Origin of the sequence: Edaphocola flava (genome assembly GCF_004118155.1) — a bacterium.
Taxonomy (GTDB): domain Bacteria; phylum Bacteroidota; class Bacteroidia; order Chitinophagales; family Chitinophagaceae; genus Edaphocola; species Edaphocola flava.
In genome coordinates this window covers 115,343-327,324 of sequence record NZ_SAIQ01000005.1, presented here as the reverse complement: position 1 = coordinate 327,324, position 211,982 = coordinate 115,343, and the positions used below count along the sequence as shown (strand labels likewise).

184 protein-coding genes, 2 tRNA genes, 1 other RNA gene, 2 pseudogenes and 1 riboswitch (1 of these 190 cut by a window edge) are annotated in these 211,982 nt (G+C 43.7%); of the genes and pseudogenes, 86 read left to right on the top strand and 103 right to left on the bottom strand.

Going from position 1 to position 211,982, the window contains the following annotated elements; all coding sequences use genetic code 11:
- From EMP01_RS15560 to EMP01_RS15185, 4 genes are all read left to right on the top strand, one after another.
- A partial coding sequence (locus tag EMP01_RS15560) for a hypothetical protein (RefSeq protein WP_161971350.1) occupies window positions 1-304 on the top strand: 304 nt, incomplete at its 5' end.
- Entirely contained in the window at window positions 301-900 is a 600-nt protein-coding gene (locus EMP01_RS15195; RefSeq protein WP_129022409.1) for a hypothetical protein, read from the top strand. The genes EMP01_RS15560 and EMP01_RS15195, both read left to right, overlap by 4 nt.
- Before the next feature lie 181 nt (window positions 901-1,081).
- Window positions 1,082-1,774: a hypothetical protein gene (locus EMP01_RS15190; RefSeq protein WP_129022408.1), complete on the top strand. Its 693-nt coding sequence runs from the start codon at window positions 1,082-1,084 to the stop codon at window positions 1,772-1,774.
- Window positions 1,775-1,913: 139 nt separating this feature from the next.
- Entirely contained in the window at window positions 1,914-2,456 is a 543-nt protein-coding gene (locus EMP01_RS15185; protein WP_129022407.1) for a hypothetical protein, read from the top strand.
- A 427-nt stretch (window positions 2,457-2,883) separates the two neighbouring features.
- On the opposite strand, the gene EMP01_RS15180 is transcribed toward EMP01_RS15185, so the two are convergent.
- Window positions 2,884-2,991, bottom strand: coding sequence for a helix-turn-helix domain-containing protein (locus tag EMP01_RS15180; RefSeq protein WP_129022406.1), 108 nt, complete (start codon window positions 2,989-2,991; stop codon window positions 2,884-2,886).
- 410 nt (window positions 2,992-3,401) lie between these two features.
- On the opposite strand from EMP01_RS15180, the gene EMP01_RS15175 reads away from it, so the two are divergent.
- Window positions 3,402-4,655 carry a recombinase family protein gene (locus tag EMP01_RS15175; RefSeq protein WP_129022405.1) on the top strand — a complete coding sequence of 418 codons (1,254 nt, stop codon included), beginning with the start codon at window positions 3,402-3,404 and terminating at the stop codon, window positions 4,653-4,655.
- Window positions 4,656-4,918: 263 nt separating this feature from the next.
- On the opposite strand, the gene EMP01_RS15170 is transcribed toward EMP01_RS15175, so the two are convergent.
- The 12 genes from EMP01_RS15170 to EMP01_RS15115 form a co-directional block, all read right to left on the bottom strand.
- Window positions 4,919-4,992 (bottom strand) — tRNA-Asp (locus EMP01_RS15170).
- Window positions 4,993-5,104: 112 nt separating this feature from the next.
- Complete coding sequence (locus EMP01_RS15165) at window positions 5,105-5,929, bottom strand: SDR family oxidoreductase (RefSeq protein ID WP_129022404.1); 825 nt, start codon at window positions 5,927-5,929, stop codon at window positions 5,105-5,107.
- 62 nt (window positions 5,930-5,991) lie between these two features.
- On the bottom strand, window positions 5,992-6,441 hold the full coding sequence (locus tag EMP01_RS15160) for a DUF2147 domain-containing protein (protein ID WP_129022403.1): 450 nt from the start codon (window positions 6,439-6,441) through the stop codon (window positions 5,992-5,994).
- Window positions 6,442-6,472: 31 nt separating this feature from the next.
- Window positions 6,473-6,736, bottom strand: coding sequence for an acyl-CoA-binding protein (locus EMP01_RS15155; RefSeq protein ID WP_129022402.1), 264 nt, complete (start codon window positions 6,734-6,736; stop codon window positions 6,473-6,475).
- Between the two features lie 10 nt (window positions 6,737-6,746).
- Complete coding sequence (locus EMP01_RS15150; RefSeq protein ID WP_202616092.1) at window positions 6,747-7,202, bottom strand: acyl-CoA thioesterase; 456 nt, start codon at window positions 7,200-7,202, stop codon at window positions 6,747-6,749.
- A gap of 12 nt (window positions 7,203-7,214) precedes the next feature.
- Window positions 7,215-9,020, bottom strand: a complete 1,806-nt coding sequence (locus tag EMP01_RS15145; RefSeq protein WP_129022401.1) for an AMP-dependent synthetase/ligase — start codon at window positions 9,018-9,020, stop codon at window positions 7,215-7,217.
- Between the two features lie 99 nt (window positions 9,021-9,119).
- Window positions 9,120-10,454 (bottom strand): SGNH/GDSL hydrolase family protein, encoded by a 1,335-nt coding sequence (locus EMP01_RS15140; RefSeq protein ID WP_129022400.1) that lies wholly within the window; start codon window positions 10,452-10,454, stop codon window positions 9,120-9,122.
- Window positions 10,455-10,480: 26 nt separating this feature from the next.
- Complete coding sequence (locus tag EMP01_RS15135) at window positions 10,481-11,716, bottom strand: OmpP1/FadL family transporter (RefSeq protein WP_129022399.1); 1,236 nt, start codon at window positions 11,714-11,716, stop codon at window positions 10,481-10,483.
- A 91-nt stretch (window positions 11,717-11,807) separates the two neighbouring features.
- Window positions 11,808-13,598, bottom strand: coding sequence for an acyl-CoA dehydrogenase family protein (locus tag EMP01_RS15130; protein WP_129022398.1), 1,791 nt, complete (start codon window positions 13,596-13,598; stop codon window positions 11,808-11,810).
- 34 nt (window positions 13,599-13,632) lie between these two features.
- Window positions 13,633-14,811 carry an acetyl-CoA C-acyltransferase gene (locus tag EMP01_RS15125; protein ID WP_129022397.1) on the bottom strand — a complete coding sequence of 393 codons (1,179 nt, stop codon included), beginning with the start codon at window positions 14,809-14,811 and terminating at the stop codon, window positions 13,633-13,635.
- A 19-nt stretch (window positions 14,812-14,830) separates the two neighbouring features.
- The gene (locus EMP01_RS15120) at window positions 14,831-17,212 is read right to left on the bottom strand and encodes a 3-hydroxyacyl-CoA dehydrogenase/enoyl-CoA hydratase family protein (protein WP_129022396.1); all 2,382 of its coding nucleotides are present in this window, start codon (window positions 17,210-17,212) and stop codon (window positions 14,831-14,833) included.
- 24 nt (window positions 17,213-17,236) lie between these two features.
- Window positions 17,237-17,809 (bottom strand): TetR/AcrR family transcriptional regulator, encoded by a 573-nt coding sequence (locus tag EMP01_RS15115; protein ID WP_129022395.1) that lies wholly within the window; start codon window positions 17,807-17,809, stop codon window positions 17,237-17,239.
- A 206-nt stretch (window positions 17,810-18,015) separates the two neighbouring features.
- Here EMP01_RS15115 and EMP01_RS15110 point away from each other — a divergent pair, with 206 nt between their 5' ends.
- Genes EMP01_RS15110 through EMP01_RS15095 form a run of 4 tightly spaced genes read left to right on the top strand, consistent with a single transcriptional unit; the run spans window position 18,016 to window position 21,309 of the window.
- Window positions 18,016-18,654: a GNAT family N-acetyltransferase gene (locus EMP01_RS15110; RefSeq protein WP_129022394.1), complete on the top strand. Its 639-nt coding sequence runs from the start codon at window positions 18,016-18,018 to the stop codon at window positions 18,652-18,654.
- Window positions 18,655-18,665: 11 nt separating this feature from the next.
- Window positions 18,666-19,157, top strand: a complete 492-nt coding sequence (locus tag EMP01_RS15105) for an SRPBCC family protein (RefSeq protein ID WP_129022393.1) — start codon at window positions 18,666-18,668, stop codon at window positions 19,155-19,157.
- 43 nt (window positions 19,158-19,200) lie between these two features.
- Window positions 19,201-19,866 (top strand): ABC transporter ATP-binding protein, encoded by a 666-nt coding sequence (locus EMP01_RS15100; protein WP_129022392.1) that lies wholly within the window; start codon window positions 19,201-19,203, stop codon window positions 19,864-19,866.
- A 45-nt stretch (window positions 19,867-19,911) separates the two neighbouring features.
- Window positions 19,912-21,309, top strand: coding sequence for an ABC transporter permease (locus EMP01_RS15095; protein WP_129022391.1), 1,398 nt, complete (start codon window positions 19,912-19,914; stop codon window positions 21,307-21,309).
- Between the two features lie 56 nt (window positions 21,310-21,365).
- On the opposite strand, the gene EMP01_RS15090 is transcribed toward EMP01_RS15095, so the two are convergent.
- Window positions 21,366-21,950: a hypothetical protein gene (locus EMP01_RS15090; protein ID WP_129022390.1), complete on the bottom strand. Its 585-nt coding sequence runs from the start codon at window positions 21,948-21,950 to the stop codon at window positions 21,366-21,368.
- 142 nt (window positions 21,951-22,092) lie between these two features.
- Here EMP01_RS15090 and EMP01_RS15085 point away from each other — a divergent pair, with 142 nt between their 5' ends.
- Window positions 22,093-22,500, top strand: coding sequence for a hypothetical protein (locus EMP01_RS15085; RefSeq protein WP_129022389.1), 408 nt, complete (start codon window positions 22,093-22,095; stop codon window positions 22,498-22,500).
- A gap of 104 nt (window positions 22,501-22,604) precedes the next feature.
- On the opposite strand, the gene EMP01_RS15080 is transcribed toward EMP01_RS15085, so the two are convergent.
- Window positions 22,605-24,812: a T9SS type A sorting domain-containing protein gene (locus EMP01_RS15080; RefSeq protein WP_129022388.1), complete on the bottom strand. Its 2,208-nt coding sequence runs from the start codon at window positions 24,810-24,812 to the stop codon at window positions 22,605-22,607.
- Between the two features lie 178 nt (window positions 24,813-24,990).
- On the opposite strand from EMP01_RS15080, the gene EMP01_RS15075 reads away from it, so the two are divergent.
- On the top strand, window positions 24,991-26,535 hold the full coding sequence (locus tag EMP01_RS15075; RefSeq protein WP_129022387.1) for a hypothetical protein: 1,545 nt from the start codon (window positions 24,991-24,993) through the stop codon (window positions 26,533-26,535).
- Window positions 26,536-26,540: 5 nt separating this feature from the next.
- On the opposite strand, the gene EMP01_RS15070 is transcribed toward EMP01_RS15075, so the two are convergent.
- The 4 genes from EMP01_RS15070 to EMP01_RS15055 form a co-directional block, all read right to left on the bottom strand.
- A complete protein-coding gene (locus tag EMP01_RS15070) occupies window positions 26,541-26,990 on the bottom strand; it encodes a DoxX family protein (protein ID WP_129022386.1) in 450 nt (149 codons plus the stop codon).
- A 68-nt stretch (window positions 26,991-27,058) separates the two neighbouring features.
- On the bottom strand, window positions 27,059-27,625 hold the full coding sequence (locus tag EMP01_RS15065) for a Crp/Fnr family transcriptional regulator (RefSeq protein WP_129022385.1): 567 nt from the start codon (window positions 27,623-27,625) through the stop codon (window positions 27,059-27,061).
- A gap of 52 nt (window positions 27,626-27,677) precedes the next feature.
- The gene (locus tag EMP01_RS15060) at window positions 27,678-28,181 is read right to left on the bottom strand and encodes a transposase (RefSeq protein ID WP_129022384.1); all 504 of its coding nucleotides are present in this window, start codon (window positions 28,179-28,181) and stop codon (window positions 27,678-27,680) included.
- A 1-nt stretch (window position 28,182) separates the two neighbouring features.
- Window positions 28,183-28,650 carry a MarR family winged helix-turn-helix transcriptional regulator gene (locus EMP01_RS15055; protein ID WP_129022383.1) on the bottom strand — a complete coding sequence of 156 codons (468 nt, stop codon included), beginning with the start codon at window positions 28,648-28,650 and terminating at the stop codon, window positions 28,183-28,185.
- 68 nt (window positions 28,651-28,718) lie between these two features.
- Here EMP01_RS15055 and EMP01_RS15050 point away from each other — a divergent pair, with 68 nt between their 5' ends.
- Window positions 28,719-28,871 carry a response regulator gene (locus tag EMP01_RS15050; protein WP_129022382.1) on the top strand — a complete coding sequence of 51 codons (153 nt, stop codon included), beginning with the start codon at window positions 28,719-28,721 and terminating at the stop codon, window positions 28,869-28,871.
- A 19-nt stretch (window positions 28,872-28,890) separates the two neighbouring features.
- Window positions 28,891-29,136: a helix-turn-helix domain-containing protein gene (locus tag EMP01_RS15045; RefSeq protein ID WP_161971349.1), complete on the top strand. Its 246-nt coding sequence runs from the start codon at window positions 28,891-28,893 to the stop codon at window positions 29,134-29,136.
- 27 nt (window positions 29,137-29,163) lie between these two features.
- Here EMP01_RS15045 and EMP01_RS15040 read toward each other — a convergent pair whose 3' ends face one another.
- Window positions 29,164-29,724, bottom strand: coding sequence for a dihydrofolate reductase family protein (locus EMP01_RS15040; protein WP_129022380.1), 561 nt, complete (start codon window positions 29,722-29,724; stop codon window positions 29,164-29,166).
- Between the two features lie 26 nt (window positions 29,725-29,750).
- Entirely contained in the window at window positions 29,751-30,140 is a 390-nt protein-coding gene (locus EMP01_RS15035; protein WP_129022379.1) for a VOC family protein, read from the bottom strand.
- A 331-nt stretch (window positions 30,141-30,471) separates the two neighbouring features.
- On the opposite strand from EMP01_RS15035, the gene EMP01_RS15030 reads away from it, so the two are divergent.
- Complete coding sequence (locus EMP01_RS15030) at window positions 30,472-30,810, top strand: hypothetical protein (RefSeq protein WP_202616091.1); 339 nt, start codon at window positions 30,472-30,474, stop codon at window positions 30,808-30,810.
- An 88-nt stretch (window positions 30,811-30,898) separates the two neighbouring features.
- Window positions 30,899-31,714, top strand: a complete 816-nt coding sequence (locus EMP01_RS15025; protein ID WP_129022378.1) for an alpha/beta fold hydrolase — start codon at window positions 30,899-30,901, stop codon at window positions 31,712-31,714.
- Window positions 31,715-31,837: 123 nt separating this feature from the next.
- Here the strand turns inward: EMP01_RS15025 and EMP01_RS15810 are convergent, their stop codons facing one another.
- Window positions 31,838-32,101: a GIY-YIG nuclease family protein gene (locus tag EMP01_RS15810; RefSeq protein ID WP_129022377.1), complete on the bottom strand. Its 264-nt coding sequence runs from the start codon at window positions 32,099-32,101 to the stop codon at window positions 31,838-31,840.
- A gap of 405 nt (window positions 32,102-32,506) precedes the next feature.
- Window positions 32,507-32,580, bottom strand: a tRNA-Asp gene (locus EMP01_RS15015).
- A 182-nt stretch (window positions 32,581-32,762) separates the two neighbouring features.
- On the opposite strand from EMP01_RS15015, the gene EMP01_RS15010 reads away from it, so the two are divergent.
- A complete protein-coding gene (locus EMP01_RS15010; protein WP_129022376.1) occupies window positions 32,763-33,986 on the top strand; it encodes a beta-ketoacyl-[acyl-carrier-protein] synthase family protein in 1,224 nt (407 codons plus the stop codon).
- Between the two features lie 12 nt (window positions 33,987-33,998).
- The gene (locus EMP01_RS15005) at window positions 33,999-34,886 is read left to right on the top strand and encodes a lysophospholipid acyltransferase family protein (protein WP_129022375.1); all 888 of its coding nucleotides are present in this window, start codon (window positions 33,999-34,001) and stop codon (window positions 34,884-34,886) included.
- A gap of 65 nt (window positions 34,887-34,951) precedes the next feature.
- On the opposite strand, the gene EMP01_RS15000 is transcribed toward EMP01_RS15005, so the two are convergent.
- On the bottom strand, window positions 34,952-35,695 hold the full coding sequence (locus EMP01_RS15000) for an SAM-dependent methyltransferase (protein WP_129022374.1): 744 nt from the start codon (window positions 35,693-35,695) through the stop codon (window positions 34,952-34,954).
- Window positions 35,696-35,828: 133 nt separating this feature from the next.
- Here EMP01_RS15000 and glmM point away from each other — a divergent pair, with 133 nt between their 5' ends.
- On the top strand, window positions 35,829-37,211 hold the full coding sequence (gene glmM / locus EMP01_RS14995) for a phosphoglucosamine mutase (protein WP_129022373.1): 1,383 nt from the start codon (window positions 35,829-35,831) through the stop codon (window positions 37,209-37,211).
- A gap of 126 nt (window positions 37,212-37,337) precedes the next feature.
- Here glmM and EMP01_RS14990 read toward each other — a convergent pair whose 3' ends face one another.
- The 6 genes from EMP01_RS14990 to EMP01_RS14965 all read right to left on the bottom strand — a co-directional run bounded on the left by EMP01_RS14990 (window position 37,338) and on the right by EMP01_RS14965 (window position 43,662).
- Window positions 37,338-38,186 carry an energy transducer TonB gene (locus EMP01_RS14990; RefSeq protein WP_129022372.1) on the bottom strand — a complete coding sequence of 283 codons (849 nt, stop codon included), beginning with the start codon at window positions 38,184-38,186 and terminating at the stop codon, window positions 37,338-37,340.
- 24 nt (window positions 38,187-38,210) lie between these two features.
- The gene (locus EMP01_RS14985) at window positions 38,211-38,765 is read right to left on the bottom strand and encodes an ExbD/TolR family protein (RefSeq protein ID WP_129022371.1); all 555 of its coding nucleotides are present in this window, start codon (window positions 38,763-38,765) and stop codon (window positions 38,211-38,213) included.
- An 81-nt stretch (window positions 38,766-38,846) separates the two neighbouring features.
- Complete coding sequence (locus tag EMP01_RS14980; protein WP_129022370.1) at window positions 38,847-39,503, bottom strand: ExbD/TolR family protein; 657 nt, start codon at window positions 39,501-39,503, stop codon at window positions 38,847-38,849.
- Window positions 39,504-39,575: 72 nt separating this feature from the next.
- Entirely contained in the window at window positions 39,576-40,418 is an 843-nt protein-coding gene (locus tag EMP01_RS14975) for a MotA/TolQ/ExbB proton channel family protein (RefSeq protein WP_129022369.1), read from the bottom strand.
- A gap of 236 nt (window positions 40,419-40,654) precedes the next feature.
- A complete protein-coding gene (mutL, locus tag EMP01_RS14970; RefSeq protein ID WP_129022368.1) occupies window positions 40,655-42,493 on the bottom strand; it encodes a DNA mismatch repair endonuclease MutL in 1,839 nt (612 codons plus the stop codon).
- 122 nt (window positions 42,494-42,615) lie between these two features.
- Entirely contained in the window at window positions 42,616-43,662 is a 1,047-nt protein-coding gene (locus tag EMP01_RS14965) for an AI-2E family transporter (RefSeq protein WP_129022367.1), read from the bottom strand.
- 162 nt (window positions 43,663-43,824) lie between these two features.
- Here EMP01_RS14965 and EMP01_RS14960 point away from each other — a divergent pair, with 162 nt between their 5' ends.
- The 4 genes from EMP01_RS14960 (at window position 43,825) to EMP01_RS14945 (ending at window position 46,290) form a co-directional block, all read left to right on the top strand.
- Window positions 43,825-44,022: a YtxH domain-containing protein gene (locus tag EMP01_RS14960; protein WP_129022366.1), complete on the top strand. Its 198-nt coding sequence runs from the start codon at window positions 43,825-43,827 to the stop codon at window positions 44,020-44,022.
- 61 nt (window positions 44,023-44,083) lie between these two features.
- Window positions 44,084-44,458 carry a hypothetical protein gene (locus EMP01_RS14955; RefSeq protein ID WP_129022365.1) on the top strand — a complete coding sequence of 125 codons (375 nt, stop codon included), beginning with the start codon at window positions 44,084-44,086 and terminating at the stop codon, window positions 44,456-44,458.
- Window positions 44,459-44,479: 21 nt separating this feature from the next.
- Window positions 44,480-44,962: a hypothetical protein gene (locus tag EMP01_RS14950; protein WP_129022364.1), complete on the top strand. Its 483-nt coding sequence runs from the start codon at window positions 44,480-44,482 to the stop codon at window positions 44,960-44,962.
- A 251-nt stretch (window positions 44,963-45,213) separates the two neighbouring features.
- Window positions 45,214-46,290: a fatty acid desaturase family protein gene (locus EMP01_RS14945; RefSeq protein WP_129022363.1), complete on the top strand. Its 1,077-nt coding sequence runs from the start codon at window positions 45,214-45,216 to the stop codon at window positions 46,288-46,290.
- Window positions 46,291-46,938: 648 nt separating this feature from the next.
- Here EMP01_RS14945 and EMP01_RS14940 read toward each other — a convergent pair.
- The 4 genes from EMP01_RS14940 to EMP01_RS14925 all read right to left on the bottom strand — a co-directional run bounded on the left by EMP01_RS14940 (window position 46,939) and on the right by EMP01_RS14925 (window position 54,331).
- Window positions 46,939-48,567 (bottom strand): acyl-CoA carboxylase subunit beta, encoded by a 1,629-nt coding sequence (locus EMP01_RS14940; protein ID WP_129022362.1) that lies wholly within the window; start codon window positions 48,565-48,567, stop codon window positions 46,939-46,941.
- 323 nt (window positions 48,568-48,890) lie between these two features.
- Window positions 48,891-50,660, bottom strand: a complete 1,770-nt coding sequence (locus EMP01_RS14935; RefSeq protein WP_129022361.1) for a T9SS type A sorting domain-containing protein — start codon at window positions 50,658-50,660, stop codon at window positions 48,891-48,893.
- 236 nt (window positions 50,661-50,896) lie between these two features.
- A complete protein-coding gene (locus tag EMP01_RS14930) occupies window positions 50,897-52,417 on the bottom strand; it encodes a hypothetical protein (protein WP_129022360.1) in 1,521 nt (506 codons plus the stop codon).
- A gap of 108 nt (window positions 52,418-52,525) precedes the next feature.
- Complete coding sequence (locus EMP01_RS14925) at window positions 52,526-54,331, bottom strand: hypothetical protein (RefSeq protein WP_161971348.1); 1,806 nt, start codon at window positions 54,329-54,331, stop codon at window positions 52,526-52,528.
- A gap of 244 nt (window positions 54,332-54,575) precedes the next feature.
- Here EMP01_RS14925 and EMP01_RS14920 point away from each other — a divergent pair, with 244 nt between their 5' ends.
- The 9 genes from EMP01_RS14920 (at window position 54,576) to EMP01_RS14880 (ending at window position 65,192) form a co-directional block, all read left to right on the top strand.
- Window positions 54,576-56,540, top strand: coding sequence for a tetratricopeptide repeat-containing sensor histidine kinase (locus tag EMP01_RS14920; protein ID WP_129022358.1), 1,965 nt, complete (start codon window positions 54,576-54,578; stop codon window positions 56,538-56,540).
- 56 nt (window positions 56,541-56,596) lie between these two features.
- The gene (locus tag EMP01_RS14915) at window positions 56,597-57,226 is read left to right on the top strand and encodes a response regulator transcription factor (RefSeq protein WP_161971347.1); all 630 of its coding nucleotides are present in this window, start codon (window positions 56,597-56,599) and stop codon (window positions 57,224-57,226) included.
- A 119-nt stretch (window positions 57,227-57,345) separates the two neighbouring features.
- The gene (gene pruA, locus EMP01_RS14910) at window positions 57,346-58,977 is read left to right on the top strand and encodes an L-glutamate gamma-semialdehyde dehydrogenase (protein WP_129022356.1); all 1,632 of its coding nucleotides are present in this window, start codon (window positions 57,346-57,348) and stop codon (window positions 58,975-58,977) included.
- A gap of 66 nt (window positions 58,978-59,043) precedes the next feature.
- Window positions 59,044-59,137, top strand: a riboswitch (TPP riboswitch).
- An 81-nt stretch (window positions 59,138-59,218) separates the two neighbouring features.
- A complete protein-coding gene (gene thiD / locus EMP01_RS14905) occupies window positions 59,219-60,055 on the top strand; it encodes a bifunctional hydroxymethylpyrimidine kinase/phosphomethylpyrimidine kinase (RefSeq protein ID WP_129022355.1) in 837 nt (278 codons plus the stop codon).
- A gap of 4 nt (window positions 60,056-60,059) precedes the next feature.
- The gene (locus tag EMP01_RS14900) at window positions 60,060-60,710 is read left to right on the top strand and encodes an HAD family hydrolase (protein ID WP_129022354.1); all 651 of its coding nucleotides are present in this window, start codon (window positions 60,060-60,062) and stop codon (window positions 60,708-60,710) included.
- A 60-nt stretch (window positions 60,711-60,770) separates the two neighbouring features.
- Entirely contained in the window at window positions 60,771-61,673 is a 903-nt protein-coding gene (locus tag EMP01_RS14895; protein WP_161971346.1) for a helix-turn-helix transcriptional regulator, read from the top strand.
- A 90-nt stretch (window positions 61,674-61,763) separates the two neighbouring features.
- Entirely contained in the window at window positions 61,764-62,813 is a 1,050-nt protein-coding gene (gene rlmN, locus EMP01_RS14890) for a 23S rRNA (adenine(2503)-C(2))-methyltransferase RlmN (protein WP_129022352.1), read from the top strand.
- Between the two features lie 55 nt (window positions 62,814-62,868).
- Window positions 62,869-64,719 carry a pseudouridine synthase gene (locus EMP01_RS15740; RefSeq protein ID WP_129022351.1) on the top strand — a complete coding sequence of 617 codons (1,851 nt, stop codon included), beginning with the start codon at window positions 62,869-62,871 and terminating at the stop codon, window positions 64,717-64,719.
- Window positions 64,720-64,796: 77 nt separating this feature from the next.
- Window positions 64,797-65,192, top strand: a complete 396-nt coding sequence (locus tag EMP01_RS14880) for a VOC family protein (RefSeq protein ID WP_129022350.1) — start codon at window positions 64,797-64,799, stop codon at window positions 65,190-65,192.
- A 58-nt stretch (window positions 65,193-65,250) separates the two neighbouring features.
- Here the strand turns inward: EMP01_RS14880 and EMP01_RS14875 are convergent, their stop codons facing one another.
- Genes EMP01_RS14875 through EMP01_RS14865 form a run of 3 tightly spaced genes read right to left on the bottom strand, consistent with a single transcriptional unit; the run spans window position 65,251 to window position 67,543 of the window.
- On the bottom strand, window positions 65,251-66,324 hold the full coding sequence (locus EMP01_RS14875) for a hypothetical protein (protein WP_129022349.1): 1,074 nt from the start codon (window positions 66,322-66,324) through the stop codon (window positions 65,251-65,253).
- Between the two features lie 9 nt (window positions 66,325-66,333).
- On the bottom strand, window positions 66,334-66,999 hold the full coding sequence (locus tag EMP01_RS14870) for a hypothetical protein (RefSeq protein WP_129022348.1): 666 nt from the start codon (window positions 66,997-66,999) through the stop codon (window positions 66,334-66,336).
- A complete protein-coding gene (locus EMP01_RS14865; RefSeq protein ID WP_129022347.1) occupies window positions 66,983-67,543 on the bottom strand; it encodes an RNA polymerase sigma factor in 561 nt (186 codons plus the stop codon). The genes EMP01_RS14870 and EMP01_RS14865 overlap by 17 nt, the downstream gene beginning before the upstream one ends.
- 154 nt (window positions 67,544-67,697) lie before the next feature.
- Between EMP01_RS14865 and ssrA the strand changes: the two genes are divergently transcribed.
- The 3 genes from ssrA to EMP01_RS14845 all read left to right on the top strand — a co-directional run bounded on the left by ssrA (window position 67,698) and on the right by EMP01_RS14845 (window position 69,465).
- Window positions 67,698-68,072, top strand: a transfer-messenger RNA (tmRNA) gene (gene ssrA / locus EMP01_RS14860).
- 211 nt (window positions 68,073-68,283) lie between these two features.
- Complete coding sequence (locus EMP01_RS14855; protein WP_129022346.1) at window positions 68,284-68,454, top strand: Arm DNA-binding domain-containing protein; 171 nt, start codon at window positions 68,284-68,286, stop codon at window positions 68,452-68,454.
- A 396-nt stretch (window positions 68,455-68,850) separates the two neighbouring features.
- Complete coding sequence (locus tag EMP01_RS14845) at window positions 68,851-69,465, top strand: site-specific integrase (RefSeq protein ID WP_129022345.1); 615 nt, start codon at window positions 68,851-68,853, stop codon at window positions 69,463-69,465.
- Window positions 69,466-69,499: 34 nt separating this feature from the next.
- Here the strand turns inward: EMP01_RS14845 and EMP01_RS14840 are convergent, their stop codons facing one another.
- Window positions 69,500-70,150, bottom strand: a complete 651-nt coding sequence (locus EMP01_RS14840) for an Abi-alpha family protein (RefSeq protein ID WP_129022344.1) — start codon at window positions 70,148-70,150, stop codon at window positions 69,500-69,502.
- Window positions 70,151-70,152: 2 nt separating this feature from the next.
- Window positions 70,153-70,800: an Abi-alpha family protein gene (locus EMP01_RS14835; protein ID WP_129022343.1), complete on the bottom strand. Its 648-nt coding sequence runs from the start codon at window positions 70,798-70,800 to the stop codon at window positions 70,153-70,155.
- Window positions 70,801-71,110: 310 nt separating this feature from the next.
- Here EMP01_RS14835 and EMP01_RS15640 point away from each other — a divergent pair, with 310 nt between their 5' ends.
- From EMP01_RS15640 to EMP01_RS15800, 4 genes and pseudogenes are all read left to right on the top strand, one after another.
- Window positions 71,111-72,973 carry a hypothetical protein gene (locus EMP01_RS15640; RefSeq protein WP_129022342.1) on the top strand — a complete coding sequence of 621 codons (1,863 nt, stop codon included), beginning with the start codon at window positions 71,111-71,113 and terminating at the stop codon, window positions 72,971-72,973.
- A gap of 420 nt (window positions 72,974-73,393) precedes the next feature.
- Window positions 73,394-74,119: a hypothetical protein gene (locus tag EMP01_RS14825; protein ID WP_129022341.1), complete on the top strand. Its 726-nt coding sequence runs from the start codon at window positions 73,394-73,396 to the stop codon at window positions 74,117-74,119.
- A gap of 97 nt (window positions 74,120-74,216) precedes the next feature.
- A pseudogene (locus EMP01_RS15805) lies at window positions 74,217-74,327 on the top strand (DUF6876 family protein); the annotation flags it as partial.
- Between the two features lies 1 nt (window position 74,328).
- Window positions 74,329-74,487: pseudogene (locus tag EMP01_RS15800) on the top strand (DUF6876 family protein); the annotation flags it as partial.
- 54 nt (window positions 74,488-74,541) lie between these two features.
- Here the strand turns inward: EMP01_RS15800 and EMP01_RS14820 are convergent.
- The gene (locus EMP01_RS14820) at window positions 74,542-75,030 is read right to left on the bottom strand and encodes a hypothetical protein (RefSeq protein ID WP_129022340.1); all 489 of its coding nucleotides are present in this window, start codon (window positions 75,028-75,030) and stop codon (window positions 74,542-74,544) included.
- 813 nt (window positions 75,031-75,843) lie between these two features.
- On the opposite strand from EMP01_RS14820, the gene EMP01_RS14815 reads away from it, so the two are divergent.
- A complete protein-coding gene (locus tag EMP01_RS14815) occupies window positions 75,844-77,745 on the top strand; it encodes a T9SS type A sorting domain-containing protein (protein WP_129022339.1) in 1,902 nt (633 codons plus the stop codon).
- Between the two features lie 358 nt (window positions 77,746-78,103).
- Here the strand turns inward: EMP01_RS14815 and EMP01_RS14810 are convergent, their stop codons facing one another.
- Window positions 78,104-78,481, bottom strand: a complete 378-nt coding sequence (locus tag EMP01_RS14810; RefSeq protein ID WP_129022338.1) for a winged helix-turn-helix transcriptional regulator — start codon at window positions 78,479-78,481, stop codon at window positions 78,104-78,106.
- Between the two features lie 126 nt (window positions 78,482-78,607).
- Between EMP01_RS14810 and EMP01_RS14805 the strand changes: the two genes are divergently transcribed.
- The 10 genes from EMP01_RS14805 (at window position 78,608) to EMP01_RS14760 (ending at window position 97,340) form a co-directional block, all read left to right on the top strand.
- Window positions 78,608-79,399 (top strand): SDR family oxidoreductase, encoded by a 792-nt coding sequence (locus EMP01_RS14805; protein WP_129022337.1) that lies wholly within the window; start codon window positions 78,608-78,610, stop codon window positions 79,397-79,399.
- A 20-nt stretch (window positions 79,400-79,419) separates the two neighbouring features.
- Complete coding sequence (locus tag EMP01_RS14800) at window positions 79,420-79,737, top strand: nuclear transport factor 2 family protein (RefSeq protein WP_129022336.1); 318 nt, start codon at window positions 79,420-79,422, stop codon at window positions 79,735-79,737.
- Window positions 79,738-80,058: 321 nt separating this feature from the next.
- Window positions 80,059-80,307 carry a VF530 family protein gene (locus EMP01_RS14795; protein WP_129022335.1) on the top strand — a complete coding sequence of 83 codons (249 nt, stop codon included), beginning with the start codon at window positions 80,059-80,061 and terminating at the stop codon, window positions 80,305-80,307.
- Window positions 80,308-80,538: 231 nt separating this feature from the next.
- The gene (locus EMP01_RS14790) at window positions 80,539-80,949 is read left to right on the top strand and encodes a hypothetical protein (protein ID WP_129022334.1); all 411 of its coding nucleotides are present in this window, start codon (window positions 80,539-80,541) and stop codon (window positions 80,947-80,949) included.
- 39 nt (window positions 80,950-80,988) lie between these two features.
- The gene (locus EMP01_RS14785; RefSeq protein WP_129022333.1) at window positions 80,989-81,402 is read left to right on the top strand and encodes a hypothetical protein; all 414 of its coding nucleotides are present in this window, start codon (window positions 80,989-80,991) and stop codon (window positions 81,400-81,402) included.
- A gap of 95 nt (window positions 81,403-81,497) precedes the next feature.
- Window positions 81,498-84,947, top strand: a complete 3,450-nt coding sequence (locus tag EMP01_RS14780; RefSeq protein WP_129022332.1) for a hypothetical protein — start codon at window positions 81,498-81,500, stop codon at window positions 84,945-84,947.
- Window positions 84,948-84,985: 38 nt separating this feature from the next.
- The gene (locus tag EMP01_RS14775) at window positions 84,986-86,434 is read left to right on the top strand and encodes an MBL fold metallo-hydrolase (protein ID WP_129022331.1); all 1,449 of its coding nucleotides are present in this window, start codon (window positions 84,986-84,988) and stop codon (window positions 86,432-86,434) included.
- A 46-nt stretch (window positions 86,435-86,480) separates the two neighbouring features.
- Window positions 86,481-95,855: a hypothetical protein gene (locus EMP01_RS14770; RefSeq protein ID WP_129022330.1), complete on the top strand. Its 9,375-nt coding sequence runs from the start codon at window positions 86,481-86,483 to the stop codon at window positions 95,853-95,855.
- A gap of 176 nt (window positions 95,856-96,031) precedes the next feature.
- Window positions 96,032-96,754, top strand: a complete 723-nt coding sequence (locus EMP01_RS14765; protein ID WP_129022329.1) for a 3-ketoacyl-ACP reductase — start codon at window positions 96,032-96,034, stop codon at window positions 96,752-96,754.
- Window positions 96,755-96,896: 142 nt separating this feature from the next.
- Window positions 96,897-97,340, top strand: coding sequence for a GNAT family N-acetyltransferase (locus EMP01_RS14760; protein ID WP_129022328.1), 444 nt, complete (start codon window positions 96,897-96,899; stop codon window positions 97,338-97,340).
- Window positions 97,341-97,521: 181 nt separating this feature from the next.
- On the opposite strand, the gene EMP01_RS14755 is transcribed toward EMP01_RS14760, so the two are convergent.
- Window positions 97,522-99,486 carry an FG-GAP-like repeat-containing protein gene (locus EMP01_RS14755; protein ID WP_129022327.1) on the bottom strand — a complete coding sequence of 655 codons (1,965 nt, stop codon included), beginning with the start codon at window positions 99,484-99,486 and terminating at the stop codon, window positions 97,522-97,524.
- A gap of 159 nt (window positions 99,487-99,645) precedes the next feature.
- Between EMP01_RS14755 and EMP01_RS14750 the strand changes: the two genes are divergently transcribed.
- From EMP01_RS14750 to EMP01_RS14740, 3 genes are all read left to right on the top strand, one after another.
- Complete coding sequence (locus EMP01_RS14750; RefSeq protein ID WP_129022326.1) at window positions 99,646-100,002, top strand: hypothetical protein; 357 nt, start codon at window positions 99,646-99,648, stop codon at window positions 100,000-100,002.
- 38 nt (window positions 100,003-100,040) lie between these two features.
- The gene (locus tag EMP01_RS14745; protein ID WP_129022325.1) at window positions 100,041-100,406 is read left to right on the top strand and encodes a hypothetical protein; all 366 of its coding nucleotides are present in this window, start codon (window positions 100,041-100,043) and stop codon (window positions 100,404-100,406) included.
- A gap of 255 nt (window positions 100,407-100,661) precedes the next feature.
- Window positions 100,662-101,012 carry a DUF7674 family protein gene (locus tag EMP01_RS14740; protein ID WP_129022324.1) on the top strand — a complete coding sequence of 117 codons (351 nt, stop codon included), beginning with the start codon at window positions 100,662-100,664 and terminating at the stop codon, window positions 101,010-101,012.
- 69 nt (window positions 101,013-101,081) lie between these two features.
- Here the strand turns inward: EMP01_RS14740 and EMP01_RS14735 are convergent, their stop codons facing one another.
- Complete coding sequence (locus tag EMP01_RS14735; protein ID WP_129022323.1) at window positions 101,082-101,402, bottom strand: hypothetical protein; 321 nt, start codon at window positions 101,400-101,402, stop codon at window positions 101,082-101,084.
- A 229-nt stretch (window positions 101,403-101,631) separates the two neighbouring features.
- Between EMP01_RS14735 and EMP01_RS14730 the strand changes: the two genes are divergently transcribed.
- Complete coding sequence (locus EMP01_RS14730) at window positions 101,632-101,835, top strand: hypothetical protein (RefSeq protein ID WP_129022322.1); 204 nt, start codon at window positions 101,632-101,634, stop codon at window positions 101,833-101,835.
- Here EMP01_RS14730 and EMP01_RS14725 read toward each other — a convergent pair.
- Complete coding sequence (locus EMP01_RS14725) at window positions 101,824-105,489, bottom strand: PA14 domain-containing protein (RefSeq protein WP_129022321.1); 3,666 nt, start codon at window positions 105,487-105,489, stop codon at window positions 101,824-101,826. The two genes, EMP01_RS14730 and EMP01_RS14725, sit on opposite strands and share 12 nt — an antisense overlap.
- 1,274 nt (window positions 105,490-106,763) lie before the next feature.
- Here EMP01_RS14725 and EMP01_RS14720 point away from each other — a divergent pair.
- Together EMP01_RS14720 and EMP01_RS14715 are read left to right on the top strand one after the other, a co-directional pair.
- Window positions 106,764-110,420 (top strand): T9SS type A sorting domain-containing protein, encoded by a 3,657-nt coding sequence (locus EMP01_RS14720; RefSeq protein ID WP_129022320.1) that lies wholly within the window; start codon window positions 106,764-106,766, stop codon window positions 110,418-110,420.
- Window positions 110,421-110,515: 95 nt separating this feature from the next.
- A complete protein-coding gene (locus EMP01_RS14715; protein WP_129022319.1) occupies window positions 110,516-111,235 on the top strand; it encodes a hypothetical protein in 720 nt (239 codons plus the stop codon).
- A gap of 277 nt (window positions 111,236-111,512) precedes the next feature.
- Here the strand turns inward: EMP01_RS14715 and EMP01_RS14710 are convergent, their stop codons facing one another.
- A complete protein-coding gene (locus EMP01_RS14710) occupies window positions 111,513-114,452 on the bottom strand; it encodes a DNA polymerase III subunit alpha (protein ID WP_129022318.1) in 2,940 nt (979 codons plus the stop codon).
- A complete protein-coding gene (dinB, locus tag EMP01_RS14705) occupies window positions 114,433-115,611 on the bottom strand; it encodes a DNA polymerase IV (RefSeq protein ID WP_129022317.1) in 1,179 nt (392 codons plus the stop codon). The genes EMP01_RS14710 and dinB overlap by 20 nt, the downstream gene beginning before the upstream one ends.
- 67 nt (window positions 115,612-115,678) lie before the next feature.
- Here dinB and EMP01_RS14700 point away from each other — a divergent pair, with 67 nt between their 5' ends.
- Complete coding sequence (locus EMP01_RS14700) at window positions 115,679-116,494, top strand: XRE family transcriptional regulator (protein ID WP_129022316.1); 816 nt, start codon at window positions 115,679-115,681, stop codon at window positions 116,492-116,494.
- A gap of 46 nt (window positions 116,495-116,540) precedes the next feature.
- On the opposite strand, the gene EMP01_RS14695 is transcribed toward EMP01_RS14700, so the two are convergent.
- Window positions 116,541-117,566, bottom strand: coding sequence for an NAD(P)-dependent alcohol dehydrogenase (locus EMP01_RS14695; RefSeq protein ID WP_129022315.1), 1,026 nt, complete (start codon window positions 117,564-117,566; stop codon window positions 116,541-116,543).
- A 303-nt stretch (window positions 117,567-117,869) separates the two neighbouring features.
- Here EMP01_RS14695 and EMP01_RS14690 point away from each other — a divergent pair, with 303 nt between their 5' ends.
- From EMP01_RS14690 to pdeM, 4 genes are read left to right on the top strand one after another with little or no spacing between them, the layout of a single operon-like run.
- Window positions 117,870-118,865, top strand: a complete 996-nt coding sequence (locus EMP01_RS14690; protein ID WP_129022314.1) for a ligase-associated DNA damage response exonuclease — start codon at window positions 117,870-117,872, stop codon at window positions 118,863-118,865.
- A gap of 10 nt (window positions 118,866-118,875) precedes the next feature.
- The gene (locus EMP01_RS14685; RefSeq protein WP_129022313.1) at window positions 118,876-120,456 is read left to right on the top strand and encodes an ATP-dependent DNA ligase; all 1,581 of its coding nucleotides are present in this window, start codon (window positions 118,876-118,878) and stop codon (window positions 120,454-120,456) included.
- Window positions 120,456-122,918 (top strand): ligase-associated DNA damage response DEXH box helicase, encoded by a 2,463-nt coding sequence (locus EMP01_RS14680; protein ID WP_237559549.1) that lies wholly within the window; start codon window positions 120,456-120,458, stop codon window positions 122,916-122,918. The genes EMP01_RS14685 and EMP01_RS14680 overlap by 1 nt, the downstream gene beginning before the upstream one ends.
- Window positions 122,915-123,562 carry a ligase-associated DNA damage response endonuclease PdeM gene (gene pdeM / locus EMP01_RS14675; RefSeq protein ID WP_129022312.1) on the top strand — a complete coding sequence of 216 codons (648 nt, stop codon included), beginning with the start codon at window positions 122,915-122,917 and terminating at the stop codon, window positions 123,560-123,562. The genes EMP01_RS14680 and pdeM overlap by 4 nt, the downstream gene beginning before the upstream one ends.
- Before the next feature lie 88 nt (window positions 123,563-123,650).
- On the opposite strand, the gene EMP01_RS14670 is transcribed toward pdeM, so the two are convergent.
- Entirely contained in the window at window positions 123,651-125,090 is a 1,440-nt protein-coding gene (locus EMP01_RS14670) for an exonuclease domain-containing protein (protein ID WP_129022311.1), read from the bottom strand.
- A 30-nt stretch (window positions 125,091-125,120) separates the two neighbouring features.
- Complete coding sequence (locus EMP01_RS14665) at window positions 125,121-125,861, bottom strand: dienelactone hydrolase family protein (protein ID WP_129022310.1); 741 nt, start codon at window positions 125,859-125,861, stop codon at window positions 125,121-125,123.
- A gap of 402 nt (window positions 125,862-126,263) precedes the next feature.
- Here EMP01_RS14665 and EMP01_RS14660 point away from each other — a divergent pair, with 402 nt between their 5' ends.
- On the top strand, window positions 126,264-126,464 hold the full coding sequence (locus tag EMP01_RS14660; protein WP_129022309.1) for a cold-shock protein: 201 nt from the start codon (window positions 126,264-126,266) through the stop codon (window positions 126,462-126,464).
- Window positions 126,465-126,583: 119 nt separating this feature from the next.
- Here EMP01_RS14660 and EMP01_RS14655 read toward each other — a convergent pair whose 3' ends face one another.
- A complete protein-coding gene (locus tag EMP01_RS14655) occupies window positions 126,584-128,566 on the bottom strand; it encodes a T9SS type A sorting domain-containing protein (RefSeq protein ID WP_129022308.1) in 1,983 nt (660 codons plus the stop codon).
- Between the two features lie 556 nt (window positions 128,567-129,122).
- Between EMP01_RS14655 and EMP01_RS14650 the strand changes: the two genes are divergently transcribed.
- Window positions 129,123-129,467, top strand: coding sequence for a hypothetical protein (locus tag EMP01_RS14650; RefSeq protein ID WP_129022307.1), 345 nt, complete (start codon window positions 129,123-129,125; stop codon window positions 129,465-129,467).
- A 50-nt stretch (window positions 129,468-129,517) separates the two neighbouring features.
- Here EMP01_RS14650 and EMP01_RS14645 read toward each other — a convergent pair whose 3' ends face one another.
- Genes EMP01_RS14645 through metG form a run of 3 tightly spaced genes read right to left on the bottom strand, consistent with a single transcriptional unit; the run spans window position 129,518 to window position 132,716 of the window.
- Entirely contained in the window at window positions 129,518-129,814 is a 297-nt protein-coding gene (locus tag EMP01_RS14645; protein ID WP_129022306.1) for a putative quinol monooxygenase, read from the bottom strand.
- Window positions 129,811-130,605, bottom strand: a complete 795-nt coding sequence (locus tag EMP01_RS14640) for an SAM hydrolase/SAM-dependent halogenase family protein (RefSeq protein ID WP_129022305.1) — start codon at window positions 130,603-130,605, stop codon at window positions 129,811-129,813. Before EMP01_RS14640 ends, EMP01_RS14645 begins: the two co-directional genes overlap by 4 nt.
- 20 nt (window positions 130,606-130,625) lie before the next feature.
- Window positions 130,626-132,716 (bottom strand): methionine--tRNA ligase, encoded by a 2,091-nt coding sequence (gene metG / locus EMP01_RS14635; protein WP_129022304.1) that lies wholly within the window; start codon window positions 132,714-132,716, stop codon window positions 130,626-130,628.
- Window positions 132,717-132,880: 164 nt separating this feature from the next.
- On the opposite strand from metG, the gene EMP01_RS14630 reads away from it, so the two are divergent.
- Together EMP01_RS14630 and EMP01_RS14625 are read left to right on the top strand one after the other, a co-directional pair.
- A complete protein-coding gene (locus EMP01_RS14630; protein WP_129022303.1) occupies window positions 132,881-133,543 on the top strand; it encodes a thiamine diphosphokinase in 663 nt (220 codons plus the stop codon).
- 15 nt (window positions 133,544-133,558) lie between these two features.
- Window positions 133,559-135,319, top strand: coding sequence for an ABC transporter ATP-binding protein (locus EMP01_RS14625; protein WP_129022302.1), 1,761 nt, complete (start codon window positions 133,559-133,561; stop codon window positions 135,317-135,319).
- A 74-nt stretch (window positions 135,320-135,393) separates the two neighbouring features.
- Here EMP01_RS14625 and katG read toward each other — a convergent pair whose 3' ends face one another.
- From katG to EMP01_RS14610, 3 genes are all read right to left on the bottom strand, one after another.
- A complete protein-coding gene (gene katG / locus EMP01_RS14620; protein ID WP_129022301.1) occupies window positions 135,394-137,670 on the bottom strand; it encodes a catalase/peroxidase HPI in 2,277 nt (758 codons plus the stop codon).
- Between the two features lie 35 nt (window positions 137,671-137,705).
- Window positions 137,706-138,119: a Fur family transcriptional regulator gene (locus EMP01_RS14615; protein WP_129022300.1), complete on the bottom strand. Its 414-nt coding sequence runs from the start codon at window positions 138,117-138,119 to the stop codon at window positions 137,706-137,708.
- Between the two features lie 95 nt (window positions 138,120-138,214).
- Window positions 138,215-138,655 (bottom strand): PNPOx family protein, encoded by a 441-nt coding sequence (locus tag EMP01_RS14610; protein WP_129022299.1) that lies wholly within the window; start codon window positions 138,653-138,655, stop codon window positions 138,215-138,217.
- Between the two features lie 95 nt (window positions 138,656-138,750).
- Here EMP01_RS14610 and EMP01_RS14605 point away from each other — a divergent pair, with 95 nt between their 5' ends.
- Entirely contained in the window at window positions 138,751-139,179 is a 429-nt protein-coding gene (locus tag EMP01_RS14605) for a 6-pyruvoyl trahydropterin synthase family protein (protein WP_129022298.1), read from the top strand.
- 163 nt (window positions 139,180-139,342) lie between these two features.
- Here the strand turns inward: EMP01_RS14605 and EMP01_RS14600 are convergent, their stop codons facing one another.
- The 8 genes from EMP01_RS14600 to EMP01_RS14565 all read right to left on the bottom strand — a co-directional run bounded on the left by EMP01_RS14600 (window position 139,343) and on the right by EMP01_RS14565 (window position 149,486).
- Window positions 139,343-140,113: a succinate dehydrogenase/fumarate reductase iron-sulfur subunit gene (locus EMP01_RS14600; protein WP_129022297.1), complete on the bottom strand. Its 771-nt coding sequence runs from the start codon at window positions 140,111-140,113 to the stop codon at window positions 139,343-139,345.
- A gap of 69 nt (window positions 140,114-140,182) precedes the next feature.
- Complete coding sequence (locus EMP01_RS14595; protein WP_129022296.1) at window positions 140,183-142,156, bottom strand: fumarate reductase/succinate dehydrogenase flavoprotein subunit; 1,974 nt, start codon at window positions 142,154-142,156, stop codon at window positions 140,183-140,185.
- 56 nt (window positions 142,157-142,212) lie between these two features.
- Window positions 142,213-142,932, bottom strand: a complete 720-nt coding sequence (locus EMP01_RS14590; RefSeq protein WP_129022295.1) for a succinate dehydrogenase cytochrome b subunit — start codon at window positions 142,930-142,932, stop codon at window positions 142,213-142,215.
- Window positions 142,933-143,102: 170 nt separating this feature from the next.
- The gene (locus tag EMP01_RS14585; protein ID WP_129022294.1) at window positions 143,103-144,065 is read right to left on the bottom strand and encodes a hypothetical protein; all 963 of its coding nucleotides are present in this window, start codon (window positions 144,063-144,065) and stop codon (window positions 143,103-143,105) included.
- 20 nt (window positions 144,066-144,085) lie between these two features.
- The gene (locus tag EMP01_RS14580; protein WP_129022293.1) at window positions 144,086-144,595 is read right to left on the bottom strand and encodes a heavy-metal-associated domain-containing protein; all 510 of its coding nucleotides are present in this window, start codon (window positions 144,593-144,595) and stop codon (window positions 144,086-144,088) included.
- Window positions 144,596-144,614: 19 nt separating this feature from the next.
- Complete coding sequence (locus tag EMP01_RS14575; protein ID WP_129022292.1) at window positions 144,615-145,874, bottom strand: ABC transporter permease; 1,260 nt, start codon at window positions 145,872-145,874, stop codon at window positions 144,615-144,617.
- A gap of 126 nt (window positions 145,875-146,000) precedes the next feature.
- The gene (locus tag EMP01_RS14570) at window positions 146,001-148,076 is read right to left on the bottom strand and encodes an insulinase family protein (RefSeq protein WP_161971345.1); all 2,076 of its coding nucleotides are present in this window, start codon (window positions 148,074-148,076) and stop codon (window positions 146,001-146,003) included.
- A gap of 81 nt (window positions 148,077-148,157) precedes the next feature.
- Window positions 148,158-149,486, bottom strand: coding sequence for a M16 family metallopeptidase (locus EMP01_RS14565; protein ID WP_129022290.1), 1,329 nt, complete (start codon window positions 149,484-149,486; stop codon window positions 148,158-148,160).
- A gap of 294 nt (window positions 149,487-149,780) precedes the next feature.
- Here EMP01_RS14565 and dnaK point away from each other — a divergent pair, with 294 nt between their 5' ends.
- Together dnaK and EMP01_RS14555 are read left to right on the top strand one after the other, a co-directional pair.
- The gene (gene dnaK, locus EMP01_RS14560; protein ID WP_129022289.1) at window positions 149,781-151,673 is read left to right on the top strand and encodes a molecular chaperone DnaK; all 1,893 of its coding nucleotides are present in this window, start codon (window positions 149,781-149,783) and stop codon (window positions 151,671-151,673) included.
- Between the two features lie 241 nt (window positions 151,674-151,914).
- Window positions 151,915-153,837, top strand: a complete 1,923-nt coding sequence (locus EMP01_RS14555; RefSeq protein ID WP_129022288.1) for a DUF4139 domain-containing protein — start codon at window positions 151,915-151,917, stop codon at window positions 153,835-153,837.
- Between the two features lie 143 nt (window positions 153,838-153,980).
- On the opposite strand, the gene EMP01_RS14550 is transcribed toward EMP01_RS14555, so the two are convergent.
- The 9 genes from EMP01_RS14550 to EMP01_RS14510 form a co-directional block, all read right to left on the bottom strand.
- Window positions 153,981-154,610 (bottom strand): globin family protein, encoded by a 630-nt coding sequence (locus EMP01_RS14550; RefSeq protein ID WP_129022287.1) that lies wholly within the window; start codon window positions 154,608-154,610, stop codon window positions 153,981-153,983.
- 46 nt (window positions 154,611-154,656) lie between these two features.
- Window positions 154,657-155,097, bottom strand: a complete 441-nt coding sequence (locus EMP01_RS14545) for a hypothetical protein (protein WP_129022286.1) — start codon at window positions 155,095-155,097, stop codon at window positions 154,657-154,659.
- Window positions 155,098-155,177: 80 nt separating this feature from the next.
- Window positions 155,178-155,654, bottom strand: a complete 477-nt coding sequence (locus tag EMP01_RS14540; RefSeq protein WP_129022285.1) for a hypothetical protein — start codon at window positions 155,652-155,654, stop codon at window positions 155,178-155,180.
- A gap of 84 nt (window positions 155,655-155,738) precedes the next feature.
- Window positions 155,739-156,686, bottom strand: coding sequence for a YeiH family protein (locus EMP01_RS14535; RefSeq protein ID WP_129022284.1), 948 nt, complete (start codon window positions 156,684-156,686; stop codon window positions 155,739-155,741).
- Between the two features lie 189 nt (window positions 156,687-156,875).
- A complete protein-coding gene (gene mqnE, locus EMP01_RS14530) occupies window positions 156,876-158,042 on the bottom strand; it encodes an aminofutalosine synthase MqnE (protein WP_129022283.1) in 1,167 nt (388 codons plus the stop codon).
- Between the two features lie 41 nt (window positions 158,043-158,083).
- Window positions 158,084-160,699, bottom strand: a complete 2,616-nt coding sequence (alaS, locus tag EMP01_RS14525) for an alanine--tRNA ligase (RefSeq protein WP_129022282.1) — start codon at window positions 160,697-160,699, stop codon at window positions 158,084-158,086.
- Between the two features lie 165 nt (window positions 160,700-160,864).
- On the bottom strand, window positions 160,865-162,466 hold the full coding sequence (locus EMP01_RS14520; protein ID WP_129022281.1) for a DUF349 domain-containing protein: 1,602 nt from the start codon (window positions 162,464-162,466) through the stop codon (window positions 160,865-160,867).
- A 180-nt stretch (window positions 162,467-162,646) separates the two neighbouring features.
- A complete protein-coding gene (argS, locus tag EMP01_RS14515) occupies window positions 162,647-164,434 on the bottom strand; it encodes an arginine--tRNA ligase (protein WP_129022280.1) in 1,788 nt (595 codons plus the stop codon).
- Between the two features lie 100 nt (window positions 164,435-164,534).
- Complete coding sequence (locus EMP01_RS14510; RefSeq protein ID WP_129022279.1) at window positions 164,535-165,776, bottom strand: exo-beta-N-acetylmuramidase NamZ family protein; 1,242 nt, start codon at window positions 165,774-165,776, stop codon at window positions 164,535-164,537.
- Window positions 165,777-165,901: 125 nt separating this feature from the next.
- On the opposite strand from EMP01_RS14510, the gene EMP01_RS14505 reads away from it, so the two are divergent.
- The 5 genes from EMP01_RS14505 to EMP01_RS14485 all read left to right on the top strand — a co-directional run bounded on the left by EMP01_RS14505 (window position 165,902) and on the right by EMP01_RS14485 (window position 169,523).
- A complete protein-coding gene (locus EMP01_RS14505; RefSeq protein WP_129022278.1) occupies window positions 165,902-166,318 on the top strand; it encodes a SufE family protein in 417 nt (138 codons plus the stop codon).
- A 3-nt stretch (window positions 166,319-166,321) separates the two neighbouring features.
- On the top strand, window positions 166,322-166,627 hold the full coding sequence (locus EMP01_RS14500) for an iron-sulfur cluster assembly protein (protein ID WP_129022277.1): 306 nt from the start codon (window positions 166,322-166,324) through the stop codon (window positions 166,625-166,627).
- A gap of 21 nt (window positions 166,628-166,648) precedes the next feature.
- Window positions 166,649-167,320: a DUF1345 domain-containing protein gene (locus EMP01_RS14495; protein WP_129022276.1), complete on the top strand. Its 672-nt coding sequence runs from the start codon at window positions 166,649-166,651 to the stop codon at window positions 167,318-167,320.
- Between the two features lie 331 nt (window positions 167,321-167,651).
- A complete protein-coding gene (locus tag EMP01_RS14490; protein WP_129022275.1) occupies window positions 167,652-167,975 on the top strand; it encodes a hypothetical protein in 324 nt (107 codons plus the stop codon).
- 93 nt (window positions 167,976-168,068) lie between these two features.
- Window positions 168,069-169,523, top strand: coding sequence for a hypothetical protein (locus tag EMP01_RS14485; RefSeq protein ID WP_129022274.1), 1,455 nt, complete (start codon window positions 168,069-168,071; stop codon window positions 169,521-169,523).
- 52 nt (window positions 169,524-169,575) lie between these two features.
- Here EMP01_RS14485 and tpiA read toward each other — a convergent pair whose 3' ends face one another.
- The 3 genes from tpiA to EMP01_RS14470 are packed head-to-tail and all read right to left on the bottom strand — an operon-like array spanning window position 169,576 to window position 172,216.
- A complete protein-coding gene (gene tpiA, locus EMP01_RS14480; RefSeq protein ID WP_129022273.1) occupies window positions 169,576-170,337 on the bottom strand; it encodes a triose-phosphate isomerase in 762 nt (253 codons plus the stop codon).
- 12 nt (window positions 170,338-170,349) lie between these two features.
- Window positions 170,350-171,546 (bottom strand): GlmU family protein, encoded by a 1,197-nt coding sequence (locus tag EMP01_RS14475; RefSeq protein WP_129022272.1) that lies wholly within the window; start codon window positions 171,544-171,546, stop codon window positions 170,350-170,352.
- A 13-nt stretch (window positions 171,547-171,559) separates the two neighbouring features.
- Complete coding sequence (locus EMP01_RS14470; RefSeq protein WP_129022271.1) at window positions 171,560-172,216, bottom strand: DUF2461 domain-containing protein; 657 nt, start codon at window positions 172,214-172,216, stop codon at window positions 171,560-171,562.
- 123 nt (window positions 172,217-172,339) lie between these two features.
- Here EMP01_RS14470 and porG point away from each other — a divergent pair, with 123 nt between their 5' ends.
- Window positions 172,340-173,194: a type IX secretion system protein PorG gene (gene porG, locus EMP01_RS14465; protein WP_161971344.1), complete on the top strand. Its 855-nt coding sequence runs from the start codon at window positions 172,340-172,342 to the stop codon at window positions 173,192-173,194.
- A gap of 35 nt (window positions 173,195-173,229) precedes the next feature.
- A complete protein-coding gene (gene hxpB, locus EMP01_RS14460; RefSeq protein WP_129022269.1) occupies window positions 173,230-173,892 on the top strand; it encodes a hexitol phosphatase HxpB in 663 nt (220 codons plus the stop codon).
- A 5-nt stretch (window positions 173,893-173,897) separates the two neighbouring features.
- Here hxpB and EMP01_RS14455 read toward each other — a convergent pair whose 3' ends face one another.
- Complete coding sequence (locus EMP01_RS14455; RefSeq protein WP_129022268.1) at window positions 173,898-175,037, bottom strand: T9SS type A sorting domain-containing protein; 1,140 nt, start codon at window positions 175,035-175,037, stop codon at window positions 173,898-173,900.
- A 95-nt stretch (window positions 175,038-175,132) separates the two neighbouring features.
- Window positions 175,133-176,005: a bifunctional 5,10-methylenetetrahydrofolate dehydrogenase/5,10-methenyltetrahydrofolate cyclohydrolase gene (locus EMP01_RS14450; protein ID WP_129022267.1), complete on the bottom strand. Its 873-nt coding sequence runs from the start codon at window positions 176,003-176,005 to the stop codon at window positions 175,133-175,135.
- 254 nt (window positions 176,006-176,259) lie between these two features.
- Here EMP01_RS14450 and rny point away from each other — a divergent pair, with 254 nt between their 5' ends.
- Window positions 176,260-177,837, top strand: coding sequence for a ribonuclease Y (gene rny, locus EMP01_RS14445; protein WP_129022266.1), 1,578 nt, complete (start codon window positions 176,260-176,262; stop codon window positions 177,835-177,837).
- 580 nt (window positions 177,838-178,417) lie between these two features.
- Here the strand turns inward: rny and EMP01_RS14440 are convergent.
- The 11 genes from EMP01_RS14440 to rplF form a co-directional block, all read right to left on the bottom strand.
- Window positions 178,418-179,644 (bottom strand): DUF6051 family protein, encoded by a 1,227-nt coding sequence (locus EMP01_RS14440; protein WP_129022265.1) that lies wholly within the window; start codon window positions 179,642-179,644, stop codon window positions 178,418-178,420.
- Window positions 179,645-179,706: 62 nt separating this feature from the next.
- Window positions 179,707-180,792, bottom strand: coding sequence for a PA0069 family radical SAM protein (locus EMP01_RS14435; RefSeq protein ID WP_202616090.1), 1,086 nt, complete (start codon window positions 180,790-180,792; stop codon window positions 179,707-179,709).
- Between the two features lie 98 nt (window positions 180,793-180,890).
- Window positions 180,891-181,787 (bottom strand): DUF5777 family beta-barrel protein, encoded by an 897-nt coding sequence (locus EMP01_RS14430; RefSeq protein ID WP_129022264.1) that lies wholly within the window; start codon window positions 181,785-181,787, stop codon window positions 180,891-180,893.
- A 28-nt stretch (window positions 181,788-181,815) separates the two neighbouring features.
- On the bottom strand, window positions 181,816-182,358 hold the full coding sequence (locus tag EMP01_RS14425; RefSeq protein ID WP_129022263.1) for a YceI family protein: 543 nt from the start codon (window positions 182,356-182,358) through the stop codon (window positions 181,816-181,818).
- 20 nt (window positions 182,359-182,378) lie between these two features.
- Window positions 182,379-182,744 carry a c-type cytochrome gene (locus tag EMP01_RS14420; RefSeq protein ID WP_129022262.1) on the bottom strand — a complete coding sequence of 122 codons (366 nt, stop codon included), beginning with the start codon at window positions 182,742-182,744 and terminating at the stop codon, window positions 182,379-182,381.
- Between the two features lie 184 nt (window positions 182,745-182,928).
- A complete protein-coding gene (secY, locus tag EMP01_RS14415; RefSeq protein WP_129022261.1) occupies window positions 182,929-184,257 on the bottom strand; it encodes a preprotein translocase subunit SecY in 1,329 nt (442 codons plus the stop codon).
- Between the two features lie 133 nt (window positions 184,258-184,390).
- Entirely contained in the window at window positions 184,391-184,837 is a 447-nt protein-coding gene (rplO, locus tag EMP01_RS14410) for a 50S ribosomal protein L15 (RefSeq protein ID WP_129022260.1), read from the bottom strand.
- Between the two features lie 101 nt (window positions 184,838-184,938).
- Window positions 184,939-185,121, bottom strand: a complete 183-nt coding sequence (gene rpmD / locus EMP01_RS14405; RefSeq protein WP_129022259.1) for a 50S ribosomal protein L30 — start codon at window positions 185,119-185,121, stop codon at window positions 184,939-184,941.
- Window positions 185,122-185,169: 48 nt separating this feature from the next.
- Window positions 185,170-185,688 carry a 30S ribosomal protein S5 gene (rpsE, locus tag EMP01_RS14400; RefSeq protein ID WP_129022258.1) on the bottom strand — a complete coding sequence of 173 codons (519 nt, stop codon included), beginning with the start codon at window positions 185,686-185,688 and terminating at the stop codon, window positions 185,170-185,172.
- A gap of 59 nt (window positions 185,689-185,747) precedes the next feature.
- The gene (gene rplR / locus EMP01_RS14395; protein ID WP_129022257.1) at window positions 185,748-186,110 is read right to left on the bottom strand and encodes a 50S ribosomal protein L18; all 363 of its coding nucleotides are present in this window, start codon (window positions 186,108-186,110) and stop codon (window positions 185,748-185,750) included.
- Between the two features lie 195 nt (window positions 186,111-186,305).
- Window positions 186,306-186,860: a 50S ribosomal protein L6 gene (gene rplF / locus EMP01_RS14390; protein WP_129022256.1), complete on the bottom strand. Its 555-nt coding sequence runs from the start codon at window positions 186,858-186,860 to the stop codon at window positions 186,306-186,308.
- Window positions 186,861-187,181: 321 nt separating this feature from the next.
- Between rplF and EMP01_RS14385 the strand changes: the two genes are divergently transcribed.
- From EMP01_RS14385 to EMP01_RS14365, 5 genes are all read left to right on the top strand, one after another.
- A complete protein-coding gene (locus EMP01_RS14385; protein WP_129022255.1) occupies window positions 187,182-189,032 on the top strand; it encodes a thiol protease/hemagglutinin PrtT in 1,851 nt (616 codons plus the stop codon).
- Window positions 189,033-189,075: 43 nt separating this feature from the next.
- Window positions 189,076-189,540 carry a hypothetical protein gene (locus tag EMP01_RS14380; protein WP_129022254.1) on the top strand — a complete coding sequence of 155 codons (465 nt, stop codon included), beginning with the start codon at window positions 189,076-189,078 and terminating at the stop codon, window positions 189,538-189,540.
- A gap of 84 nt (window positions 189,541-189,624) precedes the next feature.
- Complete coding sequence (ispG, locus tag EMP01_RS14375) at window positions 189,625-191,613, top strand: (E)-4-hydroxy-3-methylbut-2-enyl-diphosphate synthase (RefSeq protein WP_129022253.1); 1,989 nt, start codon at window positions 189,625-189,627, stop codon at window positions 191,611-191,613.
- Between the two features lie 95 nt (window positions 191,614-191,708).
- Entirely contained in the window at window positions 191,709-192,713 is a 1,005-nt protein-coding gene (dusB, locus tag EMP01_RS14370) for a tRNA dihydrouridine synthase DusB (protein ID WP_129022252.1), read from the top strand.
- 61 nt (window positions 192,714-192,774) lie between these two features.
- Window positions 192,775-194,100 carry a polysaccharide deacetylase family protein gene (locus tag EMP01_RS14365; RefSeq protein WP_129022251.1) on the top strand — a complete coding sequence of 442 codons (1,326 nt, stop codon included), beginning with the start codon at window positions 192,775-192,777 and terminating at the stop codon, window positions 194,098-194,100.
- On the opposite strand, the gene EMP01_RS14360 is transcribed toward EMP01_RS14365, so the two are convergent.
- Window positions 194,097-194,780 carry a MarR family transcriptional regulator gene (locus EMP01_RS14360; RefSeq protein WP_129022250.1) on the bottom strand — a complete coding sequence of 228 codons (684 nt, stop codon included), beginning with the start codon at window positions 194,778-194,780 and terminating at the stop codon, window positions 194,097-194,099. The genes EMP01_RS14365 and EMP01_RS14360 overlap by 4 nt on opposite strands.
- Before the next feature lie 141 nt (window positions 194,781-194,921).
- Entirely contained in the window at window positions 194,922-195,593 is a 672-nt protein-coding gene (locus EMP01_RS14355; RefSeq protein WP_129022249.1) for a helix-turn-helix domain-containing protein, read from the bottom strand.
- An 87-nt stretch (window positions 195,594-195,680) separates the two neighbouring features.
- On the opposite strand from EMP01_RS14355, the gene EMP01_RS14350 reads away from it, so the two are divergent.
- Window positions 195,681-195,902 carry a hypothetical protein gene (locus tag EMP01_RS14350; RefSeq protein WP_129022248.1) on the top strand — a complete coding sequence of 74 codons (222 nt, stop codon included), beginning with the start codon at window positions 195,681-195,683 and terminating at the stop codon, window positions 195,900-195,902.
- 57 nt (window positions 195,903-195,959) lie between these two features.
- Here EMP01_RS14350 and EMP01_RS14345 read toward each other — a convergent pair whose 3' ends face one another.
- The gene (locus EMP01_RS14345; RefSeq protein ID WP_129022247.1) at window positions 195,960-196,697 is read right to left on the bottom strand and encodes a tyrosine-protein phosphatase; all 738 of its coding nucleotides are present in this window, start codon (window positions 196,695-196,697) and stop codon (window positions 195,960-195,962) included.
- A 152-nt stretch (window positions 196,698-196,849) separates the two neighbouring features.
- On the opposite strand from EMP01_RS14345, the gene EMP01_RS14340 reads away from it, so the two are divergent.
- The 5 genes from EMP01_RS14340 (at window position 196,850) to lpxB (ending at window position 201,911) form a co-directional block, all read left to right on the top strand.
- Window positions 196,850-197,989 (top strand): aminotransferase class I/II-fold pyridoxal phosphate-dependent enzyme, encoded by a 1,140-nt coding sequence (locus tag EMP01_RS14340; protein ID WP_129022246.1) that lies wholly within the window; start codon window positions 196,850-196,852, stop codon window positions 197,987-197,989.
- 116 nt (window positions 197,990-198,105) lie between these two features.
- Window positions 198,106-199,011, top strand: coding sequence for an MraY family glycosyltransferase (locus tag EMP01_RS14335; RefSeq protein ID WP_161971343.1), 906 nt, complete (start codon window positions 198,106-198,108; stop codon window positions 199,009-199,011).
- Window positions 199,012-199,031: 20 nt separating this feature from the next.
- A complete protein-coding gene (locus tag EMP01_RS14330) occupies window positions 199,032-199,865 on the top strand; it encodes a glycosyltransferase family 2 protein (protein WP_129022244.1) in 834 nt (277 codons plus the stop codon).
- Window positions 199,866-199,868: 3 nt separating this feature from the next.
- Window positions 199,869-200,750 carry an NAD-dependent epimerase/dehydratase family protein gene (locus EMP01_RS14325; protein ID WP_129022243.1) on the top strand — a complete coding sequence of 294 codons (882 nt, stop codon included), beginning with the start codon at window positions 199,869-199,871 and terminating at the stop codon, window positions 200,748-200,750.
- 51 nt (window positions 200,751-200,801) lie between these two features.
- Window positions 200,802-201,911: a lipid-A-disaccharide synthase gene (lpxB, locus tag EMP01_RS14320; RefSeq protein WP_129022242.1), complete on the top strand. Its 1,110-nt coding sequence runs from the start codon at window positions 200,802-200,804 to the stop codon at window positions 201,909-201,911.
- Between the two features lie 66 nt (window positions 201,912-201,977).
- On the opposite strand, the gene EMP01_RS14315 is transcribed toward lpxB, so the two are convergent.
- The 11 genes from EMP01_RS14315 to EMP01_RS14265 form a co-directional block, all read right to left on the bottom strand.
- On the bottom strand, window positions 201,978-202,976 hold the full coding sequence (locus tag EMP01_RS14315; RefSeq protein ID WP_129022241.1) for a bifunctional phosphoglucose/phosphomannose isomerase: 999 nt from the start codon (window positions 202,974-202,976) through the stop codon (window positions 201,978-201,980).
- Between the two features lie 28 nt (window positions 202,977-203,004).
- Entirely contained in the window at window positions 203,005-203,631 is a 627-nt protein-coding gene (locus tag EMP01_RS14310; protein WP_129022240.1) for an acetyltransferase, read from the bottom strand.
- Complete coding sequence (locus tag EMP01_RS14305) at window positions 203,632-204,228, bottom strand: sugar transferase (protein ID WP_317125612.1); 597 nt, start codon at window positions 204,226-204,228, stop codon at window positions 203,632-203,634. It abuts the gene before it with no gap.
- A 96-nt stretch (window positions 204,229-204,324) separates the two neighbouring features.
- On the bottom strand, window positions 204,325-205,488 hold the full coding sequence (locus tag EMP01_RS14300; protein ID WP_129022238.1) for a glycosyltransferase family 4 protein: 1,164 nt from the start codon (window positions 205,486-205,488) through the stop codon (window positions 204,325-204,327).
- Window positions 205,469-206,563, bottom strand: coding sequence for a glycosyltransferase (locus EMP01_RS14295; RefSeq protein WP_129022237.1), 1,095 nt, complete (start codon window positions 206,561-206,563; stop codon window positions 205,469-205,471). The genes EMP01_RS14300 and EMP01_RS14295 overlap by 20 nt, the downstream gene beginning before the upstream one ends.
- Complete coding sequence (locus EMP01_RS14290) at window positions 206,563-207,477, bottom strand: glycosyltransferase family A protein (protein ID WP_129022236.1); 915 nt, start codon at window positions 207,475-207,477, stop codon at window positions 206,563-206,565. Before EMP01_RS14290 ends, EMP01_RS14295 begins: the two co-directional genes overlap by 1 nt.
- Window positions 207,477-208,559, bottom strand: coding sequence for an EpsG family protein (locus tag EMP01_RS14285; RefSeq protein ID WP_129022235.1), 1,083 nt, complete (start codon window positions 208,557-208,559; stop codon window positions 207,477-207,479). Before EMP01_RS14285 ends, EMP01_RS14290 begins: the two co-directional genes overlap by 1 nt.
- 13 nt (window positions 208,560-208,572) lie before the next feature.
- The gene (locus tag EMP01_RS14280) at window positions 208,573-209,697 is read right to left on the bottom strand and encodes a glycosyltransferase (protein WP_129022234.1); all 1,125 of its coding nucleotides are present in this window, start codon (window positions 209,695-209,697) and stop codon (window positions 208,573-208,575) included.
- Window positions 209,694-210,779 carry a glycosyltransferase family 4 protein gene (locus EMP01_RS14275; protein WP_161971342.1) on the bottom strand — a complete coding sequence of 362 codons (1,086 nt, stop codon included), beginning with the start codon at window positions 210,777-210,779 and terminating at the stop codon, window positions 209,694-209,696. The genes EMP01_RS14280 and EMP01_RS14275 overlap by 4 nt, the downstream gene beginning before the upstream one ends.
- Window positions 210,780-210,831: 52 nt before the next feature.
- Complete coding sequence (locus EMP01_RS14270) at window positions 210,832-211,887, bottom strand: acyltransferase family protein (RefSeq protein WP_129022232.1); 1,056 nt, start codon at window positions 211,885-211,887, stop codon at window positions 210,832-210,834.
- A protein-coding gene (locus EMP01_RS14265; RefSeq protein ID WP_129022231.1) for a glycosyltransferase crosses the window boundary here: on the bottom strand, window positions 211,878-211,982 show its final stretch. Its footprint extends 867 nt past the window's final position; 105 of the gene's 972 nt are visible here — the last part of the coding sequence; the start codon falls outside the window, past its right edge; the stop codon is at window positions 211,878-211,880. Before EMP01_RS14265 ends, EMP01_RS14270 begins: the two co-directional genes overlap by 10 nt.

The window sequence follows — 211,982 nt, the reverse complement described above, 5'->3', positions numbered from 1 at the left end:
AAAAGCGGTAACAGTTGCCATTAAAGATTTTATCATTCCATCTTTACAATCAAATGGATTAATTTTCATTGATTTTACCTTATTAAAAAATCAATTTATCGGAATAAACAAGGAGCAGGGAAACTGGAAACTTATTCAGCAATTAAAAATGTTCGATGATACCAACTTCAACCGGAAGCTATTTGGAAAATTGACATATAAAAATGATAAAAAAGAAACGTGCTCTACAACAGTAAAAATCGGACTGAATATGAATTCTAAGCCAGTTTCTGTTTCCTTTTATCCCGAATTAACCTGTATATGAATACCAGAGTACTAAAGATATTATTAGCATTATCTATCATAATTTCTGGCTGCAGCGAATCTTCCCAACAATCACAGAAACAGCAAAGCCATTATCCCGGAATTGTTGATTCTTTACAGGTCAATAACTGGTACGACAGTACAAAATGGTACTTGTATACTTATTATTGTATGGATACACCGAAATTAATTTTGGATAATGAAAAAGAGACTAACCTAGTGAATTTACCTTACGGTTCATTAGAGTTGAAGTTCGATTCATTACAAGTAATCAATGATTCATTTTACTTATTTTTTGATTTTTACAATCATACAGAAAATAAGTTGTTAGTTCCGGGAAATTATCCTGACATACATGTAATATCTAATGGTTTAATGTTTAGGAAAGCGACAGTTGATTCTGTACTATGCATCGCAAATAGTAATTCGTCTTATCGCCTGAAATGTACATTCTTCAGTAAAGAGATTTTGGACACGACATCCTTTAAGTTGATTAAGCCTCTTCAACCTGATGTAATCCATTTCATTAGGACTAATAGTAAAAGCTTAAATCCATGGTTTTTAGAACAGGCTAAAAAAAGAGGTGTGTTAAATTGATTGGCTCATAAAAGTAGTAAACAATAGAAATAAAGGTGGGAAAATTCCCACCTTTATTTCTATTGTTTATTTTAGAATTGTTATTTATACAATCAGTCATATTTAAAATCACATATAGATTTTTACAACAGATTTGAGGTAATTGATGGTTCATTTATTTATTTATACAATTCTAATCCAAATGAAACAGTTAAAATCAACAGGTAGATTAATCCTACTAACTTCGATGATACCAAGTTTTATGTCTTGTCAAAACAAAACGCCTAACACAACAACTGTCAGTAATAGTAAGCAATCCGTTAATGAGCAAATTGATGGTTATCCGCAAGAAATAAAAACCCTAAAATTGGAAAAGCAATTTGATGATACAAAATGGAGCTTGTATTTGTACAATTGTTTAGACACTCCATTCATTGCTAGAGACGAAACAACAATTAAGCTTGATCGGCCCATGTCGGCTTATGAATTGAGATATGATACAGTGATTAATAAAAATGGCAATTATATTATCACTTTTGAATATTATCTCAAAAATGGCGAATCTTTAAGGGATAGTATTAGTGATTCATGGAGCATGTTTTTACCTAACACAATTACATCGTCAATAAAAAATGTTGAAAAATGTGCAGTTCTAATACATCCAAATGACGACTCTGAATCTAAAGAGTGCCTAAATGATATGCCACCAAATGCTAAAAACATTACGGAATACTACAAAAGCAAGTATAAAAAAGATTATATGGATTATGTAAGGCTATACAGGAAACTATATGACCCCTTAGATAATCATACTGTGGATTTTATAAATAAAAATAGATCTACCCTTAATAAATGGTTCATTCAGGAAGCTGAAAAAAGAGGAGTCTTGGATTAATTTTAAAAATAGTAGATAAAAAATTAGGAATTATACTTCAATGGATTGAATAGACAATAGTTTGTTATATAAGACAAAGCCATAGATGTCGAAAATTTAACCTCATAACAAGTATTCTTCTTTTAAACAACTCTTAATTTTGATTCATAAATTCACAGCACTTCTATTAATCTTTATAATTTCGCAAAATTCCTATGCTCGAAAATGGCATACGGAAAATATAGATAATATTTTTAGCATTTCATTTCCAACAAAACCCATTCATCGTCCAACAGATAATTTAGGGGTAGTCCAATATTTTTGTCAACAAAGTGGTTGCCTTTTCAGCCTCAGTATAAAAAATGGAATAATTGACGATTATTACGGCTATCTATTGGCGACCGATAGTGACAGAGAATCGTGGGCCAATTCAATCTTAGAAAGCATTGCGGATTCAAAAATAATTCAGCCATTTCACTATCTAATTTCAAAGCAGGCCAATCGTTTAGGACACAGTGATTTTGAAATGGATATTCTATATGAAACAAGGCAACCGTCAATGCAAGAAGACAATAAGCGATTTTCGAAATTACTTTTATTAGGAAACTCACTTTACGTTTTAGAAGTATGGTATATGGATAATAAAATACATGACTTAGCGAAGGCCAAATTTTTCAAGTCAGTGTCATTAAAAAAGAGGTAATAGAAGATTGAAAGTTATAAAGAACTTTTGGACTAATAAGTAAATGAAACAGGGCAGAAGCAAAATTGCTTCCGCCCTGTTTCATTTATTAAACTTCTCAAACTTCGATATTGTATCAAATATTAGGTAGCCTTTTCAATTAATTAAACTATAATATTACAAATTTCCTGATAAAGTGGTTAGCTAAATTCCAGCTAAGCGAAAGTGAATTTTGATAATTATCTTTGTAAATATTTCGGTGAAAAAGAATTGTGAAGCATGGAAAAACGAAAAATTACCTATCCTAAAGACAATGGAAGGAACAATATTGTTCTCTCCAAAAGGGTACTCTGTCTCAAAAGTATCTTTAATAAAGGACCAACTTAATGCTAAGTACATGCTATGGAAATTATATGTAGCAAATTAGGGAGATGATCAATTGTAAAAGCTAGCAGACAAGCACCTCTACTGTTACACCGATACCATTGGCAATACGCTCAATCAAGTCCAGGCTCAGATTGTATATTCCGCTTTCATAGCGGCTGATGCTATTCATACTCTGTACAATAATCTTTGATGCAAGCTATCTCATGGTCATTCCTTTATCTACTCTAGCTTGCTTTATTGCTTTTCCAACACGCCCTTTTAAATCCATATAATATCTTAATAATTATGCTAAAATATTAAAATTTCTCCGCAACCTTTGTTAATCCATTATAATGTACAAATTTAGTAACAGCTACTTATTCTTACAGTACATATCGGTTTAGCATAGGGCATTATACCATTTCACTCTCATATCACCAGCCCTTTGTGTAATTCTTAAATCGTGAGTAAGGAATATGTGTGCAGGACAGAATAAGAATACCGACGAGGAAGGTCCCTGTTTTCAATTAAAAGGTCAGGAAATAGCATTCCTGGACCTCATTCTAGAAATTATTGTAAACGCTTCAATAAAGGAATATAATGACAATAAAAAGCACAATCAGGTACCTGAGATTTAGCAGTCTCGGTCAAAGTAACGGATCTATTGAAAGACAGGAACTGTATACGGATCAATGGCTGGAACATAATAAGGTCAGATTAGTGGATACTTTTATTGATAAGGGTAAAAGTGCGAAGACTTTTGATCGACCGGATTTCAATAAACTACAGCAGTTTATCAAGAAGCACTATAAGAAAGTAGATTACCTTCTTGTAGATCAGTTAGATCGATTTAGCCGGAATGCTGGTGAAGCAATGAGTTATGTAAAAACGTTGCAACAGCAGTATGGAATACAGGTTGTCAGTGTAACTGAGGGTATCATCTTTGATTATGATACCCCGGGAAGTTTCTTTAGGGCGGGGTTACAATTACTATTAGCTAAGGAAGACAATATAAACAGAAGTATAAAGGTTCGTGGTGGAATCTATACCGCCAAGGTAAAGGAGGGCAGATATATTTATAAGAATCCTCCCTATGGCTATAATCTGGCAGGAGCTGGGAAAGCAAGACATTTAGTGATCAATGAGACGGAAGCCAGGGTTGTTAAGATGATTTTCAGAGAGCTGCTTAATGGAACGCCTAAATACCTGATTACAGAGAAGGCCAGAGCGTTAGGGTTTGACCTAACGGGTAATGTGGCGATCACAAGAATATTACAGCAACCTGTCTATGCAGGGTTACATTATGCTAAAAAATTTAAAGATCATGATGGTGGTTTATTTCCGTTAAACGTTGAGCCTATAATTACGCAATCGGAATGGTACAGGGTTCAGGAAATTATAACTAAGCCCGTAAAAAGCAGGACTATAGTTGATGAGCACCTGCCATTAAGGGGATTATTAAAGTGCTATTGTGGCCAGGCACTTACAGGTGCTCCATCAAGGGACAGACATGGCAAGTACTTTTATTACTATAAATGTAATCAGTCCAAGCATTTAAACTTGAGTGCCCAAAAGGCGCATATACAATTAGAAAATGTATTAGAACTGATGAGCCTGCCGGAAAACTACCTTTCTTATTTAAAGCAAAATATAAATGCAGTTTTTGATCGAAAAATGAGTGCTGATAAGGAACTATTAAAGGTTAAACAGCGGGAGCTATCGGAAGAGGAAAGAAAATTAGAAAGTATCGAAGAAAAGTGGATAAATAATCAAATTGCGCATGATACCTATGACCGTTGGCATACAAACCTAAGTAAAACATTCGTGAACTTAAAGCTACTATATCAGAACTAAATAATGATAGTAGTGGTATTTTCCAGATCGTACAGAAGACCTTGATAAATTAGGGAATTTAAAACAGATCTATCAGCAATGTGATACCCTATCCAAGCAAAAGCTTATTGAATTAATGTTCGACAAAGGTTTATATTATCAAGATGGAGCGTATCGAACCCCTACTATATTAGAACCATTAACGTATAAGTGCATATAATGAGCGAAAAACAGCTTCTTATATACGGAAAAAAAGCGGGCCTTCTTAAAGAAGACCCGCTTTGCGGACCGGACGGGACTCGAACCCGCGACCTCCGCCGTGACAGGGCGGCATTCTAACCAACTGAACTACCGGTCCTTTTCTGTCTGCGATCGTTTGTTTGACCGCTTTGGGAGTGCAAATATAGAATGCGTTTTTGATTCAAACAAATTTTTGTTGAAAGTTTTTTTTCAAACCCTGAAATAAGGCATTAGTCGATAAATAAATCCTTCTGCAACGTGGCACCTGGTGTTACGGCATAAGACTCCAGGTCTGTGATGCCTGCCTGTGCCAATACCTGCTCATCCAGCAGTTGCTGACCGGTATATGCTTTAGGGTCCTGTTGCAGGATAAAGTGAATGGCATCGGCCAGGATATCTGGTGTACGGCTATGGGCCATCATCTCACTACCACCCAGAAGATTATTGACCGCAGCGGTAGCAATGGTTGTCATAGGCCACAGTGAATTAGCTGCAATACCATAGTTTTTAAACTCAGCCGCCCAGCCCATGGCCAGCATACTCATATTATATTTCGAGATGGTGTAGGCCACAGAATGTCGAAACCATTTTGGCTTCATGTCTAATGGAGGTGAGAGTGTGAGAATATGAGCCGAACTGCTTTGCTTCAGATAAGGCAGGCAATGCTGTGTAACCAGGTAGGTACCTCTTACATTGATCTCATGCATGAGGTCAAACTTCTTTGCTGGTGTCTGCTCGGTATTAGATAAAGATATGGCAGAGGCATTATTGATTACACCATCAATACCGCCAAAGCGGGCTACACCCTGGGCTACAGCTTCAATGATCATAGATTCGTCCCGGATGTCGCAGGGTACGGCAATCGCCTGACCACCTGCCTGCACAATCTCCGCGGCAGCAGTGTATATTGTCCCTTCCAGCTTAGGATGTGCAGCAACCGATTTTGCCGCAACAATTATATTGGCCCCTTCTGCCGCCAGTTTCAGCGCAATGGCTTTGCCTATGCCTCTGCTGGCACCGGAAATAAAATAGGTCTTATTCTTAAAAAATGTCATAGCTATTATTTTAAAAATGCCTGGTGCCGGCGGCACCAGGCAGGAATATAAGATGAGGATTTTTATTGGGCCCGCTCCCAGGTAGTCGTACGCCCGATCATAGAGATACCGACATAACCTCTTACACTCAGGGTATTGCCGTTATGGGTAATCTTACAATCGTAGGTCTTCCCATTTTTAGGATCATAAATCTCTCCGTTATCATAGGTTTTGGCACCCGTTTTTTCGAAGTGACGCAGGATCTGTAGTTTCAGCAATGGTCGCGTTTTCTTTGCCGCGTTTGAATTATTGACATCTGTCTTCGGTTTGCCATTCAGCATAGGTTCCTTCAGCCAGACAATCTCGCCCCAGTATTTACCATCTGTTGCTTTAAAGATATTGATCTTAGCAGTTTTCTCTGCATTATACCATAATCCTTCGATAGGATCTTTACCCTGGGCCATAGCCCTTAATCCGAAGCCTAAGACCAGTATGCATAAGGCCAGCACTTTTAAAACGTTTTGTTTCTTCATGATACATTACTTTGAGGTTAATAATATGCTTTTACTGCCCGGACAGTTTTTGTACCAGGTCTATATATTCCTGTTGAGCTGTTTCGCTGCTCATGCCTTTTTTCTGAAGCCAGGCCTCATGCTTGAACTTTTCTTTAAAGTCAAACATTCCATAATCGCCTTTCTCCGGCGCATCTCCTTCTGTAGCTTGTTTAAATAATGCATACAGCAGGAGCAGGGTATCGTTATCGGGCTTCTCCGGTAAGAGGCGGCTGTCTGCCACGGCTTTATTAAATGTTTCTGAAACGCTGTTCATGTTGCTCTTTTTACAATTTTGTTTTAGTTGGTTGCAATATAAAATCAGGTGTTTGCGGAATCTGCATAAATCGCTGCATAGCCTCTTCAGGCAAACCTGTCAGCTTTCTTTTATCCAGGTCTATCCACGCACCATCGGCATGAATAATAGCAGCCTCTGTTCCGTCTTGCCGGTACACTTTCTGCAGAAAGGACCAGCGGCTCCCATCTTCATAACAGGATTTCAACAGGCAACTTACCTTAATCAGTTCATTGGGCCTTACCTCTTTCAGGTATTTCAATTCTTCGCGGAATAAAACAGGGCCTATACGCAGTCTCGCCAGTTCATTAAACCCGAACTGCATATGGTCCATCAGCTCTAGTCTTGCCTGTGCTGCAAAATCGGCATAGGCAGAATGTCTGAGGTGCATATTCGCATCCAGCTGGCTCCACATTACTTTAGCTTCTAATACAATATTATCTTCCATATAGTGCCGGTATTAAATATGATCTATGTCTGCACCTTCATACATCGCATCGATCTGTTGCGCATATTTTTGCAGAATGACTTTACGTTTGAGACTGAGCTTGGGCGTTAGTTCTCCGGTTTCGATACCCCACTCACGAGGCAGTAATACAAATTTTTTCACCTGCTCTATATGATTGAAGTCTTTGTTATATCCTTCTATCAGCTGATGAAAATATTTAATCACTTCCGGATTTTCGACGGCTGCTTCATATGTGGTAAACGGAATGCGCTCCTCTTTCATCCAATGCTCCAGGTTACTGAAGGATGGAACGATCAACGCACTTACAAATTTGCGGTTCTCCCCGATCAGCATGACCTGCTCCATAAAGCGATTTTCTTTCAGCTTGCTCTCAATGGGTTGGGGGGCCACATACTTACCACCACTGGTTTTGAAGAGTTCCTTTTTACGGTCTGTAATTTTCAGGAAGCGCCCTTCTACCAGCTCGCCGATATCCCCTGTAGCAAACCAGCCATCTACAAAAGTAGCTTCTGTAGCCTCCGGCTTTTTATAATAGCCGACCATTACATTATCTCCCTTGCAGAGTATCTCACCATCATCGGCAATCTTGACCTGTACATTATTAATGACAGGACCAACGGTGCCCGCACGGCGATTCTCCTCTTCGTAGTGATTTACCGCAATTACCGGAGAGGTTTCGGTCAGACCATAACCTTCCATAATGGTGATATCAGCAGAAGTGAAGATCTTCGTCAACCTTGGCTGACAAGGTGCTCCGCCCACAACGATTGCTTTTACATTGCCACCTAATGCAGCGCGCCATTTGCTGAAAATAAGTTTATTGGCTATGGACAATTTAAACTCATACCACCAACTGCGGGGCTGTCCCGGTTCATATTGCTTACCCAGATCTACCGCCCAGAAGAACAGTTGTTTTTTAATTCCGGTCAGCTGATGACCAGTCGCCATAATTTTCTCATAAACCTTTTCCAGTAAGCGCGGCACGGTTACAAAGATGCTGGGACGCACTTCTTTCAGGTTGTCCCCAATAGTCTCCATGCTCTCGGCATAATAAATTGAAAAGCCATTGAAAAGGTAGACATAAGAGATCATTTTTTCCAGGATATGATTCAGTGGTAGAAAGCTCAGTGCTTTACGCTCTGCCAGGCCCACACCTTCAATGATCGGATGCACATCATTTACATTACTGACAATATTCTTATGGCTCAGCATCACTCCTTTTGGTGTACCGGTAGTACCGGAGGTGTAAATGATCGTTGCAATATCAGCATCGGTAGTCTGCTGTCGTATGCGATCCATCGTAGCCAGGTGATCTGGAGATGGCTGTACTTTACAGGCTTCCCAGTGTGGCACACCGGTTTCTTCCTCAAAAGTATATACCCACTCCAGCATCGGCATTTTATCTTTTTGCTCCATAATCTGGTGGTACAGGGCTGCTGTATGTACAAAGCAGCCCTTCACACCGGATTCATTGAAGATGCCGATCATCTCGGCCATCGTAATATTAGGATATAAAGGAACCAGTATCGCTCCTGTGAGTTGCACAGCCAGATCGGTGATCAGCCAGGCAGGCCTGCTGTTGCTGAGTATCGCGATCTTGTCGCGCCCCTCAGTAGTCATATCTTGTGCAGATATGCCTTTGGCCAGCAAACCGGCAGCAAGCTTTTTCACTTCAGCATGCACCTCATCAGTACTTAAAGTCACATATCTGCCAGCCGTTTTTCCGGCCAGGAGATCGGGTTTGGGAGCGGCTGCCTGCAGCTCCATACAATCGAACAGTCTGTGTGGTGTATTCATAATCTACAATTTTTCTATTATCAATCTGCAATATTGTATTGCAGTCTTCTACTGCATGTTTGTTCTACCGGTGTGACTTTAATGTATCTGTTTGTCTATCTAAGGAAACAGTACGCCATTATAATTATTGATATCTACCTGAGGTACCGAAGATTTATAAGTACTGTTGATCACTCTGATAATTTCATTTGCCATCAGTGCATAGCCTTTAGGTGTCAGATGCACACCGTCCAGGGAGAAGGCTCCGCCGGACACAAATGTCGGTGTCAGCGTAACCCCGTTAAAACGGATACCAGACTGCAATGTGCCCAGGTAACTATGTGCATCTACATAGCCCAAACCTTTACGGATAGCGGCTGCGCGGATAATTTCATTGAATGTGTTGGTCGCAGATCGTACATATCCTACCTCCGTTTCATCCAGCACATATTTCTTAGGAATAGGCTTAACACTACCCCAGCCACCACACTTCAGTGAATCCTGTGGCAAAGTCAGCAGCAGGTATTCATTATTCTTGATCTGGCGCAGACCTCCCGGTGCGGCAGGGTCCTGTATGATAAATGCATTGGCACCCAGAGTGAACGTAATCCCCAGCGGTGCATATGCCGCATTCAGTGCAGCGACCTGCGTAGGGGTGCTCAGGACCAGTCCTCTGCCCGGAATAGTAGTAAAGTATGGGATGGTAGTCACATCAGGAATATTGATCAGCACACCTTTTGCACCTTTCAGGGTCATAGCATCTACCACTGCATTGTACGAAGCTTCGAAGGCTGCCGTAGTAGAAATATCGGTAGGCATTGCCCCTCCGGTACCACTACCTTCACCACCATTTGTAGCATAGCCCAGTACATCGTTACTACCCAGCCACATGGTGAAGAATGTAGGATTACTGGCTGCCGCGATATCAATAGGACGATCGGTTGCAGGATGCGGATACATACGTGCCGCATAGCCAACACCTGCCAATGACTGCGCAATGGCTGCATAACCGGGAACGGTATAATCTACACAACGTATACCCGGTATACCCAGGTTATTGAATGGTCCCTGTCCGGAAATACTGGTTGAACTGCCACTGGTATCAGAGGCTCCGGCGTATAGTTTTACACCAAGACCGGTTACGCCATCACAACTGGTCGTATACCCCAGCACGCGCTTTGGTGCCGGCCAGCCTGCATTTCCGGGCAATAGAGGTTGACGGAATTCGCCACCACCTACAGTCATAAACTGTTTGCCCAGCATTGCCGGATAAGAATTCTCCTGTCCGCTGCGGTATAATGATCCGTCGGCATAACCCGCCGTCAGCGAGTTGCCAATGGCTACATAGTATGAGAAATTAGCCTCGCCACTGGAAGGAGTCACTCCTTTAATGGTAGGTTTGCAGGAAGCCAGCATAGCGGCCGCCGCAATTAAAGGTATATATGAAGCTTTCATATGTTCTGAATTAATTAGGGATTCACTTAAAATTTGTACGTAATACCTATTGCCGGTACCAGGCTCTTGATTTGATACTCACCGGAAAAATTAGCCGGTTCATACTTCACCTGTCTACCTGCGGTAGTGGTATAGTTTACTGCCGCCATTATGCTCAGCTTATCGATCACAGCGTAACTCAGACCGGCAGACAAAGAGAAGCGGTCTGCATCTACTGCATCTGGAGATACATAACGCGCATTACTTGGTGTCGGGTCAAATGCACCGCCTACCATTACGGCAAATTGTTTACAGATTTCATAATGTCCGCCAATTCTTACCGCCAGTGTATTCCTATATAATCTTGGTTCTTTAGAATCAGCCAGGGAAGCAGTGTTTTGTACAAAATCAAATTTTAAAGAATCATAACTTTTCCATCCTGCCCAAACAAGATCACCTTGTAAAGTCAGTCTTGGCGTTACTTTAGCGGCCACACCCAGGGTCAGAATGCCGGGTAAAGGCAAAGTAGCATCAAAGGCTGTTCTTGGAAAATTCGTAGCCAGTGCAGCAGGTACGCTAAAGCTGGCATCACCACCATTTACTTTCATGCGCACTCCTGAACGGTAAGATAAACCGAACTGCAGGTTATTGGACGCTTTGATATGCACACCCGCATTAAAGCCTACCCCATTGGCTTTGCCATCCAGTACGGCCTGCCCTTCTGTGCCGTTCATATCCTGAACGGGCAGGGCTTTTTTAATCTTAACAGAACCGGTACCGTATACAAATCCTGCCCCTACAGAGATCAGGTCATTGATACGATAGCTGACTGTCGGCTGGAAATAAATACTCTGTAAAGAAATAGACTGAGTAATAAAGCGACCAGTCCAGTCATTACCCCAGTTGGCACTACTGCCGAAAGGTGTGTAAATACCCAGTCCCAGTGCCAATCGACCATCTTTAGACAAAGTACCACCTGCATACACAGCGAAAGGAGTAGACAAATGTCTTTTGGTTTCCGCATAGGTCTCACCGGAATTATCCGGTACATAGCGGACTGTCGGAGACACCCCAAATACACCGGCATAAGCCTGTATACCATTTAAGCGAGCGAGTCCGCCAGGGTTATAAAATATAGTGGAAACATCCCATGGAAAAGCGACGCCACTACCGCCCATAGCGGTTTGTCTCAGTCCCTGCAGATTGAGCTGGAAGCTACCTGCATGCAGGGTGGCCGAAGACAGGGCTACTGCTGCAACGGAAAAAATAAATCCTTTCTTCATGCTGTGAAAATTGAGAATGTGAGTAATTGTTGTTAAGTTTTGGGTGATGCAGTATGGATGAATTCATCCATACTGCAATATTTTTGATCTGCTAAAAGCAGTATTTATTCGCTTCGATCAGTTTATCTGCTACTTTTCTGCGTACCGCTACGGTATTAAAATCATCTACTTTGGTAAAGCGTTTCAGTCCCATCATCATCATCCTGCGTTCATCCCCTTCTGCAAATGAGTTCAGGGCATTGCGTCCTGCACTGAAAATGCGTTCTGCAGCATCAAATATGTATACCCTTGCCATGTCTGCTTTCAGTGCCGCCTGCTCATCATTATGCTCCAGGTTTACTTTCTCTACCCGCAGCAGTACTGATTCTGCAACATAGGTTTCGATCAGCATATCGGCCAGGTACATGATCACTTCCTGTTCTTTGGCCATGTTCTGCATCAGCTTCTGCACAGCTGCCCCTGCGGTCATCAGTACTGCTTTTTTAAAGCCGCCGATGTATTTATGTTCTTTAGCAAAGCCCCCTTCTTCTACTGTATTGAAATCCGGGATGCTCATCAGCTCTCCTGCTACTTTCTGTGCCGGTCCCATCAGGTCCAGTTCTCCTTTCATCGCACGTTTCAGCATCATATCTACAGACAGCATGCGGTTGATCTCATTGGTTCCTTCAAAGATGCGGTTGATGCGGGCATCGCGATAGGCTCTGTCCATCGGCGCTTCGGCACTATAGCCCATACCACCATAGATCTGTACACCTTCGTCAGATACATAATCCAGCGTTTCAGAAGCATGTACTTTAATCATGGCTGCTTCAATAGCGAACTGTTCCGTTCCTTTCAGCTTGGCCTGCGCTTCGTCCATACCTTCTGAGATATACGCTTTAGTAGCATCTTCTATATTCTGACTGGCACGGTATGTTGCCGCTTCACTGGCATAGGTGCGAATGGCCTGCTCTGCCAGCTTATACTTGATCGCTCCGTACTTTGATATAGAACGACCGAACTGCTGACGCTCATTGGCATAATTCACCGATTTGCTGATCACTTCTTTAGAAGCACCGATTGCAGCTCCTCCCAGCTTAATGCGACCCAGATTCAGGATATTTACCGCAATCTTGAACCCGTTCTCACGGGTAGATAATAAGTTTTCAACCGGCACTTTACAGTCTGTAAAGAAGATCTGGCGGGTGCTGCTGCCTTTAATCCCCATTTTATGCTCTTCGGGGTTAAATGTGATGCCCTCAAATGTTCTTTCTACGATAAATGCACTCAGGTTTTTATCATCATCTATTTTGGCAAACACGATCAGCACATCTGCGAAGCCACCATTAGTGATCCACATCTTCTGCCCATTCAAGATATAAAATTTTCCGTCGGCAGACAAGGTTGCCTTTGTTTTTCCGGAATTAGCATCCGAGCCGGCATCCGGTTCGGTCAGGCAATAGCAGCCTTTCCATTCTCCGGTAGCCAGTTTACTTACATATTTTTGCTTTTGTTCTTCATTACCATAATACAGGATCGGCAGGGTACCGATACCGGTATGTGCAGACAGCGCTACAGCAAAGGAGTGACCAGCACCCAGCACTTCTGTAGTCAGCATAGAAGTAACGAAATCTTTTCCGAAACCATTATAGGCTTCCGGTACACTCATACCCAGGAGGCCCAGTGCTCCGGCTTTATCCAGCAGGGAGGGCATCAGGCCTTCTTCCTGCTGATCAATTTTATCTAACTGATTAAATACATTTTGCTCCAGGAACTCGCGGCACATATCAGCGATCATATGCTGCTCCTCGTTCCAGTCTTCCGGAATAAAAATGTCTTCTGCTTTAGTGTCTCTGATCAGGAATTCGCCTCCTTTCAAGGCTGTTTTTGCTTCGTTGCTCATGACTATAATTAGTTTAAATTGTTACAGATTAGGGTTACAGCATTTCAAATATACCGGCAGCACCTTGTCCGGTACCGACGCACATACTTACCAGGCCATATTTCTGGTTTCTTTTTTTCAGCTCATTCAGGATTTGCACCGACAGCTTGGCACCGCTGCAACCTAATGGATGCCCTAAGGCAATCGCACCACCATTTACATTAATGATGTCGGGATTCAGCCCCAGCTCACGGATCACGGCCAGAGACTGCGATGCAAAGGCTTCATTCAGCTCAACCAGGTTGATGTCGTTCAGACTCAGACCAGCCAGCTTGAGCGCCTTGGGAATGGCAAATACCGGACCGATACCCATGATGCGTGGCGGTACGCCTGCAGTAGCAAAGCTTACGAGGCGGGCGATCGGAGTCAGGTTATTTTCTTTCAGGAATTTTTCGCTGACGATCATGACAAAAGCAGCACCATCACTGGTCTGGGAAGAGTTACCGGCTGTTACCGATCCGCCTGCTGCGAATACCGGCTTTAACTTAGCCAGGGCCTCTACAGAAGTGTCTGCCCGCGGACCTTCATCTGCCGCTACCGTAAATTCACGTGTTTTTTTAGTGCCGCTTGCCGCATCAAAATAGTTTTCGATGATGTTTATCGGAACAATTTCATCTGCAAACTTATTTTCAGCCAGTGCTCTGATTGCTTTCTGATGTGACTGAAAGGCAAACTGGTCTTGATCTTCACGGCTTACCTTATATTCTTTGGCTACCGCTTCTGCAGTCAGCCCCATGCCCCAGTAATAATCGGGATGTGCCAGTGCCAGATCAGCATCAGGCACTACGCGCCAGCCACCCATAGGGATCAGGCTCATACTTTCAGACCCACCGGCCACGATACAATCGGCCTGGCCGGCATGTATCTTGGATGCCGCAATGGCAATGGTTTCCAGACCGGAGGCACAATAACGGTTAACCGTCATGGCAGACACTTTATCTGTATTAAAGCTCATGAGCGAAACAAAGCGGGCAAAGTTCAGCCCCTGCTCTGCTTCCGGCATGGCGTTACCCACAATCAGATCATCGACCTGCTCATGTGCGATCTGTGGCAAAGCAGCCATCAGGTGTTTGATTACGTTTGATGCCAGTACATCGGGACGGGTAAAGCGGAATCCACCACGGGGTGCTTTACCTACTGCGGTCCTGTATCCGGCTACTATATATGCATTCATTACAATTCAGTTTTAAAGATTAATTTCTTAACACTTTTCCTCCATTCAGGATAGACTGTATGCGCTCCAGGGTTTTGCGTTCTGCAGCAAGACTCAGGAAAGCCTGTCGCTCCAGGTTGAGCAGATACTGTTCGCTCACTGCTGTGGGCTGTGACAGATCACCTCCGGCCAGCACATAGCCTAATTTCTGAGAGATCTTTACATCATGCTCACTGATATAGTTTCCGCTCATCATGGAGTTGGCGCCGAGATAAGCCAGCCCTAAAGCGGATTTACCCAGTACATTGATGTCTTTTCTTTGTTGTGGCTTTACATATCCCGCATTGGCCAGTTCCAGGCAAGCAGCCTTAGCCTCGGCCAGTAAACGATTATAGGAAACCACTACCCTGTCTTTACCGCGACGCAGGTAGCCCAGTTCAAAAGCTTCTTCTGCTGAAGTGGATACCTTGGCCTGACCAATGGTCAGGAAGCGATCCCTGTATGCATTCAATGCTACATCACCTTCTTTCAGGTCATCGGACAAGCGTAAAGCAAATTCTTTAGTGCCGCCACCACCTGGTATCAATCCTACACCAAACTCTACTAATCCCATATAGGTTTCGGCATGTGCGACTACCTTGTCTGCATGCAGACAAAGCTCGCAGCCCCCGCCCAGCGCCATATTATGCGGCGCGGCGACTACCGGTATGGAAGAGTAACGAATGCGCATCATCGTGTTCTGAAACTGACGGATGGCAAAATCCAGTTCATCAAATTCCTGTTCAACAGCCATCATGAAGATCATGCCTACATTGGCACCGGCACTGAAGTTGGCACCGTTATTAGATACCACCAGTCCTTTGTATTGTTGCTCTGCCAGGTCTATGGCTTTATTAATGCCTTCTATTACTTCACCTCCGATGCTGTTCATCTTGGTATGGAACTCCAGGTTCAGGATACCATCGCCCAGATCGGTAATAGTGGTGCCACTGTTTTTCCAGATGGTACTGCTCTCGCGGATATTATCCAGCAGGATGAAGTCTTCTGTACCCGGAATGATTTTATATGATTTTGAAGGGATGTCATAATACAGGCGCTTACCATTTTCTATTTTATAGAAAGCAGTATGGCCTCCGCTCAACATCTCCGTAACCCAGGCAGGAACGGCATGTCCCGCTTCTTCCAGAGCCTTAACGGTATCCGCTACACCCAGGGCATCCCAGGTTTCGAATGGTCCTAATTCCCAGCCATAACCGGCTTTGATGGCATCATCTATTTTATAGAGTTCATCTGAAATTTCAGGAATGCGGTTAGCAGAGTATATAAATAATGGATATAAAGTGGCGCGGTAAAACTCGCCTGCTTTGTCTTTAAAATTCACCAATAACTTCAGTCGTTGTTTGAGGTCGTCTACCGGTTTGCTGGCTTCCAGTGCGGCGAATTTCACTTTGTTGGATGGACGGTATTCCATGGTATTCAGATCCAGTGCATGAATCTCGCTCTTACCGCCCTCACCTTTTACCTTTTTAAAGAAACCTTGTTCGGTCTTACTGCCCAGCCATTTATTTGCAATCATTTTATTGACGAAGTCCGGAACCTTTAAGGCATCAATGGCCTCATCGTCCGGTACATTCTCCACCAGGCTATTCGCTACCAATGCCAGCGTATCGAGCCCCACTACGTCAGCTGTGCGGAAGGTGGCCGATTTAGGACGACCTACAACAGGGCCGGTCAGTTTATCCACTTCTTCGATGGTCATACCCGATTTTACGACATATTGCAACAGGCTCATGATACTGAATACACCAATACGGTTACCGATAAATGCTGGTGTATCTTTGGCCAGCACGGTAGTCTTGCCCAGAAATTTTTCTCCGTAATGCATCAGGAAGTCGGTCACTTCCGGTAAGGTATCCCCGGTCGGAATGATCTCTAAAAGCTTGAGGTAACGCGGGGGATTAAAGAAGTGCGTACCACAGAAATGTTGTTTAAAATCCTCACTGCGTCCTTCAGACATCAGGTGGATTGGAATACCGGAGGTATTGGAAGTGATTAAGCTCCCGGGTTTGCGGTAGTGTTCTACCTTCTCAAATACCTGCTTTTTAATATCGAGTCGTTCAATGACTACTTCTATAACCCAGTCGCAATCAGCGATGCGCTGCATATCGTCATCAAAGTTCCCCGTCGTAATGCGCTGTGCAAATCTCTTGCTGTAAATCGGCGAAGGATTTGATTTGAGTGCGAAGTTCAGTGCATCATTCACTATCTTATTCCTGGCTTTTGTATCGCCCTCCGGAGCATCCTTTGGTACAATATCCAGCAACAATACTTCCAGCCCTATATTGGCAAAGTGGCAGGCTATACGGCTGCCCATTACACCAGAGCCCAGTACGGCTACTTTTTTAATGGTTCTGTTCGTCATTGTTATATATGTTTATTTGTTTGCTTAATTATGTGCTGCGATGGCCTCCCAGCAGGCATTATAAAATTTGTTCTGTACCGTTGCTTTCGTCAGATCGGTCTTACGGGCAAAATGCATCTTGAGCATCGTGTTCATAGGTCCATGCACCATCGACAGCAATACTGCATCGGGCAGGTTTTTGATCATCTTCTGCTTCTTGCCGGCGCGCATCATTTTATATAAAGGCAACAGCAGCATAAAATTCTGTTCCTGGTTTTCCTTAAACAGAAAAGGAGCATAGGTGTATTGTTCTATAAAACTGAAATAGTCTTTATTGTTCAGATAGAACAGTACTGCACGGGACATCATAGCACGGTATACCTCCTTAATGGGGCTATCCTGATCGTAAGCATCCAGCACACTTTCGTTAAATTCAGAAACGATCATCGTATACAGCTCATTGATCAGCTCTTCTTTCCCTTTAAAATATAAATAGATGGTACCTGCAGCCACTCCGGCTTCTGCTGCAACCATCTTCATACTGATATGGTAAAAACCTACCCGGTTCACCAGTTTCAGTACGCCCTTCAAAATCGCCTGTTTCTTGTCTTGCACCATAGTCCTAACAAATCTAACCTTTTAATTTCAAAAAATGAACGTTCATTCATTTTTATTTTTCTTAAAAAATGATTAAATTACTGCATGCGCGCTCCATTGATAATCAAACATTGCAGAGTTAGCAACGTAGAATATTGCCCACATTATCTTTCCGGCTCTGCCCTCAATACTGCACTGACTTACAGCCGGTTCTTATACCGGAAAGCATGTCTATACAGGAAAGAAAAAGCGGTATTATTGGACTAAATGCGATAATTTTATGCAGCACAAAATACCAGCGTAAGAAGATGAACGAACCGATTATTATCCAGACGGAGCGTCTGATCCTCAAAGGCGTAAATCCTGCAAAGATTCACGAGTTATTTGAACACCATTCTCCGGAAGAGATCATGGCTTTTTTGGGTATTGACGAGTCGGGGTTACCGCACTATCAGAACATGCACGAGCGCGGAATGGAAACCAATCGCTTATCGCTGTTCTTCTTCCTGCTGATCTCTAAACAGACCGGATTACCCCTTGGCGATTGTGGCTTTCATACCTGGAACAGTACCCATCGCCGCGCTGAACTATTTTATGGATTGCATCATGAGGAAGATAAGAGACAGGGCTATATGAAAGAAGCGCTGCATGCTGTACTGAAATATGGCTATGAGCACCTGGGACTGCATCGCATTGCGGCGCTGGTAGGGCGGGAGAATACACCTTCTGTAAAACTGCTGCGCCATTATGGCTTCACTTTCGAAGGCACCATGCGGGAAGACTATGTAATTGATGGCATCAGCCAGGACTCTGACTGCTATTCCCTGTTGAAACAGGAATGGATGCAAAATAACCTGATTGCTTAAATAATCACCTTATGGCAAAAGACTGGACTTCTTTTGAACTGAAAATCGCCGTTAAGGCCGGAATGCAGGATATGTATGATGCCTGGACAAAGGCAACACAGGTAGAAAAATGGTTTCTGCAAGCATGTACATACCTGAAGAAGGACGGCACATCAATTGCTGCCGGGGAAAGGGTACAGACTGGCGATACATATGCCTGGCGCTGGTACTTTTACGATGAGACAGAGCATGGTGAGATCCGCCAAGCCAATGGTACTAATTTCCTGCAATTCTCCTTTGCCGGCAACTGCCTGGTCGATGTACAACTTGAGCCTGCAGGCGACTATACACTGGTACGCCTGCGTCAGCATAATATTCCTACCGATGAGGCATCACAATTCGGCATACGCATTGGTTGTGTAGAGGGCTGGACATTTTACCTGACCAACCTCAAATCGGTATACGAGTACGGGCATGACCTGCGCAACAAAACACATCCTGAACTGCGGGGTGTCAATAACTAAGTAAAGCGGCATTTACGCTTTGGACATTTATATAAATCTCGACATGATAGAATTAGTCTCGGTCAATAAAATATATAGTAAAGGGCCGCACCAGATTGCAGCCTCCAACAATATCAGCTGTACGATACAGCAAGGGGAATTTGTGGCGATTGTCGGCAAATCGGGTTCGGGAAAATCAACACTGCTGAATCTGCTTGCAGGATTGGATACCGCAACATCCGGCAAGATCCTGTTTGAAGGAACGGATATCAGCTCTTTCAATGCCAATCAGTATGCACAGCATCGATTGAATAACATAGGCATCATATTTCAATCCTTCAACCTCATTTTTTCTAAAACGGCACTGGAGAATGTGATGTTACCGCTGATCTTTGCGGGCTATTCAACAGCAGCGCGAAAGCAAAAGGCACAACAGGCATTGGAGATGGTCGGACTAGGCGACAGGATGCAACATAAGGCCAATGAGCTTTCGGGCGGTGAGGCACAGCGGGTAGCTATTGCCAGGGCCCTGGTCAATGACCCCAAGGTACTGCTGGCGGATGAACCAACTGGAAATCTGGACTCTGCTACTACACAGGAAATACTGGATATTCTGCTCTCCTTAAAGACAAGAGGCAAAACGATTATTATGATTACCCATGACCAGGAAATTGCGGCACAGGTTGCAGACCGCATCCTGACCATAAAAGATGGCTTACTGAGTGAGTAAGCCATTACACGTTAAACAATCTTCCTGAACAATAATTTATTACCCATGACCATTTCAGATCTAATCACCATGGCCCGCCAGAACCTCTGGCGTACCCGCTTAAGAACGATGCTCACACTGATAGGGGTTATTATCGGTATCGGCGCCCTGATCTCTATGGTCAGCTTTGGCATAGGCCTGGAACGAAATATTACAGACAAGTTCAAGTCGAACGATCTGTTTACCAGTCTGACGATCTCTACCAAAGCCTTCAGTTTTAAAGGCGGGCCAAGAGGCCGGAACAAACCGGAGCAAAAAACAGAATCGGCTGTTCCCCTGAACGACTCACTGATTACCGTCATACAGAAAAGGCCGGAAGTGGCGATCGCCTACCCCCGCTTAACCATTCCGGTACGGGCGGCATTGTATCATGATACTTCAGAAACCAATTTAGGTAGCCTGCCGATGTCTATGGCCAAATATCCACCTTACAATCAGCTGTATGACGGGCGTTATTTTTCCAGCGATTCTGCATTGGAAGCTATTGTCAGCCTTGACTTCCTGCGCCAGCTGGGTCTTGAGGTTTGTACTAAAGATAAGCTGGCCCATTATCAGCAAACAGATACGGCATTGACCCTTGCCCTGTCCGACACCCTTATCGGCAAAGAGTTGTCTCTGTATAGTGCCGCTCTTAAAAGCACTTCTCCGTTTGCCATGATGGGTGGTATCGAAAATATGATCGGTGAGGAAGAAACAAAGGTGAAGATTGTCGGTATTCTGAAAGAAGAGCAATTCTCCGGCCCGGCGATGAGAGAAGAAATAATTTTACCGATTGCAACTGCAAAGAAAATGCCCTCACTGGGCTTTGACCGGATCAGTGATATGATCAGTAATAAAAACAAGGGGAATCAATATGCCTCTATCTATGTCAAAACAAAGAGCATGGATGACCTGGGCAAACTCAAAAAGTTTCTGGATAAACAAAAGATCAATTATTTTGCGGTTGACGATGGCCTGGCCGAAATGAAAAAAGCATTCCTGATCCTGGATAGTGTACTGGGCATCATAGGCCTGATCAGTTTACTGGTTGCGGGTTTCGGCATCATCAATACTATGCTCATGAGTATACTGGAACGCAAGAGGGAGATCGGTATCATGAAGGCTGTTGGCGGAAAGAACCGCGATATCCGTATGATCTTTTTCTTTGAGGCGGGCTTTATAGGCCTGGTCGGCGCGCTGGGGGGTATCTCCTTAGGCTATGGCCTTACGCGCATTGCCAACCTGATTGTCAACAATCAGTATATGAAAAATGCGGATGAATTTGTAGACATGTTCTCCTTTCCCTGGTGGCTTATTGGGGGCTCTGTTTTATTCTCTATTATCATTAGTCTGCTGGCGGGCCTGTACCCTGCTATACGGGCGTCCAGCATTCATCCTATTGATGCACTGCGCCAGACCGGGTAAAACTTCATAAAACAAACACAACAATGGCCATGCATCATGCATGGCCATTGTTGTGTTTAATCATTGCTACAATCTACTTTGACATCAAGCAATTCGGGATGTGCTGTTTTAAAATCGATAGAGCGATTTAGTTTCAGCTCATCTTTACCGGTTTCCGGATTAAACTCAGTATCATAAAAAGACAGGGTGAGCTTATTGCCCTTCTTTAATGCCTCTATAAACGAAGCGGCATTAGCTTTGCCCTTATCGGAGAAAGGATTTCCGAACGGTTTGCCATCTACCATTACTTTCAGATCGGTATAAGAGGGGTTACGGGAATTCGCAAAATCAATTCCACCATAATCTCCGTCCCGGTAACTGCTGCTGTATTCTATAATAAAGAACGGATTATTTTTTCCATCAGCACAGACCAAACCGATATTCATACGATAGTCTTTATTGGAACAGTTAGCAATATAGCTTTTCCCCTGGTAGTTCAATTGTACCCAGCCATCATTAGGGATATTTTTTTCCAGCTCTTCGACCTGCTTTTCGGTGAACTTATCTACATCAATAATGCGACTGTTTTGTTGCGCAGTGGCATTAAAGTGCAGCAGACTACCGGTCAGGGTAATTGCTGACAGGAGCAATAGTTTTTTCATGTATAATTGTTTTGAACGATTTCCCAAATATAGGAAAACGAAAACAAACGGTCTTCCCCATCAATACTCCCCAGGATATTATCCGGTAATGAAAGATTATAAACTATTGTATTATTTTTACGGTTCACTTAAAACAAAAAACATGCATCCGATTTTACGAAACATTCTGGCTATTGTAGCCGGCCTGATTATAGGCAGTATGGTTAATATGGGCCTGATCATGATCAGTGGTTCCATTATTCCTCCTCCAAACGGAGCAGATGTAACAACTACGGAAGGATTGAAAGCCTCTATGCACCTGTTCGAACCCAGACATTTTATTTTCCCATTCCTGGCGCATGCCCTGGGTACACTTTCAGGTGCCTGGATTGCTGCATTGATTGCAGGCAGACGTAAGATGCGTTTCGCCATGGTGATTGGTATTGTTTTTCTGGTGGGTGGCATTGCCAATGTGGTGATGCTCCCTTCTCCGGTATGGTATACCATCCTTGACCTGGTAGCCGCTTATATTCCTATGGCCTATATCGGCGGAAAGCTGGCTGGTAAATAAACACAACATATCAATAATTTAAAGGGGTGGTTCACATGTGAACCACCCCTTTAATATTCAGCCATATAGTAACATTACACTACAACCGGCATGTATTTATCTGATTACTGCTTAGTGACTTTGGTTGTCTTAATCAGTTGTCCGTATTTGTCTGTAATGCGCAGTAAATACAGCCCTACTGGCAACTCTTTCATAGAGAAACGGCTTGCATTTTTAACCTGGTTAACCGTTCTTCCCTTAATATCGATAATGGTTACATCTACATTTACGGGCGATTGTACATTGACCATATCGCTGGTCGGATTAGGGAACACCCTGATCTGGTTGGCCAGCATGGATGCAGCCTCATCAATCGATACCGTATTCACCACATAAATATCTGAGGTATCGGTACAACCATTCGCATTGGTAACAATTACCCGGTAGTCTCCATTCTGCGTATAGGCATAGGTACTATCAGTGGCACCGCTGATCAGTTGTCCGTTTCTCATCCATTTATAAGTGGTAAAGCTCTCCACTGTTTCCAGTTTATTATTATTCACCACAACAGTTATATCTCCTACCGGTATTACGGTCAGGTCTAAGGTAATCATACTGTCACAGCCCAGGCTATTAAGCACTGTTGTGGTATAAACACCACTGCTGGTATACGTGGTTCCGTTCAGGGTATATCCTAAACAGTCGGTAGTATCTGTAATTGTGGAGGAGGTACTATCTCCACAACTGAATTTCATGACTACAATATCGAAACTATTATTTGTAGAAGTCAGCAATGAGCTGCCTGCTACAGCAGGATCAAAATCGGAGGTGCCTCTGAACCAGCCGGTGGTATACACATTGCCGGAATTGTCCAGAACAGAAGACCTCGCCACATCTATATCCAATCCACCCATTTGTCTTACCCATACGAAATCACCGGTAGGCTTTAGCTTCATCATGAATATATCGGTCGAACCGCTTGAGGTAATGGATGCTCCCGGTGTGCCCGGACTGAAATCTGCACTACCGCAGAAATAACCTGTGGTATAGGTATTACCCAAATGATCAGACTTGATGGAGAAGGAGAAGTTCTTATCCAATGTACAAGCCCCGTATCCGCTCACATTTTTAGCCCAGATAAGGTTGCCATTATTATCCAGCTTTACAATGGCAACAGACTGGTCTGTCGCACTGGCTGCCATTAATTCAGTGGTGCCTGGTCCAGGATCGAAGTCAATGGTATCATTAAAGGCTGCAGTAAAATAAACATTATTCATCGGGTCTACAGCAATAGATGAACCCTGATCCAGTTTTTTAGATCCAAAACTCTTGGCCCAGGCATAGTTACCGGCAGAATCCAGTTTCAACACAAAAATATCATCATTAACGGTAGTACCCTTCGCGCCTAATTTAGCCTGACCAGGACCAGGATCAAAATCTACGGTATCTCTGAAATATCCGGCGGTAAAGACATTATTTGCAGAGTCTACTGCGAGTGCATATGCTGTTGCTGTGCTATTGGTACGGCTCATCTGACCAAGGTCCTTGGCCCAGATAAAATCACCACCCGGACTCAATTTTAATACAAAGCCATTGGCAGCGGCATTCAATGGTGTAAGGTTATACACCCCTACCCCCGGATCAAAATCAACAGTACCAATAAACGAACCTGAAACCAGTACATTGTCTGAATTATCTATCTTAAGATTGAATGCGCGATCGACAATACCTGTACTACCAATTCTTCTGGCCCAGATAAAACCACCTGCTTTGTCTAATTTCAGGACAAAAATATCAGAAGCGGAAGCTGTACCGGTGGAAATTAAGTTAAAGACTCCCGGCCCCGGATCAAAATCTACTGTATCGGAAAAATAACCTGCTACATACACATTTTCGGCTCGGTCATTAGCAATAGCATAGGCATAGTTGAACTTGGCATTACCGAATGATTTTGCCCATACGAACTCCCCCAAACTGTTTAATCGGGATACAAAAAGGGTATTGCCGGCCGCACCAGCCGCAGTTATATTGTAGGTAGCCGGACCGGGATCAAAGTCGACCGTACCTCTGAACAATCCTGTGGTGAACACATTTCCGTCATTGGTTACCGAAACGGCATATCCGTTGTCAAAATCAGTTCCACCCATACTTCTTGCCCACTCCAGTACAGGACCCTGAGCCTGAGAGTGCACAGAGCCTGTACAGAAGACAGCACATAATACGGTAAAGGCAATCAGACTCCGCATTTTCTTCCGGTAAGACTTGTCTTCGTTGCGAGCAAAGACATGGGAATAGTAGCAGCGAAGTGTCTTTAATAAATAAGAAACAGCCATAATTTAAATGTTTTAATGATTTACACTAGGATTTAAATCGGCATGTTCAATTGGGAACTCTGGGAATAGTCGTTACCGAAGTAAATATAAATTTTCTATTATCAGAAATCTTTTTCCCCATAAAAGTCAAGTCGCTCATAGATATTTTTTATCTTGGTGAACGCGTAAATCCAAGCCTATGGAAAATAAGTACTTAAAGAGAGATGATTTAAAAAGTCTTATAGAATCCTTGTCAAAAGCGGAGAAAAGGCATTTTTATCAATATCTGAAATCGCAGAACCACCAGGAATCACCCTATTACCTGGAGCTCTTCAAAGCATTATCAGGACCAGAAAGTCAACTCGCTCAACTTCCGGTAATGGCATCCAGAAAAGCACTTTCAAATGCCAAAATCCGCTTATACCAACAATTAATGCAGAGCCTGAGCCTCTATCATCAGAATAGCTCTACGGAACTTTCTATCCAGAATATGATCTGCGAAATAGAAATATTGTATGACAGGGGACTACCGGAACAGAGCATTATCCTGCTCCGAAAGGCCCAGAAAATAGCAGCAGGACAGGAAAATTTTGGATTGATGCTACAGCTGCTGACCTGGGAGCGGAAGATCAATATCATTTCAGATACGCCTACCAGGAACAAACTGGACATTACCACAGAGGAGCGAAAAATATTTGAAAACTTTGATGAGGTCAATACGCTGGAAAGCATTTTCAGCAAAGTGATTGACATTAAAAAGAAATATGGGTATGTAAAAGGTACGGCACGAAAGAGCCTGGACCAGATCGTAATGAAAAATCACAAACTGGATGCTGAACACAAGATACAATCCAGAAGGGGCATCTACTACTTCAACTTCATTCATTCACTATACAACTGGCTAACGCTGGACCATAAGAAGGCTTATCAATACAGTAAAAAGCTGCTGGCTCCGGACTTTCAGCTGATCTCTCCGAATGAGTACCTGGAGGGTATTCTGCAACATGTAACTTCCTGTATGGGGCTGGGCTATTTTGAGGAAACCCTGGACGGACTGCTGCTTGCCGATGCTTTTATTGCACAGAAACGGTTTCAGCATTCAACCTTCTTCCTGTTACGGGTATTCTATTTCAGGATCTGCTACCGGCTGATCGTTTATATGTATAAGGGTGCACTAAAGGAATTGCAGGAAACAATTGAAGATGCCAATATACAGCTCCTCAAATTCAACGCACAATTGTCTATAGAAATGAAACTGGTTATTTACGGTAACATGAGGAATGCCTGTATTGCGGCAGGAGATCATGAGCAGGCCGAAAAATTGCTGGATATGCTCTTATACAAAGAGTCTAAATATGTGCGTAAAGATGTATATAATGACCTCTTTCTGTCCCGGATATTTTCGCACCTGGCCAATAAGGATTATGCCATAGTACCGTCTATGGCTGCTGCTGCCTGCCGGCAGTATAAGCAGGTAGAGAATGAGCGCAATAAATATGATGTGGGCCTGCGGATTGCTTCTATGCTCATGAAAAATTATGATTACAGCAAAACGGCAACCAGACAGAAGGTTATTACCGAGGTGAAATCAATACTGCACGAGGCTATTATTGCCCACGCAGGATTGAACAAGTTTCATGAGATGTATACCTTTTACTATATATGGACAGAAAGCATTTTGCGCGACCAGCCATTTCACCTCACTGCTGCTGCCTGGTATGCACAATACCTGAAGCATCTTTAAGTATATCAACGAAGGACAAAATAGTATACCCACCATATGAGTAATAACTGGAAAGGAATGCGAAACCATAAATAAGAGAGGCCCTTACCATCTGTATTGCCGGTTTCGTAGTTCAGGTGCTTTATGGCTGCATATATGTTTGTGGGAAGGATGAGGATAAAGAAAATGATGAGCAGTATGCCGGTAACTTTTTTGAATTCCGGAATAAACATACCGATCGCGGCAGCTATTTCAATCAGGCCGGTGAGATAGATCAGTTGCATTCTGAAGGGTACAAAATCCGGCAACATTGCGCTCATTCCCCTGGTGAACATAAAATGCCCCAAAGCCGTAAAGAGCAGCATTGCAGACAGGGCAATGATCCCGGCCAGTGTATAATCAATTTCGGATTTAAAAATTCTGGTGCCAGCCAGTGCGCAGACGAAGGTACCAAGTAATATAAACAGTGGTTTCATTTGTACATTTTGAGATGGTTATACCTGCAAAGGTAGCATCTCCACCCACCCCGATCAATGAACAAATGTTACTTAATTGCTTTCCGGATCCTGCTCAGCGACTGTGGCCGTATGCCAATGTAGGATGCCAGGTATTTCTGTGGTATATACCGGATCAGTAGCGGCTGCTCGGACAGTAGATCCAGGTATCTCTGGGTTGCGGTATCTTCCAGCAGCGACATTTCTCTCCTTGTTTTTTTAAGAAACAGCTCCTCTGCTATTTTACGGCCCATGCGGTCTCCGACCGATGTGGCATCATACACCTCTTCCAGCTCTTCATAGCTAATCTGCCATAATACGCAATCGGTAATGGCCTCTACATTATACTGGCAGGGCTTTTGCGTGAGGAAGGCATCATATGCGCTGAAGAAAGTATTCTCGAAGGCGAAGGCAAAGGTAAAATCATAATCGGGCCGGGGAATATTAAACCTCACGATGCCTTTTTCGATAAAGGAAAGGTGTTTTTCTTTTTTGCCTTTTTCCAGGATAAGCGTCTTTTTCGGAAAGCTTACCCTCCTCAATTTTGAAGAGAATACATTCCAGTCCTCATCATTAAGCATTACAAAGTCATTAAGGAATTTTCTGATCTGCTCCATTACTTAAAATTACACTAAAGAAATATTAATGCTATGATATCACCAGAGGCTATTATAGGCGCTGGGCAAATACTTTCATACACAAAGGAATCAATCCGCAGGAAATGGCTATAAAGATAGCGACCCGAACATAGTTAAGGCTTTGCCAGAGCGATACTTTACGGACCAGCTCTTCGGAAAATGTTTGTGTAGCTGCCATTTTTTGAAAATGAATAATATTGGGTGCAAAGAAAGACAATGTCCATACCCTGACTGCGAAATGGATTACAAATAAGATCAGGAGCCAGCTGCGCACAGGGTCTATCTTCCAGCAGAAAATAATAGCCAGGATAAATGTGATCTCGTGCAGGGAATGGAATACAATCCAGAATGTTTTCAGGCTTGTACCCTTTCCATCCAGTAGCAGCTTAAAATTATCTGGCGGCGAAGGAACCCATTTGGGTACAAATACAATGGTCTCAAAAATCTGTGCACCATTCATTAAAAAATAAATGAGCGTAGTGATGCACAGCCAGATCTCGGCCCTGTTTATATCCTGTGGAGTTAGGCTAGTCATATTATTTTTGATTTAAGTGATCTGCTGTTTCGTTCATGATAAGGGTTGCCGATCTGAAATAACGTTCAATAGTCTGTACCTCCTCTTCTGAAAAAGTGGCAAGCAATGCTGCGGTCTTCTGCTGCAGTTCTTCAAATAGCGGTTTCAGGAGTTTCATGCTGTTTTCTACATTAGGCACAATAATCACTTTCCTCCTGTCCTCTTTGCTGAACTGTCTTTTAAGCAGCTTCTTTTGCTCCAGGCGATCTATCAATCCCGTTACAGCACCGGTCGTCAGTCCGGTTAGTTTTGATATTGCTCCGGCCGTGATAGAAGGGTATTGGAGTATGAGCCCCAGGTATTTATGATCAGCTCCAGAAAGTCCCGCCTTACGGGCAATAGCCTCATGCATAAAGATAGATGCATCGGAGTATTGTCTGCTGGCAGTTCTGAAACCGGAAAGTAGATCTTCATTATTATTTTTTCTCATCAAAAAAGTATCTTAGTCACAAAGATATATATTTTCAGGAAAATACAAAAAATCATCATACCAATAATATGGTCAGGGGGCCTGCTTTACCGAACAGGCCAATAGGTACTTGTACCTATCAGATAGAAGCTATCCTGTCCGAGGCGGACGGATATATTCCGAAAAATGCCGGAAAAGATGAACTCCTGAAAGCCCTGCACCGCATTACAGACGGCGGGTAACTATTTTGCAGATGATATTGTGCCCATAATATATAAGCAGTACCACCAGCAGAAGATACAGGATGAGCAACTGAAAGAATTGACAGAGCGGGAAAAAGAAATTCTAAGTTTTATTGTAAAAGAATATACCAGTGACGATATCGCAAAGCAATTACTTATCAGCAAAAAAACGGTGGATAATCACCGCCAGTATTTGCTGGAAAAGACTGGCTGTAAAAGTACTGTGGGGCTGGTGAAGATCGCCGTAAAACTGGGTATCGGTTAGGGCAACGATACGTCTCTATTAAGTATTTTATTTAGGCTCAATAGCTGCTGGCTTATAGCAATGCAATACAGCTCCGGAAGTGAAGGTTTTTGTATTGATCAATTGAAGTTCTTTCCTGCCCTGTATCTGATCAAATAAGGGCAAACCACCTCCGGCTATTACAGGGTGAATCATGAGCCGTAGCTCATCAATCAGACCGAGGTTCAAGAGGCTTATGATCAGGCTTCTGCTGCCTACCAATATATCCTTACCGGGCTGCTGCCTGAGTTCCTGCACTTCTTCTTCAAGGGATTGGGTAGCCAGCCGGGCGCTGCTCCAATCTATACTTTCAAGCGTTCTTGAGTATACGATTTTGGAAATATCATTCATGACCAGGGCAAACTCATCCATTGCTTTATTGCCACTCGGGTTTGCCACAAGTGTACGCCAGTATTCCATAAGCTGATAGGTTGTTGTCCCATACAGGATGGTATCTCCGCTGCGCAACAGGTCAGTATAATACTGATGTATCTCCTCATCCGGATTGACCGCGGTATGATCGCAAAACCCGTCGAGGGTCATATTAAATGCTGCAATTACTTTTCTCATATGATATCATTTGAATTCAAGCACCATCAGATTTTCTTTTGTATCTGCCAGTAATGGCCAAAAGGGTCTTTGAACATTCCCTGCCGGTAGCCGTACTCATGGTCTGTAGTCGGATTTATTTCGATTGCGCCCGCCAGGATTGCTTTCTCCATGACTGCGGCTACATCGGGTACAAACAAACCAATAGTGGCGGTTACTCCGTTTGCACTTACCGGCTCCAGTGCTGCGCTCATGGTTTCATGCAAGTGAAACACAGCTCCGTCTATTTCCAGCTCTGCCACATGAATACTCCCATCATCATTACGCAAACAAAAATGTTCTGTTGCACCAAACCTGGTATAAAAATCAATATTAAAGGTGCCCTTTGGAATGTGTAGTTCCGGGGCAAAGTAGGTTGTATTATGATGGTTCTCCATGCTTTTATATTTAAAGCGTTTCATTTTAAAGGTATCATTATCCGGGATCTATTTACCATTAAAGGCAACTACGTTCCTATGCCAGTAGATTATTGTCTGTGTGGTTGATATATGATTGCCATTATGCCAAGGGAAGACAGCCTTAAGGCAGGTTTTGGCATATCCGGTCAGTATGATTTACTGCTCCTGTAAAGATAAAAATATTTAACTTAGTAATATCAGATGTGCTTTGGTTATACTTTTTGTAAATCAATTCAGATAAAAAGGTAACTATAACCACTTCGCAAACAGCTGAGCATATGAGGAAATTTAAAAAGTAAACGAGTGAATTATGAATAGCAAAATGCAAATCACTATTCGTATCATCTGCGCCATTGTATGTCTGGTTCTGATGGGCTTATGGTTTGCCACCCAAGTGCCCAGGAGCGACTTCGATCAGTTTATGCAATTGAGCGGCAGTCGCCGCGGCATTATTAAGCTTCCGGTATTTATATTACTGGGTATAGGCCTAGCCTATTTCCGGGCAATTAAGCCTGAGGACATAAAAAGTGCTTCCACAAAAAAAAGAATGTGGTTTGCATTCTTTTTTGCGGTTTCATTCTTCGTGGCAACTTTTGGTTTAGGCATTTTGTTTTTGATTGTATTCAAATTGAAACCTGTATACATCTAGACTTTCCATTGTCTTAAATCCTGACATACGCTGTAACAAAACACCTCAACCAAAGCAATATATTACATTACTTCTAATCACCATCATTATGAGCACAGCATCTTCATCAAATACAGCATCAATCACACCTACCGGCAGTGGCTATGCACCGGCTAATGGCATTAGTGTTTATTACGAGGTATACGGTGAGGGCAAACCTCTCGTATTATTACATGGTGCCTACTATACCATTGAGATGAATTGGGGACAGTTAATACCCGAGTTGGCAAAAACAAGAAAAGTAATTGCTATAGAATTGCAGGGACACGGGCATACTCCCTTTTCTGACAGAAAATTATCCAGGGCCACCTTAGCCAGTGATGTAGCGCAGGTAATGGACTACCTGAAAATTGACCGCGCTGATGTGGCCGGATATAGTTTTGGCGGTCAGGTTGCCTACCAATTCGCAATACAAAGTCCTGAGCGATTGGGTAAACTGGTCATCATTTCTTCAGTTCATAAAAGCGAGGGCTGGTTGCCCGCAGTAACGAGTGTGTTTAAACAAATGAAACCGGAACATTTTGCACACTCTCCTCTGCAAACTGCCTACGAGGCTGTAGCACCAGATAAAACAAAATGGACAAGTTTTGTGGAGCAGATGATTGCTTCGGCAGGAACACCATTTGATTTGGGCGATGATAATATTGCCGGTATTATGGCACCTGTATTAATCATATCGGGAGATAATGATGGTATGGATAAAGTCGAACTGGCCAAAACATATCAACTGCTGGGAGGCAATATTGCATCCGGCATGCAACCCATACACAAATCGCAACTGGCCGTCGTTCCCAATCAAAGTCATACCAGCCTGATCAATCAGACCAGCGTATTATTTGATTATATAGACAACTTTCTACAGTAGCCCATATGTTGAAACATGATTTAATAGCAAAAGAGCTCCACATTTCTGTGAAGCTCTTTGCGGACCGGACGGGAACTCGAACCCGTCCCGGCTCAGCCGGGACCGTGACAGGGTCACAAAAAATTATTCAAGCAATATATTTGAAGGCTGTGTTGCAAGCCATTCAAAGTAAGCACGTTTACATTTCTTCAGCTTGCGTTCCCGTATCAGGGCAGAGCGTTTGTTTGGCAATACTTCTACATACCATAATATCCATGGACATTTAGATGCGGTATAAGAAGACAAACCTGTATTATGTTCTGCAAAACGCTTTATATAATTTTCCGAAATTCCTTTGTAAAAGCTTCCATCTTTTAAGCTACATATAACATAAACGTAATATACCATGAGATTTGCAAGCCTCTTCAGAAGATGAAATTGCTTAAATTATCTCTCTTTTTAGCTTTCGACTGACCATACCATTTACCGGCTTAAATATGAAAATAAGTATCAGGAAAAGTACACAGAGCAGAATCATCCACTCTCCTCCGCTAGGCATAGAAAAAAAAATGTTCTTCATAAATATTGATTTTAGCATGTAATATTATACATTTTCAAGACTATAATCCTATAAAGGGCGTGCCATTTTATAATCTTTTTTATAATATATTGAGTATCAAAAAAAGGGCTTTACAAATTAGTATATTAAGAAACTGGATTTCGAGGGAAACCGACCCATTCCGGAACTGACAAACAAGACTAAATTTGGGAAATATATAAAATACAAAAGCCCAGTATTGCTACTGGGCTTTGCGGACCGGACGGGACTCGAACCCGCGACCTCCGCCGTGACAGGGCGGCATTCTAACCAACTGAACTACCGGTCCTTTTCTGTCTGCGATCGTTTGTTTGACCGCTTTGGGATTGCAAAGGTAAGAGACTTTTTTGATTCTGCAAATTTTTTTTAAGCAATTTTAAAATTTTTCTTCGCAGCACTTATAAGCCCCTGCTTCCTATCTATATTGCCCTGTCATTTCCTTTATTTATATTTGCTCAAAATTTCCTCCAGATGAGTCATCGTGTAGTGATTACAGGTATGGGTATTTATTCCTGCCTGGGTATCGGTAAAGAAGCGGTAAGAGATTCCTTATTCAAAGGTCAGTCCGGTATTGCATTTATCCCTGAACGGAAAACTATGGGTTACCGTTCGGCATTGTCGGGTGTGGTGCCGAAACCGGAACTGAAAAAACTACTGGACCGCCGCTCCCGCATAATGATGCCGGAACAGGCTGAATATGCCTATATTGCCACACTGGAGGCCCTGCAACAGGCAGGCATGGACATCGACTATGTGCATCAGCATGAGACTGGTATTATATACGGAAATGACAGTTGTGCGAAACCCGTTATTGAGGGCTTCGATATTGTGCGCGAAAAGAAAGATACTATGATGGTAGGCTCGGGATCTGTATTTCAGGTACTGAACTCTACCGTAACGATGAACCTGTCTACAATTTTCAAACTTACTGGTGTAAACTTCTCATTGAGTGCAGCTTGTGCCAGCGGATCGCACTCTATAGGAATGGGCTACCTGTTTATCAAAAACGGTCTGCAGGATCGTGTAATCTGCGGTGGGGCTCAGGAAACGAATGACTTTTCTATGCCCAACTTTGACGCATTAGGAACCTTTTCTACCCGTGAGCAAGAGCCGACAAAAGCTTCCCGCCCGTTTGACCGCGACCGCGACGGATTAGTACCCGGCGGTGGTGCGGCTACGGTAATACTGGAAAGCCTGGAATCGGCACAGGCCAGAGGGGCGACGATTCTGGCAGAGATTGTCGGTTATGGTTTCTCGTCTAACGGCGAACATATTTCTAACCCGAGTACCAACGGACAGGTACGTTCTATACATAAAGCTCTGGCTGATGCGGGTATTGAGGCCGGTAAAATTGCTTATGTCAATGCACATGCTACTTCTACCCCGGCCGGCGATGGTGTGGAGGCTGAAGCGATCTATGAAGTATTCGGCGGTAAAGTACCGGTAAGCTCTACTAAGTCTATGACAGGACATGAGTGCTGGATGGCGGGAGCCAGTGAGATTGTATATTCTACATTGATGATGCAAAATGATTTTATGGCTCCGAATATCAATTTTGAAAATCCGGATGAGCATACGGCCAAAATCAATATTATACCAGAAACACTACAGGGAAAATTTGATACTTTTTTATCCAACTCCTTCGGCTTTGGTGGCACGAACTCTTCCCTGATCGTTACTAAATTCCTGCCCTAAGCATCTAAGCGCATGATAGCCTATTATCTGGTCTACCCGATCCTGTATCTCATCTCCCTGCTACCCTTCCGGCTGCTGTATACTTTGTCGGATGTGATCTGCTTCCTGCTGTTTGGCCTGATCGGCTACCGCAAAAAGGTGGTGGTACAGAATCTGCGTAATGCCTTTCCGGAGAAGAGTGAACAGGAGATACAAGCTATTGCAAAGAAGTTTTATCATTATTTCTGCGACTTACTCCTGGAGACGATCAAAAGTATTACCATATCGTACGAGGAGCTGAGCAAACGTTTTATGATGACGGAAGAAGCAATTTCTTCGTTCAAACATTTTGCCGATAAAGGTCAGTCGATCATTATCGTCATGGGGCATCATGGCAACTGGGAATGGGGCGGCAACCGCTTCGGACTGGTTTCTCCGCAGCAATTATATGCGATCTTTCGTCCGCTGCACAACAAGCATTTCAATAACCTGATTATGCGTATCCGTACGCGGTTTAACACCCGCCTGCTGACTGACCGTGATGTTATTGGTGGTATGCGGGAACATAAACGTAAGGGTGAAATGACGGCTACGGTGTTCCTGGCAGATCAAACTCCTACCAGTAAGAATGTGTACTGGACCAAGTTTCTGAACCAGGATACCCCTGTTTTCCGGGGTACGGAAAGGGCAGCTATACAACTGAATCTGCCAATCGTATACGCTGATATCAAAAGAATTAAAAGAGGTTATTACAATGTAGAGAGCCGCATACTGGTTGATGACCCACAACTGTATAAAGAGGATGGTATGATCTCGGAACTGCATACCCGGGTACTGGAAGCTGATATTATTGCACAACCGGAAACATGGCTCTGGACGCACAGACGCTGGAAACGCAGCAAACCGGCTCCTAAATCATGATCTTATGACTATAAATGTTTCGGGCTTCCCATTGGGAAGCCCGAAACATTTATCACTTAACGTATTTATTTCTTTTCAAAAACCATGATCAGTCGTGGGGAGCTATGTTTATCAAAGGCATTCAATGCATAATCTCCAAAGACATGGGTAATCTTTAAGCCTGAATCTGCAAAGATTTCCTGAAAGGCCTCTAGTCCGAAGCCGGATACGCGCTCTTCATGCTGGCGTACACGCCCTTCCTTATCGGTAACCGTAATTTCCTTAACCACCTTATTGCCTTCCATGTAGCGACGGATGTTGAAGGAAATACCATCAATTACTTTCTGCTCCGCCGGTACCAGCTGCGCTGCTACCACTTCGATATTCATATAATCCAGTACCAGTTTACCACCCGGCTTCAATGCTTTGGAAAATGCTTCTGCAGCAATAATATTATCACGGTATTGCTGAAAATAACCAAAACTGGTAAAGAAGTTGAATGCATAATCATAATAATTGGCACGAAATACATTGCGCATATCATGACGATAAAAATGCAGCTTGTCATTAGCCAATGTCAGAGCACGGCCTATTCTTTGTTCAGAAAGATCAATCCCGGTCACATCATGCCCTTTTTGCTGCATATAATATGCATGACGGCCATCACCACAGGCGATATCCAGTATCTTACACTCCGGCTTTATATTCAAAAAGGCAAACAGGCGATCTACCAGTGCATGTGCCTCTTCAGTATTCCTGTTCCGGTACAGTAATTGATGATACGGGGAGTCAAACCAGCTCTCAAACCATTCTTTCTTTTCTTGTTCCATTTTCAAATGTTATTCGTTTGCAAATGTAGTAGCTAATAAGCAGATAACTGGCTTTTAATATGTTAAGATAAAATTTCCACCGTGTTTAGTCTGCAAAAAAAGTTACATTTGCTGCTTGCAAAATCAACATAAAATGGCTTTAATAAAATCCATATCCGGCATCAGAGGTACCATCGGTGGTGCCCCGGATCAAGGATTAACTCCTATCGATATTGTCAAATATACGGCGGCTTTCGGCGTATTGGTACAACAGAAAGGAGCAGAAAACAAAAAGATTGTAATCGGTAGAGATGGCCGTATTTCCGGCGAGATGGTTAAAAACCTGGTGGCGTCTACCTTGCAGGCTATGGGATTTGATGTTATAGATCTGGGCCTGAGCACTACTCCTACTGTTGAGGTCGCAGTGACTATGGCAGGGGCAGCAGGTGGCATTATCCTTACCGCAAGCCACAATCCGAAAGAATGGAATGCTTTAAAATTGCTGAACGAGAAAGGTGAATTCATCAGTGCAGAAGAAGGCCAGCAGCTGCTGACTATCGCACAGGATGATAAATATACATTTGCTGAAATCGGCCAGGTGGGTACGATTACAGAAGATGATACTTATATGCAGAAGCATATTGAGGCCATCCTTGCCCACCCTCTGGTGGATAAGGAGGCGATTGCCGCAGCAGATTTCAATATAGTACTGGATGCAATCAACTCTACCGGTGCGATATTCGTTCCGGCATTACTGGAAGCATTGGGTGTTCAGAAGATCAAAGTACTGAATGAAGAAGTAAATGGTCATTTTGCTCATAACCCTGAACCCTTACCGGAACACCTGAGAGAACTGTGCAGTTATGTAGAAAAGAACAATGCCAGCATGGGTATTGCCGTAGATCCGGATGTAGACCGTCTGTGCTTTGTTTGTGAAGATGGCAGCCTGTTTGGCGAGGAATATACCCTGGTTGCCGTAGCAGATTATATCTTACAACATAAGAAAGGGAATACAGTATCTAATATGTCTTCTACCCGCGCACTGCGTGATATTACGGAGAAGCATGGTGGTACTTATTATCCTAGTGCTGTTGGTGAGGTAAATGTAGTGACCAAAATGAAAGCGGTAGATGCAGTCATTGGTGGTGAAGGTAATGGTGGTATCATTGATCCTCAATCACACTATGGTCGTGATGCCCTGATTGGTATCGCTCTATTCCTGACACACCTGGCCAAATTCGGCAAAAGCATCAAGACGCTGCGCAATACCTACCCGAACTATTACATCTCTAAAAACAAGATAGAATTAAGTCCGGAGATCAATGTAAAGAATCTGTTTGCCAGCATACAGGATCGTTATAAAAAACAACCGATCAATACTGAAGATGGTCTGAAAATTGAATTTGATATGGATTGGGTACATCTGCGTACATCCAATACAGAGCCTATCATCCGTATTTACAGTGAAAGCAATAGCAAAACAACTGCAGAGAATATAGCCAAGCGTATCATGTCTGATATCGGCGAATTACTTTAAAGTTTACCAATACTATAAAAGAGGCCCGGAGTAATCTTCCGGGCCTCTTTTTATACATCAGATTTTCATCAATTGTATGCAAAAAAAGACCCGGATAAACCGGGTCTTTTTCTATTGTAAGAAAGATTATTGCAATTTAAAGTTGATCGGAACTGTAAAGTAACAACGAACGGCTTGTTTGTTCTGCTGTCCTGGTTCCCATTTCGGCATTGATTTTACCACGCGAACTGCTTCTTCTGGTAATCCGTTACCCAACTCTTTACCTTTTGTAGCCTGTACGTTAGAAATAGAACCATCTCTTTCTACTACGAAGCTTACATATACTTTACCCTGAATACCATCTTCACGGGCAGCATTAGGATATCTCAGGTTGTTAGCCAAATACTTATTCCAGTCATAAGGAGCTTTAGGCTGTACTTCTACTGCACGGAAAATCTCCGTTTTAGAAGGACCGTCACCATCTCCACCGCCTGTTTTTACCGGCTCAGGCTTACCTGTACCGCTTGGCAGGTTACTTAAAGATGGGTCTAATGCATTCGGGTCATCTGAACCATCCTGGGTTGTTTTACCCACAACCACTTTTTCTTCTTTAGGAGGTTCTACCAGTTTTTCTTCTTTAGGTACCTCTTCGTCCTTCTTAATTTCCGGAACGGTAAATTTCACAGAAGGCTTAACTGGTGGCGGAGCTACCGGTGGTGGTGGTGGTGGTGGCTCGTTTTCTTTCAGTGGCGGCGGTGGTTCCAGGTTTTTCATTTCTGTAACCACAGGCACATTAGATGCGAGACCCTCGTCTTTAGGTTTACGCTTAATCAGCGTAGCTCCGAAAACGCCTCCTACTACGAAAATGCTGATCAATCCGGCTACTAAAGCGCGACGCGGATATTTCTTACGCAACTCGTATCCACCATACTTCTTGTTCTTACCATCAAAAAGTATATCTAAATAGCTGGCTTTTAATATTTTATTAGCATCCATAATTTAAAATTTGTTTTCGTGGAATTATTGAATTCCGTTTGCCTTTTCTGTAGCAGAGATAAATTCCAGGTCAACAGGGGTAATATCAACTACCGCATAAATAGGCACTGCATTGATGGTCATTTCATCCAGTACATTGATCAGATCATCTGTAGTAGAATTTTCTGCAGGCTTCACCATGATGGTTAACTTATCATCTGCACTTAACTGTCCGGCAGAGATCAGGCCTTGTACTTCTTTTTTCTTGGCAATGATCGCGTCTCTGATACCATCCTGATCCTTGAAGCTGGTTACTTTCAGCTCAGGTGGTTTGGTTGCATCAGAACCGATACCGTAGTAGTAATAAATACGGTGATCTTTACTCAAAAGGATGGTCATTGCGGTGCTTTCTTTAACCTTGCTTTTCTCATCCTCTTTCATATTATCCTCTTTGAAAGGCATCTGGATTTCCATCGTCTTTGGTTTAGACATGGTCGTCGTGAACATGAAGAAAGTAATCAGCAGGAATCCAAGATCCACCATCGGCGTTAAATCTACTCGGGGGGAACCTTTCCCACCCTTGACTTCCATTTCAGCCATAACTCAGCTTTTTTGATAGCAAAAGAGCGGGTACGCTCTTTTGCTATTGGGGTTAATATTATTAAATAAGATAGATCGAACTTATTCCTTTTTACCAGCAGCTACTTCAGTTGCCAGTGCTGTACCCGGAGGTACTGCTTTACCGTCAGTGATGAAGTTGAAGCGGAAAACTTTCTCATGTCCTAAAGTGGCTATCACTTTCTGGATCTCAGGATACTTTGCATCTCCGTCGGCCTTGATCGCGATACGTAACTTAGGGTTAGCATAGCGGGAAGTTTTGATCCAGTAAGACAACTCATTGGTCTCATAAGAAGCGGTAGTGTCGGTCGGGATACCCGGAGCCGTTTTGTCATACTCGTTTCTCTGAGCCGGAGTCAGTGCCAGGTAAGAACCCAGTTTGTTGAACGGTACACCGATCGAACCGCCTTCTTTGAAAGCTTTGATCTGTGCAGGGCTCAGGTTCAGGCCTTTTGACTGGCTGATCTCTGTAATCAACTCTTCTCTTACGTTAAGGTTATCGATAGAGAAAAATACTCTGCCATCTTTAGATAAGGACAACAACATGTAGTCGTTCGGGATCGGCATCGTTGAAGTTGATGCCGGAGTGCGAATTACCACTGGTTCCTGCGGCTTAAATTTAGTAGCCAACATGAAGAACGTCAACAGCAGAAACGCAACGTCACACATTGCCGTCATGTCCACATGACTCCCTTTACGGGGCATTTTTACTTTTGGCATTTTCTATTGTTTTAAATATTAGACGTAATTGGAAAAACTTTCCACAAATTTTTTCAGAAAATTTTACAAAGATTATTTGTAGTTAACTGCAAAGCTTTGTGTTAAAGTGAAACCACTCTCGTCAATATTGTAGTTTACGCCATCAATCAACGTTGTATAGAAGTTGTAGAAAATGATCGCGAAGAATGAAGTAGAGATACCCAGTGCAGTGTTGTACAGGGCCTCAGAGATACCTGCAGCCAGTGCAGTAGCATCAGGAGCACCTGCATTCGCCATTGCAGAGAATGATTTGATCATACCGATTACGGTACCGATCAGACCTAACAGGGTAGCCGCAGAAGCGATAGTAGATAAGAACACTAAGTTTTTCTCTAACATTGGTACTTCCAGTGCAGTTGCTTCTTCAACTTCTTTCTGAATAGATAATAATTTTTCGTCGTGAGTCAGCTCAGTGTTAACAGTCATTTCTTTGTACTTTAACAGACCTGCACGCATTACGTTACCTACAGAACCACTTTGTTTATCACATTCAGCGATTGCTGCATCGATATTTTTATTAGCCAGGTGGTATTGTACTTTGCGAACGAATTCACCACCATTGGTTTTACCTTTAGCTTTCATAATAGTAACTGCACGCTCAATAACGAATGCCAACATAACCAGGAAGGTTGCCATCAGCAGTGGTACGATAAAACCACCCAGGTACATGTTACCCATGAAATCACCAGGTTTTGGTTTGTGTTTCTCCGCATCCATAAAGTGTGAAGGATCTCCCAGTACCATGTGATAGATCAGTTGACCTACTACGATACATAATGCAACGATTGCAAGATTCACCCAAAAGCCATTTGAGTTGTTTGATTTGTTGGATTTGGTAGGTGCTGCTGCTTTAGGAGCATTTCTAACTTCTGCCATAATTCAATTTTTTGTTGTTTACGATTTTGTGTTTTTATTTTTCTGTCTATAAAAATGTAGTAGCAAAGATATTGGTTCGCTTGGAATAAACAATACCCTGAAAAAAAAATTACAACTACCGTGAAAACGAGACTGGTTCCACAGCACAGTTTTTAATACAAGAATATGCTTATCAGTTATTTATCAACGGAAACAATCTTTAATTTATTGCATTTGCCGTTAAAAATATCACAATTTCATAACAATGATTCTATACTATTTTTATCTAATATCTTGAAAATCAATGCTCCATCTGGTGCATACTGCGGTTGCCCGCAAGCAAATAATTCGTCGACCAGGGCCTGTGCCTGCTCCTGTTGCATGGCTTTCGGTACAGCCATTCTTTTGGCCATTGTTTTTAATATAGCCAGCTGACGGCTATGTTGTATTGTACCTTGTTCATGCTTCAATTGCTCCACAATTGCTTCCAGCACCTGTGCTTCATGACCAGCGGCAATATCTGCCGGTACGCCCTGAATAGTAAAGCCCGCATCATCTTCCTGCTGAATATCGTAACCCAGTGCATACAACTCCGGCAACACTTCTGCAAGGACCAACGCATCTGAAGGGGCAAACTGCAGGGGTATCGGGAACAGCAGCTGCTGCGATACATGCCTTTTCTGTGCCAGGCTGGTCTCCAGCTTTTCATAGATAATCCGCTCCAGGGCTCGTTTCTGATGCAGGATAACTACTCCGGATTTCATCGTTGTGATGAGGTATTCGTTCCACTGAATAATGGATTTATGTCCTGCATCATCCGGTATATCATTACTGAGTAATGATGGCTGTACGGACATCGGAACATCATCGGGCACTATATCACGAATACCCATTGAAGGCATCTCCGGAAAAAAGGCCTGTTGCTGCTCCTTCCAGGCTTTACGATCTTCCTGCTTCGCAATAAAATGTGCCTGTCCTGGCCGGGAAAAGGTATCAAACAGATAGCCCGATTTGGCGGACTCCTGACGGGTATTGCTGCCTGGCAACTGAACCGCTGTCAGGTTCTGAATCTCCGGATCCAGTGTAAAGTCAATAGAAGGGGCTACATTAAACTTATTCAATGCATATTTTACTGCAGCCTGCAAATAGGCATACATCATTTTATCATCATCAAACTTTACTTCCTGCTTGGTCGGATGCACGTTGACATCAACCTTGCGGGGATCAATCTCCAGGAATAAGACATATAAAGGAAACGATTCCTTAGCGATGAGCCCATCATATGCCTGCTGTACTGCATGATTGAGGTAAGCATTCTTGATAAAACGATTATTGATAAAGAAATACTGGCTGCCGCGGGTGCGTGCTGCTGCCTCGGGCTTGCCAATAAATCCGGTAATATTCAACAAATCGGTCTGCTCCTCTACGGGCACCAGGTGCTTATCTACCTGGTTACCGATCAGGGCCATTACCCGCTGACGCAGGTTGCCTATACCCAGATTAAACTGCTCAACATTATTATGCGTAAATTTAAACGCTATATCGGGATGCGCCATCGCAATACGGGTAAACTCATCCAGGATATGACGCAGTTCCGTAGCATTTGATTTCAGAAAATGCCTGCGGGCCGGTACATTATAAAATAGATTCTTGATAGATATGCTTGTCCCCTCAGGGCAGGCAACCGGCTCTTGCTTTTCCACTTCTGAAGAAGCGATCTCGATCTGTGTGCCCAATGCTTCTCCCTGCTGGCGGGTCTTCAGGCTGATCTGCGCCACGGCCGCAACAGAGGCCAGTGCTTCGCCCCGAAAGCCTTTCGTACGGATAGAAAAGAGGTCATCTATCTTTTTGATCTTTGAGGTTGCATGTCTTTCAAAGCTCATGCGGGCATCTATGGCACTCATCCCCTTCCCGTTATCTACTACCTGGATCAGCTCTTTGCCGGCATCTTTTAACACCAGGTGTACCTGTGTTGCACCGGCATCAATAGCATTTTCTAACAATTCTTTCACTGCGGATGCTGGTCGCTGAATAACCTCGCCTGCCGCTATCTGGTTGGCTAAATGATCGGGTAACAGTTGAATAATATCGGGCATATGCGTAAGGGGAGCAAGTATTTTTTAGTGCTACAAAAGTAAACAAATATGCATTATCCCGGACAAAAAACAGGAGCCGCCATAAGCGACCCCTGTTTATAAACCTTATATCATATAATATATCAATCAGTACTTTTACTCACAGCATCAAGCTGTTCTTCCGGTTCACTGTACTCTACCTTATATATACGAATGAGCATCATAAAGTAGGACAGGATCAGCGGTCCGAAGATCAGACCCACAATTCCGAACAGGTTCAGCCCCAGGATAACCCCGAATACCGTAACCAGCGGATGCACATCTCCGAACTTCTTCAGAAACAGGAAGCGGATCACATTATCTGTAGACCCTACAACGATAAAACAATACAGTGCCAGGCCAATGGCGTAGGAGGTCTCTCCTTTTGCCAGCAGGTATATACACACCGGCACCCAGACAATCATGGTTCCGATCACCGGAATGACGGTAGCCATACCTGTAAGAATACCCCATAATATAGCACCTTCTACACCGCAGAACCAATATGCAAATATGGCTACGATACCCTGGCAAAGCGCCAGGAAAGGAATACCAATCGCGTTGGAGACAACCATATTATGCGTTTCCTTCCAGACTTCATTACGGCTTTTACGCGCCAGGGGTACATATTCACGGAAACTGCTTTCCATTTTACGTCCGCCCATAAGCATAAAATAGAAGATGAATAATGCGGTAAAAATATTGGCAAAAAGATTAGCCGTCGCATTGAGGATCATAGGTAAGAAGCCCACTCCTTTCTGCACAAAACCCAGCACCTGCTGCTGAGATATATTTACCTGCGGTACCTTTTTCTGTACATAATGATATACATCCAATACCGCATCGCGGATCTGGTCCGTATTACTCAGTGCCGCATTCACCTTGGGGGTGAGTACCTGTATCATGGCATATACCGGTCCGACCATAGCGATCAGCAATCCGATGATGAGTACAGTGGCAGCCATCCAGCGTTTCCATTTTCGCTGTTCCACCAGTTTGAAATACCAGCTCCTGAACATAATGTACAAAGCAGTGGCTCCTAAAAAGCCGGGAATAAAGTAGGTCAGTTTCCAGATGATAACGATTCCCAGAAAAAGAATCAAGAGCAGGATAACGATTTGCCTGATCACATTGTTTTTAATAGCATCCATAAGCAGTATTTTGTTTCAAATTATAAATTATTTAAGAAAAGCCGCATCCAATTTATTAAGGATTTTGTAATTTTCTCAATCTGAATTGGTCTCATGACTAAAGTAACTTAGATTTGTGATATAAACACAACGAAAACCAATTAACCATTAAATTTTAACACTATGGCAAACAGTACAGGAAAAACCTTAGCTACACTTTTGATCGGAACAGCAGTAGGCGCAGCAGTGGGCTACATCTTAGGAACGGATAAAGACAAACGCGATGAACAAATCGAAAAGCTGAAAGATTCTGTTTCCAAATTAAAAAATAAGGTAACTAAGAAGACCAAAGATCTGGAACAAGAGATTTTCGAATCATAAGTAAGGCTTGATTGTTAGAAAGTAAAAAACTATTTTTGTTTCAACAAACTCAAGCATTCTTTTGGAAAATCCTATATCCGCTCTTAAAGCATACATAACCCGTTACATCAGCCTTCGCATTCAGGAAGTTCGTTTAGAAGCCCTGGAACGAGTGGTTAATGTAATGGGTTATTTGGTATACGCCTCTATTGCATTCGTAATCTTTTTTGCCATGTTCTGCTTCAGCGCACTGGGCCTTGCGGAGTTTCTCAGCGCCCTGTTCGACAGCAAGACTGCCGGTTATCTGTCCATTGCAGGACTCATGCTCCTTTTTCTATGCATCATGTTCTTCTTCAAAAAGAATATTATGCGCTTCTTAGCCGGCAAATTTATCTGGTTACTGACCAAACCAAGAGATGATGACGATGACGATGCTCCTGTAAAAAGTGATGCATAAACCCTCAAACCGACGATGCTTATGAATCAGACTATACCTAAAAAACCGAAAAAAACACGCAAAACTTATAATTCTCTCCACAAACTGCTGGCCGACCAGCGTAAGGTAAAGGATAGCTATAGAGATATGGAGGAGAATATGTTTTCATACATATTCGACCCTACTTCTATTGGCATGAATATAGCCTCTTCCCTGCTTGATCCCAATGCCAAAGGCATGTTTAGGCTGGGTAACATTCTCTCTCTTTTTAAGCGCAAACCGAAAACAGCCAGTCCTGCTGAAGAAAAAACCGCCTTGGCTGTAGTAGCCTCAGGCAAGCCGGCCAGAAAGAAAAAAAGCCTGGTTAAAAAGGTTGCAATCTCCTTCGTGAAATGGCAATTATTCAATTTTGCCTGCTGGGGCGTAGAAAAGGCCTATGACCGCTACAGGGAAACCCGCAAACAGAAGAAATCGATCAAATCGCTACAAAAAGAAGCAGAAGCTCTCAAAAAAGCTATTCAATAACACATTATTTCAGCATTGAGGAATGCTTTGCAGTAGCGTTAAGAGCCCGTTTCTCACCTATTTTGAATGCAGAATGGCTGCCCGTTAAAGGAATACTCCATATTGTTTGCTCCTTACAAAATACCACAAACATATATAAATATGCAAAATATTTATTAAAAAGTGGTTAATGCCTGTAAAATATCCGTGACGAAATATAGATTACCCGGATTTATATAGTAAATTTGCCCATTACATTTTAAATTAGTGCTGTGGCAAAAAACATTTCATTTATCAATAGCATCAATCCAGAGTTCACAAAAGAACTGAAAGGACAAGTAGATGCTTATTTCAAAGAGAGCAAAAAAAAGCCAACCGGTGACTGGCGCATTTATCACAAAACGATTGTTTTGGTTGCTGCGTTAATTACGCTTTATGTACTGCTTGTATTCGGTAGCTTACCTACCTGGGCCAATGTACTGATGTGCGGATTACTTGGACTGACGTTCTCCCTGATCGGATTTAATGTAATGCATGATGGCGGCCACGGCAGCTATTCAGATAAGAAATGGCTGAATAATATTATGGGCTATTCCCTGAACATTATGGGTGGCAGCACCTATTTATGGAAGGTGAAACATAATGTAATCCACCACACCTACACTAATATTGAGGGGCATGATGATGATATTGACATCAAACCATTCATCCGTACCAACAGAGAGCAAAAGCACTACCCTTTGCATCGATTCCAGCATATCTACAGTCTGGTACTCTACTCTTTAACCTATATCACCTGGATCGGCTTTAACGATTTTACCAAATACTTTACGGGTAAGATCATGGATAAAAAGGTGCCTAAGATGGCGACTAAAGACCATATCGGTTTCTGGGCGACTAAGGTTTTCTACTTTGTTATGTTCATCGTTGTACCTATCGTAGTGGTAGGCTGGCAACATGCCCTGATCGGTTACCTGATCACGGCTGGCATCACCGGAGTGATTATCAGTATTGTATTTCAGCTGGCACACGTGGTTGAGGACGTTGAGTTCCCTATGCCAAATGAAGACACACACAAAATTGAGCAAAACTGGTTTATACACCAGTTACAAACAACTTCTAACTTTTCTACCCGCAGTAAAATAGTATCCTGGATGACCGGCGGACTGAACTTCCAGGTAGAGCATCACCTGTTCCCTAAGATCAGCCATATCCACTATCCTGCTATCAACCGTATTGTACAGCAGGTATGTGCCAAATATAATGTGCCTTATCACGAACACCGAACACTGATCGGCGCTCTGGGTTCTCACCTGCAATACCTGAAAGTAGTAGGTCAGACTGCATAAAAAAGACATTTCAATAAATACAATAGGCTGCTTTATGAGCAGCCTATTGTATTTATTAGAAACCGACTATCCGCATGTAGTAACCTTTTTTTTCATCCTTTTGTCCGGCAACAAAAGGTGCAAAAATGATATTTCATCAAGGCGATTGCAAGCACCGCCATTTTGTACCGTTGCGTGCATTGATCGTCTGAGCTTAACGTGTGATCCATTCGCTGCTCAACGATCGCATCTGCACTCCAAAATGGCTATCGCTGTGATGAAAACATTAAGCGATCCGTACAAGTACAGATCGTTCAAATGGCCTTATAAATCCGGCGTTACAAAAATCATTGGCTCGGTCGATAAAGTCGGAAACCACTGTCTGAGCGCAGCGAGTCTGGTTTGCGACCGACCGACACATTGATTTTTAGCCAGGGATGTATACAGCCTTGATTTTTTGGCGGTACCTTTTGCATCAAGGCAAAAGGTAGCAAAAGATATAAATAGAATGCCTAAATCATAAGGCCAATCTTTGTTTCCTTTAAGCGGATACTCAGTTATTAGAATATCCTCCTTCGGGAGACAAAGATGCACAGCAAAAAAAAGCTGTATACAACAATAAAGGCTGCTCTATGAGCAGCCTTTATTGTTGTATAGTAAGAGATGGACTTATACCTGGAATACTCCGGCTTTCCATTCTCTGTTGATCGGCGCATTGTTTGCGGCCTTAATTCCTTCTGCAATCACTTTACGCGTATCCAGCGGATCAATGATATCATCTACCCACAGACGGGAAGCTGCATAATACGGGGTAGTCTGTTTATTATACTTATCCGTAATCTCTTTCAGCAGTGCCTGCTCTTTTTCCGGATCTATGGTTTCTCCTTTTGCTTTCAGCGAAGCCACCTGGATCTGCAACAGCGTTTTTGCGGCCTGCTCTCCACCCATTACCGCAACTTTGGCATTAGGCCATGCATATATAAAGCGAGGGTCGTAAGCCTTGCCACACATCGCATAGTTACCGGCACCATAGGAGTTACCAATGATGATCGTGATCTTAGGCACTACAGAGTTGGCTACAGCATTTACCATCTTGGCACCATCTTTAGTAATACCGGAATGCTCGCTGCGCGTACCCACCATAAAGCCGGTCACATCCTGCAAGAAGACCAGTGGTATTTTTTTCTGGTTACAGTTCTGTATAAAACGGGCTGCTTTATCGGCACTGTCGCCATAGATAACCCCACCCAGCTGCATTTCTTTCTTGCCACTCTTTACAATCATACGCTGGTTGGCCACAATACCTACTGCCCACCCGTCGACACGTGCATAACCACATACTATGGTCTTACCGTAATCTTGTTTGAACTGATCAAATTCTGAATTATCTACAATACGTTCAATGATCTCAACAATATCATAAGGCTTATTATTCTCTGCACTCACCAGGCCACAGATCTCTTTAGGATCTTTCAATGGCAGCGCTGGTTTGGCACGGTCAAATCCGGCATCTTCCGGTTTACCCAGCTTATCTACAATTCTTTTTACCTGATCCAGGCATTCCTGCTCGGTATCAAATTTATAATCGGCAATACCGCTGATCTCTGTATGTGTAGTCGCACCACCCAGGGTTTCCTGGTCTGCATCCTCACCTATTGCCGCTTTTACCAGGTATGGTCCGGCCAGGAAAATAGAGGCATTACCGTTTACCATCAGCGTTTCATCGCTCATGATCGGCAGGTACGCCCCACCAGCCACACAGCTACCGGTTACTGCTGCAATCTGGGTAATACCCATAGCACTCATCTGTGCATTATTTCTGAAAATACGTCCGAAATGCTCCTTATCCGGGAAGATCTCGTCCTGCATGGGCAGATAAACACCGGCACTATCCACGATATAGATCACCGGCAAGCGGTTTTCCATCGCAATCTCCTGCAGGCGCAGGTTTTTCTTACCCGTAATAGGGAACCAGGCTCCGGCTTTAACGGTATAATCATTGGCAATGATCATACACTGACGGCCACTTACATAACCGATACCGGCTACCGTACCACCGGCAGGACAACCACCATGCTCAGGATACATCTCATAACCCGCAAAAATGCCCAGCTCCAGGAAGTCTGAATCTTTATCTGTCAGGTATTCGATACGCTCACGAGGCGACATTTTGCCTTTGGCTTTTCCTTTTTCAATTGCTTTCTTTCCGCCACCCTCTTCAATCACTGCTTTACGCTGTCTCACCTGGCTGGTGATCAGGCGCATGGCATCTTCATTTTTATTGAATTCTAAATTCATAATATAATATGTTCAGATATAGATAAATTCGGGGCGTAAGTTACTCTTTTTTTAGCTATTTAAAGATAAGCTCATTTCTGCTGCATCTGTGGAGAAGGGGAAGCAAAAAGGATCGCATAGACATGCGATCCCTGAGCTGTGAAGAGAAATGATTATATCATTATAAGTATACAAAGTATACTTGCTTTTTTCATCAGGTGTAGAGTAATAGCTGCGTAGGTTTAGCAGGTATTAATTATGGGTGTAGGGATCAGTATCTGCCTTGCCCATATACCCCTAAAGGACAATGGCAGACCTGACATTTTATAGATAGTATGTTATTTTCATTGTTTTACTACTTTCACACTCAGCAGTCGTTCCGTTCCGTTTGTAATAATTACTGTATACGTACCCGCAGCATAAGCGCCAAGCTCCAGATTGGCTTCATCAGCCACAGCCTTTTGCTGTATCAGCTGCTTGCCAGAGATATCATATACCTGTATCACTGATCCGCTTTGCAGCCCTTTAACATGCACCACATCAGGGGTAGGGTTAGGATAGAGTACTATAGACAGATCGTCACAATTGGTGTGTACCAGTACCACAGTACTATAGGTGTACTGACCGTCCCGGTCAATCATCTTCAGGCGGTAATAACCCGAACCCGCTGGCTGCTCATAGCTAAACTCATAAGTACTTCCGGCAATATTTTTTGCTGGTGTGCTACCGACCTGCATATAGCTGCTTCCGTCCTTGCTATATTCTATCTCGAAACGGTCCAGCGATTGCTCTTCTGCAGTAAGCCAGTTCAGTTGTGCAGCACAGGCCATTGGTTTCCCTGTAAAGCTCAACAGCGTTACCGGTAAAGGAGAGTTCGCATCCGGAGACTTAGTAAACCAGCTGCCTGCATCACCGCAATTAGTTGCTGTACTGGTCAGTGAGAAACCACGAACATGAATTACAGAGCCCCCAACACTACCCGTAATATCGGTACCCGAAGGGCCTGTATTCCAGTTTCCGTTACCCTGGTATTGCGTTATAAAAGCATTCGGGTCACCGCCAAATACGGTTGTATATGTACCGCCGTTCGTTGCACTATTATGCTGCAGGTTCATGGTTACACCACTACCATTAGTACTGGTAATCTGCCATACGCGGTCCATACCTTCTTCAGGCGCATGAATCACTATACCTCCGATGCTCTGTGCATCTGCATAGTTTTTAACCCGTACCTGGAAGTTATCGGTTGCGGTACCATCATTGCGCAGGATAGCAGGGGTAAAATCGCGCCCGCCGCTATACGTTTCCGCACGTCCGATCGGGAACACAAAGCTGGCCCCGCTGGCCAGTCCTGTCTTTTCTACCGCTCCGGCACAGGCTGTTATACCATTGGTCAGGAAGTAGGCAGCATCAGGTGCTACAGTCGTACTCCAGGTGCCATTAGCCGTAAAATCGAAGTTATTATTACCCAGGTTTACATCGCCGCTTACCGCGTCAAACACCAATGTACCTTCTAAACGGGTATTGCTGTTGATCAGGTTTACATTATTGGCATTTTTTATATGCATGGAGATATCCATAGCCACATTTCCCCCATCTATATTCTGAGCAAAATTGCCGCCGCTGTAAGCTGAAAGACAAGGTGAGCTGCTGATATAGCTGGCCGGAATAGCAGGTCGTGGAGCAATAAAGTGTACATTTCCACCAGGCGTTGTATTGGCCATGGCTTCATTATCTGATACAAGAGCGGTAGTGGCGTTAGTCCAGGTAGTGCCATAAAAGTTAATCGTCCCTCCGGGCGATACTTTCAGCGTACCATTATTAACAAAATCACCATATACACTCAGCACACCACCGCTTTGTACCGTAATATTACCATTATTGATCAGGGCACCGTATACATCGTATACACCCGCAGGGCCAATCTCTATGCTGCCTGCAGCCGATATGGACTGGTCGCCGCTTGTAGCGCCTGTATAATTTACATACTGGCTGTAGCCTATAGCCCCACCGGTAGTGCAGGCCCCCTGCTGGCCACTGGCCTTATGAGCAAAAAGAATGGTCATTAATGACAGGCTATAAATAACCGGCCTCCATTTTATGATTTGATTCATTTTTGATTGCTTTTAAAATAAGAAAATAGAAGTGTATGCCAGTATTTAACTGTATTACATGGCATACGATCCCCTGTACCGGGTTTTCGTTCTATGTCATGCTCGAACGAAAACCGGCAAAAATGTTTAAGGGATAAAAGTTTTTGAATTAAGGGTAAATCAACATGATGGTTTTTCAGACTAGCCGGGCAAAAAGTGCCGGACTATCGATCATGTATACCCAATGTAGAGAAAGCTTATGGCTTCACATATACCGGACCACCAGTGGTTAAGAAGTACATGGCACCAGAAGGCAGGGATGCATCAGCAACGGCATCTGCAGGCGTATTATATTTAGGCAGGTTTGCAAACACAATATTACCATTAACAGCAGCACCGGTAGTTTGTGTAGATAGTACGGTTAGTGCATTCTTGCGTTGTAAAAAACCTGTTCCTGTTCCGACAGTAAACAATGCTCCGTTAACCGGCTGATTATGTCTGCCCACTACTGTTCCGTATGCCATACCAGGGCTTACTATATTATTAAATCCCGCAATCAGCGTCCAACGTGCAGAATCGACATTATTATCGCCAAATACAGCGCATGGGCCAAAACCAAAATTTGCATTTACCGTTCTGTTAGCAGTACCGACAACAATACTATAAGGTGTTTCCACATTATTTACTCTACCGCCAACAATGCTCTGATACCCTGTTGAACGGATCGTATTATACTCCCCACCTATTATATTGGAACTGGCAGAATCTATATTTAACGATCCAAAAATGGCTGCATTACTTGCATTGGCCAGTTTGTTCCCATCTCCACTCACTACACTTGAAGAGCTATTAAAAATAGTATTATTAACTCCGGATAAAGCATTGTTGTTTGAAGTACTACCACTTATCAAGTTATTATCACCCGTTATTATACTATTCCTTGCAGCGTCAGCATCCACTTTATTAAAAGTGCCCCCTACAACATTTGCATCATTATACAGACCAACCAGCTTATTGCTTCCTCCAAAAACCGCACTAGTAGATGCGCCCGGGCTTAATATATTCCCTGCCCCGCTGACAAGACTCCAGTCCGCAGAGTCTTTATTACTCGCTCCAAATACGGCACTTGCATTACCTCTCGAGTAGTTATATGTACCACCTACTATTGAGCCAATTCCATTTTGTGCAAGTGTATTCCCATTGCCATACATTAAAGCATAATTGGCAGAATCTTTATTATTATCTCCCCATACCAGACTCCACGACGGCATCATAAACATATTGGCATCAAAAGTACCCCGGCCTCCAAAAAGGCTACCATGCTGATCAAAAATGGCGCGAGTGATACCATTGGTCCCAACCGCCAGATTTTGAGTATCTGTAGTACCCCAGAAATTAGACGCACCTACAGGTGTACCCAAAGTGGTCGGAGGCACTGTTCCTGCATTGCCTTTCAGCTTCCAGTAACTCGCATCTGTTTTTGTAATGGTCGTCAGCAGGTTCCATTGCCCCTGCCATACTACTAAGCCTGTATCAAGACCATTCGCACCAAGTGCGTTGCTGTATACAATCATACCTGTAACCGGTGTACCAGCAAGGCCCCATACAAGACGGTCTGTCAGTGTAACACGGGTAGGTAAGAAGCCTTTATTTGTACTCTCCAGTTCTAGTAAGGAACCTGCATTAATGGTAACAGGGTTGTTACCGAATTTTACTTGCGCGTCAGCCTTAGCCCATAATCCTGCTGCAACGATCAGTAATAAAGAAAACTTTTTCATGTTTTTAAATTTTTTACTCTTCATGTTTTTATTAGGATGCAAAGGTCTGACGATATCTACTTTCGGCAAACGCTACTTTAGTAGTAAATTGTGTAGTAATACTCTTTATCAGGGTCCGTAACGTACGATTTTAAGCACTGCTTTGCGGCGCTGCTGCTGCATAACGATGATATAATATGGTGCTGAGGCATAAGGTCTCATATCAATAGGTTCACAGATCTTTTGCACATCAGTAGTATGTAATAGTCTTCCGTCTGCAGTATACAATTGTAACACCTGACCCTTTTCCAGCCCGTTTACATATACCCAGCCATCGCTTACCGGATTAGGGAAGGCATGTATCTGAGTGCAATCGATATATATCAATAACGGAGGGCTAAACAGAGCAGTACTGTCTTCAAAAACAATACGCAGCTGGTAGCGGTTCAGGTCCTGTAGCGGAAAGGCATCATTCATATGATATTTGTTTGCCTCGTTGGCTAAATTGGCCATCAGACCAATCAACTCACTGGTGCCGCCGGCACTGTCTGCGCTGCGCCATACTTCAATACGATTTATGGCAAGATCGTCTAACAGGAGTTGCAGATCAAGATCGACTGTACAGCCCTTTCGTTTTATACTAAACTGCAACAAACTGTCTGCACTCACGGTATCTTTTCTGAACCAGGCATTCTTATTATCGCAACCCGCAGCAGTAGTATCAAAGATATAGGCACCCTGTGCAGCAGACGCAATACCAGCATTGCCCAGACCGGTACCCAAAGACCTGGGGCCGCCCTTTCCGTTCTTAGTGGCCCTGTCGTCCTTAAACTGCATAATGGTACTGAAGGTTCCTGATGGATTAACAAAAAGATCATCAATATCATTAGTTAAACCCGTACGATGCATCATGGTAATCGCTACTTCACCACCACCTGTAGTATGTACCCTCCACAGATGATCATGGGCCGGGTCGGACGGGCTACCCGTTGTATACCCTATAGCCTGTACCTGGGCATATGATTTGACATCGGCCCGGATGATTTCTACCTGCTCACTTCGATTCTCCACCGCTATAGGACTAAAGTTGCGTGCGCCGTCGCCGCCTGTTTCAGAAAGACCTATGGGGAACACAAAATTACTACCGGCAGCGACCTGCTCTTTCTGTACCATTCCCTTACAGTTAAGGGTATCTATACTATTATTAGTGATCAGGAACGCCTGTCGGGCATCTGGTATAGACCAGTCATAGCCTGCATATTTTTCAAATACAAAATCACGGTCATTTAAGAGTATATCTCCATCCGGTACAGCAAAGTCCAGCATACCACTCAGGCGGGTATCGGTTTCTTCCAGGCGAATGTTGTTTGGATTCGCTACCTGTAATATAATATCCATGGGCACATTACCGCCCTTCAGAACTTGTTCAAAATTACCTCCGCTATAATTGTCCATAACACAGGCCGAAGCCTGTACCGATGGAGAAATTACGGGCCTTGGTGCTGCGAACTGTATCGTACCGCCTGCAATAGTATCGGGAAAAGGCGCCCCGTCTCCCACTATGGCATCTGTATCATTCTTCCATACAGTACCATAGAAAATAATGGTGGCACCGGGCTCTATAAACAGAGACCCCTTGTTATCTACAGATCCATAAATGCTCAGTACAGATCCCGATTTCAGTCTCACAATCGCTCCCGGCTGTATTGTCAACGAAGCATAAACAGTTACGTTCGAGGTTGCGGAAAGGTACCAATCGGCAGTAAATATGTTATTCGGATCGTTATTCCCATCCAGAATAACCAGGTCACCCAGGGCATAGCTGGCATTGCCCTGTTCTGAAATACCAGTGAAATGAGCTCCTAAAGTATCACAGAAAGTCTGCGCATAAAGAGGTACAGCAGTACATAAGCTGATCAGCAATATGCACCACATCAATTTTAAATAACTCTTTATACGAGAAAGAGTATACACACTCCGAAAAAAAAACATTTGCTGTAGCTCAGATATACGAAACAAAGATATTAATATTAACAATAATTACTACCTGTAGTAGTACCCTGTTACTACAAAAGTAGTAGCTGAGATGGCAGTAAGCGGCCGCGAGAGCGCTTAACTTTTTCTACTTTTACACGTAGTATAGATAGTCCGGTATTTAGCTATACACTAAAATATTTCTATGATAGTTACCTATGATCTCGTGTCTCTCCCAAAGCTTAAGCCAGGTAAGCTCCTGAATACATGGTTATGCGGCATACTGATCGTACTGCTTTTCCTCCTTTCCTGCAGACGATCACCGAACCAGGACCAACCTCTCCCTGTTGCACCAGCCGATCTGAAATTGATAGACAGTCTCAAAACTGAGGCACAACATACAGGTCAAACCGACAGTGCACTCTCCTATTATGCTTTAATTAAACAGCTTGCCCGGCAAAAGAAATATGATGAAGTACTTTTTGATGCTTATTGCCTTTCTGCCATGGCCCTCATTAATAAGCAGGGTAATTTCGAAGGAGCAAAAGCTCAACTGGACAGTATCAGCAGACTGGGCATTTCTCTGAGTCCGCAAATGGAAGTGTCGCTGGACCTGCGGTACGGTGTAGTGTATAATGTATCAGATTCGGCCATCTTCTTTCTGAAAAAATCGCTGGATAATCCACAGTTGCTGGACCAGGAAGATAAGTTACTGGCCAAAGCTACATTGAGCACTTTATTTGCTTCCAGAAAAAACTACGATCTGGCCTATGAATATGCAATAGACTATCTCAAAGAGAATAAAACCAGGAAAGATCCTGCAAAAAAACTGAAGGGTGAGGTGATTACCCTCAACAATCTCTATATTATAGAACAAGGCCGCAAAGACACTGCGCAGGCTTTCCGTTACCTGCAGCAAGCCATACAGCTGGACAAAGACTCTGCTGACCACTCCATGTTCAGTAACGTATACCAGAACATGGGCAAATATTACCTGAACAAAGGCGATACAAAACAAGCCTGGCAATATTTCAGCATCTTCGAACAGATTATCCGGGAACACTATGAGGATGAGTATTTATTTTACCCCAGATTATATGAAGCAGAGGTCCTGTTTGCCGAACAAAAATATGATTCCTGCCTGCTGCTCTTACAACAGGCAGCAGCAATAATTGATCCCGAAGACCTGGGCGATCCGCCGATTCAAAAAGAATATTTTGAATGTCTTTACAGCGTATATCAGCAAAAAGGCAATACAACCAGTGCGTTAAAGGCCCTCGAGCGTAGAAATGTATACAGCGATGTATTATACCAGCAGGATACCGATAATAGGCTTACCTCTTACGAGCGGGAGCGAAAACAGGAGGCAGCAGATAGAGCCATTGCCATAAAAGAACAAAAAATAGAAAGGCAAACGCTAGTATCCCGTTTTCTGATTGCAGGCTGCATCCTGCTCCTGATCCTGATCCTTGTCAGCTACCTTTACTGGCGCAATAAAAAGGCCCTGGAAACGCAAAAACTAAAGGAGCTGGAGCAACGGTCTGCACTGGAACGTGCACGTCTGCTGATAGAAGTAGAAAGCAAAGAGCGCAAACGCATAGCCCGCGAACTGCATGATGAAATAGGCAGCACCCTGACCACTATCGGTCTTGCCGTACAGGTACTTAAACAGAACACAACCGGCCCAGCTCCTGCCCTGGATATCATTGAACGGAATAGCAGGAAACTAACCTTACAGGCAAAAGAGATTGTATGGAGCCTGAATGACAGTAACGATAACCTCGCTAGCCTGATTGCGCGCATACGCCACTACTGCGTACAATTCCTGTCAGATGTGAATTTCACTCATTCTGTTTCCATACCGGAAGATATACCGGATATGAATATAGAAGGGTTTAAACGCCGCTACATCTTCCAGACCATAAAAGAAATTGTGAATAATGCCGTAAAGCATAGCCAGGCAGATAAAATCAATGTTTCGGTACAGATAAATGATCAGCAGCTCATTATACAGGTTGCAGATAATGGAACGGGCATGCAACCAGAGGTATATCCAAACAATGGTAACGGGCTAGGTAATACCCGTAATAATATTACATCCATCGGAGGTACCATTTCGTGGATCGAACAGGCGGGCACTATAGTTTCTATAGAGGTTCCTTTGCCATAATGCTATATTTTCAGTTACTTTGTATGAGTACAGCCTGAATCCGTAAAATGAATCCTATGATCTCTGTTATTATTGTTGAAGACCAGGAGGACACCCGTTTTCTGCTGCAGACCATGCTCATGAATGAAAGCAGTATCAATTGCATTGGTACCGCAGTAAATGGGACAGAGAGTCTTAGCCTGATCCCCTCTCTTCAGCCGGATGTGGTTCTGATGGATATCGGATTGCCCGATATCAGCGGAGTGGAATGTGTACGCAGGCTTAAAAGCAGCTGTCCGAAAGTAGAGTTTATCATGTGTACGATAATGGACACCGCTGAAAGCGTATTCGAGTCCATCCTTGCCGGTGCCAGCTCTTATGTGCTCAAAAACAGCGCAGCTGCGGAAATTATTACCACCATACAGGAAGTTCATGCCGGTCGTAGTCCCATGGATGGGGACATTGCCCGTAAAATGATCAGTGTACTGCAACATAAGCCACAACGATCGGATTATGGCATCACGCCCAAAGAACACGAAGTACTGGAATCGCTTTCTAAGGGATTCACCTACCAGGAAATATCAGATAAGCTTTTCATTTCTGTCAAAACCCTGAAAGGCCACATCTATCGTATCTACCAGAAGCTACAGGTTAACAACCGTGTGGAGGCAATCAATAAATACCTTGGTAACCACCGTCAATCCTGAGGGTAACTATCAGGACTGGCAAAGCATCTATAAATATCCTTTATAGGCCTTTACTCCGGCCTGTAGGTTTGAAGCAAATTTTACTACCTTTGCTCCAAAATTGTTCAAAAATACCTTATATGAATAACGCATATTTTTCTTTCCCGATGCCTCAGAATGAGCCGGTACGCGATTATGCGCCCAACAGCGCAGATGCTAAAAACTTAAAAGCAGCTATTGCCGACCTGAAGGCCCAGGTAAGAGACATTCCGATGTATATCGGCGGAGAAGAAGTTCGTACAGATAACAAAGTAAGCATTCACCCACCGCATGAAACAGCACACCTGCTGGGTCACTTCAGTATGGGTGATGAAACGCATATCAACAAAGCGATTGAAGCGGCACTGAAAGCCCGTGACCAATGGGCTGCTACCAGCTGGGAGCACCGTGCATCTATCTTCCTGAAAGCAGCGGACCTGCTGGCCAATAAATATCGTTTTAAAATGAACGCAGCAACAATGCTGGGTCAAAGTAAAAACGCATACCAGGCCGAGATTGACAGTGCTTGTGAGCTGATCGATTTCTTACGCTTCAACGTACACTTCCTGAGCCAGATCTATGCACAACAGCCGATCTCTGCTCCGGGTGTGAACAACCGTATGGAATACCGTGCACTGGAAGGTTTCGTACTGGCCATTACGCCGTTCAACTTTACGGCAATCGGCGGTAACCTGCCTACTGCTCCGGCTATGTGTGGTAACGTTATCGTATGGAAACCGGCTAACACACAGGTATACTCTGCGAGCGTATTCATGGAGATCCTGAAAGAAGCAGGCTTACCTGATGGGGTGATCAACCTGGTATATGCAGGCGGACCAACTATCGGTGATATCTGTTTCAAACATAAAGATTTTGCAGGCGTACACTTTACCGGTTCTACAGGCGTATTCAATACCATGTGGAAAACAATCGGTGAAAATGCTCCTCATTACAAATCTTATCCAAGAATCGTAGGCGAGACTGGTGGTAAAGACTTCGTATACGCACACCCAAGTGCTGATGCTGATGCGGTAGCCGCTAACCTGCTGCGTGGTGCTTTTGAATACCAGGGACAAAAATGTTCTGCAGCATCAAGAGCATACTTACCTTCTAATATAGCTGAAGCCGTAAAAACCAAATTACTGGCCGAAATGAAAACCCTGAAAATGGGTCCTGTAGATGATTTCACCAATTTCGTAAACGCGGTAATTGATGAGAAATCATTTGACAAACTTGCTAACTATATTGATGGTGTAAAAAACAGCAGCGATGCTGAAATTATTGCCGGTGGTAGCTATGATAAGAGCAAAGGATACTTCATCGAACCAACTGTAATCGAAGCTAAAAAAGCGGATTACGTAACTATGTGTGAAGAGCTGTTCGGACCTGTACTGACCATCTACGTTTATGATGAGCAAGAATGGGACAGCATCCTGGATACCGTAGACCGTACTTCAGGTTATGCCCTGACCGGTTCTATCTTTGCTAAAGACAGACAAGTAATCGAATACCTGACCAAGCGCCTGGTTAATGCTGCAGGTAACTTCTACATCAACGATAAACCTACCGGTGCGGTAGTAGGCCAGCAGCCATTCGGTGGTGCCCGTGCATCCGGAACGAATGATAAAGCGGGTTCTGCACTGAACCTGTATCGCTGGTTAAGTGCCCGTACTATCAAGGAAACTTTTGTACCGGTTACGAACTATCGTTACCCTTTCCATCAGGAAGGTTAATCCGGTAAAGACCATAATTTAATTACAAAGGAGCAGCGGTTACGCTGCTCCTTTTTTGTACCTTTGCATACGCTTTAGGGGTATTCCATTTTGGAATTGAGAGAGTCCCTCAGTACCTGATCCGGTTGATACCGGCGTAGGAAAAAGCATCCCGGCACATACGACATATCTTGTCCGTGCCTTTGCTTTTCTTTGTGTAACAAGGCTGAGGAACAATACCCTGTCTTTACACAGATATTCCATGCAAGAAACGAAACATACATTTCCCATTGTACTGACCATTGCCGGATTTGACGGCAGCGGGGGCGCAGGCATACAGGCCGATATCAAAACTATATCTGCACTAGGCGCATATGCCACTACTGTACTGACGGCCCTGCCCGTACAGAATACGATGGGCGTACAACAGGTGCATCCGATTCCAACAGAAATCGTGGCGGCACAGCTGGAAGCCGTACTGGAAGACATAAGCCCACACGCCATCAAAATAGGTATGCTGCATACAGAAGCGCATATCGAAGCAATTTGTACGGTCCTGTCAAGTTATCCTGAGATCCCGGTCATACTGGACCCGGTTATGGTATCTACTTCGGGCAAAAGGCTGCTTGATAAATCAGCCATAGCAACGATGCAGTCTTTGCTGTTTCCGCATATTGCACTGCTTACCCCAAATATGGACGAAGCTGCAATACTGGCCGGAATTCCTGTACAATCTGTATCTGATATGGAACGTGCGGGAGCCATTATCCTGCAACATGGCTGTCCGGCGGTACTGGTCAAAGGCGGACATATGGAAGGTGAGGCCTTACATGCTGTCTACAGCAATGCAAAAGGCGAACAACAGATATTGACTCAACCTCGTGTAGACAGTAACAATACACATGGCACCGGCTGTACCCTTTCGGCAGCTATAGCAACTTTCCTGGCCAGGGGGTATACGATGACCAAAGCCATAGAGGCCGCACAGCAATATGTACACAAGGCAATACTGGCCTCAAAAGGTGTACACATCGGCAAAGGCAAAGGTAGCCTCAATCACTTTTTTGACCCGCAGGTCATGCACCCTATAAACAGATAAGCACATGCACATACTCCTGGAGGATATAGAATCGGTTATTTTTGATATGGACGGGGTTATCATAGACTCCATGCATTTCTGGCAACAGGCAGAGGAGGCCATTTTCGGCAGCTTAGGGATTACCCTCAGCCCCGAGCTGTGCGCCCGTACTGCAGCAATGACCACTACTGAAGTGACCCGCTTCTGGTATGAGCATACGCCCTGGACCGGCCCGACACTGGATGAGGTGGCGGCAGAAGTGATCCGGTATGTGGGCGAACTGATCCATACTAAAGGCGAGGCCATAGAAGGCATACAGCATACCGTTCAGCAATTGCATGCCCGCGGTTACCGGCTGGGACTGGCCACCAACGCCCCTACACAGCTGATTCCTATTGTGCTGAATAAACTGGAACTGGCTGCATACTTTAGCTATTGTGCATCCGGAGAGGATGAGGAGCAGGGCAAACCGCATCCGGCTATTTACCTGAAAGTAGCCAGGGAGCTGAGTACGGCACCACAAAAATGCCTTGTTTTTGAAGACTCCTTTTTCGGGGCTACTGCTCCAAAACGCGCCGGCATGAGGGTAATTGCCCTGCAACCTGAACCTGCAGACCCGCGCTTGCATGCCCTGGCCGACAGATGCATTCCACATTTTAAGGCACTGGAGTGGTAGAACATCTCCGCTTTTCTTATCTTTAATCCTATTATAACACCGATAAAAAAACATTCATCTGTGGCTAAACTCGACGTCTTTCACCGCTACCTCCATATCGTTAATTTCTTATTGAAAAAACCGGCATCGCTGGATGAGATTAATGATTACCTCTCCATCAAATCCGAGCAGGACGGTCTGAACTATATTGTATCGAACCGTACCTTTCTGAGAGACAAGGAGGCGATCTTCTCCCTGTTCAAGCTGGACATCCAGTACAACAACAAGGAGAATCAATATTACATCAGCGAGGATGATAGTCCGGAAGATGTGCATCAGCGGCTGCTGGAGGCATTCAGCACCTTCAATGCACTGCAGTTTACCCAGGATATACCCAACAAAGTACAGTTTGAAAAACGGCGACCTCAGGGTCTCGAGTTTTTCCGTACCATACTACAGGCCATTTCGCAGCAAAGAGAACTGGCATTTGATTATAAAAAATTTTATGAAGATAAACCCCAGCGCCGCAATGCCCAGCCATTGCTGCTGAAGGAGTACAAGCACCGCTGGTACCTGCTTGCACTGGATACCGTAGAACAGGATATCCGCACTTTCGGACTGGATCGTATGGACAACCTGCTGATCTCTACAAAAAAATACAAAAAGGATAAACAGCTACTGCCGGAAACCTACTTCCAGCACGCATTCGGTATCATGAAACCGAATAATGAGGCTTTGGAAGAAACGATCCTATCCTTCAATGCGGTATCGGGCAATTATGTAAAGACTATGCCCTTCCATCATTCTCAAAAGATACTGATCGATACAGAGGAGGAACTGCGCATCTCTCTGAAAGTGCACCTTACCCAGGATTTTATCCTCGAGCTCCTGTCTCATGGGGCATATGTAAAAATATTGCAGCCCGCAGCCCTGGTAGACAGGGTAAAACAGGCCTTACAGGACGCTTTGCGGCAATATAAATAACCTGTTTAATATTTTAACAGCTTAATAGAGGATAGATATGCGGTAAAACCAGGAAATGTCGTACATTTGCAAAAATTTAATTTATCACAGATGGAAAATCTGCGACACATACCCATAGAGGTGCTCGAAAAGACCCTCACGGAGTGGGGGGAGCCAAAATTCCGGATCAAGCAGATCAAAGAATGGATTTGGCAAAAAAATATCGGATCAATCGAGGAAATGAGCAACATTTCCAAAGAGCTCAGAAACAAACTGCATGAGCTTTTCTATATTCCTAAAGTCAGCGTCGATCATAGTCAATTCAGTGAAGATGGTACGGTAAAAAGCCGTTTCCGCCTGCACGACAACCGCTATGTAGAAGGGGTTCTGATCCCTACCGACACCAGAACTACTGCCTGCGTATCTTCACAGGTGGGTTGCAGCCTTAGCTGTAAGTTCTGCGCTACGGGATATATGAAGCGTATGCGTAACCTGGACTGGGATGAGATTGTGGATGAAGTAACGCTTCTGAACGAGCAATCTGAAAAACATTTCGGACGAAAGCTGAGCAATATTGTATTTATGGGTATGGGCGAACCTTTGCTCAACTATAAAAACATGATGCAGGCAGTGGAACGCATTACCGCACCGGAAGGTCTGGGCATGAGCCCGCGCCGTATTACAGTATCTACAGCCGGTGTAGCTAAAATGATTCGTCAGCTGGGAGATGATGGTGTCCGTTTCAAACTGGCCCTGAGTCTGCACGCTGCCAATGATCAAAAGCGTAACGAGATCATGCCGATCAATGAATCGAATGACCTTAAATCGCTGATCGAGGCCCTGAATTATTTTTACCAGAAGACCAAAAGCGAAATCACGCTGGAGTATATTCTCTTCTCAGAGTTTAACGACAGCCTAGAAGATGCTGCTGATCTGGTAAAAGTATTCCGTCAGATCCCTGCCGACCTGGTGAACATCATTGAATATAACCCGATCGAAATGGCTGATTTCAAAAAGCCAAATGAAGCAGTTACCGACCGCTTCATGGACTACCTGGCCAAGCACAGAGTTAATGCCCGCCTAAGAAGGAGCCGTGGCAAGGACATTGATGCCGCATGTGGTCAGCTGGCCAATATCGATCACGAACAACCAAATGCATAATTTTCAAAAAGGATTGCCTGTGCGATAAACGTACAGGCCTTTGTATATTTCTTATATGAATAAAAAATTTTCGAGTAAAAACACGGATAGCGCTTCTATTCAGGACGAATTTCAAAAGGAACGTGATGCGGCCCGCCAAAAGTTTTCTGAAAAGGACCGTAAGGACTTCTGGAAAAACTTTGACCAGGACAATACACATCCTAAACGCAATAGCGAAAAGAGTGCCCGTCGTTTTGAAGCCAATAATAAGGATGTAACCAATCGCCCTGCTAAAGCTTATGGCAAAAAAGCAGACGATGGTGGCTTCCGTGGTAAAGACGGGGAGAAAAAAGATTTCAAACCGGGAAGAAAAGACTTTAACTCCGGCGACAGAGGTGGTTTCAAGTCAAAAGACAGCAATTTTGGCCCTAAACGCGAATCTGGCAACAGAGACGCTGATCGCGGAGACAGAAAAGATTTCAAACCAAGAGACAGAGACTTCGGACCTAAACGTGAGTTTGGCAACAGAGACGCTGATCGTGGAGACAGAAAAGATTTCAAACCAAGAGACAGAGACTTCGGACCTAAACGTGAGTTTGGCAACAGAGACGCGGATCGCGGAGACAGAAAAGATTTCAAATCAAGAGATCGTGACTTTGGTCCTAAACGTGAGTATGGCAACAAAGACTCCGATCGCGGAGATAGAAAAGACTTCAAACCAAGAGACAGAGACTTTGGTCCTAAACGTGAGTTTGGTAACAGAGACTCCGATCGCGGAGATAGAAAAGATTTCAAACCAAGAGACAGAGACTTTGGCCCTAAACGTGAGTTTGGTAACAGAGACTCCGATCGCGGAGATAGAAAAGACTTCAAACCAAGAGACAGAGACTTTGGTCCTAAACGTGAGTTTGGCAACAGAGACGCGGATCGCGGAGATAGAAAAGACTTCAAACCAAGAGACAGAGACTTTGGTCCTAAACGCGAGTTTGGTAACAGAGACGCTGATCGCGGAGATAGAAAAGATTTCAAATCAAGAGATCGCGATTTCAAAGGAGAGAAAGGCGGTCCTAAAGATCGTCCGTTCAAAAGAGAGCATAAGCGCCCTGAAGATGCTTTCAAAGAGCATTTTGACTATGAGCACCCGCAGGCCAAGGCCTATGATACCAATGGCAATAAAGGGGTGACTACAGAGCAGCAAACGCCATCTGTAGCAACAGAAGCCATGCCGCTGAATAAGTATATTGCTCATTGTGGTGTATGCAGCCGCAGAGATGCTGTGGAACTGATTAAGGAAGGTAAGGTTACTGTAAACAGTAAAGTGGTGATGGAACCGGGTCTGAAGATCAATTCTGGCGACATCGTGCAGATGGAAGGTAAAGAACTGAAGGTACAGAAGAACCTGGTATATGTGCTGCTGAACAAACCAAAAGGATTTATTACGACAACTGATGATCCTAAAGGCCGTAAAACAGTAATGGATATATTCGGTGATAATATTGATGAGCGCGTATTCCCTGTAGGTCGCCTGGACCGCAATACAACTGGTCTGTTATTGCTGACCAATGATGGTGACGTTGCACAACAATTATCGCATCCTAAATATGAGAACCGCAAGATCTATCAGGTAACGCTGAACAAAAATGTTGCAGCGAATGATTTTGAAAAGATTCTTGGCGGACTGGAACTGGAAGACGGGGTAACTAAAGTAGATCAACTGGCTTACCTGGAGCAGAAAAATGAGATCGGTATAGAAATCCACAGTGGTAAAAACCGTATCGTACGCCGTATCTTCGAACACCTGGGTTATGAGGTGGAGAAGCTGGACCGTGTGATGTATGCCGGACTGACTAAGAAAAATCTGAAGCGTGGACAATGGCGCTTCCTGACCAAACAAGAGATCATCAACCTGAAGCATCTTAAACGCTAAGGTTCATCTTATACATTTTAAATGGAGACCGAATGGTCTCCATTTTGCTTTTGAAGGAGTATATTTGATCCAAAAAGATGATCCAGTTCAAGTATACTATTTTATATGTTCCAGATGTCACGAAGGCGATTACCTTTTATGAAGCGGCCTTCGGATTTGAACGCACATTCATCAGTCCGGACAATGATTACGGGGAGCTGCAAACAGGGCCTACTACCCTGTCTTTTGCTTCGGAAACCCTGGCCGGTAGCAATCTTCCAAACGGATTTGTGCATGCGGATGCAGCGCAAAAACCTTTTGCGATAGAGCTGGGTTTTGTGACGGATGATGTGTCTGCTATGATAGAGAAAGCCATTGCAGCAGGTGCCAGCCTGTATGCCGCCCCGGCAGTAAAGCCCTGGGGACAGACTGTTGCTTATGTAAGAGATATCAATGGATTTTTGATTGAACTGTGTACGCCTGTAGCGCATTAATAATTAAGGGTGCCGCAAATGGCACCCTGTTGTTTTCTCAAGGGGATAAAGAAAAATGCTAAAGGTTATATTTAAGGTATAATCCGATCATGCCTGCACGATTGGGATTGTCTTGCTTCAGGATAAAATTGCTATACAGGTCCAGGCCCAGGTTAAGCTTTGGTGCTACAGGAATATTTATATACATACGGAACATATTCGGTATCTGCAATGCACTTGGCGTTCCCCGCTTAGGATTAAACGTACCCTGGAAAAAACCTAAACCGATAGCATAGCGGTTACATAACCCCCGATCTGTGCTCATATCAGCAGATCCGAATTCTACATTGTAACTGAGGTATGTATTGGACTGTCCTATAGGATAGCGGAAGTTCGCGATCAAGCCCAGCTTTGCCATTACAAAAAAAGATCTGGGAGAATACCTGTTGAATAAAACGCCATAACCTGCATCCATAGCCAAGCCCAGGCGATCATTAAAATAAGTCAGACCGACTTCCGAATCCATAAAGGTGCGCCAGCTGCGGCTTTGGTTTTTAAGTTCATATTTCCTGCGCGGATCATTCAGATAATTAGTGAAGAATGGGGCGACCTGTGCTATACTGTCCTTCATTGGTGCAGCATCGAAAGCAGCTACATCATTCAGCACAAAGGTGTAGAGGATACTGCGTTTAAAGGTATCCGTATTTTCCGAAAGGGTGAGTGCCTTATTGTATTGTCCGTAATGCTTCAGGATAAATACCGTATCCTGTACTGTCTTTAGAGAATGATAACGATTATTAGTGTAGACCATTTCCTTATGTTCCGGCAGGATCTCTTCATAGCCTATCTTCGTATAAGACTCATCCTGCGGCAATTCCAGGTACACTTTCTTTTGTGCCAGGGCATCTTTAAAAGAAGGCTTCAGGTGCTCCAGCTGTGTCGCGGCTACTGCAGCCAGGTGCTGCATTTCTGCATCTCCCTGCCAGTCAGCAGCAAAGGCCATCTGCACCAGTACCTTACCCTTACCTGGTAAGTCTTTTTGCAGTGTTATTCTTCTCTGTACGGTATCCAGTTTAAAGCGTCCGGCTTGTTCCTGCGCAGACATAGTTGTGGCCAACAGGCTGCAACACAGCCCGGCTAAAAGGATTTTCATCTTCATGGTTTATTTGCTTAAAATTTGGTTTATAACGACCCTTGGCGGGAGGGATGATGCATATTCTTCCAGGTTACTTTTTACATATCGTGCTACCCGACCCGATTCACGGGATTTACGGGGCATCGGCACCGCAGGACTTTCTTTATCCAGATCACTCAGGTACATGACGGCCAGCTGTGGAGCCTCTGCCTGTTCTCTTTTAAAGGGTTGCTCCGTGAGTATATCCGGTGCTTTGTGCTCTGAAGAGAGGAGTCCATTCTTATGAACCGGAACCTGCTCTTTCGGCACAGCAGCAAGTGTTGCTTCAGGTCCGCGGGCTGTTCTCATTACTTTGCCCGGAAGTACCGTGGTTTCTTCTTTTGGGGTAATGTCCTTGTCTACAGCAATTGCCGCTTCCGGCGATGAAACAGGGACTACTGTTGCCACTGCATGGGTATGCGCTATAGTTGTTGTTTGCCGCTGATATCTGATCAGTAAACCAATGCCCAGACAGCAGATCAATGCTGCAGCCAGTTGCATGATTCGCGGCCTCCAGCTCCGCTTGATTACAGGTAGCTGCCCGGCCTCTATACGCTTCCAGATGGCCTCCTTATCCAGCATATCGCCTATGCCGGCATCCTGCTCCAGTTCCTGCAGGCGGCTGCCCAGCTTTTCCTCAAACATATCTTTCATACCTAGTGAGTATTTTTTGTAATTGCAATTTTGCTTTCATCAGCTGGGTTTTCGAAGTCGCTTCGGCAATCTGCAAGGCATCCGCAATCTCTGCATGGGTATAGCCTTCTATAACGTACATATTGAATACCGTACGATACCCGGCTGGTAACTGCTGTACGGCTTTAAGGATATCCTTTGCAGCCAGCTGATCCAATGCATCCAGGTCTATATCTGCCAGCTGCTCATGCCGCTCCTCCACTTCTTCAAATACCAGTCTTTGCTTACGCAGGAACATTAATGCCTGATTCACCGTGATCTTTTTCAGATAAGCCTTCAGGCTGCCCTCCCCATTATACCGGAAGGAATCTTTCACCGCATCAAAAAACCGGATAAAGCTATCGGCGACTACTTCTTCCGCATCAGAACGAGTATCGATATAGCGCAGGCATACCGCAACCACCATGGGATAATATGCAGCATACAGCCATTGCTGTGCTGCCGGTTTCCCGCTCCTGCTATCCTGGTATACTTTGTACTCGTCTTTCGCGTAGTGATGCTGCATGAATGATTTAATTCCTGAATGCCTTTACTATATAAATGCATATTAAGGGCAAAAGGTTGCCCGGGCTGCAAATTATTTTTTAATTTTTATTAGCAGAACAAATTGTACCTTTGTATCTAGTTCTTTGAGCCCGTAAGGCTTGATGCGCAAAATTGGGGTCGACTGGTTTTGACAGCACAGGACGGGGGAAGCGTAAGCATGCCGTGCGTTGTACCATTAGCACGTAAATATGAAGGTTCGAACTTTATATGGCAATACTCAGTATGCCATGGCTGCGTAATCAGTGATTATGTAGTCATTAGGGCCGCCCGAGCAGGTGTTTTCGCTACCAAGCTCCGCCGCCGACTCAACAAAAAACGCGAGATGCTGCAGTACCAGGCTGTGATTACTGCATAAGACTATCCAGCTAAGCTTATAATTGGTTTGTTCGTTTCCTGTTATTCGCCGACAATTAATAATCGGAATAAGCATGTAGAAAACTTCTTCAATCGGTGTTTGGACGCGGGTTCGAATCCCGCCGATTCCACAAAAGATAGGTGGCACGTTAATCGTGCTGCCTTTTTTTATGCCCCTAATCCTCACTTTTCCGCGTCCAAATACAGTCTTGATAACGTTTTCACCCTTCTTATCTCGTTTTTAAGGGTATTTGCGTTAAAGCCTCCGTAATAGCTATGTTTTTGAAAATCGTAACTAAATCGTAACTGAAAATTCAAAAATCGTAACTATTAAATTTTTCTAATATGAAAGGGCTTAAATGCCGCTTCTGGCTATATACAGCAAAAAAACAAAAAGGGCTTTCTCCGTTGCACTGCCGAATCCTTGCAAATGGTAAGAAATTTGAAACAAGCTTAGGAATAAAACTAAAAGAAGAAGAGTGGAACGAGAAGAAAAGAAGTAGTCAAATCAAATAACTCATTACATAAAAGCTACAATGCACGGCTTGAAAAGATAATCTCAGACTTTGACCAAGCTGTAACTACACTCCTTGAACGGGAAGAAGAAATTACCTCGCTCGCTCTAAAAAACCTGATCTTCCCCAAGTATGAAATAACTGCTCAATGCGAGCCTAAAGTCACCACACTAAAGCAACTTATTACTGATTACTTAGACACTGTAAAAGGCAATAAAGACAACGCCGTAGCTACATTCAAAAGGTATCAGACCATGTGCAGGCGGTTTGCAGAGTACATACATAGGGAATTAAATGTCCATGATGTTGAGCTTACCAGGATTTCACTTGCTAATTTAACAGGGTATGAAGCTGATCTTGGAAAAATGATTACGACAACAACACTGTAATACGCTATGTGAAAGGAGTTAAGATGCTGTTTAAGTATGCAGTAGATAATGAGTACTTAGGCTATACCCCATTTTTGAGACACAAATCAAAGAAATTTATCAAAAAGCCCATACTATTCTTAACAGAAGAAGAACTGGCTAGGCTAGAAGCTAAGGATTTCAATAGCCCTCGCTTAGATTTCGTAAAGGACTTCTTTTTATTACAATGCTATTCCGGTATGTCTTTTGCTGACTTATGTGCATTTACAAAGGATAGTGTAAAGTTGGTGGAAGATCGGCACTTTATTGTACGCTACAGGCAAAAGACCAAAGTTCCCTTTATTGTTCCCCTACTTTGCAAGGCAGAGCTGATATTTGAAAAATACAACTGGAAGCTACCTGTAAAGTGCAATCAAAAGATGAACTGCTATTTAAAGGAGATTGCCGATATATGTGGCTTTAGCCTTGAACTTACAACACACGTAGGCAGAAAGACCTTTGCAACGCTTAGTTTAAGTATGGGAGTACCTATTGAAACAGTAAGCAAGATGGTTGGACACACCAATATTAAACAAACCCTTGATGCCTATGCAGATGTACTCACAAGCAAAATGATACAGGATATGGCGATCCTAGAGGGGTAAGATAGTTTAAAGGAATTGGGCAGTGGGTGTTTGCTTACTGCCCATCTCTTGTACATGCTTTTACAAACTCTCTGCCAAAATTTGTCATTACATAACGTCTTGTTCCTAATATTTTATCAGGTGTAATGTCATATCTATCGCCCTTTTTTACTGCGTAACCTTCACTAAAAAGCATTTCTTCTTTTATTAGTCCAATCCTCTCTAAGTTAGAAGCGATTTCTGTTGTGACCTTTTGGGGAAAATCAACTTGATCGCTTAAACGAATCATTTCTTTTTCATATTTAAAAAGATATTCTAAAACTTTCACTTCTATAGATGAAAGGTCTTTTAAAATACTTGGGTACACAGTTGTATTTAGTGTTTTGTTCGGATCAAGGTAATTTGTTAGCAAATTTGCCCAAACTTCCTGCAATATTTCATCTTCTTCTAGTGCGGCTGCGTCCAGATAAGGAACAAGTACTTTCATGTTCAATTGTTTAGGATTGATCCCCGCCTTTTCACATTTGTCTTTAACCTTAGCTACATTCTTAGCTTGCAGAAATGCCCTATGCACTCTAATCCTATCAGTAAGCATCCCGCCGAGTTCTTGTAACGGCTCCTTCACAATGCTCTTCAAAAAGCCACTTACCATATCAATAGCCTTTTCTGCCGCTGTAGAAGATATATCTAGTTTATTATCTGCCATAATTAGTCCTCTTTACAAGCATTTACAAATTGTTTGCCGAAATTTGTTATTTCGTACCAACCACTGCCTTTGATTTCCTTTTGTATATCTAATAAATGAGTATCAAAACGCCGCTTATTGAATGAAGGGTCTAATAATTGCTCTTTAATAATCCCTAATCGTTCAAGATTTGAGCAAACATCAGCAGCAAATATATTGCTTGTCGTTGTTGCATCAGCTTTGGTAGAATACAGTTGTCCTTTTACCATGTCTTGCAAAATAGTTAATTCAATCGTTGACAACTCCTTTAACACACTGGGATAAACACCAATATGAAGATTCTTATTAGGGTCAACATAGTTAGCCATCAAATTAGCCCACGCTTCTTGAAGTGTCTCATCCTCTTCTAATGAAATGGATTCCAAATACGGGTACAATACCTTCATATTTATTTCTTTGGGGTCGATAACCTTCTTTGCACACTTTTCCTTCAACCTGTTTAAACTCTTAATCTGCAAAAATGCTCTCCTTTCCCTTAATTTATCACCAATCATCCCAGCAAGTTCTTCAGCAGGTGTTTTCATAAGCACTTTAAAAAAGTCTTTTGCAACATAAGCAGCACCGCCAATTAAGGCAGCGCCTGTATCTATATTTATTAATTCGTTAGCCATGAGGTTTACATTTTCACAAATCTAAGAAATTGACCAAAACAATGCTATGAATGCATTAACTCCTATCATATCTTTATCAAAATAATATAGCAATCGACTCATTTATTAAACTCCATAGGTAAGCAAAACGTCTCTCCTAATATTACAGGTAGCTAAATAAAAAAAGTAAACTACTTATGCATTACTTTTGTTTGTAGTGTTCATGAAATTATAAATGAAATAAATAATTTTATTTCATTTAACAAGGAAATAAATACCACGTCGCTATAACCCCTATATCTTTGCGCCAATTTTTAAATAATTTTTAACTATGAACAAGAAGATTTGGCTAATGGGGTTAAGCCTTTTGACGGTTGCTTTTTTGGCCATTAATGGCTGCAAGAAGCCCGCCGATCCCAAAACTGCACCTAAAAAGATGAATGGAGAGATTGATTTTAAGAAGTTCTCTTTTGATGAGATTCTGGAAAAATTACCTCAATCAGTTTTGTACAATTTAGGAGATCAGGCTGTATTTTATACAAATGAATCAGAAACACAAGAATACGGTGATGGCTCTAAAGTTCTGCGTTTCCCTATTTCTGAAGACAGACGCAGATATATTTACGCAGTAAAAAGTAGCAATCCTGATGTTGAAATGAAAGTTTACCTGCGTCACATTATTGCAAGCAGTGGTTCTTTTGAAACAAACAATTACAATGCGGTTGAAGACATTATTGATGTGGAGAGCTGGACGGTGTATCGTCAGGAGTTTGCTAACAATCGATTGTCCAAATACTATGATGAAGTTACTGCCCTCACACCGGGCTGGGAGCAATGTGCTGTTCAGAACGGAGACTTCATCATTAATGGTGATGGATTGATTGATGAAAACCCACATCCACCATCAACTTTAAGAAGAGGACCATATGATTGCCCTCCAAACCCAAACAGAGGAGGCGGATCTGGCTGGATCAGAAGAACATTGGAACGAGTTGGAGACTTTTTCAGGAACCTAACAGCAGGTGATGGTATGGCAAATGATGATGCTTTTTACCCTCCATACACTGGTGGCGGTGGCTACAATATTCCTCCGGGCGAAGGTGGTTCAGGTGGCGGTGGCGGCACAGGTAATCCGAGAATGGCTGATCCATACTTTAATCAACCACATTCAGCACCAGGGTTTGAACAAGAAGACTTAGGCATGCTTTGGGTAATAAATCCTAGTACATCGGCCAATGATCCTGTACTAGCAGGAAATTTCAGAGATGGCAATGGTTTTATTAATAACCGTAAAACGGCATTACAAGCATTTGTGTCTGAAAAACCATTTGGCATCATTTCTTGTGCTGATATTAATGCTATGGAGGATCAATTACCTGCCCTACAGAATATTGCTTCATACACTCCACCACAATCTGTATTGGATAAAGTTAACTGGGTCGCTAACAATAATGGCCCAAGCTATTCTCCGAGTAATACATTTATTCAGAGAGTTCAAGATGGTATTGGAGTTGTAAACATGGATTATTTCCCTGTACATATCCAACAATTGCCTAAAAATGCAAATGGTGTTACAATGACTCCTTTAGAGTTTTTAGAATATTTTAGAAAAAATTTGTCACATCCAACAATGCTATCAGGCGATGCATCTTTTACCCCATATATACATTCTATTCCCGGCACAGTAAATATTAATGAGACTTCAACCTTTAACAGTGCAGAAGAAAACTCGCTTGGAAGTATGATACGAATTAGAATGACAGATAATGGCACTGTCATTCTAACTGATTACCATGTAGATATATTTGAGCAAACATACTGGTTTACGTTTACAACAATGGCAACGCCATTAGATGGAACACATCCAGTTGCCGGAAACAGAAGATTTGGGATACAACAACAAACAGATGGAACATGGCAATTCTATACTGCTGGAGTTGACAGATGTTTTGACTGGTATGTTGCATTAGGCAATCAAAATCCATTTGACCATTATTTCGGATTTCATGATGCAGATGCAGTTTGGGGAGCAATACAGCAAAGTGTTATTAATTTTGTAAATTCAAATCAAGGACAAGCAAATTACTTTACTATCCCAAGCTATGCAGTAAGAGCTGAATGGCTAATGGTAAGAGATTATTTGGAAGGAAACATCAGTTTACAACAATTAAAGCTACTTTTAGGTTGTCCTTAAAATTAACTTAGTGCTAAATAAAAAAAACATCATAATTACAATTGTAATCATTTACCTAATATCCTGCTTTTGCCCAGCAATTTCCGGCAGAAGCGGGATAAGGGTATTAGTGTCGGGACCATATTTAATCGCAATGCCCAAAATGTGGCCATACTTTTTATGTTGGTGTTCAAATTTTTTCTTGTACAGTTCAGTTGTCAAGTTAGCCAAAAATAAAAAATTTGGCAAACAATCAGTAATAGGACTTTTACTCTCAGGACTAACTTTCCCTTTGTTTTATCTAAATGATTTCAAGTTCCTTTTTGATACGAGAAATCAGATTACTTTACAAATAGGTTATTACCTGTGGCTTTTAAGTTTCCTAATCCTTCCACTCAATATGTTCATCCTTACTTTAACAAAGAAACAACCATAAGAATTATGAAAAACCTAAGAAATCTCACCTCATATATCATAGTTCTTTTTCTATTGACCAATGCATCTTGTAAAGTAAAAAATATTATGATTTATGAACAGCCCTATTACTTTCTGACTACAGATGTAGAAATGTATATGGCTAATCAAAACCAGGACACCATTAATGTAACGAGTTGTAATATTAACTTTGACTGCAATAATGCAATGGCATCAGATATTTTAAAAAGCAAAATTGAGCTTATTAAAAAGAGTAATGAAACATATCTATTAAAAGTCGTTAACATAGACTTCAATAAAAACAATCATCAAGGGTATTGGATAGTTAAACGTATTGATAAAAATAAAGTAATACAATACAACCTTATTACACAACTCATAAATGACCTAGAATCTGCTGATAAAATCTATTCAAGCGCAATAGCAGATAAAGATGTATTTGGATACACATTTTACAGTAAAAATTATTTAAATGAATTGCAACATCTTCCAAATATTTCTACAATTGAACAGGTTCATAAGATTTTAGAGTTAACTCAGTCTGAAAAATTCAAAAAAATTGCAATATCACAAGCAAAGAGTGGAACAACTGATATTTATGGTGCAGGTTTTGCAGGTGAAGTACTAACCAGCTCTTGTATTGAATTAGGATTTAATCCTGTTGGAGCTGGCAGAAAGATAGATTCAATCGTTCGGTTTAATAAGGCATATTTTAATCAAAGCATTCGATAGTAATGTTAAGCTAAATCATCAAATAAGAAATATCAAACCAAGTAATAAAAAAAGAGCTACTGAGAACTATTAAAAAGTATTTGGCAGCTATTTTTGTACAGACGGAGTAAAAGCATTAGCTGAAAAGGGTGAGTGCTTTTGGTTTATTACAGAGGTGGTAATGCGTACTATCAACTGCATTACAAGAACCCGGACAAGGATTTTCTAGTGTTACCTTAAAGCATGTAGCTGATACTCAATTTAAAATAACAGTAAGTGACGGAAATGTAGAGATGGACAGCAATATGATTCCGTTCTCCGACTTCAAGTATGACGAAGCGGTAATATGGGTTGAGCAGAATGTAATGCTTTTACCCAGCGAGCATTAGTACCAAGACAATACTAAAATTAAGGTGCTACTATTATGTAGCACCTTTAAACTTTTATGAAATTTCTCGGCTATAGAGTAATAAATCCAACAAAGTGGGATCGACTTGGCATGTTAGTAATTCTGTGCTATCCCCAGCATGAGCAATTAACTCTATGGTGTCAACACTAGGCACATTCTTCTCATGTATGTATTGTAACTCAAAATCGGATATTATTTCACGCAATTCTTTGTAAGCCTTGCTATATACTCTGTATATCTTCTCTGCTAATTCCGTTGGCCAAGCATTAGTAATTAGTGAAACTGGATTAACCTTTGACCCATCTAACATTAGTAGCTTGCTCATTTTTACTCTGATAGGTTTTAATTCAACTTTTTTATTGTCAGCAAGCCTTGAGTAAACACTTGTAAAAGAGTTCACAAAATGAATATCAACAAGATTGAGGTCAAGGATACATCCGTTTGCTACGTTAATCTTATCTCCATCGTTGGTAAAGGCAAATTGTATGCCATTGTAATTAAATACATCTTTGTTTGTTTCCATATATTCTTTTTAATTGTAAATTAAACATCTCATTCGCATCCTAATTGTTGTCTCGATAGTCATGAAGTTTGATCAAGACTTCAATTCTATGGAAACAAAAAAACCAAAGCTAACTTTGGCATCGAAAATGTAATACAGTAAATCTGCTATATTGAAAGCCCACAGAAAGGCATAATTCGGGGTATGTTATGCAAAGGTCAATAAAATATCAATACGACGCTGTTATCCAATAGTTAATATATGAAATATATTTAACCTTTTTGGTTAAAAACAATATGAGGGCGGTACAGTTTAAGTATCGCCCTTTGCTATTGTGTTTTCATCTTCTCCATTTAAAGATTAAGAATGATTATTATGCCGCACCTATATATTGTACTACTGTATCAGTAGAATATTTGTACCGTGCATTGTTCTGCCATCGCCCAACACATTTTCCGATTTGCTGGCTCACATCTTTAGGGAGTAAAATAACCTCGCCATGTTTACTAAAATACTCCATCACAGGCTTTGAAGTAAAATCCAATTCCTAGTGCAAGAATCACCATAATACATGAAATACATCTCTGACGTTTCACAAGTTTACCAGGGAGAAATGTCGGGGTTGCGCTAACAACTCTGGCGGATAATGTGATTTTTTTATTGATATGACAATGATGAGTACAGCTATATTTTTGACTTTTATCAATGCTATAATCATAAACTAAAAGTTACGTATTTCTTCAATATGTTCATTCAGGTATTACCCTACTTTTATTTGACAGATATAATTTCAATATATCTTCGACCGATAAATTCACCCAATATCAAACAATCATGGAACAACTTTATTTTTTATCGAGGCTAAAAAAGTCACTGGTATTATCTTGCCTGATGGTCTTAACGATGGGACTGGCTGAAGAAGCACAAGCCCAGACAACGATCAGCGGTACTGTATTCAGAGATGATAACCGCAATACCATAATCAACGCTGGCGAAAACTTTTCTGTTCTGCCCGTTCAACTATATATATATCTGGTTAATAACTCAAACATCATTATTGACTCCGCTTATGTGGCAGCGAACGGAACTTATACTGTTGATGCTGTAAATAATAGCGGATTTACCCTACACCTTTCGACGCTGCAATATGCGATCAATGCCAATATTGTGAGCACACCGATTGACCATACACCACCTACAGGTTATGTAACAACAGGTGAGAATACCAGCAACTCGGGTTTTGGCGATGCCAATCCCAATGGCATTATTCAGGGAAACGTGGGTACAACCCCATTGCTCAACAGGAATTTTGGTATAAGCTGTAAACGAGCCGGTAGCACCGATACAAATAATCTCTGTGCAAACGAAACCTCCGTATTACCTCTGGATGGTTACCAATCACAAGTCGGTGATGCAGGTGGCGCCTGGACATACCTGTCAGGATCAGGCTTTAACTTTAATGCCACTGCGGGAACCATACAGCAGACAGGCAGTGCTTTAAACAGCGTTTTCCGTTACGATATTATTGGTGCTGGAGGATGTTCCAATAGTTTTAGCACACAGACATTCCTCATTCGCCCAATACCGGTTAGTACTCAAAGCCTAAGCATTTGTGCCGGCGATTCGGTATGTATCGTTCATCCAGACATAGGTGCTAGAACAATTCATGCCAGTGAAAAAGCATGCTATACCTCCAGCGGTACGTATTCAGACACATTAATTGGCGCAACACAATATTTCTGTGACAGTATCATAATCACAACGTTGACCGTAACGCCCTGTGGTAGCCTGGAGATCAGCGGAAGCGTGTTTAACGATGGTAACAGCAATACGATCATCAATGCCGGAGAAAATTTTACCACATTACCCGCGCCTTTGTATGTGTACCTGGTCAACAGTAATAATATCATAGTTGATTCTTCGCTTGTTGCAGCTAATGGAAGTTATACACTACAGGCATCATCTAACCAGACCTATACGGTTAAACTGTCTACACAGCAATACCCGCTGGGCACAAAAGTGCAAACCACGCCAATCAATACAACACCTCCAGCAGGTTGGAACACTACCGGCGAGAATGGTAATAATAATACAGGCAGCGGTGATGGAACGCCGGACGGATCATTGACTGTAATTATGGGCACAAGCAATGTAAACAACAAGAACTTTGGCATTGTCAACTCTACGCCATTAACCGTTAACATGCTTTCTTTCAAAGCAGCTAAAGTTAATACAGGCGTGCAACTTGACTGGTCGACAACAATGGAGCGCAATAATAAAGGATTCAATGTAGAAAGAAGCAACGACGGAAACAGCTGGAGTACTGTCGAATTTGTAAATACTAAAGCAGAAAATGGCAATAGTAATGTAAAGCTCGACTACAATTTCATGGATAAGGATGCTGTAACCGGTAAAAACTTCTACAGGTTAATGCAATTAGATCAGAATGGTAGCTTCCACTATAGCAGCACGATACTGATCACCTTAGACAAAGAGCATTCCGTATCTGTTTATCCAAACCCGGCTTCAGATGAACTGATGATAGATGGACTTGCGGAAAGTGCTGTTATCAACATTATTAATACACTGGGCCAGAAACTGCAGACAAGAACGGTTACACCAAATGAGCCGCTAGTGCGTATGAATATTTCAGCTTTGTCAAATGGTGTATACTATATCGTAGTTACTCATGAAGATAAAAAGGTAATCAAATACCAGATATTCATCAAAAAGTAATCCATAGAATTTAATATCTCATTTATATCTATCCCAGGGAGGCTGTACCATTCGAGACAGCCTCCCTGGGATTTTAAATACCTGATTCCCTTTTATGAAAGAAAAGAGTTATTCCAGAGACCGCTTTTACAGAAGTTCGATTAAAGCCCCATCCAGTTCGCAAAAGACGATATTGCATAAATACACAATGCCTGTAAATACACTATTTACAGGCATTGTAGTTTATCGATAGACTCAAACCGGATAGAAGTTATTAAGCTTTAATCCCATAAAACAGTTGGAGTTGCACTCCCCTAGCTTGCTAATTTTTAAAAGTTTCAAAAGAATGAACCCATTTATTAAATTGAATCCATGAGTACTATAATTCATCAGATCGATTATTTTCAATCCTCTTTAAGATTACTCTTTTCAGTCTCTCTTCGTGTTCGTCACCCCATATTCCCAATGAAGAAATTACTGGAATCAAGCTCTTACCAAAATCTGTGAGGGCATATTCTACTTTTGGTGGAACAACTGGATAAATTGTTTTTGTAACAAGCTCATGGTCCTCCAGTTCTTTCAATTGGATATTTAAAACCCTTCGCGAAGCATCCGGAATTTTACGCTGCAGTTCACTTGGGCGTTTATATCCTTGATCAATAAACCAAAGCAAGCGGATTTTCCATTTGCCATATAATACCTCGCCTATAAGATCAAGACCACAGTTCAGGTTGGGAATTATTTTTCTCTCATACATATTTCAAAATTAAGGTATGTTCCGATTTGTTCAATAGGAGAAAAATTTATCCCTATATGAATCGTAACTCCGTACTTGTCCAAACTGTTTTTATCCTCCAATTTTGTCCTATAAAAAATTCTAAAAATGGAACAATCCAATTTCAACAACGAGTTATCAGGCAGGATCGCATTGGTTACAGGAGGCACAAAAGGAGCCGGAAAGGCCATTGCAGAAAGACTATTTCAGGCTGGAGCAACAGTGATTATTACCGCAAGAAACGCGCCAGAAAAGGAAAATAACCATCTACATTTTATTTCAGCCGATTTAAGTAAGGTAGAAGGCACTCAATTAGTAATCAATGAAGCCTTGTCGACTTATGGGCAACTTGACATCCTTGTGAACAACCTTGGCGGATCTTCTACGCCTGCAGGCGGGTTTGCAACACTCAGCGATGAAGACTGGGAATCAACACTACAAACCAACTTGCTGGCTCCGGTTAGACTGGACAGAGGATTTTTACCACAAATGATCGAACGAAAAGCCGGTATCATTATTCACGTTGCCTCAATACAGGGGAAATTACCACTATACGATTCTACTTTACCCTATGCAGCTGCAAAAGCGGGATTGAGAAACTACAGTAAAAGTTTATCGAACGAGGTTAGCCCTAAAGGTGTCCGTGTACTAACCGTTTCTCCGGGATGGATAAGAACCGAAAATGTAAAAGTGTGGTTGGAAACAATTGCCCGGAATGCAAACGTTTCTATAGAGGAGGCTCAACAGGGTGTGGTGGACGCATTAGGGGGAATCCCTTTTGGAAGGCCAGCCGAACCTGAAGAAGTAGCAGAACTGGTTGGTTTTCTTGTTTCACCGAGAGCCAATTATCTAACAGGAACTGAATTTGTTATCGACGGCGGTACAATACCAACTATTTAATCATCTTAAAATATAACAAAATGAATTTACCAAACATTATCGCAGAACTTGTAAAAGCACAAAACGAATTTAACAGTAAGGCTTACGCAGATTGTTTCGCAGAGCATGCGGAAGTATTTGATGAAGGCAAAAGCCATACCGGAAAAACCGAAATTCAAAGCTGGATTGACAAAGCCAATAAAGAATATAAGGCAACTATGGAGCCATTAGATTATGATGAAAGTGAAAACATTTTATCAGCTAAGGTTTCAGGAACATTTCCAGGAAGCCCGATTGTATTGAAATATAATTTTCAATTTTCTAATGGGCACATTAAATCCTTGAAAATAACCGGTTAGCATTCTAATCGTCAGAAATTAATCAAAGCTGAAGTATATACCTCAGCTTTTTTTGTTTAGTTTAATGTGGGCAACTTCTTTTGAATTGTATTCAAATGGTCAGTCTTGCTATCTTTTTTGTATTTGAAGCATTAATTGATTTTAAAATATTGTCTGTAAACCAGGAGAAATCTATCGGAATTGCATTATAGGTCTGGCCACTTAATTATAAGACATTGCATATTTCTCAAATAATATACAGACAAAAACTGCCAAATAAATAATCTCATCAGTACTTTTGCAGTATTAATAATCATATCGTCCATTAAGGACAACCATATTATGGAACAATCCAAAGACCCATTGCACGGCATAAGACTCGACACCATCCTGGAAGAGCTGGTAGAATATTACGAAGGTTTCGAAGGACTTGGTGAGCAAATCAATATCAATTGCTTTACGAGTAATCCAAGCATTAATTCCTCTTTAAAGTTTCTCCGGAAGACTCCCTGGGCGAGGGCTAAGGTAGAGAGCCTGTACTTGTATGTATTAAGACAAAAGCAGAAAAGGAACAGATCGGAAAATTCTTAAAAAAACGGGGGCAGCTTCCCGGATGATAAATATATTCTCAACAAAAAGAGCAGTCGTCACCGACTGCTCTTTTTGTTTTTCCGCGATCCATTAACCTAAGAGAAGGGCGGTCAACAAAAACACACAATAACGGGAAAAATACCATAAGAGAACCCGTTAATACACCCTTGTACAGCAGCCTGCTATTTCCGTGCTTTACTAAATATTATAACTTCTTAAATGCAATTCCAAATGAATAACAACATCTCACAAGAATTCGAGACCTTAGATTTACTGGCACTGAGGGCACTCGGCGGCCCGGCAACGTACACCAAACAGATCGGTTACGGCCTAAGCTACCTGGCCGCAACGGTACTTGTTTTTGGTGACAATTATGACCAGGTAAAAGTTACGTTTAACAACTCTGCCGGACAGTTATCACCGACATCGGGCATCTTCCTGAGTCCGCAGAATACAACAGTTACAGACCAGGTGCTGAATGCAGGTCTGATGACGTTGACGATCACTTCGATAAGCCTTGAACCGCCTACTCCCGACAATAAAGGTAGCGTATCATTAAGTGCCTACTGGACCAACCTGAACGGTACTGGTAAAACGCCTTATAATGGTCCGATTGCTACCTGGACTAACCCTCCTTCTTAAAATTAATTTTTCATTTTCATCATTTTCAAACAATCCAACATGAACAACCACATTGCACAACTCAACGAAACGCTGGACTACCAGGCGCTGCAGAAAGATGGCGGCCCTGCCACGTATACCAAACAAATCGGCTATGGCCTGGGTTACCTGGTGGCAACCGTAATCGTATTTGGCGATAACTACGACCAGGTAAAGGTTACGTTTAACAACTCTGCCGGACAGTTAAACCCTGTTTCCGGTATCTTCCTGAACCCACAGAACACGATTGTTACAAACCAGGTACTGACTTCTGGTCTGATGACCCTGACTATTGCTATTATCAGCTTTGAACCGCCTACTCCTGATACAAGAGGTAGTGTATCTCTTACCGCATCATGGACTGACCTGAATGGCTCCGGCAAATTCCCATACACTGGTCCGATTGCCAACTGGACGAACCCACCTTCTCAATAAATATACAATATAGCGCAATCCTTAATGAAGCGCTGCAGATATCAACCCCGTTTGCAGCGCTTTTTTTGTTCTTTAATTTATTAAAACCAAAGCCAGTGTCCAGCATATCATTCTCCAACACCAGATCAGCAGACAAGAGACTGTATACTGCTGACGATACACCGGCAAACAGCGGCTGGTGCGCCTGCTTCCTTATTGCTCCGGCCAAAGAAACGCTGACCATTACAGAGACCTGGAAAAGCAATAATAACGCGGTATACCTGTACGCGGCCAATGCCCCGGCCAGTGAACCCGATTTTATCAAACAGCTTACGGCTTACCTAAAAGCCTTTAATTACAATAATGCATTTCTCTGGATTAATGATACCGGAAATATAACTGCACAGACGGTCAATGCTATACTGGCTACCATTACGCTTACCGGTCAGGTGTTCACGCAGACCGCCAATATCCTGTTCGGCAAGTACATCAACTTATCTATCAGTGTCAATTGCCTGGTGCGGCTGGACAGCAGCGGCCAGTTTTTTACGATCAGCCAGGGAACGATAACCTTTTCCAACAAAGTAGCGACATCCAGTTCGCAGATTCTCAATAAACAGATTTACCTTTCCATGACCGGCGCCAGCCTAGGCTGTATCCGGTTCGGACTTAATTTCAACGGTGCTACAGACTGGCAAGCCTATAACACAGGCCTGCAATATTTTTATCAATCCGGTGGTATCAAAAGCATTGCATACCCTCTGCTGAGTAAAACATATCTGCCGCAGATACCCTTCCAGGCCAGCCTGGACCCGGTCAACCAGTTGAATACAGATAACCGCCAGAGAACCTTCCTGGCCTTCAATTCCGGCAATACTATATTCCCCACAGGACTTAATACCAGCCTCGGGAATGCACTATATATACAACCCCGTATCGGCTTTATACCCAATACGGACAAACTACCATTTGACATTCCCCTACCGGATATGGCACTATTAGTATTCAGTAAAAGCGATAAGGCCAATGTCAACAGCAATTATTTGCTGATGCAGGGTGGCTTTCATATCTGTACTACTGATGCTAAACCTCCTGCCACCAATCCGCCGGTAAATCTGCTCTGCGGCTTATCCGGTATAGAAACGATTCTGTGTAATCCGCAAACGGCCACCTATGCTGGCGATCTGCTGTTTTTTACGGTTAATCAACCGGCCTATGCGCCGCTGTTCCCTATCCAGGATGGTCAGGATACAGCAGGCCAACCCTTACTGACCAATGATTATGTAACGGCATGGGCATCGATAGTACCATTTACCACCGGCAATGCAGTCGACAGTAATAATGTTGCGATCAGCTATCAATCGCAGCCGGAGGGCTCTTCACTGTATGGAGCAGGGACCATCAGCACAAAAACCAGTACACCATTACTGGGCTTCTATGCTCCCGTCACCGCCTACCTGCAGCAGGCCAATAAGTACACCAGCTTTCCTATGGCCTTTTACGGCTCTTTTGATAAAGGCCTTATCAATGGTGCAGACATTGCTGAATTCGAAAATAAAATCATCAATCCCTGGCGTAAAAAAACAATTGAAACAGCTGCATTGCCGCAGCTTATTGCGCATCACCAAAAGCGCAAACAACTCAAAACCGTTGCCGGAAAGCCATCCACCACACCGCAGGGATTAATGGTATATGTTGATGAGGGAAGCCAGAAATGGACAGACCTTATCCTGGCAAAAAATTATAAGGGCACTGACCCTAATCCAAAGCCGGAAGATGTACTCACTATGGATTTCACAGACCTGAATCCACGATTGCAGAGTGCCTTCCAGACCAATCAGCAATTCTTGGTGATCAGCTTTAATAAACCATTGCCGGAATCTTCTGCAGAAGGGATACTGGGCAACTTCAACAACACCATTCAACTGGAGGGCTGGCCCTTTATGCTGAATGTGCCGGAAGCCAATACTTATGGTCAATACAACAATGTACTGATCTTTAAATTCTGTAGCGGAACGGTAATGGATCGTGTACAAAATCCGGCCTTATGGACCAATAGCAACGATTTCAACGAGACCGGACAGAATGGTCTGAGCACGCTATCAGACTGGCTTACCGCTTATGTACAGGATGGTGTGAATCGTGGTAAGGATAAGGTTAATCCTGATCCTGACTTTGTCAATTTTGCTAAAATCGCCACTGATCCGGACTGGAATGGTATCCTGGCGCTGAAGACAGACATCAGCCTCTCTAACTTTCCGGAAGCGCTACAGGGGCTGCTTGCGGGCATAGACCTGTCCAAATTTAATGCACATCATTTTGGCATTAATGCCAACCATGTATCTGCGACGATTAATGATACCACAAAGCTGGTAGACATTACGATGGATAACCGAAGCTCTATGTTCTGTCTTATCTATTACGTAGATCCGGCATTTGCGCCTTATACCAATGATATCAATGCTTATAAGCAAACGCTCGATTTCAACCCCGTCAGCAACTTCGATTTTAAGACACTGATGCTGAAAGTGCTTTTCGAAAATTCGAAAATAAAAAGTTTTAAAAGTTATATCCAGCTCAGCATCTATGAGCTCTTTGGCAGCCCAACGAAACAAACACCAGGCAGGGATAATATCCTGATCCTGTCTGGTAGTTATGAAGACCATAATGGTGCGCCGTCCTATACCTTCAATGGTTTTGACGATGATTTGATACCAGTAGACAACCCGGTATTCGGCGCGGTGGAAGTATCACGCTCCAACTTCAGTACGCTGACACCAACATTGATCAGCCAGCAGGAGAAGCTGGTACATGCACAATTCTCTTTATGGGGTTATCTAAACTTCAGTAATCCTAAGGGTATGGATGTATTGTCCTTTGGTTCGGCAGACACCTCCAGGGCTAAGGAAGGGCTGGCCTACTCACAACTGCTGGTCAATATGAACTTCAGCCTGGATACCCCTGCTATAAAAAAATTCGAGTTCAACATAAGCCAGATCACGTTCGATATTCCTTCCAGCCTGCCGCGCAAAGCCAGCCTGTACAATCACTTTCCGATCAAGCTGACCGGTATGGTGAGCGGCGATGCTGGAAACCTTCCGGCCAAGCTGGACTTTATTCCGATCGCTACACCAGATGTAAGCTCATCGGGTGTACCCTCCGGTAAATGGTACGGACTCATCTATGACTTAAATCTTGGTACACCCGGCGCGCTGGCCGGCAGTGCGGGTTTCAAGTCTAGTATGATGATTGCCTGGTCTGTAAGTGACGGCACAATATTTACCGGAATCAAACTGCCCGGACTCAGCTCCCAGAGCAAGTTACTGAGCCTGCAGGGTGTTTTAAAACTCGACATCGGCACCATAAAACTGCTCATGGCCAAAACCGATAACAGTGCCAATGCCGCTACGGCATTCCTGCTGATGATGAACAATATCACCCTGAAGTTCTTAAGCAAAACATTCCCTTCCGGGGGCAATATAGATTTCTATCTCTTCGGCGATCCGGATACTACTACCCAGCCCTCCAGCCTGGGCTGGTACGGGGCTTACCAGAAGAAAAGCTAAACGAAATAAATATCAATGCAATAAAACACCTCCCTATTATGAACAATACCGCATTTACATCAAGAGCCAGTGAGTATAAAAGCAGTATGTGGCTTTTATACATTGCAGCCGCGCTACTCTACTCTTTAACAGCCTGTAGTCCAAAGCTATCCAAACCACCACAATCAGCATCGGCTAGTACCTCTTCCGGCAAACTGATGGTGGGTAGCCCTGCAGTTAAACTGGAAATTCATCATATCAATATCAACAATGGCGATGCCTCGGTAATCAGGATCGTTCATGCAGATGGTTCTGAAACAAAGGTGCTGATTGACGGTGGACAGATGTCTGCAGATCAAAGACTGCTCCCATATTGCAATGCCATGTTCAAGGATGCCAGCTTCAAATACGTCATTCTTACACATTATCACAACGATCACTACAATGGATTATTGGCACTGGGAGATGGCACTATCAGAGGCGAATATTACATAGACCTGGGTGGATATAACATGGATGGATTTGTCTCAAGCGGTAATTTATCCAAGATCCAGCCTGCCGACAATACCTGTCCCTGGACAGATACAACCGGAATATTCGGCGGCACCATGGATGACTATATTACAGCGATTGGTAAAGCTGCAGATAACTTCGGATTAAAACGCTATACCCCAATGACGACAACATCTGACAAGATCAGTGACCTTATTGGTGTGGTTGTACCCATCGATACTTTTATGATCGGAACGAAGACCTATCCCATAAATATGCGTTGCGTGGCGCTATGGGGGTTCACTATGAGCAGCACCGGTACTGCTGTAGACAACTGGAAGAATGGTGCCAGCAAAAATGATCCCTGTATTGCATTCGTACTGGAATGCGGAGAATTTCGCTATTTCTTTGGAGGTGATATGGGAGGTGATCCGACAGGAAGTTATATAGACCAGGAAACAACACTGGCCGGAGGATTTCAATACCTGTATAAAGGTGCAAAATCTTATTACAATCCGGGAGCCTCTTATGATGGTCACGTCTGTGGCTTTAAAGCCAACCATCATGGCAGTGCCCATAGTAATAACAGTACATTCTTAAACGGTATGCGACCAGGTGTTTGTGTAACTTCTGCAGGCAGCAATGAAGCGTGGCATCTACCATCTATTGACTTTTTGAAAAGACTGGCAGCAACAATTCCCCTAACACCGGCTTCGGATATACCCACCTTTGCTCCACCTTTTACCAAAGCTCAAGGCTTCTTTTTCACTAACCTATTCAATTTTACTGCGGGCAACTCCCTTACAGTCGCTAATGGCCTTTTTGCAGCACGCAATAAAACGGGCTATCAGTATGGTAATGCCCCGGGGCAGTTCAAGAGAAGCTATCAGGTAATCGTTGCTTTAAATAACAGCGTGATCAATTTTAGTAAACAAAGTACCTATGGAGTCGTCTCTGTAGACAGTGCTTTTAAAGTAAGTCCATTCCTTACCGTAATTGGTTGTCATCAGCGATAGTAGCCGCCGCAAAACCATATTTCAAACCCACGAATACAATCGTATTATGAGCCTGCAACAAATCGCTACCGATCTTAAAAAAAAGGTCAGCAACCAGCAACTCGCGCTGGATAACAGCATTATCAAGCAAGACAGTTTCGCTTTTTTGCTTTCCTATTTCACAAATAATATCATTAACCTTACAGGTATCAGCGATCCTGATAAACAGATTGCGGTAAAGGATAGTATACTGACCATTACGGCCAGTCAATCTCAGTACAAGCTGAGCACCAATGTAACCATTACCCTTACGCAAAAGGATGATGACAGCATCCGGAGCGACTACAATACCAACTTTACCAATATTACATTCAGCGGACTGAGCAGCTGGGGTATTATTCCTACTACGGTATTCGATCCTTCTGTGCTGCCCGTGCTGCCTTTCGATACGGTAGGGATGAGCATCAGTTCGGAACAGGGCGTACAAACCTGGATGGCTGCCAATTCCAAAAACACGATGGATCTGATCGGATCTATAGGTCTTAAATTAAATGGCATCGGGTTTTCGATCTTAAGATCGCCCAACCCGCTGGAAGGTGGATATGATACATCATTTTCACTCAAAGGAACATTCCTTTTGGGTAAATCAAACCTGAGCATTACGGTACAGGTTCCGGTCAGTATAAGTACTCCAAGAGGGCAATGGCTGATCGGCCTCCAATCGACGTCTACACTAGCCGATGGCATTGCAGACCTTACACAGATTGCCTTTGGCAATAACCTGTTCGCTTCTCTACCCCCGGGCTTCCAGGATGCTCTGCAGTTCAGCATTTCAGAACTGATGATCGTTTTCTCTTTAAACACCAAAGAGGTTAAATACATAAAAGTCAGCATCAACAGACCGGAGGACAAACCCTGGCTGGTAGTGGATGGATTTACCATCTTAAGTGCCGGGGCTACTTTCAGCCTGAATAAAAAACAGGATAAAGGTTTTGCCCTGTCTACCTACATCTTCGGCAAATTCCTGATCGGAAAACCAGAGTCTGCTACTAAGGTATACCTGAACGTAGAGATGTCTATACCCGGTGGCAGTAACGACTGGGTTGCCACCATCAGCGGATCGATCAATAACAATGGTTTTGATACGGTTTTTTCCTCTCTGCCCACAAACAGCGGACAGCCTATGCCTGCATTCCCGGTAGGTCTTTCGCTGGAGCAGATCACCCTCGACTACCTGACCATTGCTTTTAACCCATCCTCCAAAACACTGACGGCTGTAAGGTTTAGCGTAACCAGTATACTGGAGCTGAATATATTTGACCTGCTGAAAGTACAGAACCCCTATGCAGCACTGGACATTACCAATCCCAGTCTGAGTACACAACGCAGCATAACGGGTAAGGTAGGCGGCAGACTGGAAGTTGCTGGTATCCCTTTCGATGTATTGGCCAACAAACCGGCTGCCAATACCGGATGGACCTTCTCTGCGGCTATGCCGGCCGGGACTTCCATTCCCCTCCTCGACCTGGCTAAAAAATTTCTGCAGACCTTAAACATCACTTCGCTTCCCGACTGGGTCAATAAGGCTTCACTGGATATTTCAGGAGTAAAGCTTTCTGTATATATGCCTACGGCTGATGCTAAGGATCAGAATAAAAAGTACCATGTAGAAGGTTCTGTAAAGTGGGCTATTAATGTAAATAGCTTTGTGCTGCCCTCGCTGACGGCGACCGTAGCCATGGATTATACCAACGGTAAAGCCACAGGCACTATAGCCGTAGATGCTATTCTGCTGGGATTACCATTTAAAGTGGGGTACAAATTCGGCACCCCGGATACAGCCGTATACCTGGAGTGGCTGGGCATACAGGCCGATTACAAACACGACAGCACTACCCAGACCGATACCATCAGTATCACCTTCGCCAACATGTCGGTGGGAGAAATCATCACACACCTGATCGCCTCATTCGAGCCGGGCTTTACATTGCCCGCTCCGTGGAATGCCTTAAACTCTATCAACCTGAGTGGCCTCTCGCTCATCTATACTCAGAACAAAACAGATGCGACCAAGAATAAAATCGTTATTGCCTATACCAAAAAGATAGACCTTACTTTTATCCAGATCAACACAGTAACCATCACCAAAGATAATACCGGTGTATTCCTGGGCTTTGACGGCACCTTCCTGGGCATGAAGATCACTTCTGAGTCCACAGACCCTGAAGTGCAAAAACTTGCCGGTAAGGGAACAGATGTGCGGGATATGGGCAGCATACCGGTACCGGGTATGGGAGCACAGTACTTCGATCTTGAATATCTCGGTCTTGGTCAGCGCGTAGCCTTATATCCATATAAGGACCTGAAGACCGTTGAACAGGCTACAGATGCTTTAAAAAACGTCTTCAAAGCACCAGTGAAACCTGCACCTGGTCAGCCTCCGATACTGCCTATCAAAGCGAAACCAAAGGATCCTAACCCGCAACCCTCGCTGATCTTCAGTGAACAGAGTAACTGGCTTATCGCGTCCAGGTTTACCATTATCCAGGCGATAAAACTGGGCATCATTTTTAATGACCCTAACTTATACGGATTGCTGGTACAATTGGACGGTGATAAAATGAAAGCCCTTAACGGCCTCAAATTCCAGATCCTGTACAAAAAAGTCACCGATTCCGTAGGTGTCTATCAGGTAGAATTAAAACTACCGGATGCTGTACGGGAATTGCAGTTTGGTGCCATCTCTATCACCCTGCCGATCATTGGTATTGATATATACACCAACGGCAGCTTCAAGCTTGATTTCGGATTCCCATATAACATGGACTTCTCCAGATCTCTTACGGTGCAGGCATTCCCCTTTACCGGTTCGGGCGGATTCTACATTGCCTACCTTAATAATGTACCCTCAGACAATGTGCCCAAAACCACGCTGGGCAAGTTTAACCCTGTTATAGAATTCGGTCTGGGCCTGCAATTGGGTATAGGCAAGTCTATTAATAAGGGCATCCTTAAAGCCGGTTTCAGTATTACGGTAGTTGGTATTTTCGAAGGAGTCATCGCATTTTACAGTCCTAATACCGGTACACTGGGCAAAGACGAAACCTATTATAAAGTGTCCGCTACAGTAGGTATTGTAGGCAGGTTGTATGGCGAGATTAATTTTGCCATTATCTCTGCCTCACTGGACATTACAGTCTATGCTTATGTGCAGATGATTGTAGAAGCCTACCGTAAGATCCCGATCTACCTGGAAGCCGGTGTATCAGTATCGCTGCGGGTATCGATTAACCTCGGCCTGTTTAAAATACACATCAACCTGCACTTCTCTACTACTGTAAGTGCTTCCTTCACGATAGGATCGGATAGCCAGGCGCCATGGGATGTAACTGCACCTAAAGAAAAAAAGCTGCTGCAACATCGCAACGGTATGCTATTGGAGCAGCTGTATACACCAGTCAATCTGAAATGGCAACCGCTGATACTAACCGCCGCAGAAAAGCAGGATGAGCAGATATCTTTATACTTCTTCCCGCAACTTACTGTTGCCACCGATAACAGCACTCAGGCGGTACAATTTGCCAATATGCTGTACATCGATGCACCGGAAGATGGCAGTACGCAGGATGCTTCTTTAAACAAACTGGTCAAAGGCGTATTGTACTGGTGTATCAATGCTGCAATCAACAGCAGCAAGAGCAATACAACGCTGGATGACCTGAAAAAGGCAACGGTTACCAAAGACATCTTAAAGCAATTACACGCTTATCTTTCCGATACAGCAACCAATCCAAGTCCTGTTACCTATACTGATATTGAAGCATTCCTGAAAGCATACTTTACGATCAACCTTATGGATCCGGATGCTGCAGTAGCCAGAAACGCCTCCGGAACGCTGCTTACCGTTAATGCCAGTATCTTCCCTATGTTCCCGCTGCTGGAATTATCCTGGCAGCTGAATGGAAAGGATACTAAGCTCTCTGGCTATACGGTAGATGATACGTACATGAAAGCTGTGGCAGATGAGATCGCAAAACTGCAGGTAAATTACCGGAACAAACTGGAAAAGGATACCGACAGCGCAGCACAACAGGCTCATGGTGCCACTCAGGAAGACTTGCTGACTGCAGGAACACAATCCATGCCCACACTTGTATTCCAGGACTATATTCTGCTGGTAGCTAAAGCTGCATTGCAAGATGCGATAGACGAATTTGATAAATATACCTACGCGACAACCAAAAGCCTGAAAGATATAGTTACTTACTTTAACAGTCTCAGCTATACCCCACCTTCACCAGCCGATCCGGTTAAAAATGAACTGACTCCGGGTAGCATTGCTGTGGCTAATAGTGCAGTATTATTCAACAAAGACCGTGTTATAAATATTGCCGGAATCAAGTACCAGGTTAAGCATGGCGATACGGCTAAAATCATTGCCGATCTGTATCAGATTTCTGTAGCGCAATTAAACAATGAACAGAACAACAATATACAAGGGCTGATTGCAGAAAATACTAAAATACACATAACCGGTTTTGCAGACTACCCTGTTGCGGCAGGACAAACGATTGTACAAATTGCCCAGAGCATGACTGCCACTTCTGGCTCCGCTAATCCTTCAACAGAGCAGGTATGGAATGCTATTGCCACGCAAGCGGTATTACTAAGCCTGGCCATGCTGCAATTGCCGGACCTGAGTTATACCACCAAAGGGGATGACTCGTTTGAGCAACTGGCTACGCTATACGGCATCTCTATTGAGGACCTGGCAAATGATACCGCAAATGCGCAGATCGAAAACCTGTTTACCACAGCAAGCCTTTCGATTCCAGGACTGGAAGTACTGAATGTAGAAAATGTGGCAGATACTTTTGACACCACAGATAATATCGCCCGCATTTCCGGTATGGCAGCACGCTATTTCCTGCATGGTATGCGCCTGCCTGTGCCTGGTGATATGAATACTGTTTCGGCACTCTATGCGCTGACCGGACAGCAGTTCAGCCTGCCTGCACTGCTGATCGGAGACAAATTAAGCATTAAGCTAACCAAGACCAGCGATACATCTGATCCTTGCTGGCTGCAGCTGAATAATTCCTGCGCGGTAAGCAGCCTTACTATTCCGATCAAAGAAGATACCATCAGCCGTATACAGGATCTGGCCACCATTTCACTAAACCCTGATACTACGCCTAAACCGCCACAGGCTATGCCATTGGGTAAACAAACAGAAGAGACCTTTACACTGAAACCGGGTTTCGGCTGGCAATATCCCGGTAAGTTGACTTTACCGATCGGCACCGCTCCGGTACAACTGGCAGGTCAGCCTTCTATCTGGGGCTGCTCCGATGCGCTGATGAGCAGGATGCTTGCCCCTGCAGATAAAAACAATCTTGGTCTTGAAGTGATCAGACTGGTAAGAGAAAGCGCAGAAGGTGGTTTCAAACAGGAGCCGGTGAATTATGCATTCTCAACCGTACTGGAAGTATCGATACAGCAAATCACCGCTTCTGACGGCACACAAACGGGCAATACTTATGAAGTGATTGGTGCCAACGATACCAGTATTGTATTGCTGGAGCGACTGATACAATACATGAATGTTACGGGTAATGACAATTTCATTCAACAGATACAGGTATTATATCCGCCGGACAATACTGGAAATACCCCGACAGGCATGCAATCTGCGGCCAATGGTGACATCACCCTTGCACTGGTGCAGGCCAACCTGTCTACGGAAACCAACCCGGCTGTATTCGGGGTACCACTGATGATGCAGGAGGAATCTAAAAATACGCTCAATAGCTTTAAACAATTTATCAGCTATCTGTGGCAATGCAGCATTGTACGTACGGGTGGCTACTATCTGTATTACAAGACAGGTTCCGGAGATGGCTTGCCCACAACTATTTTCAGCAAAGGCCGCACGGCCAAGATCAGTGTGCTGATTACATATAAGGACAGCCTGTCTGTAAACTTTGTCAATAGTGTAGTTATTGCTACCCCTATCGATACCTCCAATACTACTGTTTATGTGAAAGCAGATAAATTAAGTACACTGACGGCCCTCACGACACCGGGCAATGCAGGCTTTATTCTGGAGCGCACTAAACCGGACGATTATGTACCGATCAACCCATACCCGGTACCCGCAACTCCGGATGCAAAGACACAGGATACCAACTACCTCAATTCCCAGTTCAACCTGGTTGGGTATCGTTTGATAGAGAATGACACGTTTAAAGGAGTGTCTTCTTTACTGCCTGCTGGGCCAACCCATGAACCCGGAGACAAGCAACTCAACAAATTAAAAGCCTTACCAGATAAGGCACTCGCCGAGGAAAACTGGAAATATAACAGTATTATTCCATTGGCTAAAAATGTAAAAGACGCCAAACGCATACAACCGGCAAAGAGTACTTATCCTGCTGCTACAGACGATCCATATGCCGGTATCGGCAGTAGTGTACAGGTACGTTTAAACTGGCAGGACATGTTCGGTAATACCATCAATACACCATTGTCCGACGGTACGCATGATATCACTTTAAACAATTTATATACCGATAACCTGTATACCCTGTCCCAATGGCCAAGTGTCACAGCTTACTATTCTTTCCCTGCTACGAACAATGTACCGCAGTTATTGGTCGACATCATCCTGGACCCGTACCGATACACGATTTCGGATAAAGTAACTAAGGCGGATGCCATCAGTAATGCGCAGATTGACCTGGTTACTTATCAGAAAATATACTTCCAGCTTATTCAGAAAGACATAAGTATAACACTCGAAAGCAGCATCAACAGTGAGGCGGTGCAGCCTGCATTCGCGGTGCAGGCCAGTATCTTGTCTGGCTATGCCGGAGATATATGGGCGTACCTGAATGCTGTAGTATTGAACCCGGAAACAGCTGTGGCTCCATCATGCATCTCTTTTAAAAATCCAATAGCACTACAAAATAGCGCACGGATATTTGAACTGACTGTGAATCTCACGATTAAGCGAACTGCTCATGTAGATCCGTTGTTTGCCGCAGTATTGCCGGTAAGTATGGCTGCTATTGCCTTAAAACCGGTTACCCGTGCAAGTGGTTCCGATACATCCGACAAGAATAAAGTCACGTCACTTACGGCATTTGCAACAGAATTTGAAGGTACATTCAAAGACCTTCCGGCTGCAGGCAATTTCCTTAAAATAGCCACAGGACTGGACAGGCTGGACAGCGAGGAAACGGATAATAAAGTATGGGTAGTGCATTTTGATACGAACGGGCAGGATGGTATCTATTACACCATCGACAATACACAGCAATATTTCTATGCTCCGGTGCCCTTGGCCAATAACCTGGAAACCTATGACAAAGTAAGTATCAATGAGTACAAATCCGGCGAAAATTACCCTTACGGCACACCACAATTAAAGACATTCTCTGACATTGACCTGGACAACTGGGGCAGAACTTGCCTGGAAGCCATTGACAGCTTCCTCACTGCTGAATACGCGACGCCGGCTTTCCTGATTGATAATGGCATCAGCCTGCAAAAAGTACTGGATGCGAAAGAACTGATCGCAGAAGGCATTGCCGGAAATGTTGACATCATCATCCAACCGGAAAACCCGGATGAAAGCAGCAGAAAGCAAGCCAGCGAAAAACTGAAACAACAGGTGCTGATACAGTTATCCAATGCTTACAGGATCAATACGATTGTACAAAATGTAGTGACGGTGAAGCATGGATTCGAGGGCAGCAATGAACCGGTAGCCCAGGGACCGTTTGTACCTCAGCTATATGGCTCAATGTCCGGTACCCTGAGCGATACCCTTATGGCCAAACATGCTCTTCTGGGTGCGGCAGAAGTACCCTCTGAAGAGTATACACTGTCAACTGCAAAAATACCTTTAGGTAATGGCAAGTCATACCTCACCTATCTGTTCGATGCCAAAGAAGCGGACAAGCACAGCAGCTTTAACTTCAGCGATATGACCTATAAGGTTGCTTATATTGAGCACCAGATAGACAAGGTGGACAATATGGGTGATTACCATGCCTCATCCTGGCTCACGATGATTATTCCGCTGGAGTCCTCTATGGCCGCTGTAGGGCCTGTACAGATACCGGTTGCATTGAGAAGTTATCCTACTCCACCTTCGCTTACCGACCAGCAGATCGTCTATGCCGCATCGGGAGGTCCCGATACCCAAACGACTCTTGAACAAGCAGTATTATGGGACTATTCATTCAGTTACCTTCCGCCAAAAGCCGGACAGGACCAGATACATGCGCAGTTGCAATTTAATACCGGCGGGCAGGGCCAGTTGAAGCATCAGTACTTCCAGGATGGAGACGGTAATTATGACCCGACTTTGCTCCCTGCAACATTAGCACAGTTCATTTCCGTTTATCCGGAGATTAAGAAAGATTTTGTTTCGGTATTGCTGCAATCACCTACCGATCCAAAAGCGGCCAAAGCGGTAGCTGCCTTTGCTCAGCTGATCAATAATGTTGGTACGGCCTGGAAACAATGGAAACAGGTTAAGGATGGCTTCAGACTAATGCAGCAAAATGCCCTACCCATTCTTACCTATGATTACGACATCATTGAATCTCCCTCAGACAACACACCTGAAGCCAAACTGGTGATCAAAGTATTGCCATCCGGAACCGCACCGGCATTGACAATGGACTTGCCCGGATATACAGCCGAAACGGACGGCAGTGGTACATTCTACAAAATGGTCAACAATAAAAAGGTTTATCTTAAATACGCAGATAAAACGACTGTTGCCAATCGCGACCTGAGCCTCTGCAACCAGAGCATACTGGAAGTACAGAATGCCTGGTCTGGTGTTATCCTAACCAGGAATGAAGATCTCGTCAGGAAAACAGATGGTACGTATAAAAAGACAATGGACGCATTTATTTACAAAACGCCACTGGTGAGGTTCTATAATGAACTGGTTCCTCTACTCGTATGTAATGAAAGTATTTATATTGCTGAAATTACCAATCCCGGCAAACCGCAGCAGCTCAACCTTGCAAGGCATCTGCAAAACCTGTTTAAGACTTTGCTGAGTAACAGCAATAACCTCAACCAGATGATCAAGGTAGAATGTCTGTATCAATATAACCTGAAAGGGACTGACGATTTTAACCAGATCACGATACCGGTATTACTGGCCACGCCTACCTTATTCACGTTAGAAACCGACTGGAATATCGGAACTGAAGGGGAGTACTGTAAGGATACAAATAGCTTTACCTGTAATATAACCACGACAGTGCTGTCCTGGTTTGCGGACAACCACCCTTCGCGGAATAATGGTTGCCTGAAATGGATTATAGAGCTGTATGACGCTTCAGGAAATAAGCTGCCTATTCTGAAACTGGACAACCTTGTATTGCCGGTCAAATATGTCAGTGAGTTAAGTTGAGTCTATTTCAAAGCGGATAATAATTGACCCGATGCACTTAAAACAAAGCGCTGTTGTGATACAATAGCGCTTTTGTTTGTAAAGCCAGACATAAAAGGCAAATGTTATGATTGGCAAAATCTATTGGGATACAACGTAAATATTGGGATTTTTGCAACTTAAAGATTTATCATCATATGCAATCATTACAAGGAAAAACAGCAATTATTACCGGTGCAGGTAAGGGTTTAGGAAAAGCTATGGCTGTAGCTTTAGCTGCTGAGGGCGTTAATTTAGGACTGATCGCCAGAACGGCTTCTGACCTGGAGGCACTGTCAGAAAGCTTAAAAGCTATAAACCCTGACATTACTGTAGCCTATGCCACAGCTGATATCGCACAATATAATGAAGTAAAATCTGCGGTAGCCTCCATTACTGCAACACTTAAAACAGTAGACATATTAGTTAACAGTGCAGGCATTTTCAAAGCGGGCGGGATATTGGAACTTCCGGTAGAAGAGTGGGAACAGGTCTTCAATGTAAATGTACTGGGCACCTATTATGTAGTGCGTGAGGTGCTGCCATTTATATTGCAGCAAGGCCAGGGTGATGTGATCAACATTGCATCAACTGCCGGCACCAAAGGAAACGCTAAACTGAGTGCTTACGGTGCATCGAAAGCAGCAGTTATTAATTTCAGCGAAAGCATGATGCAGGAACTGCGCAAATCGAACATCAGGGTGAGTACCTTAAACCCGAGTACTATTGCTACCGACATGGCATTAAATGCAAACCTCACGGACGGTAATGAAGAGAAAGTATTGCAGCCGGAGGACTTTGCCTTCCTGGTTGTAAATAATCTGAAACTGCCACAACGCGCGTTTGTAAAGGATCTGGGCCTATGGTCTACTAACCCTTAACAGGCTACATGCATCAGCAATACTGATCTGAATACACATAATCTGATAGAGTGCCACTCCTGTTTAGTGGCACTTTTTTATGCAGTATTGTTAATGCATTTCACGTTTTTAGTAATACTTTTAAACACTAAAACACCATACCATGCGCATCAGAGAAGCCCGGATCAGTGATATACCCTCAATACAAATAGTACGGAATGCAGTTAAGGAAAATATGCTTTCTGATCCGGCATTGGTAACGGACCAGGATTGTGAACTGTTTATAACCCAGCGGGGCAAAGGATGGGTCTGTGTTGCAGAAGATAAGATCGTCGGGTTTTCTATTGCTGACCTTGTGGAAAATAATGTCTGGGCACTATTTGTACATCCAGACTATGATAAACGAGGCATCGGGAAACAGCTGCATGATATCATGCTGGACTGGTATTTCACCCAGGGTACTACCACAATCTGGCTCGGTACTGCACCGGGAACACGGGCAGCCTCATTTTACAGAAAGGCCGGCTGGACAGAAGTGGGCACACATGGAAATGGAGAAATTAAGTTTGAAATGAGCGTCGAAAAATGGACCCAGATTAACCCCTAAATACAGCTGATAAGATCGCAGTATATGGCTGCGTATCGGCTTATTCCTTTATGCTGCATTGCCCTGAAACATAAACCAGCATAGTATTCAAAGGCCCAATCCGATCTGTTGCAATCCGGCTATAATGACAAAGCCTCCTGCTTATGTGCAGGAGGCTTTGTCATTATAGGATCTATCTGAATTATTGCTTCACAATTGTACTGCTGCGCTGTTCTGCACCAGTATTGAATTGCAGGAAATAACTACCGGAAGGTAAGGCCTGCATATCTACTGTTGTTTTGCCCGCTGGTAAAGTGTAGCTGCGCACCAGTCTTCCGCTGATGTCGTACAGGGATGCTGTACCAGGTATGGAGTTTACGAGCATCACCTTATCCGTAACAGGATTAGGATATACATCAAACTGCAACGTGGATTTGATTGTTGCGGTTACGATTTCGCTGTAGGCATATGCTCCATCAGCAGTAACCATTTTGATGCGGTAAAATAATTTTCCGTTCACCCCTTCATCTGTATAAGCATACTGTTGTGTACCTATACGGGATGCGGTAGTATAAATGGTCTGGAACGTACTGCCATCAAGGCTGCGCTGCAATTCCATTTTATCAGCAGCGTTATCTCCCACAGCAGTCCATCTTATAGCACAGTTACCCTGCTCTGTAGCTGTTGCTTTAATATCCATCAGTTTAATAGCCAGTATTGTGCTACCCGTAGTAAAGGTCAGGAAAGACGGGCTTGTTTCCGGCTCTCTTGTTCGGGTAAGGGGATCAAGGCTACCCATGATGATACCATCATTATCGCGCAGGGCCTGACGATCAAAGGTTACATAATATGCTGTGTTCGCAGCAAGAATCGTTACCGGGTTGATGGTGATTGTAGCAGTACCATTGCCCGTTACCAGGGCACCGGTTACCGGTATGGTTTCTACAATACTATTGTCGCTCAGTTTGCGAATATAGATATTCCCGGAACCTTTAAACATTACTTCACTGAAGTTGAGTACAATATTTGCATTGCGGTCTACAGCCAGTGCGCCATTTGCCGGAACTGTACTGGTTACTGCAGGAGCAGCACCGATATTGGTCAGGTAAACATCATTGCCTGTACCAGCTACGCGCACCCAGATATCGAGGTCGCCATCTGCATCTACATCGGCTACAGAAGCACCCACAGTTAATGCAAAGTTGGCAATACCGCTTGAGGAATATGCAGAGAAAGGATGAATGGCCGGAGTAGAAAAAGTACCCCCATCGTTCTGTATGTAAACCAAGGGTGTACCCACTGCGGTAGTATACAAGACATCAGGATAGCCATCTCCATTGAAATCCGCTACCGATGCTGCACCTACACCTCCTGATGCTGTAAATTCCAGGCCTGTGGGTAAAGCAGCACTTACATAAGTTCCGGCGTCATTGCGCATGTATATATCATTACCGGCATTGATCACCCTGAACCATACATCCAGATCACCATCGGCATCGAAATCTGCAATGCTGGATGAGGCGGTAAACGCAAAACCCGTAGGGCTGCTGGCTGCAAAATTTATAAATGGATTACCGCTACCGGGTACGCTAAAGGTACCGGAACCATTATTCTGCAGGTAGACAATGGCCCCACCCGCTGCTGTTGTGTAGGCGATATCGACTTTTCCATCTCCGCTGAAGTCGGCTACCGCAACAGCCTGCACGCTGCTGGCAGTGAATTCCATGCCGGAGGGCACTGCTGCACTTACATATGTTCCGGCATCGTTGCGCAGGTATATATCATTGCCGGCTCCTGAAGCCCGGAACCAGATATCGAGATCACCGTCACCGTCAAAGTCAGCGGTAGTAGAACTTGCACTTAATGCAAAACCAGCGGGTGTACTTGCGGTAAAATTTGCAAAAGGATTGGATGATGGTGTACTGAAGCTACCGGAGCCATTATTCTGCAGGTAGACAAGTCCGGCAGCTATACCCGAATGATACAGGATATCTGCTGCTCCGTCTCCGTTGAAATCTGCAACTGTATAAATGCCCGGACTGCCCGAGTTATACTCTAAGCCGGCGGGTAATGTTCCGGTGCTGTAATTACTTTGTGCGGAAGCTGCTCCTGCAGTGCACAAAGCACCAGAAAGCAAAAAGAGGAAATGTAGAGGATTATGTTTCATATTAAGGTGAATTATTCTAAATTCAAAAATAGAAATAAAATATTGATGAACATTCACTTATGTAAACAAAATAAAAAAATAATCTATTCCTAAATCTTGTTTTACATTTTTTATTTCATACATTTGAGTATTAACAAAAACTCCTCTAAATTGTTCTTTATGAAAAAACTGTTATTAGCCGCACTGGCACTGACGGGCACTGGTATTGCTGCTGAAGCCAATATGCTGACTGTAAACAACCTCACACCTTGTACTTATACGATCAGCTTATCTGGTGGTAGCGGTACGATTATTCCACCAGGTACCAGCACCTTCTACTCTTTTGGTACAGTAAACATTACTGCGATCAAAATCATGTGGGGCGGTGGTGTTACACAGGTAAATGTAGGATACGGTAGCCCTTACCATAACAGTATAGGCCAGCCAACACCAACATGCCTGGCTCCAGGAGGGTTTTATACTGCAAGCTGGGCTCAAGCTAGCCCTACTGCAGATGCGACTATGGTTATCTTCTAAATCGTTTTAAACCTCATTTAATCCTCAAATATTCCTTTATGAAAAAACTATTACTGGGTGCATTTGCCCTGATCGCAACAGCAGGTATCGCTAATGCCAATACCTTAACGGTAACTAACCTGACGGGTTGTCCTTATACACTGAGCATTTCCGGATACGGTTACGCAACTATCGGTACAGGAACATATGTATTCAACTCTTTAAGCGGTACAAACATTGATGCTGCTAAAGTACTTTATGTATTCGCCAGCGGTGCCAATACCGGTCTGGGTGTCGGCCTCACTTCACCTTACGCAAACACTGCAGGACAGCCTACTCCTCCATGTCTTACTGCTGCATATTTCACAGCAAGCTGGTCTCAGGGTTCTGCTACCGCTAATGCATCACTGGTTATTTTCAACTAAGCTGATATATCGGTTAAACATAGCGCTCCTGCATATGCAGGAGCGCTTTTGTGTATATTACTGCTAATCTAACGGTATACATCTCTTATATACAGGCATTTCACTCTGATAAAATGCAGCTCATTCTGATAGGGTATTTAAACAGATGTCTCAGGCAAAAAAAATCCAATTAATTGAATATCAAACACTTAATAAAACCCGAAAAATTCAGGCATATTTCTGGCACTGATCATAACCAAACAAAAATCATTAGTTATGATTCACAAGAACGAAGCTGCAATTGCCATCATAGATATTATGCCTGAAGCGGAACAAGATATACAAACTGCTTTGAATAAAGGTGCTTTTGCGGTCGTGCAGCTATTTACACAAAAGATTAAACAACTGGTAGCAGATGAGCGCCTTGCCATGGCGGAACAGGCGATGAAAATAATGGATAAGATATATGGACAGGGCGATCATCTCTTAAAACTGGCCGTGGAGCATACATTTATATTTTCACTCCGCAGCATTGCTGCACGCACAAAAAACCCTTGCTTTTGGGGCTGCGTACCCATGGGCTTATACACTGCGTATATACACCAGATATACCGCTCAAATATTTAAGATCATTAACTTTATACAAAAATAGCGGATGCTAGTGCATCCGCTATTTTTAGTGTTGTATAAATACGCTTATGCATCTTTGGCATGCGCAATCAGATAGGCCCTCACCAGTTTACCTTCTTCATCGGTAAGCTTGGCTTTCGGGATCATTCTTTTAACGGTCTTGTTCCACTGTTCCGGCGTTTTTGAATCCGGTTGTTTCAGTTTATGACACTTCGCACAATTATTAATGAATAATGTTTCTCCCTTTGCAATCTGATCCTGGGAGTATTGTGCTTTTATCTGCTCTTTACTTTCTACCGGCAGAGATCGTATAACCTGGCTTGCTTTTGGATAACATCCTACAATCGTAAGCGATACCATACAGCCAAGTATTATGGATTTGGGCATGTTCATAATAATTATGAGTTGATTCACCTAAAAGTAATCTTTGTCACAAGATTGTCATAGCGAAAGCACTAAACTTAACAAATAATTAAATAACAGTACGCTTTCAGATCCAGGACTCTTAAAAGAATACGTTTCCAATACCAGAGGAATTAGCACTAATGCTTAACTTGTCTGATATGCTTCCCGAATAACGCGCCCATTGCTGAGGACATGCTTTATTATTTTTCTTTTGCTATTACTGCAACACCCAACGTCTGCACAGATACGCAGCTACCTGCGCTTCTTTACCGACAAGGGCCTGCAACAGGATAAAAACGGTTTTGCATCAATTGCGATATCTTTATTACCAACAGGATCAGATAAAAAATGCTGCACCAAACCGGTGCAGCATTTTGAGTTATCAAAACAAAGCAATGAAGAATTACCTGTTTAGTACTATTTTTTGTTTTGGCAAACTCCAGCCACCTTTTGTATCCTGTACAGAAAGGAAGTATACCCCCGCAGACAAATTTTCCGGTATGGACAACAACACCGTATTGCTACCCGCAATCGCATTGTACTCCTTACTATATACCGCTTGTCCTAACTGGTTATACAGGTGTATCGTTACCGTACGCGGCTGGTTGAGGTTAAAGGCAAGTCTGGTCGCGTCACCTGAGTTGATCGGATTAGGGCTTACACTAAAACTTTCTGCTCCTTTGGATAATGTTACAACACGTACGTCGCTGTATTCTGTAAACTTATCATGGTCTACCATTTTCAGGCGATAGTAGTTATTACCTTGCAGCGGTGTGTGGTGTACCGCCTGATAGTGGCGCGGAGCACCGATAGCTGGTGTTGTGGCTACGGTTTCAAAAACAGACTGGTTTGCAGACCATTCAATTTCGTAGTGATCCGCGTTGATCTCAGCATGTACATCCCAACCCAACAGAACCGTTCCTTCACTTGTTTTTTCAGCAGTAAAGTTATCCATTTTCACAGGCAGCGGTACCGGATGATCAAAATCCTCTACTTCTCCGTTGCTATAGATATTATCGTAACCGGTAAATTCAATCGGCTGGTCTGATACAATCAGGCGCACTTTATAATTGTTGGAAGAACCTGTTAATGGTGGGGTAACCATTACATTTTGTATAGATGGTACGCCTGCTGTAGTCACTACACCGCTACCGCTGTAGAAAGCATTTGCACCGGAAGGATCTACATCATTCGTAAAGTTACCGTCATTGTTCCAATCGATCCACATACCGTAATATACTGTTTTGCCCGGTGTATTACTATTCAGCGCAATAGACATAGGTGCAGGTACACCGCCCAGTAGTACGGGATTAGCATTACTCAGACCATCATCGTAGGTATCGGTATTGACACCCGCTGCCGGTGCTGGTTCTGTGCTGATGCCAGCGCCTGCCCAAACAGCGTCTGGAGCAGAAGGCACGCCAGTAACAGAAGGACAACCTTTGATGCCCGCCTGAGCCGAAGGCCAAGGTGCTGTCAGATCGGAGTAGTCAAAAGCACCTGCCTGACCCACTTCAACATCTGAATAGGATTCACAACCATTTGAACCGAGCAGACGATAATGACCTGGTGTAGTCACATTAAGTGTAGAACCAGTACCTACCTGAGCGCCCGTAGCTACGTCGTACCAGGTATAGGTCAGTCCCGCAGGAGCAGTGCCTCCCGGCATGAATAATGCAGTAGCAGGGATAGCGGTTTTAGTGATTGACGGGCCCTGATAAGACACGCCCAAAGCGGCGCTACCAGCATCAGGTCCTTTGAAATAATCTACTTCTATGCTATGATATCCTGTAGTGAGGTTCAATACAGCTGAAGAAAGTTCTGTCAAGGCATGCGTACCATCATTAGAGATCACCAGAGAACCATCGATATACAGGTTACTACCATCATAACTATTCAGGAAGAAGGTATATGCACCCGCTGTAGTGATATCAAGATAGCCGCTATACTGTACCCCAATATTTTTGGTGGCGGCTGTTACACCACTGAGTCCTGCCAGGTTCATCTGGCCGGTCGTGCCGGTGGCCGTAGGCATCTGGTTATAAAAACCGGTAACCACGCTGTCAAAATCCGAACTGGCGTACAGAGAAGGTGCTTTATAATTAGCAAAGGTCTTGTATTGTAAACCCTGTACGTAATTGGTTGCCGATAAGGTGACAGATGGTGTCGCACAGCTGAGCATTACCGGATTGGTACCTATTGTAAAATTCGGGACAGAAGAACCACTGTTAACGGTAACAGTTACCGTATCAGATACCGCACAACCATATTTATCATAATAAGTACAGATATAGGCACCTGCCTCTGCAGAGGTTGCACTATTGATCGTGAAATTGGCTGATGTACTGGTAAAACCGTTCGGCCCGGTCCAGCGGATACTGTCTGCGACTGCCCCTCCGGCAGCTGAAGAAGAGAGGATGATAGAAGATCCTGCACAGGCTACCAAAGGATATGGAGTAGCATTTACATCGGTGATTGGCGCATTGACATATACACTGTCCGTATAAGAACAGCCATTTGCAGCATTAACCGTTACCTTATACCAACCGGCATTACCAGCATTGACTGTAGGCAAGAGTGGTTGCTCTGCTATACTGTTAAAGCCATTAGGGCCAGTCCAGGCATAGGAAGAGATTGTGGCATTGTATGCCAGCGCGCGGCTGTCCAGGCGTACTGAATCAGTACCACAGGTGTGCACTGCTTGCGGGAAGGTAGAGATATCACCAAAATCGGAGAAGTTGCTGAAATCTCCGCCACCGCCGGCATTACTGAATATATTCTGATAGAAAGAAAACTTGCCGAGGGTATTCGTTATGGTTATAGTAGCTCCCGGAGTAAAAACACCGGTAACGTTTTTACGGCAATATTTCCAGCCGGGATAGCCCGGTACATCTACAAAATCGGCAGCGGTTAATACACCTGCATTGCCGTTTACCAGGAAGCCGCTCTCCGCCCCTGCAGGAACCACTGCATTAAAGTATGTAGTAGTTGCACTCACCGGATATTGGAATGATACCAGAGAAGAGCCGTTACAAGGCTTGACTGGTGTCAGGACAGCACTTCCTAATTCCGTAGTGCTTCCTCCCACCTGATAGGCCATTATAGGGTTGTCGGAATGAATATAAGCTACATTCTTACCTGCAGGAAGAATGTACTTGACCATCTGTCCTTTATTCACCACAAGTGTAGTGGTGGTGGTACCGTCAAATACTGTAATCGTCGTACCATCCTGTGTGCCGGTCAGGAAAATCGTTTCCGGAGTACTAAGATTGGTCCTGATGTCTACATAATCAGTACCGAGCTTTGAGATAGGAACCAGCTGATCACCTCCGTTGTCGGCGGCACCCCCGTTTCGTAGTAAATCATCGATATAAGTAACAGCGACCAGGTTATTTGAGGTGATGGTAGATCCCCCCAGATGCACCCCATTAAAAATGGTATTGGCCGCCTGGTAACTCTGACCCTTATTCAGGGTAATGGTAAAGGGAACATTCGCACCATGTCCTACAATCGCTTCAGAAGGTGTAATGGTTACAACTGTATTGTCTTCGGTAGCCGTAATGACGAACTCACTTGTAGAGCCCGGGTAGTTAGCCGGAGCTTGTGCATAAATATTTTGTCCCGGTACAATAAAGGATGTACCCAGTGCATTAGGGCCCTTCCATGGTATAGAACCATAGTTATTACCCGCTTCATCGGCATAATAGCCAACCATTTCTCCCCATACCCGAACACGTAAGCCCCGGTTCAGCACTGCATTGGCAGGCGCCGTCTCAATCTGGGAGATGAATGATGTCATATCAATGGTTTGCGAAACACCGGGAGCCAGTGTGCCGCTGATCGGTGCAAATGTGGGGTCTGCGGGCATGTCAATAACATAGCAATTGCTGGAAGATCCGGCACCCGTAAGGTGAATTTTTTGTGGTGTTTTGTACCCTGTAGCCCATACGGGTACCCCAAACCAGAAATCAAAATCTTCCGGTGTGGTCGTAGGACATTGTCCGAAGCTACTCTGGCCTCCGAACAGGCCCGCGAATAGTACGCTGGCAAAGGCAATTTTTTTAATCATGAGTGTGTTAGTTTTAATGGTAAATAATTACAAATTCATATTTAAATACAATTCCTATAGGTTATCTTGGCTTAAGCGGATCAAAGATAGAAGTAGTATAGTATGACTTCAGCCAAACTGTATGTAAGCAAAATGTTATTATGTTTTTTTTGAATACAAATAATACAACTCAATTGCTCATGAATTATAGTTAATCGCATATAAGGAATTAAAGAATCGTTAATGACATGAACCCTGCACTTTTCTTAATTCCTTACACATTATTTTTTTTACCATAAAAATATCTGCATAAGAATGAGGATTGTGTAAGCACCTCTTATATGGAAGCGCCCACGATAAGCAAGAGTTCAAAACAAACAAAGCGATAACTGCATGCAGTCTTAAATGCTATTGCAGCAAGGGGTTAGAAGGCTTCAAATAATGATCTGTACAGAATGTATCTTAGTCTTCCAGATGGCTATGATATACACATACCCGGATGCTAAAGCAGGGGTATTGATGAAGCAAAAGATATGATGGACAAAGTACAGAATGAGGCAAAAAGCCATGATGATGAGCCTACGGCATATTCGTATCAGTATGGAGTACCCACATCTGTCGCATGCAATATATAGATGAGTATCAGCTAAAAATATCTGTTCAAAAGCTTGCTATTTCAAAATAAAATTGTAAATTATTATTATATCTGTGTAATAATTGTACTACAAGAGCATCCTATTCAAGGGATGCTCTTTCAATATCATTCGGCTTCAAATGCAGTACCAACAAGATTTTGCAGCATTTTTACCCTTGTAGTAACACATTAAGGAAATCCGCACTTTTTATAGACCAATAGAAAATCCCTATTCCATAAGTTGCTCAGAATCAAATAAAAGGAATAGCTTTGCACCCAACTACCTATACCCGGAAAAAGCCAATTAAGATTTAATTGAGTAATATTTCCCACTTTCTAACAAAGTAGCCTGAAAATACCCGCAAAGGCAGGTAATATTAAGGTGACTGTAATGAAAACATACCATAACTGCTCTGTGTACTGTTCCAGTATACGAACAGCATGACTATGTTATCATGTCCGGCATGCCCACAAGGAGGTTCAGGATTTACCTGATTCGACCTGGTATTGATTCCGGAGCAGTAATTACTTTCTGAAAGACAAAATATCTGTTTTGAGCGGCAGATATGGTGATAGAAAAGATACATCTACATGTATTTTAATTGCAGTTTATACAAACGCATATCTATTTATAAAAAAGTTTTTTATCACTAAAAGAGTTATGAAGAGAGCACTTTTACAATTTTCAGGCTCTGCCATATTACTGGCAGGAGCCCTGGTCTTCGGTACCGCTGAGACGGCCTGGACCCAAGCCCCAACTTCGTTAAGTTATCCGGCTACAAACGTATTTATTGCTAATGTAAGCAATGTGTACCTGGCACCCAACCTCGCGGGAAATGCAGCCAGCTATACCATTTCTCCGGCATTACCAGCAGGTTTAAGCTTCAACACCAATACCGGTGTAATCAGCGGAACCCCTACTGCAGCCAGCGCAGCAACAACATATACGGTTACTGCAATCGGTACCAATGCATCGCAGACTACATCTACGACTACAAGCATCCAGGTTACCAACAACTATTTCAACAATAACTATGCTGTAGTAAGCTTTACCAACACATCTGTGATCAATGGTAGTACCGGCGCGGCTATTACGAACCTGAGCACCCCGAGTACCGGTACTACAGCAGGCGATGTGGTAGTATACCGTGGTGTAGCTACATTAAGCGGACAAGCAATTGACTGTATCGTAAAAACGGTATCAATTACTTCAGGAACAACCTTCTCGGCTTACGATCAGGAGGCTGCATCCGGTAGTAACTTCAGTAGTAATGATCCTAAATTCTTCTCTCCGCAGGTAAGTTTCCCTAGCGGTGGCGGTAGCATCCAATACAACTTCCAGTTTATCCTGGGTGGTTCATACAACCTCTCAACACAAACCGGTAGCAATGTAATTCTGCAGAATGTAAAAATCAATACCTACGATATCGATGGTAATGGCCAGAGTAATTCTAATCAATACAATGAATTCGGTGGTTTCTCTACCAGCGAAGTAGGTAGCGCAACGTCTTTAGATCCGGCCGTATATAACACCAGCACTGGTCTGACGACATATCGTTCTTCGACTACGGCAAACTCTTCTGTAGTAACTGCAGATCCCACCCGTGTACGTGTAACCTATAATAACATCAGCGATTTCAGCGTGCGTGTTGGTGGTGCAGGTACTGCATACTTCTTCGTTGACTTCAGTGCAGGACCAGCATTTTCTACGGCTGTAGAAACAGACGTACCAAGTGTAGACCTGAATACTAACCAGATCGGTGTAAACAACTTCGGTGCCGGTTGTGGTACGAATATGAACTTTACCGAAAGCAGCCAGACCAATATCACTCCTACTACCGGTTCTAACCTGAGCAGAATGCAGGTAAGCTTCCCTACTGCGGAAATCCTGAATGGTACTAACGAGCGCCTGATTGTAAACGGTGCAACCAGTGGTGGTACCCTGGCATTAAGTTCAGATATCACTGCTACTACTGTGGCATTAGGTGGTGTTACCTATAATGTTGCTTCTACTACTGCAAGTGGTGTACGCACAATTGTATTCGACAAAACTAACTTTACTATTGCACAGGCAGAAGCCTTACTGGATGCCCTGCAATATAATAATAATGCAACGACACCGACTTCCGGTTCCCGTAACTTTACGGTAAATGTGCGCAACAGTGCATTCCAGAGCCCTAATGCAATCATGACCGCTACCCTGAACTGTGTATCGATCAGTGGTAATGTATTCCATGATGTAAATGCAATGGTAGATAATACTGTTAATGCAACCGGTACTGCAGGACAATTTGCAGCAGGTAGCCTGTATGTGGTACGTGTAAATCCTACCAACAACCAGGTTATTGATGCACAACCAATCGCAGCAGGCGGTGCTTATTCTTTCGGTACTGTAACTCCTGGTAACTATAACCTGTATGTAAGCACAACTAATCCTACAGCAGGTACTACGTTCACCGCAGCTACATTCCCTGCTAACTATATCGCAACTGGTGAAAACTTAGGCGCTACAGCTGGTACTGATGGTCTGACCGATGGTAAACTGACTGTAACAATCGGTTCTCAGAATATTACTAATGCAAACTTTGGTTTACAGATTCCTCCTACTACAAGCAACAGCACAATCAACAATATCGCGAACCCTGGTGGTTTCAATGGTTATGTTATCCCTAACGGTACTTTCGTAACTAATGATGCTGATGGTGTGATTGACAGTATTATCATCAACAGCTTCCCTACCGGTGCTAACTATATCAAAATCGGTTCTACTGTATATACCAATGGTGGTAACTGTCCTCCGCAATCAAGCTGTGTTGCATGGCCTGCTGGTGGTGTAGTGGTACCTTTTGCTTCTGGCAACCCGGTTCCTGCAATCTCTGTAGACCCTACACAGGAAGGTACTGCTTCTGTAGTAATCAACTTCTCTGCATGGGATAATGGCCGCAGCCTGAGCAATGCAAGCAATGTAACCCTGAACTTTATCGGTACTTCTTATTATAACGTAAGCGGTAATGTATGGAACGATGCAAACGGCAACGGACAAAGAGGTGGTACAGAAAACTTGGTGGCTCCTGTTGATGCCGGACAAACTTTATATGCTTTGCTGGTTCAGGAAAACAATACGTACTCTGGTGCTCCAACGATCCTGGCTTCTGCTGCTGTAAATGCAACTACCGGCTATAGCTTCACTAATGTGCCTGGCGGTAATGACTATACTATCCGTATCGTAGCCCGTACAACTGCTCCGGTATCCGGTGCTGCAGCAACAACTGTTCCTGCTAACCTGGCTACTAAATGGACTGGTGTAAGCACTAATGCTAACGGAACAATCACAAGCGGTCTGAATACAAACAACCTGGGTATTTCACTGCCCGCTTTAAATGCAACCAAAATCAACCAGAACTTCGGTATCGAACAAGCTCCTGATGCAACAAATGTAAACACAACTATTCCAGCCCCTTCAGTAGGAACACTGCTGACACTGAATGGTACTAATCCTTCTTTACCGGTTCCTCCGGCTACAGACCAGGAAGATGGTACATTGGCTTCAGGTGCAACATTCACTGTAGTTTCTTTACCTCAGTTCACTACCCTGAAATATAACAATGCTAACGTTACTGTAGGTCAGCGTATCGACAACTTTAACCCTTCATTGTTACAGATCCAGATCACCAACAGCACTGTAGGCAAAACAGGAACTTCATTCCAGTTCAACTACCGCGATGCCGCTAATGTACCTGGCCCGAATAATGCTACATATACTATTACCTGGAACACTCCGCTTCCGGTACAGATGGGTGCTTTCAATGTGACTAAAGCAGGCGAACAAGTAAACCTGAACTGGATCACTTATACTGAAACACAAAACCGTGGCTTCTCTGTAGAACGCAGTGAGAATGGCCGTGACTGGAATACTTTAGGTTTCGTAGCCTCTGCTGCTGAAAACGGTAACAGCAATGCTAAACTGTCTTACAGCTTCGATGATAAAACACCAGTAAACGGTGTAAACTATTACCGACTGAAACAAACTGATGCTGATGGTAACTATGCTTACAGCGAAGTGAAAAAGATCAGCTTTACTACTGAAAATACAGTAAGTGTATATCCTAACCCTGCTACAGATTACGTTTATGTAAATGTTGCAGACTGGACAAAAGTAGCAACAGTAACTATCCTTGATGTTCAGGGCCGTGTGCTGATGAGCAGCAATAATGCAAGCCAGGGTATCTCTTTATCCGGTTTAGCAAAAGGTAGCTACATACTGCAGGTGAAACAAAGCAACGGACAAACATCCAGCTTCAAATTCATCAAATCATAGTCTTTTCTGATTTCTCATAATTCTTAAGGGTGTTGCCTTCGTGGCGACACCCTTTTTTTGTGCCCTATATAAAGGCAATTACTTATTTTTGAAATATGTATTTCAGACGCAGCCTTATCAGTACAACCATTGTTATGTGTACCTTAACTTCCTGTTCTCAGGCACAGGATCGGAAGACCATTGATCAGATATTTTATGAAGTCAGTGGCCCGGTAAAGACAATGACAGAGCGGCAAGACATGACACATATGGCTGCTTATTCAAAAGATACCTCCTACAGTATATACTACTTCAGTCCCAAAGGGGATCTGAGCAAAATTGAGTTTTACAATTCTTTTCATGAAGACAAACCTGGTGTGGCTACTATAGGGAACATCACCTACTTCAAAAAGCAACAAGGCGACAAACGGTTTTATACCAAAATACAGGCAGACAATAAGTTCGAAACAGAATACTATACCCTGCAAAAGGTCAATGCGACTACGCTGAAATACAACCTCAGCGCTGCAATGGGGAAGGACACCATGACAAAAGTGTTCACCCTGAACAAGCATAACCGCTTCACACAATCTGTTTCTTCCGGCAGAGTCTACCGCTTCCCAGCCACTAAAAAGCTGGACTACTTTTATGATGAACAGGGCAAACCGGAAAGAATTATAGTTACCGATACGGAAACAAAACAATCTGTTGAAGCGACTTTGAAAAATGCCACTTACGATCAATACGGCAATATGCTGCAGGGCACTTATACAGACCCCGACAATAAGACTGTATATACGATCAATCGTTCCTATACATATTACACGGCTCCCTGAAATGTGTGTAGCCTGTTTGAGCTAATTATAGTTGATATATAAAACCATGCCTCAAAAACTTCCTGATTTTACGTCTGCCGAACGAGTGTGGACAGGCTTGTTGACATAGCGAAACTTTCACATAAGACGCTTATTTATATGTCAATAATCAACTAAAACACATGATCCATATTCAAACGAATAAAGGAAGTACTTCCCGTAAATTCAATGTGATAAAATAGTGGAGTAAAAGTGCAGATTAATGATAAAGCCATACTTACCGGCTGCCTTTTCGTTTTTATTCGCTTCGTGGATCGGCTTTCAGTGGCATCTTCGCACAGCGGAATATTTCCAGTGCAGGATATCCGAAATCCAATACGACCTTTCCTTCCAGCAAATACAAACCGGCGCCTCTTAAGGGATACTGGCCCAATGTCTGCGGAAAATGAACGGTATCAAAAAAGGTGCCCTCCTCATCAAAGAAAGTACCGAATTTCATATAACTCTTCTGACGCGTCTGTACCGTTTTATCAGCCACAAAATCCCCTACAATGCGGATTGTTTTTCCTTCGAAGGCCACTAGTTCTGCCGCACGGCAATCGCCCCGGTAAGGAGAGCGGGCCAGGTCAAACATACTGCCCGATACGGTAAAGCCCATCAACTCCAGCTCATCATAATAATCTTCCAGTACCGAACTTTCCAGCTGGGGCAATACCGGCTTTCGGCTCAGCGACTCAAACAGTACCATTCCTTTCTGCTGCTCTTTCTGGCTGCCGCTCAGTAACAGGTGTGCTTCCCAAAGCAGTTCCTTCTTGCCCGCATGCAGAAAACGAAATGCACCGGTACGGATCAGTACCACCAGCTGATCCAGCCCGGCACCGGTTCTGAGTACAAAATTATCCAGACTCGTATACGGTCCGTTCTGCATTCTCTCCTCAGGGATCTTCCGGGCCAGCCGTGCCTCCAGGTTCAGCAATCCATCAAAACCCAGGTAAATATCTTTATCGTAAATCGTGGTATTAAACACACTCTTATTCACACAAGGCAGGCATATATTGGCTCCTGCCCGGCGGGCTTCGGTTACATACACTTTACGGTTATAAAAACCACCATAGTTGTTCAGTACACTCACCATAAACTCCAGCGGATAATAGGTCTTCAGGAATAAACTCTGGTAACTCTCTACCGCAAAAGAGGCACTGTGCGCTTTATTGAAAGAGAAGCCTGCAAAGCTTTCCATCTGTTTCCATATCGTCAGGCTGGTTGCCTCTTCGTATCCTTTTGCACTACAGTTTTCAAAAAATCGTTCCCTTATTTTGACCACCTCATCCCAGTGCCGGTATTTACCAGACATCATCCTACGCAGCACATCCGCATCAGCCATATCGAGCCCCCCGTATGCATTGGCAATCTTCATCACATCTTCCTGGTACACCATTACTCCGTACGTTTCTTCCAGTTGTTCTTTAAATACCGGGTGCGGGTACTGCACCGCTCCGGGATCATGGTGCCGCTTAATATATTCAGCCATCATACCCGAAGAGGCCACCCCCGGCCGTATGATAGAAGAGGCCGCAACCAGCGTCAGGTAATTATCACATTGCAGTTTGGAGAGCAACTGCCTCATCGCAGGACTCTCTATATAAAAGCAACCGATGGTATTGGCACTCTTTAGCTGCGCTACAATTTTAGGATCAGTAAAAAAGCGTTTAGGATCATCGGTACTGATGATTGCTCCTTTGTTCTGCCGCACCAGTTCCCGGCAATCTTTAATATGGCCGAGCCCCCGCTGGCTGAGGATATCAAATTTTTCAAAACCTATATCCTCAGCCACGTACATATCGTATTGTACAGTGGGCAAGCCTTTGGGCGGATAGTCCAGGGCAGAATAGCAGGTCAGCGGCTGCTCCGAGATCAGTACACCGGAAGCATGAATCGTACGCTGGTTAGGGAAGTCGGCCATGCGGTTGTACACACTCAGGATCGTATTCGTAATCTCATTTTTGTTCAGCATATGCTCCGGCTCCATCACCAGCCGGTCTATATCACCCTTGGGCAGGCCATATACTTTACCCAGCTCACGCAGGATACTGCGCGAACGAAAGGTACTCATGGCACCCATCAGGGCCACATGCCCTTCCGGGTATTTAGTAAACATGTATTTGTAAATTTCATCCCGTTCATTCCAGCAGAAATCAATATCAAAGTCCGGTGGATTCTTGCGCTTCGGATTCAGAAACCGTTCAAAGGGCAGATGCAGTGCGATCGGGTCTACATCGGTAATACCCAGACAATAAGCCACTGCAGAGTTAGCACCAGAGCCCCGTCCCACATAGTGAAAACCCCGGCTGCGCGCATGATGGCAGATATCATTTGTGATCAGGAAATAAGCCCCGTAATGCTGCCCTTCAATAATCTCCAGTTCCCGCTTGATCCGTTCCTGTGCCAGCGCATCAGATGCACCGTAACGCCGCTCCATTCCTTCCATAGCGTATTTCAGCAGCAACTCCTTATCGGCATACCGATCTCCGGTAAAGGTTTCTTTATTTTTGATCTGCTTAAAGTCCATTTCAAAAGAGCATTGCCACAACAGCCGGTTTGTATTGGCGAGGAGTAGCGGTAGCTCCTTATACAATTCCCGCAGTTCATTTTTATGGATCAGGACTTCTTTTGCACTGGCCACCTGCTCCGGCTCCAGCTGGGAGATGAGGATATTATTATCGATCGCCCGCAGCTGGCGGTGCAGCGTGTAATCACCAGCGGCAAAGGTGACCGGTGCCAGGATTACATATCGTTCATGATGGCTCTTAGGCTCCAGTACAATACGGTTACGCTCTTCGGGACGGATGCCGATATATTCATAGTCCCGCAGGTCTCTAACCGCAATACTTCCATAAGGATAGATGATGAATACTTCATTGAATTCCGGGGCCCGTTCCGGCAGGCGTATATTCAGTTTATTAGCCTCAGTGCGAAAGGCGTTGATCTCCTGAAAACCGGATGTATTGCGGGCTACAGCGATGTACAGTAACTGATCTCCGTTACGGAATTCCATTCCGGCCAGCACATGTAATCCTTTATCTTTCCCCTTGATGATAAAATCGGCCACACCGCTGCTGTTATTAATATCCGTCAGCACCGCACTGTCATACCCGGCGGCAATGATTCCATCGACCAGTTCATCCAGGCTGAATGTACCATAGCGCAGGCTGAAATTGCTATGCAGATTGACTAACATGTTTCGGATTTTTAAGATCAGGAACACAGATACCTTTCTGGATATAATCCGCACCAAAGCGTTTGCGGATCTGGTCCATAGCCTGCATCAGGTGAATCTCTTCCATGGTATCATTAAAGATATCGATCTGGTAACTGCCCGTGATCAGGTTACTAAGCTTAACTCCGATCAGGCGAATGAGCATACGTCGGCTATATAGTTTTTTAAACAGCTCCAGTACTTTTTCTGCGATATGCTTATCGGAATTGGTATACGGGATCTTCACCTGCTGGGTATGTGTATCGAAATTGGAGTAGCGGATCTTGAGGGTTATACAGCCTGCTAATTTTCCATCCCTCCTCAGTTCAAATGCCAGGGCATCGACCATACCGGCAAGGGTTTTACGCAGGCGATCCATATCAATGGTATCTGCCTCAAAGGTATTTTCTTTACTCATCGACTTCTGATCGCGGAAAGGCACAACCATGCTATTGTCCATGCCATTGGCCTTGTTCCAGATGGTAACACCGTTCTCACCCAGCACCTGTCGCAGGGTAAAGACCTCCATCTGCTGCAGGGTATGTATTTTAGAGATGCCCATATTGCGCAGGGCCGTATAAGACTTCTCTCCCACCATAGGAATTTTGCGAATGGAAAGCGGTGCCAGGAAGTGTTTTTCCGTACCATCTGCGACCTGCCTTTCTCCGCAGGGTTTGGCCTCTCCCGTAGCGATCTTACTTACCGTTTTATTGACCGATAGGCCAAAGCTGATCGGCAGTCCGGTTTCTTTCATAATACGGGCACGCAGTTCCTGTGTCCATTTCCAGCAGCCGAAGAAGCGGTCCATGCCCGATATATCCAGGTAATGCTCATCAATACTGGCTTTCTCTACTATCGGCGCACACTCCTCTATGATCTCGGTTACGGTATTGGAAAATGTACTATACAGATCATGATCGCCCCGCACCAGTATCGCATCTGGGCATAACTGCCGTGCCAGCTTCATAGGCATAGCAGAGTGTATTCCGAATTGGCGGGCCTCATAACTGCAAGAGGCCACTACAGCCCGGTCACCTGCCCCCCCGATCAGTACCGGCTTACCCTCAAGGTCACTATTGAGCAACCGCTCTACAGATACAAAAAAGGTATCCAGGTCACAGTGTACAATATGTCTGTCCATCACATATCAATTTTATTTGCTACATTTGTTACTATTAATAACAATACTACGATACCAATAATAACAAATGAATCATACAACGCAAAATATATTTTTCAACACCAACCTGAAATATCTGCGGGAGCGCAAGAAACTGAACCAGGAAAAACTGGCGCAAATCCTTGCTATTACCCGCTCTAAGCTGGCTGCACTGGAGGCCGGAACAACCAAGGCACCACCACCCGAAGACTATGTTAATATTTCTGCATTCTTCCACATCAGTATTGATACCCTGCTGAAGATTGACCTTCGCAAACTGGGAGAATTTAAGGTAAGGGAACTGGAAGCGGGGAATGATATTTATATCAAAGGCGGAAACCTGCGGGTGCTGGCCGTATCAGTTGATCGCGCAGATCATGAAAACGTGGAGTATGTACCGATCAAAGCGCGCGCCGGCTATGCCTCCGGGGGCTACAGCGACCAGGAGTATATAGCAGAATTGCCCAAATACAATATTCCTAATCTGCCCAGAACCGGTACCTATCGCACATTTCCGATTACGGGCGATTCTATGCTACCCTTCCCGGACGGCACCGATATTACCGGGCGCTTTGTACAGGACTGGCATACACTGAAACCGGACACACTGGCTGTAGTGGTGCTGAGCGGTACACAGGATATTGTGTTTAAATCCATCACCCTGAGCGAAGAGGGTAATCTGGAATGCCGCTCCCTGAACGAGCTATATGAGCCCTATACCGTTCCTGCAGGTGAGGTAAGGGAGATATGGGAGTATTATGCCTATACAACCAGGGAGATCCCTAAAGGCAACGCAGATATGGATCGCGTACTGAGTGCCCTGGAAGAGATCAAATCTATAGTGCGTACAAAAACAAAGCGCTGATGCATGGCATCAGCGCTTTGTTTAATATTCAAAACACAATTTTCTTTTAAGGGATGAGTACGGCACGTCCTTTGATCTGACCATTACGCAGCTTATCATATACCGCTACGGCCTCATCCAGTTTATAACGCTCTACTTCAATATGAATTTTTTGCTGGCGAGCCAGACCTACCACCTCTATCAGCTCGGCACGGGAGCCCCAGTATGGGTTGGTCATATTCACCCCGAAAGGCATGCCCATCATATTATACTCATAATGTCCGCCGCCCAGGCCGACGATGGTCAGGTCGCCATCCAGGCCTACAATTTTAGTGCCCAGCTCAATAGTCGATGTTGACCCCACAAAGTCGATCACCGCTTTCGCTTTCTGAATACCCGTGATCTTCTGTATTTGCTCTGCCGCATCGCTGTCCTTGGAGTTTACGGTATAAGATGCACCCAGTTCTTTGGCAAAATCCAGGCGCTCCTGGGTAATATCGCAGGCGATAATGGTAGAACCAGTCATCTCTCTTAAGATCTGTAAAGCCACATGGCCTAAGCCGCCTACACCAATCACAACCACAAACTCATCCGGCATTAATTTAGGCAAAGAACGCTTGATCGCAGCATATGGCGTCAGTGCCGCATCGGTAAGCGGGGCCGCAATTACGGGATCCAGGTCATGGATGGGTACCAGTAGTCTGGAAGAGGGAACCAGCATGTGTTCTGCCATACCACCATTTAAACCCAGCCCGCCACCAAAAGCCATTTCGGACTGGTGATCACAATAATTTTCTTTAGATTGCTGGCAAGGCTTACAGTGCCCGCAGCCCCATGGGCCATAGACCAGCACTGCATCCCCTTTTTTATAATCTTTTACTGCCGGGCCTACTTCTTCTACCCAACCTGCATTTTCATGCCCCAAGGTAAATACAATACCGGTAATGATACCTTCATCAATAATGTGCAGGTCTGAGTGACAAACACCTGCTCCTCCGATCTTCAGCAACACTTCATCTCCTGTCGGGGTGGGCTTTTCCAGGTCATTGACAACACGGACATCTTTATGTCCGAAATAGCGTACTGCTTTCATAAAAAATAATATTATAAGTGATGAAATACGATCATTTATTTTTTATCATCCAATCTATAGAACTCATATACCAGGCGGCACAAATGGACAAAGTGAGGTTTAAGACAGCTTGTCTTTAAAGGTACAAAATTCATTTGTTTCCTAATGTTAAAATCGGTGTATACCAGTCATTTATAATGAAATAATTTGAACCCTCATCCATCGCATGCCGGTATCTTTTTATCATAATTTTAATTGCCGGATTCCTATCACCATGAGAAATAATAAGTACATTCATGGCAACAATTAATCCGACACCACTATATGCTCCAATTCACCCCTAAAGGTATATTGTGTGTTCCCGGAGGCTTCTACATTGACCCCTGGAAACCGGTTGATCTGGCTGTCATCACACACGGACATTCAGACCATGCCCGTTGGGGCATGAAAAAATACCTCTGCCATCACTACACTGTACCTATCCTGAAAAGTCGTCTGGGCACGGATATTGCTGTGCAAGGCATTGCTTACGGCGAGCCAGTAACGATCAATGGTGTACAAGTATCGCTGCATCCTGCAGGGCACATCATCGGTTCGGCCCAGGTACGCATGGAGTACAAGGGATATGTGGTGGTGGTCTCCGGCGATTATAAGGTACAGGATGATGGCCTGTCCGACCCGCTGGAGATCCTGCGTTGCCATGAGTTTGTTACAGAAAGCACTTTCGGATTGCCCATTTACAACTGGCAGAGCGTAGCGGCCCAACACACCCAGCTGCAGGAATGGGTAGCCGGTAACAGGGCCAATGGTAAGACTTCGGTATTCATTGGTTACTCGCTGGGCAAAGCGCAGCGCATTATGAAAGCATTGGAGGGCATAGCACCTATACATGTACATTACTCCATTGCGGTGCTCAACCAGGCTTACGAAAGTGCCGGTATACAATTACCGGATTATGCAATCGCTGATTTGCGGGAGGATGTCAAGCACCTGGCACAGGATATTGTTATCCTGCCCCCGTCCTTACTGGATGCACAGGTAACCCGCAAGATACCGGATATGGCCAATGCGATCTGCTCCGGCTGGATGCAGGTACGTGGTGCACGCCGCTGGCGCAGTGCCGATGCGGGTTTCGCCATCAGCGATCATGCCGACTGGCCAGGCCTGCTCGATACGGTTAAAGCAACCGGAGCGGAGAAAGTATATGTAACCCACGGCCAGACGGCTGTATTCACTAAATACCTCAACGAAATCGGGATCGCAGCGGAAGAAGTCACTACCCGCTTCGGAGAAGAAGAGGAATCTGTTGAACCTTCATAACCGGCCTGCTATGAAAACTTTTGCAACACTGATCAATGCACTCGATAGTACAAACAAGACCAATCTTAAGCTGGAAGCGCTGATGCATTTCCTGGCAGAGGCAGAGGAGGGTGATAAAATGTGGCTACTGGCACTCTTCACCGGTAAGCGGCCCAAACGCAATGTCAATACAGCTTTGATGCGGCAATGGGCAATGGAGATTGCCGGTATACCGGAATGGCTCTTCCTGGAGTCTTACAGCTCTGTCGGTGATCTGGGAGAAACCATATCTCTGATCTTACCCGCACCGGAGCAGTATACCGAACGCTCCTTATCGGAATGGATGCAGCAGATTGCCACGCTGGACAAGGCCACAGAAGCAGAGAAGAAAACTTTTGTAACCGAAGCCTGGCGCAGCCTTACACATACAGAACGATTTATTTTCAACAAATTACTGGGCGGTAGTTTTCGCCTGGGTGTATCGGCCCAGACCCTTATCAATGCGCTGGCCCGGTATTATAACATGGAGGCCAATGCCGTTACCCATAGCATTATGGGGGACTGGCAGATGGACGCAGTAACGTTCGATGAGCTGGTACAGGGAGCTTATACCGATACACAATTATCCAAGCCTTATCCCTTCTGCCTGGCCTATCCGCTGGAGAAAGAACCGGAAGAACTGGGCCCTGTGCAGGACTGGCAGGTAGAGTATAAATGGGATGGCATCCGCGGGCAACTGATCAGAAGAAATGATGAAGTATTTATCTGGTCCCGGGGCGAGGAGCTGATCACAGAGCAGTTTCCGGAGATCAAAGCAGCCCTCTTGCAATGGCCGGTCAATGTTGTGCTGGACGGGGAATTACTGGTATTCAAAGACGGACAGGTCCTCAATTTCAGTGCACTGCAACAGCGGCTGAACCGGAAAAATATCAGTGCTAAAATGCTGCAGGAATTACCGGTTGTTTGCTTTGTTTATGATCTGCTGGAATTGGATGGAAAGGATCTGCGAAATCTACCCATAAAAGAACGGCGGTCCATGCTGGAAGAGTTGTTGCGCCAGTATGCCGGCGGTCCATTAATGCTATGCCATACGATCGCAGCAGTGGACTGGGAAGCACTGAAATCTATACGTCAGGAATCGCGTTCGGTCAACAGTGAGGGCCTGATGCTGAAACATAAAGACTCGCCTTACCATACCGGCAGAAAGAAAGGAGACTGGTGGAAATGGAAGATAGATCCATACACCATAGATGCCGTGCTGATCTATGCCCAGAAAGGAAGCGGACGCAGAAGTGCGTATTATACCGATTATACCTTTGCCGTACGCAAAGGTGATGAGCTGGTCTCTATTGCGAAAGCCTATTCCGGACTTACAGATAAAGAAATACAGGAAGTGAACCGCTACATCAACCAGCACGCGATTGAAAAATTCGGGCCGGTGCGTACAGTAAAACCGGAACTGGTATTTGAGATTGCATTTGAAGGCATCAGCTTCAGCAACCGGCACAAATCCGGTGTGGCCCTGCGTTTCCCCAGGATTGCCCGATGGCGCAAAGACAAGACCGCCGCAGAGATTGATGATATAGAAGAAATCAAAAAAATGATCCGTTAGTGAGCAAACGCTTAATCCATACACAGGGCTACAGCATCGTAGCCGAATGGATGCAGGCCAAAGGCAATACTGCATTCAGCTTCCAGAAGGAGGCCTGGCAGGCGTATGCCGATGGGTATAGCGGTATGATTGTGGCGCCAACCGGATTCGGTAAAACCTTCTCGGTATTCCTGGGTGTGCTCATCGATTTCATGAATCACCCGGAGGCGTATAAAGACGGGCTGAAACTCTTATGGGTTACTCCTTTGCGGGCATTGGCCAAGGACCTTTCCCGCGCGATGCAGGAGGCTATAAATGAGATAGGGCTGGACTGGACGGTAGAGGTGCGCAACGGAGATACGGACATTAAGCAAAAAGCAAGACAGAGCCGCATGATGCCGGATATATTGATCGTCACTCCCGAAAGCCTGCACCTGTTGCTGGCACAGAAGGGCCGCGAGCGTTTCTTCAAAACCCTGAAATGTATTGCTGTTGATGAATGGCATGAATTGCTGGGTGGCAAAAGAGGGGTTATGACGGAACTGGCACTGGCCTATCTCAGACATGTTTATCCGGACATCCGCACCTGGGGCATCACTGCTACTATAGGCAACCTGGATGAGGCGATGGAGGTATTGCTGCCACATACCGATCGAAAAAAGAAGATTACGGCCAAAGAAAAGAAGAAGATAAAAATTATACCGGTATTCCCGGATGAGGTAGAGGTACTGCCCTGGGCGGGGCATCTCGGAGCAAGGCTGGTATACCAGGTGGTACCGATCATCAACCAAAGCCGCTCCACCATTATATTTACCAATACCCGCAGCCAGAGCGAGGCCTGGTACCAGCTGTTGCTGGATGCCTATCCCGATTTTGCGGGACTGCTGGCCCTGCACCACAGCTCGATAGAAGGCCAACTAAGACAATGGATCGAAGATAGTTTGAGTAGCGGATACCTGAAGGCTGTGGTGTCTACATCCTCCCTCGACCTTGGTGTAGATTTCAAACCGGTAGATACAGTGGTGCAGATTGGCTCCAGCAAAGGGGTTGCGCGGTTTATGCAAAGGGCCGGCCGTAGTGGCCACTCCCCTTTTGAAGTATCGACTATCTATTTTGTACCGACGCATTCGCTGGAATTGATTGAAGCAGCAGCACTCAAAGAGGCCGTCAAAACGCAGACAATTGAGCACAGAGATCCTATGGTGCTGACCTTTGATGTGCTGGTACAATTTCTCATTACACTGGCCCTGGGCGGTGGTTTTAAGGAAGAAGATTTGTTTCCGGTTATCCAACAAACCTTCGCTTTTTCTGAGATGACAGAAAGCGAATGGCGCTGGTGTATTGATTTCATCATTACTGGCGGTACTATTGGTGCAAACTATGAGGAGTATCATAAAGTGGTCCGGCGAGAAGATAATATGCTGGTGGTTACCAGCCGGCGTATTGCAATGCTGCACCGGATGAATATCGGTGTGATTGTGAGTGATGCCATGATGCGGGTGAAATTCGTATCTGGTGGCTATGTGGGCATGATCGAAGAATATTTTATTTCCAAACTGAAAGCCGGCGATAAGTTCCGGCTGGCGGGCCGTGTGCTGGAACTGGTGCGCTCCAAGGAAATGACGGTATATGTACGGTCCTCTTCCGGCAAGGCCATTACGCCCAGCTGGCTGGGGGGCCGATTGCCCTTGAGTTCTAACCTGAGCTACTTCCTGAGACAGAAACTGGCACTAGCCCGCAATCCTGATCGCAGCGAAAAAGAGCTGAAGTTTCTCAAACCCTTGTTTGACAAGCAAAGCGCGCTATCACACATCCCGGCCGAAGATGAGTTCCTGGTCGAATCCATTAAGACAAGAGAAGGATTTCATTTATTCATGTACCCTTTCGAGGGGCGTCTGATCCATGAGGTGATGGCCGCACTGGTGGCTTACCGCATCAGCCGCTACTACCCGATCAGCTTTTCTATGGCAATGAACGATTACGGATTTGAATTGTTTTCCGATTCGGAAATCAAACTGGATGAGGATCAGCTAAGGGAGATACTGAGTACCGATCACCTGATGGATGATGTGTTTACCAGCATTAATGCGACGGAAATGGCCCGGCGCAAATTCAGGGATATTGCTGTGATCTCCGGCCTGGTGATACAAACCTATCCCGGTGCACAGAAAAGCAATAAATCATTACAATCCTCCTCCGGTCTCATGTTCAATGTGTTTGAAGAGCATGATCCCGGCAATCTCTTATTGCGACAGGCTTATATGGAAGTATTTAACCAGCACCTGGAGGAGCATCGGCTCATTGCTACATTCAAACGGATCAATAAGAGTACCATTATTTATAAAAGTATGAACAGTTACTCTCCGCTCAGCTTTCCCATAAAGGTAGACAGCCTGCGCCAGTCCCTGACCAGCGAAGACCTCAGTACCCGTATACAGAAGCTGCAACAGAGCGGAGTACGCAGCCCGAAAAAAAGAAGATGAGACTGATAGAGCAAAACATTCCTGTATTGCAGGAGCAATTTATTTTAACCAACCAGGCAGCACTTTTCTGGGAGCGGCAAAAGACACTGATCCTGTCGGACCTACACCTGGGCAAGGCGGCGCACTTTCGGCGTAATGGTATTGCCATGCCCGTACAACTGGCCCTGCAGGATCTGGAGCGGCTGGATACGTTGATTCATCATTTTGCGGCAGAGCAGGTCATCGTGGTAGGCGACCTGGTACATGCCGGTGCCAATAAAGAGGTCCTGCTGTTTACAGCACTAACGCATAAACACGAGCAGGTATCTTTTACCCTTATCCGTGGCAACCATGACCGCCTGTCTGAAGATCAGTTATGTGCTATAGGTATACAGGAGGTGTATGATGAACTGAATATAGCGGGCATTACCTTTTCGCACGATGCAGTACAGTATCCTGTACCATTTGTAGTTTCAGGCCATATTCATCCAGGTGTAGATGTTATGTTCCATACCCGGCAGCGTATGCGCTTCCCTTGTTATGTAGTTACTCCGCATCAATTGATCTTACCGGCCTTCAGCCGCTTCACCGGTCTGGATACGGGTCGTATACCAGCAGGGGCCACCTGCTATGCATTTTATAAAGAAGGTATTTTTACGGTGTAAGGATGTACAGCGCACGCAGGCCATGTGCACAACAGGAGATGAGTGTCGTTTTCAAGTAATGAATATTGTTTCCTGAATGCGGCCTCATTTAGAATAACAGGCCGGCGCGCTCTGGCAAAACATATGTTTCTGCAGCCTTATGCTGCGGTATGAGGCTTTTCACTTTGGCGGGATGTTTTGCTGCATGCAGATGAATCAGCTGCATCATGTAATGATTGCCATAATAGCGTTTCAGCATAGCACGCAGGTCTTCAAATGTAGTAAACTGTACCTGCTCATCGATATAGCCCATGGCATAAAAATGGCCACGTTCTACCCAAATACAACTTTGCTCTCCGGCTGCCCTACCCTTGTCCAGTATGGCAAATGAAGGTTGCTGTTCATGCCAGCCTGCAATAGCCAGGTCTACTTTTTCATTATGTTCCTGCATGTCCGGCAGTTCCTCTTCCTCCGGCATATCTATCATATGTTTTATATAAGATGCCTTTCCGAATTTGCAGAAGCGAAAATCGAGCTGATAGGTCTCGGCCAGTGTACGCAGCATTTTTACGCCATCATATTCCCGGTTAAATACAGCAATGGAGGGCTGCCCCTTGGCCAGTTTACCAATAGCCAGGTATTCATAGCCATTCATAGCAGTATAACGGAATATGCCATACTTAGGCTCAAATCGTTTCAGGGCACGGTTATACGCAGGCCACAGCCTTTTGATTTCTATACATTCCAGCAGCAAGGCCATCAACTCAGTCGCACAGGGTTCAAAAGAAATGCTATGTATCTCGCGCAGGAAATGCTGCCGCTGAGGATTAATGTTATGACCGGTAAAATGCTGAATGACCCGTTTCTTCAGGTTGACGGCTTTGCCTACATATATGGCTTTTCCGGCATCGTTATGGAAATAATATACGCCGGGACATTGAGGTAACTGCTGCACATATTCTGGTGCCAGGTTAGGTGGCAGCCGCTGATCCGGGGCACTTTTCTTAATCATGCCTTCTATGATCTTATCAGTATCCCAGTCCAGTAATTTATGAAACAATATCGCTGTCGCAGTGGCATCGCCCCCTGCACGGTGGCGGTCTGTGATGGGTACATCGAGGCTATCGCAGAGTCTGCCCAGGCTGTAAGAAGGCAGTCCCGGTCTTATTTTTCGGGCCATGCGCACGGTGCAGAGCTTTGGTGCGGCCCATTCGTACCCTTCTTCTTCTAACTGATGTTTGATGAAGGAATAATCGAAGTTTACATTATGGGCTACAAATACCCGGTCTTTCAATAAGGCATAAACGGCCGGGGCAAGGTCACCGAATACAGGTGCATCCTTTACCATTTCATTATTAATGCCGGTTAGGGCAAATATGTAATAGGGAATGTCTTTTTCAGGGTTGATGAGTGACTCCCATCTTTCGAGTTCGTTTGTACCATCATGTATAATAATGGCGATCTCGGTCATACGACTACCGCGGGCATTCCCTCCGGTAGTCTCAATATCTACTATTGCGTATTCTGTTGCACGCTTGCGCTTCGCCATACTTCACTATTTCTTTTTATCTCTTAAATGCTATTGTAATATTTCTTTCAGGAACAATAAGGTGTGCTGCCATGCTCTTTTAGCCATCGTTTCGTTATAGTCGGGAGACTTAGGGTCGGTGAAGGTATGCTTACTATGCGCATAAGTGATCAGCTGCCAGTCGGCCCGGCCCTCGTTCATTTCAGTGACCAGATTGGCCAGATCCTGTGGTTGAACGCTTTTGTCTTCTGCCGGATGCTCTACCAGTATTTTGGTATTGATGGGTCCGTTCGGACGGTCTGCGGCCTTAGCCAGTCCACCATGTATAGACACCACCCCTACTACAGGAAAGCCTGCACGGGCTACTTCCAGCGAACCGCTGCCGCCGAAACAAAACCCGATTACAGCTATTTTTTCAGGCAGGGCGCCCTCTTTCTTCAACTGATCCAGCGCGAGACTGATGCGGTGCTGATAGGCTGCATAATCTTGTTTGTACTTTCCGGCTATTGCTGATGCCGCAGTATTGTCTGCCGGAACATTTCCTTCTCCGTAAATATCTGCTATAAAGGCTATATATCCTTGCTGCTGCAATGCTAAGGCTGCCGCGCGGGCTTCTTCGTCAATTCCTTTCCAGGCAGGAAGGATCAATACTCCGGGTAGCTTCTTGCCGGCATTTGCGGTCACCTCTCCTTTCAGGGCCTGGGTACCATCGGTATAGCGAACTGCTTTCAACTGCGCTTGGGCAGATAAGCCGGAAATGAGGATAGCAGCCATGAGTAAAAGCTTTTTCATGTAGAAATATTATTTGATATAAATGCTTTGTAAAGATACCAAAGTCCGGAGCAACAAATTCGTTAAACCTTCATTAGCATTACTCCTGTTTCTTTCCACAATTTATGGTGTAGAAAATTCCCGATTGGGTATTGTTTTTCCACATCAAATTATACAATACAATATATAAATAATTGATTATCAAACAATTTTTAGTTTGGAATGATATTGGCATATGTTGCTGTATATCTATTGACGTACTTGGAAAGGCTTTTTCAATAATTATTGACGCATGACAATTGCATTTTTGGGTAGGGATTAAAAAGCTCCTTTCCAGGGGCTTTTTACTTTTCTAAAACCATAATAAATCATTTACGCACAATCATACACACTACTATTTATTCAAATTAAAAACAAAAAATCATGCAAGAAGGAACCGTAAAATTTTTTCACCCGGAGAAAGGCTTTGGGTTTATTAAACCAGAAAACAGTAATGAAGATATTTTCGTCCATGCCTCTGGGCTGGTCGATAAAATTGAGCAGTCTGACAAGGTGGTCTTTGATACCATGACCAGCAAGAAAGGACTCGTTGCAATTAAAGTAAAGAAAATACGTATCATATAATCCTTGTTTGTATAACCTGGCTTGCCCTTTCCAGGGAAGGCTATATAATGTTTGGAATAAGACAAGCCGGCAATCTTCGATTGCCGGCTTGTTGTTTGAATTTATTTTAGTGATGACTGTTATTTAATAACAACTGGTACCGATTTCAGCTTGATGGTATTCTGATATACCGTGATCAGGTAGGTACCTTTGGCCAGTTGAGGCAGTTTCAGTTGACTGCTCATCGCCGCTTTTGTACCACGATACAACACTGTAGCCTCTTTGCCGGTTACATCTGTAATATTTACCTGTATCGCATCATTATCATTTACCGTACCATTAAACTGCAGACTGATGATATCCTGTGCCGGGTTAGGGAAAACAGATACAGCGAGTGCATTTGGAGCAGTTTTCAGGCTGCGGTTATCACTGAAGTAACCAGAGTTACAATCCAGTTTCATACTCAGCGGCAAAGGACCATCAGGCACCATAGTGTTATACTCATTCCAGCTATAGCCTGAAAACGTAACGATATTGCCCGGGCTCATCGTTTGTGCATTAGGGAAGTATGGCATACACATACTAAACTTACAAGCCGGATCTCCGTTTTTATCGGTACGCAGGTATTTCGGGTTCAGTACATTAGTAAATTTATTCCATATCGGTGTGTTTAAAACGATGTCGTCTGTGAGCATGCCATTATCCCTTACGGTAGTAACCGGTCCCCATACCAGGTTGCTCGGTGCATTACCCAGGTTATAATAACTGTTCGGGTCCAGCGAGCGGGAACCCGTACCTGCAGCAGATTCTATCGTTACCCAGTAATTGGTATTGATGATGATATCTCCTGAAGATGTAGTTATCGGCATCAGTTCAGCCAGGTAAGGATTTACATTATCCTGCGAGGTAGGGAAAGCCTGACCGCCACAGGCAAAATTGCTCTGGAAGCCGCTCAGGATAAGAGTGTTGTTGGAATTACCTCTTACAATATTGGTACCCCAGCAGTAATCTATCTGCCCCATCCAGGCCTGGTTATTGGCACCTGGCGGTGGTATAAATGTACCGATATCTATCGTGGTCACATTTAAGAATGTAGGGAAGAGGTTCATCTGACTGGCGTTCAGGTTAAAACAGAAGTTACCGAATACGTAGGCCACCGATGGATTAGTAGGATCTTCCCAGAAATCGAAACTGGTGTTCAGGTAATTGGTCAGTGTAGCCTGCTGTATCGGTGCATCCTTCATCATATTCAGTGCACCATCGATCTGCAGGTTCATCATAGCCTGGCCACCGGCACCGTCATTACACATCCCTCCGACCCAGATATCGCCACTACTCATGATCTTCATACGGTGCGGGATATCATAATCATTACCTCCGGCCGGCCAGTCATAGGTATTCATGGCAGCAACCACATTGGAAGCAATATCGTAGATCAGTACAAATGCCGTTTTAGGGGTAGAGAAGTCAGGATATACACCTGGTGGCATGGATGGTGTCATATAACCACATATGTAGATGCGACCATTGCCATACAGCATACTACCCGTAGGCCAGTAATCCTGTCCGGGGAAAGGCGATTCAATTACATGCGTTGAAAATTGCATGCCATTAGCTGCATCAGCACGAATCACTTCGATACCGCTCGGACCTGGAGTCCAGGGCAAAGCCGTTCTGGTAGCCACAATAGCCACATCGTTAGGATTCAGATAGTGCACGCCTTTTACGCGCTCATCATATCCGGGATCATTATAGAACTGCGAAACCATGGGGCTTCCGGAAGGATCGAATACCAGCAGATGTACCGCGTTATCACCGATTGTTCCGGCATAGTCAAATGCCGTACCCGCCATAGCATACTCATCCTTATTGAGCATCTGACTGGTCGCATAATGTTTTAAATTATCTGGATTGTAGAGAAGACTCAGGGAAATGGGGGTTTGTGCGCTTAGCTGTTGCTGTGCACTGCACAGGCCCAGGGCAAGCAGCCCAAAGCGAAGGCTTTTACGCAACCACTTGCGGAGTCCGGAGGAGGCAGGGTTTGTTGATGTCATAGTGGCACACAGAGGAGTGGCCCGGTCATTGGTGTTGAATGACTGCACAGTGTTGTGTTGTTTCATCATTGCTACTAAATTTTAATTATTAGAGCGGCAATATTACCGGTTTGTTTTACTGTTGTAATGCACGGTTCCTACAAGGCACAATATCTGTAGTCCATTTTTCGGCGGGCGCTCTCCTACCCTTTTTCGTCAGTATGCTATCGGGTCTATGGACTTATTTTTCACAATATAGAGTGTTTTATTTTATTTTACAATATTGAGAATAAAATATTTTAAAATGATGTATATATAAGACAGAAGGGGTATGCTGTTATATCCGGGGGCGCTTGCGCAGTAGGCACACAAAAAGAAAAGTCGCTGTGCAGGGGGCACAAGCGACTCTCTTTTCAACTATATAAACATAGGGGGGTAAGATGGGCGATAACGCTAATGCTCAAATGTTTTTATGTGTAGTATGAAGCAAACAAGGACGATTCATTAGCAATTATCTGAAGCGAAAATAATACACATTTTTGAGAATACAAAAATTTAAACTCTTTTTTTCAAAAAAAACAGGATCAGAATCCTCACCCGCGTATAATGCAGCATGATGTATCTTTGCCGGATAAGCATATATTTAATGGATCATAAAGATAATACTATAACACAGCGCTGGACAGCCCTGGAAGCTATGCTGACAGAGCGTTTTGGCAAATTGCCCAATATGGAAGCGATTTTATACCTGATCGGTATAAATGAATATAATGGCAGACTGCCTAAGATTAAATTTTCGAAAGAGCAGAAGCAAGACCTGATGCACATCGCAGTATGTACCCTGCTCAGCAAAAGCGGCTATTATCAGCTATCCGGATTTGATGATGAAGGCTGGCCGCACTTTGAAGAGCTGATACCGGTACCGGAAACAACACTTGGTGGCCAGGAGCAATTACTCAAAGAGCATATCCTGGAATACTTTGAAATGTAGCATAAAATATAATGGGCGCCAATGGCGCCCATTATATTTTATTAAAATTCTTAATCAAGTACTACTTCCTGACGCACCGACCAGGCCTGTGCTTTATCAGCAAATAATGCTTTGGTATGCTTCCAGGTATCGGCAAAAAAATCACTGCAGCGATACTGCTCCAGGTATTCCGGTCCGTCCCAGTAACTATAGGTAAAGTACACATTATCCTGTGCAATATCTTTGAGCAGTTCCAGATGACTGCAGCCTTCCTGATTACGAATGCGTTCTTTACGCGCTGCAAATAATTCCAGGAATTCCGGTACACGTTCCGGCACAAAAGTCATCTTTACAATACGGATCATCATGAGAATTCTATAGGGATAATGTTATAGATCAATTGGTCTTTTTTAAACAATTCAAGTCCGAGCAACTGGGCCGCAGAACCCTCTCTGATAGCGATTTCCAGGTATCCGGCACTGTTGAACAGGCATAAACGCTCGCCTGGTATGACGTCATTATAATTATGGCTCAGCTGTGTAACAGGTATATTACGCGGGATGCGGATGCTGAAACGGCGGCCATTACGGCAAGCTTCAAAATCTTCACGGGTAATATTCAATACTACATTGCCAAAGCGATCAATATGGATTACATGGCAATCCAGCTGATTTTCTTTTACCTTGGCCCTTAATGGTGTCGTCTGTACTTCCGGGGTGCATATGGATGCATCCAGCATTTCGAAATGAAAATTGGCGGCATGCATTTCGTGTATCAGCTGTGAGGCTTTGCGCAACCATTCTATATAGTTGGCCGACTCACTGTCCCGGTACTCCCATATCTTAATATCGCTATGGGGAAAGGTAAAGGTGAACATTCCATTATCTGCGCTGATGATTACCTGGTTCTCCAGCAATGCAAACAGGATCCGGGAAGGATTCTGGTGCATGATATCAAACATGGATATATGAATGGTGCGCTCCGGGAAATTACGGAAAGCACTGTTCAGCAGGTAGCTGCATTGCAACAAATCATAAGGGGCTACCTCATGCGTAAGGTCAATAAGCCTTAACTCAGGATTTGATTTCAGGATCAAACCCTTGGCTATCGCTACTGCGTTGTCTTTGTTTCCAAAATCTGATATTAATGTTGCAATCATTATTCTTTTTGTACGCGCTTCTATTTTACCTCAACACCACTATTCACTATATTTTTCGGGGAAATGAAGACCAGCTTACCTTCTGCATCTTCTCCCATCAGGATCATACCTGCACTTTCAATGCCTCTCATCTTACGCGGAGCAAGGTTTACCACCACTACAACCTGCTGGCCGATCACCTCTTCCGGCTGGTAGTGCAGGGCAATGCCCGATACAATAGTTCTTTTCTCAAAGCCCAGGTCTACTTCCAGTTGCAGCAGTTTATCTGCTTTCTTCACTTTTTCTGCCTGCAGGATGGTACCTACACGCAGTTCTACTTTGGCAAAATCATCAAATTCGATAACAGGTTTCAGTTCCGGAGCAACAGGCTCTGCCGGTGCTTCAGGAGCCAGTATTACGGATTGCTTCGCATTGGCCTGTAATTTTTCTTTCTGTGCTTCAATCTCGGCATCATCGATCTTACGGAACAATAATTCCGGTGCACGCAAAGGATAACCTTTACGCAGCAGATCCATTCTACCTGCATTCTCCCACTCCAGCATTTTATCCACCACCGTCAGCATAGAGCAGATTTTCTTAGTGGTAAACGGCAGGAACGGGTTGGCAAAAATGGCCAGGTTAGCCGTCAGCTGTAAGGCGATGTGCAGACAGTTATCGATCTTGGCCTGGTTTTCTGCTTTTAGCTCTGGCGTCTTGGCCAGTGTCCAAGGCGCTACTTCCTGTAAATATTTATTTCCTTTACGGGCAATATCAATTACCTCGAACAGGGCATCTCTGAATTTATAATGTTCAATAGATTGTTCAATCTTTTGTTTTGCCGCCTGTATATCTTTAATAATGTTGATATCCAGATCGGTCTTTTCTGCTTCATGATAAGCCGGAACTTTGCCATCGCATAATTTATGCATCAGTACCATAGCACGGTTGATGAAGTTACCGAAGATGTCTACCAGCTCGCTGTTATGGCGGGTCTGGAAGTCTTTCCAGGTAAAGTCATTGTCTTTGGTTTCCGGTGCATTGGCACATAATACATAGCGCAGGGTATCCTGCATATCCGGGAAGTCTTTCAGGTATTCGTCGATCCATACCGCCCAGTTGCGGGAGGTAGAAACTTTGTCTCCTTCAATATTCAGGAATTCATTTGCCGGAACATTTTCAGGAAGGATATATCCACCATGTGCTTTCAGCATGGCAGGGAAGATGATACAGTGAAATACGATATTGTCTTTACCGATAAAATGTACCAGTTTGGTATCTTCTTTTTTCCAGTAATCGTCCCAGCTTTGTGGTAATAATTCTTTGGTTGCAGAGATATAACCGATCGGTGCATCAAACCACACGTACAGCACTTTTCCATCTGCACCTTCTACAGGAACCGGTACACCCCAGTTACTGTCACGGGTCATGGCACGTGGCTGCAAACCACTATCCAGCCAGCTTTTACACTGTCCATATACATTCGATTTCCATTCGTCTTTTTTACCTTCTACGATCCACTCTTTCAGGAAATCTTCATATTTATTCAGCGGAAAATACCAGTGCTTGGTTTTTTTCTTTACCGGCACGGCATTGCTCAGGGCACTTCTCGGGTTGATCAGTTGCTCCGGAGACAGGGTACTGCCGCATTTTTCACATTGATCGCCATAGGCATTCTCATTGCTACAGATCGGGCAGGTACCTACGATATAACGATCGGCCAGGAAGGTTTGCTTTTCCTCGTCGAAATACTGTTCACTTTCTCTTTCTTCAAACAGGCCATCATCATATAACTTACGGAAGAAAGCCTGTGAGGTCTGGCGGTGTACATCTGTTGTGGTACGGGAAAAAATATCGAATGAGATACCCATACCGGCAAAGCTGTCGCCGATAATTTTATGATACTTGTCTACAACCTCCTGTGGGCTTACACCTTCCTTCATCGCACGTATAGCGATAGGTACACCATGCTCATCTGTGCCGCAGATAAATTTAACATCTTGCTTGCGGGCACGCTGAAAACGAACATATATATCGGAAGGCAGATAACATCCGGCCAGGTGCCCGATGTGTACTGGTCCGTTGGCATATGGTAAGGCTGCTGTAACCAGGATTCTGTTGTATGCTTGACTCATGCGTGCAAAGGTAGAACTTTGTGGCTTATAATAGAAACGGAAATCACCGGGAATTACGCCTGTTTACACCTTATCTGATGATAAATCTGCTTTATAGCAATATCACATCAATTTAACTGAGCATTCGCGTGAAAAAAGTTACTTTTGCAAGCTTAATCATATCCATGTCTTCACACCACATTATCCGTGACAATCAGGAACCTGCACTCATCATCGCCAATGGCGAGGCTTGTAGCATGGACCTGCTTAATGAGTTGCTGGAATGGTCGCCGCTGGTAGTAGTACTGGACAGCGCTGTAACGCGTGTGATGGAGCTGGGGATTAAGATTGATGTACTGATCGGGGATTTTGACCGCAGCTTTGATGCGCATTATTACCAGGAGAAACAATACCCGCTGGAGATCATTCATGATCACTGCCAGGAATCTACAGACCTGGAAAAGGCTTTCCGCTACCTGGTGGGCCGTGACTTTAAAGCCGCTAATGTCGTATGGGCTACAGGCCGCAGGGCAGACCATACGATTACCAATATCTGTAATATTGTGCGCTTCAGGGATCAGTTGAAGATTGTACTCTACGACGACTACTCCAAGATCTATACCTTACCCTATTCTTTTGAAAAATGGTATGCAGCCAACACGATTATTTCGCTCATACCGATCGGTACCGTAACCGGTATCACCTCCCAGAATCTGCAATATACCTTGCAAAATGAGACCCTTACCGCGGGATACCGTACCGGCAGCTCTAACCATGTGCTGCAGGACGGCTTCGTAAAAGTGTCTTATGAAACAGGGGACTTGCTGATGATGGAATGTCATGACTAATTTTTATTTTACTGTATGAAACTGTTATACCAATACCTGAGCAGATACAAGCTGCTTATCATCCTGGCGCTGCTACTGGCGGCCATCAACCAGGTATTTTCTTTAATGACCCCCTATATCCTGGGTAATTACCTGATCAATCCTTATGCGTCTAAAGTTGAGGCTTTCCGTGCAGGGGCAGAGCAGGCGTACTTTAACGGTATACTGCTGGGTCTGGGATTAATCATCGGTTCTGCTATGATATCACGCATTGCTAAAGCCTTCCAGGATTATGCCGTGAATGTGATCATCCAGAAATTTGGTGCAAGATTATATACCGATGGGCTGAAACACTCTCTGCAGCTGCCTTTCCAGGAGTTTGAAGATCAGCGCAGCGGGGAGACGCTCTCTGTTCTGATCAAGGCCCGTGCCGATTGTGAGAAGTTTATTACCAATTTTATCAATATCCTTTTCGCCACACTGGTAGGTATCGTGTTCGTTACGATTGTAGCTTATCGCCTCAGTCCTATGTTGCCGCTGATCTACCTGGTGGGTGCAGTAGTATTATCCTTACTCACAAGCTTTTTAAGTAAACGCATTAAGCTGATTCAAAAGAATATTGTAAAAGAAACAACATCTCTTGCCGGTAGTACTACGGAATCGCTGCGTAATATTGAGCTGGTGAAGAGCCTCGGCCTTACCGACCAGGAGATTAGTCGTCTGAATAATAATACCAATAAGATTCTGGACCTGGAACTGAAAAAAGTGAAGAGCATCCGCTCTATCAGCTTTGTTCAGGGAACGTTTGTAAACTTCCTGCAACAGTGTATCATGTTTGCCCTGTTCTATTTCTTATTCCATGACAGGATACAACTGGGTGATCTGATGATGATGCAGTTCTACTCCTTCTTTATCTTCGGACCATTACAGGAACTGGGCAACATTATCCTTAGCTACCGTGAGGCTGACGCTTCTCTGCAGAACCTGCAAAACCTGATGCAGAAAGAGGTGGAGCAAGAACCGGTGAATGCGGTGAATGTTGATGATATCAATACGCTGGCATTTGACAAAGTAAGCTTCCAGCATAAAAGCAGCACTCGTCCGGCACTGGACAAAGTTTCGTTTAGTGCAATCAAGGGTGAGACCATTGCTTTTGTAGGGCCCTCTGGCAGTGGTAAGACTACCCTGGTAAAACTCTTACTGGGACTGTATAAGCCTAGTGCAGGAAGCATTCTGTATAATAATATTGATGAAAGAACAGTATCCTTAAATAGCATACGCAAACAATTGGGTATTGTAACGCAGGATACGCAGCTCTTCTCCGGTACTATACGGGAGAACCTGAAGTTCGTAATGCCCGAAGCGACAGATGAGGCTGTACTGGACGCCGTACACCAGGCATCAGGTAAAAGCATTTTGGCCCGCAGCGATAAAGGTCTGGATACCATTATCGGTGAGGGTGGTCTGAAATTATCGGGTGGTGAGCGTCAGCGTTTATCTATTGCCCGTTCTCTGCTGCGCCAGCCACGACTGCTGATCTTTGATGAGGCAACCAGTGCGCTGGACTCTATCACGGAAAGTGAGATTTCTGAAACGATGGAGGAGATCAGCAAGGAGCGTAACCAGATCACGATACTGATTGCACACCGTTTGTCTACCGTAATGCATGCCGATCGCATCTTTGTACTGGAGAAAGGTAAAGTTATTGAACAGGGTAACCACAATGACTTACTGGACCTGAAAGGACTGTACTATGCGATGTGGAGACAACAGGTAGGTGCAGAATATGCGGAATAATTTTACAATCTTCTATAATACAGAAGCCCCGGCAAATTGCCGGGGCTTCTGTATTAATTGATATTTTGCTTTATTTAAAAGCGATCCAGGTTCATGACTTTGGTCCATGCGGCAACAAAGTCTTTTACAAATTTGTCCTGTGCATCGGCGCTGGCGTATACTTCTGCCAGGGCACGCAGTTCTGAGTTAGAACCGAATACCAGATCTGCACGTGTACCCGTCCATTTTAAGTCGCCGGTATTACGATCACGACCTTCAAACTCATACTGGGTCTCATCTGTAGCTTTCCAGACTGTATTCATATCCAGCAGATTTACAAAGAAATCATTGCTCAATATTTCCGGACGCTTGGTGAGTACTCCTTTTTGATTGTGGTCAAAGTTAGCATTCAGTACACGCATACCTCCAACCAGTGCAGTCATTTCCGGAGCGGTCAGGGTAAGCAGTTGCGCTTTATCGATCAGCAATTCTTCGGTAGAAACGGCTTTAAATTTAGTTTTCTGGTAGTTACGGAATCCGTCGGCAATCGGCTCCAGGAAAGCGAAAGAATCGATATCGGTCTGCTCGGCAGATGCATCCATACGGCCCGGGGTAAACGGCATGGTAATATTGTACCCGCCGTCTTTGGCTGCTTTTTCTACAGCGGCTGTTCCTGCCAGTACGATCAGATCGGCCAGTGATACTTTTTTACCACTTTGGGTGCCGTTAAATTCTTTTTGAATACCCTCGAGGATATCCAGTACTTTGGATAACTGTGCAGGGTTATTGGCTGCCCAATAGCGCTGTGGTGCCAGGCGAATGCGTGCTCCGTTTGCCCCGCCACGCTTATCAGAACCCCGGAAAGTGGATGCTGAAGCCCATGCTGTATTCACCAGCTGGCCTACTGTTAAGCCTGAGCCCAGGATCTTATTTTTCAGGGTTGCCACATCCTGCTCATTGATCAGTTCATGATCTACTTCAGGAATAGGGTCTTGCCAGATCAGAATTTCCTGTGGCACTTCCGGTCCCAGGTATCGGGCACGCGGTCCCATATCACGATGCGTCAGTTTGAACCATGCACGGGCAAATGCATCTGCAAACGCATCCGGATCGTTCAGGAACTTACGGGAAATTTTTTCATATGCAGGATCCAATCTCAGGGAAAGATCCGTTGTGAGCATGGTTGGTTTTATTTTCTTACCGGCTTCAAATGCATGTGGAATGGTATCTTCAGCATCCTTCGCTACCCACTGATGGGCACCTGCAGGGCTTTTGGTTAATTCCCATTCATAGCCGAACAGGTTCTCAAAGAAGTTATTGCTCCATTGTGTAGGCGTATTGGTCCAGGTTACTTCCAGTCCGCTGGTAATGGCATCTGCACCTTTACCCGTACCGAAACTATTGTGCCAGCCCATGCCCTGTTCTTCAATCCCTGCTGCTTCCGGTTCTTTACCTACGTGATCTGATGAAGCTGCACCATGGGTTTTACCAAAACTGTGTCCGCCTGCGATCAGGGCTACAGTCTCTTCATCATCCATTGCCATACGACCAAATGTATCACGGATATCTTTTGCAGCTGCAATCGGATCAGGATTACCATCCGGTCCTTCTGGATTTACATAGATCAATCCCATCTGTACCGCTGCCAGTGGCTTCTCCAGGTTGCGGGAGTGGATATCTCCATCTGCCTTATCATCTGCAGACACTACACCATGATCTTTAGGTACTCCGTCCGATCCGTGCGCATAACGAAGATCACCGCCTAACCATGTGTGCTCTGAACCCCAGTATACATCTTCGGAAGGCTCCCAGACATCTTCACGACCTCCGGCAAATCCGAAAGTTTTAAAGCCCATAGATTCTAATGCTACATTACCGGCCAGGATCATTAAATCGGCCCAGGAGATTTTACGGCCATATTTTTGTTTGATGGGCCATAACAGTCTTCTTGCTTTATCCAGGCTTACATTATCCGGCCAGCTGTTCAATGGTGCAAAGCGTTGTTGTCCCGCTCCGGCTCCGCCGCGGCCATCTCCGGTACGATAGGTACCGGCACTATGCCAGGCCATACGAATGAATAAAGGTCCATAGTGTCCGAAATCGGCAGGCCACCAGTCCTGTGAGTCCGTCATCAGCTGATGCAGATCTTGTTTCAGGGCCTGAAAGTCCAGGCTGTTGAATGCTGCTGCATAATCGAAATCAGCCTCCATAGGATTAGATAATGAAGAGTTCTGGCGCAGCATATTTACTTTCAGCTGATTGGGCCACCAGTCTCTGTTGCGGGTGCCACTTCCAGCAGCCCCGTGTTGTCTTGAGCCTGCTGTAGCTCTGGTAAACGGGCATTTGCCCCCATTGTTTGCATTAGTTTCCATTTTTGTCTTTTTTGGGGTTACGGTATTATTTTAGTTTATTTTTTAAACTGCCCTGTAATCTGCAGTTTGATGTCTTTTATAGAAAAGGATTTGATCGGATGCTCTTTAAAATATGCTTCGATCAGTTGCGTAATCTGTTCATCATGATAATCTGCAATCTTATCGGTTTCTGTGCAATACAGATGATGATGGTGATCGACAACCGCGTCATAACGCATGATGTCTTTTTCTGTTTTTACTTTTTTCAACAGATTGTGCTCGGCCAGTGTATCCAGTACTTTATATACTGTTGCTACAGAAATGCCGGGATGATTTTCTTTGATATAGGCAATAATCTGCTCAGCAGTAGGATGGGTTTTTAACTCCAGTACTGCTTCAAATATGGCCATACGCTGAGGGGTCACCTTAAGCCCTTTTTCTTTCAATCGTTCGGATATAATCTGCTTCATGGCTCAAATGATAACTATTATTCAAAAGTAATCATTCTCCTTTAGCAATTATAATCTCATACGATTGATAATACATTAGTCAATATAGTAAAACTTTATACTCCCTTTTCACGCTCCCAATGCTGCTTATTACCAAAGCCTTTTGCATTATCGGTAAACTTAATTTTTAAAAGTGTGATGGTCCACATATCGCCGGGTACAGCCATAGCTATGGGATATGCTGTATGATATTGCATAGCAGGCAGTACATCGAAAAGGGTATTTTTCTGTACGGTCCCTTCAAACTGTATACCTTGTATCATTAAGGTATTCAGCTGATCGGGTAATATAGTGCCGGCACAAACGCCATTTTTCTGTAATAGCTGTGCGTGGTGTGTATCTGAGGAGGATTTGAAATAGAGGCAATGCTTTGCAGCATCATAGACAAAGAAGCAGGTAAAGCAATAGGGCATCTGCTGCTCATCGATACAACAGACATTGGCGCAGGTCTGTTGCGCCATAAATTGTGCGATATCTTCGTGCATTTTAGTTTCCATAAAGCTGCTGCTTGATACTCAAATCTAAAATATTCTGCTTAATTAAAAAAATATCGGAACTTTGCAGGCTATAAATATTTCTTATATAACATAATATGTTACAACTGACCAAGATTTTCCCTTTTGAAACCGCCCACGCGGTATTTGGTTATGAAGGGCCTTGCCGCAATATTCACGGGCATTCTTATGAATTGCATGTGACCGTAGCGGCTACTCAAAAAACAGCTGATTATATTGCCCCTCCTGGTTTCCTGATTGATTTTAAGGATATCAAGAATATCGTAAAAAAAGAGATTGTAGAATACTTTGATCATAAACTGGTGCTCTCTAAAAATTACCTGGAGGCACATCCGGAGATTGCTGCACATGAGAACCTGATTGTGTGGGAACATGAGCCAAGTGCAGAAAATATCTTATTATATACCCGTAAGCAATTAAAGGCTATACTACCAGAAGGCATTGTGATCCGCTCTATGCGCCTGTATGAGACCAAGACATCTTATGCCGAGTGGATTGAGGATTAAAGAGGAAATAATATATTGCAATCAAAAGCGAACAGAGATGATCTGTTCGCTTTTTACATTAATTGAACCTCAGACTACTTACTAAAAGTAAGGTACTCAATCATAAATATCTAAAAAGGGAAGCCTGAACCAGACTTCCCTTTTTAAACACTTATGAAATATATTATTTAGCTACGCTTCCGCTCAGACCAGCTTTAATGTACTCTGAGTTCAGACGACGGATGTTCATGATAGAGATCTCTTTAGGACATTCAGCTTCACAAGCACCGGTGTTGGTACAAGAACCGAAACCTTCTTTATCCATCTGATCAACCATGTTCACTACACGTGTCTTGCGCTCTGCTTCACCTTGTGGCAATAAGGCCAGGTGAGCTACTTTTGCAGACAGGAACAGCATAGCTGAAGAGTTTTTACAAGAGGCTACACAAGCACCACAACCGATACAGGTTGCTGCTGCGAAGGACTCATCTGCTTTATCTTTAGCAATAGGCAGGTTGTTCGCATCCTGTGCATTACCGGTATTTACAGAGATATAACCACCAGCCTGGATGATACGGTCAAACGCTGTACGATCGACCATCAGATCTTTGATCACCGGGAAAGCACCTGCTCTCCAAGGTTCTACAACGATTGTATCGCCATCTTTAAATGCACGCATGTGCAACTGGCAGGTTGTGGTACCGCTCCACGGACCGTGGGCTTTACCGTTGATGTGCATAGAACAAGCGCCACAAATACCCTCACGACAGTCGTGATCGAATGTGATCGGCTCTTTTCCTTCATGAATCAATTGCTCGTTCAATACGTCGAACATCTCCAGGAAAGACATTTCAGAAGAGATATCTTTCACCTGATAGGTTTCGAAGCTACCTTGAACCTGAGCATTTTGCTGACGCCATACTTTCAGCGTCAAATTCATATTATAATGTTCCATCTGTTTAAACTTTTATAGGTACATTAAGCGGTCGCAACGCACTTAATGAAATATGTTTGTTGAATAATATTATTTATAAGAACGTTGAGACGGGTGAACTACTTCATAATTCAGATCTTCCTTATGTAAGATCCAATCACTGTCTCCGTTGTACTGCCATGCAGCAACATACATGAAGTTTTCATCATCACGTTTTGCTTCACCGTCTTCAGTCTGAGACTCTTCACGGAAGTGACCACCACAAGATTCAGCACGGTTCAGGGCATCTTTACACATCAGCTCGCCTAATTCGATGAAGTCTGCAACACGGTTAGCTTTATCCAGCTCAGTGTTCATACCTTCAACAGTACCAGGGATTTTCACATCGCTCCAGAACTCTTTTTTCAGTGCCTGTATCTCTGCGATTGCTTCTGTCAGACCTTCTTTAGTACGGCCCATACCACATTTATCCCACATGATCTTACCCAGACGTTTGTGCAGGCTCTCTACAGATTGTGTACCTTTAATGCTCATCAGTTTATTGATACGGTCAGCAACCTCTTTCTCTGCTTTTACAAATTCAGGATGATCAGTTGGAATGGCTTTTGTACGGATATCATCTGCCAGGTAGTTACCCAGAGTGTAAGGGATTACGAAGTAACCATCTGCCAGACCCTGCATCAATGCTGATGCGCCCAGGCGGTTTGCACCGTGGTCAGAGAAGTTAGCCTCACCCAGACAATACAGACCAGGCACACTTGTCATCAGTTCATAATCTACCCACAGACCACCCATTGTATAGTGTACCGCAGGGTATATACGCATTGGCACTTCATATGGATCTTCACCGGTAATCTTCGCATACATATCGAACAGGTTACCGTATTTTTCTTTTACTACAGCCAGCCCATGAGTACGTACCTCTTCCGGAGTCGGATTATGGTTACCTACTTTACCGCACTCAATAGTACCGTAACGGATTACCGCTGCTGCGAAATCCAGGTATACTGCTTGCTTGGAAGTACCTACACCATAACCGGCATCGCAACGCTCTTTTGCAGCACGGGAGGCTACGTCACGAGGTACCAGGTTACCGAAGGCAGGATATCTTCTTTCCAGGTAGTAATCTCTTTCCTCTTCAGGAATCTCGCTGGCCTTACGGGTATCGTTTTGTTTTTTAGGCACCCAGATACGACCATCGTTACGTAAAGATTCAGACATCAGCGTCAGTTTAGACTGGTGATCTCCTGAAACCGGAATACAGGTCGGGTGAATTTGTGTATAACAAGGGTTAGCAAAGTATGCACCTTTCAGGTGAGCCTTCCAGGTTGCCGTTACGTTACTGCCCATCGCATTTGTAGATAAGTAGAATACGTTACCGTAACCACCGGAACACAGCAGAACAGCATGTCCGAAGTGTCTTTCCAGTTTACCGGTAATCATATTACGGGCAATGATACCACGTGCTTTACCATCGACCATAACGATGTCCAGCATTTCATGGCGGTTATACATGGTTACATTACCTAAGGCTACCTGGCGCTCCAGGGCCTGGTATGCACCAATCAGCAGTTGCTGTCCGGTCTGACCTGCAGCGTAGAATGTACGTTGTACCTGAGTACCACCGAAAGAACGGTTGCTCAGCATACCACCGTATTCACGGGCAAATGGTACACCCTGAGCCACACATTGATCAATGATGTTAGCACTTACCTCAGCCAGACGGTGTACATTGGACTCACGTGCACGATAGTCGCCACCTTTGATGGTATCGTAGAACAAGCGGTAAACGCTGTCACCATCATTCTGATAGTTTTTGGCAGCATTGATACCACCCTGTGCAGCGATAGAGTGCGCACGACGCGGAGAATCCTGGAAGCAGAATGCTTTTACTTTATATCCTAATTCGCCTAACGATGCAGCAGCAGAAGCTCCTGCCAGACCAGTACCGATAACGATAACTTCTAAGCTACGTTTATTGGCTGGGTTGACGATTTTACAACTATTTTTATAAGAAGACCATTTTTGCGAAAGTTCGCCGGCAGGTATTTTTGAATTTAACATATCTAATGAAGTCTTTTTTGCTGTTTAAATTGATAATAAAGGCTAGGCTTTAAAAATTAGTGTGCCATTGTTTTTACAAACTGAGCAACCTCTGCTGCAGGTGGCAACCATCCTAATTTGTAAGAAATCGGCATCAGGGCAAAAATAGCCGGAACGATGATTGCGAAGCCTACACCGATACAGTTAATTAAACCTTTGTATTTAGGTGTACTTAAACCTAAAGTCTGGAATGCACTCCAGAAGCCATGCACTAAGTGCCATGCCAGGGAGATACATCCTGCTACATATATAATAACAACCCACCATTGCTGGAATGTTTCTTCCATGATCAGGTACAGGTCTTTTTCATGACCTTGTGTCAACTGCTGGTAACGGTTAGGTGCCCAGAAGTGTGCCAGGTGTAATACTAAAAACATCAGGATCAGTGTACCCAGTAAGCCCATTGAACGGGTATACCATTTACTGCTGCTGTTACCAGGAGCTACGTTGTAGCCTATCGGTCGCTTGGCCTTGTTCTGTGCAGTAAGCATTAACCCTTGTACAATGTGCAGGATAATGAAGGCAAACAAGCCTACCTCTGCGATACGGATAATTGGATTGGAACCAAGGAAGTGGGCAATTTCACCATAAGCTTTGTAGCCTCTGCCGTAATCCAGCCATTCTAAGAAGATCTGAGCATTGGCGTAACAGTGGACTACCAGGAAGACGATCAAGAACAGACCAGTGAGACCCATTACCAGTTTTTTACCAATCGAAGATGTTAAAAAGTTTTTCATTCTAAAAAGTGAGAAATGTGAAATGTAATTTTTCTGTCAAAAATTTAGTTGCAAAGATACCACCCTATTTTTAAAAATACAAAGGGAAATAAAAAAATAAAAACCTATATTGGCCTGCATTTGAGCGTATGACAGCGCTTATTTCATGACAATGGCACTTTGTAAATTGCTTATTTCCAGTACAAATAATGCTGCAAACCGATGTTAAACTGGGGGTATAAACGGGCATATGACAATTTAACAAATTGCAATTGTGTAGAAAAATCGATACGGGTGTTGGAATTTAAGATAAGCTGCACACCAGGCACTATATCTACATAAAACCCTGCCTGTAAGGCTTTCGGAAAATAGGATGTACGTATTTCGTACTCCGGCGCATTGTAAGGCGTCAGCCATACACGCACATCACCGTAATACTTTCCCATAAATTCACAGTACAGGTTTATATTGGGCTGCTTATAGCTGCGATAGGTACGCGGATATACCAGATAGCCGAAGGACAGGCTATAATTAATTGTTGTCGGATATTTTACCGTAGTAGGAATATCGGGCAGTCCTGCTATAGGATCGACCTGTACTCCGGAAAACTTCCCAGGCAAGATCACTCCGGCAGTAAGCGATACGGCAAATTTATTTTTCAGGTAAGTGGAGATGAGCCCGAAACCCACTCCTTTGGTATCATCCATCAGTCGGGGTTCTCCTTCATCATGCGCAGTATTGACTGCAGAGGCTTCTGCATAAGCGGCCATACGCAAATGCTCATTGGTCCTGTCCCGGGTCAGGAAACGGTATTTGGCATACAGACTGAATCCATTAAATTTATAGGGCTTGTATACACCTCGCTCGGGTGTATTATGATAGGGAAATTCTTCGGGTAACTTTTCTTTGTGGTGGTTGGAACTGGCAGCGGTAAGGTATACGGAGAGCTTCGGTGTAAGGCCGTACATCAACCGGAGTCCGTTAAAGTTTCTCAGCTGATTACTTTCTTTATAAAACTCTGACATGAGGCGAATGCCAAGGGTACCTTTAGGAATATTGCTGGCCGGCTCGGTATTGGGGAAGAGCTCCTGTGCCCGGCCCGTCTGTGCCAGACTCAGCATCAATCCAATACTCAAGAGCTGTTTTTTATTCATTTGTATATATAATATTGCCTTTAATCTGCCAGCACAAAACGGTATGCAGTTTTGCAATGGCAATCTGCTGTGACTGGAAGGTTATGGTATTTTTTATAACTCACCGGATCTATCATTCCTTTATCTACAAAACGCATTTTCCAGACCGGAACGGATGCAGACAAGTCTCCTTTTGCCAGTTCATAACAGGCATTCTTATATGTAAAGCATGAGGCCCGCAATTGCTCACCGGCACCGGGCTTAAAATCTGCATCTATAAATCGTACGGAAAATCCGGCGTCTGTTACCGCCTTAGCCACCTGGCTAAACGCAATAGGCGCATTGGGTTTTAATTTTAAAACAGCGCGGGTATTGGCCAGATCCATCTGCACCTCTTTGATAAAATCAAGCTTACGCAAACGCATTTCTACACTGCGGCTGCACTGCGAGCAGGTAAGTCCGTCTACCCCAATACGCACAGCCGTAAACTGGGCTGTGGCTACAGCAGAGATGAATACAAGACAAATGCAGAATAACAACCTGATCTTCATCTTATAAAGTTACATAAAATCAGTTAACGATGCGTCGACGGGAGATAAAGCTGCTGATCAGGGTCATGACACAACCAGAGAATAGCATAATCACAATAGGCAGCCATACATCATGCATACCCTGCCCTCTCAGGAAGATATTGCTTACACCATTAAAGGCCCAGTACATGGGGGTGAATTTAGCTACAGTAGTCATTACCGGCGGCAGGATCTCCAGCGGTACCCATATACCTCCGAGAGATGCCAGGATAACGGTAAATATGGCACCAACAGGCATGGCCTGGTTGGCTGTTTTAAACACATTGCCTACAAGATAACCATATGTAGTCGCACAGAATGCAGTGGCTAATACTAAAGGCACAGTAGCCCAGGGGTGTGAACCCATATATAATTTAGGCAAGCCAAACAGGGGTATGAGCATAGTGCCGATCAGCATCATCACATAAAATTGCAGAAAACAGAACAGGGTATAGAAAAGGATCATACCGATATTGGCTTTGACCGGCGCACCGGGAATCAGCTTTAAACGGGTCATACTTCCCTCTTCCCGCTCACGGATCATATTGCCGGCAATAGGTACTACGATCAGGAACATGCCGAAAATAGCCCAGGAGGGCACATTATGCTGTACAGAGTTCAGGGTAAAAGTGGCATGTTTATCTTCCAGGTGTTCTTTCAGCGGCAGGGCGCTGTATAGTTCTTGTGTCAATGCGGAATCGATACTCATCTCAGTCCCATTCATTGAGCCCAGGCGGCTCATCAGGGTATTCATTTTTGACTGTGTGGCATACTGCATCAGTGCAAATTTGAATGAATTCTTGAAGGAAGGTTTTAAGGTTGGGTCAAACAGTACCTCAATCTCTGTGGAATCAAGGGCTTTATTCTGGGCATAGGAAGCCGGAAGCCCCGATTTTGCACCAACGGCATTTACTACTTTATTTGCAGTATTCACCAGCGAGCTGCTGGCCTCTTCCGGTATAATCAGACCGATCTTTGCTTTACCGGAATTAATATCATTACGCAGGCTATGCTCATCGGTATATATTTTGGTCTCGAACATACTGCTGGCTTCTATTGCAGCTACAATCTCTTTTCCTACCTTGCCCTGATCTTTGTTGATGACAAATACCTCAAACTTCACATCCCGCATATCTTTAAAGGTACTATCCTGCGTTACGGCCATCACGATAATGAGTATAGCCGGCATGAAAATCAACAGCAATAATCCTACAGGGTCCCGCAACAGCAGTTTTAATTCTTTAACTATAGTGGCAAACATAATTATATAAGCGTATTTATGGTATACCGAGCAATGATAAAACAGGCTCAGTTTAGCGGCAAACTTACAAACAAAAAGGCAGGAAACGAGTTCCTGCCTTTTTATATATTCTGCGGATGCAGTTGATTATTTAAAATCGCTGTCGCTGATTTTTTTGTTTGCTTCCATTTTCTGCACAGTCAGTTCCTGTGGTCCTTGCGGAGACTGGATCTTAATGCTGTGCGGAGCTTTATAGCCATTACCATTGGTTACAGCTTTGTAATCACCTAAGATTACGGTCTGACCGTTACCTTCTTTATCGGTTTTTACTTCTTTAATCAACAGGTTAGTTGCCTGATCGTAGTAAGATACAGATACGTTACCTTCCTTGTTGGTTTTTTCAACCACGTAACAATCTTTACCATCTACTTTCTCAACACCTTTCAGTTTCATGGTAATACCATATTTCTCTGGGTGCAGATCAGCCTGTAAGTCAGCCTGCTCTTTGTAGGCAGACAGCATATCAGCCGGCATATCCTGGCTTTGGCCCATTCCGGAGATTTTACCGGTATTGCCGCTTACGGTCATTTTCTGAACTTCGCCCATACCTGGAACCATTACAGACATATAGTATTTATCCGGGCTTACGATTTTCTGAGTGATCTTGATCGCCTGACCCTGCATTTCTGCAGATGCTTCAGAGTACAGAGAAGTCAGTTTTTCAACTACTGCTTTACCACCGATGGCATCTACATACTTAGCTACAACCGCTTCCGGAGTAATATCAGAAGCTACGGCTTTGGTTACCGGTGCTTCGATGCTGTTACCATAGTTATCGTAATAGTGGATAACGCCATCAGAAGCAAAACGTTTCAGTTTTTCTGCTTCAGCTTTATCACCTACAACGGTAATATGTGCTGCACCAGGTTGTACATATTTTTTAGCGGTATTCTGGATATCATCTACAGAAACTGCTGCTACGTTTTTCAGGTAGTTTTTGTAGTAATCTTTAGGCATGTTATAACGCTCAATATTGATCGCATATTGCGCAATAGTCTGAGGGCTTTCCAGGCCGATAGCGAATGTACCGGTAACATAGTTTTTCATTTCCTGTAATGTAGTAGGATCTACTTTTTCATCACGGATGCGTTTCATTTCCGCCAGAATTTCGTTTACAGAAGAATCCGTAACTACGTTTCTTGCTTTGGCATATGCCTGGAATTCACCTACTTCTTTGTCGTTTTTGAAAGAAGAGTATGAACCGTAAGTCCAGCCATGTTTTTCACGCAGGTTCAGGAACAGACGGCCTGTACCGCTACCACCCAGGATTTCGTTCAGCATTCTTACTTTGATCACATCAGGAGTACCTGGTTTCAGATCGATAGGGTAAGTAACACCGATTACACTTTGTACAGAGTTGTCACGCGGTACGAAGTCAACGGTAGTTTTATTAGGAACAGTTACTTTAGGGTAAGTTGTTTTTGGCACTTCGCCTTTCTGCCATGAAGCAAAATATTTGGTTACCGCATCTTTAGCTTCTGCCAGGGTAATATCACCAACTACTGCCATGTATGCAACGTTAGGACGGAAATAAGTGCTGTAATATTGTTTACAATCTTCCAGGTTTACGTTACCCACTGTTTTTTCAGAAGCGATGATACCGTATGGGTGCGCTTTACCGAAGTTCAGTACTTTACTAACATTGTCTAGCATTTCATCCGGCTCTGTTTTAGATTGCTCCAGACCAGCCAGTGCCTGCTTTCTCAATTTATCCAGTTCAGATTGCTGGAAGTTAGCGTTCATCAGGGCATCGCTCATCAGTTTTAATAAAACGTCCTGGTGTTTTTTCAAAGAACCACCATAGATACCACCACTGCTTGCAGATAAATTGGCACCGATCATATCGGTAGTTTCGTCAAACTGCTCTTTCGTCATAGTTTTTGTACCGGCAGTAATCAGGGAACCGATGAAATCGCTCAGACCCGCTTTGTTCGGATCTTCGATAGGATCGATATCCAGCATGATAGAGTAAGATACGGTAGGTACCTTATGATTCTCTACTACGAATACTTTTAATCCGTTCGGTAAAGTAAAGGATTGTGCGTCTCCCAGTTTAATTTCAGGAGCCGGACCAGGTTTTGGACGTACACTTCTGTCCAGTGTTTGTGCAAATGTTGCAGAAACGAGGGCTAATGCAGCTATAGAAAGCGTTATCTTTTTCATCTTGAATATGTTTGTGCCATTATGCATGGCTGACTTTTACTGTTGATTAAATTGAATATTGATGTACTGATTGCGGAGCGATTATTTCTTCTCCATTGATTTAGGCAGGTAGTATACTACCAGTCTGTTATCTTTATTCAAATATTTATTAGCCACTCTGGTCAGGTCGGCAGCAGTTACTTTCTGATATTTAACCAGCTCTGTGTTTACCAGGTTGGTGTTACGGAAGTAAGTATAGTTAGTCGCCAGGTTCTCTGCGATACCTGCGATTTTAGAGTTAGAACCAACGAACTCGCTTTCTACCTGATTTTGCAGTTTTTTGAATTCTGTAGCAGGGATCGGCTGTGTTTTTACTTTTTCGATCTCAGCATCCATAGCAGTTTGTAAGTCCTGGTATTTTACATTAGGTGCTGCGATACCGAATACCATTGACAGACCTGGATCTTCCAGAGGGAAGTTGAATGCACCAACACCAACTGCCATTTGTTTCTTATCTACCAGTTCTTTCTGGAAACGGGAGCTTGCACCATTAGATAATAATTTGTTCAACATTTCCAGTGCATAAACATCATCAGATCCGATTTTAGGGATGTGGTATGCTAAAATAATCGCAGGGAAAGGAACGTTATCGTAATAGAATACTTCTTTAGCCTTAGCCATTGCTGGCTCCGTTTCGGTAGGGCGAGGGATCGCTTTGGTACCTTTAGGGATAGAACCGTAATATTTCTCAACCCATTTCTTAGTTTGCTCTGGTTTGATGTCTCCAGCGATTACCAGTACTGCATTGTTAGGAACATAGAATGTTTTGTAGAAATCCATGAACTCGCTGTACTTCGCTTCGTCGATGTATTGTGCAGAACCGATCGGCATCCAGTTGTATGGGTGCTTAGTATATGCATTCTGGAATACAACCTCCATCAGGTGACCGTAAGGACGGTTATCGTAGCTTTGTTTTTTCTCTTCTTTTACAACTTTACGTTGTGTTTCAATACCAGTACTGTCGATTTTGGCATGCAGCATACGCTCAGCTTCCATCCACAGGGCCAGCTCTTCCTGGTTAGAAGGCATGGTCTGGAAATAATAAGTACGGTCCTGAGAAGTGTTTGCGTTCAGCACACCACCATTGGCCTGGATCATTTTAAAGTACTCACCACGGCCGATATTGTCGGTACCTTCAAACATCAGGTGCTCAAAGAAGTGCGCGAAACCGGTACGTTTCGGATCTTCATTTTTAGAACCTACGTGGTACATTACGGATACGTTTACAATTGGTGTAGAGTGGTCTTCATGTAAGATCACATGCAGTCCATTGGGCAAATCATACTCTGTAAAGTTTATTTTTCTTTCTTGTGCGAATGCCCCGATACTTGCCGAAGCCAGTAAAGACATGCTTAAAATGATACGTTTCATAAGGAATCTATATGAATTATTTAATTTTATGTGGAGCAAAGATAATTATCAATTTTTTTAATTCCATCACCCCAATAGGGGGAATTTGCATTCGGGGCACAATTTCATCCCCATTACTGTCCTAATTGTCAGTGTATCAGCAGCCAGGACTGCTAAAAAGCCCAAGGTTAAAAATCGTTAATCCCAACCTGTCATACCGAACTGACAATTTTGCACATTTTCGGCTTTGGCAAAGAAATTGAAGCGTAAATACTGTTCAAATAAACATAACTAAAATAATTTATAGATAATATTATGGGAAAAATCATCGGAATTGACTTAGGAACAACCAACTCTTGCGTGGCCGTAATGGAAGGTAATGAGCCGGTTGTAATTGCAAACGACGAAGGTCGTCGCACTACGCCATCGGTAGTGGCGTTTTTGAAAAACGGAGAACGTAAAGTAGGAGATCCTGCAAAACGTCAGGCGATCACCAACCCTACCAACACCATTATGTCTATCAAACGTTATATGGGTAGACGTTATGACGAGGTAACCGGTGAAATGTCGCACAATGCATACCAGATCGTAAAAGGAGATAATAACACTCCTCGTGTAGATATCGAAGGCAGAATGTACACTCCTCAGGAGATCTCTGCTATGATTCTTCAGAAAATGAAGAAAACAGCTGAAGACTTCCTGGGTCAGGAAGTATCTGAAGCCGTAATTACTGTACCGGCTTACTTTAACGATGCGCAACGCCAGGCAACTAAAGAGGCAGGCGAGATCGCTGGTCTGACCGTAAAAAGAATTATCAATGAGCCTACTGCTGCGGCACTGGCTTATGGTATGGATAAAAAACATGCCGACAGCAAAATCGTTGTATTTGACTTAGGTGGTGGTACATTTGACGTATCTATCCTGGAGCTGGGCGACGGTGTATTTGAAGTAAAATCTACCAACGGTGATACCCACCTGGGTGGTGATGACTTCGATAAAGTTATCATGGACTGGTTAGCTGAAGAATTCAGAAAAGATATGCCTACTATCGATCTGCACAAAGATCCTATGGCATGGCAACGTCTGAAAGAGGCTGCTGAAAAAGCAAAAATCGAACTGTCTTCTTCTCAGGAAACAGAAATCAACCTGCCTTATATCACTGCTGTTGATGGTGTGCCACAACACTTGGTGCGCAAACTGAGCCGTGCTAAATTTGAGCAACTGGCAGACAGCCTGATCGAGCGTACTCTGGAGCCTTGCCGCAAAGCATTGAAAGATGCAGGTATGAACACCAGCGAAATCGATGAAATTATCCTGGTTGGTGGTTCTACCCGTATTCCTAAAATCCAGGAAGTGGTTGAAAGCTTCTTCGGTAAAAAACCAAACAAAGGTGTAAACCCTGATGAGGTAGTAGCTGTTGGTGCTGCAATCCAGGGTGGTGTACTGACCGGAGATGTAAAAGACGTATTGTTACTGGATGTAACACCGCTGTCTCTGGGTATTGAAACCTATGGTGGTGTAATGACGAAACTGATTGAGTCTAACACAACCATCCCTACCAAGAAATCTGAAACCTTCTCTACTGCAAGCGATAGCCAGCCTAGCGTGGAAATCAATGTAGTACAAGGTGAGCGCCCAATGGCGAACCAAAATAAATCTCTGGGTAAATTCGTACTGAATGACATCCCGCCTGCTCCAAGAGGTGTACCTCAGATCGAAGTAATTTTCGATATCGATGCCAATGGTATCCTGAACGTAACCGCTAAAGATAAAGGTACCGGTAAACAACAAAACATCCGTATCGAAGCAGGTTCCGGCTTAAGCAAAGACGAAATCGAAAGAATGAAAAACGATGCTAAAGCTAATGAAGAGGCAGACAAACAAGTACGTGAAAAAGTTGAAAAACTGAACATGGCTGACGGTCTGATCTTCAATACAGAGAAACAACTGAAAGAACATGCTGATAAAATCCCTGCAGATAAAAAATCAGCAATTGAAACTGCAGTTGCAGAACTGAAAGAAGCACACAAAGCAGAAGACATGGCTGCGATCGATACTGCAAGCGAAAAACTGAATGCTGCATGGAACGCTGCGAGCGAAGATATCTACGCTCAGGGCCAGGCAGACGGCGCGCAACAACAAGGCCAGAATGCAAATGCAGGTGGTGCTGATGATGTAGCGGATGCAGACTTCGAAGAAGTAAAATAATCATTCAATAAGATTACCAAAATGGGCGACTGAATAGTCGCCCATTTTTTTGTTCATATGTTGTGAAAGTAGAACCATCAATTCACTAATTGCATATTTCATTCACCAATTCAAAGCAGCTACTCACAAAGTAGCTGCTTTTTTTTCACCCTTTCCAACCTTTTGCCTTTCTGCTGCATCCTTACTTTGTATCAACAACCCGTTCCGGCGGAATCATTCATTAATACTTAGAAGAATACTTATGAGCAGGAAATTATCACTAATCTGTGGCATGCTGATCAGCTGCAGCTATACCATACAGGCACAGGACATCCAAAACGCAGACGCTGTACTGAACAGTGTAACGGTATATAAAGTAGGCGCGGAACTGAAGCATTCAGCGAAGGTAAATCTGCCTCAGGGCAATACGGAACTGATCATTAATAATGTGGCCTCCAATATTGACGAAAGCAGTATCCAGATCAATGCCCCGTCCAATATTACCATCATGTCGGTAATGGTTACCCGTAACTATAAACCAGAGCAGCAAAAAGACCTGAATAGTCCGGAATACAAGCAAAAAGAAGCTTTATTAAGAACGGCAGAAGCAGCATTGCAGAAAACAATTAATAAACGTCAGGCTATTGAGAGAACCTTATCCTTACTGGCAAAGAACGAAGTAGCCAAAGGAGATCAGAGCAATGTAAATGTTGCAGAGCTCAGCAAGCTGACCGATTTTTATCTGAATAAACAGATTGAACTGAATGACCAGATATCGGTACTCAAAGGGCAGGAGGCCGAACAGGTAACGCTGGTACAAGAGTACAGGACACAGCTGGGCAATATGAATGGACAGGAAAGCAATACCGGCGGGCAGCTGGTACTGCAGGTCATGTCTACGGCTCCGGTCCTGAGTGGCAATATCAACATCAGTTACATCAGCCGCAATGCAGGCTGGACAGCAGCTTACGATCTGAAAGCGGATAAAGTAAGCGATCCATTGCGCATTGTGTACAAGGCAAATGTCGCGCAACAGACAGGTCTGGACTGGAAGAAAGTCAAACTGATCTTATCTACCGGTAACCCTACTGTGGGTAGTAACGCTCCTATTCTTACGGCATGGCTGCTCCGCTATGGACAAGCATATCAGCCGGTACACAATGAGGTTGCAGCCAATACCATACAGTCTTATAAGTATCAGAGTAATGCCAGCATGACCAATATATCTGCCGATCAGTTATCGAAAAGGCCGGTGACGAGTGTTGCTGAAATGCTGGACGGTGCCGCACCTGGTGTACTGGTTACTTCGGGAGGCGGGCAACCGGGTGCTAATGCTGATATTATGATTCGCGGGCAGGGTAGCTTGAGTGCCAGCGCTCCTCCACTTATCGTACTTGACGGGGCTCCATATTCCGGTGCCTTAAATACTATTGACCCGCAAGATATTGCCGACATTGTTGTACTAAAAGACGCTACTTCTAAAGCAGTATATGGTGCCCGTGCAGCCAATGGCGTTATACTCATCACGACCAAAGCGAACAAGGGTGTAAGCGACCATACAGAAGTTGAAGAGAAAGAGCTGGATGCCACATTTGATATAGATATACCCTACTCTATTGCCTCGAACAATAAACCACACAGTGTTTCTCTGAAAGAACTGAACATCCCGGCCAGCTATAAATATTATGCTGTACCGAAACTGGATCCGGATGCATTCCTGCTGGCGGAGGTTAATGGTTATGAAAAATTAAACCTGATTCCTGGTGAAGCGAATATCGTTTTTGAGAATACTTATGTGGGCAAAACATTCCTGAATCCGTATAACACACAGGATACGCTGAACCTGAGCATGGGCCGTGACAAACGCATCACGATTAAAAGAGAGAAAGTAACTGATCTGTCGGCCAGTAAAGTTTTAGGCAGCAACAAGAAGCAAAGCTTCACTTACGAACTGACCATTAAAAACAGCAAAAAAGAGGCTATAGACCTCATGTTAAAGGATCAATATCCGATCAGCACAGATAACAATATGGAGATTGAACTACTTTCTTCTGATAATGCTGCCATCAATAAAGAAACAGGTATACTGACCTGGAAACTAAATATCAAACCGGGAGAAACAAGAAAGGTGCGCTTTACCTACTCTGTAAAGTATCCCAAAGAGCAGTATATAGGAAATCTCTAAGGCATAAAGGCGTATACAAAAATCTGGGTCGGACAATTGTCCGACCCAGATTTGCTTCATAATACTTCTTATGTGTTTGCAGTCTTAATTCAAAAATTGTGACTGATTTTTTTATTTTCAGTTAAGGTATTGGATAAATGATATTAGTTGACAATATCTGCTTTTACAGAATACAGCAACGTACCTAACTGACCTATAACACTATTGGGCACATTCAGGGAAGCAGCAGCTGAGGCTACATCTCCGACAAATATATCGAAGTCTGCTGATGTAGATTTCATGGCAGAAGCGCTACCAAAGCGACTGTATGTGGCAAAATTATGTGCATCTCTCATGCTTTTGCCTTTGTACACACCGGTCTGCGTGCTTACCGCCTGTTGTACAAAATCAGTAAAGCTTTGTAACAGGTTATTATAACCGGTCATATTACCAGCACCTACTTCTGCCAGTAAAGTCGGGAAGTACTCTGCCAGTGCAGTATCTCCGGCTATTACCATGAGTGATTTACCCACAACTGTTCTGATTGCCAGGCGACCAGCCTGTATTTTCTGGCCGGGATTATCCGGGTCATCAATCATCTTGGTGCCATTACCCGCAACCGGCCCGGTTGCACCTTGAATAAACCATCCTAAAGTATCATAAAGGGCAGTTGTCGCTAACGGTGTAGGGTCAGGAGTCGTGTCTTTCTTACAGGAGCTGCCGGAAATAGTCCACAGTCCGATTCCGAATACGGCTAAAAAAATGAAGATGGTTTTGTTTAGCTTTTTGTTCATGTCGATTTGTTTTAAAAGATGAGGAAACTGTTTAGAAAAAATGTAATTAGTTCACAATAGCCGAAATTGTTCTCGTTAATCGTCCGTAAAAAGAATTATTATTCATAGCCGGACAGCCCTTTGCCGCATCAGCTGCAGAAACGGTGTATTTTAAGGCATTAATATTCCTCGCGACGATCTGGGACTGATAGATATTTTCAGCATTCTGCACTTTATTATTATAGGCGTAAACCAGAATTTGTGTAGCCGGATTGTAGTAAGTAGATTGGACTCCGTCTAATGATTTTATGGATTGCTCCACTTTAGTCATTACAGAAGGATCAGTATTTTGAGGGAAGTCGATACGTGCCAGTTGGGTATGCTCAGAGGCCAAAGGTTTCTTGCCTTTAACCATAACCGCAATATGTACGATCAGCGTGGCAAACAGCAGAAAGCCCAGGCTGAATACGCTTATTGCAGTGTATTTGATTCCTTTTTTGATGGTCATAATACTTCGTTTTAGAGGGTGAATAAGCAAGCTGATGAAAAGCTATTTATGATACATACGAGGTAAATATGACAATGGTTTTACAATTCTCTATTTTTTTTGACAGAATTATTACACCACTCTGAAAAAGAACCGAAACAGATAGCATAAGAAGATATCTCTGAGGCTAAAGAAATCACTTCTGAAAGTGAAAAATACCGTTCTGAAGCCGGAGAAATTGACGCTGACACGAAAGAAATTAATTCTGAAAGCAAAAAATACCGTTCTGAAGCCAGAGAAATTGACGCTGACACAAAAGAAATCAACTCTGAAAGTGAAGAATACGGTTCTGATGCCGGAGAAATTGAGGCTGACATAAAAGAAATCAACTCTGAAAGCAAAAAATACCGTTCTGAAGCCAAAGAAATTGACGCTGACACAAAAGAAATCAACTCTGAAAGTGAAGAATACGGTTCTGATGCCAGAGAAATTAACGCTGATACGAAAGAAACGAGCCCTGAAAATTCGGTTGCTGAGGTTTCCGAAGCACCAATCCAAATGGCTATCGCAGTGAACACAAGAAAGCGATCTGTACAATACAGATCGCTCCAAATGGCCTTATAAATCCGGCGTTACAAAAATCATTGGCTTGCCTTTAACGGCTATACGATACTCATCACAGCCCAGAGGGCAGCCAGGGAGATAACGATCCAGAGCACCACTCCTTGTATAAATGGACGGACACCGACTGACCTGATCATAGGCAGAGACAGACCCGCACCAATAAGGAATAAGGTCAGCGTTAAACCGGCTTTGGCAATCTTTACAACGTATGGCGCAATAGTACCCAATACAGGAAGATAAGTATTCAGGATCATAGCCAGGATAAACAGGCCAATAAACCATGGAATTTTAATTTTGTTGGAACCGTTTTTAAAGACAATGGCCGTACCCAGTGACAGTGGAATGATCCATAATGCACGGGCCAGTTTCACTGTAGTGGCGACTTCCAGTGCATGCGGACCGTATTTGCTGGCAGCACCCACAACGGAACTGGTATCATGTATGGCAATTGCTGACCATATCCCAAACTGTGTTTCGGAAAGATGTAAAGCATGGCCAATCACCGGGAATATAAACAGGGCAATGGAATTGAGGATAAAAACAATGCCTAATGCAACCGACATTTGTTTAGAATCGGCATTGATCACGGGGCCTACTGCTGCAATGGCGCTGCCTCCGCATATTGCAGTACCGGAAGCAATCAGGTGCGATGTTTTGCGCTCTATTTTCAGCAGTTTACCGATAAAATACCCCAGCACTAAGGTACCCAAAATAGACGCTATGGTAAAGAGTATGCCTTCTTTACCCGCATTAATCGCACTGTGCAGATTCATTCCAAATCCTAGTCCGACCACGGAGATCTGGAGTAATTTTTTGGTGGCTTTGCCATTATGCTGCAGGTAAGGATGCCCGATTGTATTGGCAACAATTAGTCCGAGTAATAATGCTACAGGTGCGGAAATAAAAGGTGTAAGGCATAGCAGGGCTAATAAAATGAAGATAACCTTGCGGATACCCGATTGCGGGGAAACGGATGCTGTTGTCATGAATGATATAACGAATCGCAATAAAAGTATTCAAATTTGACAGTAAGCCATAGTGATCTGGCTTATTTATTTAAACATTAATTGTAGTATGATGTAGTTCATTAAGCAGTGTTGCAAGTGCGGAGTATTATAAAGAATGAGGCCGGGTAATATACCCGGCCTCATTCTTTATAAATATGTATTGTTTGCTTATTGTACCGCAGCTTCTGCACTGCCATATACTTCCAGTTCGTTGTATACTGAATCGCGCTCTACAGGTGTTTTTCCTACAGAAGTGATCAGGGTACATAACTCTTCGGTAGTCATTGCAGGGTTTTGCTCTTCACTGCCTGCCATTGAATAGATCTTGGTTGTATCATCTATCGTACCATCCAGGTCATTTACACCATAGTCTAAGGTCAGCTGCGCGCTTTCGCGGCCCAGCATCGGCCAGTAGGCTTTTACATTGGCAAAATTATCCAGGAATATACGGGCAATTGCATACATCTTCAGATCTTCTACCAGGCTCACTTCCGGCACATGAGACATATCGTTATCTCCGTTACGGAATTTCAATGGAATGAAGCAGTTAAAACCACCGATCGCATCCTGAGAATTACGCAGGCGTTCCATATGATCTATACGATGTGCATAGTTTTCAATGTGGCCATACAGCATAGTTGCATTGGTAGGCATACCAATCTGGTGTGCTGTTTCATGTATTTCCATCCAGCCATCGCCATCAACTTTATCCGGACAGATCTTATCACGGATCTCCTGTGCAAAGATCTCCGCACCACCACCAGGCAGCGATTGCAGACCCGCTTTGTTCATACGCTCCAGACCTTCTCTCGTAGTCAGTTTAGCCTTGCGGAACATATAATCCAGCTCTACAGCGGTAAATCCTTTAAGGTGCAGATCAGGACGATGTGCATGGATTTTCTCCAGCAATTCGCAGAAGAACTCCAGGTTCATCTTAGGATGTACCCCGCCTACAATATGTACTTCTGTTACTGGTTGTCCGTCATATTTTTTCACCATGTCCAGCATTCCCTCAATACCTAGTTCCCAACCGTTATCACGGTTTTTATATGTACGGGAATAAGAGCAGAAATCACAGGTAAAAATGCAGACATTGGTCGGTTCGATATGAAAGTTCTTGTTGAAATAAACTTTCTTACCATGTCTTTTCAGGTTCACATAATTGGCCAGGGCTCCTACGAAATTCAACTCTGCATGTTCAAACAAATAAATCCCTTCTTCAGCCGTTATGCGCTTACCTTCTTTTACTTTCTGTGCTACTGTAGTAAGCACCGCGTCATGAGCAACCTGTTCCAGTACGATATCCGGAAACACAACGCTTAATTCTTCTGACATACACTATTATTTTAAAAAGGGATGCAAGCATCCCTTGTCTGTTACAATATATTTTTGATTGCTTCAATTACAGCTGGCAGTTGAGTGATATCCTGACCTCCGGCAGTTGCCAGACCTTTCTGTCCGCCGCCACCGCCTTTGATTAATGGTGCCACATACTGTTTGATCAGTTTGCCGGCATCCCATCCCTTCTCATTCAGCAGACCATCTTCAATAGCAATGGCTACAGATGGTTTACCACCGATATTAGCGGTCAGTACCACCAGATAGTTTTGCAGGTGCAGCTTCATGTCCAAGGCTACCTTTTTCAAGGCTTCACCATTAGATACATCAACATGCTGCCCAAGGAACTGTACGCCATTGATGGTTTCTGCCTGTACAGACAAAGTCTTAGACAGGGCAGATAATTCTTTATTTTCAAAAGCCTCAACCCTTTTTTCCAGGGCGGCTTTATCTTCCAGTAATTTTTCGATAGACTTGATCGGATCTTTACTTTTCAGTAATTCAGCAACCGATTTAGCCTGATCTACTTTATCGGCCAGGTAACGGAAAGCCGCACCACCGGTCAGTGCTTCGATACGGCGTACACCCGCAGCCACAGCTGATTCTGCAGTAATGATAAAGCTACCGATCATACCGGTTGCCCCTACGTGCGTACCACCACAAAGCTCTACAGAGAATTCAGGATCGATGGTTACTACACGTACCAGGTCTCCGTATTTCTCTCCGAATAATGCCATTGCACCCAGCGCGATCGCATCATCCTTAGGCATTTCCTTGATCACCACCGGAATATTTTCACGGATCTTCTGGTTTACGATACTCATCACCGATTTCAGTTCCTCATCGGTTACTTTGGCAAAGTGAGATATATCGAAACGCAGGGTTTCTTCATTTACCAGGGAGCCTTTCTGATTCACATGGTTACCCAGTACTTCTTTCAATGCAGCATGCAGCAGGTGAGTAGCCGTGTGGTTGTACATCGTGTGCAGGCGCTTTTCAAAATCTACTTTAGCCGTAACAGGACCGGTAATAGTCGCCGGTAATACATCCGTAAAATGAATGATCAGGTCGTTCTCTTTTTTGGTATCACTTACCTCTATCGTTTCGTTACCGAAGGTTAATACCCCTCTGTCTCCTACCTGACCACCACTCTCTGCATAGAAAGGAGTACTTTTCAGTACGATCTGGTATTGCTCTTTATTTTTTGCTTTTACTTTTCTGTATTTAACTACTTCTGTTTCGATATTCAGGTCATCATAACCTACGAAAGACGTTTTTTCTGCCTCATTCACCACAGTCCAGTCTTCTGCATCGATAGCAGTAGCTTTGCGGGAACGGTCTTTCTGCTCTTTCATTTCTGCATCAAAGCCCGGCTCATCTACATTCATCGCATTTTCAGAAGCGATCAGGCGGGTAAGGTCAATCGGGAAACCGTATGTATCATACAGTTCAAATGCTTCTTTACCACCAATCACTTTGCTGTTCTGCTCTTTGGTAATGATATCATCGATCTTTCTCAGACCTTTCTCCAGCGTACGCAGGAAGGCTTCTTCCTCTTCTTTGATTACACGGGTTACAAATTCTTCCTGTTGCTTCAGCTCCGGGAATACCTGCTCAAACTGGGTCGCGATTACCGGTACCAACTGGAATAACAGCGGTGCTTTATAATCCAGGTAAGAGTAGTAGTATCTTACTGCACGACGCAGAATGCGGCGGATCACATATCCCGCACCGGTATTGGATGGCAGCTGACCATCGGCAACGGTAAAGGAGATGGTACGGATATGGTCGCTCAGCACACGGAAGGCAATAGCTTCTTTGCTGTCGCTGAAATCATATTTTTTACGGGAGATGTTTTCAATCGCGGCAATAGTACCGGTGAATACATCTGTATCGTAGTTACTTTGTTTTTGCTGCAGTACGCGTACCAGGCGCTCAAAGCCCATACCGGTATCTACATGCTGCGCCGGCAATTTCTGCAGGCTGCCGTCTTTCAGGCGGCTGAACTCCATGAATACATTATTCCAGATTTCTATTACCTGAGGATGATCAGCATTTACCAGGCTGGCGCCATCTACCTGCTTGCGCTCCTCCTCTGTACGGCAATCCACATGGATCTCCGAACAAGGGCCACAAGGACCGGTATCACCCATTTCCCAGAAGTTATCTTTTTTATTTCCTTTCAGGATACGATCTTCTGCAATCCATTTTTTCCACTCATCATAAGCTTCCTGATCGAAAGGCAGCCCTTCTTTTTCATCCCCTTCAAACACGGTTACATACAGGCGGTCTTTGTCCAGCTTGTATACATCAGTCAGTAATTCCCAGCTCCAGGCAATGGCATCTTTCTTAAAATAGTCACCAAAGCTCCAGTTACCCAGCATTTCAAACATGGTGTGGTGGTAGGTATCTACACCCACTTCTTCCAGGTCATTATGCTTACCGCTTACACGCAGACATTTCTGAGTATCGGCAATACGCTTATGCGGTGCTGGCTTATTGCCCAGGAAATAATCCTTGAACGGTGCCATACCGGAATTGATAAACATCAGCGTAGGATCATTCTTTACCACGATCGGTGCAGAAGGAACTATTGTATGTTGTTTGGATTTAAAGAAATCCAGGAACTGTTGACGTATTTCAGAAGAGGTCATTTGTGTTTTAATGATAGTTTTGAAAATTGAGGCAAAATTACGTGTTTTTTTGGTCTGTACTATAGATTTATGTTATATCTGAAGGCCATAAAGCAGATATTTTTAAAGGGGTCCGGTGATGCTTACAGCATCACCGGACCCCTTTAAAAAATTATATAAAAAGTGCTATTGTTCGTTTTCCTGCAGCTTCTGCTCCAGTTCTTCGATCTGCAGTTTTACTTCATCTATTTTATGCTTTCTGGCAGGGATGCGTTTTTCGATCTGTCCTACCAGGTTGCGCAGGTTCTGTTTGATCTCTACATCCTTGGCATCTTCTTCTGTATTCTGGGAAAGGATATCATTGAATTCCGCCAGTTTAGACTCTTCCTCTCTCAGTTCCTCTTCGATTGTAGCCAGGAACTGACGACTTTGCTGCAGTCGGTTTTGTATCTGCTGCACGAATCGGTTTTTACGTACTTCACGATCATCATCCTTGCGTTTGAAGAAGAATTGTCTGGCCGCAATAAATTGCTCCCACAAAGAATCTCCGTACTCTCTTGGTATCGGACCGATGGTCTTCCAGGTGCTCATCAGCTCATTGATTTCTGCTGTTACATCACGCCAGTTGTTAGACTGCTTGATGGTCTCAATGCGTTCTACAAGTGCTTTCTTCTGAGCATAATTATCTTCCAGTCCTACTTTGAATTCTTCTGTATGTTGCCGTTTTGCGTTAAAGAACTGGTCTTTTGCAGCCTGCATACGATCCCAGATTTCATCAGCCTTTTCGTAAGGCACTTTACCGATCGATTTCCACTCGTCTAGTATGGCGGCATATTTGGCCGATGTTTCTTTCCAGTCTGTGCTCTCTCTCAGGGCTTCTGCCTGTTCTACCAGTCTCAGTTTGGCAGCATAATTCGCTTCCTGTTCATGGTGGATCTGCTCCTGGTGGCCGGATTTACGGTCGAAGAAGGCATTTTTAGCGTTCAGAAAACGATTCCATAATTCCTCGTTTTTCTCAACGGTAGCTACTCTCCCGATGGTTTTCCAGCGTTCCATCAGTTGCTTATATACCTCAGAAGTCTGCTTCCAGTCTTCGGATAAGCTTAGTGCTTCGGCCTGCTCACAGATCTCCAGTTTCAGGTCCAGGTTTTGCATCATCTCCCGCTCCAGGTCTTCCTGGTGTGCACGCTTGCGCTCATAGAAGTGATTTCTGGCCTGTTCGATCTGATCCCAGAAGCCGTCATTAATTTCTTTATCTATATACGGTGCATGCTTCCAGTCTTCAATGATCTGCCGGAATGCTTCTGTGGTTGTTTTCCACTCTGTCGATTCCTTCAGCTCTTGTGCTTTATTCACCAGCAATTGCCGTATGGTTTCATTATTTTTTAATTGCTGTGCAATCTCTGCCTCCCTGCTCTCCAGGAACTGAAACAGTGGTGTATAATTCCCGATTGCATTAGCATTCATCAGGTAGCTTTTTAGTCGCTGCACTTTCCCCTGCAGTTTGACCACTTCTTCCTGTTGTTCGAATTCTTTCTTCAGCTCCTCCGCCCTGTTCAGCACTTCTTTGAATTTTTCCGATAAGGCATGCACAACGGTCTGGATATTATCATCATTGACACTAGCCAATACGCGCTCGGGAAAGTGTGCAGAGGCCATTAATATCAGATTTCCATTGTCATCCAGTTTGCAAAAATCTTTACCGTCACATTCTATTCGGTCCCAGATGGTTTCATTAACGTTAGGTGCATCCGTTTGTGGTACTTCGTGGTTCGTAGTATTTTCCATCGTTATAAGAAATAAGATTCACTATAAAAATATTCTATACAATGATACAATAAAAATTACAATATATCAAAAATATTAAAATTTATAGAAAAGATAAATATTACGTAGCATTAAGTACAAAAAGCAGATAGGGCAACCATTAGCTGCCCTATCTGCTTTTAATAATTATGTGTCAGGATATTACATTTTCTCCGGTACATTGATCCCCAGAAGGCTCAGTGCATGCTTGAGTGTATCTGCAGTGAAAGCGGCCATACGCATACGCATTTGCTTCTGTGCTTCGGTATCGGCCTTAGCGATGCTGCACTTGTCATAGAACGTATTGAACAATTGTGCCAGCTTAAAGCTGTAGTTACATAAGGCCCCAGGATTAAAGGCTCTTGCCGATTCCTGCAACACTGCTGCATACTGCTCCAGGTGGATCAATAAGGCGCGCTCTTCGCTCTGCAGGCTATCGATGCTGAAATTCAGGTCCTGTCCTGTATACTCCCCTTTTCTTAATACGGAGCGGATACGCGCATGAGCATATTGGATAAAGGTTGCGGTGAATCCGTGCAGGTCAATAGACTCTTCCGGATTGAAGATCATTTTCTTTTTAGGTTCTACACGCAGCAGGTAGAATTTCAGTGCACCAAGCCCAATCATTTCATACAGGCTTACCAGCTCTTCGGCATCAAACCCATCTGTCTTACCGGAAGCCTCTGTCTGCTCCTGTGCGAGGCGTACCATTTCAGCAACCAGGTCATCGGCATCCACTACGGTACCTTCACGACTTTTCATTTTACCGGTTGGCAACTCAACCATACCGTAGCTGAGGTGGTAAATACCATCTGCTGCCGGCAGGCCCAGTTTCTGGCAGATCAGCTTCAGTACCTTAAAGTGGTAATTCTGCTCATCTCCTACTACATATATACTCTCATCAATTCCGTATTCTTTTTGTTTCTCTACTGCCAGACCAATGTCCTGGGTGATATAAACGGAGGTACCGTCTTTTCTTCTCACCAGTTTTTCGTCCAAACCGTCTGCAGTAAGATCGATCCATACACTGCCATCCTCTTTCTGATAGAAAACACCTTTGTCCAGGCCTTCTTCTACCAGGTCCTTGCCCAGCAGATAGGTATTGCTTTCATAATATACCTTATCGAAGGTGCTGCCAATAGCCTTGTAAGTAGTATCGAATCCTTCATACACCCAACCGTTCATTTTCTTCCACAATTCGATCACCTCCGGCTTCCCCGCTTCCCAGTCTACCAGCATTTGCTGTGTAGCTTTCATGATCGGTGCTTCCTGCTCGGCTTGCTTTTCTTCCATACCACCGGCCATCAGTTCTTTGATCTGGCGCTTATGCTCATCATTAAATTTCACATAGAAATCACCTACAAAATGATCGCCCTTTACACCTGCCTGCTCGGGAGTACTGTTTTCTCCGAACAATTGCCATGCGATCATACTTTTACAGATATGCACACCACGATCATTTACCACGCAGGTTTTAACCACATCTTCGCCTGCTGCTTCCAGCATATTGGCTACGGCTATACCCAGGAAGTTATTTCTCAGGTGACCCAGATGCAATGGTTTATTGGTGTTGGGAGAAGAGTACTCCACCATAACTTTTTTCTGCGCTGCGGCCTGTGCTTTCAGGGCATCGGTCAGTACATAAGACTTAAGAAATCCCGCCCAGTAAGCATCTGCAATGCTCAGGTTCAGAAATCCGGATACGGTTTCGTGTGCGGTAAACAGCTCATGATGCTCTACCAGGTAAGCGCCTACAGCATTGCCCAAAGCCACCGGATTTTGTCGGAGTGCTTTTACAAACGGGAATAATACAACGGTGTAGTCACCTTTGAATTCGGGTTTGGTTTCATTCACCAAAACATCTTTTTCCTGAATGTTTGCTTCGGGAAACAAGGACTGTAATGCCCCTGTTGCCAATACTTTCACCTGTTCTGCCAGAGATTTCATCATAAATTGTTTTACCATTAGATTGGCTGCAAAGGTACAGTAAAAAAGCCTATCAGCATATATAGGCTGACAGGCTTGAATATTAATAAAACATTATACGATCCTATGATTCGTACAACAGATATTTTGCTCTGATCGAACGGAATTTATCCAGGTCGGCCTGCCAGGATTTCCTGATGGCTTCTTCGGACATTCCTTTTTTGATCTGCTCCTGCAACTGGTCTGTACCGGCCAGCTTGCTGAAGAAGTTATTGCTGTTGAAGAAATTCGCTTTATCGGGGTAGTTCTGATATGCTTTTAACAACCATTTCAGCTGAAAGCCGCTCTCAGTAAGGCGATAAGCACTATTGGCATCTGAAGCCAGCAGTTCTCCATAGCAGGTTTGTCCTTTTAATGGCGGATTACTGGCACCCTCTACACTCTTCGGCACAAAGCTATAGGTGTAATTTTTCAATGCAGGATGGCCATATTGCTGAAAAGGTGCATCTGTACCACGCCCTACACTTACCTGCGTTCCTTCAAACAAACACAAGGAAGGATACAGATAAATGGCGGCCATATTTTTCAGATTGGGAGATGGGGCTACCGGCAGGCGGTACAGGGTTTTATGGGTATAATTAGCACATGGAATTACAGTCAGGCGTACGTTTTTAGCCTTCACCCAACCTTCTCCAATGAGCATTTTTGCATATTCTCCCGGGGTCATACCATAAATTATCGGAATGGATTGCATGCCTACAAATGAGCGAAATTTAGATTGTAATACAGGTCCGTCTACAATATTACCCAATGGATTAGGCCGGTCCAGGACAATCACTTCTTTTTGCTGCTCGCCACAGGCTTCCAGCAGGTATTCGAGGGAAGAGATGTATGTATAAAAACGTACGCCTACATCCTGCAGATCATAAATAACTACATCAATATCTTTGAGCTGCTCTGGTTTTGGTTTTTTATTGTCGCCGTACAGGGAGATAACCGTCAGGCCGGTGCGGGTATCGACACCGCTTTTGACATGTGCTCCGGCATCGGCATTGCCCCGGAAACCATGCTCCGGAGAGAAGATGGTAACGACTTTTACACCCTGGCGCAACAGTGCATCCGGCAATAGTTCTGCACCCACCGCTGAGGTCTGATTGACCAACACAGCTACACGCTTACCTTTGAGCAAGGGCAGGTATGCACTGAACCGCTCTGCACCTGTTTGTACCACCAGGGCTGGTCTGCCACCGGGGCTATTAACACCCGAAGCATTATCACCTTTATATTCGTATTGCGGTTTTTGTGCTTTACAGGCCATCGGTGCAATACTCATGAGGGCCGCGGCAAATATCAATATCTTCTTCATCGTACCGGATTTGACGCTAAATTAAGGGAAATGTAAAAACATTGATCCTGAATATGGCCCTACAACATAAATTTATCAGTACTGAGCGCTTTTTTGACCTAATTTTGCATTCTGAAATTACCAATATGACCATTAACGAGAAACAAGACGCCATCATAGAAGAGTTTGCTTTTTATGATGACTGGATGGAAAAATATGAGCATATCATTGAGCTGGGCAAGGAATTGCCTCTGATCGATGAGCAGTATAAAACAGAAAATCATCTGATTAAAGGCTGTCAGTCTAAGGTATGGCTGCATGCTGATTTCTCAGATGGTAAAATAAATTTTACAGCCGATAGTGATGCGATCATCACCAAAGGTCTGGTAGGTATGATGATTGAGGTACTGAGTGGTCATAGCCCTAAGGAAATTGCGGAAACAGATATTTACTTTATTGACAAAATAGGTCTGAAAAGCCACTTGTCGCCTACCCGCTCGAACGGATTACTGTCTATGTTGAAACAAATGAAATTATATGCAGTAGCACTGTATAACAAATAAGATATGGGAACGCTGAAAGATAAAATTATAGAGGTATTGCATACGGTACATGATCCCGAGATCCCGGTTAATATTTTTGAACTGGGGCTGGTGTACGATATCAGTATTAATGAAAATAATGGGGTACAGATCACAATGACCCTGACGGCGCCTGCCTGTCCTGTTGCCGGTGATATTATATTTGAAGTGCAGCAGAAAGTGGAAGCCATTGAAGAGGTGAAAGATGTACATGTACAGCTTACCTTCGATCCGCCATGGACTAAAGATATGATGAGCGAAGAGGCAAAACTAGAACTGGGATTTTTGTAATTTAGCCGAAACAACCGGCTAATGTCCCTGATCCAACCTTTCAACCGCATACATATAGCTCCTAAGCTGGCCTTAGGCATAGTACTGGGTGGCCTCATTACTGCATTGTTCTGGCAGACCAGTAAAGCCTGGGTATTTAATATTCTCGTGGGTTGGGATGTATTCTGCCTGAGCAGTATTGTTCTTTTCTGGATTACATTTTTCTCTATCGATAGTAAACAGATCCGACAGGAGGTACAGGTTTTAAACACCAACACTCCAGTTATTTTTATGCTGGCAGTGGCGCTGATACTGGCTTCGCTGGCTATTATACTCCTTCTTTTTACACAAAAAACGATCACCAATCCGGAGCAGGATACCCGGAATATCATTATTGGTTTCGGCGGGTTATTGCTGTCCTGGACGCTGTTTCATACCCTATTTACTATTCACTATGCTCATGCTTATTACCAGCCGGTATCGGAAAAAGACAAGCATATACAGAAAGGGCTTCAGTTCCCGGAAGAGGAGCATCCAGACTATCTGGACTTTGCGTATTTTTCTTTTGTCAACGGTATGACTTTCCAGGTATCTGATGTTTCTGTAACAGATAAAAAAATGAGGATACTGGTATTGTTTCACTGCCTGCTGGCATTCGGGTTCAACACCTTTATCGTTGCACTTTCGATCAACCTTATTGCGGGATTGATGTAATCTTGCTATTTAAAGAATTATAAAAAGGCGCTGCAATATTCTTGCAGCGCCTTTTTATAATATCCATAATTGATTATTTTCTTCTGTTACTCATTTTTTAATATATTTTTTTACAAATATGTGGGTAAAATTGTTTTTATGTTGAAAATTATCTTCATTTTTACTTTGTATTACATGTGTTGCAACAATGTAGTATAGCTAACAATTTACTTAGAACACTCGGGGCACTTTAGCAAATAAGCGCAAGAAAGAATATACCGGTTGGAATTTGAAAAAATTTTTAAGTCTGCTGTTGGTGAACATTTATTACCTATAAAAAATTATAACTACAATGAAAAAATTGATTTTATTATGTCTTTCCGTTTTAGGAACGACAAGTTTTGCAGGTGCCTGGATGAGTTACACTCCTCAAAGTTGGGACAAAGGTTCAGGTAACACTAAAATTGTGACTTGTCATAATACCAGTTCTGATCCCTGTATGGCTGCAAATGGAGATAGTCCTAAAGAAGGACAGACGGTTGCTATTTTTGGCGAACATGGAATAGTTGGTTGGGGCACCATCATTAAATGTCTTGCAAACCCTGAACCGTCTAAGGAAGGGAATCCGCCAACAGGACAACCTACCGTACTAGAAGTTGCCTTAAATGCTGAATAATATCATTCGGATCAAACAACAAATAAATTTCTCATTATTAAGGGGTTAGATATATCTAGCCTCTTTTATTATCTACTCATAAAGTTAACCAACATGAATAATGTGTTTAGAAATATTTTGGTATTCATGTTTGTGCTGCTATTTACTGCAACCGGAACAGCACAACACTTAAAAACACAAAAAAGTCATCAAAAGGAACAAGCAACAGTATTAATTCCATTTATGCCGGGTTCTTGTCATCAATGTAATAATGAATTTTATAAAAATTTAAATCTATTAGATGCAAAAAAAATTGACTATTCTTATGTAATACCCGACAACTATTCTGATGATTTAGAGGAGATCAAAAAGAAATACCAATTGGATGGTCATCAAAGCCAGAAATTTATATTCTCATCAGCCCTTTTTGACAAATATCATATCTATGAGCAAGCGTTTATTTTGCAATTTGGCACTGACTCTAACTATAAAATTTACCATAACGCAAGGACACTAATTGACGATCTGGAGTCATTAGATAAAATGGAAAAAGTGAACCTGGGGAATTACGAATTTAAAAAATCGACTTTTGATCTCTGGGTGAAAAATACAGAACAGATTTGTTTTAAAAACATCCTGCATACTAATGCCTTTGATTACCTTGATCTTAAAGAGAAACATCAGGCTTTTAAAATCATCTTTACAGATGAGATGCTGCTCAATATATACAAACTACATTTTAGGGATACGGTGCTTGCCAAAAGCAAGTTGAGCGAGGTAAGAAAAGTTACGGACATCCCGGATAAAGACAGGTTTGAAGATTTTCAATTTGTGAATGATTCCTTATTCACCTCCTCGCACCATACTTATATTTCCAATATGGCAGATTCTATACTAGGTGGCTTCTCTGTAGTGAATATTTATAAAGACGGTAATTACCTGGAGTCGCGAGCAGTGAGTAAAGAGCATCTGCCACCGGGATATAATATCATTCCCAGATTCCATATGTACCACAATAACATGTATCTGTTAGTTGTTAAAGACCGGTTGGAAACTGATAAACCTAATTATTTTTTAGCAAAGTTTGCCTTAGAAAGCGGAATATATCAATTTAAAAAAATGCTGCCATTTACCGTGCCAGCCATTAATAAAAATGTTGGATACCGGTATCTCGACTTAAGCTTTTCGGGCAGGTATTTCATGACTTCTATTTCCAATATATTGTATGATCTGGAAACGGAGCAATCGGTAGATTTAAATATACCGGTAAATAAGGAATATGAATTTGCGCACCTTTTAAACAATGACAAGAATATAAATATAACCATAAATGATATTGTTGTTCAATATCCCAATCTAATAATTTCCTATTATTCAACAGATGAAAATGGCATTACCACAAATATTATAATGGATTATAATCTACAGGTTAAAAACATTGTCGGCAAGATTCAGATGCCTCAGGATCAATCCAGATTTATAAAACCAGATTTGTCACGGTTTGGTTATTTCCTTTGGATGCCGGAAAAGGATAAAAATGATTACATTATCTGTAAGAAACTGTTTTAATAAACAGAAAGACCAGCCTTGTGAGCTGGTCTTTCTGTTTATATTGATTATACTATCTCGCTTTAATAATACCGGCAAAATCAGCGGCTACTAAAGATGCACCACCGATCAGGCCACCATCAACATCCGGACAGGCAAATAAGCCTGCTGCATTGGATGGTTTGCAGCTACCACCATATAAGATGGAAGTATTATCAGCAACAGTTTCGCCATATTTAGCGGCAACCAGGCTGCGGATGTGTGCATGCATTTCCTGTGCCTGCTCATCGCTTGCAGTAAGACCAGTACCGATCGCCCAGATAGGTTCGTATGCAATCACGATATTTTTAAATGCTGCTTCATCCAGGTGAAACAGACCATTTTCGATCTGTGTCTGAATATAGGCATTCTGAGTATTTGCTTCACGGATTTCCAGTGGCTCGCCGCAACAGAAGATTACTTTCATACCTTGTTTCAGTACGGCATCAACTTTCTGCGCCAGGATCGCATCTGTCTCGCCAAAGTACTGGCGACGCTCTGAGTGCCCGATGATCACATAGCTGACACCAATACCTTTCAGCATTTCGGCAGATACCTCACCGGTGTAGGCACCAGAGGCTTCCTGATGGCAGTTTTGTGCTGCCAGGTATATATTTTTACTGTCTTTGAGCTGGCTGGCAGCCAGTTCCAGGCTGGTAAACGGTGGTGCAATAACCACTTCCAGGTCATCACGCAGTTCCAGTCCGCTTTCCAAAATATCGTTTACTAATTGTTTGCCTTCGAAAATGTTCTTATTCATTTTCCAGTTACCGGCTACGATTTTCTTTCTGCTCATCACGATAAGAATTTATTGTTTTATATAGTTTTCTTTATGGTCAAAAATGTGTTGTAATACGGCGATCTCCGCATCGGACAAGGTTTTGCCACGGCGGGCCATCATGCGGTTTGCAGTATCCAGCGCCTTATCGAAGCGATAGGTGGTCATATCATTCTTACCACCCCAGCTGAAGGAGGGCACATACTTGTCCGGGAAGTCTCCCCCGTAAATATTACTGCTTACCCCTACTACAGTTCCGGTATTGAACATGGTATTGATGCCGCATTTGGAATGGTCGCCCATCAGCAGGCCGCAGAACTGCAATCCTGTTTTAATCATGGCACCTTCTGCCTCGCTCCAGATGCTTACTTCATCGTAGTTATTCTTCAGGTTGCTGGCATTGGTATCGGCACCCAGGTTACACCACTCGCCGATTACCGCATTACCTACAAAACCGTCATGGCCTTTATTGGAATTATCGAAGAAGACTACATTACTAATCTCTCCGCCTACTTTACTACCGGCACCAATTGTAGTCGCACCATATATTTTAGCGCCCATTTTCACTACGGCATGTGTGCTTAAGGCCAGTGGCCCGCGCAGCATACAACCTTCCATGATCTCCGCTTCTTTAGCGATGTACACTGGTCCGGTCTGTGCATTGAGGATGCAGGCCGATACAATGGCTCCTTCTTCTATAAATACGTTCTTCGCCTCACCGATCAGGGTTACATGCGCCGGTATCGGCTGGCTCTCTTTCTGATAGGTCAGTATAGCGAAATCGCTGCGGATGGCATAATCATTCAGATTGAAAATATCCCATACCTGTTTCAATTGTTTAAATGGTTCACTGCACAGTACCGGCTCATAATCTTTCAGAGAAGCTGCATTCAGTGCTTCATAATCCAATACGGCATCTGTATAGATGGCAATGATCGTTTCGTCTTGTACCAAAGCCTGTCCTGGTCTCAGGTTACTGATGACGATACCTAATACCGGTGTGGCAAACACAGCAGCATTGATATAAAGATTATCTGTTTCGTTGTAATGCACGGGAAATGCGGCCTGCAGCACCGGGACAGAAACTGTTGAGGAGGCTCTTTGCAGGTATAATTCCCAGCGCTCGCGCATGGTAAGGATACCACAACGGATGTCGGCTACAGGTCTTGTATGGGTAAAGGGCAGCAAATGGTTTCTTACTGCCGTATCAAATAATATCAGATTCATGTAATGGTCTGGATTAATCGGTAGATTGGTTCAGGAAGTCAATAAATGGTTTCATGGAAGCAAAGGCTTCTGCACAATGTGCCAGAAAATCTTTGTGTGTCACTTCTTTATCGCTCAGGGCTTTACCTACAGTAAAGCTTTTATGCTTCAGGTATTCGATAGCAGGATTGTCCGCCTCATAGCCTTTTGGTGGTCTGGATAAGGTTTCTCCGTCTATCTTTTTGAAATGCTTGGTAAATGCCGGTGCTTTGATCAGTTTCTGAAAGTCTTCAAAACCGTAATCGATCTCCTGGCGTATATTTTTCAGTACTGCGGCTTCCGGCATCCACATACCTCCGCCCAGAAATGAATGGCCGGGTTGGATATGGATATAATAGGCTGCTTTATTGCTTTTCTTACCTCCAATGGCCATCGCGGCGCCGAAATTGGTTTTGTAAGGACTTTTATCATTAGAAAAACGAATATCCCTGTTCAGACGGAAGATGCAATCTTTAGGAGTAAGATCTGCTATGGCCGGGTCGAATACAGCAATCTCCGCGATGAGCCCGGATACGAATGCTTCGAAGGTTTTCTTCTCCGTTTCGTACCACTTCCGGTTTTCATCCATCCAGGATTTGTCATTATGTTCGCTGAGTGCCTTCAGAAAGTCCAGGCTTTTTTGCAGGTTCATAGCCATATCGTTTTATAATCGCGTGAAATTACGATCATTTTACTAATATTGATCATACAAAATAGGCTTATACAATTAAAAGTGTAAATTCGCGTTTTACACTTGTAAAGAATCATTATGCGATTGAAACAGTTCACATTAGGAATACTGGCACTACTGGGCAGCGGGATTACGGCAAGCGCGCAAAAATTCTTTGAGCGGCACGAGTACGGCGTTATGACCGGTGGGGCTCAATACTTCGGCGACCTTAATCCGGGGTATGGTTTTAACCATATTCGTCCGGCAGGTGGCGCCTTCTATCGTTATTATTTCAATCCGTATATTTCTTTACGCATAGGCCTGTCTTATGCCCAGCTGGGCTATAAAGACAGCTATAGCGACAATAGCTATCAAAAGACCCGCAACCTGAGCTTCCAGAATAATATAATGGAGGCCTCTGCTATAGGGGAATTCAATTTCTTCCGTTTCCAGACGGGCAATAACGATCGTCGTTTTACCCCGTATATGGTATTGGGTGTAGGAGCTTTGTACTCCAATCCGTTTGTGATGTACAGCGGCCGCAAAACCTATCTGCAGCCACTGGGCACTGAGGGGCAGAATACTACTCCGTACCGCGATCGCCGGTACAACAAGGTAAATGTGATGGCTCCTTTTGGTGCCGGTATCAAATGCTGGCTGGCTCCGGGTGTGAACCTGGGTGTAGAGGTCGTGCATCGCTTTGCCTTTACCGATTACCTGGACGATGTAAGCCAGACTTATGTCGGGGTAAACTATTTCACGCCTAACGGAATGCCGAATACCGCATCTGTGCTCCAGGACCCATCGATCACTATCGACGGACAAAAACTGGGCCGGGCAGGTAAACAAAGAGGTGACCGCGCGACTATAGATCAGTACCTGATCGGTCAGATAACCCTTTCTTTCCAGCTGAAAACGTACAAATGCCCATCGGATAACCCGATCTGGGACGATTATTAATCATTTTACCACACACAGGATTACCTGCATAATACATGGCGGCAATATTTGATATGGATGGCCTGCTTTTTGATACGGACCCTCATTTATGGGTGGAAAGTATGCATGAAGTAGCGCATGACAATGGCGTGGCCATTACCAAAGAATTACTGAAATACACCAAGGGACTACGGATATACGAAGTAACGGAGTTCTGGAACGAGCGCTTCGGATGGAAGGACAGCAACAAGGCGCGCCAACTGGCCGAAGACGTGCTGGACAATATCATTGCCCGCACCATAGCCAAGGGCCGCATTATGCCGGGGGTATATCCATTGCTGGAAGAGCTGAAGATGAACAGTGTACCAATGGGTGTGGCCACTTCTTCTCCGGCACGTATGGTAAAGGCCCTGCTGCAGCATTTCGGGCTGGAGCACTACTTCCAGAGTGTCAATACTGCGGATAATTGTGTGGTGGGTAAACCCCACCCGGAAGTGTACCTGCAATGTGCTGCGGCGCTGAATACGCTACCCTGGCGCTGTGTAGCCTTTGAAGATTCTATAAATGGTATGGTGGCAGCCAAAGCGGCACGTATGCTGCTGGTCGCTGTGCCGGAGCCGCAGCAGTTCGACAATCCTAAATTCGGACTGGCCGACCTGCTGATCCCCAGCCTGGAGCAGTTCTCCTTTGCCGACTATGTAAGATTACTGGATATTTAAGGTGATTAATGCACTACCTGTACCTTACGGTAGTATCGCTGCCCGTCCTGCTCCAGAATGAGTATATACGTACCGGCAGTCCACCCTGTTACAGATAAGGTATGTTGCTGCTTGCCTGCAACAACGGTCTTATCAACTACCGTGCGGCCCAGCATATCTGTTACGCTCAAGCTGGTATGCGCTGCGAATGGTTGCTGCGCCTGCAGTACCAGTGTGTTACGCGCCGGATTGGGGTATACATCTACGCCTTTCAGGGCATTTACGGAATTGACCGCCAGGGGACGATTAAATTCAAACGTATCGCAACCTAAACCGGTATCTATTACAAAAGACACCGTATCATTACCAAAACACTGGATTTTATTGAGAATGTGCTGCCCCTCCCAAACCGTATTATCATTAGGAGGTAAAAAGAACCTACCTGGCAATAAGCCTTGACCGACACCACCAAATAAACGGGTATAGGCTCCTATAGGCATACCGGCAATAGGAGACAAAGGAATACTGTCCATAGAACGGTACTTGACAGCGGCTGTCCAATTACAGATTGGGTTAGGTATATCTTCCGGCCCGTCAAAATTGTTCCAGTCTACATTGATCGTATCGCCCAGATAATTACTGACAAAATAAGTCTCTGCATTTACCCCATCGTAATTGACTGTACGGATAGAGTCTACAATCAACACAAATACAGAATCCCCGTCAGGTGTAGCATTAGGGTAGGTAGGGTGTATATCCAATATTGGAATACGCAGGGTATCTCCCTCCTGTGCATTAAAGATATACAGCGGGGTATACTTCTGGAATATATTGTTATACACCCATACGGTATCGTTTTGCTCATAGAACTGTAATGTGCCGGTCACGGTATCTCTCCAGGTATGGTAAGGATCAGGCGAGCTGCTCCACCATTCCAGTCCCTGCGTAAGGTACTCATAACTGACTGTAGAGACCACTTTATCAGGAAAGGTATCGACCTGTATGCATTTATATTTATACAGGTATTCTTCGCCAGTTAAAGGTCCACCTACAATGTCATGATAGGTCCATTCTGCTCCTAATGGCGCAAAGCCCTGTGCCTGGCTGCTGCGGGAAGTAAGCAGCATATATAATACTAATAGAATGAATAAACTTATTCGTTTCATACCGATGCATTTATGATGCTAAAGTATATATTATTCACCAAAAAGAGAAAAGCCGCTCCGATTCCGGAGCGGCTTTTCTTCACATATATATCTTATTATTTGTTGGCGCAGGCCAGCAAAGTATTTTTCATCAGGGCACAGATGGTCATCTTACCTACACCACCCGGTACAGGGGTTATGTAGCTGCTCTTCTCTTTAACACTGTCAAAGTCTACATCACCTACCAGTCTGAAACCGGACTTCTTGCTGGCATCTTCGATACGGTTGATACCCACATCGATAATGATCGCACCTGGTTTTACCATATCAGCCGTTACATAATTCGGTCTGCCGATCGCTGCAACAATGATATCTGCCTGCAGACACATCTCTTTCAGGTTAGTGGTTTTGGAGTGACACATGGTTACCGTACAGTTGCCCGGTTGTGTATTGCGGCTCATGAGCAGGCTCATAGGCGTACCTACGATGTTACTGCGGCCGATTACCACGCAGTGCATACCGGCGGTATTGATGTTGTAATGATCCAGCATCATCATGATACCATTAGGGGTAGCCGGTACAAATGTGTCCTGACCCAGTACCATTTTACCGATACTTACGGGGTGGAAGCCGTCTACATCCTTCAGCGGGCTGATGGCATTGATCACTTTATCTTCAGAAATATGCTTTGGTAAAGGTAATTGTACCAGGATACCGTCGATATCTTCATCCTGGTTGAATTTTTCAATCAGCTCCAGCAGTTCCGCTTCAGAAACATCAGTGCCCAGTTTGGATAATGTTGACTGAAAACCAACATATTCACAGGTTTTTACCTTGGCACCAACATAGGTCTGGCTGGCTGCATTCTCGCCTACCAGGATAGCTGCCAGGTGGGGTCTTTTCTGATTGTTGTTTACACGGCTATCTACGTCTTTTTTAATTTCTTCTAAGATAGCATTAGATACATGAATACCGTCTAATAATTGCATGGCGCAAAATTACAACAATTAAGGCTTTTTACCTCAATTACGATGCATATCACATTAAAAAATACTGCTTTATAACTATTTATGCTCATAATGAGTGCTAATGCCCGTTAACGGCTCGTTTATCAACGCAAATTATCATCGCTGAAATAGTAAAAACGTAAAAAATATTTTAACTTCGCAGGTTACAGCTTATCTTTAGGACAAGACTGTCATTTTATCATATTTACAAACCCAAAAAGAACAATTAACATACAATGGACAACATCGCAATCGTGACCGCGGTTGTAGCTTTATTTGCCGTAGCGGCGGGGATTATCTTAGGTAAGTTCCTCTTTGCTAAAAACACGGCGCATAAAATACAAGAAGCAGAACAACAAGCAGAGAAAATTAAAGAAGACGCAAAAATTCATGCTGAAACCTTAAAAGACAAAAAAATACTAGAAGCCAAAGAGCACTTCCTTCAATTAAAAACAGAACACGAAAAGGATGTGCTGGTAAAAACACAGAGATTAAGCGAGGGCGAAAACAGACTGAAACAGAAGGAACAATCCCTGAATGACAAACTGAAATCGGTACAAACGCAGATCAACGAGAATGCAGAACTGAAAACGGAACTGACGGACCATATTGAATCGGCTAAGATCAAAAGAGCAGAACTGGACAAACACCAGGAAGAGCAGATCAAAAGACTGGAAAAAATCGCTAATCTTTCTGCCGAAGAAGCTAAGGCTGAACTGGTAGAAGCGATGAAAGAAGAAGCCCGCACCAATGCAATGGCCCACATCCAGGAGATTGTGGAGCAGGCTAAAACCAATGCAAGCAAAGAGGCGAAGAAGATCGTGATCCAAAGCATACAACGTGTGGCTGCGGAACAAACTATTGAGAACGCTATTACCGTATTCAACCTGGAGAGCGACGAGATCAAAGGTCAGATCATTGGCCGTGAGGGTCGTAACATCAGAGCCCTTGAGGCAGCAACCGGTGTAGACCTGGTTATTGATGATACTCCTGAGGCGATTGTACTGAGCTGTTTCGATCCGCTGAGAAGAGAGATCGCCCGCTTATCATTACAACGCCTGGTACAGGATGGTCGTATACACCCTGCCCGTATCGAGGAGGTAGTAGAGAAAACTAAAAAACAAATTGAAGACCAGGTTATGGAGATCGGTGAGCGTACCGTGATCGAACTGGGTATTCATGGTCTGCATAAAGACCTGGTAAGAATGGTCGGCAAAATGCGTTTCCGTTCATCTTACGGTCAAAACCTGCTGATGCACTCTAAAGAGACCGCTAACCTGTGTGGTATCATGGCTGCTGAACTGGGTCTGGGTCAGAAAGTAGTAAAACTGGCAAAACGTGCTGGCCTGTTGCATGATATCGGTAAAGTACCGGATGAGGAAACAGAACTGAGCCACGCATTGCTGGGTGCCAAACTGGCGGAAAAATGCGGTGAACACCCTGCTGTAGTCAATGCAATTGGTGCGCACCATGATGAGATGGAGATGGCCTTTATTATCTCTCCTATCATCCAGGCTTGTGATGCCATCAGCGGTGCACGCCCTGGCGCCCGTCGCGAGATCATGCAGAGTTACCTGCAACGGATCAAGGATCTGGAGAACCTGGCTGTTGCTTATAATGGTGTTGAGAAAGCATATGCTATCCAGGCGGGCCGTGAACTGCGTGTAATCGTAGAGGCTGATAAAGTAAGCGATGCGGACAGCGACAGACTGAGTTTCGAGATTGCAGATAAGATCCAGAAAGAAATGCAATATCCGGGTCAGGTTAAAGTAACCGTAATCCGTGAGAAAAGAGCGGTAAATGTAGCACGATAATCACATATCAATTTATAGAAAGAGGGAGATCAGTAAACTGATCTCCCTCTTTTATTGTCGGCAAGTATACAGAGGGGCCTTGCAACCTGCAGCGCGGACAATCATATTCCACACCCCTACCTCCGGGGTACCCTCACCTGCCCCAAACCTGAATGAACGCGATAAAAAGCTCAATTCAATTTATTAAAAAGCTAAATAAAGCCACTCAAAAGCACAATAGAGGGTATATAAAAGCTGCGCGCGCACAGTAAAAAGCGCTATTCGCCCGGCTTTTTGCTTAATTCCATTTCATAAAAAGCTGCGTGCGTTCGATAAAAAGGTACTCCCGGCCACGCAAAAGCTAAATAGTATTTAGCTTTTTTGCGCGTCTATTCAGGTTTTTGGTGGGAGCATTAAGCTAAACAGGAAATTGATTTAGGTTTTTGTCTTATCGATGTTGCTTTACGATAAATCACCTCAGCTTTTTACCAGGTCGATGCAGTGTTATGGTAAATCGGCGGAGCTTTTTGATTCGCGTATTTGGGTTTGGACCGGATGAGCTTAGTTACCACACTCCTGACTGGAGTGTCTCAGCAAAAAGCTACACCCTGCCCAGAAATGCTGCTGCGGAGCGGGTAAATGCCCGAAAAGCGGCATCGATCTGCACTGCATTCTTACTGGTGAGCGGAAATGGATTGATGTGGGAATAGGGATGCTCGTAATGATCAATCTGCACAGCTATGGGTATGTTACGGTAACCACCCTGCAGGGTATTCAGTGCCTCTACCGGTGGTGCTACCTCGTCATCGCGCAACACATAGCATTTGATACGGTCTTTAAGCACTTCCAGGCGTTCTTCCCGCTCTTTCTGGAAGTAGTTAAACCGCAGCATGGTTTTAAACCAGCTTTCGCCTTTGTGCAGGGCACAATCCTGGTAGTGTGCCATATGCTCATCCATAGCAAAGCCGGAGCTCAGTAGCTCGGCAAAACGGCGTTGCATGGCAATGGCCGATTGTGCATCCATTATATAACGGGATATGGGGAACATGCGGTCGATGGTCATTCCGCCACAGAAGCAAAAAAGCCTGGCCTGGTCAAAGATGCCTTTAGGGTTGGCCATCATCAGTATAGAAGACAGGAATGATCCTATGGAGTAGCCAAAAAGGTCTAAGGTAGCTTTGGGGCTGATCTCCGGTAATGCACCCTCCTGTATCATCTCTGCCAGTTGTACTATATCGCTATAGGTCTGTAATCCGGACCAGAACAACCGCTGCGGCAGGGCCTCCATACGCACACTAATGGCCGCATTGAGGTATGAGCAGGCACTGTTACCAGCCAGTTCTGAACGATATTGTGCAATAGCGGCCATCTCCTTCTTATTGCTCCAGTGCTCAGGTGCACGGTCTATATGAAAAGCGATGGGAAACAGTAAGACGGCCTTACCGGTGCGCCGGGCTATCTCATAAGCCCAGGGCAGGTATTTATCCCATTTCTTTTCATTGAGCCCGTGAAAAAAGATAATAGCCCCATCTGCCGTCTGAACAGATAAGGGTTTGATAATATGGTATTGAAATTTACGGTTGCTTTCGATTTCATAATCTGGAATGTCGAGTACACACTCCTTACGGTCTATGGCTTGTTCCTGCTCCTCAAAGGTTACATTATGTGCCGTACAGCCCATACGATTACTACCGGGCAGCATACTCGCAGCCTGTTCTGATATAAACTCATGATGGCTTATAGATACGCCTAACTCGGGTAGCGCAATTACCGGCCCGGCCTGCTCAAATGCCTTTTTGAGCGCCTGATGTAATTCCAGGTAGATCATTAATTGGGATTATGAAATGATAATCGTTGTCTTAGCGCATAAAATTAGAACATTCAGGATGATTAAACAAAATCCGCGAACAGATCTAGCTGCCCATGCTTAGGCGGTCGCCTGAATGCGGTAAGGTCGTAGTGGTGTGCTCTCTTGTTTAGCCCCAGCTTTCTGCAGTATAATTTAAACTGCTGCGAGATGATACCTGCGATCTCTCCTTCTCCTCTCATACGTACACCGGAGCGGCTGTCCTGTACCGATCCGCCATGGCAGCTCTGTATATGATGCCACACCTTATCTGCGCGGTCGGGGAATGCTTTGTACAACCAGTCTTTGAATATGCCTTCTATAGCTCCGTTGAGGCGCACAATGGTATAGCCGGCCCAATAGGCTCCGGCATCTGCAGCAGCCTGCAGCACAGCAAACATATCCTGATCGTTAAGGCCTGGTATAATGGGCGCAAACATTACGCCTACCGGTATCTGATGCTGGTGACAGGTACGAATGATATTGAGCCTTGTTTTAATCGTACTGGTGCGGGGCTCCAGCATTTGTCTCAACGATTCGTCTGTGGTTGTTACAGAGGTAGCTACCTGCACAAGCTTGCGGGCATGCAGCTCCTGCAGCAGGTCCAGGTCTCGCAGTACAAGGGCATTTTTAGTAAGTATGCTTACCGGATTGCGGTATTCAAGGCATACCTCCAGTATCTGCCGGGTCAGTTTCATCTTGCGCTCTGCCGGCTGGTAACAATCTGTATTGGTAGACAGGGAAATGACGGTTGGCACCCAGCTTTTCTTTTCGAAGGTGGCTCTAAGGCGTTCTGCGGCATTTTGCTTCGCAATGATTTTGGTTTCAAAATCCAGACCGGCACTGTAGCCCCAATATTCATGCGAGTTACGGGCATAGCAGTAAATACATCCATGCTCGCAGCCCTGGTAGGGATTGATAGCGGCATCCAGCGGTACATCTGCGATCTTGAGCTTATTTACAACATTCTTGCTCTGATCGATCAGTATCTGGGTAGGCTGCCTCAATTGTGCTTCCCAGTCCTCGGCCTGCTCATAAACACCCTGTTCATAAGCATTGCGGGTAAACCGGTTTTGCGGGTTGAACTGTGCTCCCCTGCCCCTGATCATATCATTTTGCTGCGCCTCCATTACAGTATAAAATTACAAACTGTATATGGTTATATATGCAAAAAAGGGTGCAAGTTATGCACCCTTTAATATGTATTTTTTTACTATTGGTCTGTTCTTTAGAAAACCCTTGAGAGGTTAAAGCCGAAGTAGATACCCCCATCGCCCCAGTTATCTGTGGTACCGGCAACATAGCCCGGCACACTCATACTGCGGGAATTGGAGAAGATAAACTGGAATACGTGACCACCGGTCTCCAGATCGAAACCTACTGAAAGGCCGTTATATACCTTAGTTGTTACAACCTGTTTAGGAGGCATATAGCTGTATTCTGCATTAATGCTCAATCGCTTGGTCAGTTTGTAACGGCCACCAATGCCTACTGCAAATACATCATTTTTATCTACCGGCCCGCCTACAAGGTTGAAATGTATAAAGGTGGGCATTAATTGTATCGACAGGTTTTCACTGAATTTGCGGGCGATCAGTGCCTGCGCAAAATAAGTGAGGCGATGTACATCTTTATACCAGTCTTTGCCTGGCTGCTTCAGGGTACTGAATGTGAGGCCCGGGTATACACTCAGTGTAATCGGCATTCTGTCATCTTCTGTCTGCGCCAGTATCTTATACTTCGTGGCCAGGTCAAACATTTTACCAAAGGAACTTCTGCCAATAGAAACCATCCAATCGTTTGTGATACCATAATCAAAACCGATACGGGTTGTCGCATTGTCCAGACCAAAAAACTCGTAAGCTCCCTGGTTTACCTTTCCGAAACGGTGCATAAACATGGTCTGGAACACTCCTTTGCCCAGGTTCTCTACACTTTGGAAATTCTGTACATAAGTACCTTTAAAGGTTGCATACACACGTTTAGACTGCGGTGCCGTAGTACCATTCAACTGATCTATTTCAGACAGCATCTTGTCCTGGGCAGTAGAATCGGTCTGCGCATATGTAGCATTGGCCATGCCCAGCACGGCAGCGAAGGCAAAAGTCAATTTCTTTATATTCATATAATTTTTTGAATTTTTGAAAAAAGGATTACATTTTGCTTGCAGTAAAATCGATCGTTACCTGGATCTCTTCTGCAATTTTAGAAACAACAATGGTCGGGATCTTTATATTATAATCCTTGGTTTTTACTTTAAATACTGCATGACCGGTAATCTGACCGTTCCTTACTTTAATAGTAGCCGGAACACTTACATCTTTCAGCGTGCCATGGATCGATAATTTACCGGATACGGTTACATTATAGTCACCATCTACATTCGGGTCTATTTTCTTGTTATAGGTACCCGTGAATGAAGATTTAGGATACTTATCGCTTTCCATATAATTTTCATTGAAGTGCTCTTGCATCAATGATTTAGGGAAAACAAATTTCGTATTCTCCATAACACACACAAGAGAGTTCTCATTGGTATTGATCAGGGCAGAAGTCTGTTTGTTAGTCGCTTTAATATCTTCAACAGGTGTACTGGAGAAGAAGGTTGTCACACCTTTATTGGTAAAGTACTTCTGAGCAAAGGCACCGTAGGAGCAGGTACTCAGCAGCACAGCGGCAGCAATGATCTTTTTCATGTGCAATGATTTTAAGGAAATTAATTATTAAGTCTTCCCTGGTTGATCCAGGCTTGGATTTTGTTGATATCGCAGTCCGATAATTTCGGGGCATTGCTTGGCATCGGAGAGAATCCGCTGGAATGGTTGATAACCCCTAAAAGCACTGCATCGTAAATGTTACCGAGTCCAACATAAGTACTGGTAACTACACCACCACTGGGATTGGATCCGGAATGACAGGAGTTACAATTATTGGCCATAATGTTGGCAACAGTATTTGCATAAGATACAGCAGTTGTATCGCAAGTATTATTGCTATTTTGCGATAGATCATACTCATTATCCTTAGTACAGGAGGCAAAAGCCGATACGAGCATCAAAGCTCCAATCATTTTCTTAATCATGGATATTATATAATAAATTAAGGATAACTAATATTAGATGTACCTACAAATATATTAGCAAATTGTCATACTAACAGCATAATTTTTAAAAAATAAAATATGCACTATTATAAAGCTACGAGTAAAAGCAAAAAAAAGTTCACTATGATAGTGAACTTTTTTTATTTAATGATTTTAATTCTTATTACAGTTGTACTGCTTGTCTGCCAGAAACCCTTCCTGTTTTCATCATACCATCGTATTGACGCATTAACAGGTAACTATCAATCTGTTGGATTGTATCCAGGATTACTGCAACACCAATCAGCATGGAAGTACCACCGAAGAAGGTAGAGAAACCGCTGGTTACACCTAATAAAGCTGCAATACCAGGTAAGATACCCGCCAGTGCCAGGAATACAGCACCCGGAAGGGTAATTCTATCCATAATTGCACCGATATAATCTGCAGTAGGCTGACCTGGTTGAATACCAGGGATGAAGCTGTTGTTACGCTTCAGGTTTTCGGCCATCTCTGTAGGGTTAAAGATCAGGGCTGTATAGAAGTATGTAAATACGATTACCAGTACTGCATAAACCAGGTTATACGACAGTGTAGTATGATCTGAAAGGCTTTTCAACCATCCTGCTGCATTACCGTCCTGTGCTACCAGACCTGCGATCATTGCAGGAATGAATAATAAGGCCTGAGCGAAGATGATAGGCATTACACCTGCAGAGTTTACTTTCAGGGGAATGAAGTTACGGGCACCGCCGATTTCTTTGGCAGCGTTTGTACCTACGATTCTGCGTGCATAGTTCAGTGGTATTTTACGTACACCTTGTGTAAGCATAACCAGTCCGATCAGTACTGCAATGAACATTGCCAGCTCGATCAGCAGGAACAGGATCTTATCCTGACCGATCTTGGTTGTAAACTCCTGGGCAACAGCCTGAGGGAAACGACCTAAGATACCAACCATGATGAGTAAGGATACACCGTTACCGATACCTTTATCTGTAATTTTCTCCCCTAACCACATTACGAATAATGTACCTGCAGTCAATAAGATTACTGTAGACACATAGAACAGCAGGTTATCCATTACGATAGCACCAGGAATTGGTCTCAGGTATGTACCGATGTAGGCACTACCCTGGAACGCAGCTACGATGATCGTAAGGAAACGCGTGTATTGGTTAATCTTGTTTCTTCCACTCTCTTCTTTCTGCAGCTTGGCAAACTGAGGAATAACAATACCTGCAAGTTGCATAAAGATTGAAGCAGAGATATACGGCATTACACCTAAAGCCAGAATAGCCCCGTTACTGAAGGCACCACCTGCAAACATGTTGATCAGGCCCAGTAAACCTTCCTGATTCTGATTCTGATTTAAAGCGTTAGGATCGATACCAGGCAGTACAATGAAAGTACCTAAACGGTACACCAAAATAAGCCCTAAAGTAAGCAAAATGCGATTACGCAATTCTTCGATACCCCAAACGTCTTTAACTTTTTCTATAAATTTTTTCACGAACTTTAAGATTTAAACGAGGTGCGAATAAACAACAAAAAACGCATTTTACCAAACCTTAATATATTTTTTTATATTAAGAAACCTGAAACAGGTTTATCTTGTCTGATAAAATGCGTTCTCCAATATGATATTAAGCTAACTCTACGGTTCCGCCTGCAGCTTCGATAGCAACTTTAGCGCTAGCGCTAACTGCGTTAACTTTTACCGTTACTTTAGACTTCAGCTCACCAGTACCTAATATTTTTACAACATCAGTACGGCTGATTAAACCGTTGATATACAGGTTTTCCAAAGAGAAATCTTCCAGACCGTATTTCTCAACGAAATATTCGATCTGACCCAGGTTGAATACTTTGTAATCAACGCGGTTCATTGTTTTGAAACCTCTCTTAGGCATACGACGCTGGATAGGCATCTGACCACCTTCGTGACCGATTTTAGATTGATAACCGGTACGGCTTTGCTGACCTTTGTTACCTTTACCTGCGGTTACACCGTAACCACTACCTTCACCGCGACCTACACGTTTAGTGTGGTGGGTACTACCTGCTGCTGGTTTTAAATTGTGCAGTTGCATAATTGAAATTGTTTTTGTTTACTTGCGCGGAAACAAATCCGCTCGCTGTGTTATAAAAAATTATATTGTGGCTGCACATACAGCCACAATATGGAATAGATTTATTTTACTTCTTCAACCTTTACCAGGTGGAATACTTTGGTAATCATACCTTGAATCTGAGGGTTAACCTCTTTTTCAACAGTAGCGTTCATTTTATTTAAACCCAAAGCTTTCAAAGTGCGTTTTTGACGCTCAGAACGGTCGATACCGCTTTTAACTTGAGTGATTTTTACTTTTGACATGATTGCTTATTTAAAAAGATAATTGAATAGAATAATTGAAACAAACAATTATCCGTTAAATACTTTTTTCAGGTTAATGTTACGGGATTTAGCTACTTCGATCGGCTGGCGCATTTGGCTTAAAGCTTTGATAGTAGCTTTAACCACGTTATGCGGGTTAGCAGAACCTAAAGATTTAGCCAGGATATCTGTGTAACCAGCTACCTCTAATACCGCACGCATGCTACCACCAGACAGTACTCCTGTACCGGTTGCCGCTGGTTTGATCAGTACTTTAGCAGAACCTAATTTAGTGAACTGATCGTGAGGTACTGTACCTTTCATTACAGGAACTTTAACCAGGTTTTTCTTAGCATCATCGATACCTTTCTGGATAGCTTCTTGAACTTCTTTTGCTTTACCTAAACCCTGACCGATAACACCTTGACCGTTACCTACTACTACTAAAGCAGAGAAACTGAATGCACGACCACCTTTGGTAGTTTTAACAACGCGGTTGATTGAAACCACCTTGTCTTTTAATTCTAATTCACCAGTTTTTGCTGGGTTGTTATTTGAATTTGCCATTGTAATTTTTTTTGAATTGCGAGGTTCTGAGGCCTCAATTGCTTGATAAATAATTTAATTTAGAATTTAAGGCCACCTTCACGAGCGCCGTCTGCTAATGACTTAACACGACCGTGGTATAAATAACCACCTCTGTCAAACACTACAGTCTCAATTCCTAAATCTTTAGCTTTTTGAGCAATTGTTTTACCTACTAAAGCTGCTAATTCTGTTTTAGTACCAGTTTGTGCTACGATGTCTTTTTGACGACTGTTCGCTGCTACAATAGTTGCACCATTTGTGTCATCTATGATTTGAGCATAGATATCTTTGTTAGAACGGAATACAGAAAGACGAGGCTTTTGTGCAGTACCGTTTACATTTTTACGTACTCTGAAGCGAAGTTTTGTACGACGCAATACGCTTTTTGCTGTTTTTGACATTTTATTTTTATTTGTACGGGCTCCCCTTTACGTGTGTAATGCTGGCAATGGTATGTTCCCCGTTTCAGAGGAATACCTTTTTTGTACATCTCATCACCATACACAGGATAAAGAAGGCTTCCGAAGGTTACTTGTATAGATTATGCTGAATGTCTCCAGGTATAACCGGAAACATTCAGCATGAGTTTATTATAATTATTTACCAGCAGTTTTACCAGCTTTACGGCGGATGATTTCACCCTGGAAGCGGATACCTTTACCTTTGTACGGTTCTGGTTTACGCAGGCTACGGATCTTAGCAGCTACCTGACCTACCAGCTGTTTGTCTGTAGAAGTCAGTGTAACCAATGGCGCCTTACCTTTTTCCATTACTGCAGTAGCGGTAACTTCTTTAGGTAATTCGATGATGATATTATGAGAATAACCCAGAGCCATATCCAGTTGCTGACCAGTAACAGCAGCACGGTAACCCACACCCACTAATTCCAGTTTCAGTTCATAACCAGCGCTTACACCAACAACCATGTTGTTGATCAGAGAGCGGTATAAACCATGTAATGCACGGTGACGGATTTGTTCTGTAGGACGGGTGATCGTTACAATGTTACCTTCAACTTCAACTTTCATATCGCGATCCAGTTGTTGTTTCAGTTCACCTTTAGGTCCTTTTACCGTTACTTCGTTAGATGCAGAAACCGTAAGAGTTACGTTGTCTGCTAATGTAATTTGCTTTTTGCCTATACGAGACATGTTTAAAAAATTAAAAAAGTTAAAAAAATTAACCCACTACTGTGTTCAGTTCCACGTATAGGAAAGAACTTTAGATTGTCAGTAACAGATTTTTCAAAATGTTCGCAAAGGTACCTCTTTTTCCAGATATAATCCAAAAAAATAATAATTAAGTCATATTAATTATTGAAAATATATGTAAATATATAGAAAATGATTGTTCTCCGCAGAAAAACACAATAATACCGCATTATTAAAAAATAGTTATTTCTTCTGCGCAACATATTAATACAATACATATCTTTATGAACTTTTTCAACTATTCATTCAATCATTATTTCAATGAAAAAAATATCTATTTCTGCGTTCCTGCTTCTGGGCCTTTTCAGCAGCTCCTATGCTAAGACGGTTAACCAGGAACAAGCCATGAAAGCTGCCAGAAGCTTCTATACCAACAAAGGCGGCAATGCCAACCTGAGACTGGCGCATACCTACACTATCGGTAATACAAACATTCCGACTGTATATGTATTTGAAAGCCAGCTGGGTAACGGTTTTGTTGTCGTTTCTGCAGAGGACCGCGTACAACCGGTTTTGGGCTACTCTACAGAAAGCAAATTTTATGCAGCAGACAATAGTGTTTCTCCTGAAGCACAATACTGGTTACAGAACTACAGCAAGCAGATTGCTTCTGTAGCCCTCAGCAACCGTACGGCTCCTGCAGGGGTAACCACACAATGGCAACGCCTTCTTCAGACACAAAGTATTACCATTCCGTCAACATTAGCTACACCGGTGGCACCTATGCTGACGACCCTATGGGACCAGGGTACTTATTATAATACCCTTTGCCCTACCGGCACTCCTACAGGTTGTGTGGCTACGGCAATGGCACAGATCATGAAATTCTGGAATAATCCTACTCAGGGCACAGGCCAGCATACATATAGCAGCAGTACTCTGGGCGGCACCTTGTCTGCCAACTTTGGTACAACTACCTACGATTGGGCTAATATGCCTAACCAGGTAGTGTCTGGCTCTACTGCAGCGCAGAAATCTGCAGTTGCTACACTGATGTACCACTGCGGGGTATCTGTAGAAATGGATTATGATAACGGGGGCAGCGGTGCCCAGGTGATTGACGGTGGTGCAGGCTGGGCCTGTTCTGAAAATGCATTAAAAAATAATTTCGGGTACAAAACCACGATCAAAGGTTATGAGCGTGCCGACTTTAGCGATACTACATGGCATAAAATGCTGATGTTCGAGATCAATACCGGTCGCCCTATCCTGTATGCTGGTTTTGGCCAGGTAGGCGGACATGCCTTTGTTTTTGACGGATATGATGCTACCGAGATGTTCCACATCAACTGGGGATGGAACGGATTAAGCAACGGTTATTTTGAAGTAGATGACCTGAGCCCTTCTGCCCTGGGTACCGGTGGTGGCGCTGGTAACTTTAACTATGGCCAACAGGCCCTGGTAATGATCGAACCGACATCAAGTGTATTGCCTCCTAACCCATGGACACCAGACAACCAGCAGGTTAGCCTGAATTTAGTGGAAGCGGCAGCGCCAAGTCCTTTATACGCAGAAGTAGCACAGGGAACATCATACACCGTTACTGCGCCTATCAAGAATTCCAGCCCGGCGGCTATCTCCGGCATCGTATTATATACTGTAGCAGTAGATACTGCAGAGGCAAATAGTGGTGGTAACCCTAATTTCCATATGCTGGGACAAACTACTTTATCTATCCCTGCCCATGGCACATATACCAATACCACTACAGTGTCTAATATGACCTTACCGGTATCGGCTTACTATATTCTGCATTTGTATGTAGACCAGAACCAGGATATGTATATTGTTACCGACTCTGTTAGTGGTGAACCTACCCTGCCGTTACTGGTTGTAAAAACACCTACCAGCATTCAGAATGTAGACAAAAACAACCTGATCAGCATCTACCCGAATCCTGCAATGAACCTGATCAATATCGATGGTGTCAAATTCGGCAGCAAGATTACAGGCTACAAAGTATATGACATTGTAGGCAAAACATATATGAGCGCAGCGGTAAATACTAATACATTCAGCATTGATGCTTCGGCATTAGGAAAAGGTATGTATTACATCCAGATGAATACTGCAGCCGGAATCGTTACCAAACCGGTTTCTATCGTAAAATAAGACTATGCGTATATTATCTCTTTTAATAATCACATCTGTTTTTATGGGCACAAGTTCTTGTGCCCATAAAAATGTACCCAAACAGACTCAATTGGTGCAGCCTAAATTTGATGCGTCTCCTGCTGTGGTGATATACAAGACAAAAAAGGATTACTCCCGCTTTGTTGCCGTTACACTCTCCGCAGATAAAAGTAAGATCACGAACTACCCTGCTCCATCGGACATCAGCCCGGAAATGTCCGCTCCGGTCGCACTGGCAGACGGATACTGGCTCGACAGAAGGGGTATCAGTGAACATGTTGCTTTCCTGAAGATGACTTATGCAGAGTACGCGCAACTGAGCAGCCCTCCATCGAAGGAACAGTTATGGTCTCAGATACAGGATAAGGACCCAATCGTAAGCATGTATAACTGTGGCGCTGCCTATAGCTATACAGATAAAGAAAAACAGATAAACGAAGTCATTAAATCGGGGAAAGTAAAGACCCTTTTTAAACAGATTAAATAAGATTAACAAAACGATAGCTGCCAGCTATCGTTTTTGTTTTGAAATCAGTTCTTCAATATTCATTATTGTATTTACTTTTGTACTATGGAATATTATGCAGCTTCGCTGACTCAGTACAAGCGAATCCCTACACTGGAGGTAAATGTCGGAGGCCTTTTATTAGGAAACGGACATCCTATACGCCTGCAAACAATGACGACCAAAGATACGATGGATACCGAAGGATCTGTAGCGGAAACGATCCGCTGCATTGAAGCCGGTGCAGAACTGGTAAGAATTACGGCTCCTTCAAAAAAGGAGGCGGAGAATCTGGCTGCCATTCGCAAGGGCATTGAAGCCCAGGGCTATAATGTACCACTCGTTGCTGATATACATTACACTCCTAATGCCGCTGAAATTGCCGCACAACTGATCCAGAAAGTGCGTGTAAACCCGGGCAACTATGTAGATAAAAAGAAATTTGAAACCCTTACCTATACCGATGAGGACTACCAGGAAGAGCTGGACAGAATTGCCAAAAAGTTTATTCCACTGATCAATATCTGTAAGGAACATCATACGGCCATTCGTATCGGTACGAACCATGGATCTCTGAGCGACCGTATTATGAGCCGCTATGGAGACACCCACAATGGCATGGTGGAAAGTGCTATGGAGTTTCTGCGCATTGCCCGCAGCCAGGATTTCCATAACCTGGTCATCAGTATGAAATCCAGTAACCCGCAGGTCATGGTACATGCTTACCGACTACTGGTTAAAACTATGCAGGAAGAGTTCGGGGTGATCTACCCCCTGCACCTGGGCGTAACGGAAGCCGGCGATGGTGAAGATGGCCGCATTAAAAGTGCTGTAGGAATCGGAACTTTGCTGGAAGACGGGCTCGGAGATACCGTGCGCGTATCGCTCACCGAGAATCCTGAGTTTGAAATTCCGGTATGCCGCGACCTGGTTAAACGCTATGAAACCAATCCGTACAACCTTACCGAAGCTACCGTTCCAACAATAACAGCATTGCCATACAATCCTTTCGAATATAAGCGCCGCAGCAGTTTTGCGGTAGAAAATATCGGAGGGACACAGGTGCCGGTAGTTATAGCAGATTTTTCTAAATTCCCCAAAGACATTAATCCGGAAAGCCTTCAGGCAATCGGATATACATACAGTGCAGATCTGGATAAGTGGCAGATCGCAGATGCGGCAGCAGATTATATCTTCACCGAACGACCAGACCTTAGCTTTGCCCTGCCTGGTACTTTAAAGGTATTTACCTGGGCCAGCCAATGGCAACAGTGTGCTCATAAAGAGCAGACCTTCCCCGTATTCCTCTTAGAAGAATACCTGAACGCAACTCCCGAACAGAAAAGCAGCCGTATAAACCTGGTTATGGTGGACTGCTACAATAATGAGTTTCCGGTGAACATGGACGATGTTGCCCTGCTTAAAGAAGATGAGACGGTTGTACTCTGCCTGAGCTGCGAACATAAAAATGCCATGCAGGCCATCCGCAGGATGTGTATGGAACTGATGGATCGTCAGATCCACAATCCCGTAGTCATTATGAATGACAGCTACTGGGCTACACTGGATGAACACCTGATTCATTTCGCTACAGAATGTGGTGCCTTACTCATCGATGGTTTTGGCGACGGACTGTCACTGGGCCTGAAACCCCATTCTTATAAGACCCTCACCAGCGAGCATCATCTTGAAAAATTCCTGAACGATGCTGCATTCGGTATTTTGCAGGCCACCCGCACCCGTATTTCCAAAACAGAATATATCTCCTGCCCAAGTTGTGGCAGAACCTTATTTGACCTGCAGGAAACGACCGCTAAAATAAGGGCAGCAACACATCACCTTAAAGGTCTTAAAATTGGTGTGATGGGCTGTATTGTAAACGGTCCCGGAGAGATGGCAGATGCCGATTTCGGTTATGTAGGCAGTGGTGTAGGCAAAATAACATTGTATAAAGGCCAGGAGGTTGTAAAACGTAACGTTGACAGCGAAGTAGCCGTTGATGAACTGATACAGCTGATCAAAGACAGCAATGCCTGGGTAGATCAGCACATATAAACACAAAAACAATTCATTTTATACGGTGTCATCAGGAGTTTAAGCCCCTTTTGACACCGTATTATTTTATTTATTGTAATTTTGCACTCAATATTATGGTAAAAATCGGCAATATCGAATTAGGCGAATTTCCCCTGTTGCTTGCTCCTATGGAGGATGTAAGCGACCCGCCTTTTCGTGCAGTGTGTAAAGAACAGGGTGTAGACTTTATGTATACAGAGTTTATATCCTCTGAGGGGCTGATCCGTGATGCTATTAAAAGCCGGCAGAAACTGGATATTTTCGATTATGAACGTCCGATCGGCATACAGATTTTCGGGGGCGATGAAGAAGCAATGGCCTTGTCTGCCAAGATCGTTGCGGCAACCAATCCCGACCTGATTGATATTAACTTCGGCTGCCCGGTAAAAAAGGTAGTTTGTAAAGGTGCCGGTGCCGGTATCCTTAAAGATATCCCTAAAATGATCCAGCTGACCAAAGCGGTGGTAGATTCTACCGACCTGCCGGTTACGGTTAAAACCCGTCTGGGCTGGGATGACAGCAGTAAAAATATTGAAGAGGTAGCGGAACGCCTGCAGGATGTAGGCATCAAAGCACTCTCTATACACGGCCGTACCCGCATGCAGATGTATAAGGGAGATGCTGACTGGACCCTGATCGGAAAAGTAAAAGATAACCAACGCATACAAATCCCCATCTTCGGAAACGGAGATATTGATACCCCACAGAAGGCACTGGAATATAAAAACCGCTACGGTGTAGATGGTATTATGATCGGCAGAGCTGCCATTGGCTACCCATGGTTTTTCAAAGAGGTGAAGCATTACTTTGCTACCGGGGAGATATTACCACCTCCTACTGTATCAGATCGTATTGAAGTATGCCGCAGACACGTTATCCGCTCGGCAGAATGGAAAGGTGAAAAGCTGGGTATACTGGAGATGCGCCGACACTATGCCACTTACCTGAAAGGACTGAGAGGAGCCAAAGAGTTCCGCGCCAAACTGGTAAATGCTCCTAGTCTGGCAGAGGTATTATCTATCCTCAATGATGCAGAGATTAACCTTTCTGCGCAGAATGAGTTACTGGCGCATAGCTAGACACAGATTTAAGAGTTGGCAATCCCCCCAAACCTTGTTATTTTAGCGAAAACATCGAACCATGGAGTTTCCCCACCAAATACTGATATACTGTGTACAAATCACTACACGTCTTCAGTATGTCCTGGATTGGATCTTCAGGGAGCAGATGAGTATAGATTACCGGATCACTTATGATAAGGAAACCTGGTTGCAACATCAGGGACCTAAAATAAATTACTCAGAAGCACGGATGCATAATGAGGATATACTCATTATCCCGCACCGTCTGATTTTTGAAACAGGAGAGAGTGTCCAGCAACTAAATGTCAACCGCTGGAAAAAAAGCACGATCCTGTTTTATAATCAACCGGGGGCATTAATCCCTTTCGACATTTTTTCTGCCACTTTTTATATGCTTTCGCGTTATGAAGAGTACCTGCCGCATAAAAAGGATAAGCATGGTCGCTATTGGCATACCAATTCCGTTGCGGTGCAATACTCGTTCCTGCAACAACCGGTTGTTGACGAGTGGGTGCTTGCATTCAAAAAGATACTGGAGCGAAAATTCAACATCGCTATTCCTCACAATGATTTTACATTTCTGCCCACCTATGATATAGACATTGCCTGGGCCTACCTGAATAAGCCTAAAAAGCAAAACTGGGGTGGTGCTATAAGGGATTTACTGCGCCTGCGCATCGGATGGGCATTGGACCGGCTTATTGTACACACATCCAAAAAACAGGATCCTTATGATGCCTATGCATGGATGGATGATGTGCATAAATTCTACAACCTGGAACCGGTTTACTTTTTCCTTGTAGGACAGACCGGGCCATTCGACAGGAATCTTGACCCTAAGACCCCTGCTATGCAGGAGCTGATCAAACATACTGCCAGCCGCTATCATGTGGGGCTGCATCCATCATACGGTTCCTTCAATCAACCCTCAATGGTTCAAAAAGAACTGCATACCTTACAGAATATTACTGGTCGCTATATCTTATCCAGCAGGCAGCATTATATTAAGCTGCAACTACCGGATACATACCGAGACCTGATTGATATCGGTATCGAGGAAGATTACTCTATGGGCTACCCTACTGTCAACGGATTCCGGGCAGGAACTTCCCAGCCTTTTTTATGGTTTGACCTGGCACGGGAAGAACGTACCAGTCTGCGTGTACATCCTTTCTGCTTTATGGAAACTACAGCCATTAATGTATATGATGGCTCTAAAACGGAAGCATACAGAGAGGCCGAAAGACTGATCATGGCTACCAAACAGGTACAGGGCCAGTTTGTGAGTATATTTCATAATAACAACCTTGGCACCGGAAGAGAACATAAAGGCTGGCATAAACTATACCAGAAAATGATTGAGCGGATAAAAGAGCCTTCTTAAGGTTTTAAATCCGTACTGTATATCGCACCATTATCTTGTCGCTTGCATACATAGCCTAGCACCTGAAAAATACTGCGGATGTCTTTTTTACCTATTTTCACCGGAGGATATTTATAGCGCCCATCCAGATAAGTGGCTTCATTAGTTGCGTATGCATAAATAAAGTCTTTGTCTTCAGAAGGCTGTATTTCCCTCAGCAGGCGGTTGTCTCCGTATTCTATGATATAGTGTTCTCCCCAGATCAGCTCATCGATCTTATGCTTCTGACGCAGTACAAGCAGACAGCCAGGAGCATACTCTTTCATACTGGTATTATAATACAATGTAGCGGCAGTTGCACCAGGAAACCAGTCTCCCGGATCAATGTAACTCAGGTTATACTCATTCTCCGGCTCCTCAACAGCCCTCACCTCATCTACATCTTTATAAAAGGGAATCCGGTTTACCTTCCGGGTATTGCCACTGCGCAGCATATCTTCCTCTCCGGATATAATCCAGGACGCATTGTACCGAGGAAAGGTCTCACATATTTTTACGAGCCATTTACTCTGAATGTCGGTGTCTTTCTTCAGCGCTCTGGACAGCACTCCTTTACTGGCTCCGATGCGCTGCTCCAGTGCTGTTATGCTGATGCCCTCATGCCGGGCAATCTGGTCAATTCGGTTCAAAATATTATCCATAGGTATGTAGTATCGTTTTTGGTAGCCATAGTTTCGTAGTTTACAACTACGAAACTATGGCTACCAAAAACAAATATAAATAAATGTGTCTGTAATCGTGAAACTGTGTGTAAAATAGTGCCCCTGTTTAAGAACAGGACTTTACAGATTTGTATAGATGCGGTCATGACTCTCCCGCTTATGTATATGACCCAGGACCTGGAAAATAAGCTTTATCCGGTTGATACTGATATGTACCGGTGGGTATTTAGGCCTACCATCTATGTAGGTTGACTCATCTGTAGCATAGGCATAAAGATGGTCTTTATCTTCTGCAGGCTGTACGGTTCTCAATATCCGGTTGTCTCCGTATCCGATTACATAATCTTCTCCCCATACCAATTCATGCGGGTTTGTTTTTTTTCGGAGGATCAGTACACTCCCAGGCTGATATTCCGTCATGCCGACATTATGATAGCGTATTGCGGCAGATGCTGCAGGAAACCAGTCTCCGGGATCAATATAGGCAGTGGTATATATTTCATCGGAATCAGATACATCTCCAATAGAAGCCAGGTCATTAAATAAAGGAATCAAACTGTTTTTTCTACCTTGCTCTTTAAGCATTGCACCTTTTCCTGTGAGGAGCCAGGAGGCATCATATCCGGGATAATTTTCAACTATTCTTACCAGCCATTTACATTGAATATCGGTAGTTTTAGCCAGTGCACGGGACAAAACACCTTTACTTGCGCCTATTACCTGCTCTAATGCTGTAATAGTAATCCCCTCACTTTCAGCCAACTGGCTAATTCTAGTTAAAACCGTGTTCATAATTGAAGAAAATTTTCCCCACAAAAATTGAATAAGCGAAAATTATCACCTATTTTGCAGTTGCAAATAATGAAACAAACCGCACAAATGAACAAATATACAAGAAAGTACGATGCGATCCAAGCTGAGTCTGTAAAATGGGTAGCTGCACATAAAGACGTATGCACCTCAGAACAATGGGTAAGAAGGGTATTAAAAGACCGAAATATAATGGGCGAAAAAGCAGATCAGATCAGAAAACTTTACTTCTGGAAATACAATAAACTGCAAGAAGCTGCTGCAGAACAACCAAAAGACGATGAAATATGATCATATAACAAAGGCAGACAATAAAATTGTCTGCCTTTGTTGCTATTGAGATAAATTTTATATGGTAATATTCTGCCAGTTTGTTTGCTCCAGGCGTTTCACTATTTTCTGATCCAATTGCATGAAGGAAATTCTTTTCAGATGTCTTTCATGATGCAGGTCGGTACCGATAAAGGAATACATTCCTTCCTGCAGCATTTTTTCGGCAACTTCTTTTTCTTTTGATCCGTAGTAACCAGACAGGGACAATAGATTTAATTGCAGTCCCACACCACGATCCAGATATTTAGTAAACACAGCTAACTTATCATCTACATAGTGATATCGTTCCGGGTGCGCCAAAATGGCTTTATAACCTGCCGCCTCGATATTGAAAAGTACTTCTTCAATATCAAATGGTTCTGAGTAGAACGGCGTTTCGATCAGGATTTTATTTTCTGTTACCGTGAGCAGGTTACCCTCTTTAAGCACATTGAGAAAATTCTCATCAATCATATATTCCGCAGCGTAGGAAAGGGAAATATCAATGCCTGCGAGGGCCAATCCTTCTTTCAGGCGGTCATAAGCTTGTGTAATAGTTGTACGATCGTTTTTGTGCAGCTCAGACATGATATGTGGTGTGCCCATGAACTTTTTGATGCCACAAGCCATCATTCCTTTTATCAGCGACACCGCAGTATCTACATCGGGAGCACCATCATCAATACCAGGTAAGATATGCGAGTGCATATCCTGTGTTACAAAAGAGCCAATATTGATAGAGACCTTTTTATTTTTCTTAAAAATCGAAAACATGCAATGCTAAATTTATTTCTTAAACGCTTAATTCTCTTCATTATGCTCCTCAAGAAATCAGATAAAATATGGTCGGAGAAGGAGATTATCATTACATTTGCCCAACTTTCCGACGATATTCGGAAAGCAAAATTATTAAAAATCTATAAGTAATGTCGGTTTCAACAAAAATTTGGCTTTCTTCACCGCATATGGGCGGTGGTGAGCAGAAGTACATTAAGGAAGCATTTGATACAAACTGGGTAGCACCGCTTGGTCCAAATGTAAACGGCTTCGAAGAAGACATCCAGCACTACCTGGGACAAAATGTATCTGTATCAGCTTTAAGTTCAGGAACCGCAGCATTACACCTCGCTTTTTTACTGCTGGGTGTACAGCCCGGAGATGAGATCATATGCCAGTCTATGACATTTTCTGCCTCTGCAAACCCTATCACTTACGTTGGTGCCACGCCTATATTTGTAGATAGTGAGCCGGACACCTGGTGTATATGCCCGGCAGCTCTGGAGGCTGCGATAAAAGACAGATTAGATAAAGGAAAAAATATAAAAGCGATTGTACCGGTGCACCTTTATGGTATGCCTGCTAAAATGGATCTTATCCTGCAAATCGCACAACAATACAATATACCGGTTGTTGAAGATGCGGCAGAATCTCTGGGCTCTACCTACAAGGGGCAGCAATGCGGCACCTTCGGTCTGATGTCCTGCCTGTCTTTCAATGGCAATAAAATCATTACCACCTCTGGTGGGGGTGCTTTAGTGGCACAAACGGAAGCGCTGGCCCAGAAGGCAACCTTCCTGGCGACACAAGCCAGAGACAATGCGCCACATTACCAGCACTCACATATTGGCTATAACTATAGAATGAGCAATATCGTAGCCGGAATCGGGAGAGGACAAATGGAAGTCCTGAACGATTGGATTGCCAAAAGAAGATCCAATTTTGACCGCTATTCTAATTACTTCAGCACAGTAGAAGGGGTGACAATGCACCAGGAACAGCCTGACAGCTTCAGCAACAGATGGCTTACTGCTATTGTCATTGATCCGGCTAAGACTAATGGCTTAAGCAGAGAAACCCTCAGAGAGGCTTTGCTGGCTAAAGACATTGAGAGCCGTCCTTTATGGAAGCCCATGCACCTGCAACCAATATTTGCCCAGGCACCATATTATGGCGGGAAAGTGAGTGAACAGTTGTTTGAGCAGGGCTTATGCCTGCCATCCGGCTCTAATCTTACAGATGCTGATTTCGACCGTATTTTTGACGTTTTTGATACTTGTTTCCGGTAGATTAGCGTTGTATACCTAAAGACCGGCCGGCCCTTATGTATTTCCATCTTCAAAAATCAGAAAGTATAGAGTCATAGATGTTTTACCTGCAGTACGGCGTTGCCTTATTTTGTTTAATGCTGTTATACATATTTATTGCCAAGCGCTTTAATATTGTAGACATTCCTAACCTCAGATCTTCGCACAATCACATCATTGTACGTGGAGCGGGAGTCGTATTTCCGCTTTCGCTGATTGCGTATACGATTACTTTTTCCCAGTATTACCCCCATTTTATTTATGTATTTGCCGGGGCCATGCTTATTTCGTTCATTAGTTTTATTGACGATATACGCAGCCTGCCCGTATATGTACGCCTGCCTATCCATGTCATCTCGGTGCTGATGCTGATGCATGGTTTCAGTGTATTCGAGCACTGGCCATTATGGTTCTCTACGAGCTTACTGTTTATTATGCTGGGGATCATTAATGCCTACAATTTCATGGATGGCATTAATGGCATGACAGCACTCTATAGCCTGATCTCTTTCTCCTCTTTCTGGTTTGTGATCAAATACGTAGAGCATATGGAAAGCACAGCCTTTGTAAACTATGGTATTGTTTCCTGTATTGTTTTCCTGTTTTTCAATTTCCGTAAAAGAGCCATCTGTTTTCTGGGCGATGTCGGATCTATAGGTCTGGGATTCTGGACCGTTGCCGCCTTATGTTATATCATTTTTCTCCAACATCATTTCGAATACATTTTGTTCCTTTCTGTATACGGAATAGATACCGGTTACACGATCCTGGAAAGATTGCGAAAAAGAGAGAACATCTTCAAACCCCACCGCCAGCACTTATACCAGCGACTGGCCAATGAGGGAAAACAAAGCCATCTGTTCATCTCTACCATTTATGCCTCTATACAACTTGCCGTTAATGCTGTGGTTGTCTTTACAACCTGGAATATCATCATAACCGGGCTTATAATCATGATCCCTTTAAGTATTACATACTTCTGGCTTAAGCGCAAATATTTGTAGTTTAATTGTATTTTTACGGAATGACACTTCCGGTACTTTCCTGCAGCATTGTGCTGTATAATAACAGTATGGATATGCTGGCCCAGGCTATCGGCAGCGTATTGCAGTGCCCGATGGTGCAGCATTTATACCTGGTAGATAATTCTCCTCAACCACTATTCTCCGAACCGTTTGAAGATAACCGGATCGAATATATTTTCACCAATAACAACAGAGGTTATGGTGCCGGTCACAATATTGCGCTTCAAAAAAGTATGGAGGCTCAGATTCCGTACCATCTGGTGCTGAACCCTGATGTATATTTCGATGCAGGCACACTGGAAGTATTACTGAACTACCTTGCTGCCCATCCGAAAGTAGGCAATATTATGCCAAAGGTCTTGTATCCGGATGGCAGTCTGCAGTATTTATGCAAACTACTCCCGACTCCATATGACTGGATCGGTCGCCGATTCAACCCTTTTAAATCTATGGTTGCGAAACGCAATCAATTATTCGAACTGAAATTTACGGGCTACAAGGATATTATGGAAGTGCCCTACCTATCTGGCTGCTTTATGTTGTTAAATATTGCTGCACTCCGGGATACGGGCTTATTTGACGAGCGTATATTTATGTACGGAGAAGAGACCGACCTCTGCCGGAGGTTAATCAAGGCGGGCTACCAGACTATCTTTCACCCCGGTGCTACTATATATCATGCCTTTGCCAAAGGCTCTCACCGTTCGCGCAAACTTACCATGATTGGTATGCAATCGGCAGTATATTATTTTAATAAATGGGGCTGGTTCCTGGATAAGGAACGTCGTACAATCAATCAAAGAACATTATCCCTACTAGGATACAAGCCATAAATTATGATACTGGTTACCGGAGCAAACGGTTTTTTAGGAAAGCATATCTGTCAGGTAATACCTGCTGCGGAGCTATGTACTTTATCCCGTACTGATGCCTGCATGGCTATTGATATCATTAAGCCATTCTTATTACCGGATGAACAGATCTCGACTATTATACATGCTGCGGGAAAAGCACATAGCATTCCCAAAACGGAAACCGAAGAGCAGGAATTTTACAAGGTAAATGCAGAGGGGACGAAGCATCTATTACACGCACTGGAACAGTTAAGCACACTACCGAAAGCATTTGTACTGATAAGTACTGTTGCGGTATACGGCCTTGATCAGGGTATAAACATTGCTGAAGACACTGCATTGCAAGCCACCAGTGCTTACGGTAAGAGTAAGATAATGGCCGAGACTATAGTACAACAATGGTGCATAAAGCACCATGTATGCTGCACAATCCTGCGTCTGCCGCTTCTGGCGGGTGATAATGCTCCGGGCAACCTGGGTAAAATGCAGGAAGCAATAAATAAAGGCCGGTATTACAATATCGCCGGAGGCAGAGCTCATAAAAGCATGGTGCTGGCAAGTGATGTAGCTAATGCGATTAAGCCCTTATCTGCTATTGGTGGCATCTATCACCTTACTGATGGACAGCACCCTACTTTTGCGGCACTAAGCCAGGCTATGGCTGCAAAAGCGGGTAAAAAGCCTCCGTTAAGCATTCCATATGTACTGGCGCGACTGGCGGCAACCTTAGGCACTATTATTCCAGGATTCCCGTTTAACCGGTCTACCCTGGAGAAGATGACTGCCGATCTTACTTTTAATGATGATAAAGCAAGAAGTACGGGTGCATGGACACCACAGTCAGTGCTGGACTTTTACCGGTAAGCAGTATATCTGAAACATCTATAGTACTTTTGCACAAATCTTTTACGGATTATGAAATACTACATCATTGCCGGTGAGGCAAGTGGCGATCTGCATGGCAGTAATATGATCAGGGCACTGAAACAAACAGACCCTGAAGCAGATATTCGTTGCTGGGGCGGCGACATGATGCAGGCTGCAGGTGGTCATGTAGTAAAACATTACAGGGACCTGGCTTTTATGGGCTTTGTTGAGGTGGTAAAACATTTAGGAACAATACTGGGCAATATCAAATTGTGCAAGAAAGATATTACTGACTTTAATCCTGATGTGGTCGTATTTATCGATTATCCGGGATTCAATATGCGCATTGCTCAATGGGCAAAATTACAGGGTTACAAAACGGCTTATTATATCTCCCCTACGGTCTGGGCATGGAAAGAAAAACGGGTGCATCATATCCATAAATATGTAGATGAGATGATGGTTATCCTTCCTTTTGAAAAGGCTTATTATGATAAGTATGGATACCGTGTCCGCTATGTGGGACATCCTTTAATGGAGGTGATCAGTGCGGAAGAGAAGAAACCTTCCACCCTGGACAAAAAAAACAAAAAAATAATCGCATTACTTCCCGGAAGCCGCACACAGGAAATAAGGAAGTTATTACCTGTTATGTTGGAATGTGCACAGCGCTACCCGGAATATGAGTGTATTATTGCACAGGCTCCGGCACAGGACGCTGCATTATACCAGGAGTTTATCGGCAACAATCCTTCGGTACGTTTAGTACAGCACAAAACATATGATATCCTGAAAATAGCAGATGCTGCGATTGTAACCAGCGGAACGGCAACATTGGAGACGGCATTGCTGGAAGTGCCGCAAGTAGTGGTGTATAAGATCAATCCAATAACCTACAACCTGGCGAAGAGACTGGTAAAAGTGAAATACATTTCACTGGTGAACCTGATTCTTAATCGCCCTGCAGTACGCGAACTGATCCAGGACGACTATACCGTGCCTAATTTACAGCAGGCACTGGAATCAATTTTATATAATAATGACACTATTTCGGAGATGAAAGCAGCTTATAAAACCTTGAAGCAAATGCTCCAGGCCGACCATAATGCATCTGAGCTGGTGGCGGCAACGATATACAAACTGGCATCAGGTTATTAAACCGGGCCAAAATAGAAGAGCGGGCGTGTTTGTACACGCCCGCTCTTCTATTTTATACTTAATATATTATTCGCAAAGCGATTTTTTAAGATAGTCAATAACCTTAACTTCCACAGCATCTACATGTCTATGTTCAGACAGGTACCAACTGATCCAGTCTCCCAAAAGGATAAGATACAGCGCTTTTTCAAAGTAAGTACTACCTTTTGCATGTATATCAATTACAACGGAAGTGCATTGTGCAATAATACCTTTATTGATCTCGAATCGCTTCGCGACACGTCCAAACTCATCACCGCTGTGCAAGAAGAGGACAGCCAGCTGTTCATTCTGATCTCTCCATCCTACCAGTTCATTATGATTCATCTCAGGAATTACCCTTTCCCAACCTAAGATCTTACTATTTTCATTGAATTGCTGGCGCCATCTGGTTGCAATACCTGCTATGCGCTGGTCTACATAGATTACGGGCATTCTATCACCAATCTGATCTACGATGTTTCCCGCCAGATTTTTGATTGTGGCGTGTTCCTCACTCAGAAAGGTACTTGCAGCGCTCAATTCACTAATGAACTGATCACTGATAAGACCAAAGTATTTTAATACAAACAAGACTTGTATAAAAGAGTACCCGATACAGGCTCTTGGCGGCATTCCTGAAGGTATAATCAGGAGATCCAGACCACGTTGTTCTGCTGCGTCTTTCAATCCCCCTCCGGAAGTAATGCATACAACTGTTGCATTACGCTTAAAGGCCTCTTCAAGTGTATATAATGTTTCTTCTGTATTTCCGGAATAAGAGCAGGCGATAACCAACGTATGCTCATCCACAAAACCCGGCAAAAAGTAGTCCTTGCAGGTAACTACAGGGATACGTATATCTTTATCAATAAAATTTGCTACAATTTCGGAACCGATTCCACTGCCTCCCTGTCCGGTAAGCACGACATTCTTAACAGCTGTAGGTTTGTTCTTGAATGTATACTCTGCGCCAATATGCAATCCCTCCGTAATATATTGAGGAAACTCTTCAATATATTCTCTCATGGTTCTATACTCACTCATGTAGATGATAGTATTTTTCTAATAGTTTTTAAATAGTTTTTTGTTTCGCGGGATTGCCTATAACGGTGGCCCCATCTGGAACATCTCTAATGACTACCGCTCCGGCTCCTACTATGGCCCAGGCTCCGATATGGATGCCCTGCTTTATCGTAGCACCGGCTCCGATATGCGCCCCTTCCCCCACTGTCACATTACCGCACAATGTCGCATTTGGTGCTATATGTACGTAATCATGAATGATACAATCATGATCTACGGAAGCATGCGTGTTAATGATCACATGCTTGCCGATATCTGACTTGGCATTAATTACAGCACCGGCAACCACAACAGTCCCTTCGCCGATCTTGGCTTTAGGAGATATAATTGCTCTGGGGTGGACTCCCTTACCAAATGTATATTTCGCAAGCGTCTCTTCAGCTATTTTTTTCCGGATTATATTACTCCCTATAGAAATAATATAGTTTGGCGACACTGATTTGATCGAGATATCTGCTAATGCTTCTGTAGAAGGTCGTACCCTCAATTGATCAAAAATAATCAAATTCGGATTATCATCTATAAAAAAAAGAATATCCTTCCCTTCCTGCTCTAAAATATCCAGGATAACACTGCCATGTCCGCTGGCTCCATATAGAATATACGCCTGTCCCATTTACTCAGTCTCTCCTTTAAATTTCTCAATGGTAACCGATCCTGTAGCACTGATGCCTTCGGATTTGAATACTTTCTGAATAGTTTTCAGGGCTATTTTCAGGTCAAGACCAAGAGATACATGGTCTACATACCAAACATCATAGGCAAACTTCTGAGACCAGGATATAGCATTTCGGCCATTAACCTGTGCCCAGCCCGTAATACCGGGACGAACATTATGCCTCCGCGCCTGCTCTTTACTATATAAAGGCAGATACTCTACTAATAAAGGCCTGGGTCCGATCAGACTCATATCGCCTTTAATAACATTGAGCAACTGGGGGATTTCGTCTATAGATGTTTTTCTTACAAAACTGCCTACTGCAGTCATCCGTTCAGCATCACTCAACAAGTTTCCTTGCGCATCCTTCTTATCATTCATTGTTTTGAACTTGATAATGCTGAAGATTTCGCCTTTCTTGCCCGGACGCTTCTGAAAAAAGAATGGCTTACCCTGATTGGCAAAAAACAAGAGTATAGTAGCCAGTACAAAGACAGGGGAAAGTAACACAAAACCGAACAATGCAACCGTAAGGTCTATGACTCTTTTTCCCACAGTTATATACATAATACTATAATCTCCTTTTTTGCAAATGTAATCTTTTTTACATATTCGACGCTATTCTACCCTGCTTATGGCTATATGATTACATTATGATAACAGTTTTTGGTAGAATGCCTGTATCGCATGCCAGACTTCTTCATTCCGGTAACGGGAAACGACCAGGTTCCTGGTTTTCAGCCTAATCTTGTAGTACTGCTCTTTGTTTTTAAATAATTGCAACATTCCGGAGGCTAAGGCTGCAGCAGAGCCAACCGGTATTAACAAGCCATTTACACCCTCTTCAATAATTTCGTTACAACCATTTATATTGGTTACTATAGCAGGGAGCTCCATGGCCCCGGCCTGCAAAACGACATTAGGAAAACCTTCCCGGTAACTGGGAAAAGCTAAGACATGACTTATAGCCATGTACGGACGTACATCTTTCTGAAAGCCTACTGTAATGATATGGCTGTTCTGTTCGATTTTCTGCTTCGTTTCCGGCAATAAAGGGTCCAGTTCTTCCTCGTAAGGTCCAACAAGTAGTAATTTTATATTTTCCCCGGCATTGGATACCTCATCAAAAGCGGCCACCAGTTCATTAATGCCTTTGTCGCGTACCAGCCTACCAACAAAGATGAATACAAAATCTCCGGGTTGTATGCCTAAAGCATTTCTTAAATCGTTCCTTTCCTGCTCCGTGATCTTTACCGGATCAAAAAAGCCGGTATCCAGCCCATTTACATTTCCATTGGCCAACACTGCTATTGGCTTACGAGTAATATTATAGGCTTTCAGGTCTTGTAACACACCCTGCCCTTCCGGTATAATGTGTGTGGCGGCATGGCACAGTATTCGATCCATCTGGATCAGCAGCTTTTGAAATACCCCTTTTTTAGAAGGGAATATAAGCCCCGTAAATGTATGTATACGCACCGGCACCCCAGCCATCTTAGCGGCGAGCATACTGAGCAGACCCGCCTTTGGAGTGATGGAATGTACTATATCGGGTCTTTCTCTGCGAAATAATTTATATAATCTTATCAGGGAAATCAGGTCTTTCAGCGGACTGATCGATCGCTGCATGGATATATCTACAGTACGCACGCCCTCCCGTTCCCTAACGGTATCGAGATGATGATCCTGACCGGAAACTGCAATTACTGCTGCATTTTGATTCAAAAAAGCAAGCTGCCCCTTGAGCAGGTAATCCAGGGAAAGTGCGATCGTTGCAGTACGAATAATTTTGGGCTTAGGAGCAGATATATTCATACAGTTCTATATGTTGGTTTACCATTTTCTGAATATCGTATTGCTCTGCTCGCTGCACACATTGTGTGGCTACCTGGTTATACCATTCTTTATTTTCTATTAATTTTGATAATACTCCAGCCAGGCCTGCGTCATCGCCCTGATCAAACAGCAGACCGGCCCCACCTACAACTTCCTTAAGCCCGGGCACATTACTGGCCACAAATGGCTTACCAGAAGCCATACCTTCTATACTGGACAAAGAGAGTCCCTCATAATGAGAAGAGAGTACAACAATATCGGCAGATTTCAGGAGGCGGGCTACATCGGTACGTTGCCCCAGAAATAAAACCCGGTCTCTGAGTCCCAGTGTATCCACCAGGGCCTCGCAGGTCGGACGGGTTATGCCATCTCCAACCAATAGTAATTTTACATGCTGAGGTAAATGTGTTAATGCCCGGATCAGGGTCGCCTGATCTTTCTGCTCGCGAAAACCGGCAACTTGTATGAACAGTTTATCTTCATCCTTTAATTGTTTCTGAATAGCTGATTTAGGCATAGGCATAGCCTCTTTGATCTGGGCCAGGTCTACTCCATTTTCAATAACCGGGAACCGGGCCTGTGGCAAACCTGTATGCTTGATCAGCACATCTCGTATACCGGAAGTGATGCATACTGTGCGATCATAGTACTGGTATAACAATTTATCAATCCTGCGCAGGAGTGGATGTTCGAGTCTCCTATTCGTCGTATTATGTTCGGTGAAGATCAGTTTAATACTTGCTCCGGATAGTTTCTTTGCCAGCACAGCCCAGTATTGTGCTGGAAAAAGGTGCACATGGGCAAGGTCATATTTTTTCAGAAACGGGATAATAGCTCTGATATGTCTCGGGCTATACACGCTGTTATCTTTTGCCGCATGATATATATTACAGCATTTGAGGGCTTCCAGCTGCTGGAAAAAAGGGGTCTTTTTACTATCCAGCAATAATATATCCATTTCAATTCCCTGTGCAACATAACGAGGAATGGTATCCAGCAAGAGCTTTTCAGCCCCACCGGTACCTAGACTATTAATAATCTGCAGTACTTTCATCAGGATCCGGTTTTATTAAAATTCATTTTTGCGCCTTTACGCACTTTGTAGCCGATATACTGCTTCAGTAACCAACCGAATGGGAGGGCTAAAATGGTATAGACTGGAAAAGGAGACTGTGTGATAAATTGTTTTTCTCCGGCCATCAGGGCACTGGATACATAGTGTATATTCTCTATAAATCTTCTTTTAGCAGATGAGACCACTTTCATGCGCTCTTTGCGGTAAAATGCAAATCCTTTAGGATTGTTCCAGTATTGGCGGAACATGCTGAAGCTTGATCCGTCCTGCTGATATTCGACAATACACAGTACTTCATTACACACCAGCAAGGGCATATCCTGGTCAACCAGGTAATATTTATATGCAAGTCCTACATACTTTTCCCCGCTAAAGATCGGATACTCAGGATAGCGGTTTATGATTTCGGTACGGTATACCAGTTTTTTATCTCCGCTGCCACCACCTTCATAATAACCAAGAAGGGTTGTTTCCTTTACATCTTCAGGGAAGGCAGCACCAATAAGTCCTCCTCCCATCATCTGATCCAATCCGATAAGGCCGGCATATTTTTCATTGCCGTGCTGCCTCCAGAAGTGCACAATTATCTCTACCGCATTATCCGGCATATAATCGTCCGAATCTATGCATACATTCAGTTCCGTTACAATATGTTTATAAGCAGTATTATGTGCTCCATGCATGCCCTGGTTTTGCTGGTGTACATAACGGATAGGGATTAATGCCTCTGAAATCCATTTTTGTACAAGTACCTCTGTGTCATCTGAAGAGCCGTCATTTACAATAAGCCATTCAAAATCAGTACTGGTCTGTCGCAATAAACTCTCATATAACCGGGGCAGCGTGTGTGCTCTGTTAAAGGCCGGTGTAAATATCGTAAGTGTTTTTTCCATTATCCTTTAATAACAAGCATGAAGTAGGTAAATAAATAATATATGGAGATGACGGAAGCCAATACAACATTTTGGTTTTTCCAGAACTTCATTTTCACCATTGGGTAGATAATAACAGGAGCCATCAGGAACCAGGAAAGGTAGGCGATACGGTTACTATAATTTGCCCGGATTACAAGGATCCAGAATCCGTTGGCGATAACGAAGGTATTGTACAGATGTACATAGAATTTCTCTGTAAACTTTTCTTTGATAATAAAGTAGTATCCGGCAAATATACCCATTGCTGAATACAGGATAAAGTCCCAGCGAAACCCTCTGACGGTTTGCGTATCAATATTACCCTGTCCAAGATATGCAGAACGGCCATCATCGATAAAACCACTGAAAAGAGATTCCCATACCCCTCCACTGACCAAAGAAAGCGGGATAAAGCAAAGCCAGGCAATAAGGATGTATTTAGTATTGCTATAGAACAATGCTACAACAAATCCAATCAGGGGGATTAATATTGATGCATGTATACCTATGGCTATATACATAATGATAAACATCAGCCACTTTCGTTCATAAAAGCATAGCGCAAATATAAAGAGTGCTGTAGCCATACCATTCCGCAGGCCATTCGTGCCATAACTGAAGAAGGAAAAGGAGCCCACAAACATAAAGAAAGCGTAAAACCAGTAGGTTTTGAAGTATTTCTTACTGAATATAAAACAGGGCACCACATATATAATGTCTATGGCCAGGAAGAACTGCTCCAATGTCATGGTACTGGTGGAGAACTTCAAAAATGCACTGAAAGCCCAGTCACTGCTCCTATATTGTACCAATCCAAGTCGCTGCATCTCAAAGGAGTGTCCATAGAAGTAGGAGTCACCATATGCTCTTGGATTGGGTCGAAGGCCCAGATACAGGGTTACCCCAACAAAAAGAAGGTACCCGATCAGGCTCACCGCACCGATCGATTTCATATTTTGAATATCGGTAGATATTAACTGTATGACGAGCCCCAGCAATACCAGCAGTAATATGTGATAGTATATCTGTGTATATAGCTGTGGAGGAATTAATAATAACATACCAATAATGAATCTATTTTTTTATAATCCTATCAAATAAGTTCAGCCAGAGGTCCATAACACGCCCCAGTTCGAAACGCTGTACATTTTCCCTTGCTTTTTGCCCCATTTGGGCTCCGATTTGAGGATTTTGTGCCAAAAATATTATTTTTTCGGCCAAGTCGTCTATATTTTTATATATAGCCAACAGTCCGTCCTCCTTGTTGACAATAATATTCCGCGGACCATTAGGACTGTCAAAACTAACTATAGGAAGCCCTACTGCGAGTGATTCTAAGAGTACCATCGGAAAACACTCTGTCTCTGAGCTCATTACATACATACTATATTCTGGAAATATCGAAGTCATGTCAGATGCCACACCCTTAAAAAGCACAACATCATCCAGGCCAGCCTGCTGTACCTGAGACGCTAATTTTTGTTGTGTATCCAGATAGCTATCTCCATAAATATGCAATTCCCAACCAGGTAGTACCTGATGTACTTTGCCCCAGGCTTCAATTAGGTATTGAAAACCTTTGACCGGTGCAATACGCCCGGCAGCAATGGCCCATGTTTTTTTATGTACCACAGGTAATTGATCCGGGATAGCTATCGGATTCGGAATAACAACAACATTGTTCGCATTGTAATACTGCTTTTCATCTTTATTCAATGCGATAATCGCATCATATTTCCCCTCAATATAATCTGTAAGCTTATATAATATTTTTCTTAAAAACGACTTTGTATTCTGACGAGCTTGCTGCTCAAAGTATCTTGAAGAATGAAATTCTTTGACTTTTGCTGCCCTGGAATATAGAAAAGGCATGAAAAAGAAATCAAAAGCGTAATTACAGACAATTACGACATCTGGTTGTAATACTTTAAATGTATGTTTTAACTTACGATAATGTCCAAATGCCTTTTTTATATTAGAAAAGGAGAAGTAGCTTTTGCTCCGGTCATAATTTATTGAGAGATCGTGCAGCTGTATACGACTATCAAGCTCAAAGCAGGGCTGATGCCCCTGTTGTTCGGTTGTGACAATATGTACTTCCATCCCCGGCAGTGCAGCGATATAATTAGCCTTTAAGGCCATAACTCTTTCGATACCTCCATGCAGGTATACCTGATCTGTCGAGAATATTACTCTCATTTGATTAATTGTTTAAATAAGCGATCCCATTGACCAATCACCCGTTCCGGCAGAAAACGCTGTACCTGCTTACGAGCCAGCTGTCCCATCTCCTTACGTAGTTTGCCGTCTGCCATTAATTCCTTTAATCGCTCAGTCATTTCTCCGACATTTCCTGGCGGCACCAGAAAACCGTCCTCTCCATGAGCAATAATATCCCGGGGCCCGGAAGGACAGTCGAAGCTGACACAAGGCAGCCCGCAGGCCATTGCTTCTATAAGTACCATACCGAAACCTTCGGATCGGGAGGGCAAGACCATGATTGATGATTCCTGATATCGCAGCATAATCTCAGGATCAGGCTCGTGAAAATGTACGGTATTGGCAACACCAAGTGCCTTCGCCATAACAGGATAAGTCTGCGCATTATCTATGCGGCCATAAATATGCAACTCCCACTCTGGAAAAATATCTTGTAGCCCTTTCCATACCTGCAGCAACAGGTCATAGCCTTTATTATATGAATGTGACCCTACGGCAATCAGTTTAGGAGCCAGGGTATCCGAAACCTGTTCAGGATAGAAAGTAAGGGGATTGGGAATGACTTTAAGATTATTGTTTACAGGCCATTCATTAAGATTATTTTGAGTCAATACTACAAAAGCATCAAAGCCTCCTGCCAAACGCTTCATCAATCCTTGCATCACCTTAGCTTTAAGTCCTTGCTGCTGATCAATCAGCACCGATGCATGTCGCTCGTATATTACCGGAATCGTAGAATGACGGAGTATCTGTGGTACAAAAAAGCCTTTAAGACCATCATCACAAACAGATATAACATCAGGCTGCACTTCCTGCACAATGGCTTTAATCCCATTACGATACTGCTTTATATATTGCAAAGGATTGCCACTTACTGAAATAGTATGCATTCTGACACCCGGTGCAAAAGCATAAAACGGATTTCTCCAGGCTTCATTTAATACCAGGATGTGTACCTCATAGCCAAATTGCGCTGACAATACAGTTGTTTTAATGGATAGCACACGCTCCAATCCGCCAGAGCCATTGATACCATTAGTAATATATAATATTTTCTTCATTGATGTCATTTAGCCCTGCAAAAGTAACGATACGGCTTTACATTAGTGTGGCCTAGGCTACTTTAGTTATTCCTCTATTTTCGAACAATTTACCTATAAATGTAATCAGGAGATTTATTATAAATGAACTTGCAATGCTACAGGTTACTAAAGCTAGAAAGATCAGGGGTATATACCTAAAGCCAAAAATAAAATCGGGAAAATATGTAATATAGAAGAACATGTGCACAAGCCACATATTGGTTGCATGAGGTGCTATAAAATCCAGCAGTGAGTTGACCCAACCAGGCCATTTCACCTGAAGAAACAGGAATATAAATGGTATTGCCAGGAAGGGTGCAATAATAAAATTGGGCACTATAGCATGCAATACAACCAGGCCTATTATACCTGTAGCACACAGCAGGCTTTTATATTTTATTTGTTGCAGCTTTACGGTCAGATTAGTTTGCCACTTCATAGATAATGAAACTGCTCCTGTAATAAAAGGAAGAAAACTGGTCCCAAACAAAGATGCTTCATTATGTAACCATTGCACTGTTGCATACTCTGAAGTGCTAGGCCTATATACTCTGAAGTAGAATGCAATTATATACAGAACAGTTGAGACCCCTAAAATCAAATAAGGGTTACTCCTGCTTACCCAACGAAAATAAAGTGGAGAGGTAAGCACAAGCAATATATATATAAGCAGAAACCACCAGGCCCCGTTATATGAATTGATGATACCACTGGCATTGAATAAGACCCTCGTCCAGGAGCCAACAAATTCAGTCTGCCCCAATGCCAGACCGAGTCCTACTACAAATAACAGCAGGATAACCCAGTAATTAAGGTATATCTTTTTCAGCCTGGTCATGTTATCCCTCAGATAGGTCTCAGGCTTTTTTGTGTATTTATAATACAAGCCATACCCGGACACAAAACAGAAGACTGGTACACAGGTATCTCCAAATAAGGATAAATAGTACACTAAAGGCTTTTCTCCAATAAATACCAATGGAGTAAATAGGCCTTGAAAATTCAATGTATTAAAAAGATGCAAAAACAGCATAAAGAGTATCGCTAAGGCCTTTAGCTGGTTTGATTGCTTTACTGTTATTTCCATATATTTTTTGCTTTGGCCTTTAATTGCTGCATTTTTGATTGCAATAGTTGTTTTAAGAAGAGCCAGGTGGCATTTTGCGGTTTTAGATTTTGAAA

What these genes read in the sequence shown, in the direction of transcription:
- EMP01_RS14790 (WP_129022334.1), top strand. Translation starts at nt 80,539, where the DNA reads ATGAATAACAACATCTCACAAGAATTCGAGACCTTAGATTTACTGGCA.
- EMP01_RS14335 (WP_161971343.1), top strand. Translation starts at nt 198,106, where the DNA reads ATGCTGTTATACATATTTATTGCCAAGCGCTTTAATATTGTAGACATT.
- rpmD (WP_129022259.1), bottom strand. Translation starts at nt 185,121, where the DNA reads ATGTCAAAAGTAAAAATCACTCAAGTTAAAAGCGGTATCGACCGTTCT.
- EMP01_RS14315 (WP_129022241.1), bottom strand. Translation starts at nt 202,976, where the DNA reads ATGAGTGAGTATAGAACCATGAGAGAATATATTGAAGAGTTTCCTCAA.
- EMP01_RS14935 (WP_129022361.1), bottom strand. Translation starts at nt 50,660, where the DNA reads ATGAATCAAATCATAAAATGGAGGCCGGTTATTTATAGCCTGTCATTA.
- EMP01_RS15150 (WP_202616092.1), bottom strand. Translation starts at nt 7,202, where the DNA reads ATGGAAGATAATATTGTATTAGAAGCTAAAGTAATGTGGAGCCAGCTG.
- EMP01_RS14380 (WP_129022254.1), top strand. Translation starts at nt 189,076, where the DNA reads ATGGGCACAAGTTCTTGTGCCCATAAAAATGTACCCAAACAGACTCAA.
- EMP01_RS14960 (WP_129022366.1), top strand. Translation starts at nt 43,825, where the DNA reads ATGGCAAACAGTACAGGAAAAACCTTAGCTACACTTTTGATCGGAACA.
- EMP01_RS14595 (WP_129022296.1), bottom strand. Translation starts at nt 142,156, where the DNA reads ATGTTAAATTCAAAAATACCTGCCGGCGAACTTTCGCAAAAATGGTCT.
- EMP01_RS14745 (WP_129022325.1), top strand. Translation starts at nt 100,041, where the DNA reads ATGAAAAAACTATTACTGGGTGCATTTGCCCTGATCGCAACAGCAGGT.
- EMP01_RS14495 (WP_129022276.1), top strand. Translation starts at nt 166,649, where the DNA reads ATGTCCCTGATCCAACCTTTCAACCGCATACATATAGCTCCTAAGCTG.
- EMP01_RS14765 (WP_129022329.1), top strand. Translation starts at nt 96,032, where the DNA reads ATGCAATCATTACAAGGAAAAACAGCAATTATTACCGGTGCAGGTAAG.
- EMP01_RS14470 (WP_129022271.1), bottom strand. Translation starts at nt 172,216, where the DNA reads ATGAACCTGCAAAAAAGCCTGGACTTTCTGAAGGCACTCAGCGAACAT.
- EMP01_RS14285 (WP_129022235.1), bottom strand. Translation starts at nt 208,559, where the DNA reads ATGTTATTATTAATTCCTCCACAGCTATATACACAGATATACTATCAC.
- EMP01_RS14735 (WP_129022323.1), bottom strand. Translation starts at nt 101,402, where the DNA reads ATGCCCAAATCCATAATACTTGGCTGTATGGTATCGCTTACGATTGTA.
- EMP01_RS15080 (WP_129022388.1), bottom strand. Translation starts at nt 24,812, where the DNA reads ATGGCTGTTTCTTATTTATTAAAGACACTTCGCTGCTACTATTCCCAT.
- mutL (WP_129022368.1), bottom strand. Translation starts at nt 42,493, where the DNA reads ATGCCCGATATTATTCAACTGTTACCCGATCATTTAGCCAACCAGATA.
- EMP01_RS15090 (WP_129022390.1), bottom strand. Translation starts at nt 21,950, where the DNA reads ATGAAAAAACTATTGCTCCTGTCAGCAATTACCCTGACCGGTAGTCTG.
- EMP01_RS14575 (WP_129022292.1), bottom strand. Translation starts at nt 145,874, where the DNA reads ATGTTTGCCACTATAGTTAAAGAATTAAAACTGCTGTTGCGGGACCCT.
- pruA (WP_129022356.1), top strand. Translation starts at nt 57,346, where the DNA reads ATGAATAACGCATATTTTTCTTTCCCGATGCCTCAGAATGAGCCGGTA.
- EMP01_RS14965 (WP_129022367.1), bottom strand. Translation starts at nt 43,662, where the DNA reads ATGGATGCTATTAAAAACAATGTGATCAGGCAAATCGTTATCCTGCTC.
- EMP01_RS15095 (WP_129022391.1), top strand. Translation starts at nt 19,912, where the DNA reads ATGACCATTTCAGATCTAATCACCATGGCCCGCCAGAACCTCTGGCGT.
- EMP01_RS14610 (WP_129022299.1), bottom strand. Translation starts at nt 138,655, where the DNA reads ATGGAAACTAAAATGCACGAAGATATCGCACAATTTATGGCGCAACAG.
- rplO (WP_129022260.1), bottom strand. Translation starts at nt 184,837, where the DNA reads ATGCAACTGCACAATTTAAAACCAGCAGCAGGTAGTACCCACCACACT.
- EMP01_RS15040 (WP_129022380.1), bottom strand. Translation starts at nt 29,724, where the DNA reads ATGAGAAAAGTAATTGCAGCATTTAATATGACCCTCGACGGGTTTTGC.
- metG (WP_129022304.1), bottom strand. Translation starts at nt 132,716, where the DNA reads ATGAGTCAAGCATACAACAGAATCCTGGTTACAGCAGCCTTACCATAT.
- EMP01_RS14975 (WP_129022369.1), bottom strand. Translation starts at nt 40,418, where the DNA reads ATGGCAGAAGTTAGAAATGCTCCTAAAGCAGCAGCACCTACCAAATCC.
- EMP01_RS14430 (WP_129022264.1), bottom strand. Translation starts at nt 181,787, where the DNA reads ATGAATATAAAGAAATTGACTTTTGCCTTCGCTGCCGTGCTGGGCATG.
- EMP01_RS15190 (WP_129022408.1), top strand. Translation starts at nt 1,082, where the DNA reads ATGAAACAGTTAAAATCAACAGGTAGATTAATCCTACTAACTTCGATG.
- tpiA (WP_129022273.1), bottom strand. Translation starts at nt 170,337, where the DNA reads ATGAGCAGAAAGAAAATCGTAGCCGGTAACTGGAAAATGAATAAGAAC.
- EMP01_RS14300 (WP_129022238.1), bottom strand. Translation starts at nt 205,488, where the DNA reads ATGAATATATCTGCTCCTAAGCCCAAAATTATTCGTACTGCAACGATC.
- EMP01_RS15025 (WP_129022378.1), top strand. Translation starts at nt 30,899, where the DNA reads ATGAGCACAGCATCTTCATCAAATACAGCATCAATCACACCTACCGGC.
- EMP01_RS14520 (WP_129022281.1), bottom strand. Translation starts at nt 162,466, where the DNA reads ATGGAAAATACTACGAACCACGAAGTACCACAAACGGATGCACCTAAC.
- EMP01_RS14855 (WP_129022346.1), top strand. Translation starts at nt 68,284, where the DNA reads ATGAAAGGGCTTAAATGCCGCTTCTGGCTATATACAGCAAAAAAACAA.
- EMP01_RS14770 (WP_129022330.1), top strand. Translation starts at nt 86,481, where the DNA reads ATGAGCCTGCAACAAATCGCTACCGATCTTAAAAAAAAGGTCAGCAAC.
- dnaK (WP_129022289.1), top strand. Translation starts at nt 149,781, where the DNA reads ATGGGAAAAATCATCGGAATTGACTTAGGAACAACCAACTCTTGCGTG.
- EMP01_RS14700 (WP_129022316.1), top strand. Translation starts at nt 115,679, where the DNA reads ATGAATCATACAACGCAAAATATATTTTTCAACACCAACCTGAAATAT.
- EMP01_RS15740 (WP_129022351.1), top strand. Translation starts at nt 62,869, where the DNA reads ATGAATAAAAAATTTTCGAGTAAAAACACGGATAGCGCTTCTATTCAG.
- EMP01_RS14840 (WP_129022344.1), bottom strand. Translation starts at nt 70,150, where the DNA reads ATGGCAGATAATAAACTAGATATATCTTCTACAGCGGCAGAAAAGGCT.
- EMP01_RS14690 (WP_129022314.1), top strand. Translation starts at nt 117,870, where the DNA reads ATGCTCCAATTCACCCCTAAAGGTATATTGTGTGTTCCCGGAGGCTTC.
- EMP01_RS14585 (WP_129022294.1), bottom strand. Translation starts at nt 144,065, where the DNA reads ATGAATAAAAAACAGCTCTTGAGTATTGGATTGATGCTGAGTCTGGCA.
- EMP01_RS14270 (WP_129022232.1), bottom strand. Translation starts at nt 211,887, where the DNA reads ATGGAAATAACAGTAAAGCAATCAAACCAGCTAAAGGCCTTAGCGATA.
- argS (WP_129022280.1), bottom strand. Translation starts at nt 164,434, where the DNA reads ATGATGAAATCTCTGGCAGAACAGGTGAAAGTATTGGCAACAGGGGCA.
- EMP01_RS14710 (WP_129022318.1), bottom strand. Translation starts at nt 114,452, where the DNA reads ATGTTAGTCAATCTGCATAGCAATTTCAGCCTGCGCTATGGTACATTC.
- hxpB (WP_129022269.1), top strand. Translation starts at nt 173,230, where the DNA reads ATGGCGGCAATATTTGATATGGATGGCCTGCTTTTTGATACGGACCCT.
- rny (WP_129022266.1), top strand. Translation starts at nt 176,260, where the DNA reads ATGGACAACATCGCAATCGTGACCGCGGTTGTAGCTTTATTTGCCGTA.
- EMP01_RS14280 (WP_129022234.1), bottom strand. Translation starts at nt 209,697, where the DNA reads ATGAGAGTAATATTCTCGACAGATCAGGTATACCTGCATGGAGGTATC.
- EMP01_RS15105 (WP_129022393.1), top strand. Translation starts at nt 18,666, where the DNA reads ATGGCAAAAGACTGGACTTCTTTTGAACTGAAAATCGCCGTTAAGGCC.
- EMP01_RS14785 (WP_129022333.1), top strand. Translation starts at nt 80,989, where the DNA reads ATGAACAACCACATTGCACAACTCAACGAAACGCTGGACTACCAGGCG.
- EMP01_RS15065 (WP_129022385.1), bottom strand. Translation starts at nt 27,625, where the DNA reads ATGGAGCAGATCAGAAAATTCCTTAATGACTTTGTAATGCTTAATGAT.
- EMP01_RS14345 (WP_129022247.1), bottom strand. Translation starts at nt 196,697, where the DNA reads ATGTTTTCGATTTTTAAGAAAAATAAAAAGGTCTCTATCAATATTGGC.
- EMP01_RS14825 (WP_129022341.1), top strand. Translation starts at nt 73,394, where the DNA reads ATGAAAAACCTAAGAAATCTCACCTCATATATCATAGTTCTTTTTCTA.
- EMP01_RS15000 (WP_129022374.1), bottom strand. Translation starts at nt 35,695, where the DNA reads ATGGAACAAGAAAAGAAAGAATGGTTTGAGAGCTGGTTTGACTCCCCG.
- EMP01_RS14940 (WP_129022362.1), bottom strand. Translation starts at nt 48,567, where the DNA reads ATGAATTTAGAATTCAATAAAAATGAAGATGCCATGCGCCTGATCACC.
- EMP01_RS14865 (WP_129022347.1), bottom strand. Translation starts at nt 67,543, where the DNA reads ATGCAGCATCACTACGCGAAAGACGAGTACAAAGTATACCAGGATAGC.
- EMP01_RS15085 (WP_129022389.1), top strand. Translation starts at nt 22,093, where the DNA reads ATGCATCCGATTTTACGAAACATTCTGGCTATTGTAGCCGGCCTGATT.
- EMP01_RS15010 (WP_129022376.1), top strand. Translation starts at nt 32,763, where the DNA reads ATGAGTCATCGTGTAGTGATTACAGGTATGGGTATTTATTCCTGCCTG.
- EMP01_RS14455 (WP_129022268.1), bottom strand. Translation starts at nt 175,037, where the DNA reads ATGAAACGAATAAGTTTATTCATTCTATTAGTATTATATATGCTGCTT.
- EMP01_RS14330 (WP_129022244.1), top strand. Translation starts at nt 199,032, where the DNA reads ATGACACTTCCGGTACTTTCCTGCAGCATTGTGCTGTATAATAACAGT.
- EMP01_RS15135 (WP_129022399.1), bottom strand. Translation starts at nt 11,716, where the DNA reads ATGAAGAAAGGATTTATTTTTTCCGTTGCAGCAGTAGCCCTGTCTTCG.
- EMP01_RS14640 (WP_129022305.1), bottom strand. Translation starts at nt 130,605, where the DNA reads ATGATTGCAACATTAATATCAGATTTTGGAAACAAAGACAACGCAGTA.
- EMP01_RS14440 (WP_129022265.1), bottom strand. Translation starts at nt 179,644, where the DNA reads ATGATCTACCTGGAATTACATCAGGCGCTCAAAAAGGCATTTGAGCAG.
- EMP01_RS14500 (WP_129022277.1), top strand. Translation starts at nt 166,322, where the DNA reads ATGGGAACGCTGAAAGATAAAATTATAGAGGTATTGCATACGGTACAT.
- EMP01_RS15035 (WP_129022379.1), bottom strand. Translation starts at nt 30,140, where the DNA reads ATGGAGAACCATCATAATACAACCTACTTTGCCCCGGAACTACACATT.
- EMP01_RS14355 (WP_129022249.1), bottom strand. Translation starts at nt 195,593, where the DNA reads ATGAACACGGTTTTAACTAGAATTAGCCAGTTGGCTGAAAGTGAGGGG.
- EMP01_RS15165 (WP_129022404.1), bottom strand. Translation starts at nt 5,929, where the DNA reads ATGACATTTTTTAAGAATAAGACCTATTTTATTTCCGGTGCCAGCAGA.
- EMP01_RS14490 (WP_129022275.1), top strand. Translation starts at nt 167,652, where the DNA reads ATGAAAAAATTGATTTTATTATGTCTTTCCGTTTTAGGAACGACAAGT.
- EMP01_RS14775 (WP_129022331.1), top strand. Translation starts at nt 84,986, where the DNA reads ATGAACAATACCGCATTTACATCAAGAGCCAGTGAGTATAAAAGCAGT.
- EMP01_RS15155 (WP_129022402.1), bottom strand. Translation starts at nt 6,736, where the DNA reads ATGAACAGCGTTTCAGAAACATTTAATAAAGCCGTGGCAGACAGCCGC.
- EMP01_RS15060 (WP_129022384.1), bottom strand. Translation starts at nt 28,181, where the DNA reads ATGACTAGCCTAACTCCACAGGATATAAACAGGGCCGAGATCTGGCTG.
- EMP01_RS14340 (WP_129022246.1), top strand. Translation starts at nt 196,850, where the DNA reads ATGTCGGTTTCAACAAAAATTTGGCTTTCTTCACCGCATATGGGCGGT.
- EMP01_RS14740 (WP_129022324.1), top strand. Translation starts at nt 100,662, where the DNA reads ATGATTCACAAGAACGAAGCTGCAATTGCCATCATAGATATTATGCCT.
- EMP01_RS15075 (WP_129022387.1), top strand. Translation starts at nt 24,991, where the DNA reads ATGGAAAATAAGTACTTAAAGAGAGATGATTTAAAAAGTCTTATAGAA.
- EMP01_RS15050 (WP_129022382.1), top strand. Translation starts at nt 28,719, where the DNA reads ATGGTCAGGGGGCCTGCTTTACCGAACAGGCCAATAGGTACTTGTACC.
- EMP01_RS14795 (WP_129022335.1), top strand. Translation starts at nt 80,059, where the DNA reads ATGGAACAATCCAAAGACCCATTGCACGGCATAAGACTCGACACCATC.
- EMP01_RS14980 (WP_129022370.1), bottom strand. Translation starts at nt 39,503, where the DNA reads ATGCCAAAAGTAAAAATGCCCCGTAAAGGGAGTCATGTGGACATGACG.
- EMP01_RS14655 (WP_129022308.1), bottom strand. Translation starts at nt 128,566, where the DNA reads ATGATGAAACAACACAACACTGTGCAGTCATTCAACACCAATGACCGG.
- EMP01_RS14990 (WP_129022372.1), bottom strand. Translation starts at nt 38,186, where the DNA reads ATGGATGCTAATAAAATATTAAAAGCCAGCTATTTAGATATACTTTTT.
- EMP01_RS15120 (WP_129022396.1), bottom strand. Translation starts at nt 17,212, where the DNA reads ATGACGAACAGAACCATTAAAAAAGTAGCCGTACTGGGCTCTGGTGTA.
- EMP01_RS14310 (WP_129022240.1), bottom strand. Translation starts at nt 203,631, where the DNA reads ATGGGACAGGCGTATATTCTATATGGAGCCAGCGGACATGGCAGTGTT.
- EMP01_RS14545 (WP_129022286.1), bottom strand. Translation starts at nt 155,097, where the DNA reads ATGACCATCAAAAAAGGAATCAAATACACTGCAATAAGCGTATTCAGC.
- EMP01_RS14875 (WP_129022349.1), bottom strand. Translation starts at nt 66,324, where the DNA reads ATGAAAATCCTTTTAGCCGGGCTGTGTTGCAGCCTGTTGGCCACAACT.
- EMP01_RS15180 (WP_129022406.1), bottom strand. Translation starts at nt 2,991, where the DNA reads ATGAATAGCATCAGCCGCTATGAAAGCGGAATATACAATCTGAGCCTG.
- EMP01_RS14325 (WP_129022243.1), top strand. Translation starts at nt 199,869, where the DNA reads ATGATACTGGTTACCGGAGCAAACGGTTTTTTAGGAAAGCATATCTGT.
- EMP01_RS14475 (WP_129022272.1), bottom strand. Translation starts at nt 171,546, where the DNA reads ATGAATCTGATATTATTTGATACGGCAGTAAGAAACCATTTGCTGCCC.
- EMP01_RS14385 (WP_129022255.1), top strand. Translation starts at nt 187,182, where the DNA reads ATGAAAAAAATATCTATTTCTGCGTTCCTGCTTCTGGGCCTTTTCAGC.
- EMP01_RS14420 (WP_129022262.1), bottom strand. Translation starts at nt 182,744, where the DNA reads ATGATTAAGAAAATGATTGGAGCTTTGATGCTCGTATCGGCTTTTGCC.
- EMP01_RS14900 (WP_129022354.1), top strand. Translation starts at nt 60,060, where the DNA reads ATGCACATACTCCTGGAGGATATAGAATCGGTTATTTTTGATATGGAC.
- EMP01_RS14590 (WP_129022295.1), bottom strand. Translation starts at nt 142,932, where the DNA reads ATGAAAAACTTTTTAACATCTTCGATTGGTAAAAAACTGGTAATGGGT.
- EMP01_RS14915 (WP_161971347.1), top strand. Translation starts at nt 56,597, where the DNA reads ATGATCTCTGTTATTATTGTTGAAGACCAGGAGGACACCCGTTTTCTG.
- lpxB (WP_129022242.1), top strand. Translation starts at nt 200,802, where the DNA reads ATGAAATACTACATCATTGCCGGTGAGGCAAGTGGCGATCTGCATGGC.
- pdeM (WP_129022312.1), top strand. Translation starts at nt 122,915, where the DNA reads ATGAGACTGATAGAGCAAAACATTCCTGTATTGCAGGAGCAATTTATT.
- EMP01_RS15195 (WP_129022409.1), top strand. Translation starts at nt 301, where the DNA reads ATGAATACCAGAGTACTAAAGATATTATTAGCATTATCTATCATAATT.
- EMP01_RS14670 (WP_129022311.1), bottom strand. Translation starts at nt 125,090, where the DNA reads ATGGCGAAGCGCAAGCGTGCAACAGAATACGCAATAGTAGATATTGAG.
- EMP01_RS14450 (WP_129022267.1), bottom strand. Translation starts at nt 176,005, where the DNA reads ATGCAATTATTAGACGGTATTCATGTATCTAATGCTATCTTAGAAGAA.
- EMP01_RS15030 (WP_202616091.1), top strand. Translation starts at nt 30,472, where the DNA reads ATGAATAGCAAAATGCAAATCACTATTCGTATCATCTGCGCCATTGTA.
- EMP01_RS14350 (WP_129022248.1), top strand. Translation starts at nt 195,681, where the DNA reads ATGAACAAATATACAAGAAAGTACGATGCGATCCAAGCTGAGTCTGTA.
- EMP01_RS14920 (WP_129022358.1), top strand. Translation starts at nt 54,576, where the DNA reads ATGATAGTTACCTATGATCTCGTGTCTCTCCCAAAGCTTAAGCCAGGT.
- EMP01_RS15130 (WP_129022398.1), bottom strand. Translation starts at nt 13,598, where the DNA reads ATGAGCAACGAAGCAAAAACAGCCTTGAAAGGAGGCGAATTCCTGATC.
- rplF (WP_129022256.1), bottom strand. Translation starts at nt 186,860, where the DNA reads ATGTCTCGTATAGGCAAAAAGCAAATTACATTAGCAGACAACGTAACT.
- EMP01_RS14615 (WP_129022300.1), bottom strand. Translation starts at nt 138,119, where the DNA reads ATGAAGCAGATTATATCCGAACGATTGAAAGAAAAAGGGCTTAAGGTG.
- dinB (WP_129022317.1), bottom strand. Translation starts at nt 115,611, where the DNA reads ATGGACAGACATATTGTACACTGTGACCTGGATACCTTTTTTGTATCT.
- ispG (WP_129022253.1), top strand. Translation starts at nt 189,625, where the DNA reads ATGGAATATTATGCAGCTTCGCTGACTCAGTACAAGCGAATCCCTACA.
- EMP01_RS14815 (WP_129022339.1), top strand. Translation starts at nt 75,844, where the DNA reads ATGGAACAACTTTATTTTTTATCGAGGCTAAAAAAGTCACTGGTATTA.
- EMP01_RS14605 (WP_129022298.1), top strand. Translation starts at nt 138,751, where the DNA reads ATGTTACAACTGACCAAGATTTTCCCTTTTGAAACCGCCCACGCGGTA.
- EMP01_RS15140 (WP_129022400.1), bottom strand. Translation starts at nt 10,454, where the DNA reads ATGAAAGCTTCATATATACCTTTAATTGCGGCGGCCGCTATGCTGGCT.
- mqnE (WP_129022283.1), bottom strand. Translation starts at nt 158,042, where the DNA reads ATGTCAGAAGAATTAAGCGTTGTGTTTCCGGATATCGTACTGGAACAG.
- EMP01_RS15100 (WP_129022392.1), top strand. Translation starts at nt 19,201, where the DNA reads ATGATAGAATTAGTCTCGGTCAATAAAATATATAGTAAAGGGCCGCAC.
- thiD (WP_129022355.1), top strand. Translation starts at nt 59,219, where the DNA reads ATGCAAGAAACGAAACATACATTTCCCATTGTACTGACCATTGCCGGA.
- EMP01_RS14360 (WP_129022250.1), bottom strand. Translation starts at nt 194,780, where the DNA reads ATGGATAATATTTTGAACCGAATTGACCAGATTGCCCGGCATGAGGGC.
- EMP01_RS14485 (WP_129022274.1), top strand. Translation starts at nt 168,069, where the DNA reads ATGAATAATGTGTTTAGAAATATTTTGGTATTCATGTTTGTGCTGCTA.
- EMP01_RS15070 (WP_129022386.1), bottom strand. Translation starts at nt 26,990, where the DNA reads ATGAAACCACTGTTTATATTACTTGGTACCTTCGTCTGCGCACTGGCT.
- EMP01_RS14565 (WP_129022290.1), bottom strand. Translation starts at nt 149,486, where the DNA reads ATGAAACGTATCATTTTAAGCATGTCTTTACTGGCTTCGGCAAGTATC.
- EMP01_RS14630 (WP_129022303.1), top strand. Translation starts at nt 132,881, where the DNA reads ATGTCTTCACACCACATTATCCGTGACAATCAGGAACCTGCACTCATC.
- EMP01_RS15175 (WP_129022405.1), top strand. Translation starts at nt 3,402, where the DNA reads ATGACAATAAAAAGCACAATCAGGTACCTGAGATTTAGCAGTCTCGGT.
- EMP01_RS14870 (WP_129022348.1), bottom strand. Translation starts at nt 66,999, where the DNA reads ATGAAAGATATGTTTGAGGAAAAGCTGGGCAGCCGCCTGCAGGAACTG.
- EMP01_RS14685 (WP_129022313.1), top strand. Translation starts at nt 118,876, where the DNA reads ATGAAAACTTTTGCAACACTGATCAATGCACTCGATAGTACAAACAAG.
- EMP01_RS14510 (WP_129022279.1), bottom strand. Translation starts at nt 165,776, where the DNA reads ATGAAGAAGATATTGATATTTGCCGCGGCCCTCATGAGTATTGCACCG.
- EMP01_RS15810 (WP_129022377.1), bottom strand. Translation starts at nt 32,101, where the DNA reads ATGGTATATTACGTTTATGTTATATGTAGCTTAAAAGATGGAAGCTTT.
- EMP01_RS14695 (WP_129022315.1), bottom strand. Translation starts at nt 117,566, where the DNA reads ATGAAAGCAGTACGCTATTTCGGACATAAAGATGTCCGTGTTGTCAAT.
- EMP01_RS14760 (WP_129022328.1), top strand. Translation starts at nt 96,897, where the DNA reads ATGCGCATCAGAGAAGCCCGGATCAGTGATATACCCTCAATACAAATA.
- EMP01_RS14720 (WP_129022320.1), top strand. Translation starts at nt 106,764, where the DNA reads ATGAAGAGAGCACTTTTACAATTTTCAGGCTCTGCCATATTACTGGCA.
- EMP01_RS14750 (WP_129022326.1), top strand. Translation starts at nt 99,646, where the DNA reads ATGAAAAAACTGTTATTAGCCGCACTGGCACTGACGGGCACTGGTATT.
- EMP01_RS14295 (WP_129022237.1), bottom strand. Translation starts at nt 206,563, where the DNA reads ATGAAAGTACTGCAGATTATTAATAGTCTAGGTACCGGTGGGGCTGAA.
- EMP01_RS15115 (WP_129022395.1), bottom strand. Translation starts at nt 17,809, where the DNA reads ATGGTGCAAGACAAGAAACAGGCGATTTTGAAGGGCGTACTGAAACTG.
- glmM (WP_129022373.1), top strand. Translation starts at nt 35,829, where the DNA reads ATGGCTTTAATAAAATCCATATCCGGCATCAGAGGTACCATCGGTGGT.
- dusB (WP_129022252.1), top strand. Translation starts at nt 191,709, where the DNA reads ATGGTAAAAATCGGCAATATCGAATTAGGCGAATTTCCCCTGTTGCTT.
- EMP01_RS14580 (WP_129022293.1), bottom strand. Translation starts at nt 144,595, where the DNA reads ATGAAGATCAGGTTGTTATTCTGCATTTGTCTTGTATTCATCTCTGCT.
- EMP01_RS14290 (WP_129022236.1), bottom strand. Translation starts at nt 207,477, where the DNA reads ATGGAAAAAACACTTACGATATTTACACCGGCCTTTAACAGAGCACAC.
- rpsE (WP_129022258.1), bottom strand. Translation starts at nt 185,688, where the DNA reads ATGGCAAATTCAAATAACAACCCAGCAAAAACTGGTGAATTAGAATTA.
- EMP01_RS14425 (WP_129022263.1), bottom strand. Translation starts at nt 182,358, where the DNA reads ATGAAAAAGATCATTGCTGCCGCTGTGCTGCTGAGTACCTGCTCCTAC.
- EMP01_RS14505 (WP_129022278.1), top strand. Translation starts at nt 165,902, where the DNA reads ATGACCATTAACGAGAAACAAGACGCCATCATAGAAGAGTTTGCTTTT.
- EMP01_RS14550 (WP_129022287.1), bottom strand. Translation starts at nt 154,610, where the DNA reads ATGAACAAAAAGCTAAACAAAACCATCTTCATTTTTTTAGCCGTATTC.
- katG (WP_129022301.1), bottom strand. Translation starts at nt 137,670, where the DNA reads ATGGAAACTAATGCAAACAATGGGGGCAAATGCCCGTTTACCAGAGCT.
- EMP01_RS14535 (WP_129022284.1), bottom strand. Translation starts at nt 156,686, where the DNA reads ATGACAACAGCATCCGTTTCCCCGCAATCGGGTATCCGCAAGGTTATC.
- EMP01_RS14625 (WP_129022302.1), top strand. Translation starts at nt 133,559, where the DNA reads ATGAAACTGTTATACCAATACCTGAGCAGATACAAGCTGCTTATCATC.
- EMP01_RS14805 (WP_129022337.1), top strand. Translation starts at nt 78,608, where the DNA reads ATGGAACAATCCAATTTCAACAACGAGTTATCAGGCAGGATCGCATTG.
- EMP01_RS14725 (WP_129022321.1), bottom strand. Translation starts at nt 105,489, where the DNA reads ATGATTAAAAAAATTGCCTTTGCCAGCGTACTATTCGCGGGCCTGTTC.
- EMP01_RS14985 (WP_129022371.1), bottom strand. Translation starts at nt 38,765, where the DNA reads ATGGCTGAAATGGAAGTCAAGGGTGGGAAAGGTTCCCCCCGAGTAGAT.
- alaS (WP_129022282.1), bottom strand. Translation starts at nt 160,699, where the DNA reads ATGACCTCTTCTGAAATACGTCAACAGTTCCTGGATTTCTTTAAATCC.
- EMP01_RS14930 (WP_129022360.1), bottom strand. Translation starts at nt 52,417, where the DNA reads ATGAAAAAGTTTTCTTTATTACTGATCGTTGCAGCAGGATTATGGGCT.
- EMP01_RS14600 (WP_129022297.1), bottom strand. Translation starts at nt 140,113, where the DNA reads ATGGAACATTATAATATGAATTTGACGCTGAAAGTATGGCGTCAGCAA.
- EMP01_RS14645 (WP_129022306.1), bottom strand. Translation starts at nt 129,814, where the DNA reads ATGATGATCCGTATTGTAAAGATGACTTTTGTGCCGGAACGTGTACCG.
- EMP01_RS15160 (WP_129022403.1), bottom strand. Translation starts at nt 6,441, where the DNA reads ATGAAGAAACAAAACGTTTTAAAAGTGCTGGCCTTATGCATACTGGTC.
- EMP01_RS14715 (WP_129022319.1), top strand. Translation starts at nt 110,516, where the DNA reads ATGTATTTCAGACGCAGCCTTATCAGTACAACCATTGTTATGTGTACC.
- EMP01_RS14660 (WP_129022309.1), top strand. Translation starts at nt 126,264, where the DNA reads ATGCAAGAAGGAACCGTAAAATTTTTTCACCCGGAGAAAGGCTTTGGG.
- EMP01_RS14650 (WP_129022307.1), top strand. Translation starts at nt 129,123, where the DNA reads ATGGATCATAAAGATAATACTATAACACAGCGCTGGACAGCCCTGGAA.
- EMP01_RS14755 (WP_129022327.1), bottom strand. Translation starts at nt 99,486, where the DNA reads ATGAAACATAATCCTCTACATTTCCTCTTTTTGCTTTCTGGTGCTTTG.
- EMP01_RS14880 (WP_129022350.1), top strand. Translation starts at nt 64,797, where the DNA reads ATGATCCAGTTCAAGTATACTATTTTATATGTTCCAGATGTCACGAAG.
- EMP01_RS14555 (WP_129022288.1), top strand. Translation starts at nt 151,915, where the DNA reads ATGAGCAGGAAATTATCACTAATCTGTGGCATGCTGATCAGCTGCAGC.
- EMP01_RS14435 (WP_202616090.1), bottom strand. Translation starts at nt 180,792, where the DNA reads ATGGAGGCGCAGCAAAATGATATGATCAGGGGCAGGGGAGCACAGTTC.
- EMP01_RS14950 (WP_129022364.1), top strand. Translation starts at nt 44,480, where the DNA reads ATGAATCAGACTATACCTAAAAAACCGAAAAAAACACGCAAAACTTAT.
- rplR (WP_129022257.1), bottom strand. Translation starts at nt 186,110, where the DNA reads ATGTCAAAAACAGCAAAAAGCGTATTGCGTCGTACAAAACTTCGCTTC.
- EMP01_RS15125 (WP_129022397.1), bottom strand. Translation starts at nt 14,811, where the DNA reads ATGAATGCATATATAGTAGCCGGATACAGGACCGCAGTAGGTAAAGCA.
- EMP01_RS15110 (WP_129022394.1), top strand. Translation starts at nt 18,016, where the DNA reads ATGTCTATACAGGAAAGAAAAAGCGGTATTATTGGACTAAATGCGATA.
- EMP01_RS14835 (WP_129022343.1), bottom strand. Translation starts at nt 70,800, where the DNA reads ATGGCTAACGAATTAATAAATATAGATACAGGCGCTGCCTTAATTGGC.
- EMP01_RS14800 (WP_129022336.1), top strand. Translation starts at nt 79,420, where the DNA reads ATGAATTTACCAAACATTATCGCAGAACTTGTAAAAGCACAAAACGAA.
- EMP01_RS15005 (WP_129022375.1), top strand. Translation starts at nt 33,999, where the DNA reads ATGATAGCCTATTATCTGGTCTACCCGATCCTGTATCTCATCTCCCTG.
- EMP01_RS15145 (WP_129022401.1), bottom strand. Translation starts at nt 9,020, where the DNA reads ATGAATACACCACACAGACTGTTCGATTGTATGGAGCTGCAGGCAGCC.
- EMP01_RS15640 (WP_129022342.1), top strand. Translation starts at nt 71,111, where the DNA reads ATGAACAAGAAGATTTGGCTAATGGGGTTAAGCCTTTTGACGGTTGCT.
- EMP01_RS14665 (WP_129022310.1), bottom strand. Translation starts at nt 125,861, where the DNA reads ATGAAAAAGCTTTTACTCATGGCTGCTATCCTCATTTCCGGCTTATCT.
- EMP01_RS14810 (WP_129022338.1), bottom strand. Translation starts at nt 78,481, where the DNA reads ATGTATGAGAGAAAAATAATTCCCAACCTGAACTGTGGTCTTGATCTT.
- EMP01_RS15055 (WP_129022383.1), bottom strand. Translation starts at nt 28,650, where the DNA reads ATGAGAAAAAATAATAATGAAGATCTACTTTCCGGTTTCAGAACTGCC.
- EMP01_RS14275 (WP_161971342.1), bottom strand. Translation starts at nt 210,779, where the DNA reads ATGAAGAAAATATTATATATTACTAATGGTATCAATGGCTCTGGCGGA.
- rlmN (WP_129022352.1), top strand. Translation starts at nt 61,764, where the DNA reads ATGGAAAATCTGCGACACATACCCATAGAGGTGCTCGAAAAGACCCTC.
- EMP01_RS14570 (WP_161971345.1), bottom strand. Translation starts at nt 148,076, where the DNA reads ATGAAAAAGATAACGCTTTCTATAGCTGCATTAGCCCTCGTTTCTGCA.
- EMP01_RS14925 (WP_161971348.1), bottom strand. Translation starts at nt 54,331, where the DNA reads ATGTGGTGCATATTGCTGATCAGCTTATGTACTGCTGTACCTCTTTAT.
- EMP01_RS14365 (WP_129022251.1), top strand. Translation starts at nt 192,775, where the DNA reads ATGGAGTTTCCCCACCAAATACTGATATACTGTGTACAAATCACTACA.
- EMP01_RS14820 (WP_129022340.1), bottom strand. Translation starts at nt 75,030, where the DNA reads ATGGAAACAAACAAAGATGTATTTAATTACAATGGCATACAATTTGCC.